Source organism: Actinocorallia sp. B10E7, from assembly GCF_039871655.1.
Lineage (GTDB): Bacteria > Actinomycetota > Actinomycetes > Streptosporangiales > Streptosporangiaceae > Actinocorallia.
On record NZ_JBDPLZ010000005.1, the window covers coordinates 616349 to 788956 of the forward strand.

General features: G+C 70.2%; 168 protein-coding genes, 5 tRNA genes and 1 riboswitch (1 of these 174 running past the window's edge). Of the genes, 108 read left to right on the forward strand and 65 right to left on the reverse strand.

Annotation, left to right across the window (positions count from 1 at the left end; translation table 11 throughout):
- The 4 genes in view from ABGB12_RS20745 to ABGB12_RS20760 are tightly spaced (each overlapping or abutting the next) and all read left to right on the forward strand, a layout consistent with a single transcriptional unit that may run on beyond the window.
- A protein-coding gene (locus tag ABGB12_RS20745) for a prolyl oligopeptidase family serine peptidase (protein WP_347680319.1) crosses the window boundary here: on the forward strand, positions 1 to 1006 show its 3' portion. It extends 854 nt beyond the left edge of the window; the window shows 1006 of its 1860 coding nt (coding positions 855–1860); its start codon lies beyond the left edge, outside the window; it ends in the stop codon at positions 1004 to 1006.
- Positions 1003 to 1950 carry an ABC transporter permease gene (locus ABGB12_RS20750; RefSeq protein WP_347680321.1) on the forward strand — a complete coding sequence of 316 codons (948 nt, stop codon included), beginning with the start codon at positions 1003 to 1005 and terminating at the stop codon, positions 1948 to 1950. Before ABGB12_RS20745 ends, ABGB12_RS20750 begins: the two co-directional genes overlap by 4 nt.
- On the forward strand, positions 1947 to 2765 hold the full coding sequence (locus tag ABGB12_RS20755) for an ABC transporter permease (protein ID WP_347680323.1): 819 nt from the start codon (positions 1947 to 1949) through the stop codon (positions 2763 to 2765). Before ABGB12_RS20750 ends, ABGB12_RS20755 begins: the two co-directional genes overlap by 4 nt.
- Positions 2762 to 4543 (forward strand): ABC transporter ATP-binding protein, encoded by a 1782-nt coding sequence (locus tag ABGB12_RS20760; protein ID WP_347680325.1) that lies wholly within the window; start codon positions 2762 to 2764, stop codon positions 4541 to 4543. Before ABGB12_RS20755 ends, ABGB12_RS20760 begins: the two co-directional genes overlap by 4 nt.
- Before the next feature lie 104 nt (positions 4544 to 4647).
- Here ABGB12_RS20760 and ABGB12_RS20765 read toward each other — a convergent pair whose 3' ends face one another.
- The 3 genes from ABGB12_RS20765 to ABGB12_RS20775 all read right to left on the reverse strand — a co-directional run bounded on the left by ABGB12_RS20765 (position 4648) and on the right by ABGB12_RS20775 (position 7779).
- Complete coding sequence (locus ABGB12_RS20765; RefSeq protein ID WP_347680327.1) at positions 4648 to 6210, reverse strand: sulfatase-like hydrolase/transferase; 1563 nt, start codon at positions 6208 to 6210, stop codon at positions 4648 to 4650.
- Positions 6211 to 6414: 204 nt separating this feature from the next.
- Positions 6415 to 6987 carry an XRE family transcriptional regulator gene (locus tag ABGB12_RS20770; RefSeq protein WP_347680329.1) on the reverse strand — a complete coding sequence of 191 codons (573 nt, stop codon included), beginning with the start codon at positions 6985 to 6987 and terminating at the stop codon, positions 6415 to 6417.
- 75 nt (positions 6988 to 7062) lie between these two features.
- Positions 7063 to 7779: a DUF2071 domain-containing protein gene (locus ABGB12_RS20775; protein ID WP_347680331.1), complete on the reverse strand. Its 717-nt coding sequence runs from the start codon at positions 7777 to 7779 to the stop codon at positions 7063 to 7065.
- A 61-nt stretch (positions 7780 to 7840) separates the two neighbouring features.
- On the opposite strand from ABGB12_RS20775, the gene ABGB12_RS20780 reads away from it, so the two are divergent.
- From ABGB12_RS20780 to efeB, 4 genes are all read left to right on the forward strand, one after another.
- Complete coding sequence (locus ABGB12_RS20780; protein WP_347680333.1) at positions 7841 to 8686, forward strand: helix-turn-helix domain-containing protein; 846 nt, start codon at positions 7841 to 7843, stop codon at positions 8684 to 8686.
- A 103-nt stretch (positions 8687 to 8789) separates the two neighbouring features.
- A complete protein-coding gene (locus ABGB12_RS20785) occupies positions 8790 to 9608 on the forward strand; it encodes a thioesterase family protein (protein WP_347680335.1) in 819 nt (272 codons plus the stop codon).
- A 103-nt stretch (positions 9609 to 9711) separates the two neighbouring features.
- A complete protein-coding gene (gene efeO, locus ABGB12_RS20790) occupies positions 9712 to 10827 on the forward strand; it encodes an iron uptake system protein EfeO (protein WP_347680337.1) in 1116 nt (371 codons plus the stop codon).
- 3 nt (positions 10828 to 10830) lie between these two features.
- A complete protein-coding gene (gene efeB / locus ABGB12_RS20795) occupies positions 10831 to 12051 on the forward strand; it encodes an iron uptake transporter deferrochelatase/peroxidase subunit (RefSeq protein ID WP_347680339.1) in 1221 nt (406 codons plus the stop codon).
- Positions 12052 to 12100: 49 nt separating this feature from the next.
- On the opposite strand, the gene efeU is transcribed toward efeB, so the two are convergent.
- The 3 genes from efeU to ABGB12_RS20810 form a co-directional block, all read right to left on the reverse strand.
- Positions 12101 to 12976: an iron uptake transporter permease EfeU gene (gene efeU / locus ABGB12_RS20800; protein WP_347680341.1), complete on the reverse strand. Its 876-nt coding sequence runs from the start codon at positions 12974 to 12976 to the stop codon at positions 12101 to 12103.
- A gap of 100 nt (positions 12977 to 13076) precedes the next feature.
- Positions 13077 to 13325 carry a DUF397 domain-containing protein gene (locus ABGB12_RS20805; protein ID WP_347680343.1) on the reverse strand — a complete coding sequence of 83 codons (249 nt, stop codon included), beginning with the start codon at positions 13323 to 13325 and terminating at the stop codon, positions 13077 to 13079.
- A 26-nt stretch (positions 13326 to 13351) separates the two neighbouring features.
- Positions 13352 to 14209 (reverse strand): helix-turn-helix transcriptional regulator, encoded by an 858-nt coding sequence (locus ABGB12_RS20810; RefSeq protein ID WP_347680345.1) that lies wholly within the window; start codon positions 14207 to 14209, stop codon positions 13352 to 13354.
- Positions 14210 to 14395: 186 nt separating this feature from the next.
- Here ABGB12_RS20810 and ABGB12_RS20815 point away from each other — a divergent pair, with 186 nt between their 5' ends.
- Positions 14396 to 15073: an ATP-binding protein gene (locus ABGB12_RS20815; RefSeq protein ID WP_347680347.1), complete on the forward strand. Its 678-nt coding sequence runs from the start codon at positions 14396 to 14398 to the stop codon at positions 15071 to 15073.
- 653 nt (positions 15074 to 15726) lie between these two features.
- Complete coding sequence (locus ABGB12_RS20820; RefSeq protein WP_347680349.1) at positions 15727 to 16257, forward strand: hypothetical protein; 531 nt, start codon at positions 15727 to 15729, stop codon at positions 16255 to 16257.
- A gap of 180 nt (positions 16258 to 16437) precedes the next feature.
- On the opposite strand, the gene ABGB12_RS20825 is transcribed toward ABGB12_RS20820, so the two are convergent.
- Positions 16438 to 16851: a VOC family protein gene (locus tag ABGB12_RS20825; RefSeq protein ID WP_347680351.1), complete on the reverse strand. Its 414-nt coding sequence runs from the start codon at positions 16849 to 16851 to the stop codon at positions 16438 to 16440.
- A 137-nt stretch (positions 16852 to 16988) separates the two neighbouring features.
- Here ABGB12_RS20825 and ABGB12_RS20830 point away from each other — a divergent pair, with 137 nt between their 5' ends.
- A complete protein-coding gene (locus tag ABGB12_RS20830) occupies positions 16989 to 17861 on the forward strand; it encodes a sigma-70 family RNA polymerase sigma factor (protein ID WP_347680353.1) in 873 nt (290 codons plus the stop codon).
- Positions 17858 to 18349 (forward strand): VOC family protein, encoded by a 492-nt coding sequence (locus tag ABGB12_RS20835; RefSeq protein ID WP_347680355.1) that lies wholly within the window; start codon positions 17858 to 17860, stop codon positions 18347 to 18349. The genes ABGB12_RS20830 and ABGB12_RS20835 overlap by 4 nt, the downstream gene beginning before the upstream one ends.
- A gap of 79 nt (positions 18350 to 18428) precedes the next feature.
- On the opposite strand, the gene ABGB12_RS20840 is transcribed toward ABGB12_RS20835, so the two are convergent.
- From ABGB12_RS20840 to ABGB12_RS20865, 6 genes are all read right to left on the reverse strand, one after another.
- Positions 18429 to 18689 (reverse strand): hypothetical protein, encoded by a 261-nt coding sequence (locus ABGB12_RS20840; RefSeq protein WP_347680357.1) that lies wholly within the window; start codon positions 18687 to 18689, stop codon positions 18429 to 18431.
- A gap of 94 nt (positions 18690 to 18783) precedes the next feature.
- Positions 18784 to 19560: an ABC transporter ATP-binding protein gene (locus ABGB12_RS20845; RefSeq protein WP_347680359.1), complete on the reverse strand. Its 777-nt coding sequence runs from the start codon at positions 19558 to 19560 to the stop codon at positions 18784 to 18786.
- Entirely contained in the window at positions 19557 to 20576 is a 1020-nt protein-coding gene (locus tag ABGB12_RS20850) for an iron chelate uptake ABC transporter family permease subunit (RefSeq protein ID WP_347680361.1), read from the reverse strand. The genes ABGB12_RS20845 and ABGB12_RS20850 overlap by 4 nt, the downstream gene beginning before the upstream one ends.
- A complete protein-coding gene (locus ABGB12_RS20855) occupies positions 20573 to 21562 on the reverse strand; it encodes an iron chelate uptake ABC transporter family permease subunit (RefSeq protein WP_347680363.1) in 990 nt (329 codons plus the stop codon). Before ABGB12_RS20855 ends, ABGB12_RS20850 begins: the two co-directional genes overlap by 4 nt.
- A complete protein-coding gene (locus ABGB12_RS20860) occupies positions 21552 to 22358 on the reverse strand; it encodes a siderophore-interacting protein (protein ID WP_347680365.1) in 807 nt (268 codons plus the stop codon). Before ABGB12_RS20860 ends, ABGB12_RS20855 begins: the two co-directional genes overlap by 11 nt.
- A 1-nt stretch (position 22359) precedes the next feature.
- A complete protein-coding gene (locus ABGB12_RS20865; RefSeq protein WP_347680367.1) occupies positions 22360 to 23358 on the reverse strand; it encodes an ABC transporter substrate-binding protein in 999 nt (332 codons plus the stop codon).
- 115 nt (positions 23359 to 23473) lie between these two features.
- On the opposite strand from ABGB12_RS20865, the gene ABGB12_RS20870 reads away from it, so the two are divergent.
- Positions 23474 to 24268, forward strand: coding sequence for an AraC family transcriptional regulator (locus tag ABGB12_RS20870; protein WP_347680369.1), 795 nt, complete (start codon positions 23474 to 23476; stop codon positions 24266 to 24268).
- A gap of 4 nt (positions 24269 to 24272) precedes the next feature.
- Here the strand turns inward: ABGB12_RS20870 and ABGB12_RS20875 are convergent, their stop codons facing one another.
- The 6 genes from ABGB12_RS20875 to ABGB12_RS20900 form a co-directional block, all read right to left on the reverse strand.
- Positions 24273 to 24716 (reverse strand): nuclear transport factor 2 family protein, encoded by a 444-nt coding sequence (locus tag ABGB12_RS20875; RefSeq protein ID WP_347680371.1) that lies wholly within the window; start codon positions 24714 to 24716, stop codon positions 24273 to 24275.
- A gap of 30 nt (positions 24717 to 24746) precedes the next feature.
- A complete protein-coding gene (gene entS / locus ABGB12_RS20880) occupies positions 24747 to 26000 on the reverse strand; it encodes an enterobactin transporter EntS (protein ID WP_347680373.1) in 1254 nt (417 codons plus the stop codon).
- A gap of 105 nt (positions 26001 to 26105) precedes the next feature.
- Entirely contained in the window at positions 26106 to 26912 is an 807-nt protein-coding gene (locus ABGB12_RS20885; protein ID WP_347680375.1) for a lysophospholipid acyltransferase family protein, read from the reverse strand.
- Positions 26909 to 27667 (reverse strand): GNAT family N-acyltransferase, encoded by a 759-nt coding sequence (locus ABGB12_RS20890; RefSeq protein WP_347680377.1) that lies wholly within the window; start codon positions 27665 to 27667, stop codon positions 26909 to 26911. The genes ABGB12_RS20885 and ABGB12_RS20890 overlap by 4 nt, the downstream gene beginning before the upstream one ends.
- A 93-nt stretch (positions 27668 to 27760) precedes the next feature.
- Entirely contained in the window at positions 27761 to 28639 is an 879-nt protein-coding gene (locus ABGB12_RS20895) for a TIGR03619 family F420-dependent LLM class oxidoreductase (RefSeq protein WP_347680379.1), read from the reverse strand.
- Positions 28640 to 28665: 26 nt separating this feature from the next.
- Positions 28666 to 29919 carry an ATP-binding protein gene (locus tag ABGB12_RS20900; RefSeq protein WP_347680381.1) on the reverse strand — a complete coding sequence of 418 codons (1254 nt, stop codon included), beginning with the start codon at positions 29917 to 29919 and terminating at the stop codon, positions 28666 to 28668.
- Positions 29920 to 30068: 149 nt separating this feature from the next.
- Between ABGB12_RS20900 and ABGB12_RS20905 the strand changes: the two genes are divergently transcribed.
- Positions 30069 to 30461 carry a hypothetical protein gene (locus ABGB12_RS20905; RefSeq protein WP_347680383.1) on the forward strand — a complete coding sequence of 131 codons (393 nt, stop codon included), beginning with the start codon at positions 30069 to 30071 and terminating at the stop codon, positions 30459 to 30461.
- Positions 30462 to 30500: 39 nt separating this feature from the next.
- On the opposite strand, the gene ABGB12_RS20910 is transcribed toward ABGB12_RS20905, so the two are convergent.
- Complete coding sequence (locus ABGB12_RS20910; RefSeq protein WP_347680385.1) at positions 30501 to 31757, reverse strand: glycerophosphodiester phosphodiesterase family protein; 1257 nt, start codon at positions 31755 to 31757, stop codon at positions 30501 to 30503.
- 245 nt (positions 31758 to 32002) lie between these two features.
- Between ABGB12_RS20910 and ABGB12_RS20915 the strand changes: the two genes are divergently transcribed.
- Positions 32003 to 32584, forward strand: a complete 582-nt coding sequence (locus ABGB12_RS20915; protein WP_347680387.1) for a TetR/AcrR family transcriptional regulator — start codon at positions 32003 to 32005, stop codon at positions 32582 to 32584.
- Positions 32585 to 32655: 71 nt separating this feature from the next.
- A complete protein-coding gene (locus ABGB12_RS20920; RefSeq protein WP_347680389.1) occupies positions 32656 to 34845 on the forward strand; it encodes an MMPL family transporter in 2190 nt (729 codons plus the stop codon).
- Positions 34846 to 34941: 96 nt separating this feature from the next.
- Here ABGB12_RS20920 and ABGB12_RS20925 read toward each other — a convergent pair whose 3' ends face one another.
- Together ABGB12_RS20925 and ABGB12_RS20930 are read right to left on the reverse strand one after the other, a co-directional pair.
- On the reverse strand, positions 34942 to 36837 hold the full coding sequence (locus tag ABGB12_RS20925) for a hypothetical protein (protein WP_347680391.1): 1896 nt from the start codon (positions 36835 to 36837) through the stop codon (positions 34942 to 34944).
- 17 nt (positions 36838 to 36854) lie between these two features.
- Positions 36855 to 38780 (reverse strand): hypothetical protein, encoded by a 1926-nt coding sequence (locus tag ABGB12_RS20930; RefSeq protein ID WP_347680393.1) that lies wholly within the window; start codon positions 38778 to 38780, stop codon positions 36855 to 36857.
- Between the two features lie 158 nt (positions 38781 to 38938).
- Here ABGB12_RS20930 and ABGB12_RS20935 point away from each other — a divergent pair, with 158 nt between their 5' ends.
- Genes ABGB12_RS20935 through ABGB12_RS20950 form a run of 4 tightly spaced genes read left to right on the forward strand, consistent with a single transcriptional unit; the run spans position 38939 to position 44010 of the window.
- Positions 38939 to 39640 (forward strand): response regulator transcription factor, encoded by a 702-nt coding sequence (locus tag ABGB12_RS20935; protein WP_347680394.1) that lies wholly within the window; start codon positions 38939 to 38941, stop codon positions 39638 to 39640.
- Positions 39637 to 41040, forward strand: coding sequence for a HAMP domain-containing sensor histidine kinase (locus tag ABGB12_RS20940; RefSeq protein ID WP_347680395.1), 1404 nt, complete (start codon positions 39637 to 39639; stop codon positions 41038 to 41040). Before ABGB12_RS20935 ends, ABGB12_RS20940 begins: the two co-directional genes overlap by 4 nt.
- 37 nt (positions 41041 to 41077) lie before the next feature.
- Positions 41078 to 41800: a DUF2993 domain-containing protein gene (locus ABGB12_RS20945; protein ID WP_347680397.1), complete on the forward strand. Its 723-nt coding sequence runs from the start codon at positions 41078 to 41080 to the stop codon at positions 41798 to 41800.
- Complete coding sequence (locus ABGB12_RS20950) at positions 41794 to 44010, forward strand: MMPL family transporter (protein ID WP_347680399.1); 2217 nt, start codon at positions 41794 to 41796, stop codon at positions 44008 to 44010. The genes ABGB12_RS20945 and ABGB12_RS20950 overlap by 7 nt, the downstream gene beginning before the upstream one ends.
- Here ABGB12_RS20950 and ABGB12_RS20955 read toward each other — a convergent pair.
- Positions 43920 to 44540, reverse strand: a complete 621-nt coding sequence (locus ABGB12_RS20955; RefSeq protein WP_347680401.1) for a TetR/AcrR family transcriptional regulator — start codon at positions 44538 to 44540, stop codon at positions 43920 to 43922. The two genes, ABGB12_RS20950 and ABGB12_RS20955, sit on opposite strands and share 91 nt — an antisense overlap.
- Positions 44541 to 44617: 77 nt before the next feature.
- Here ABGB12_RS20955 and ABGB12_RS20960 point away from each other — a divergent pair, with 77 nt between their 5' ends.
- The 9 genes from ABGB12_RS20960 (at position 44618) to ABGB12_RS21000 (ending at position 54618) form a co-directional block, all read left to right on the forward strand.
- The gene (locus ABGB12_RS20960; protein WP_347680403.1) at positions 44618 to 46228 is read left to right on the forward strand and encodes an AMP-binding protein; all 1611 of its coding nucleotides are present in this window, start codon (positions 44618 to 44620) and stop codon (positions 46226 to 46228) included.
- 10 nt (positions 46229 to 46238) lie between these two features.
- Positions 46239 to 47072, forward strand: a complete 834-nt coding sequence (locus ABGB12_RS20965; RefSeq protein WP_347680405.1) for an SDR family oxidoreductase — start codon at positions 46239 to 46241, stop codon at positions 47070 to 47072.
- A complete protein-coding gene (locus tag ABGB12_RS20970; protein WP_347680407.1) occupies positions 47069 to 48622 on the forward strand; it encodes a succinic semialdehyde dehydrogenase in 1554 nt (517 codons plus the stop codon). The genes ABGB12_RS20965 and ABGB12_RS20970 overlap by 4 nt, the downstream gene beginning before the upstream one ends.
- 109 nt (positions 48623 to 48731) lie before the next feature.
- On the forward strand, positions 48732 to 49922 hold the full coding sequence (locus ABGB12_RS20975) for a lipid-transfer protein (RefSeq protein ID WP_347680409.1): 1191 nt from the start codon (positions 48732 to 48734) through the stop codon (positions 49920 to 49922).
- Between the two features lie 30 nt (positions 49923 to 49952).
- Complete coding sequence (locus ABGB12_RS20980; protein WP_347680411.1) at positions 49953 to 50384, forward strand: SRPBCC family protein; 432 nt, start codon at positions 49953 to 49955, stop codon at positions 50382 to 50384.
- Positions 50385 to 50386: 2 nt separating this feature from the next.
- Positions 50387 to 51247, forward strand: coding sequence for a MaoC/PaaZ C-terminal domain-containing protein (locus ABGB12_RS20985; protein WP_347680413.1), 861 nt, complete (start codon positions 50387 to 50389; stop codon positions 51245 to 51247).
- 26 nt (positions 51248 to 51273) lie between these two features.
- Positions 51274 to 52158 (forward strand): SDR family oxidoreductase, encoded by an 885-nt coding sequence (locus ABGB12_RS20990; protein WP_347680415.1) that lies wholly within the window; start codon positions 51274 to 51276, stop codon positions 52156 to 52158.
- A complete protein-coding gene (locus ABGB12_RS20995; RefSeq protein ID WP_347680417.1) occupies positions 52143 to 53390 on the forward strand; it encodes an acyl-CoA dehydrogenase family protein in 1248 nt (415 codons plus the stop codon). The genes ABGB12_RS20990 and ABGB12_RS20995 overlap by 16 nt, the downstream gene beginning before the upstream one ends.
- Positions 53391 to 53604: 214 nt before the next feature.
- Complete coding sequence (locus ABGB12_RS21000; RefSeq protein ID WP_347680419.1) at positions 53605 to 54618, forward strand: TerC/Alx family metal homeostasis membrane protein; 1014 nt, start codon at positions 53605 to 53607, stop codon at positions 54616 to 54618.
- Here the strand turns inward: ABGB12_RS21000 and ABGB12_RS21005 are convergent.
- Entirely contained in the window at positions 54603 to 57062 is a 2460-nt protein-coding gene (locus ABGB12_RS21005) for a glycosyl hydrolase family 65 protein (RefSeq protein ID WP_347680421.1), read from the reverse strand. The genes ABGB12_RS21000 and ABGB12_RS21005 overlap by 16 nt on opposite strands.
- Before the next feature lie 90 nt (positions 57063 to 57152).
- A complete protein-coding gene (locus ABGB12_RS21010; protein WP_347680423.1) occupies positions 57153 to 57764 on the reverse strand; it encodes a hemerythrin domain-containing protein in 612 nt (203 codons plus the stop codon).
- Positions 57765 to 57929: 165 nt separating this feature from the next.
- Here ABGB12_RS21010 and ABGB12_RS21015 point away from each other — a divergent pair, with 165 nt between their 5' ends.
- Positions 57930 to 59090, forward strand: coding sequence for a hypothetical protein (locus ABGB12_RS21015; RefSeq protein WP_347680425.1), 1161 nt, complete (start codon positions 57930 to 57932; stop codon positions 59088 to 59090).
- A 60-nt stretch (positions 59091 to 59150) separates the two neighbouring features.
- Here ABGB12_RS21015 and ABGB12_RS21020 read toward each other — a convergent pair whose 3' ends face one another.
- Positions 59151 to 60785 (reverse strand): hypothetical protein, encoded by a 1635-nt coding sequence (locus ABGB12_RS21020; protein ID WP_347680426.1) that lies wholly within the window; start codon positions 60783 to 60785, stop codon positions 59151 to 59153.
- 9 nt (positions 60786 to 60794) lie between these two features.
- Positions 60795 to 61718 carry an ABC transporter ATP-binding protein gene (locus ABGB12_RS21025; RefSeq protein WP_347680428.1) on the reverse strand — a complete coding sequence of 308 codons (924 nt, stop codon included), beginning with the start codon at positions 61716 to 61718 and terminating at the stop codon, positions 60795 to 60797.
- A gap of 138 nt (positions 61719 to 61856) precedes the next feature.
- Here ABGB12_RS21025 and ABGB12_RS21030 point away from each other — a divergent pair, with 138 nt between their 5' ends.
- The 5 genes from ABGB12_RS21030 to ABGB12_RS21050 all read left to right on the forward strand — a co-directional run bounded on the left by ABGB12_RS21030 (position 61857) and on the right by ABGB12_RS21050 (position 67960).
- The gene (locus tag ABGB12_RS21030) at positions 61857 to 62591 is read left to right on the forward strand and encodes a hypothetical protein (RefSeq protein ID WP_347680430.1); all 735 of its coding nucleotides are present in this window, start codon (positions 61857 to 61859) and stop codon (positions 62589 to 62591) included.
- A gap of 79 nt (positions 62592 to 62670) precedes the next feature.
- Positions 62671 to 63855: a sensor histidine kinase gene (locus ABGB12_RS21035; protein WP_347680432.1), complete on the forward strand. Its 1185-nt coding sequence runs from the start codon at positions 62671 to 62673 to the stop codon at positions 63853 to 63855.
- On the forward strand, positions 63852 to 64517 hold the full coding sequence (locus ABGB12_RS21040; protein ID WP_347680433.1) for a response regulator transcription factor: 666 nt from the start codon (positions 63852 to 63854) through the stop codon (positions 64515 to 64517). Before ABGB12_RS21035 ends, ABGB12_RS21040 begins: the two co-directional genes overlap by 4 nt.
- 222 nt (positions 64518 to 64739) lie before the next feature.
- Complete coding sequence (locus ABGB12_RS21045) at positions 64740 to 65456, forward strand: ABC transporter ATP-binding protein (protein ID WP_347680668.1); 717 nt, start codon at positions 64740 to 64742, stop codon at positions 65454 to 65456.
- A complete protein-coding gene (locus ABGB12_RS21050) occupies positions 65453 to 67960 on the forward strand; it encodes an FtsX-like permease family protein (RefSeq protein ID WP_347680435.1) in 2508 nt (835 codons plus the stop codon). The genes ABGB12_RS21045 and ABGB12_RS21050 overlap by 4 nt, the downstream gene beginning before the upstream one ends.
- A 4-nt stretch (positions 67961 to 67964) precedes the next feature.
- Here the strand turns inward: ABGB12_RS21050 and ABGB12_RS21055 are convergent, their stop codons facing one another.
- Positions 67965 to 69113: a site-2 protease family protein gene (locus ABGB12_RS21055; RefSeq protein WP_347680437.1), complete on the reverse strand. Its 1149-nt coding sequence runs from the start codon at positions 69111 to 69113 to the stop codon at positions 67965 to 67967.
- A gap of 272 nt (positions 69114 to 69385) precedes the next feature.
- On the opposite strand from ABGB12_RS21055, the gene ABGB12_RS21060 reads away from it, so the two are divergent.
- Positions 69386 to 70588, forward strand: a complete 1203-nt coding sequence (locus ABGB12_RS21060; RefSeq protein WP_347680439.1) for a CoA transferase — start codon at positions 69386 to 69388, stop codon at positions 70586 to 70588.
- A gap of 47 nt (positions 70589 to 70635) precedes the next feature.
- Complete coding sequence (locus ABGB12_RS21065) at positions 70636 to 72105, forward strand: dihydroorotase family protein (protein ID WP_347680441.1); 1470 nt, start codon at positions 70636 to 70638, stop codon at positions 72103 to 72105.
- Between the two features lie 42 nt (positions 72106 to 72147).
- Here ABGB12_RS21065 and ABGB12_RS21070 read toward each other — a convergent pair whose 3' ends face one another.
- The gene (locus tag ABGB12_RS21070; protein ID WP_347680443.1) at positions 72148 to 72543 is read right to left on the reverse strand and encodes a nuclear transport factor 2 family protein; all 396 of its coding nucleotides are present in this window, start codon (positions 72541 to 72543) and stop codon (positions 72148 to 72150) included.
- A 94-nt stretch (positions 72544 to 72637) separates the two neighbouring features.
- Here ABGB12_RS21070 and ABGB12_RS21075 point away from each other — a divergent pair, with 94 nt between their 5' ends.
- Positions 72638 to 73783 (forward strand): methyltransferase, encoded by a 1146-nt coding sequence (locus ABGB12_RS21075; RefSeq protein WP_347680445.1) that lies wholly within the window; start codon positions 72638 to 72640, stop codon positions 73781 to 73783.
- Here ABGB12_RS21075 and ABGB12_RS21080 read toward each other — a convergent pair.
- Positions 73767 to 74999 carry an MFS transporter gene (locus tag ABGB12_RS21080; protein WP_347680447.1) on the reverse strand — a complete coding sequence of 411 codons (1233 nt, stop codon included), beginning with the start codon at positions 74997 to 74999 and terminating at the stop codon, positions 73767 to 73769. The genes ABGB12_RS21075 and ABGB12_RS21080 overlap by 17 nt on opposite strands.
- Before the next feature lie 52 nt (positions 75000 to 75051).
- On the opposite strand from ABGB12_RS21080, the gene ABGB12_RS21085 reads away from it, so the two are divergent.
- The 8 genes from ABGB12_RS21085 (at position 75052) to ABGB12_RS21120 (ending at position 80050) form a co-directional block, all read left to right on the forward strand.
- Positions 75052 to 75732, forward strand: a complete 681-nt coding sequence (locus ABGB12_RS21085) for an FCD domain-containing protein (protein ID WP_347680449.1) — start codon at positions 75052 to 75054, stop codon at positions 75730 to 75732.
- Between the two features lie 101 nt (positions 75733 to 75833).
- Entirely contained in the window at positions 75834 to 77339 is a 1506-nt protein-coding gene (locus tag ABGB12_RS21090; protein ID WP_347680451.1) for an alpha/beta hydrolase, read from the forward strand.
- Positions 77340 to 77396: 57 nt separating this feature from the next.
- Positions 77397 to 77469: transfer RNA gene (locus ABGB12_RS21095), tRNA-Thr, on the forward strand.
- Positions 77470 to 77574: 105 nt separating this feature from the next.
- Positions 77575 to 77651 (forward strand) — tRNA-Met (locus ABGB12_RS21100).
- Positions 77652 to 77724: 73 nt separating this feature from the next.
- On the forward strand, positions 77725 to 77889 hold the full coding sequence (rpmG, locus tag ABGB12_RS21105; RefSeq protein ID WP_181616146.1) for a 50S ribosomal protein L33: 165 nt from the start codon (positions 77725 to 77727) through the stop codon (positions 77887 to 77889).
- 122 nt (positions 77890 to 78011) lie between these two features.
- Positions 78012 to 78449 carry a MaoC family dehydratase N-terminal domain-containing protein gene (locus ABGB12_RS21110; RefSeq protein ID WP_347680454.1) on the forward strand — a complete coding sequence of 146 codons (438 nt, stop codon included), beginning with the start codon at positions 78012 to 78014 and terminating at the stop codon, positions 78447 to 78449.
- A gap of 1 nt (position 78450) precedes the next feature.
- Positions 78451 to 78879 (forward strand): MaoC family dehydratase, encoded by a 429-nt coding sequence (locus tag ABGB12_RS21115; RefSeq protein WP_347680456.1) that lies wholly within the window; start codon positions 78451 to 78453, stop codon positions 78877 to 78879.
- A gap of 97 nt (positions 78880 to 78976) precedes the next feature.
- The gene (locus ABGB12_RS21120; RefSeq protein WP_347680458.1) at positions 78977 to 80050 is read left to right on the forward strand and encodes a UDP-N-acetylmuramate dehydrogenase; all 1074 of its coding nucleotides are present in this window, start codon (positions 78977 to 78979) and stop codon (positions 80048 to 80050) included.
- Here the strand turns inward: ABGB12_RS21120 and ABGB12_RS21125 are convergent.
- A complete protein-coding gene (locus ABGB12_RS21125; RefSeq protein ID WP_347680460.1) occupies positions 80047 to 81108 on the reverse strand; it encodes an adenosine deaminase in 1062 nt (353 codons plus the stop codon). The two genes, ABGB12_RS21120 and ABGB12_RS21125, sit on opposite strands and share 4 nt — an antisense overlap.
- Before the next feature lie 174 nt (positions 81109 to 81282).
- Here ABGB12_RS21125 and ABGB12_RS21130 point away from each other — a divergent pair.
- The 25 genes from ABGB12_RS21130 (at position 81283) to ABGB12_RS21250 (ending at position 108557) form a co-directional block, all read left to right on the forward strand.
- A tRNA-Trp gene (locus ABGB12_RS21130) sits at positions 81283 to 81355 on the forward strand.
- A gap of 101 nt (positions 81356 to 81456) precedes the next feature.
- Positions 81457 to 81702: a preprotein translocase subunit SecE gene (gene secE / locus ABGB12_RS21135; protein WP_347680462.1), complete on the forward strand. Its 246-nt coding sequence runs from the start codon at positions 81457 to 81459 to the stop codon at positions 81700 to 81702.
- Between the two features lie 91 nt (positions 81703 to 81793).
- Complete coding sequence (gene nusG / locus ABGB12_RS21140) at positions 81794 to 82555, forward strand: transcription termination/antitermination protein NusG (protein WP_347680464.1); 762 nt, start codon at positions 81794 to 81796, stop codon at positions 82553 to 82555.
- A gap of 162 nt (positions 82556 to 82717) precedes the next feature.
- Complete coding sequence (gene rplK / locus ABGB12_RS21145) at positions 82718 to 83149, forward strand: 50S ribosomal protein L11 (RefSeq protein WP_347680466.1); 432 nt, start codon at positions 82718 to 82720, stop codon at positions 83147 to 83149.
- Positions 83150 to 83210: 61 nt separating this feature from the next.
- Positions 83211 to 83933: a 50S ribosomal protein L1 gene (rplA, locus tag ABGB12_RS21150; RefSeq protein WP_347680468.1), complete on the forward strand. Its 723-nt coding sequence runs from the start codon at positions 83211 to 83213 to the stop codon at positions 83931 to 83933.
- Positions 83934 to 84067: 134 nt separating this feature from the next.
- Positions 84068 to 84886 carry an LppX_LprAFG lipoprotein gene (locus ABGB12_RS21155; protein WP_347680470.1) on the forward strand — a complete coding sequence of 273 codons (819 nt, stop codon included), beginning with the start codon at positions 84068 to 84070 and terminating at the stop codon, positions 84884 to 84886.
- A 324-nt stretch (positions 84887 to 85210) separates the two neighbouring features.
- Positions 85211 to 85762 (forward strand): 50S ribosomal protein L10, encoded by a 552-nt coding sequence (gene rplJ, locus ABGB12_RS21160; RefSeq protein ID WP_347680472.1) that lies wholly within the window; start codon positions 85211 to 85213, stop codon positions 85760 to 85762.
- Between the two features lie 59 nt (positions 85763 to 85821).
- Positions 85822 to 86214, forward strand: coding sequence for a 50S ribosomal protein L7/L12 (gene rplL / locus ABGB12_RS21165; RefSeq protein ID WP_347680474.1), 393 nt, complete (start codon positions 85822 to 85824; stop codon positions 86212 to 86214).
- 412 nt (positions 86215 to 86626) lie between these two features.
- Positions 86627 to 87643, forward strand: a complete 1017-nt coding sequence (locus ABGB12_RS21170) for an ABC transporter ATP-binding protein (protein ID WP_347680476.1) — start codon at positions 86627 to 86629, stop codon at positions 87641 to 87643.
- Entirely contained in the window at positions 87640 to 88461 is an 822-nt protein-coding gene (locus ABGB12_RS21175; RefSeq protein WP_347680478.1) for an ABC transporter permease, read from the forward strand. Before ABGB12_RS21170 ends, ABGB12_RS21175 begins: the two co-directional genes overlap by 4 nt.
- A 53-nt stretch (positions 88462 to 88514) precedes the next feature.
- Positions 88515 to 89279 carry an ABC transporter permease gene (locus tag ABGB12_RS21180; RefSeq protein ID WP_347680670.1) on the forward strand — a complete coding sequence of 255 codons (765 nt, stop codon included), beginning with the start codon at positions 88515 to 88517 and terminating at the stop codon, positions 89277 to 89279.
- Positions 89280 to 89282: 3 nt separating this feature from the next.
- Positions 89283 to 90572 (forward strand): MCE family protein, encoded by a 1290-nt coding sequence (locus ABGB12_RS21185; RefSeq protein ID WP_347680480.1) that lies wholly within the window; start codon positions 89283 to 89285, stop codon positions 90570 to 90572.
- Positions 90569 to 91615 (forward strand): MCE family protein, encoded by a 1047-nt coding sequence (locus tag ABGB12_RS21190; protein ID WP_347680482.1) that lies wholly within the window; start codon positions 90569 to 90571, stop codon positions 91613 to 91615. Before ABGB12_RS21185 ends, ABGB12_RS21190 begins: the two co-directional genes overlap by 4 nt.
- A complete protein-coding gene (locus ABGB12_RS21195) occupies positions 91612 to 92685 on the forward strand; it encodes an MCE family protein (RefSeq protein ID WP_347680484.1) in 1074 nt (357 codons plus the stop codon). Before ABGB12_RS21190 ends, ABGB12_RS21195 begins: the two co-directional genes overlap by 4 nt.
- Before the next feature lie 29 nt (positions 92686 to 92714).
- Complete coding sequence (locus ABGB12_RS21200) at positions 92715 to 93932, forward strand: MCE family protein (protein WP_347680486.1); 1218 nt, start codon at positions 92715 to 92717, stop codon at positions 93930 to 93932.
- Complete coding sequence (locus tag ABGB12_RS21205) at positions 93929 to 95128, forward strand: MCE family protein (protein ID WP_347680488.1); 1200 nt, start codon at positions 93929 to 93931, stop codon at positions 95126 to 95128. The genes ABGB12_RS21200 and ABGB12_RS21205 overlap by 4 nt, the downstream gene beginning before the upstream one ends.
- Positions 95125 to 96513 carry an MCE family protein gene (locus ABGB12_RS21210; protein WP_347680490.1) on the forward strand — a complete coding sequence of 463 codons (1389 nt, stop codon included), beginning with the start codon at positions 95125 to 95127 and terminating at the stop codon, positions 96511 to 96513. The genes ABGB12_RS21205 and ABGB12_RS21210 overlap by 4 nt, the downstream gene beginning before the upstream one ends.
- A 29-nt stretch (positions 96514 to 96542) precedes the next feature.
- A complete protein-coding gene (locus ABGB12_RS21215; protein WP_347680492.1) occupies positions 96543 to 97007 on the forward strand; it encodes a hypothetical protein in 465 nt (154 codons plus the stop codon).
- On the forward strand, positions 97004 to 97861 hold the full coding sequence (locus ABGB12_RS21220; RefSeq protein ID WP_347680494.1) for a hypothetical protein: 858 nt from the start codon (positions 97004 to 97006) through the stop codon (positions 97859 to 97861). Before ABGB12_RS21215 ends, ABGB12_RS21220 begins: the two co-directional genes overlap by 4 nt.
- 439 nt (positions 97862 to 98300) lie before the next feature.
- Positions 98301 to 101771, forward strand: a complete 3471-nt coding sequence (rpoB, locus tag ABGB12_RS21225; protein ID WP_347680496.1) for a DNA-directed RNA polymerase subunit beta — start codon at positions 98301 to 98303, stop codon at positions 101769 to 101771.
- 11 nt (positions 101772 to 101782) lie between these two features.
- Entirely contained in the window at positions 101783 to 105673 is a 3891-nt protein-coding gene (locus tag ABGB12_RS21230; RefSeq protein ID WP_347680498.1) for a DNA-directed RNA polymerase subunit beta', read from the forward strand.
- Between the two features lie 186 nt (positions 105674 to 105859).
- Positions 105860 to 106384: an FABP family protein gene (locus tag ABGB12_RS21235; RefSeq protein ID WP_347680500.1), complete on the forward strand. Its 525-nt coding sequence runs from the start codon at positions 105860 to 105862 to the stop codon at positions 106382 to 106384.
- Positions 106385 to 106637: 253 nt separating this feature from the next.
- Positions 106638 to 107054, forward strand: coding sequence for a Fur family transcriptional regulator (locus tag ABGB12_RS21240; protein WP_347680502.1), 417 nt, complete (start codon positions 106638 to 106640; stop codon positions 107052 to 107054).
- A complete protein-coding gene (locus tag ABGB12_RS21245) occupies positions 107051 to 107998 on the forward strand; it encodes a glycine cleavage T C-terminal barrel domain-containing protein (RefSeq protein ID WP_347680503.1) in 948 nt (315 codons plus the stop codon). Before ABGB12_RS21240 ends, ABGB12_RS21245 begins: the two co-directional genes overlap by 4 nt.
- A gap of 67 nt (positions 107999 to 108065) precedes the next feature.
- On the forward strand, positions 108066 to 108557 hold the full coding sequence (locus tag ABGB12_RS21250) for a hypothetical protein (protein ID WP_347680505.1): 492 nt from the start codon (positions 108066 to 108068) through the stop codon (positions 108555 to 108557).
- A gap of 7 nt (positions 108558 to 108564) precedes the next feature.
- On the opposite strand, the gene dtd is transcribed toward ABGB12_RS21250, so the two are convergent.
- The gene (gene dtd, locus ABGB12_RS21255) at positions 108565 to 108990 is read right to left on the reverse strand and encodes a D-aminoacyl-tRNA deacylase (protein WP_347680507.1); all 426 of its coding nucleotides are present in this window, start codon (positions 108988 to 108990) and stop codon (positions 108565 to 108567) included.
- 12 nt (positions 108991 to 109002) lie between these two features.
- Positions 109003 to 110556, reverse strand: coding sequence for a CocE/NonD family hydrolase (locus ABGB12_RS21260; RefSeq protein WP_347680509.1), 1554 nt, complete (start codon positions 110554 to 110556; stop codon positions 109003 to 109005).
- Between the two features lie 193 nt (positions 110557 to 110749).
- On the opposite strand from ABGB12_RS21260, the gene ABGB12_RS21265 reads away from it, so the two are divergent.
- The 3 genes from ABGB12_RS21265 to ABGB12_RS21275 all read left to right on the forward strand — a co-directional run bounded on the left by ABGB12_RS21265 (position 110750) and on the right by ABGB12_RS21275 (position 112845).
- A complete protein-coding gene (locus ABGB12_RS21265) occupies positions 110750 to 111100 on the forward strand; it encodes a BlaI/MecI/CopY family transcriptional regulator (RefSeq protein ID WP_347680510.1) in 351 nt (116 codons plus the stop codon).
- The gene (locus ABGB12_RS21270; protein ID WP_347680512.1) at positions 111097 to 111981 is read left to right on the forward strand and encodes a M56 family metallopeptidase; all 885 of its coding nucleotides are present in this window, start codon (positions 111097 to 111099) and stop codon (positions 111979 to 111981) included. The genes ABGB12_RS21265 and ABGB12_RS21270 overlap by 4 nt, the downstream gene beginning before the upstream one ends.
- A gap of 135 nt (positions 111982 to 112116) precedes the next feature.
- The gene (locus tag ABGB12_RS21275) at positions 112117 to 112845 is read left to right on the forward strand and encodes an SGNH/GDSL hydrolase family protein (RefSeq protein WP_347680514.1); all 729 of its coding nucleotides are present in this window, start codon (positions 112117 to 112119) and stop codon (positions 112843 to 112845) included.
- A 4-nt stretch (positions 112846 to 112849) separates the two neighbouring features.
- Here the strand turns inward: ABGB12_RS21275 and ABGB12_RS21280 are convergent, their stop codons facing one another.
- The 3 genes from ABGB12_RS21280 to ABGB12_RS21290 form a co-directional block, all read right to left on the reverse strand.
- Positions 112850 to 113200 carry a DUF2516 family protein gene (locus ABGB12_RS21280; protein ID WP_347680516.1) on the reverse strand — a complete coding sequence of 117 codons (351 nt, stop codon included), beginning with the start codon at positions 113198 to 113200 and terminating at the stop codon, positions 112850 to 112852.
- 96 nt (positions 113201 to 113296) lie between these two features.
- Positions 113297 to 113800, reverse strand: coding sequence for a hypothetical protein (locus ABGB12_RS21285; protein WP_347680518.1), 504 nt, complete (start codon positions 113798 to 113800; stop codon positions 113297 to 113299).
- Positions 113797 to 114192 (reverse strand): helix-turn-helix transcriptional regulator, encoded by a 396-nt coding sequence (locus ABGB12_RS21290; protein WP_347680520.1) that lies wholly within the window; start codon positions 114190 to 114192, stop codon positions 113797 to 113799. The genes ABGB12_RS21285 and ABGB12_RS21290 overlap by 4 nt, the downstream gene beginning before the upstream one ends.
- A 227-nt stretch (positions 114193 to 114419) precedes the next feature.
- Between ABGB12_RS21290 and ABGB12_RS21295 the strand changes: the two genes are divergently transcribed.
- From ABGB12_RS21295 to ABGB12_RS21305, 3 genes are read left to right on the forward strand one after another with little or no spacing between them, the layout of a single operon-like run.
- Positions 114420 to 116114: a DUF2207 domain-containing protein gene (locus ABGB12_RS21295; RefSeq protein ID WP_347680522.1), complete on the forward strand. Its 1695-nt coding sequence runs from the start codon at positions 114420 to 114422 to the stop codon at positions 116112 to 116114.
- Positions 116115 to 116116: 2 nt separating this feature from the next.
- Positions 116117 to 117175 carry a hypothetical protein gene (locus ABGB12_RS21300; protein WP_347680524.1) on the forward strand — a complete coding sequence of 353 codons (1059 nt, stop codon included), beginning with the start codon at positions 116117 to 116119 and terminating at the stop codon, positions 117173 to 117175.
- An 18-nt stretch (positions 117176 to 117193) separates the two neighbouring features.
- Complete coding sequence (locus tag ABGB12_RS21305; protein WP_347680526.1) at positions 117194 to 118006, forward strand: class I SAM-dependent methyltransferase; 813 nt, start codon at positions 117194 to 117196, stop codon at positions 118004 to 118006.
- Here the strand turns inward: ABGB12_RS21305 and ABGB12_RS21310 are convergent.
- Complete coding sequence (locus ABGB12_RS21310; protein ID WP_347680528.1) at positions 117997 to 119046, reverse strand: hypothetical protein; 1050 nt, start codon at positions 119044 to 119046, stop codon at positions 117997 to 117999. The genes ABGB12_RS21305 and ABGB12_RS21310 overlap by 10 nt on opposite strands.
- A 70-nt stretch (positions 119047 to 119116) precedes the next feature.
- The gene (locus ABGB12_RS21315; protein ID WP_347680530.1) at positions 119117 to 119884 is read right to left on the reverse strand and encodes an SDR family NAD(P)-dependent oxidoreductase; all 768 of its coding nucleotides are present in this window, start codon (positions 119882 to 119884) and stop codon (positions 119117 to 119119) included.
- An 86-nt stretch (positions 119885 to 119970) separates the two neighbouring features.
- Between ABGB12_RS21315 and mshA the strand changes: the two genes are divergently transcribed.
- Genes mshA through ABGB12_RS21330 form a run of 3 tightly spaced genes read left to right on the forward strand, consistent with a single transcriptional unit; the run spans position 119971 to position 122524 of the window.
- Positions 119971 to 121248 carry a D-inositol-3-phosphate glycosyltransferase gene (gene mshA, locus ABGB12_RS21320; RefSeq protein ID WP_347680672.1) on the forward strand — a complete coding sequence of 426 codons (1278 nt, stop codon included), beginning with the start codon at positions 119971 to 119973 and terminating at the stop codon, positions 121246 to 121248.
- Positions 121245 to 121748 carry a YbjN domain-containing protein gene (locus ABGB12_RS21325; RefSeq protein WP_347680532.1) on the forward strand — a complete coding sequence of 168 codons (504 nt, stop codon included), beginning with the start codon at positions 121245 to 121247 and terminating at the stop codon, positions 121746 to 121748. Before mshA ends, ABGB12_RS21325 begins: the two co-directional genes overlap by 4 nt.
- Positions 121749 to 121777: 29 nt before the next feature.
- On the forward strand, positions 121778 to 122524 hold the full coding sequence (locus ABGB12_RS21330; protein ID WP_347680534.1) for a phosphoglyceromutase: 747 nt from the start codon (positions 121778 to 121780) through the stop codon (positions 122522 to 122524).
- Between the two features lie 72 nt (positions 122525 to 122596).
- Here the strand turns inward: ABGB12_RS21330 and ABGB12_RS21335 are convergent, their stop codons facing one another.
- Both ABGB12_RS21335 and ABGB12_RS21340 read right to left on the reverse strand, forming a co-directional pair.
- Positions 122597 to 122710 carry a DUF397 domain-containing protein gene (locus tag ABGB12_RS21335; protein WP_347680536.1) on the reverse strand — a complete coding sequence of 38 codons (114 nt, stop codon included), beginning with the start codon at positions 122708 to 122710 and terminating at the stop codon, positions 122597 to 122599.
- Positions 122711 to 122760: 50 nt separating this feature from the next.
- A complete protein-coding gene (locus ABGB12_RS21340; protein ID WP_347680538.1) occupies positions 122761 to 123537 on the reverse strand; it encodes a Scr1 family TA system antitoxin-like transcriptional regulator in 777 nt (258 codons plus the stop codon).
- 157 nt (positions 123538 to 123694) lie between these two features.
- On the opposite strand from ABGB12_RS21340, the gene ABGB12_RS21345 reads away from it, so the two are divergent.
- Complete coding sequence (locus tag ABGB12_RS21345) at positions 123695 to 123898, forward strand: hypothetical protein (RefSeq protein WP_347680540.1); 204 nt, start codon at positions 123695 to 123697, stop codon at positions 123896 to 123898.
- Positions 123895 to 124365, forward strand: coding sequence for an ATP-binding protein (locus ABGB12_RS21350; RefSeq protein ID WP_347680541.1), 471 nt, complete (start codon positions 123895 to 123897; stop codon positions 124363 to 124365). Before ABGB12_RS21345 ends, ABGB12_RS21350 begins: the two co-directional genes overlap by 4 nt.
- 77 nt (positions 124366 to 124442) lie before the next feature.
- On the opposite strand, the gene phoU is transcribed toward ABGB12_RS21350, so the two are convergent.
- The gene (gene phoU / locus ABGB12_RS21355) at positions 124443 to 125108 is read right to left on the reverse strand and encodes a phosphate signaling complex protein PhoU (protein WP_347680543.1); all 666 of its coding nucleotides are present in this window, start codon (positions 125106 to 125108) and stop codon (positions 124443 to 124445) included.
- A gap of 173 nt (positions 125109 to 125281) precedes the next feature.
- On the opposite strand from phoU, the gene ABGB12_RS21360 reads away from it, so the two are divergent.
- On the forward strand, positions 125282 to 126451 hold the full coding sequence (locus ABGB12_RS21360) for an ATP-binding protein (protein ID WP_347680545.1): 1170 nt from the start codon (positions 125282 to 125284) through the stop codon (positions 126449 to 126451).
- Positions 126448 to 127128 carry a response regulator transcription factor gene (locus tag ABGB12_RS21365; protein ID WP_347680547.1) on the forward strand — a complete coding sequence of 227 codons (681 nt, stop codon included), beginning with the start codon at positions 126448 to 126450 and terminating at the stop codon, positions 127126 to 127128. The genes ABGB12_RS21360 and ABGB12_RS21365 overlap by 4 nt, the downstream gene beginning before the upstream one ends.
- Before the next feature lie 70 nt (positions 127129 to 127198).
- Here ABGB12_RS21365 and ABGB12_RS21370 read toward each other — a convergent pair whose 3' ends face one another.
- On the reverse strand, positions 127199 to 127954 hold the full coding sequence (locus ABGB12_RS21370; protein WP_347680549.1) for a hypothetical protein: 756 nt from the start codon (positions 127952 to 127954) through the stop codon (positions 127199 to 127201).
- Positions 127955 to 128071: 117 nt separating this feature from the next.
- A complete protein-coding gene (locus ABGB12_RS21375; protein ID WP_347680551.1) occupies positions 128072 to 128779 on the reverse strand; it encodes a hypothetical protein in 708 nt (235 codons plus the stop codon).
- A 324-nt stretch (positions 128780 to 129103) separates the two neighbouring features.
- Between ABGB12_RS21375 and ABGB12_RS21380 the strand changes: the two genes are divergently transcribed.
- Both ABGB12_RS21380 and ispF read left to right on the forward strand, forming a co-directional pair.
- Positions 129104 to 129586: a CarD family transcriptional regulator gene (locus ABGB12_RS21380; RefSeq protein ID WP_106397345.1), complete on the forward strand. Its 483-nt coding sequence runs from the start codon at positions 129104 to 129106 to the stop codon at positions 129584 to 129586.
- 59 nt (positions 129587 to 129645) lie between these two features.
- Positions 129646 to 130131, forward strand: coding sequence for a 2-C-methyl-D-erythritol 2,4-cyclodiphosphate synthase (gene ispF / locus ABGB12_RS21385; protein ID WP_347680553.1), 486 nt, complete (start codon positions 129646 to 129648; stop codon positions 130129 to 130131).
- A 7-nt stretch (positions 130132 to 130138) separates the two neighbouring features.
- Here ispF and ABGB12_RS21390 read toward each other — a convergent pair whose 3' ends face one another.
- Positions 130139 to 131122 carry a DUF2637 domain-containing protein gene (locus ABGB12_RS21390; protein WP_347680555.1) on the reverse strand — a complete coding sequence of 328 codons (984 nt, stop codon included), beginning with the start codon at positions 131120 to 131122 and terminating at the stop codon, positions 130139 to 130141.
- A gap of 129 nt (positions 131123 to 131251) precedes the next feature.
- Here ABGB12_RS21390 and cysS point away from each other — a divergent pair, with 129 nt between their 5' ends.
- The 3 genes from cysS to ABGB12_RS21405 all read left to right on the forward strand — a co-directional run bounded on the left by cysS (position 131252) and on the right by ABGB12_RS21405 (position 133750).
- A complete protein-coding gene (cysS, locus tag ABGB12_RS21395) occupies positions 131252 to 132646 on the forward strand; it encodes a cysteine--tRNA ligase (protein WP_347680557.1) in 1395 nt (464 codons plus the stop codon).
- A gap of 70 nt (positions 132647 to 132716) precedes the next feature.
- The gene (rlmB, locus tag ABGB12_RS21400; RefSeq protein WP_347680559.1) at positions 132717 to 133640 is read left to right on the forward strand and encodes a 23S rRNA (guanosine(2251)-2'-O)-methyltransferase RlmB; all 924 of its coding nucleotides are present in this window, start codon (positions 132717 to 132719) and stop codon (positions 133638 to 133640) included.
- 33 nt (positions 133641 to 133673) lie between these two features.
- Positions 133674 to 133750 (forward strand) — tRNA-Thr (locus ABGB12_RS21405).
- A 93-nt stretch (positions 133751 to 133843) separates the two neighbouring features.
- Here the strand turns inward: ABGB12_RS21405 and ABGB12_RS21410 are convergent.
- Both ABGB12_RS21410 and ABGB12_RS21415 read right to left on the reverse strand, forming a co-directional pair.
- Entirely contained in the window at positions 133844 to 135454 is a 1611-nt protein-coding gene (locus ABGB12_RS21410; RefSeq protein WP_347680561.1) for an MFS transporter, read from the reverse strand.
- Between the two features lie 158 nt (positions 135455 to 135612).
- Complete coding sequence (locus ABGB12_RS21415) at positions 135613 to 136005, reverse strand: SHOCT domain-containing protein (RefSeq protein ID WP_347680563.1); 393 nt, start codon at positions 136003 to 136005, stop codon at positions 135613 to 135615.
- Between the two features lie 636 nt (positions 136006 to 136641).
- On the opposite strand from ABGB12_RS21415, the gene ABGB12_RS21420 reads away from it, so the two are divergent.
- A complete protein-coding gene (locus ABGB12_RS21420; RefSeq protein WP_347680565.1) occupies positions 136642 to 136788 on the forward strand; it encodes a hypothetical protein in 147 nt (48 codons plus the stop codon).
- Entirely contained in the window at positions 136785 to 137360 is a 576-nt protein-coding gene (locus ABGB12_RS21425; protein ID WP_347680567.1) for a guanylate kinase, read from the forward strand. Before ABGB12_RS21420 ends, ABGB12_RS21425 begins: the two co-directional genes overlap by 4 nt.
- Positions 137361 to 137446: 86 nt before the next feature.
- Here the strand turns inward: ABGB12_RS21425 and ABGB12_RS21430 are convergent, their stop codons facing one another.
- The gene (locus tag ABGB12_RS21430) at positions 137447 to 137659 is read right to left on the reverse strand and encodes a hypothetical protein (RefSeq protein ID WP_347680569.1); all 213 of its coding nucleotides are present in this window, start codon (positions 137657 to 137659) and stop codon (positions 137447 to 137449) included.
- Between the two features lie 241 nt (positions 137660 to 137900).
- Entirely contained in the window at positions 137901 to 138155 is a 255-nt protein-coding gene (locus ABGB12_RS21435; protein WP_347680571.1) for a helix-turn-helix domain-containing protein, read from the reverse strand.
- A gap of 434 nt (positions 138156 to 138589) precedes the next feature.
- Here ABGB12_RS21435 and ABGB12_RS21440 point away from each other — a divergent pair, with 434 nt between their 5' ends.
- Together ABGB12_RS21440 and ABGB12_RS21445 are read left to right on the forward strand one after the other, a co-directional pair.
- Positions 138590 to 139285, forward strand: a complete 696-nt coding sequence (locus ABGB12_RS21440; RefSeq protein ID WP_347680573.1) for a hypothetical protein — start codon at positions 138590 to 138592, stop codon at positions 139283 to 139285.
- Positions 139286 to 139342: 57 nt separating this feature from the next.
- Positions 139343 to 139873: a hypothetical protein gene (locus tag ABGB12_RS21445; RefSeq protein WP_347680575.1), complete on the forward strand. Its 531-nt coding sequence runs from the start codon at positions 139343 to 139345 to the stop codon at positions 139871 to 139873.
- Positions 139874 to 140138: 265 nt separating this feature from the next.
- Here ABGB12_RS21445 and ABGB12_RS21450 read toward each other — a convergent pair whose 3' ends face one another.
- From ABGB12_RS21450 to ABGB12_RS21480, 7 genes are all read right to left on the reverse strand, one after another.
- Entirely contained in the window at positions 140139 to 140777 is a 639-nt protein-coding gene (locus tag ABGB12_RS21450) for a peroxiredoxin (protein ID WP_347680577.1), read from the reverse strand.
- A gap of 242 nt (positions 140778 to 141019) precedes the next feature.
- Positions 141020 to 141397: a hypothetical protein gene (locus ABGB12_RS21455; RefSeq protein ID WP_347680579.1), complete on the reverse strand. Its 378-nt coding sequence runs from the start codon at positions 141395 to 141397 to the stop codon at positions 141020 to 141022.
- Positions 141398 to 141579: 182 nt separating this feature from the next.
- Positions 141580 to 142686, reverse strand: a complete 1107-nt coding sequence (locus ABGB12_RS21460) for an acyltransferase (protein WP_347680581.1) — start codon at positions 142684 to 142686, stop codon at positions 141580 to 141582.
- Entirely contained in the window at positions 142679 to 143590 is a 912-nt protein-coding gene (locus ABGB12_RS21465; protein WP_347680583.1) for an alpha/beta hydrolase, read from the reverse strand. The genes ABGB12_RS21460 and ABGB12_RS21465 overlap by 8 nt, the downstream gene beginning before the upstream one ends.
- Positions 143591 to 143718: 128 nt before the next feature.
- Positions 143719 to 144378: a response regulator transcription factor gene (locus tag ABGB12_RS21470; RefSeq protein ID WP_347680585.1), complete on the reverse strand. Its 660-nt coding sequence runs from the start codon at positions 144376 to 144378 to the stop codon at positions 143719 to 143721.
- On the reverse strand, positions 144375 to 145592 hold the full coding sequence (locus ABGB12_RS21475) for a sensor histidine kinase (RefSeq protein ID WP_347680587.1): 1218 nt from the start codon (positions 145590 to 145592) through the stop codon (positions 144375 to 144377). The genes ABGB12_RS21470 and ABGB12_RS21475 overlap by 4 nt, the downstream gene beginning before the upstream one ends.
- Positions 145593 to 145700: 108 nt before the next feature.
- Entirely contained in the window at positions 145701 to 146042 is a 342-nt protein-coding gene (locus ABGB12_RS21480; RefSeq protein WP_347680589.1) for a hypothetical protein, read from the reverse strand.
- A 340-nt stretch (positions 146043 to 146382) separates the two neighbouring features.
- Here ABGB12_RS21480 and ABGB12_RS21485 point away from each other — a divergent pair, with 340 nt between their 5' ends.
- Positions 146383 to 146934 carry a hypothetical protein gene (locus ABGB12_RS21485; RefSeq protein WP_347680590.1) on the forward strand — a complete coding sequence of 184 codons (552 nt, stop codon included), beginning with the start codon at positions 146383 to 146385 and terminating at the stop codon, positions 146932 to 146934.
- On the opposite strand, the gene mycP is transcribed toward ABGB12_RS21485, so the two are convergent.
- Both mycP and ABGB12_RS21495 read right to left on the reverse strand, forming a co-directional pair.
- Positions 146913 to 148328 carry a type VII secretion-associated serine protease mycosin gene (gene mycP, locus ABGB12_RS21490; RefSeq protein WP_347680592.1) on the reverse strand — a complete coding sequence of 472 codons (1416 nt, stop codon included), beginning with the start codon at positions 148326 to 148328 and terminating at the stop codon, positions 146913 to 146915. The genes ABGB12_RS21485 and mycP overlap by 22 nt on opposite strands.
- Positions 148329 to 148401: 73 nt before the next feature.
- Complete coding sequence (locus ABGB12_RS21495) at positions 148402 to 148926, reverse strand: MarR family winged helix-turn-helix transcriptional regulator (protein WP_347680594.1); 525 nt, start codon at positions 148924 to 148926, stop codon at positions 148402 to 148404.
- A gap of 481 nt (positions 148927 to 149407) precedes the next feature.
- On the opposite strand from ABGB12_RS21495, the gene ABGB12_RS21500 reads away from it, so the two are divergent.
- The 5 genes from ABGB12_RS21500 (at position 149408) to ABGB12_RS21520 (ending at position 155029) form a co-directional block, all read left to right on the forward strand.
- Positions 149408 to 149737: a DUF3263 domain-containing protein gene (locus ABGB12_RS21500; RefSeq protein ID WP_347680596.1), complete on the forward strand. Its 330-nt coding sequence runs from the start codon at positions 149408 to 149410 to the stop codon at positions 149735 to 149737.
- A 24-nt stretch (positions 149738 to 149761) separates the two neighbouring features.
- On the forward strand, positions 149762 to 150532 hold the full coding sequence (gene otsB, locus ABGB12_RS21505; protein ID WP_347680598.1) for a trehalose-phosphatase: 771 nt from the start codon (positions 149762 to 149764) through the stop codon (positions 150530 to 150532).
- Positions 150533 to 150653: 121 nt separating this feature from the next.
- Positions 150654 to 152237: a serine/threonine-protein kinase gene (locus ABGB12_RS21510; protein WP_347680599.1), complete on the forward strand. Its 1584-nt coding sequence runs from the start codon at positions 150654 to 150656 to the stop codon at positions 152235 to 152237.
- A gap of 64 nt (positions 152238 to 152301) precedes the next feature.
- Entirely contained in the window at positions 152302 to 153783 is a 1482-nt protein-coding gene (locus ABGB12_RS21515) for a serine/threonine-protein kinase (protein ID WP_347680601.1), read from the forward strand.
- Positions 153784 to 153826: 43 nt separating this feature from the next.
- Positions 153827 to 155029 (forward strand): FAD-dependent oxidoreductase, encoded by a 1203-nt coding sequence (locus ABGB12_RS21520; RefSeq protein WP_347680603.1) that lies wholly within the window; start codon positions 153827 to 153829, stop codon positions 155027 to 155029.
- On the opposite strand, the gene ABGB12_RS21525 is transcribed toward ABGB12_RS21520, so the two are convergent.
- A complete protein-coding gene (locus ABGB12_RS21525) occupies positions 155026 to 155673 on the reverse strand; it encodes a response regulator transcription factor (protein ID WP_347680605.1) in 648 nt (215 codons plus the stop codon). The two genes, ABGB12_RS21520 and ABGB12_RS21525, sit on opposite strands and share 4 nt — an antisense overlap.
- A 1-nt stretch (position 155674) precedes the next feature.
- The gene (locus tag ABGB12_RS21530; RefSeq protein ID WP_347680607.1) at positions 155675 to 157663 is read right to left on the reverse strand and encodes an ATP-binding protein; all 1989 of its coding nucleotides are present in this window, start codon (positions 157661 to 157663) and stop codon (positions 155675 to 155677) included.
- A 116-nt stretch (positions 157664 to 157779) separates the two neighbouring features.
- On the opposite strand from ABGB12_RS21530, the gene ABGB12_RS21535 reads away from it, so the two are divergent.
- A complete protein-coding gene (locus tag ABGB12_RS21535; RefSeq protein ID WP_347680609.1) occupies positions 157780 to 158490 on the forward strand; it encodes a hypothetical protein in 711 nt (236 codons plus the stop codon).
- Positions 158491 to 158532: 42 nt separating this feature from the next.
- Here the strand turns inward: ABGB12_RS21535 and ABGB12_RS21540 are convergent, their stop codons facing one another.
- Complete coding sequence (locus ABGB12_RS21540) at positions 158533 to 160230, reverse strand: serine/threonine-protein kinase (protein ID WP_347680674.1); 1698 nt, start codon at positions 160228 to 160230, stop codon at positions 158533 to 158535.
- Between the two features lie 88 nt (positions 160231 to 160318).
- Between ABGB12_RS21540 and ABGB12_RS21545 the strand changes: the two genes are divergently transcribed.
- The gene (locus tag ABGB12_RS21545; RefSeq protein WP_347680611.1) at positions 160319 to 160870 is read left to right on the forward strand and encodes a sigma-70 family RNA polymerase sigma factor; all 552 of its coding nucleotides are present in this window, start codon (positions 160319 to 160321) and stop codon (positions 160868 to 160870) included.
- 4 nt (positions 160871 to 160874) lie between these two features.
- Here ABGB12_RS21545 and ABGB12_RS21550 read toward each other — a convergent pair whose 3' ends face one another.
- Together ABGB12_RS21550 and ABGB12_RS21555 are read right to left on the reverse strand one after the other, a co-directional pair.
- Positions 160875 to 161282, reverse strand: a complete 408-nt coding sequence (locus ABGB12_RS21550) for a type II toxin-antitoxin system PemK/MazF family toxin (protein ID WP_347680613.1) — start codon at positions 161280 to 161282, stop codon at positions 160875 to 160877.
- A 132-nt stretch (positions 161283 to 161414) separates the two neighbouring features.
- Positions 161415 to 162839 (reverse strand): trehalose-6-phosphate synthase, encoded by a 1425-nt coding sequence (locus ABGB12_RS21555; RefSeq protein WP_347680615.1) that lies wholly within the window; start codon positions 162837 to 162839, stop codon positions 161415 to 161417.
- Positions 162840 to 163017: 178 nt separating this feature from the next.
- A riboswitch (SAM riboswitch) is annotated at positions 163018 to 163159 on the forward strand.
- A 15-nt stretch (positions 163160 to 163174) separates the two neighbouring features.
- Here ABGB12_RS21555 and thrC point away from each other — a divergent pair.
- From thrC to ABGB12_RS21570, 3 genes are all read left to right on the forward strand, one after another.
- Complete coding sequence (thrC, locus tag ABGB12_RS21560) at positions 163175 to 164404, forward strand: threonine synthase (protein ID WP_347680617.1); 1230 nt, start codon at positions 163175 to 163177, stop codon at positions 164402 to 164404.
- Between the two features lie 2 nt (positions 164405 to 164406).
- Entirely contained in the window at positions 164407 to 164685 is a 279-nt protein-coding gene (locus ABGB12_RS21565; RefSeq protein WP_347680619.1) for a MoaD/ThiS family protein, read from the forward strand.
- A gap of 248 nt (positions 164686 to 164933) precedes the next feature.
- Positions 164934 to 165134: a cold-shock protein gene (locus ABGB12_RS21570; protein ID WP_347680621.1), complete on the forward strand. Its 201-nt coding sequence runs from the start codon at positions 164934 to 164936 to the stop codon at positions 165132 to 165134.
- 91 nt (positions 165135 to 165225) lie between these two features.
- Here ABGB12_RS21570 and ABGB12_RS21575 read toward each other — a convergent pair whose 3' ends face one another.
- Positions 165226 to 165804, reverse strand: a complete 579-nt coding sequence (locus ABGB12_RS21575) for a hypothetical protein (protein ID WP_347680623.1) — start codon at positions 165802 to 165804, stop codon at positions 165226 to 165228.
- Positions 165805 to 166195: 391 nt separating this feature from the next.
- Here ABGB12_RS21575 and groL point away from each other — a divergent pair, with 391 nt between their 5' ends.
- Positions 166196 to 167821 carry a chaperonin GroEL gene (groL, locus tag ABGB12_RS21580; protein ID WP_347680625.1) on the forward strand — a complete coding sequence of 542 codons (1626 nt, stop codon included), beginning with the start codon at positions 166196 to 166198 and terminating at the stop codon, positions 167819 to 167821.
- Between the two features lie 86 nt (positions 167822 to 167907).
- Here groL and ABGB12_RS21585 read toward each other — a convergent pair whose 3' ends face one another.
- The gene (locus ABGB12_RS21585; RefSeq protein WP_347680627.1) at positions 167908 to 168330 is read right to left on the reverse strand and encodes a helix-turn-helix domain-containing protein; all 423 of its coding nucleotides are present in this window, start codon (positions 168328 to 168330) and stop codon (positions 167908 to 167910) included.
- 93 nt (positions 168331 to 168423) lie between these two features.
- Here ABGB12_RS21585 and ABGB12_RS21590 point away from each other — a divergent pair, with 93 nt between their 5' ends.
- The 3 genes from ABGB12_RS21590 (at position 168424) to ABGB12_RS21600 (ending at position 171611) form a co-directional block, all read left to right on the forward strand.
- Complete coding sequence (locus ABGB12_RS21590) at positions 168424 to 169359, forward strand: NADP-dependent oxidoreductase (RefSeq protein WP_347680629.1); 936 nt, start codon at positions 168424 to 168426, stop codon at positions 169357 to 169359.
- A 245-nt stretch (positions 169360 to 169604) separates the two neighbouring features.
- Positions 169605 to 169739 (forward strand) — tRNA-Ser (locus ABGB12_RS21595).
- A gap of 333 nt (positions 169740 to 170072) precedes the next feature.
- Positions 170073 to 171611 carry a TROVE domain-containing protein gene (locus tag ABGB12_RS21600; RefSeq protein ID WP_347680631.1) on the forward strand — a complete coding sequence of 513 codons (1539 nt, stop codon included), beginning with the start codon at positions 170073 to 170075 and terminating at the stop codon, positions 171609 to 171611.
- A gap of 39 nt (positions 171612 to 171650) precedes the next feature.
- Here the strand turns inward: ABGB12_RS21600 and ABGB12_RS21605 are convergent, their stop codons facing one another.
- A complete protein-coding gene (locus ABGB12_RS21605; RefSeq protein WP_347680633.1) occupies positions 171651 to 172067 on the reverse strand; it encodes an NUDIX domain-containing protein in 417 nt (138 codons plus the stop codon).
- Positions 172068 to 172608 lie beyond the last annotated feature (541 nt).

The following is a 172608-nucleotide window of genomic DNA, read 5'->3' on the forward strand; positions in this document are numbered from 1 at the left end:
CCGGGCGGACGGCACGCTCCCGCACCGCTGGACGGCCTCCGGCGCGCTCGGCGGCAGGGACGGCCAGCCCTCCCTCGCCCCCTGCGGCCCTGACCGGGTCGCGGCGGTCTGGGAGGATCCGGCACGACCCCCGGAAGTGGCCGTCGGCTCGCTCACGACCGGCGGGTTCACCTCCCTCACCGGTTTCAACACCGCGCTGGCCCCCCTCGCCGAGGGGCTCGTCCGCGAAGAGTTGCGCTGGCACGCCCCCGACGGGCGGAGCATCGAGGGTCTGCTGATCCGGCCCATGGGCTCCGGCCCGTTCCCGCTGGTCGTCCTGGCGCACGGCGGGCCGACCTGGCTGTGGGCGCAGTGGTTCGCGCCGGCCGAGTCCAACCAGATGGCGCTGCCGCTGGCACTGGCGGGCGCGGCCGTGCTGCTGCCCAACCCGCGCGGCAGCAGCGGACGCGGCCAGGACCACGCCCGCGCCGTCATCGGCCGCTTCGGCGAGGCCGACCTCGACGACGTCCTGGCCGGAGCCGACAAGCTGATCGCCGACGGGGTCGCCGACCCGGAACGGCAGGCGATCGCGGGTCTGAGCTACGGCGGCTACCTGACGGCCTGGGCGGTCACCCAGACCCGCCGGTTCCGTGCGGCGGTGGTCATGTCCGGGGTGCCGGACTGGGTGAGCTTCCGCACGACGAGCGTCATCGGAGGCGGCTACGACGCCGTCTACCACTGGGATGCCGACCCCGCCACCAGGGAGGGCCGGGAATTCCTCGCCGCCCGCTCGCCTATCTTCCACGCCATGGACGTCAGCACGCCGACGCTGATCCTGCACGGGGAGCAGGACAGGGTCACCACGCTCGGCGAGGCCGAACGGCTCTACCGGGCCTTCGCCGCCGAGGTCCCGGCCCAGCTGGTGACGTATCCCCGCGAAGGGCACGAGCTGGTCGAGCCGGAGCACTGCGCCGACGCCCGCGACCGGATCCTGGACTGGCTGACCCGGCACGGTGTGCTGGCATGACCGGCGGATTCCTGGCGCGCAGGCTGCTCGGCACACTCGCCGTGCTGGTGCTCCTGTCCATCGGGGTGTTCGGCCTGCTCTACCTCGCGCCGGGGTCGGTGGAGCAGACGCTCCAAGGCAGCAGGCCCGCCTCGCCCGAGGCGCTCGCGGCGATCCGCGCCCGGTACCACCTGGACGACCCCGTCGTGGTGCAGTACCTGCGGTGGCTCGGCGGCGTCCTCCAAGGCGACTTCGGCACGTCGATCCGGACGGGGATCCCCGTCACCGAGGCGATCGGGAGCAGGCTGCCGCTGACCCTCGAACTCATCGGCTACGGCACACTGCTCGCCACCCTGATCGGCCTGCCGCTGGGCGTCATCGGCGCGTTCCGGCGGGGCCGCGCCGCCGACCGGGCCGCAGTCGTCACGGCGGTGGCGGGGATGAGCGCGCCTCCGTTCGCGGTCGGGCTCGTCCTGCTCATGGCCTTCGCCGTCTACCTCCAGTGGTTCCCGGTCTACGGGGAGGGCGAGGGCTTCGCCGACCGGATCCGGCATCTGACGCTGCCCGCCGCCGCTCTCGCAGTGGGCTCGGCCGGGCTCCTCGTCCGGTTCACGCGGGCCGCGCTGATCCGCGAACTCGACCAGGACCACCTCGTCTTCGCCCGGGCGCGCGGCCTGCCGAACCGGCTCATCGTCCATTACGCGCTGCGCAACTCGCTCATCCCGATCCTGACCGCGCTCGGGCTGATCCTCACCAGCACGCTCGCCGGGACCGTCCTGGTCGAGGTGACCTTCGCGCTGCCCGGCCTGGGCACCCTGCTGGTCGACTCGGTCACCTTCAAGGACATGCCCGTCGTCCAGGCGCTGGCGCTGCTGCTGACCCTGCTCATCTCGGCGGTGAACCTGCTCGTGGACGTCGGCTACACCCTCGCGGACCCGCGCATCCGGTTCGGGGCGTCCCGGTGAGGCGGCGACTGCCCGGCCCCGCCGTCCTGGTCGCGCTCGCCGTCGTGGCCGTCGCGATGACGGCGGCGCTGTTCGGCTGGCTGATCGTCCCGGACGCCACCCGGCAGGACCTCGCCATCGGCATCACCTACCCCGGGCCCGGCCATCCGCTCGGCACCGACGACCTGGGCCGGGACGTGCTGCAGCTGCTGGTCGCCGGGGCGAGGACGGCGGTGCTCGGCGCCCTCGCGGTCAGCGCGGGCTCGATGCTGCTCGGCAACCTGATCGGGCTGCCCGCCGGCTACCTCGGCGGCTGGGCCGACACGGTCGCGATGCGCTGGGCCGACCTGATGCTCTCGGTGCCCGCGCTGCTCGTCGCGATCGTCGTCGCCGGGACCATGGGCGGCGGGTTCGGGGTGGCGGTCGCCGTCCTGATCGTGCTGTTCGCGCCGACGGACGCGAGGGTCGTCCGCGGGGCGGTGCTGGAGCAGCGCACCAGGCCCTACGTGGAGGCGGCCAGGCTGCAGAACCTGTCGTCGTGGCGGATCATGTCGCGTCACGTGTGGCCGAACGTCGTGCCCGTCGCGCTGGCCGGCGCCTTCCTCAACTTCGCCTACGCGCTGGTCTCGCTGGCGTCGTTGTCGTTCCTCGGGCTGGGCGTCGCGGCGGGCTCGCCGGACTGGGGCCGCACGCTCTCCGACAACAAGGGGCAGCTGTTCACCAACCCGTGGGCCGCGGTCGCCCCGGGACTGGCGATCATGATCACGGCCGCGGCGGTCACCGTCGTCGGGGACTGGCTCCAGGAACGGGCCGAGGCACGGAGGCTGGCCAGGTGAACCAGGCGAAAGGGCTCCCCCTGGTCCGGGTGGACGGCCTTCGGGTCGGCCGGAAGGCCGACGGGCGCACGCTGCTGTCGGACGTCGGCTTCGAGGTGGAGGCGGGACGGTCGCTCGCGATCGTCGGCGAGTCGGGTTCGGGCAAGTCGCTGACCGCCCGCGCCGTGCTCGGGCTGCTCCCGGCGGGCCTGACCGCCGAAGGACGGGTGAGCCTCGCCGGAACCGACGTCTCGGCCGATCCCCGGGCGTTGCGGCGGCTGCGCGGGACGACCGTCTCCCTGCTCCTCCAGGACCCGTTCACCCTGCTCAACCCCCTGCGCAAGGTGGGCCGCCAGATCGCGGACGGGCTGCCCGGGGACCGGCGGAACGGCGAGGAGGTGGCGCGGAGGCTCGCCGAGGTCGGGCTGCCCGCCGAGGTCGCCGCCCGCTACCCGTTCCAGCTGTCCGGCGGCATGCGGCAGCGGGTCGGCCTGGCCTGCGCGCTGTCCGGCGACCCGCGGATCCTGGTGGCGGACGAGCCGACGACCGCACTGGACGTGACGACGCAGCGCGAGGTCCTGACCCTGATCAGGCGCATCCAGCGGGAACGCGGCATGGCGTTCGTCCTGATCACCCATGACCTGCGGGTGGCGTTCTCGATGTGCGACGACGTCCTGGTGCTGTACGCGGGGCGGATCATGGAGACCGGTCCGGGCCGGGAACTCCGCCGCGAGCCCCGGCACCCCTACACGCGGGCGCTGCTGGCCGCCGAACCTCCGCTGGACCGCCGCCTCGCCGTCCTTCCCTCGGTGCCCGGCAACGTGCCCGCACACGACGAGACCGCCGGACGCTGCGGCTTCGCCGACCGCTGCGCGCACGCCGCCGACGTGTGCTGGGCGGGGACGCCCGAGCCCGTCCCGGCCGGGGAAGGCCGGACTTCGGCCTGCGTCCGGGCCGCCGAACTCGCCGGAACGCCCGAGGCGGAGCCCGCCGTGGAAGCGCCCGCCGAGCCGGTCGGCGAGGAGGCCGCCCCGCTGCTGGAGGTCCGCGGGCTCACCCGGACCTTCCGGGGCGCCTCACGGCCCGCGCTCGCCGGCATCGACCTGCGGGTCGCGCCGGGCGAGGCCGTCGGCGTCGTGGGGGAGTCCGGCTCGGGCAAGACGACCCTGGCCCGCTGCGTGGTCGGGCTGGAACGGCCCGACGGCGGGACGATCACGCTGGACGGCCTGGAGTACTCCGACCTGGGGGCGCTGCCCCGAGACGAACGGGCACGGGCGCTGCGCACCGTCCAGATGGTCTTCCAGGACCCGTACTCCTCGCTCAACCCCGTGCGCTCGATCGGCGCGGTCCTGTCCGAGGCGCTGCGGGCGGCGGGCCGGGACGGGGGCAAGGCCGAGGTCGCCGCGCTCCTGGAGACGGTCGGGTTGAGACCGGAGGCCGCGGCCCGGCCGCCCGCCGGGATGTCGGGCGGAGAACGCCAGCGGGTGGCCATCGCCCGCGCCATCGCCGGACGTCCCGCGCTGCTGATCTGCGACGAGGCCGTCTCCGCGCTGGACGTCTCCGTCCAGGCCCAGATCCTCGGCCTGCTCACCGAGCTCAGGACCTCGTTGTCGATGGCGCTGTTGTTCATCACCCACGACCTCGCCGTGGTCCGGCAGGTCACCGACCGGGTCTACGTGCTGAGCGAGGGGCGCTGCCGGGAGCACGGCCCCACCGGCCGGGTCCTCGACGAGCCCGCCGACGACTACACGCGGACCCTGCTGGCGAGCGTCCCCGACCCTGACCGCCGACCGGACTGAGGCCGCTCAGGCGGGCCCGGTCCGCATGAGCCCGAAACCCGCGACGGGTTCGCGGTCGGAGAGGAACAGCGGCCCGAGGGCGCGGTCGATCGCCGTCCGCGCGGTCAGCTGATGAGTTTCCAGGACACCGGGGTGCGCCACGCCTGGCGCATGTGGCGGCGGGCTCTCCGGACGAGGTCGGGGTGCTTCTTGGCGAGGTCGTGTTTCTCGCCGGGGTCCTTGGCCAGGTCGTAGAGTTCGATGGTCCATGTGGAGTCCGGCTGGGTGTAGGCCTGGCCGGGGGCGAAGCCGACGGCTTTCCAGCGGCCGAACCGCACGGCGGCGGCGGCGTTGCGGCCGCGGCCGCCGTCCTCTTTGCGGTGGGTGGGGGTGGCGCCGGCGTGCAGGCGGTTCCAGTACAGGTATTCGTGGCGGGGCGGGTTCTTCTGGCCGGTGAGCACTTTGCGCAGGGACAGGCCGTCGGTGCCGCGCACAGGGCGGATTCCGGCGAAGTCGGCGAAGGTGGCGAGCAGGTCGTAGTGCACGGTGGGGTGGTCGGTCTTCTTTCCCCTGGTCCTGGCCATGATCTTGGGTGACCAGGCGATGAAGGGCACCCGGATGCCGCCCTCGTAGAGGTTGCGCTTGACGCCGCGGTAGGGGCCGCCTGCGTTGAAGAAGTCCGCGTTGACGCCGTCTTCCTCGTGGGGGCCGTTGTCGCCGGTGAGGATGACGATGGTGTCCTCGTCCAGGCCGCGGGCGCGCAGTGTGTCCAGGAGGCGGCCGACGTAGGTGTCCAGGCGGGTGATCTTCGCGGCGTGGACCTTGTCGGCTCTTCGCCAGTCCTTCTCGGCGTAGGGGCCGAGTTCGGGGGGCGGGGCGGTGTGGGCGTGCGGGAGCGGCAGGGTCAGCAGGAGCAGGAACGGGTCGTCCCCGCCACGGACCGCGAAGTCCAGGGCGCGGTCCATGATGAGGTCGGGCCCGTAGTGAGGGCCCTTGTCGCCGGCGTTGCCCGGTAGCGGCACGGCCTGGCGTCCGTCCCACAGGCGGTCGGGGTAGTAGTGCTTGGCCGCGAAGTGGGTGAGGTAGCCGTAGAACTCGTCGAATCCGAGCTGGTCGGGGTGGGAGATATTGCGGGGCATCGGCCCGCCGAAGCCCCATTTGCCGAAGACGCCGGTGCGGTAGCCGACTCGCTTGAGCATGGTGGCGATCGTCGGGATGCCCTTGGGCAGCGGCAGGTCGCCGGCCTTGGGAGGGTTGCGGCGGACGGGGGCGTGCCCGCCGTGCAGCCCGGTCAGCAGGGAGGCGCGGGCCGGCGCGCAGACGGGGGCGGGGGCGTAGGCGTCGGTGAACCGCAGGCCTTCGCGGGCCATGCGGTCGATCCTCGGAGTCTTGATCTTCTTCTGGCCCTGGACGCCGATCTCGCCGTAGCCGAAGTCGTCGGCGAGGATCACCACGAAGTTCGGCCGCCGGGGCGCCCTGCGGCGCGTCGGCGTCTGCGCCTGTGCTCCCCGGGGGCCGGCGGCGGCCTGCTTGTCCCGCAGCGGTGGCACGTTCCGGCCCGGGGCGAGGCCTGCGCCCGATCCGGTGGGGAGGGAGGCGGTGACCGGAGCGGCCGGGGGCAGTGCGATGGCCGCGGCGAGGCCCCCCAGTCCGAGCAGGAAACGACGACGGGCGCTGCCCTCACGCACGGGTGAAGGCGGAGACGGGTCGTGCGGGCTCACGGCTCTCCACGGTCGGGGGCGGGGCGGGTGCCGTTCTCCGACATGGCATCGATGACGGATATCGGGAGGTGATGTCGCTAGACGATAACGGTGGGCCGGGCGTGCGGGGAGTGTCTCCGCCCGACTGTCACCCACGGGAGATGAGCGGGATGCAAGATCGTTATCGAACCCTCAGGCGCCGTCGAACGACACGAGGGTCAGGACGCGGGCCGGCTCGTCCCCCGTGGTGTACACGTGGTCGTGCTCGGCGGCGAAACGCACGGCGTCACCTGCCCCCAGGTCGACCGACCAGCCCTGCGAGCCGAGAGTGATCGCCCCCGCCACCACGTAGGCGTACTCGACGGACCCTTCGCCGTGCGCGTTCTTGACGCTGCTCGTGTGCGGCGGGATCCTCCCCTCGGAGAGCTCGAACCGCCGCCGCTCCCAGGAGCCGAACAGCGTCCGCACACTCGGCTCCGCCTCCGCCGCCTCTTCGGCCCGCAGCACCTCCGGGCCGGTCAGGCGGGGCCGGGCCAGCTCCAGGAAGTCCTCCCCGAGCGCCGCCGCCACCCGGGACAGCACCTCGATCGTCGGGTTGGCCACCCCCCGCTCGATCTGGGACAGCAGCGCCTTGCTGACCCCCGTCAGCTCCGACAGTTCCCGCAGGCTCAGCCCCCGCGCCAGCCGGATCCGCCGGACGTTGTCCGCGACCACCGCGCGCAGCGGCGACCCGGCCGCCTCGACCTGCTCCGCCGCCTCGTTCACCGTCCACCCGTCCTTTCCGTCGCCCCCATCATGGCCGGGTGGCCCCGAGATCCCAAACGGCCGGGCGCCGGGGCTTCAGCGCGACGAGAGCCGGGACGGGAGGCCTATGCGGACGGTCGTCGCGGGGGCGTAGAGCACGCTCTCGGGCGGGTGGGGGAGGGGCGGCAGGCCGCAGGAGGCCAGGAGGCCGTCGTCGTGCCACTCCAGGAGCCCGGCCCGGTGCAGAAGCCAGGCGGGGTGGTGGACGGGGACGCGCAGAGTGGGCCCGTACCAGCGCTGGTGCAGGGCCCAGCGGGCGGTGAGCGCGATCTCGGCGGAGGTCGGGCGGGGGATCGGTTCGCCGACCCTCACCCGCATCCGCACCCCGGCGCGTCCGGCTCCGGGCAGGACGCGCCGCGTGGCGTAGGAGACGCGGTCACCGGCATGGGCGAAGCGCATGGAAGCCCAGGCGTAGGGGAGGCGGAGCGCCGCTCTGGACGCCGCGGCGAACACCGGGTCACCGGCCTCCATGGCGCGGAAGACGACACCCCTCTGGCCGTCTCCGTCCCTGCCGTACAGGCGGACGTTCAACTCCAGGAATGACGGGTACGGGACGCCCGCCAGACTGAGCGCGGTCATCCGCAGGCCGATGACGCCTATCCACGCGGAACCGTCCACCAGGTCGGGCGCGACGCCGGGAGGCAGCAGCGGGGCCACCACCTCGGGCTCGGTCCGCCAATGCAGGAAGACGACGTCCCGCCAGCTCTGCCCGGTGAACGAACAAGGGATGAGGTGTGGAGGCCGCCCGTCCATTCTTCGCAGCGTATACAGCCGGGAACGGGACGGACCGGCGGGTTATCCTCGGCTGGACCGGGTGGACGCCGCGGGAAGGCTGGTGGACGTGGAGACCGAGGCGAGAAGGACGGCACTCCGTTACCGGTATCAGCAGCCGGTGGGAATGCTGCTGCGGGAACTGCGGGAGGAACGGGGTCTCAGCCAGTTCGCGCTCGCCCTGCAGACCGAGGTCTCCCAACGGCACCTGAGTTTCGTGGAGACGGGAAGGGCCAACCCCAGCCCGGAGCTGATCGGCAAACTGGCCGACCGCCTGGAACTGGCCCTGCGGGAGCGCAACCGCCTGCTGCTGGCCGCCGGCCACGCCCCCGTCTACCGGGAGACGTCCCTGGAGGACGTGGAGCTCGAAGCGGTGCGCGAGGCGGCCCGCCGCATCCTGAAGGCCCACGAGCCCGCGCCCGCCCTGCTCGTCGACCGCCGCTGGAACGTCGTCGAACTGAACCAGGGCGTGGCGCTCCTGGCGATGCTCGTCGCCCCGCACCTCCTGGAATCCCCGATCAACGTCATGCGCGTCAGCCTGCACCCCGACGGCCTGGCTCCGCACGTCGTCAACTTCGACCAGTGGCGCGAACACCTCCTGGCCCGCCTGCGCCGCCAGATCGCGGTGAGTCTCGACGACGAACTCGCCGGACTCTACGAGGAGGTCTCCTCCTATCCCGGCGTGAAGGGGACTCCCGTCGCGACGGGAAACGAGGCCGCCGACGTCCTCCTGCCCATGCGCCTGCGCGTGGGAGACCGGGAACTCGAATTCTTCAGCACCATGACGGTCTTCGGCACGGCCGCCGACATCACCGTCGCCGAACTGGCCATCGAGTCCTTCTTCCCCGCCGACCCCGAGACCCGCAGAGCCCTCGAAGAACTCTCCTGACCACCGGGAAATATGGATTCCGGGTTTTCATTATCTGGTGCGTAATAGTCGGCGGAAGATATCGGCTCATACCCTTGATTAATCACAAAGGGAGAGCCCGATGATGACAAGTGGAATCCGAAGTTCCTTTCGTTTCGACGCCGACACCGCGCTGACTCCGGCCGGGGAGAACACCTGGACCGCCGAGGTCCGTTCCGGGTGGGGGGCGATCGGCGGGCAGCCCAACGGTGGTTATCTGCTGGCGCTGGCTCTGGGGGCGGCGGCCGAAGCGGTGCCCGGTTCCCGGCCCTATTCGGTGAACGCCCACTATCTGCGGCCCGGGGAGGTCGGGGCGGCCGAGCTGGCGGCGGACGTCGTCAAGCTCGGGCGGTTGAAGAGCACGGTGGAGGCCCGGCTCCGCCAGCGGGGGAAGGAACGGGTCCGGGTGCTGGCCACGCTGGGGCCGCAGACGGACGAGACGGCCCTGGCGGTCCTGACGGTGCCGCCGCCGAGGCTGCCCGACCCCGACGACTGCGTCAAGGCCGCGCCCGGCGTCGTCGGAGCCGAGGCCGACATGGTCGGACGCTTCGACTACCGGGTCGCTCCCGTCAGCCGCTGGTCCACCGGGCGCACCTCCGACCGGGCCGTCATCGAGGGCTGGATCCGGTTCGCCGACGGGCGTGAACCCGACCTCGCGTCCCTTCCGCTGTTCGCGGACGCCTTTCCGCCGGCCGTCTACGAGGTCGTGGAGACCGGGCTGGCGCCGACCGTCGAACTGACCGTCCACCTTCGCCGGAGGCCCGCCCCCGGCTGGCTCCAGGTCCGCTTCGGCACCAGGCTGCTCGCCGGCGGCGTCCTGGAGGAGGACGGCGAGATCTGGGACTCCGAAGGGCACCTGGTCGCCATGTCCCGCCAGCTCGCCCTCCTCCTTCCCGTCGGCTGAGCGGGACGGCCTCCGGTGGGGTTCCGGTGGGGGCGGCAGCAAAGTAAGGGGAGGCTAAGCTAACCTGTCCTCGCAAGAGTTTCCCTTGAACCTGGAGCCCCCCATGCGGTCCCTTCCCATCGCCGGCGTGACCGGCCTGCTGTGTGTCTCGGTGCTGGCCGGCTGTGGCGGTGGCTCCGGGAGCGGCGACACCGGCGCGCTCACCGTGACCTCCACCGACACCGCGTGCCAGGTGTCCAAGACGGACCTGCCCGCCGGAAAGAACACCTTCAAGCTCGTCAACAACGGGTCGAAGGTCACCGAGGTCTACTTCTACGCGCCCGACGGCAAGATCATCTCCGAGAAGGAGAACATCGGGCCCGGCACCAACTACGAGATCACCGTCTCGCTGCCCGCCGGCGACCAGCAGATCGTGTGCAAGCCGGGCATGGTCGGGGACGGCATCAAGCAGGACATCAAGGTCTCCGGCGAGGTCGGTGAACTCGACCCGCGCCTGGCCAAGGCCGTCGCCGACTACCGGACCTACATCGACCAGCAGATCGCCGACACCGTGGACAAGACCGGGCAGTTCGTGGCCAAGGTCAAGGCCGGGGACGTCGAAGGCGCCAAGGAGCTGTACGCGCCCTCGCGGTTCGGCTGGGAGAGCGTCGAGCCCGTCGCCGAGTCCTTCGGGGACCTCGACCCGAAGATCGACGCGCGTGAGGCCGACCTCACCGACGAGGAGCGCGAGAACTGGACCGGCTGGCACCGGATAGAGAAGGCGCTGTGGGTGGAGAAGTCCACCAAGGGCCTGGACGGGATCGCCGACCAGCTGATGACCGACCTGAAGGATCTGCAGGACCGGGTCCACACCGTCGACATCACGCCCGCCTCCATGGCCAACGGCGCCAAGGAACTCCTCGACGAGGTCGCCACCGGCAAGATCACCGGTGAGGAGGAGGCGTTCTCCCACACCGACCTGGTCGACTTCAAGGCCAACGTCGACGGCGCCTTCAAGGTCTACGAGCTGCTCAAGCCCGTCGTCCAGGAGAAGGACGCGGCCCTGGCCGCCTCGCTCGACGAGGCTTTCACCGACGTGTTCGACGCGCTCAAGAAGTACGAGAAGGACGGCTCGTACGTCTCCTACGACACCGTCGAGGAGGGCGAGCGCAAGCAGCTCACCGACGTCGTCAACGCTCTGGGCGAGCCGCTGTCCAAGCTCGCCGCCGTGGCGGGCTGACCGATGGCGGGCGGGAAGAAGCGCTTCGCCGTCAGCCGGCGCGCCGTGCTCGGAACGGGACTCGTCACGAGCGCGGCCGTCGGCGCCGGCGCCGTCGGACTCGGCGGACACCGGGACGAGTCGCACGCGGCCGAAGGGGTCATCCCCTTCCACGGGGCCCACCAGGCGGGAATCGCCACCCCCGTTCAGGACCGGCTGCACTTCGCCGCGTTCGACGTCGTCACCGAGGACAAGGCCCGGTTCGTCCAGCTGCTCCGGGAGTGGACCGAGGCCGCCGAGGCGATGACCAAGGGCGCCAGCGTGGGGCGCGGCGCCACCAACGGCAACCCGCTCGGCCCGCCGGATGACACCGGCGAGGCGCTCGGCCTGCCCGCGTCCCGGCTGACCCTCACCATCGGGTTCGGGGCGTCCCTGTTCACGAAGTTCGGGATGGAGGACCAGCGGCCCGCGGCTCTCGTCGACCTCCCGCACTTCCCCGGGGACAAACTCGACCCGGCCCGCAGCGGCGGCGACCTGTGCGTCCAGGCGTGCGCGGACGACCCGCAGGTCGCCGTGCACGCCATCCGCAACCTCGCCCGCATCGGCTTCGGCGTCGTCTCGGTGCGCTGGTCGCAGCTGGGCTTCGGCAAGACGTCCTCCACGACGCCCGACAGCCAGACGCCGCGCAACCTGTTCGGGTTCAAGGACGGCACCAGCAACGTCCCCGGCACCGATGAGGCCCGGCTCAAGCAGCACGTGTGGGCGGCCGCCGAGGACGGGGCGCCCTGGATGGCCGGGGGCTCCTACCTCGTCGCACGCAGGATCCGCATGCACATCGAGACGTGGGACCGCACCTCCCTGAAGGAGCAGGAGGACATCTTCGGCCGCACCAAGGGCGAAGGCGCGTCCCAGGGCGGCCGGAAGAAGGAGCACGATCCCGTCGTCCTGGACGCGATGCAGCCCGGCGCGCACGTCCGTCTGGCACACCCCGACAGCAACGGCGGAACCAGGATCCTGCGCCGCGGCTACTCCTTCACCGACGGCACCGACGGTCTGGGACGGCTGGAGGCGGGCCTGTTCTTCCTCGCCTACCAGCGGGACGTCACCAAGGGGTTCGTCCAGGTCCAGAGCAACCTCGCCACCGACCTGCTGAACGAGTACATCCAGCATGTCGGCAGCGGCGTCTACGCGGTCCCGCCCGGCGTCGAGAAGGGCGGCTTCTGGGGCGACACGCTGTTCGGCTGAGCCCGCTCGGATCCGGCCGGGCCCCTCTCGGGCCCGGCCGGTCAGCGGCTCAGGCCGCCTCGGGGCTCGGCGCCGGGGCGGGAGCGGAGGGCTTGGCGGGCCGTGCGGGCCCGGTGGGCCGCAGGAAGAGGAACATCACGGGCACCAGGTAGGCGGTCCAGGCGATGAGCTGCAGCCAGGTGATCTGCGGCGTGACGTTGAAGATGCCCTGGAAGAACGTCTGCAGCCAGTCGCCGACGGTGCCGAACTCGTCGAAGAGTTTCCAGGGTTCCAACGCGACGGCCGTCAGCCCCGGCAGGACGTCGGCTTCCTGCAGGTCGTGGAAGCCGTACCCGAGGACGCCCGCCGCGACGACGACGAGCGCGGCTCCCGTCCACTTGAAGAACCGCTGGAGGTTGAGGTTCAGGCCGCCCCGGTACAGGAGGTAGCCGAGCAGCACGGCCGTCAGCAGCCCCGCGAACGCCCCCGTCACGGGCAGGACGGGTGAGCCGTTGGAGTGGGCGATGTTCGTCCACAGGAAGAGCGCTGTTTCCAGTCCTTCGCGTCCGACCGCGAGGAACGCCACGACCGTCAGGGCGCGCGGCCCCATGTCGAGCGCGCTGTCGAGCTTGCCTTCCAGCTCGGCCTTGATGCCGCGTGCCGCCGAGCGCATCCAGAAGATCATCCAGGTGACCAGCCCGACCGCGACGATCGAGAGGATCCCGCCCGCCAGCTCCTGGATCTTGAAATGGTTCTCCTGCGCCACCAGGAACTGCAGGACCATCCCGAACGCCACGCTCAGCGCGATCGCGATCCCGACCCCGGTCCACACCGGCAGCAGAGCACGCCGGTTGCCCGTCTTCACCAGATAGGCGATGAGGATGCTCACCACGAGAGCGGCTTCGAGCCCCTCACGCAGACCGATCAGATAGTTACCGAGGAACATGCCGCCACTCCAGCCTAGAACTTAGGCCACCCTAACCTAAGTTTCTCCGGAGGGGGAGGCGACCCCTGTCGCCGACCTCACACGGCCGAGCAGGGAGTACTCAGAGTCCGCGCTTGACCCGCGCGGTGAACCCGGCCCAGGCCCGCCCGGAGAAGACCAGCTTCGCTCCCTCCGGATGTTTGGAGTCCCGCACCGCGATCGCCGTAGCCAAGTCGGCCACTTCGACGCAATTCAACCCTCCGTTGTCGCTGTAGCTGCTCTTGCGCCAGAGAGCGACCTCCACGCAGGAGCCGTTCTGTGTGCTGTGACTGCTCTTGCGCCAGAACGGGGGAGAGATGTAAATCGGCATCGGTAACCGTCCCTCGGTTCAGCGAGTCAGATCGTCTCGTCGGCGATCCGCTGGATGAGTGCACGGGACTCGTCCGGGCTGAGCGCCCTGGCCCGCAGATGGTCGAAGATCTCTGCGTAGGCAGCGATGTCGGAGTGGTCCTCCAGGTAGAGACTGCCGCGACGATATTGAACGTACACGACGTCTGGGTCATTTGGTTCGGGAAATCCCAGTATTTCAAAGGCCCCGTCGCTACCCGGGTGGGCTCCGGCCGAGAACGGCATGGCCTGGACCGTGATGTTGTTCTGCCACGTCAGGTGGATGAGGTGAAGCAGTTGTTCCTTCATCACCTCTCGCCCACCGACTATGGACCTGAGAGCGGATTCGTGGATGACCGCCCAGAGCTTCATGGCGTCAGGCCCCTTCAGCCGCTCCTGTCGCTTCAAACGGACCGCGACTCTGCTATCCAACTCTTCCTTAGAAGGGAGATGGACGTCTGACAGCATGATCGCCCTGATGTAGGACTCGGTCTGGAGAAGGCCGAGCACGACCTCGGGCTGGTAGGTGCGGAGTTCGGAGACCTCTTCCTCCAGACCGACGTAGAAGGAGAACCAGTCCGGGATCGTTCCTCCGAAGCGTTGCCACCAACCGCGCTGACGGCTTTGCCGGGCGAGGGCGACGAGGACTTCGGTCTTTTCTTCGCTGATGCCGTACAGCTTGCACAATGCCAGAACATCGGCAGGCTTGGGTGAGTGCAGGGCAGCTTCCATGCGTGTCACCGTGACAGGTGAGATGCCTGCAAACTTTGCGGCCTCCTCTCTGGTTTTGCCGAGCTCCTTGCGGATTTTCCGCAGCTCGTTTGCCAGTCTGCGTCTGCGTACGGTGGGACTAGTTCGATTTGTCATAACAGCCACCTGTTGGGGAATTTTCTCGGCTTTGCTCTTGTGTTTTTTGTACTAGTGCAGAGAAGTGCTGGACAATTCAGTGATGTGAGTTGCAAACTCAGCGTAGCGAGACGGGCACGCTCCGGCTCGGGAACTGGAAAGTTCCGGGCGATGCGTGCTGCCCAGGCGACCTCACGGGGAGTGGCGATGACGACACCGCAGGCGAGCCTCGTCCCTGCGCATGTGACCCGGTTCCTGCTGCTCGCCGAGCTGTGCCGAACCCTCGGCGAGCACGGCTGCAGCTCCTGCCTGGTGAACCCGGCCTTCGGGAGCGCCGTGCTGCGGGTGGCGAGGGAGGGACGGCACGGAGAGTGGCTGGACGTCGGGTCCGTCGAGCGGGCCGACGACTGGGTTCTTCACCTGGGAGGGGCGGTGGGACTCGGTATGCCACATGGATCAGATCGCCCGGCACATCGCCCGAACGGTGGCGTGATGACGGTCCCGAGGGCCGCCGCGGCCTTCCCGGGAACGCCCGACCAGGCCGCGACGGTGCGCCGCTGGTTCACCGCCTGGCTCGGCGCCGAACATCCCGCGGCGGACACGGCAGCTCTGCTGCTGTCGGAGGTCTTCTCGAACGCCTGCCTGCACAGCCGGTCCGCCGAGCCCGGCGGCACCGTCGACGTCGTGGCCGAGGTGGCGGGACGGATCGTCAGTGTCGAAGTCACCGACGGGGGAGGCGGGCCAGAGTCGCTGACGGCCGACGCCCCGCCCAATGACGCCGAGAACGGTCGCGGATTGTGGCTCCTCGACCTGCTGTCCAAGGAATGGGGTTCAGCGCCTCTGCCCGACGGCCGCTTCCGTGTCCATTACACCGTGGCCTTCTGAAACGAAGATCCCCGCTGCGGTGGAGCTGTCCAGGTCCACGCAGACCGCCCGCCCAGGGATGGCCGCCGACGCGCCGAGGGCCCGGCGGCTCCGCACCCGGCTTGGCGGGAATCCATTCAGATCAGACCTCAGGCTGATGCGGGAACGAGTCGGAGCGGGAGACCATGGGGGGATGGGGTGGCGGGAAGAGAATTCCTCTTGGCGGATCGGGTGTTTCCCGCTGCTGGCCGGCCTGCTGTGCGTTTCGGCGGGATGGTTGATCGGCCTTTCGGAGGGAGAACCGCCGCCCGTCTGCGACTTCAGCTGCGCCATGGCGGAGACAGGGTGGCGGACCTACCTCTCCCTCCTGCTCGTCGGCGGAGGAGCCGTCGTTTCCTGTGTTTCCGCCCTGGTCTGGGTGATCGCGGTTATCAGGTCATTCCCGAGCAAGTGGCGATAGCCGACCGACGGCCGCCTCTGCGTCCGCTACACCGTCGCCTTCTGAAAGACGTGTGGTGGTGAGGCTCAGGACGCCCGGGAGGCCGTCCCCGGCCAGTGGCTCCAAGCGGATCCTCTCGCCTCGCCGAATTCTGACGGTACCGCCGACGAATTCCGTGCTTCCGAAGTCGACGGTGCCACCGGTAGCGTGCAAGATCGGGTTGATTGTCCGGTGAATGAAGGACGAGAAGATGGCCGACTGGTTCAAGGTGTCCATGACGGCGGCCGTCCTCGCCGCCACGACGTCATGCGCCGTCGTCCTCGGATCCGACGACGGCGACGAGCCAGGAGAACCTCCCGCTCCCAGCCCGTCTCCCACGGTGATGCCCCTCAGCCCCAGCCCCGACGTCCCGGAAGACGAACGCGAGGCCCCCGGCACCGCCTGGCCCCTGAAGGTCACCGAGCAGACCAGGCTGGCGCTGGCCGAAGCCGCGCGTGAAGCGGGCGCGGACGACGACGCGACCGAGGTGGAGACGCGCGGGACCTTCTATTACGGGGTGGTCTATGGGCGGAAGGCCAAGGACGACGACTACTACGTGGTCGGCGCGCATTACTGGCACCGGACGGGCGTCGGAGCGTGGAGGTATCTGGGCCGCTACGAGGACGAGCGGTGTGCTCTCCCGGTGCCGGGCAAGCTGGTGATGGCGTGGATCGGGGTGCCCGCCTTCGGCGCCGGAAGCGCCAGTCCCTGCCCGAACAGGGACTGATTTCGGGGTATTCGCTCGACGCGCGGCGGTCCGGCGTCGACACGATCCCGCGTCGACGCCGAACCTATTCGTCGGTAACGGTCCCGCCGGTCATGTCGGGGGACCAACCGTTCAGAGGAGTCCGGTCGGCGTGCCCGGCGATGGCCGGTCCCCGCACTCGCCAGAGGCCTTCCTCAGCGGCTATTCCGCGTAGGGCTGGTCCGTTCCCCGGGCGCTGTAGCCGAGGCTCCAGATGTAGCCGTCCGGGTCGGCGAAGGAGCCGCCGTACCCGCCCCACGGCAGGGCGCCGGCGGGCTTGAGGACCGTGGCGCCGGCCTTCTCGGCCTCCGCGATGATCTCGTCGACCCGTGCCTCGCTACGGACGACGTAGGTGAGGACCAGCCCGCTGAAGCCGCTGCCCTCCGGGCTCGTGCCCACCTGGCCGGCCAGGCCCTCGCGGCCGTAGAAGCCGACGGGCGAGGCTCCGTCCGACTCGAAGAACACCGAGATGCCGTAGTCGTTCTTGATCTTCCAGCCGAGCCCCTCGGTGTAGAACCGCTTGGCCTGGTCCAGGTCTCGGACGCCGAGGAGGATCGAGCTGACGTGCGCTTTCATGCTTTGTCCCCTTTGTGTTTGAGATGCATGTGCTGCCAGAACCGGCAGGTCGGACATCCGGGCCGGGCCCGGCTGTCACATCGGCGTGGGTTCGCCGGTCAATCGGTATGACAGGCACGGACGGAGGAATGTGACAGATGGTCGAGCACGATTGGCTGAGCGAGCGGTTCGCCGAGCACCAGGGCCGCTTGCGGGCGGTGGCCTACCGGATGCTCGGCTCGCTCGGCGAGGCCGAGGACGCGGTGCAGGAGGCGTGGCTGCGGGTCAGTCGCGCCGACACCGGCCAGGTGGAGAATCCGGCCGGGTGGCTGACCACGGTCGTCGCCCGGGTCTGCCTGAACATGCTCGAGGCACGCCGGACCCGGCGTGAGGAGTCGACCGGGGCGCTGCCGCCCGAACCGGCCGTGCCGCATGCGAGCATCCATCCGGCCGGCCAGGCCGATCCCGAGGACGAGGCGCTGCTGGCCGATTCGATCGGTGTCGCGCTGATGGTGGTGCTGGACACGCTGACTCCCGCCGAGCGGCTCGCGTTCGTCCTGCACGACGTCTTCGCCGTGCCGTTCGGCGAGATCGGCGCCGTCATCGACCGCTCCCCGGCGGCGGCCCGGCAACTCGCCAGCCGGGCCCGGCGCCGGGTGCAGGGTGCGGCCGGGACATCCGATGCCGCGCGGTCCCCGAAGCGGGAAATCGTCGCGGCCTTCCTCGCCGCCTCCCGGAACGGGGATTTCGCCGCCCTGCTCGAGCTGCTCGATCCGGACGCCGTGGTCGGCGAGGTCCGCGGCGCCCACGAGGTGGCGGCTTTCTTCGCCGGACGGGCTCAGGCCGCCCGGCTCGCCCTGGTCGACGGCGTTCCGGCGGCCGTCTGGTCGCACCGCGGCCGACCCAAAGCCGTCTTCGAGTTCACGATCAGCGACGGGAAGATCACCCGCATCGCCATCGACGCCGACCCGGACCGGCTCCTCGACCTCGACATCGTCTTTCTTCCCGCCGACAACAAGGAGGAGCAATGAACTCTGCTTCCCGACCGGTCCGCGACGTGACCGGCATGAACCTCAAGCTCTCGTCCTGCACTCTCGCCGTCCACGACCTCGACGAGGCGCTCGGCTTCTACCTCGACGTGCTCGGCTTCGAGGTACGCGATGACGTCGAATCCGAGGGGATGCGGCGGGTGAGCGTCGGCCCGCCGCCGCAGCCGGACGTGCAGATCCTCCTCGAGTCGCCCGGCATGGACCCGGGTGTCCCGCCGGCCGACCGGCAGGCGATCGAAGGCCTGATGGCCAAGGGCCTGCTGGGCCGTCTTGTCTTCGTGACCGACGACTGCGACGCCGCCTTCGCGCACATCGAGGCCGCGGGCGCTGAAGTGATGCAAGAACCGATCGACCAGCCCGACGGCGTCCGCGACTGCGCCTTCCTCGATCCCTCGGGCAACATGCTGCGATTCACCCGGCCGCGACAGGCAGCCCTGACGCACACCGCGAGGGATCGCCGGGCGCCCTGAACGCGGCCGAGGAAAGGGCGGTCCTGTCCGTCCGCCCACCCTCACTCCGGTCCACCCGTGTCCGGGGGCCAGAGGCACCTCACTCGTCGACGACCAGGCGTCCGCCGACATCGACGAAACCGTCGGGATCCTCGACGGCCGCCAGCCGGGTCGCCGTCGAGTCGAGATCGCGCCATTCGGCTTCGGGGCCCTCGGCGCTCAGCCGGACGAGGGTGTTCTTCCCGCATTGGCGCGCACCGGTGACCAGCACTACCCGGGTGTCTCCCAGCGCTTCGTCGAGCATGCTCTGAGCCCGCCTGGGCAGTACCCGGCCGAGCGGTGTCTTCGTCTCCTCACCCACAGGTCAAGGATCGGATGCGGCCGCCGTCGCTGTCCTGGAAGTCGCTGGATGGCTGCCTGAATGGTCGCTGGTCTGCTGTCCGAATGGTCGCTGGTCAGACGGTGGGGACGATCATCGGGGTCCCGGTGGCGGGGTCGGGGACGACGAGGCAGGGGAGGTCGAAGACCCGCTCGATCAGGGGGGCCGTGACGATGTCGGCGGGCGGGCCTTCGGCGACGACGGCGCCGGACTTCATGGCGATGAGGTGGTCGGCGTAGCGGCAGGCCTGGTTGATGTCGTGGAGGACGGCTATGACGGTGCGGCCCTCGTCGCGGAGGCGGGCGAAGAGGGACAGCAGCTGGTACTGGTGGGTGATGTCGAGGTAGGTGGTGGGTTCGTCCAGCAGGAGGTAGGGGGTCTGCTGGGCCAGGGCCATCGCCACCCAGACGCGCTGGCGCTGCCCGCCGGAGAGGTCCTCGACCCGGCGGTCGGCCAGGTCCGTGACGTCTGCGGCCTTCAGGGCCTCGGTGACGGCGTGCTCGTCCTCGGCGGACCAGGTGGCCAGGAAGGTCTGGTGGGGGTAGCGGCCGCGGGCTACGAGTTGGCGGACGAGGATGTTCTCGGGGGCGTCCGCCGACTGGGGTAGGAAGCCGATGCTGCGGGCCAGCTCCTTGGGCCGGGTGCGGGAGACGTCCCGGCCGTCGAAGGTGACGGTTCCCGCGGCAGGGGAGAGCAGACGGACGAAGGAACGCAGCAGGGTCGACTTGCCGCAGGCGTTGGCGCCGACGATGGCGGTGAAGGCCCCGTCGGGGACGTCCAGGGTGAGCCGGGTGGAGATCACGCGGTCGCCGTAGGCGAGGGTGAGGTCGCGGGCGGAGAGTCGGGCGTTCACGTTTTCTTCGTTTCTTTGAACAGGAGCCAGATGAAGTAGGAGCCGCCGACGGCCGTGGTCATGACGCCGACCGGCAGGGAGACGGGGGCCAGCAGCATCTGGGCGGCGAGGTCGGCGGCCAGGAGCAGGACGGCGCCGGTCAGCGCGGCGGGAAAGAGGGGGACGCCGGCGGCCCCGGCGAGGCGGCGGCCGATCTGGGGCGCGGCGAGCGCGACGAACACGATCGGGCCCGCGACGGACGTCACCGTGGCGGTGCAGCCGACGCCCGCCAGCACGAGGAGGGGGCGCAAGGCGTTCAGGTTCACGCCGGAGGCGGCGGCGAGCTCGTCGCCCAGCGTGCTCTGGTGCATGGCGCGGGAGATCGCGGCGAGCAGCAGGGCGAGCACGGCGAGGATGGTGAACGCGGGGCCGAGGTCGGCCCAGTCGACGCCGTTGAGGCTGCCGGCGCTCCAGCCGGTCGCGGCGATCGCGACGTCCAGTTCGGCGCGCAGGATGATCCACGAGTTCACGGCGGTGAGGATGGCGTTCACCGCGATGCCGATGACGATCAGCCGCATCCCGCTCACGCCGGACTTCATGGACAGCAGGTAGATCGCGGTGGCGGCGAGCAGCCCGCCGGCGACCGAGCCCGCGGACAGCTGCGCGGCAGTGCCTCCGAAGAGGGTGATGACGACCAGCGCCCCGGTGTAGGAGCCGGCGTCGAGGCCGATGACGTCGGGGCTGCCGAGCGCGTTCCGGGTGAGGTTCTGGAAGATCGCCCCGGCGGCGCCGAGGGCCGCGCCGAAGACGAGCGCCGCGGTCACCCGGGGCAGACGCCATTCGCGGATCACGAAGGCCGACTCGCCGCGGTTCGCCAGCGCGGCCAGGGCCTCGCCGGGAGTCGCCCAGACCGTCCCGTAGCAGAGGCCGAGCAGGCCGAGGGCGAGCGCGACGGCGACGAGCACGGACGACACGGCGGCCGTCCGGCGCTCGATCTCGGCGGAGAAGCGCCCCGCGCGCAGGACGAGGGCGCTCACAGGGCGACCGTCCCGTAGCGGCGGACGGCCCAGATCAGCACGGGGCCGCCGAGGAAGGCGGTGACGACGGCGACGGGCACCTCGCCGGTCGGCAGCAGCACCCGCGAGAGGACGTCGGAGACCAGCATGAGGACGGGACTGAGCACCATCGTGTAGGCCATGAGCCAGGGGATCGAGCCGGTGGCCAGGCGGCGGGCGAGGTGCGGCACGATCAGTCCGACGAAGGCGATCGGCCCGGCCGCGGCGGTCGCGGCGGCGGCCAGCACGGTGATGAGGCCGAGGACGGCCAGCCGGGTCCGTGCGACCCGGGCGCCGAGCGTCCGCGCGACGTTGTCGCCGAGCGCGATGGCGTTGAGCGGGCGGGTCACCAGGAGGGCTCCGGCCAGGGCGACGACGATCGCCGCCAGCAGGAGTTCGAAGGACGTCTGCTCGCGTCCGGCCAGCGAGCCGACGTACCAGAACCGGAACTTGTCGAACACGTCCGGCAGCAGCAGGCGCAGCCCGAGCGAGACGCCGGCGAGCACCGCGCTGAGCGCCGTCCCCGCCAGGACGAGCCGCAGCGGCGCCGTCCGTCCGACGGCGTAGACGAAGACCGCCGCGAGCACCGCGCCGGTGAAGGCCAGCGCCAGTTGCGTGAACTGCGATCCGGCGATCCCGAGCGCGGCGCCCAGTGTGATGGCGAACCCGGAACCCGCGGTGACGCCGAGGATTCCGGGTTCCGCCAGCGGGTTGCGGGTCAGCGTCTGGACGAGCGCGCCCGCCGTGCCGAGGGCGGCTCCCACGCAGACGGCGAGGAACGTCCGGGGCACCCGCACGTCACGGACGATCAGGTGCTCGTCGGCTCCGGAGTGGTCGGTGAACGCGCGCAGGATCTCGCCGGGCGCGAGTGTCTGCGCGCCCACGCAGACGCTCGCGACCATCGCGGTCGCGAGCAGGAGAAGGGAGACGGCGAGGATCGTGACGCGCCGGGGGAGGTCAGTCGTCAAGCCCCGCCACTCCGCGTTTCCAGTAGCCGGTGAACAACGAGTCGAACCGTTCCTTGCTCCAGGCCCGCAACGGCTTGATGTCGTCGGCCTCTCCGGCGGCGAACAGGAAGGTCCGCGCGTCGGGGAGGGGGAGCGACCGCACCGTCTCGGCGAGGGCGGATCCGCCGTCCCGGACGAGCCAGGTGACCTGCACTCCGTCCCGTGATGCCAGCGGGTAGGCGTGGTCGGCGGCGTCGTCCGTCTCGATCACGACGTGGGCGGAGACGTCGGAAGGCGACTCCTCCAGCCAGCGGCCGAGCGCGGGAAGCGCCGTCGTGTCCACCGCGAACACGTAGTGGTCGTAGTTGTGGGCGAACGCTTTGGCTCCGGGAGGGCCTGCGATGGAGACCTCGTCGCCCACTTCGACGGAGGCCGCCCAGGACGATCCGAGGCCGCCTTCGTGCAGGACGACCTCCAGGTCGGCCTCGCGCGCGGCGGCGTCGTACCGGCGGATCGTGTACTTGCGCGCGGGCGGCAGCGGCCTGGGCCAGTCGAGGGTGAGCTCCTCGTTGGCGGTGGGGAGGCGGAGGGTTTCGTCCGGGTCCGGGAAGACGACCTTGACGTGGTCGTCCGCCTGGTAGGTGTGGAATCCGTCCAGTTCGGGGCCGCTCAGCGTCAGCCGGACGATGTTCGGCGTCACCTGGACCCGCCGTGTGACGGTGACGGTGCGGACGCCGATCGGGTAACCGATGCGGACCGTGCCGCTTCCCGCCTTGTGGTGGGAGGCGACACGGTCACGGGGTGCGCTGCGGTCCATGTCAGCCGTTCAGGAGCGGCGCGAGGGCCTTGTCGATGGAGTCGAGCGTCTTGAGCGCGGAGGCGTACGTCGCGGCCTCGGTGTACTGCAGGCCGAAGACCTTGCCCGCCTTGACCGCCGGAAGGTTCTTCCACAGCTTGGAGTCCAGGACGTACTGGACGGCCTCGCTGGGCTTGCCGTCCGCGTCGAGGGTGTAGGTGATGGCGTCGGCGTCGCCGAGGCTCTCCGGCAGCTCCTCGATGGAGGGGTACTCGCTGACGGCCAGGGCGCCCTGACCCTTCTCCTTGACCTCGCCGTAGTACTTCACGCCGATGTCCTCGGCGATGTTGGTGCCCCAGGAGCCGCCGAACTCGCGGTGGAACGAGCCTGCCTCGATCTCGCCGTAGGCGCCGACGTGGCCGAAGTCCAGGCCGGTCAGGACGTCCTTGTACTTGTCGGCGATCTCCTTGGCCTTCTTCTCGTACGCGTTCTCGGCGTCCTCGAACTCCTCGAGGCGGCCCGCGGCGTCGGACTGCAGGCGGGTCAGGTCGCGCCAGGCGTCGGGGGTGGTGGGGCCGACGGCGACGACGGGGGCGATGCTCTCCAGCCGCTTCAGGTCGAGCTGGGCGAGGGCCGGCTTGGGCACGCCGATGACGATGAGGTCGGGCTTGACGGCGGCGATGGCCTCGTAGTTGGTCTCGGCGGCGGAGGCCCCCGCGATCTTCTCCAGCTTGTCGTAGGCCGCCCGGTCCTCGTCGGTCATCAGGGGGAGGCCGCGTTCCCAGGTGGAGATGCCGACGAGCGCGGCGTCGGCCTCGATCAGGGCGGGCACCGCGTAACCGGTGGCGACGACCCGCTCGGGGTCGGCCGGGATGGTGATGTCGCCGTTGTCCGCCTTGAAGACCCGGGTCTGCGCCGTGTCGGACTTGTCGGCGGAGTCGCCGGAGCCGCAGCCGGTGGCCGTCAGGGCGAGCGCGAGGGCCAGGGCGCCGGCGAGACGCCAGGGCTTGCGAGAGGACATGAGGGTGATTCCTTCGATAAGCAGGCAGAACACCTCCGGACGAGTACCGGAAGGCCTACTTAGGCTAGCCTTACCTTTCATTGGTCGGATATCGATGAGAGGTCATCTTGTGTCGGTGACAGGACACCTTGCCTCCGATACGGCGGAGTGGTGCGAGGACTACGGCTACGGCATCGGCAGGCCCGACGGCGTCCGCGTGCTCAAATACCGGTCGTCCGGGCTGCTGGAGTTCCGGGAGGGGAGGCAGGACTTCCTGAACCAGCTCTACTGGACGCCCGACGGCATGCTCTCCACCCTCACCGGCATGAACGCCCAGTTCATCGGCCCCAAAGAGGCGTTCTGGGCGCGGCGGACGGCCGACCACGAGGTCAGCGCGGGCGGCGGCCGGACCGTCTACCGCATCTGCCTGCGCCAGGTGCCCCCCGCTCTGAAGGAACTGAGCGTCGGAGCCGTCTCCGTGGACGCCGAGGCGGCACGGCTCATCCAGGCGCTGGCCACCCCCGGGCTCGACGAGGAGGAGGCCCTCGACGCCCGAGCCCGCATCATGGCGGGGCTGGGCGCCACGACCCGTGAGTTCGTCGGCCACCACACCCGCGGACCGGGTTTCGCCCTGACGGTGGCACGCGCCCTGACCCACGAGCCCGGAGACGCCACCCGTCTGGACGAGTGGGCCGTCCGCCTGCGGACCAGCGTGAAGACGCTCCAGCGTGACTTCGACCGGGAGTTCGGAATGTCGTACACGCAATGGCGTACGCGGCTGCGTCTCCAGGCCGCCCGGGTGCTTCTGGAAGAACGACGGCCCGTCATCCAGGTCGCCCACCGCGTCGGGTACGCCAGCCCGTCGGCTTTCATCCAGGCGTTCACGAAGGAGTACGGCCACACGCCCGGCCGGCACGTCCGTCAGATGTAGCGCCTCACTCCGACAGAGTGGCCATCGCCCGTTCCGGCTCCCAGTGGGCGCGCAGCGAGGTGATGAGCCCGGACTCGTCGACCGTGTAGACGATCACGCAGTCGACCGTCATGGTCGCGCCGCGGCCCAGCGTCATGGTGAGGGTCGCGACGTTGGCGCAGCACGGGCCGTTGGCGAAGGAGTCCTTGACGTGGAACCGGATGCCCTGCACGGGCCCGACGAAGTCGTCCCAGAACTTCGCGATGCCCTCGTGCCCGCGGTGCCCCCTGCCCTCGGGGTCGAGCATGGAGGGGCCGACGGGGTCCTCCACGAGCGCGTCCGGGGCGAAGGCGGCGAGCCACTCGTCCCTGTTCCCGGCGGAGGCCGCCGTCATGGACCGCCGCGCCGCCCGCCGGGCGGGGTGGTCGCCGTCGGGTGCTTCCCACAGGACGTCCGAAGAGGAGATCACGGGAAAACTGTAACGTGTTCTCGTTTTGGGTCAAGGGCCGGCTTCGGCGGGCTTCTTCTCCAGGGTCGCCCGGCGCAGGCTCGGCACGGACACCGCGAGCAGCAGCGCGACCCCCGCGCAGACCGCCCCGTTGACGACCGCGGCCCCGCCAGGGTTGAACCAGCGCGCCAGCGCCGCCGCCTCGGCCCCGGCCAGGATCCGCCCGGTGGTGTCCTCGGCGTTGAACACGCCGGTGATCCGGCCGCGCAGCCCGTCCGGGGTGTGGTGCTGCGCCAGGGAGTACTCCAGGACCTCGTAGACGACCCCGGCCGCCCCGGTGACCGCGAGCATGGCGAGCGCGACGGGCAGCGCCTCGCTCAGCCCGAACCCGATCGTGGCGAGCCCTCCGAGGAACGCCGCGCCCAGCAGCACGACCCCGGGCCTGCGGGTCCCGCCGAGCCACCCGCTGGTCGTGGAGACGACCACCGCGCCCGCGGCGGGAGCCGTGTAGAGCAGCCCGAGCACGAGCTCGTCACCGCCGAACCTCCCGGCGACGAGTTCGGGGAACAGCACGGTCGGAACGCTGAACATCGCCGTGACCGCCCCGAGGACGAGCAGCCCGCCGACGGTCGGATGCCGCAGCGCGAACCGGAACCCGGCCCAGGGAGAGGTCGTGCCCTCCTCGTCCTTCTCGCCCCGCCGGGGAGGCAGCGGTCCCACGCGGGCCAGCAGCACCACGGTGAGCGCGGTGGCGGCCGCGGTGACGGCGTACGCCCACCCCGGCTCCCAGAGCGCGATGATGACGCCTCCGAGGAACGGCGCGGCGATGGAGCCGATCTGCCCGGTCAGGGAGATGAGCGCTCCGGCCGCCGGAAGCTGAGCGGGGCGGACGAGGGTGGGCGTCACCGCCATCAGCGTCGTCACGCTGACGCCCGTGGCCAGCCCGTTCCAGGCGACGCACGCGTAGATGACGGCCACGGACGGCCGGTCGGCGAACGCGTTGGCCGCCAGTCCCACGAACGCCAGCCCGGCCGCCGACCTGGCCAGGACGATCAGCCGGCGCCGGTCCATCCGGTCGGCCAGGACACCGCCGGACAACGACCCAAGCAGCACCGCCACGCTCATCGTCATGGTGGTGACGGCGACTCCGAACGACGACTCTGTGAGGTCGTACACCTGGTCGGACAGCGCGACGGCCGCCATCCCCAGCCCGAGCAGCGACACCGTCCGCGCGATGAAGATCGCCCGGAAGTCCCGGCTCTCCCGCAGCGGGGCGGTGTCGAGCATGAGATCCCGCAGCCGCATACCTGTCCTTCTCCGGACCCCTCTGGCCCACCTGAAAGCCGACAACCCGGGTGGAAAAACCCAGAGTTCCCCATGTGGCCGGAAAGAGTAGCTTGATCGCCCGCTTTACCGGACCACCCGGTGGCCTGGAGAAGCGCCTGCCGCGAGGGCCGAGCGGGCCTTCTCGGTCAGGGCGCGGCGGTCGTCCACCCCGGGGACGGGGTGGATCGGGGGATGGAGGGTGAGGCGGACGGTGAGGGCGTCGGCGGTGAGGACCCGGCGGAAGGAGGCGGCGAAGGTGTCGGCGCCGACGTAGGCGGCGACGGTGGTGGGGGCGTCGTGCTGCAGATACGTCAGGGTGACGGGGCGGATCGGGGCCTGGGCGTCCAGGGCGGCCTGGAAGACGGCCCTGCGGAAGGGGCCGCCGGGGGTGGAGCACCAGGTGGTGCCCTCGGGGAAGGCCATGACGGGGGCGCCGTTCTTGAGGAGTTCCGTGAGGGCGCCGACGGTGCGGGGAAGGGCGTACAGGTTCTCGCGGTCGATGAAACGGGTTCCGGCGCGCCGCGCCAGGACGCTGATGAGGGGCCAGCGGGAGATCTCCCGTTTGGCGAGCATCGTCACCGGCTCCACGGCCTGCAGGACGAGGACGTCGAGCCAGGAGATGTGGTTGGCGACGACCAGCGTTCCGGGGGAGCCGGGCACGGCCAGGCCGTCGCCGACCACGTCGAGCCGCACGCCGAGGGCATCGAGCACGGATCCGGCGACGGCACGCCGTTCGGCCGGGTCGGCCAGGCGTTCACCGAGCAGGAAGGCGCGGGCGACGCCGCGCGTGACGGACGAGAGGCGGTGCGCCGCGACGGGCAGCGGGACGGGCGGCGCGGCGTGGGACACGCAGTCGGTGGTGCAGGGGGAGACCGGTGCCCAGGAGCTCAACGCTCGTCCCCGAGGAAGTGGCGGCGGTAGCGCTCGTGCACCCCGTCCAGGTCCAGGAGGACGAAGAAGTCGACGGTGTTGAAAGCCGGGTCGTGGTGCGGGGCACCGCAGATCCAGGCGCCGAGCCGCAGGTAGGCGCGCAGCAGCGGCGGGACGTCGGCGTAGCGCGGGACGGCGTCGGGGGTGTGCGCCGGCGTCCAGGGGACGACGGGCCGGACCTGGAACTCGGCGGGGGCGGCGTGCTTTCCGGCGCCGAACAGAAGCGCCGCGGTCGCGGCCGTCTCTCCTTCCGCCAGCGGGACGGAGGCGCAGCCCGCCAGGTAGCGGTGCCCCGACAGCAGGACGTAACGCGCGATCCCCGCCCACATCAGGTTGATGACGGCGCCCGTGCGGTGCTCGGAAGCGACGCAGGCCCGTCCCATCTCCACCATGGAGGAGCGGACGGACTCGGGGAACGAACGGAGGTCGAACTCGGTCTCGGCGTAGGAGACGCCACCACGTCCCGGAGGGAGCAGACGGTACGTGCCGACGACGTCGTCCGTCGCCGTCTCGGTGACGATGAGATGATCCGCCGACTCGTCGAACAGGTCGATGTCGTGGCCCGGAACGGACGTGGGCAGCCACGCGCCCTGCTCCTGGCAGAACACGCGGTGGCGCAGCCGCTGAGCCGCGCGGACCTGCTCTTCGGTGTCGGCGATCGAAACGGTGTAGGCGGGGGCGGAGAGCTGGACGGCGTCCTGGATGGGGGTGGTCATGCGCAGCACGATCACCGGACAGAACGCCTTCCCGAAGAAGGTTCGCCTGCCCTCCCCGGAACTCGAGGTGAACGCTGTCCGCGCCCGCCCCGCTCAGGGAGCGACCTTGGAGATCACCGACTCGGCGAAGCGTTCGAGCTTCTCGATCTTCTTGGCGAGGGGTTCGGTGTCGGGGCCTTTGACGTAGGGCATGCGGAAGCCGACGATCACGTCGGTGACGCCCTTGTCCTCCAGGCGCTTGACCCCGTCCACCGTGTAGGCGTCGAGGGAGATGACGTGGATCTCGAACGGCCGGTCCGCGGTGCCCTCCTCGGCGCGCGCGGCGGCCAGCCGGGCCAGCAGGGAGTCCAGTTCCTCGGCGTCTCCGCCGCCGTGCATCCAGCCGTCGCCCAGCCGCGCGGCGCGGCGCAGCGCGGGAGCGCTGTGGCCGCCGACCAGGATCGGGATCGGCTCGGTGGGGGCCGGGGACATCTTCACGGCCGGGAAGTCGAAGAACTCGCCGTGGTACTCGAAGTAGCCGCCGCCGGTCAGGCCGCGGACCACCTCGATGGACTCGTCCATGCGCTTGCCGCGCCGCTCCCACGGCACGCCCATCACCTGGAAGTCCTCCTGCCACGGGCTGAGCCCGACGCCCAGCCCCAGCCGGTTCCCGGTCAGGCAGGCGATCGAACTCGCCTGCTTGGCCACCAGCACCGGCGGGCGCACCGCGAGCTTGAGGACGAACGGCGTGAACCTGATCGTCGAGGTCACCGCGCCCATGGCCGCGATGAGGGTGAACGTCTCGATGAAGTCCTTGTCCTCCAGGAACTCCCGGCTCCCGTCGGGGGTGTAGGGGTAACGGGAGTCGGACTCCTTCGGGTAGACCAGCGAGTCCGCGACGCTGATGCTGGAGTAGCCCGCCGCCTCGGCGGCCCGCGCCAGCGGAAGGTGGTAGGACGGATCGGTCATGGCCTCGGCATAGGTGAACCGCATGAGGCCGGAGCATAGTAGAACCTGTTTCAGTTCGGCAGGTCCTGTCCCGCCTGTTCGCCGGGGCACAGCGGGAGGCGCAGAACGAACCGGGCACCGCCGGAGGGGTTGTCGGCCAGCTCCAGGGTGCCGCCGTAGGTCTCGGCGATCTCGCGGGAGATGGGCAGCCCCAGGCCGCTCCCGCCCGGATCCTTGCGGCGCGCCTCTTCCGAGCGGTGGAAGCGTTCGAAGACCAGCTCGCGCTCCTCCGGGGGGATGCCGGGGCCGTCGTCGGCGACCTCCAGCACCGCGTGGGGCGGCACGGCCTCGACGGTCACCCGGATCTCGCGTGAGGCGTGGCGGTCGGCGTTGGTCAGCAGATTGGCCAGCAGGCGGGTCAGCCGGATCCGGGAGGCGCACACGACGACCCCGGGGCTGGCGCAGCTGAGGGGCCGGTGCTTGAAGGCGTGGCGCTTCAGCTCCTCGGAGACCAGGCCGCCCAGGTCGATCGGCTCGGAGGGGATGGGCTTGTGCGCGTCGAGGCGGGTGAGCTCCAGCAGGTCGGAGACCAGGTCGTTGAGCCGCTGGGCGTCCCGCAGCACCGAGTGCAGCACCTCCTGGACGTCGGTCTCCGGGTCGGAGAGCGCCTCCTCCAGGCGCAGCTGCAGGCCCGTGAGGGGATTGCGCAGGTCGTGGGAGATGTCGGAGACGAACCGGCGCTGGCGCTCCACCGCGTCCCGCAGGGACAGGGAGATCTGGCGCTGCTGCTCGTGTGCGTGCTGGAGCCGTTCGTTGAACTCCTGGAGCTCGAAGGAGCGGGCGTAGACCTGGTTCTCCATCGCCTCCAGGTCGGCACGGATGCCGGGGTCGGCGAGCCTGCGGGCCCGGCGCAGCCACTGCAGGAAGCCGGTGACCTCCTCGGCCTGGTGGATGATGAGCTCCACCTTCCCGTCCGGGCCGAAGACCGGCGCGGTGACCTGGCTCCAGTAGCGGTTCCGGAACGCCCCGGGCCTGCCGGGCATCTCGGCGCTCTGCTTCTGCAGTGCCACGACGCTCCGCTCGCCCGTCGCCAGCACCCGTTCGAGGGACTCGCGCAGGGTGCGGCAGCCTTTCGCTTCCGGATCGACGGGTTCGCTGGGGAAGAGGTCGAAGATGGACTTCCCGACCATCTCCTCCGGCCGCCTCTCGGACACCCGCAGGCAGGCGTCGTTGGCCGCCGCGATGATGAACTCGCGGTCCAGCAGCACGGTGGGAGAGGGACTGTCCCGGAACACCGCCCAGTAGTCGATCTTCGAGTTTCCCATCACGACACCGTTCGCAGAGATCTGACAGAACCAAAACAGGACTTTTCGCTGTACCTATTCCTGTTTCGAGGCCTTCCCATGAGCCCTTAGGGGATGTTTGCCCTGGTTCTTTCTTTTCTTTGCGTGGTGTGAAGCCGGATAATCCCCGGGTGTTCAAGACTCTCTTCGCCCGGTCGAGCAACTTCTTCTGGTACGCGTCGGTGGGCCTCCTGCTGCTCGCGGCCTGGATGATGCTCAAGGGCCCCTACCTGGTGGTGTTCGCCGTCCCCCTGGCCGTCATCGCCGTCTTCTCGATGTGGGTGTCCTTCTCCTTCCGCAAGGCCCGCGTCGAGATCTCCGAGAACGGCATCGCCGGCCACGGCCTCCTCCGGGTGCCGTTCATCGGCTGGAGCGAGGTCAGCAGGGTCAGCACCGTCCGCGCCATGGGCCTGAACTACGTCCTGGTCGGCTCCTACTCCGGCCCCGGCGACTTCCGTCTCGGCCCGTTCACCCGCGCCGACATCGAGAAGATCACCGAGATCTGGGAGTCCCGGCCCGACTGAGCGGACCGGGACTCCCCGGGGCGAGGGCCTCCGGTCGGCTCAGGCGAAGCGGGAGCAGGCCAGAGTGGCCCCGGTGTGGGCCAGGCGGTTGAGGTAGGCGGTGGTGAAGGCCGCGGGGAAGGAGGCGGAGCGGACGGCCTCGGCGGTCCCCTCCAGGACGGTGCAGGCCTGCTCGGTCTCACCCGCGGCGATGTGGCGGGAGACGTCGCGGAGTTCCCTGAGAACGCGCCGGGACTCCTTGACGAAGTGCTTGCCCCCGCGCTTGGAGTGCTTGTTCTTGGAGTCGTGCTCGATCTGCGCGGCGAGGTCCTTCACCTGCCGGCCGGCGGCGGTGAAACGCTCGCCCTCGACGTCGTCGAGGAGCTGGGCCAGGACACCGGGCAGGTCGGAGAGGAGGCCGGTGGCGCCGAGCCGGAGCAGCTCGTCCATGGACTCATAGGGGGCGTCGTTGACGGTGGACCAGACGGGGGTGCCCTGGGCGACGACGTTCTCCAGGACGCAGGAGGCCGAGCCGGGGACGGCACGCTCGCCGTTCTCGTAGGCGGCCACGCGGGCGGCGTAGTCGGCCCTGCAGGCGGCGCTGTCGCGGGAGTCGGTGATCCAGTGCGGCCACAGGCGGATGTAGTCGACGCCCGCCGCGATGAACGCGTCCGCGTCAGCGGGGGTGGGGATGAAGCCGAGGGTGCGCAGGCCGGGATTGAGGGCCTTGAACTCGTTGAGGGCCTGGACGGTGCGGGGGCCGACGATGACGTCCGAGGCCATGTCGTACCGCTCGGTGAGCTCGACGATCTCGGGGATGCGCGAGGACTCCTTGATGTCGAGCAGCAGCCGGACGCCGGTGCCCTGGAGCGTCGCCAGGGTCTCGGCATAAGTCGGGACGCGCTCGCCGCCGCCCGCGTCCAGGGCCTTGATCTGCTCCAGGGTGAGGTCCCTGACCCTGCCGGTGCCGTCGGTGGTGCGGTCGACGGTGTCATCGTGCATGATCACGATCGCGCCGTCCCCGGTGGAGCGCAGGTCGATCTCGATGGCGTCGACGCCCAGGGCGATCGAGTTGCGGAACGCGGCGAGGGTGTTCTCGGGGTGGCCGGGGGACAGGCCGCGGTGGTTGACGAGGGTGAGGTCGGCGTCGGGGTAGGGGAAGAGGTCCTCGGCGGGGACGACGGTCTCGATGGGCTCGGGCGCCTTGGCGGGGGCGGCGTGGGCGGGGGCGGAGACGGCGAGCGGCACGGAGACGGCGGCGGCCAGCGCCGCCAGCGCGGTGTTGCGCGCCCATCGGCGTGAGTTCGGGATGCGCATGGTTCTACCTCGGAGAGAAGGGGGGTGATCCGGGAAACCTAGGCGCCTCCGGTGATCCCCGGAGGAAGCTGAGATGAATGTCCGATTTGGGGCGTATGTAGCGTTCCAGTGTGGGCGGCGAGAAAGAGACCTAGCCCACGTCGCCGAAGGCGGACTCCGCGGGGGGCGGAGGCTTAGGCTTACCAAGTGAACGAAACCGTTTCGTTCACCTTCGGGGAGTGGGGATGGCGCTAGAGTCTCTCGATGTGGCTGAGCAGCGTCGTAGCCGGTTGTCGCCGGAGAGGGAGAGCGAGCTGCTCACGGCCGTGCTCGACCTCGTGAGGGAGGTCGGGTACGACGCGTTGACCATGGACGCGGTCGCGGCCCGGGCGCACTCCAGCAAGGCGACGCTCTACCGGCAGTGGCGGAGCAAGCCCGAGCTGGTGGCGACGGCGCTGGCGAGGTGCGAGCGCGTGTCGCTCTCGGACATCGACACCGGAAGCCTGGCCGAGGATCTGCGGGGCATGGCCCGGTGGCTCGGCGAGCAGCTGCCCCAGGGCATGGAGCTCATGCGGGCCCTGGGGCACGCGTCGGAGCAGGACGAGGAGCTGCGGACGGCGCTGCGAGGGCTGGTCGTCGAACCGGAGCTGGAAGGGCTCCGGCTGATGGTGGCGCGCGCGGTGGAACGGGGCGAGCTGAAGCCGGAGAACCCGGCGGCCGGGTTCGTCGCGGACATGCTGCTGGGCGGCCTGGCCGGACGCTGGCTGGTCGAAGGCCTGGACGCCGACGCCGACTACCTGCTGCGTTACGTGGACGCCGTGATCATTCCCGCTCTCGACCTCTCCTGAGCCGCACCCCGCTCAGAGCACTCCCTTTCCCTCCTTCTGATCTCCGATCTCTACGGGAGCTCTCTTCAGCCATGGCTACTTTCCTCTACAAACTAGGGCAATTCGCCTTCCGGAGGCGGTGGTTCGTCCTCGTCGGATGGCTGCTCGCCCTGGGTCTCGCCGGCTTCGGCGCGGCCACCGCCCCGACCACGGCCGCCAGCCAGTTCTCGATCCCCGGCACCGAGTCCCAGCGGGCCTTCGACCTGCTGGCCGAACGCTTCCCCGGAATGAGCGCGGACGGCGCGACCGCCCGCGTCGTGTTCAAGGCCCCGGACGGCGCCCAGATCACCCAGCCGGTCCAGAAGGCCAAGGTCGAGAAGGTCCTGGCCGAGCTGAAGACGGCCCCTGGCGTCCAGAGCGTGACCGACCCCTACCAGACCGGGGCCGTCAGCCAGACCCAGGCGATCGCCTACACGCAGGTCACCTACAAGGTGAATGCCGTCGAGTTCAACGCGGGGCAGCGCGAGCACCTCCTGGAGACCGTCGAGCACGGCCGGGACGGCGGCCTGACCGTCGAGGTCGGCGGTGACGCCGTCCAGGCGAAGGCCGAGGGCGGCGTCACCGAGGCGATCGGCGTGGGCGTCTCCGCGGTCGTCCTCCTTTTGACGTTCGGCTCGCTGGTCGCCGCGGGACTCCCTCTGTTCACCGCGCTCCTGGGCATCGGCGTCTCCGTCGCGGGCATCACCGCGCTCAGCTCGACCTTCGAGTTCAACAGCACCACCCCGGTCCTGGCCACCATGATCGGCCTGGCGGTCGGCATCGACTACGCGCTGTTCATCGTCTCCCGGCACCGCTCCGAGCTCGCCGCCGGGCGCGCCCCGCTGGAGGCGGTCGGACGGGCCGTCGGCACCGCGGGCTCGGCGGTGGTGTTCGCGGGCCTGACGGTCATCATCGCGCTGGCTGGCCTCGCGGTGATCAACCTCCCGCTCCTCACCAAGATGGGCGTGGCGGCCGCGGCGGCCGTCGTCGTCGCCGTCCTGGTCGCGCTGACCCTGATCCCGGCCCTGCTCGGCCTCGCCGGGGACAAGGTGCGCTCCCGCAAGGACCGCAAGAGCACCGTCCACGTCGACGAGGAGGACTCCGGCCTCGGCGTGAGGTGGGCGAACCTCGTGCTGCGCCGCCCGGTGGCCGTGCTGCTCGCCGGCGTCGTCGGCCTGGGCGTCATGGCGATCCCCGTCGCCGATCTGACGCTCGCGCTGCCCGACGAGGGCTCCCAGCCGGTCTCCACCACTCAGCGCAAGGCCTACGACCTGCTCTCGGAAGGCTTCGGCCCCGGCTTCAACGGCACCCTGCTGACGGTCGTCGACGTCTCCGGCAGCCAGGCGCCCCAGCAGGCCGCGCAGACGGTCGTCGCCGAGATCCAGAAGCTCAAGGGCGTCGTCGCGGTCACCCCGCCGACCTTCAACCAGGCGGGGGACACCGCGCTGGTCACCGTCATCCCGGCGACCAACCCCAGCAGTCCCGAGACCGAGAGGCTCGTTCACGCGATCCGGGACACGGGCTCGGACCTCGAGGCGGAGACCGACGCCGACCTCCTGGTCAGCGGACAGACGGCCGTCGCGATCGACCTGTCGGAGAAGCTCGACGAGGCGCTGGTGCCCTACCTCGCCCTGGTGGTGGGCCTGGCGTTCCTGCTGTTGATCCTGGTGTTCCGCTCGATCCTCGTGCCGCTCAAGGCCGCGCTGGGCTTCCTGCTGTCGGTGCTGGCCGCGCTCGGCGCCGTCGTCGCGGTGTTCCAGTGGGGCTGGCTCAAGGACCTGTTCGGCCTGGAGAACCCCGGCCCGATCATGAGCATGATGCCGATCTTCATGGTGGGCGTGGTGTTCGGCCTGGCCATGGACTACGAGGTCTTCCTCGTCACCCGGATGCGTGAGGCCCACGTGCACGGCGAGTCGCCCGAGCAATCCGTCATCACGGGCTTCCAGCACGGTGCCCGGGTGGTCACCGCCGCCGCCATCATCATGATCAGCGTGTTCGCGGGCTTCATCGGCATGGACGACGCCATGGTCAAGATGATCGGCTTCGGCCTGGCCATCGCCGTCTTCCTGGACGCCTTCGTCGTCCGCATGGCCATCGTCCCCGCTGTCCTGGCCCTGCTCGGGAAGTCCGCCTGGTGGCTGCCCGGCTGGCTCGACAAGGCCCTGCCGAACGTCGACGTCGAGGGCGAGCGCCTGAACACCCATCTGGCGGAGAAGGAGCCCGAGGTCCTCCTCCGGGCCTGACCCGGATCGGAGGAAGGAGCGGCGGTGCGCCCGGAAAGACCGGGCGTACCGCCGCTCCGCCGTCCGGGCGCCCGTCGGCGCAAGACGGCTCCTCGGTCAGGGAAGCGCGAGGGACGCGGGCTTGAAGCCTCCCGCGACGGCCGTCACGTTTCCGCTGTTCGCGGGTACGCGGGCGTAGCCGTCGGCGTCGGTGCGCACGGTGGTGCCGGAGGCGGTCACTTGCGCGTCGCGGACGGGGCGGGGTGTGGGGTCTTCGGGGACCCGGGCGGTGACCCGAACGCGGACGGTCTTGCCGGGTCCGGTGCCCGCGGCAGTGAGGGCGAGTTGCGGCTGCCGCACCCCGGGGCAGTCGGCCTGGGCGGGCAGCCCGCTGGAGCGCACACCGTCCACCTCGCTCTCGACGGTGCCCTTGACCTTCGCGGGCTTGGTGATGGTGAGCCTGCCGCGCAGGTGTCCGGGATGGCGCCCGGTGGCCTTGAGGTCGGCCTGCCAGACGCCCAGGAGCGTCGGGCTCGGCGTGGCGAGCGACTCGGTGCCGGTGAGGAAGGTCCGCCCGTCGTCGGAGTACCGGTCGTAGCGCACCTTCCACTTCCCGGCCGCGAAGGTGCCGGTGAAGTCGAGCGTCGCGGTGCCGGAGCGGCGGCCCTCGACCTTCCTGCCGCGCACCTGGCGCGAGGCGATGCCCCGGTAGTCCTTGTAGGGGACGGACCAGCGAGCGTAGTCGACGGTGTCGAGGTCGACGACGGGACGCGGCGCGGTCGGCCTCCGGGCGGGGAACCGGATGATCCGCATCCGGACGTCGGCCGCGCCCGTGCCCCCGGCCGTCGGGGTGAAGGGCTCCTCGGTGATGACGGCGCGGGTGCTGTCGTGGAACCAGTCCCAGCCGCGCATGACCCAGCCGTCCTGGAGGACGACGGGCTGGCCGCCGTAGGTGCCGCGCTGGCCCTCGCGGTCCATGAGCCAGCGTTCGTTCATGCACCGCCGGTTGTTCCACAGGGCGGCCCGGCCGATCTGGGCGAACGCGGTCGTGTCGAGGAACGTCGGGCGCCGGAGCCGGGTGACCACGTCCATCCGGTCCAGCCCGCGTGCCGAGGCGTAGGCGCTGGTCCGGCCGTCCGGCGAGCCCTCGTACATCTCGTTGTAGTCGAGATCCTCGGTGATCTTGCGGCGGTGCCCGGTCGCGAGGTCGAGCTCCCAGATGTCGTAGTTCAGCGCGCTGCCGGTGGCCCGGTAGACGAGTGTGCGCCCGCCGTCGAGCCAGCCGCCCCCGGTCTCGTAGTACCGCCCTCCCTCCTCCCATCCCGTGGGATCGGAGCCCAGCCGGTAGGCGGGGTTGAGCACCCTGGGAGAGGTGACGACGTAGCGCTTCGCGCGCCGCTCGAGCCCGGCGAGCAGCATGACGGGGCCCTCGGTCATGCGCACCTCGGTCCAGGTGAGGTGCTTTCCGTCCGGGTGCAGCCGGGGCTCGCGGTTCTGCGCGCCCTGGAGGAGCCCGTCCCTGGGCAGCACGATCGGCAGGACCTCGCGCTCCCGGCAGTCCTGCAGGCTCGGCGTGCATTCGACGACCTGGTGCTGGATGTCGGACGCGCCGGCGGCCGCCCCGGCCATGAGCGCGCGCTTGCCGTCGGGGAAGGGCGAGGCCTCCCTGGCCCCGTCCAGGGCCCCGCAGCTGATGCAGCTGAAGCCGGGGCCGCCCAGTTCGATCGCGGCGACCTGGGCGGTGCCCCGGTAGGTGACGTTGGCGATCACCCACTTCTCGCCGGCGATGAGCTTGAGGGAGTTGGCCTGGCCGGAGTTCAGCGTGACGCCGGGCGGCATCGCGACGGTGGACTCGACCTCGATGGGCTCCAGCGGTGCGGGCGAGGACGGCGCGGCCGTCCGGGTGAGGTCGGGGACGGTGCCCGTCTGCGTCCACCCGGTCAGGGCGGCGGACACGAGGAGCAGACCTATGACGGCCTTACGACCGTGGCGTACGGGGTGTCGGTGTCGCATGGTGACTCCTCGGCCGGTCAGGGGAGGGTGAGGGTCGTGGGCTTGAAACCGCCTGCGGAGGCCGTGACGGTCCCGCCGGTCGCGGGCACGCGGGCGTAGCCGTCGGCGTCGGTGCGCACGGTGGTGCCGAGGGTCGTCACCTTCGCGTCGCGGACGGGACGGGGCGTGGGGTCCTCGGGGACCCGGGCGGTCACCCGCACGCGGACGGTCTTGCCGGGGCCGGTGCCCGCGGCGGCGAGGGCGAGCCGCGGCTGTCGGATCCCGGGGCAATCGGCCTGGACGGGGACGCCCTTGAGCAGTTCGCCGTTGACCTCGCTCTCGACGGTGCCCTCGAACTTCGCCGGCTGCCGGACGGTCAGGGCGCCGCGCAGGTACCCGTTGTCCCGTCCGGTGACCTTCAGGTCGGCCTTCCAGTCGGCGACGGCCGAGGCCAGGGGCGTCTTCAGGGACTCGGTGCCGGTGACGAAGCTCTGCCCGTCGTCGGAATACCGGTCATAGCGAACCTTCCACTCTCCGGCCAGGAAGGTGCCGGTGAAGGTCAGCTTCGCGGTGCCGGAGTGCTCGCCGTGCACGACCCTGCCGCGGATCTGCCGGGCGGCGACCGCCTTGTAGTCCTTGGCGGGCACCGTCGACTTCGACAGGTCGAGGCTGTCGAGGGGGACGACGGGGGTGGGCCTGGCAGGCTTGCGGGAGGGGAAGCGCAGGACCCTGATGCGGATGTCCGGCTGGTAGCCGGGCGTCCCGGTCCGCGCGGTCACGTGCTCTTCGGCGATCAGGGCGCGGGTCCCGTCGGGATACCAGGACCAGGAGCGGATGGTCCAGGCGTCCTCGGTGATGACGGGCTGGCCGCCGTAGGTGCCGCGCTGGCCCTCGCGGTCCATGAGCCAGCGTTCGTTCATGCACCGCCGGTTGTTCCACAGCCCGACGCGGCCGATCTGGGCGAAGGCCGCCATGTCGATGAACGGCGGGCGCTGGAGCCGGGTGAACACGTCCATCCGGTCCAGGCCCCGGGCGGAGGTGTAGGCCAGCCAGCGGTCGTCGGGAGAGCCGTCGGTGCCCTCGTTGTAGTCGGTGTCGGTGGTGACCCGGCGGTACTCGCCGGTCGCCAGGTCGAGGGTGAAGATGTCGTAGTTCAGGGCGCTGCCGCTGGTGGCGCCGACCTTCAGGGTCCGGCCGCCGTCGAGCCACTGCCCGGCCTCGTAGTAGGCCCCCGCCGCGACCCAGTCGGCGGGGTCGTCACCGAGCTTGAAGGCGGGGTTGGCGACGCGCGGCCCGGTCACGACGTACCGGTCCTCGCGACGCTCCAGCCGCCCGATCGTCATCCGGGCGCCTTCGAGGGCGCGGACCTCCGTCCAGCGCAGGTGTCGGCCGTCCGGGTGGAGCTGGACGGCCCGGTTCTGGGCGCCCTGCTTCAGCCCGGGGACGGGGAAGCGGACGGGCACGAGCTTCGACGTCCGGCAGTCGTAGACGCTGGGCGCGCACTCCAGCACCGAGTAGTGGATGTCGCCTGTCCCGCCGCTGGCGCCGGGCGCGCCGGAGCCCTCGGGGACCCGCTCCACCCAGAGCTTCTTCCCGTCGGGGAAGACCTCGGTGCCGCGCGCGGTCTTCAGCTTCCCGCAGGTGACGCAGGAGAAGCCGGAACCGTCCGGCAGCATCACGCCGACCTGCTCCTCGCCCCGGTAGACGATGCTCATGACCAGGTGCCGGCCGTCCGGGGCGAGCCGGACGCCCTGGGAGGAGGACGGCTTCACCCCTTCGGGGAGGGCGATGTCCCGGTCGACCTCGACCGGCTCGAAGGGCGGGGGCGGGGTGGAGCCCCGCGGGGCGGCGGCCAGGTCGGTCCGGACGGGCCGGTCGGCGCAGGAGCTCAGCAGGAGCGCGCCGCTCAGGAGCGCGACGCCCGAGGCCGTGAGGCGGCCTCGGGGGGATCTGGGGAGTCTCATGGACACAGGAGTCCAGCGCGGGGCGATGTGGGCCGCGTCGGAGGAACATCGGAGTTCCATGTGAGAACACGAGAGATCGCCTGTGGCCCGCCGTCACGGGGTCTTCACGGCAGGTTCACGCCGTTCTCTCATGAAGCCCTGGTTGTATGGAAGGCGTTATGGCCGCAGAGAAGATCCTCGTGGTGGACGACGAGCCCAACATCCGGGACGTCCTGACGACGGTGCTGGAGTTCCACGGGTTCGAGGTGGCCACGGCGGCCACGGGCGCCGAGGCCGTGGCCAGGGCCGAGGCGGACAGACCGGCCCTGATCGTGCTGGACGTGATGCTGCCCGACGTCGACGGGCTGACGGTCTGCCGGGACCTGCGGGCCAGGGGGCACCGGTTCGGGATCGTGTTCCTGACGGCCCGCGACTCCCGTTCCGATCTCGTCTCCGGCCTGACCTACGGCGGGGACGACTACATCGCCAAGCCCTTCGAGCTGGACGAGTTGCTGGCGCGCGTCCGGGCGGTCCTGCGGCGGGTCGGGGCCCAGGCCGAGCCCGAGCCGGCGGTGCTGCGGGTGGGGGACGTCGAGCTCGACGAGGACACCTGCCAGGTGAGCCGGAACGGCGTCCCGCTGCGGTTGTCGCCGACGGAGTTCAAGCTGCTGCGCCATCTGATGGCCAATGCGGGCCGGGTGCTCTCCAGGGCCCAGATCCTGGACGCGGTCTGGGACTACGACTACAACGGCATGTCCAACGTGGTGGACACCTACGTCGGCTACCTGCGTCGCAAGCTCGACCCGCTGGGACCCCCGCTCATCCACACCCAGCGGGGCTTCGGCTACATCATGCGCGCCGAAGGGCACGGTCCGGGGTGACGCTGCGCTCCCGCCTGCTGCTCGTCATGATCGCGCTGACCGTGGTGGCGCTGGCGGTCACCGGGGCGACCAGCGCGTTCGCGCTGCGCTCCTACCTGGTCGGCCGGGTCGACGACCAGCTCCAGGGGGCGGCTTCGCTCGCGAGGCAGAGCCCGCTGCTGGCCGGGACCGACCGCTCGGAGGTGCTGCGCACGGCCATCGCCCCGACCGAGTACCTGGTGGAGACCCGCCGCGAGGACGGGACGCTCCTGGGCACCACCGGCAACGGCGACCTCAGGCCCGGCGTGCTGCTGGACCGGGCGCCCGCCCCTCCCGCCGGGGGGATCTCGGTTCCGGTGACGATCGACGCGGGCGAGGCCGGACGGTACCGGGCGGTCTCCTTCACCGGCCCCAACGGGCGGGTCGAGGCGGTCGTGGCGCTGCCGCTCCAGCCGGTCCGCGACACCGTCGTCCGGCTGCTGCTCGTGGAGTCGCTGACCGCGCTGGCCGTCCTGGCGGTGCTCTCGGCGATCGCCCGGCTGCTCATCGCCCAGGGGCTGCGTCCCTTGGACCAGATCGCGGAGACCGCCGGGGCCATCGCGGAAGGCGACCTGAGCCGCCGGGTGCGGGTGGCCTCGCCCGGGACGGAGGCGGGCAGGCTCGCCCTGGCCGTCAACGGGATGCTGGCCCGGATCGAGGGCGCCCTGTCGGCCCGCGCCAGGTCCGAGGAACGGCTGCGGCGGTTCGTCGCCGACGCCTCACACGAGCTGCGGACCCCGCTGACCTCGGTCCGCGGCTACCTGCAGCTGCTGCGCCTGGGCATCGTGACCCCGGAGGGCCGCCCGGACGCGGTGCGGCGGGCCGACGACGAGGCCGCGCGGATGGCGAAGATCATCGATGATCTGCTCTACCTGGCCCGCCTCGACCAGGAGCCCCGGCTGGAGCCGGGACCGGTCGACCTCTCCCAGGTGGCCGCCGACTCGGTGGCCGACGCGCTGACCGTCGAGCCGGACCGGCCGATCACCCTGGACGCGCAGGGGCCGTGCACGGTGACCGCCGACGAGGGGGCCGTCCGGCAGATCCTCGCCAACCTGCTGGGCAACGTCCGCGCGCACACGCCCCCGCGGGCCCCGGCGCGCGTCGCCGTGCGGGTGGAGGGGGACGAGGCGGTCGTCGAGGTCGCCGACGAGGGGCCGGGCATGGGGCCTGAGACCCTCGACCGGGCCTTCGACCGCTTCTACCGGGCCGCGTCCGCCGATCGCGGCGGCGCGTCCGGCAGCGGCCTCGGCCTGCCGATCGTCGCGGCGATCGCCCAGGCCCACGGAGGCTCGGCACGGATCCGCAGCGCCCCGGGCGAGGGCACGACCGTCCAGGTCAGGCTGCCTTCACGGCCGACTCATGACGAACTCCCATCTTCCTGACGTCGGTCCTTGAACCGGGGCTGGTGGGCTGGGCCCCATGAAGCGCAGTCCGTCGCGCAGAGCGGCGATCATCGTGCTGTCCCTGGGTCTGGTCTCGGGCGCGGCAGCCGGAGCCGACCGCTACCTCGCCCACCGGACGGCCGACCGTCTCGCGGAGCGGGCCACCTGCCTGCTGGAGGGCACGCCCGAGGTCTCGGTGTCGGGCTTTCCCTTCGTGGTCCAGGCGCTCACCCGGGAACTCGACGAGGTGCGGGTCACGGCGGACGGCGTCCGCCGCGGCGGGATCACCGTCTCGGCCCTCGACGTGCGGCTCTTCGGAGTGAGCGTCCCCGACGAGGGCGGTGTGGCGGTCGAACGGCTGGACGCGCACGCCGTCGTGCCGTTCTCCGCGATCGAGGACGCCCTGCCGCGGCAGGGCGGGGAGTTGTCGTATGAGAACGGCATGCTGGCGATCTCCACCGAGGTCCGGCGTGGCGGGCTCAGCGTGCCCGCCACGGTCCTGGCCGTGCCGTCGCTGGCCGGGGGAAAGCTGACGATCACCCCCGAGTACGTGAAGGTCCTGGGCCGGCTGCTGCCCGCACGGCGGCTTCTCGACCGGCTCGGCGAGCAGCCCGAGCTGAGCCGGGACCTGCCGGATCTGCCTGACGGGCTCGCCTACTCCGAGGTGGCGGTGACGGACGGGGGACTGCGTGTCGGGATGCGGGCCGCGGACCTCCGAGTGGACGGGTCCGAGAAGGCGGACGGAGGACGGTCGTGCTGAACCGGTTGAGCGCGTTGAGCGTGCGGCGTCCCCGGACGGTGCTGTGCGCCTGGGCGATGATCGTCGTCTCGGTGGCCGCGGCGGTGCTGATGTTCGGCCGTCCGACGGACGACACCCTGTCGCTGCCGGGCACCGACGCCCAGTACGCGGCGGACCTCCAGGTGCGTGCCTTCCCCGGCGAGGGCGGGGGTTCGTCGGGGACCTTGGTGCTGCACGCAGGCCAGGGCACCCTGGACGACGCCGCCCGGCGGGAGGCGCTCGACCGGACCGTCCGGCAGGTCGGGGCCGTGGAGCACGTGACGAGGGTCGTGCCCGCGTCCGTCCAGGCGGGCAGCGTCTCGGCCGACGGCCGGACCGGCTATCTGACCGTCGAGCTGGATCTTCCCGCCAGGGAGGTCGACGGGGCGCTCGTCCAGCGCCTGGAGGCGGCCGCCGCCCCGGTCGCCGCCACCGGAGTCGAGGTGATGCCAGGGGGTCGGCTGGCGGCCGCGGCCGAACGGGAGGGCTCGGCGCGCAGCGAGGCGTTCGGACTCGTGCTGGCACTGGTGGTCCTCCTCGTCGGGTTCGGAAGCGCCGTCGCGGCCGGGCTGCCCGTCGTCTCGGCGCTGGTCGGCCTGCTCTGCGGGCTCGGCGCCGTGGGCCTGCTCGGGCATCTGGCCTCGATCCCGTCGACCGCGGCCACCCTGGCGACCATGATCGGCCTCGGGGTGGGCATCGACTACGCCCTGTTCCTGCTGAGCCGCCACCGCTCCCTGCTCGCCGAGGGCAGACCGGTCCCGGAGGCGGTGCGCGAGACGGTCGGCTCCTCGGGGGCGTCGGTCGTCTTCGCCGGGATCACCGTGGTCATCGCGCTGAGCGGCCTGGCCATCTCCGGCATCCCGGTGTTGCGGACCCTCGCCTGGACGACGGGCCTGGTGGTCGCGGTCGCGGTCCTGACGGCGGTGACCTTCCTCCCGGCCCTCCTGACGCTGCTCGGCGAACGCGTCAACGCCCTGCGGGTCTTCCGGCGGCGTGATTCCGTCGAGAAGCCGTCGGTCCTCTGGGGAAGACTCGCCGACCGGGTGACCGGGCGTCCGTGGCGGGTGCTGCTCGGCTCGGTCGTGCTGCTGGGGGCGTTGACGGCCCCGGCCGTCGCGCTCGATCTCGGACAGGTCGACGCGGGCTCCGACCAGAGCGGCAATGTGACGCGGCAGGCGTACGAACTCCTGGAGGAGGGCTTCGGGCCGGGAGCCAACGGTCCGCTCACCGTGGTCGCCGAGACCGACGGACGGTTCTCCGGACCCGCCGACCCCGCTCTCACCGCCTTCGCCGAGAGCCTGCGGGGCACGAAGGGCGTCGCCTCGGCGGGTGAGCCCAGGGTCTCTCCGGACGGGTCGGCGGCCGTGGTGAAGGTCGTCCCGGCGACCGCGCCGAGCGACCCGGCCACGGCGGACCTGGTGGAGCGGATCAGGCGGCCGGACGTGCCGGGCCTGGAGCAGCACGTGGGCGGTCCGGTGGCCGCGAAGGCCGATCTAGCGGCGCTGGTCTCGGACCGGATGCCGGTGCTGATCGGCACCGTGCTCGGCCTGTGCGGGCTGGTGCTGCTCCTGGCGTTCCGGGCGCCGGTCGTGGCGGCCAAGGCGGTGGTGATGAACCTGGTCTCGATCGGCGCTGCCTACGGGGTGCTCACCGCCGTCTTCACCTGGGGCTGGGGAGCGGCGCCGCTCGGCCTGGAGGCTCCCGTCCCGATCGAGGGCTATGTCCCGATGATGATGTTCGCCGTACTGTTCGGCCTGTCCATGGACTACGAGGTCTTCCTGCTGACGGCGGTCCGCGAGAGCAGGCTGCGGCACGGGGACGACCGGCGCGCGGTCCGCGACGGCCTGGCCGGCACCGCCCGCGTGATCTCCAGTGCCGCTCTCATCATGGTCGGCGTCTTCGCCGGGTTCCTGCTCCACCCCGATCCGGTGATCAAGATGTTCGGCGTGGGTCTGGCGGCGGGCGTCGTCGTGGACGCCCTCCTGGTGCGCGGCTTGCTCGTGCCCTCCACCATGGCGCTGCTGGGCCGCGCCAACTGGTGGACGCCCGCCTGGCTCGCCCGGCTGCCCGATCCGCTCGCCGGGCACGTCCCGCCGGGGGGTCAGGGCAGCGTGAGCAGCCGGACGAGCTGTGCCCGGGTGCGCTCCCAGCGGGCGGCGAGCAGCGCGTCGTCGAACCGGACGAAGCGATAGTTCAGCGCGAGCCCGGAGATGGCGTTGAACGCGACGAACAGCCGGTCGTCGGAGTCGGGGTGGTGGTGGTCTCCGAAGAAGGCCGAGGCGTGCTCCAGCATCAGCCTGGTGATCGTCTGGTCGAGCCGCATGAGGCTCTGCCGGATCTCCGGCTCGGGCGGGCTGGCCGCCACGAACTGGAGCACGGCCTGGAAGACCGGGCCGCGGAACAGCTCCCAGAGCAGGTCGAGCAGGCCCTCGACGGTCAGCAGGTCGGGCCGGTCGGACAGGATCTTGGCCATGTCGTCGGCGGTGCGCTCGACCAGGTGGGAGATCGCGGCGGCCACCAGGGCGTCCCGGCTGGGGAAGTGGTGGACCTGAGCGCCCCGGGTGACGCCCGCGCGGGCCGCCACCTTGGTGGTCGTCAGCCCGGCGTAGCCCTCTTCGGCGAGCACCGCGACGGTGGCCTCGAGCAGCGCTTCGCGGGTGGCGGCGCTGCGCTCCTCCTGGGTGCGTCCGGCGCGCCCGCGGCCGGCGGATGTGGTCGGCATGCGGACAGCCTACCGAGCCTGTTGATTTACATACATTCATGTATGTATGTTAGTCGCGTCTGCTGAAGGGAGCCCTGATGGATCCGCGCCGCACCGTCGATCTCGCCCACGCCCTGCGGTCGTTCTCCCGTGCCGGTCTCCTCGACCTCCGGCGCCCCGACCAGCCGGCCCTGCTGCGGTGGGAGCTGCGCCGCTGGGGCGCACAGGCCGCCTCGGTACGGGCCGCCGCCCGCCGCCACGGGGACGGGATCGCGCTGGTGGACGACCTCGGAGAGCTGTCCTTCACCGAACTCGACCGCAGGTCCGACGCCCTGTGCCTCGCCTGGCGCGGCCTCGGCCTGGACGAGCGGAGCGTCGTGGCCGTCCTGTGCCGCGACCACCGCTGGCTGCTGGACTCCCTCTTCGCCGCCGCCAAGCTCGGCGCGACGGCCCTGCTCCTGAACACCGGCTCGGCCGGGCCGCAACTGGCCGACATCGCCCGCGGGGAAGGCGTCACCGCGATCGTGCATGACGAGGAGTTCGCCGAGGCGGTGGGCCACCTCCCGAGGGAGATCCCCCGCTTCACCGCCTGGACCGATGAGCCGCCTCCCGGAGGTCTGGGGGTCGCCCCCCGGATCGACCTGGCCGCCCTGATCCGCCGGGCTCCGTCCGGCCGCCCCCGGCCACCCGGCCGCGCGGGCGCGATCGTCCTGCTGACCAGCGGTACCACCGGCCCGCCCAAAGGGGCGCCGCGCCGGGTCCGGTCGCTGGACGCCGTGGCTCAGCTCCTGGACCGGGTGCCCTGGCGGGCCCGCGAGGCCACCCTGGTCGCTTCGCCCCTCTTCCACGGGACGGGGCTCGCGCACGCGCTGCTGGCGATCTCGCTGGGCTCGACCCTGGTCCTGCAGCGCCGCTTCGACGCCGCGCGGACCGTCCGGCTGGCCGCCGAGCACCGCTGCACCGCCCTGGTGCTGGTGCCGACCATGCTGCACCGCATCCTGGCCCTCGGCCCCGTGGACGACGCCGACCTGTCGCGGCTGCGGATCGTCCTCAGCGCGGGCTCCGCGCTGAGCCCCGATCTGGTGGTGCGGGCCCTCGACCGCTTCGGCGACGTGCTCTACAACCTCTACGGCTCCACCGAGGTCGCCACCGCCACCGTCGCCCGGCCGCACGAGCTGCGGCGGGCCCCCGGCACCGCGGGCCGCTGCCCGCGCGGCTGCCGGATCCGCCTCTACGACGAGGACGACAGGCCGATCGACCGGCCGAACGTCCAAGGGCGCATCTTCGTCACCAACGGCACCCGCTTCGACGGCTACACCGGCGGCGGCTCTCGGCAGGTCCTGGACGGGTTGATGAGCACCGGGGACGTCGGCCACTTCGACGAGGACGGGCTGCTCTTCGTGGACGGCAGGGACGACGACATGATCGTCAGCGGGGGCGAGAACGTCTTCCCCGGCGAGATCGAGGACCTGCTGAGCTCCCATCCGGGGATCGAGGAGGCCGTGGTCGTCCCGGTCCCGGACGCCGAGTTCGGCCGGCGGCTCAAGGCGTTCGTCGTGCCCGCCCCCGGCTCCCGGCTCACCCCCGAGGAGGTCAGGGAGTACGTGCGCGGCTCCCTGGCCCGCCACAAGGTCCCCCGCGACGTCGTGCTCGTCGACGACCTGCCCCGCACCCCGACCGGCAAGGTCCTGCGCCGCGCGCTCACCTGAGGAGGAAACAATGTCACGTTCGCTGGACGGCGAGGTCGTCGTCATCACCGGAGGCGCGCGGGGGATCGGGGCCGCGACCGCCCGTGCCGTCCTGGCGGCCGGGGCCCGGGTCGCGGTCGGCGACCTCGACGCCGCGCAGGCCCCGCCGGGCTGCCTGGCTCTGCCGCTGGACGTCACCGACCGGCCCGGCTTCACGGCCTTCCTCGACGAGGTGGAGCGGGAACTCGGCCCGCTGTCCGTCCTGGTGAACAACGCCGGGATCATGCCGGTGGCCCGGCTGGAGGACGAGCCCGACCAGGTGACCGGGGCCCAGTTGGCGATCAACCTGCACGCGGTCATCCACGGCAGTCGCGAGGCCGTGCGGCGGATGGGGGAAAGGCCGAGGGACGGCCGCCTCGGGCACATCGTGAACGTCGCCTCCGGAGCGGGCCGCCTGCCCGTCCCCGGCGGAGCCACCTACTGCGCGACGAAGTACGGCGTCGTCGGCTTCTCCGAGGCCCTGCGCGCGGAGGTGCGCGGCGCCGGGATCGAGGTCACCTGCGTGCTGCCCGGAGTGGTGCGCACCGAACTGGCAGCCGGCCTCACCCCGGTCAGGGGGGTGCGGGCGGTGACCCCGGACGAGGTCGCCGGGGCCGTCGTCGCCGCGCTGCGCCGGCCGCGCGCCGAGGTGTACGTGCCCAGATCGCTCGGCATGGCGCTGCGCGTCCGGGACCTCGTCCCCCGCGGGCTCGCGCGCCGCCTCACCCGGGCGATGGGCGGCGAGTCCCTGCTGCTGGACGCGGCCCGCACGTCCGAACGTGCGGCCTACGAGGCGCGGGCCACGCGGACGGGGGAGCAGCGATGAGACGTCCCGCCGCCCTCGCCCCCGGACTCCTGGACGACCTGGCCGCCAGGGTCGTCTCGACGGGCTCCGGAGAAGTCTCCGTGACGGAGGTCTTCACCGGCACGGAGCTGACCAGGCTGCCCCTCTCCACCCCGTCGAACGTGGCGAGCGCGGTGGAGAGGGCACGTGACGCGCAGGCCCGCTGGGCCGCGACGCCCGTCCGCGCCAGGGCGCGGGTCTTCGCCCGGTTCCACCGGCTGCTGCTGGACCGGCGCGAGCACATCGCCGACCTGATCCAGGCCGAGACGGGAAAGGCCCGCGCGCACGCCTTCGCCGAGGCGTCCGAGCCCGTGCTCACCACGGGCCACTACCTCGGGGCCGCGCCGGACCTGCTGAGGCCGCGCCGCCGCCGCGGGATGGTGCCGCTGGCGGTCGGCGTCACCGAGCGGAGGCTGCCCAAGGGCGTGGTCGCGGTCATCTCCCCCTGGAACTACCCCTTCGCGCTCAGCGTGTCCGACGCCGTGCCCGCCCTGCTCGCGGGCAACGCGGTCCTGGTGAAACCCGACCTCCTGACCCCGCTCAGCCCGCTTTACGGGGCGAGGCTCCTGGCGGAGGCGGGGCTGCCGGAGGGGCTGATGCAGGTGGTGCTGGGCGACGGCCCGGTGCTGGGCGCCTCGCTCGTCGAGACGGCCGACTACGTGGCGTTCACCGGCTCCACCGGGACGGGGCGCGAGATCGGGCGGCACACCGGGGACCGGCTCGTCGGCTGTTCCCTGGAGCTCGGCGGAAAGAACGCGATGATCGTCCTGGACGACGCGAGGCTCGGCGCGGCGGTGGCCGCGGCGGTGGAGAGCGCCTTCACCAACGCGGGCCAGCTGTGCATGCACATCGAGCGGCTCTACGTCCAGGACCGGGTCTTCGAGGAGTTCCGCGACCGGTTCGTCGCCGCGACGCGGGCGTTGCGGCTCGGCGCCCGGTACGGCTGGGGATACGACGTCGGCTCCCTGATCTCCCCGCGCAGGCTCGCCGAGGTCGGCGCGCACGTGGAGGACGCCAGGGCCAAGGGCGCACGGGTGCTGACCGGCGGCCGGCCCCGTCCGGACGTCTCCCCGAGCTGCTACGAGCCGACCGTCCTGGCGGGGGTCGAGCCGGGAATGGAGTGCTTCGACAAGGAGACGTTCGGTCCCGTCGTCGCCCTGTACCGGTTCGGCTCCGACGACGAGGCGGTCACCGCGGCCAACGCGACCGCGTACGGCCTCAACGCCGCGGTCTTCGGCGCCGACCGCCGCCGGGCGAGGCGGGTCGCGGCGCGGCTGCGCGCGGGCACCGTGAACGTCAACGACGGGCACATGGCCGCCTACGGGAGCATGGACGCCCCGATGGGCGGGCTCGGCCTGTCCGGGCTCGGCCGCAGGCACGGCGCGGAGGGCCTGCTCAAGTACACCGAGGCGCAGAGCCTGGCCGTCCAGCGGGTCCGGGTGCTCCAGCCGCCGTCCTTCCTGTCCCCGGAGCGTCACGCCGAGGTCGTGGCCGCCTCCCTCCGTCTTCTGCGCGCGCTGCGCGTGCGCTGATCCCGTCCCGAACCGAGAAGGGGGTCTTCCGGTCTAGAAAACATACATTCATGTATGTATGTTAGTTGCCGGTCTCTCACCGACCGGCCCCAACCCCAAGGAGCAGCACGTGAGCAAGGTGTACGTCGTCGGCGTCGGAATGACGAAGTTCGAGAAACCCGGCCGGCGAGAGAACTGGGACTACCCGCAGATGGCCCGCGAATCCGGCACCAGGGCCCTGGAGGACGCCGGGATCGCCTACGGTCTCGTCGAGCAGGCCTACGTCGGCTACGTCTACGGCGAGTCGACCTCCGGCCAGCGCGCCGTCTACGAGCTGGGCATGACCGGCATCCCGGTCTTCAACGTCAACAACAACTGCTCGACCGGCTCCACCGCGCTCTACCTCGCCGCCCAGGCGATCCGCGGCCGGCAGGCCGACTGCGTGCTGGCCCTCGGCTTCGAGAAGATGCAGCCCGGCTCGCTGGGCTCCACCTTCGAGGACCGCGAGCAGCCCATCGCCCGGCACATGCTGGCCCTCGCCGAGATCTCCGAGGTGCGCTTCCCGCCGGCCCCCTGGATGTTCGGCGCCGCGGGACGCGAGCACATGCGGCGGCACGGCACCACCGCCGAGCACTTCGCCATGATCGGCTGGAAGAACCACCGGCATTCGGTGAACAACCCGTACGCGCAGTTCCAGGACGAGTACACGCTCGACGACATCCTGGCCGCGCCGATGATCTACGACCCGCTCACCAAGCTGCAGTGCTCGCCGACCTCCGACGGCTCCGGCGCGGCGATCCTGGCGAGCGAGGACTTCGTGGACGCCCACGGCCTGGCCGGGCAGGCCGTCGAGATCGTCGGCCAGGCCATGACCACCGACTTCGGCGAGACGACCTTCGACGGCACCTGCAAGGGCCTCATCGGTCACGACATGAACGTCCAGGCCGCCCGCCAGGTGTACGAGCAGTCCGGGCTCGGCCCGCAGGACTTCCAGGTCATCGAGCTGCACGACTGCTTCTCCGCCAACGAACTCCTCCTGTACGAGGCCCTCGGCCTGTGCAAGGAGGGCGAGGCCGGCCACCTGATCGACTCCGGCGACACCACCTACGGCGGGCGCTGGGTCGTCAACCCGTCCGGCGGCCTCATCTCCAAGGGCCACCCCCTCGGCGCGACCGGCCTGGCCCAGTGCGCCGAACTCGTCTGGCAACTGCGCGGCCGGGCCGACGCCCGCCAGGTCGACGGGGTCACCGCCGCGCTACAGCACAACATCGGCCTCGGCGGAGCCGCCGTGGTCACCGCCTACCAGCGCGCCGAGCGCTGAACGACACCCGAACCAGAAGGAGAGAACCCCATGGGACACATCGAGACGAGCAAGCACCTGGCCGCCCCCGCAGACCGCGTCTGGGCCGCGATCGCCGCCCCGGCGGCCTGGGGCGACTGGCTGACCATCCACGCGGGCTGGCTGGAGGAGCCGCCCGCCACCCTGGCCGTCGGCGCCCGCCTGGTGGAGAAGGTCGTCATGCTCGGCATGGCCAACAAGCTGGAGTGGACGGTCGAGACGCTGGAGGCCCGCAGCCGCGTCGTCATCGAGGGCAAGGGCATGGCGGGCGTGAAGTCCCGGTTCGAGTTCGCGCTCGCGCCCGAGGGCGAGGGCACGACCGTCCGGATCATCGCCGAGTTCGAGGGCTCCATGATCGTCGGAGCGCTCGGCAAGGCCGTGGAGAGGGACGCCGCCAAGAACCTCGCCCAGAGCCTGGACAACCTGGCGAAGGCGACGGCCTGACCATGGGCGAAGAGCTGAGATTCGACGACTCCGGGCTCGGCGTCTGGGCCGAGGAGACCGAGTTCGAGGTCACCCGCGAGCGCATCGTCGAGTACGCGCGGGCCACCAACGACCCGATCCCGGCCCACCTGGCGGGCGACGTCGCGCCGCCCGTGTTCGCGATCGTCCCGGTCTTCGAGGCGCTCATGATGCCCGCCCTGGACGTCGTGCCGATCGAGCTGATCGGCCGCCTCGTCCACGGCGAGCAGGATTTCCACTTCCACCGCCTGATCCGCCCCGGCGACCGGCTCGTCTCGCGCGGCCGGATGATCGGCTACGAGGGCCTGCCCAACGGGACCCGCTCGACCATCCACGTCGAGTGCCGTGACCAGGACGGCGAGCTGGTCAACGAGCAGTACGTCACCGCCTTCTTCCGCGGCTTCGACGCCGGGACGAAGAAGGGCGAGTCCGGCCCCGCGCACGCCTTCGACGAGACGCTGCGCGGGCTGGCCCCCGTCCTGGAGACGTCCCAGCACCTCGACGCCGACCAGACCTTCAGGTACGCCCCGGCGGCGGGCGACCCGATGCCCATCCACCTGGACGAGCAGGTCGCCAAGGACGCCGGGCTGCCCGGGATCATCGCGCACGGCCTGTGCACGATGGCCTTCACCTCCTGGGCCGTGCTCACCGGGCTCGCGGACGGCGACGTCCACCGGCTGCGGCGGCTGGCCGTGCGCTTCGCCCGGGTCGTCCTGCCCGACTCCGACCTGACCACCCGGGTCTGGCGAGCCGCGACCTCGGGCGGCGTCACCTCTTACGCGTTCGAGACGTCCGTCGGCGGCGAGGTCGTCGTCAAGGACGGCCTCGCCGAGATCGTCCACTGACCACCATCGGAAAGGCAGGCAGGCACATGGGTGCACTGGAAGGACGCGTCGCGGTCATCACCGGCGCGGGCCGCGGGATCGGACGCGAGCACGCGCTGCTGTTCGCCCGCGAGGGAGCCGCGGTGGTCGTCAACGACCTCGGCGGCGGCAACGACGGCAGCGGCGCGGACAGCGGGCCCGCGCACGAGGTCGTGGAGGAGATCCGGGCCCTCGGGGGCAGGGCCGTGGCCGACGGCGGGAACGTCGCAGACTGGTCGGACGCCCGGGCACTGGTCGACCGGGCCGTCGCGGAGTTCGGACGGCTGGACGTGGTCGTCAACAACGCGGGCATCCTGCGGGACGGCTTTCTCGCCGGGCTCGAGGAATCCCAGTGGGACGCGGTGATCGCCGTCCACCTGAAGGGGCACGCGGCGGTGCTCCACCACGCCGCCGCGTACTGGAAGGCCGAATCCAAGGCCGGGAGGCAGCCGAACGCCTCGGTCGTCAACACCGCCTCGGCGTCCGGCCTGACCCTGCCGAACGCCGGGCAGGCCAATTACGGCGCGGCCAAGGCGGGCATCGCGGCGCTGACCCTGGTCGCCGCGGACGAACTGGAACGCTACGGGGTGCGGGTCAACGCCATCGCGCCGATCGCGCGCACCCGGCTGACCCTGGCCACCCCGGGCATGGGCGCGATCTTCGCGCAGGAGGTGGCCGAAGGCGAGTTCGACGCCTTCTCCCCGGCGAACATCGCGCCGCTCGTCGCCTACCTCGCCACCGAGAAATGCCCGCACACCGGGCAGGTCTTCGCGGTGCAGGGCGGCTCCATCCAGCGGCTGGCCGGCTGGTCCGTCGCGGCCACCGCCGAGACCGACCGGCCCTGGACCGTCGACGAGGTCCGGCGCGGGCTCGCCGAATGGGCGTGGTCGTGATGCTCGAATGGTCCGAGAGCGACCTCCTGGTCCGCGACACCGTCCGGGAGTACCTGGAGAAGGAGGTGCGTCCGCGGCTCGACGAACTCGAACACGGCGACCTGCCGCCCTACGACCTCATCCGGGGGCTGTGGCGCTCCTTCGGCATCGACGCCCTGGCCCGTGAGACGTTCGCCGGGATGCTCGCGGCCGAACGCTCCCGGAGCCGGGGTGAGCGGAGGACCGGGGGCCCGACCGGGATCGGCGGCGCCGAACAGGCGGGCATGATCATGCTCGCGGTCGCCGAGATCTGCCGGATGTCGATGGGCATGGTCTCGACGGTCGGCGTCAGCCTCGGGCTCTGCGCGGGGACGATCATGTCGCGCGGCACTCCGGAGCAGAAGGAACGCTGGCTGCTGGATCTGCTCACCTTCGACAAGGTCGGCGCGTGGGCCATCACCGAGCCCGACGCGGGCTCGGACGCCTTCGGCGGCATGAAGACCACCGTCACCCCCCGCGGCGACGGCTACCTGCTCAAGGGGCAGAAGACCTTCATCACCAACGGCCCCGACGCCGACACGCTCGTCGTCTACGCCAAGCTCGACGACGGCACCGGGGTTCCTCCGCGCGGCCGCCCGGTCCTGGCCTTCGTTCTGGACCGGGGCATGGACGGACTCACCCAGTCCCGGCCGTTCCGCAAGATGGGCATGCACTCCTCCCGCACCGGCGCGCTGTTCTTCGACGACGTCTTCCTGGAGCCCGATCGGCTGCTGGGAGGCATCGGCGGGCTCTCGGACGGACGTGCGAGCGCCCGCGCGAACTTCACGATGGAACGCCTGGGCGTGGGGGCGATGTCCCTGGGCGTCATCGAGGAGTGCCTGCGTCTGTCGGTCGACTACGCCAGGACCCGCGAGCTGTGGGGCCAGAAGATCGCCGAATTCCAGCTCATCCAGCTCAAACTGGCCAGGATGGAGGTGGCTCGCCTCAACGTCCAGAACATGGTCTTCCGCGCCGTCGAACAGCTCCGCGCGGGCCGGCAGCCCACCCTCGCGGAAGCCTCCGCGGTCAAGCTCTACTGCTCCGAGGCAGCCGCCGAGGTGGCCATGGAAGCCGTCCAGCTCTTCGGCGGAAACGGCTACATGTCCGAATACCGGGTCGAGCAGCTGGCCCGCGACGCCAAATCTCTGATGATCTACGCGGGGAGCAACGAAGTCCAGGTGACCCACATCGCCAAGGACCTCCTGACCCGCTGATCCGCCCCGGCCGCGCGGTAGCGCACTACCGCGCGGCCGACCGGAGTCCGCTGTGCGTGATCTCGCTCCCATCACGGACGAAGCGGGCCCGGGGAAGCATGGCATCCGGCTTTTCAGGAGAGGAGGGATCTGGGAGATCGCCTCGCTCGTTGGGAGGAGACCGCCGGATCGATCAGCGGTGACCGCCGGAACGGGCAGCGGGTAGGAGGACGGGATGGAGATTTCGGCACTCGGATGGGGTCTGACGATCGGTTTCATCGCCGCCCTGTTCGTCCTGGACCTGGGGCTGGGCGTGCTGCGGCCGCACCACGTGGGGTTCAAGGAGGCGGCGGCCTGGTCGACGTTCTACATCCTGGTGGCCCTCGGGTTCGGCGTGGTGCTGGCGAGCCAGGTCGGGTGGGACTACGGCGGGCAGTACTTCGCCGGGTACATCGTCGAGAAGAGCCTGTCGGTCGACAACCTCTTCGTCTTCGTGATCATCATGTCGACGTTCGCGGTGCCCGACCGGCTCAAGCAGGAGGCCCTGACGTTCGGGATCCTGCTGGCGCTGCTGCTGCGGGCCGTCCTCATCGCGCTGGGCGCGGCGCTGCTGTCGCTGTTCTCCTTCATGTTCCTGCTGTTCGGGCTGCTGCTGCTGTGGACGGCCGTGCAGCTCTTCCGGCACCGCAACGAGGACCCGAACATCGAGGACAACCTGCTGGTGCGGGCCTCCCGGAGGTTCCTGCCCGTCACCGACGAGTACGTGGGCGGGCGCCTGATCGCCAACATCGAGGGCCGGAAGGTGGTGACGCCGCTGTTCGTCGTCCTGGTCGCCATCGGGGGCACGGACATCCTGTTCGCGCTCGACTCCATCCCGGCGGTGTTCGGCGTGACGCAGGAGGCCTACATCGTCTTCGTGGCCAACGCGTTCGCGCTGCTCGGCCTGCGGGCGCTGTTCTTCCTCGTGACCGACCTGCTGGACCGGCTGGTGTACCTGTCGACGGGCCTGTCGCTGATCCTGGCGTTCATCGGCGTGAAGCTGGTCCTGCACTGGGCCCACGACCTCAGCGACGCGGTCCCGGTCATCACGACGCCGTTCTCGCTGGGCGTCATCGGGGTGATCCTCCTCGTCACGACGGTGGCCAGCCTCGTCAAGGTCCGCCTCGACCCGACGGCCCGCGCCCACGCCGGTACCGTCGTGGTGAGGCGCGCTCCGGGGGCCCGGGCCGAGGGTCAGGAGGAGGAGTGAGGCGGCTTCTCGGATAGCTGGTGGAGGATGCGGTCGCCGCCGCCCAGCACGTGCTTCCGCCCGTCCAGGACGATGTCGACGGGGGCGGCGGCGCCCGGCTTCGCCTGCACCAGCACCTGGTCGTGGCTGATCTGGAAGTGCAGCCAGTGGCCCCGGTAGCGCAGGTCGAAGTCCAGCCACTTGAGGGTGTCGGGCAGGCAGGGGTGCAGCCGCAGCGCGTCGGCCCGGGTCTCCAGTCCGGTGTAGCAGCGCTGGAGGATGTCCACGGTCCCGGCCATCGCGCCCAGGTGGATCCCCTCCCGGGTGGTGCCGCCCTGGGTGTCGGCGAGGTCCGCGGAGAGCGCCTCGCGCAGCAGCGCCCAGGAGTCCTGGCGGTTGCCGCGGGACATCACCCAGGAGTGCACGACCCGGCTGAGCGTGGAGCCGTGGGTGGTGCGGGCCTGGTAGTAGGCCACCGTCTCGGGGATGGTCTCCGGGTCGAAGCCGTAGCCGAGCCGCTCCAGGATCGCGGTGAGCTCCTCGGCGCTCAGCAGGTAGAAGAGCATCAGCACGTCGGCCTGCTTGGACGCCTTGTAGCAGTTGGTGGAGTCCTCCTCGGCCTCCAGGATGAGGTCGAGCCTCCCGAGGTCGCCGTACCGGGCGAGGTAGGAGTCCCAGTCCAGTTCCTTCAGCTCGGCGTAGCCCTCGAACTGGCCGATCAGCCCGCCGGGCAGGAACGGCACGTGCAGCCTGCGGCTGATGCGGTCCCACTGCTCGAGCTCGTCCGGGGTGACGCCCAGCCGCTGCCACAGGTCCTCGGTGTGGTGCCCGCCGAGGATCTTGTGCGCCTCCCTGACGCGGGCGAGCGTCCAGGCGGTCATGATGTTGACGTAGGCGTTGTCGTCCAGGCCGCCGCCGGGGCGGTCGGGGTGGCCGTCGTGGAACTCGTCCGGCCCCATCACGCCGCGCAGGTGGTAGCGGTCGTCCCGGGGGTCGTGTTCGGCGAGGGACGACCAGAAGCGGGCGATCTCGACGAGGAGTTCGGCGCCGTAGGCGGCGAGGAAGTCGACGTCGGCGGTGACCTGATAGTAGAGCCAGATGTTGTAGGCCACCGCGAGGTTGATGTGGTACTGCCGCCGCGAGTTGTCGGGCATCCAGCGTTTCGACCTGGGGTTGAAGAACTGCCGGGGCGTCTCCTCCCGCCCGTCGCTCCCGCTCTGCCAGGGGAAGAGGGCCCCGGCCGCCCCGGCCTCGCGGGCCAGGCGCCGGGCCTGGGGGAGGCGGCGGTAGCGGTACAGCAGCAGGGCCCTGGTCAGTTCCGGCATCCGCAGGTTGAGGATCGGGAAGACGAACAGCTCGTCCCAGAAGATGTGCCCCCGGTAGCCCTCACCGTGCAGGCCCCGCGCCGGGACGCCCACGTCGAGGTCGGCGGTGTTGCGTGACAGGGTCTGCGCGACGTGGAAGACGTGGAGGTTGAGGGCGCGCCGCTCGGCCGTCCCGTCGTCGCCCTGGAAGGACAGGTGGAAGCGCTTCCAGAGGTGTTCCCAAGCCAGGACGTGCGCGTCGCGCAGCGACTCGAAGCCCGGGGCGTCGGCGAGTTCGTCGCGGGCCGCCTCCAGCGGCTCGGAGATGGCCTTGTCCCGCGAGGTGAAGACCGTGACGGTCTTGTCGACCGTCACGGGGGCGCCTGACGAGATGGTGAGACGCAGCTCGTTCCCCACATGGCGGGGGCCTTGGAGGGGCTTGGAGATCGCGATGACGGGCTGGTTCTCCCGGTGCAGCAGGGTCCGCGCGGCCTGGGCGACGCAGACGTCGGACTGGTTGGTCTCGCAGGCCAGCCAGTACGTGTCGCCGTGGTGGCCCATGGTGGGTTCGTTGAGGTGTTCCTTGGCCAGCGCGGAGAACTCGGCGACGTTGTCGTTGCGGACCTCTCCGTCCAGCAGGCTGCGGACGCGGATCGTCCCTTTCCAGTTCAGCGGGGTGATGGTGGTGCGCAGAGCCGCCACGTGGGGCCGGTCCAGCGAGACCAGCCGCTCCTGCTGGAGGCGGGTGTGGCGCTGCTCGGGGTCGCGGACGACCACCTCCCGCAGGAGGATGCCGCGCTGCATGTCCAGCACTTCATGCCGGTGTTCGACCTTGTAGCCGTCGGGGGTGAACCAGGCTCCGTCCTCGGGCCGGAAGGTGACGGGCAGCCAGTTCGTGACGTTGACGATGCTCTCGTCGCTCCTGACATGCCCGTCCACCTCCGAGGTGAGCCGGTTGTAGACGCCGGCGACGTAGGTGGCGGGGTAGCGGATGCCGTCGGCGGAGGCCTCCGGTGCCGCGCCCCGCGTGGCCAGGTAGCCGTTGCCGAGGGTCAGCAGCGCCTCCCGGGTCGCATCATCGGTCGGGTCGGCCTCGGTGTAGGAGAGCAGCCACTGGCCGGCCGGTATCTCGCACAGGGAGCAGACGAGGTGGGTGGTCATGATGCCTACGCTGCCCTATGACAGCCTTGGTCAAAACCGGACTTACCTCACTGGTTCGCCCGCCGATCGGCCCTTGGAGGCTCCCCCGGGTCAGCTCTTGCTGGAGCGGATGGCGTCCCGGATCCGGTCGGTGAGCGCCGTGACGGGGCCGAGCAGCAGGTTCTTGGTGGCGGACTCGGTGCCCGGATGCGGGTGGGTGGGCGCGGTGGCCTCGGCCGCCTTCACCGCGGTGACCAGTGTGCGCAGCTGGCTCGCGCCGAGGTGGTTGCGCAGCTGCGGGAACTCGTAGCGCTCCTCTGCGCGGGCGTGGGTGAGGACGGACATCCGCAGGCGGTCCAGCATCGACATGAAGTTCGGGTCGTCGGTGTCCATCTTCTCCAGCGTGGACAGCAGCTCCTTGGCCTTGGCCTCCTCCTTGAGCCGGTCTTCGACGAGCGCGGGGCCGTGGGGCAGGGCTCTGCGCGCCATCGGATGGACGATCTCCTCTTCGGCGGTCTCGTGGATGGCGAGCAGGCGCACCAGCTGCGCGAAGGACCGCTTTCTCTCCTCGCCCGAGCTCATCAGCGTCTGCATGAACAGGTGGCGGATCTGCGCGTGCTGCTCGACGAGCAGGTCGATGACGTCGGTGTGCTTGGTGGAGGTTTGGGCCATGTCGGTTCCTTCCAGGGTGTCGATGTTGTGGCCCTTACCCGACTTCCGCATGCCTATGACCTGTTGTGGGGTGAGAAAAGTAATGAAATCTTTATTGTTGTGAGACATGGTTGATGCGGGTAGGGGCGGGGTGAATCCAGCGATCCATGCCGATCGCAGCGCTCTGAAAGGAATGGTCATATGGCGTTCAATCCTCTCGAACACCGTGGAATCCCTTTGGAAAAGCAGGTGCGCAGCTGGCGTGAGCTGAACGTCGAACCGATCGATCCCGACAACTGCGACCCCTACACCCGGTGCCGCGTCATCACGATGAACGGCATCGAGGTCGAGGCCGTCATGTTCAGCCACCACCTCAACCGGGTCTGCGCGGACATGGAGGTCAAGCAGAGGCTCGCCGAGGTCCGCTACGTCGAGCAGCAGCAGCAGAAGGCGGTGAACTGGCTGCTCCCCGGCCAGGCCTCGGTGCTGGAGACCACGATCGCCTACGAGCAGGTGGCGGTGGACCTGACCGGCTGGGTCGCCCGCATGGAGCCCGACCCCTACCTGCGCCAGGCGTACGAGTTCGGGGTCCTGGAGGACTTCGACCATCTCTACCGGTACGCCAACCTCTTCGAGATGATCGAGCACCGCAAGGCCGAGGAGATCGTGGACGGCCTCACCGAGGTCATGCCGGGCCGCCCCACCGTCCAGCACCACCGGCACCCCGCCGACAACCTCAACGAGCCCTACGACCGCGAGTCGGCCGCCCCGCTGTCCAAGCTGCACGCGCTGACCATCATGGCGGCCGAGCAGCAGACCATGAACTTCTACATGAACGTGGGCCCCCAGTACATGGAGCCGATCGCCCGGCAGCTCTACCAGGAGATCGGGATGATCGAGGAGGAGCACGTCACCCACTACGAGTCGCTCGTCGACCCCGGCGAGACCTGGTGGGAACGGCTCGTCAACCACGAGTACAACGAGTGCTACCTGTACCACTCGTTCATGGAGACCGAGAGCGACCCCAAGATCAAGGCGATCTGGGAGCTGCACCTCAACATGGAGCTCGCGCACCTGCACGCGGCCTGCGACCTGATGCGCACCTACGACGGGCGCGACCCGGAGAGCATCCTCGCCCCCGAACTGCCCGCGCCCGTCACCTTCGAGCCCAACAAGCGGTTCATCCGCGACCTGCTGGCCAACCAGGTGGACCTCACCAAGCTCGGCACCGGCTACGTCTGGGAGGCGCACGAGCGCTTCGAGAAGATGCAGCGGGAGCTCATGGGCGGCCGCCCGCCCGCCAGCGAGGAGGTCATCACCGAGCACCGCGACCGCATGGGCGGCGACTACCGCATGGAGACCGAGGGCCCCCACCCGATCGACCGGCTGCGCCAGTAGCGGACCCGGAGACCGAGCGCCGCCGCCTCCCTTCTCGGAGGCGGTGGCTCCGGGCGTCTCTCAGTCCCCGGCGAGGTCGCGCCGCTCGAACGCGAACAGGCCCACCCCCGCCAGGCCCAGCCCGAGCACGGTGAGGACGGCGGCGGGGACCGCCGCGAAGGGCTCGGAGGGGAAGATCGCCAGATGGTGGAAGGGCGAGACCCCCAGCACCCACTCCGGCCAGTCCAGGCCGGGCCCGATCGTCTCCACCAGGAAGGCGGTGAAGACGAGGGCGGCGGGGAGCGCGACGGCGGCCCGGGGCACGAGGGCGTAGACGAGCACCGCCAGGCCGGTGAAGAACACCGTGACGGGAAGGCTGTTGAGCGCCGCGCCCAGCACGTCCCACAGGGGGACGCCGGAGTCCGACAGGAGGGTGCCCGCCCACATCAGCAGGCCGGCGGCGACGGTGATGAACACGCCCCCGGCGACGGCCAGGGCGAGATGGCCGCCGAGCCAGTGCGAGCGGGAGACCGGACGGGTGAGGACGGCGTCCAGCCGGCCCGAGGACTCCTCGGCCCTGGCCGCGCCGATCCGCCAGCACGCGTAGAGCGAGATCAGCATCCCGACCAGCATGCCCATCATCCCGATGAACGACGAGACCACCTGGCCGACGTCCCAGCCGATGGCCTCCAGCGCCTTGCGGTAGGAGGGGTCGTCGGCGATGAAGCTCATGACGGCCTCGACCAGCAGGCCCATCACCAGCGAGTACAGGCCGATGCCGGTCGCCCAGCCGAACAGCATGCCCCGGGTGTTGCGCCAGGCGAACGCGGTGGGCCCGCCCAGCAGCCGGTCCCGGGGAGGCCGGCTGTCGCGTTCGGCCAGCAGCGACCCGCCGGTGTCGCGCAGGCGGCGCAGCCGGGCCGCGGCCGCCGTCAGGACGAGCGGGGCGAGGATCAGCAGGGCCAGCGCCGTCCAGTTCGGATCCCGGAAGGCGTGGAGCTCGTCCATCCAGCCGTAGGGGGTGAGCCAGCGCAGCCCGCCGAGGGCGTCGTCGCTGTTGGCGACCCCCCGGACGAGGTAGGCGCCGCCGAGCGCCACCGCGGTGAGCGCGGTGGTGCGGCGGCGGATGGCGAACAGCTGGGAGAGGACGGCGGCGACCCCGGCGAAGGCGCCCCCGAACCCGGCGAGGCCGAGCCCGAAGACCACCGAACCCGCGGGCTGCGCGCCGGTCGCGATCAGCGTCACCGTGACGGTGGCGCCGATCAGCAGGAGGGCCGAGCCGATCACCAGCGTCTGCGCCAGCAGGACCCGGCCCGCGCCGACGGGGCCGGTGAGGATGAACTCCGCGCGTTCGGACTCCTCCTCGCCGCGCAGCAGCCGCCCGGTGACGAGCAGCGCCCAGATCGCGGCGATCGACTGCATGAACCAGCCGGCGTCCCAGGCGACGAATCCGCCCACGGTGTCGGCGGCGTGCGGGAAGCCCTGCATCATCCGGACGGCCGGGCTGTCCTGGAACTGGGCCAGGGTGGAGCGGGAGGCGGGGTCGGGGTAGGTGGCGACGTAGCTGAGGGCTTCGACCGCGGCGAAGAAGGCGAGCCCGAGCGCCATCAGCAGGGTGCCGCGCCGGATGAGGCGGACGTTCAGCCCGAGGACGGCACGGGCGGCGGCGGCGTCCGTGGTCCGGGCGTGCGCGGGCTCGGCGGCGAGGAGGGCCATCGGCTGCTCCTATCCGTCGAGGCGGGTCGCCGGTTCGGCGTCCTGCGTCGTCGGGGTCTCGTAGTAGGTCATGAAGATCTCCTCCAGGCTGGGTTCGTGGCTGCGCAACCTGGTCAGCCCGGCCCGGGTGAGACGTTCCAGCAGCGGTACGGGGGAGCCGGTGACCGTCACCCGGATCCCGTCGTCGGGGATGGACTCGACGGAGGTGACGCCGGGCACGCCGGAGAGGTCGGGCGCCGGGCCGTCGAAGGCGGCGTCGTAGACGGTGGCGTTCATGCTTCGCAGATCGGCGAGGGTGGCGACCTCGATCAGCCTGCCGTCCCGCAGGATCGCCACCCGCTCGCAGACGTCCTCGACCTCGTCGAGGATGTGCGAGGACAGGAAGACCGTCTGGCCGCGGGCGGCCGCCTCCCTGGTCAGCGCCTGGAACTCGGCCTCCATGAGGGGGTCGAGCCCGGCGGTGGGCTCGTCGAGCAGCAGGAGGTCGGGGCGGGTCATGAACGCCGCGACCAGCGCGACCTTCTGCCGGTTGCCCTTGGAGTAGGAGCGGGCCCTCAGGCTCGGGTCCAGCCGGAGCCGCTCGATGAGCTCGTCCCGGTAGGCGGTGTCCACCCGGCCGGACAGGCGGCCCAGGTAGGTGAGGATCTCCATGCCGGTGAGCTGCGGCCACAGCGACACGTCTCCGGGCACGTAGCCCAGGTGGCGGTGGGCGGCCCGCACGTCGCCGACCGGCACGCCCATGATCCACGCCTGCCCGGACGTGGGCCGGATGAGGTTGAGCAGCAGCCGGATGGTGGTGGACTTGCCGGCCCCGTTGGGGCCGAGGAAGCCGAAGACCTCCCCCCGGGGGACCTCGAGGTCGAGCCCCTCCAAAGCGACCACACGTCCGAAGTGTTTGGTCAACTGCTCGGTCCTGATCGCCGCGTCCGTCACCCGGCACCTCCGCCTCTTCTTCTGTGCCTCACAGGCTAGGGGGGACCGGCAGGGGAGAGCTACAGGTCCAAAGTCCCTGATGGGCGGCGTTCGCTCGCGGGACCCGGGGGTAGGGGACGTTTCGGGGAGGGGAAGACCATGACGAGCACCGAACCGCGCAAGCGAGTGGAACCCACGCGATACGCAGCCGAGTCGCCGCCGGTCGTGCGGGAGCCCTTCTGGGCGGCACCCGTGCGCGGGGCGTTCGGCGCGGCCAGCAGGCTGCGCGGCGGGCACGTCTTCCACCCCGCGGGCTCCATGTACGCGGCGACCCTGACGATCGACCACGGGGACTTCCTGCGGGGCGTCGGCGAACACAGGACATATGAGGCGGTGGTCCGGGTCTCCAAGGCGCTGTCCCTGCCCGGGGGACTGCCGGACTTCCTGGGGATCGCCCTGCACATCCCCACCTCGGAGGGGCTGCTCGACCTGCTGTTCGCCACGACCGGCCGCCGGGTGGGGCTGCGTCACGTCCTGGTGCCCCGCAGTTCGTTCACCTCCGGCGCCTACACCACCCTGATGCCCTACTCGATCAGGGGCAGGACCGCCGTCCTCGGCCTGTTCCCGCAGTCGAGCAGGCGGATCCCGGCCCGGCTGGAGGAGTTCGACCGCGCCGTCGCCGAGGCGCCGCTGGCCTTCCGGATGGCGAGCGCCTCCCCGCTCGGCCCCTGGCGGCCCCACGGCACCCTGCGCGTCCACACCCTCTGGTCGGGAAAGGACCTGGGGGCCTTCGACCCGGAACTGCACAACGTCCCGGACCTCCACCCCACCGGCCCCTTCCAGACCGTCCGCCGCCTGGCCTACCAGGGCTCCCGCGGCTCCCGCGGCGAGTAGCGGCGGTCATACGAAGGTCGTACGCTGCTCCGCCGCCGGGCCGATCCGGAGCGGCCGGGGGCCTGCGTACGCTGCGGTGATGACCGTGAAGACGCTGGAGCGGCTGCGGCGGCACCCCCGGATCGTGGACCTTCTGTGGACGCTTCCCCTGTTCGCTTACTCCCTGGTCTTCATGCCGACCTCGCTCGGCCCCGCCGCCGCGGAGCTGCCGCCGGACCCGTTCCTCCTGGCGATGATCTTCGGGCTCCTGACCCCGCTGATCTGGCGCAGGAGATGGCCGCGCGGCGTGTTCGCGGTCGTCGCCCTGGTCTCGTTCGCGCAGTGGCTGGCCGGGGTGAACCCGCACATGGCCAACGTGTCGGTGCTGATCGCGCTGTACACGGTCGCGTCCCGCTCGACGGTCCGGTGGGCGCTGGCCGCGGCGGCCGTCAGCGTGTTCGGGTTCGCGCTGCCGGTCTTCGACGGAGACCAGGGCGTCAAAAACGCGCTGAAAGCGCTGGCGACGATGGCCGTGTTCATCGTGGCGATCCTCGTCTTCGGCATCTACCTGCGCACCCGGCGCGCCTACCTGCAGAGCCTGGAGGAACGCGCCCTGCAGGCCGAGCAGGAGCGCGACACCCAGGTGCGGATGGCGATGGCGGCGGAACGGGCCAGGATCGCGCGCGAACTGCACGATGTCATCGCCCACAACGTCAGCGTCATGGTCGTGCAGGCCGACGGAGCCGCGTACGCCATCGACACCGACGTGGAGCGGGCCAGGAACGCGCTGGAGACGATCTCCACCACCGGCAGGCTGGCGCTGGGCGAGATGCGGCGGCTGCTCGGGGTGCTGCGGGAAAGCGACGACACCGGCTCCTACACCCCGCAACCAGGGGTCGATCAGCTCGGCGAGCTGGTCGAGCAGGTACGTGAGGCCGGTCTTCCTCTGGAGTTCACGGTCGAAGGCGAGCCGAAGGAGTTGCCGCAAGGACTTCAGCTCTCGGTCTTCCGCATCGTCCAGGAAGCCCTCACCAACGCCCTGAAGCACGCGGGTCCGGGTGCGAGCGCGTCTGTAAGGCTCCGCTACACGGACGGCGGAGTGGAGATCCAGGTCCGGGACGACGGCCGCGGCGCCGCCGAGGCCGAGAACGACGGGAAGGGGCACGGGTTGGCCGGGATGCGCGAACGCGCGGCGCTGTACGGGGGGACGGTACGGGCGGAACCCGTCCCGGGCGGCGGCTTCGAGGTGGCCGTGCGGCTTCCCGCCGGGGAGGCGGTCCGATGATCAAAGTGGTGCTCGTCGACGACCAGGAGCTGGTCAGAGCCGGTTTCCGCATGGTCCTGGACGCCCAGCCCGGCCTGGAGGTCGTGGGCGAGGCGGGGGACGGCCTGCAGGCGCTCGAACTGCTGCGCGCGACCCGGGCGGACGTCGTCCTCATGGACGTGCGGATGCCCCGGATGGACGGCATCGAGGCCACCCGCGGGATCGCCGCCGCCGGGCCCGCCGGGATGAAGGTGATCATCCTGACCACCTTCGACCTGGACGAGTACGCCTTCGCCGCGATCAAGGCGGGGGCAGCCGGGTTCCTGCTGAAGGACACCAGGCCCGCCCAGCTGGTCGAGGCGATCCACGCGGTGCACTCGGGCGACGCGGTGGTGGCTCCCAGCACGACGCGCCGCCTGCTGGAGCGCTTCGCCGGCCACCTGCCCGACCCCGGGCGCGCCCCGGCCGCCCCTCCCGGAGCCGAGGGGCTGACCGAACGGGAGCGGGAGGTCCTGCTCCTGGTGGCCAGAGGCCTGTCGAACGCCGAGATCGGCAGGGAGCTGCACGTGGCGGAGGCGACGGTCAAGACGCACGTCGGTCGCATCTTGACCAAGCTGGACCTGCGCGACCGGGTGCAGATCGTGGTGTACGCCTACGAGACGGGCCTGGTGCCGCGGAGCTGAGCCGGGCGGCCACCGACTGAGGTCGTACGGCTCCGGTCGTACCGGGGCCGCGCGGGTCAGCCGGAAGAGCACGGGATCGCGAGACCTGCGCCCGATGGCCGCGCGTCCGCCGCTTCCTAGCGTTGATCACGTCCCTTCCTGCCTGATCGAGTCCAGGAGTACGCCGTGACCGGCATCGCCCCCAGCCCTCCCCTTCGGGATCCCCGTCCGCCCGCTCCTGCCGTGGCGGCCGTCGACGTCGTCAAGATCTACGGCCGCGGCGACGCCGCCGTCCACGCGCTGCGTGGTGTCACCGTCGAGTTCGCCCGGGGCGGGTTCACCGCGATCATGGGGCCGTCCGGCTCCGGCAAGTCCACGCTCATGCACTGCCTCGCCGGGCTCGACACCGTCACCTCCGGTGCGGTGCTGATCGGCGGCACCGACCTCACCGAGCTGGACGACAAGCGGCTGACCCTGCTGCGCCGCGAGCGCGTCGGGTTCGTCTTCCAGTCCTTCAATCTGGTGTCCACGCTGACGGCGCGGCAGAACATCCTGTTCCCGCTGGAGCTGGCGGGCCGCAAGCCCGAGGCGCCGTGGTTCGACCAGGTCGTCGACGTCCTGGGGCTGCGGGAGCGGCTCGGCCACCGCCCGTCCGAGCTGTCGGGCGGCCAGCAGCAGCGGGTGGCGTGCGCGCGGGCGCTGCTGTCCCGGCCCGAAGTGATCTTCGCCGACGAGCCGACCGGGAACCTGGACTCGGCGACCGGCCGGGAGGTGCTCGGGCTGCTGCGCCGGTCGGTCCGCGACCTGGGCCAGACCATCGTCATGGTCACCCACGACCCGGTGGCCGCCTCGTTCGCCGACCGCGTGGTCTTCCTGAGGGACGGGCTGATCGTCGACGAGCAGCACGGCCCGACGCCCGACGGCGTGCTGGACCGGCTCAAGCGGCTGGAGCGCGCATGACCGGGCTGATCCTGGCGAGGCTGGCCGCCCAGCGCGCGCGGCTGCTGCTCACCGCGCTCTCCGTCGTCCTCGGGGTGGGCTTCATCACCGGCACGTTCGCGCTCGGCGACCTGATGCGCGCCGGTTTCACGCAGGAGTTCGCCGGTTCCGCCGACAAGGTCGACGTGGCGGTGCTGCCGTCCGGCTCCGGTGAGGAGCTCCCCGCCGGGCTGCTGGAGAGGATCCGCGTGCTGCCGGGAGTGGTCGACGCGCGGGGCATCGTCCGGGGCGAGGCGCCGCTGGTGGGCCGGGACGGCCGCAGCCACGGGAACATGACGACGCTCGGCTTCTCGCTGCCGGCCGACGGGCCGCTGCGGCGCTACACCGTGCTGGAAGGCCGGGTCCCGGCGGCGCCGGACGAGGCGGTGCTGAACGAGAGCCTGGCGGAGGACACCGGTTTCCGTCCGGGGGAGCGGATCCGGGTGCTCGACCAAAGCGGAACGGCGCGCGCCTTCCGGCTGGTGGGTGTCGTCGACGTCGGCATCGACGGGAAGCTCACCTCGCGGGGCGGGGTGGGCTTCACCGAGGAGACCGCCGTCCGGATGACCGGCAGGAAGGGCTACGTCGAGATCGACGTGGCGGGCCGGGTGACGCCCGAGCGGGTGCGGGCCGCCCTCGGCGGCACCGGATCCGGCGTCGAGGCGATCACCGGAGAGGAGCTGGGCAGCCGGCTGTCGACGGCGGCCGGAGCCGACGTCAAGGCGATCACCGCCGGGGTGCTGGCCTTCGGGTTGATCTCGCTGCTGGTCGCCGGGCTGGTCATCGCCAACACGTTCACGATCCTGGTGGCGCAGCGGGCGCGGGAGCTGGCGCTGCTGCGCTGCTTGGGCGCCACCCGCCGGCAGGTCTTCGGCGCGGTCGTCGCCGAGGCCGCGCTGGTCGGAGTCGTCGGCTCGCTGGCCGGGCTGGCCGTGGGGCTCGGGTTGGGCGCCGGAGGGGCGGCGGCGGTGAACGCCCTGGGCATGGAGGTCCCGGTGGGGGTGTCGCTCAGCCTCCGGACGGTCGTCGTCGCGCTGTCCGCAGGCACGGCCGTGACGGTGCTGTCGGCGCTGCCGCCCGCGTTCCGCGCGACCAGGGTGGCGCCGCTGGCCGCGCTCCGCGCCGAGCCGGAGCCCGGTGAACGGTCCTTCCGGCTGGGACGCGCCCGCTGGGCGCTCGCCGTCCCGTCCGCGTGCGGGAGCCTGGCGCTGACCGTCCTCGGGCTGAGGATGACGCCGGGGGAGGAGGCGATGTTCACCGTCGCGGGCGGCGGGGCGCTGGCGTTCCTCGCGGTCGTCGCGGTGATGCCGCTGCTGGTGCGGGCGATCGGCCTGCCCGCGGGCGGCCGGTTCGGCCGGCTCACCGGGCTGCCGGGGCGGCTCGCCGTCCAGAACGTGCGGCGCACGCCGCGCCGCACCGCCGCCACGACCGTCGCGCTGACCGTCGGGGTCGGTCTGATGAGCCTGTTCGCCGTGGTGGGGGCCAGCGGCAAGGAGACGGCCGACCGCAGGATGTTCGAGCAGTTCCCCATCGACTACCGGCTGCACACGGCGGCCACCGGGCACACGATTCCGCGTTCGGTGGCCGAGGAGCTGCGCGGTCAGACCGGGAGGTTCTCCTCGGTCACCCGGATCCGCTCCGTCGAGACGAGGTTCGGCTCGGACGAGCAGCTGGTGGCGTCCGTCACGCAGACGTCGCTGGGAACCGTGGCGAGACCGGAGATGAAGCACGGATCCCTGGCGGATCTGCGAGAGGGCACGGTCCTGGTCAGCGAGGCGTTCGCCGCCCGTGAAGGGCTCGCCCCGGGAGAAGCGGTGCCGGTCCGGACGGAGAGCGGGACGGCCCGGGTGAAGGTCTCCGCCGTCTACGCGGGAGAAGCCGGAATGATCCCCGACATCATCCTCCCCGAAGCGGACTTCACCCGGTACTTCGGGCAGGTGGACGACACCGCCGTCTACGTCAACATCCGGGAGGGCACCCCGGTGGCGGAGGCGAACGCGGCCGTCGACGCGGCCGTGCGGCCCCACCCCCTGGTGAAGGTCTCCACGGGCGCCGCGATGAAGGCGGAGTTCGCCAAGGCCATCGACACCCTGGTCGGGATCTTCGCCGGACTGCTCGGGCTGGCCGTCCTCATCGCGCTGTTCGGGATCGTCAACACGCTGACCCTCTCGGTGGTCGAGCGGACCAGGGAGACCGCGCTGCTGCGGGCGCTGGGCGTCAGCCGCGGGCAGCTGCGCGGCATGCTGTCCACCGAGGCGGTGATCATGTCGCTGCTCGGTGCGGTGGTGGGTGTGCTGCTCGGCACGCTGTTCGGCTGGGCCGCGACCCGCTCGCTCTTCTCGAGCTTCGCCTTCAGCCTCCCCTACGGGCAGATCCTGCTGTACCTCGTGCTGGCGGTGGCGGCCGGGCTGCTCGCCGCCGTCCTGCCCGCGCGGCGGGCCGCCAAGGCCTCCATCGTGGAGTCCCTGAGCGCGGGCGGCGCGTAGCCGATCAGCCGCCGATGGAACGGCGGGCCTCCGGGTGGAGGAGGATGCCGCGGCGGTAGATGACGGACAGGTCCGCGGTGGTGATCATGCCGAGGACGCGCTGCCCGTCGGTGACCACCGCGACCAGTTCGCGTTCCACCGGACGGGTGGAGAGGAGGTCGGCGGCAGGGGCGTCAGGGCCCTGGAGGTTGTGCTCGGGGATCGGGGTCATGTGGTCGCGGACCCGGGTGCCGTGCCGGTCCTCGGGAAGCCGGGCGAGCAGGTCGGCGTGGACGACGCCGACAGGCCGCCCCTCCACGTCCACGACGGGGAAGACGTTCTGGTGGGAGAAGGCGACGGTCTCGCGGAGGAAGGCGCCGACCTCCTGCCAGTCGAAGGCGCAGTCGGGCGAGGGGTTCATGACCTCGCCGACCCGGACGTCCTTGAGCGCGTCGCGGACCAGGCGCGCGGTGCCCTCGGCCTTGGCGGAGACGATGAGGAACCAGCCGATCAGCATCGTCCACAGCCCGCCGCCCGACTGGGTGAAGAGCACCTGCGCGCCGCCCAGGAACACCAGCGCCAGGCCGACCGAGCGCCCCGCGCGGGCCGCGGCGAGGTCGGCGCGCGTCAGGTCGTGGTAGCGGCGCCACAGGATCGCCCGCAGTACCCGCCCGCCGTCCAGGGGGGCGCCGGGCAGCAGGTTGAACACGCCCAGCAGCACGTTCATCAGCGCCAGCCAGGCCAGCGGCTGGACCAGCAGCACGGGGGCGTCCAGGACGAACGCGACGAAGGACCCCACGCCGAACAGCACGCCCAGCGCGAAGCTGGCCAGCGGCCCGGCCGCCGCGATCGCGAGGTCGGCCTGCGGGGTGGGCGCCTCGTCCTCCAGTTCCGACACCCCGCCGAGCATCCACAGCGTGATCGAGTGCACCCGCACCCCGCGCCGCAGCGCGACCAGGCTGTGCGAGAGCTCGTGCACCAGCAGGCAGGCGAAGAACACCAGGGCCACCGGCACGGCGATCGCCCAGTAGACCTCCGCGGGCCGACCGGCCTCGGCCCGGGGCAGCACCCCGGTGGCCAGGATCAGTGTCACCAGGCCCACGATGAACAAGGCCGACCACTGGGCCCCGATCTTGATGCCGGACACCCGTCCGAGGGGAAGGACCTTGCTCATAACGTCACCGTCCGTTTTGGACAACCAAGGGGTGTTCTGGGGCTCTTCTCTTCATCATGGCCACGATCGGGGGATCACGCACAGGGACCAAGGTCACCCCGGTGCGCGGCATCCCTCCCTCGGCGGGTCCGGCGCCGGACCCGCGGGGGCCGTCCGGTGCCGGGCGCCTGTTGACTACGCTCCGGCCGCTCCCTATCGTTTCGCCATAGATAACGATGTATCCATAGATGGAACGACCGTCCGGGGTGTTTCCGGACGGAGGGGGAGCGCGGATGCCGGACGGGCCGTTGGAGGGGCTGCGGGTACTGGACGTCTCGACCATCCTGGCAGGACCGCTGTGCGCGCAGATCCTCGGGGACTTCGGCGCCGACGTGCTGAAGATCGAGCACCCGACGAAGCCCGACGGGATGCGGGGGCACGGCAGGTCCAAGGACGGGCACGCGCTGTGGTGGAAGGAGATCTCCCGCAACAAGCGGACGATCGGCCTCACCCTGTCGGAGCCCGAAGGCGCCGAGGTGCTGCTGCGGCTGGTGGAGCGCTCCGACGTCCTGATCGAGAACTTCCGGCCGGGCACCCTGGAGAAGTGGGGCCTGGGGCCGGAGCGGCTGCACGAGGCCAACCCGGGGCTGGTCATCGTCAGGGTCACCGGCTTCGGGCAGGAGGGGCCCTACGCGGCACGTGCCGGGTTCGGGACGCTCGCCGAGGCGATGAGCGGGTTCGCCCACCTCACCGGCGACCCGGACGGGCCGCCGACGCTCCCCGCGTTCGGACTGGCCGACAGCGTCTGCGGGATCGCGGCGTCCTCGGCGGCGATGATGGCGCTGTTCCACCGGGAGAGGTCGCCGGACAAGCGCGGCCAGGTCGTCGACATGAGCCTGCTGGAGCCGCTGATGACGGCCGTCGGACCGTCCCCGACCGTCTACGACCAGCTCGGGATCGTGGAGATGCGGCACGGCAACCGCTCCACCAACAACGCGCCGCGCAACACCTACCGGACCTCCGACGGGTACTGGCTGGCCGTGTCCACCAGCGCCCAGACGATCGCCGAACGCGTCATGCGGCTCGTGGGGCACCCCGAGGTCGTCGAAGAGCCCTGGTTCGCCAGCGGGCGGGGCCGCGTCGAGCACGTCGAGCTGCTCGACGGGCTCGTCGGCGACTGGATCGGCGCGCGGACCCGGGCCGAGGTGATCGAGGCCTTCACCGAGGCCGGCGCCGCCGTCGCGCCCGTCTACGACGCCAGGGACCTGGTCGAGGACCCGCACGTCAGGCGGACCGGGATGCTCACCGAGGTCCCCGACCCCGACCTGGGCCGGCTGCTCATGCACAACGTCATGTGGCGGATGTCGAGGACCCCGGGGCGGATCCGGTTCACCGGCCGCGAGCACGGCGCGGACACCGACGCCGTGCTGGCCGAGGAGCTCGGCTACGACGCCGCGAAGGTGGCGGCCCTGCGCGAGAAGAAGATCATCAGCTGACCCGGCGGCCCGGGAGCCCCCGGCGGATCCTAGGACAGGAGCAGAACGTGAGCGGATTCGAGCTCGTCGTGAAGAACGTCCTGGTCGTCAACCATGACCAGGACGAGCCGGTCGCCGCGGACATCGCGGTACGCGACGGCAAGATCGCGCAGGTGGCGCCCGGCATCGACGTGACCGGCGTGCCGCGGGTCGTGGACGGCGAGGGGAAGCTCGCCTTCCCCGGCGTCGTGGACGCCCACCAGCACTGGGGCATCTACAACCCGCTGGCCGAGGACACCGTCAGCGAGAGCCGCGCCGGCGCGCAGGGCGGCGTCACGACCGCGCTGAACTACATGCGCACCGGCCAGTACTACCTCAACAAGGGCGGCCCGTACGCCGACTTCTTCCCCGAGGTCCTGGCCGCCTCCGAGGGCCGCGCGTACGTCGACTACGCCTTCCACCTCGCCCCGATGTCCCAGGGCCACATCGCGGAGATCCCGGACCTGGTGGAGCGGTTCGGCGTCACCTCGTTCAAGGTCTTCATGTTCTACGGCGGCCACGGGCTGCACGGCCGCTCGGCCGACCAGAACTCATTCCTGATGATCCCCGAGGGCGAGCGCTACGACTACGCGCACTTCGAGTTCGTCATGCGCGGCGTCCAGGCGGCCCGCGAGAGGTTCCCGCACCTGGCCGACGAGATCTCGTTGTCGATGCACTGCGAGACCGCCGAGATCATGACCGCCTACACCAGGCTGGTGGAGGAGGCCGGCGAGCTGTCCGGCCTGGCCGCCTACAGCGCCTCCCGCCCGCCGCACTCCGAGGGCCTGGCCGTCTCGATCGCCTCCTACCTGGCGCACGAGACCGGGCTGCCGACGATCAACCTGCTGCACCTGTCGGGCCGCAAGGCCGTGGACGCCGCGGTGCGCATGTCCAAGGCGTTCCCGCACATCGACTTCCGCCGCGAGGTCACCGTCGGCCACCTGCTCGCCGACATCGAGACCGCCAGCGGCATCGGGGGGAAGGTCAACCCGCCGCTGCGCCCGCGCGAGGACGTCGAGGCCCTGTGGGAGTACGTGGCCGACGGCACCGTCGACTGGGTCGTCAGCGACCACGCCTGCTGCCGGGACGAGGCCAAGTTCGGTTCCGACCGCGAGGACGTCTTCCTCGCCAAGTCCGGTTTCGGCGGCGCGGAGTACCTGCTGCCGGGCCTGGTCACCGAGGGCCGCAAGCGGGGGGTCTCCTACGGCCGGATCGCGGCGCTGAGCTCCTACAACCCGGCGGTCCGGTACGGCCTGCGCGGCAAGGGCGTCCTGGCCGCCGGATACGACGCCGACATCGCGCTGGTCGACCCGAACGCCACCTGGACGGTCCGGGCGGAGGACTCCGAGTCCACCCAGGAGTACACCCCGTTCGAGGGCTTCGAGCTCACCGCGAGGGTCACCGACACCTTCCTGCGCGGCATCCGGATCCTGGAGGACGGCAAGGTCGTGGGCACTCCGGCGGGCAGGTACCTGGCCCGCCCCTACGCCCGGGACTGAACCGGAGGGACGGAGGGGCCTCGGGGGAGGCTCCTCCGGCCGTCAGCAGCCGCGCATCTCCTGCTCGATGAGCTCGAACTGGACGCGCATGGCCTCGGACATCGCGTGGACCGCCGACATCGGGCGGAGCATCACGCAGAACTCCTGGATGAGCCCGTCCTCGTTCATCGTCAGGAAGTCGCACCCGTGGATCTGGGTGTTGTCGATCCGCGCCTTGAAGACCAGGGCGTGCTCCTCGCCGTCCTCGATCTCCTTGACGTAGTGGAAGTCCTGGAAGACCCGCATGGCCCCGCGGAGGATCGCGAACACCATCTCCTTGCCGTGGTAGGGCTTGAAGGCGACGGGACTCAGGAAGGTCGCGTCCTCGGCGAGCAGGTCGCGGACCGCGTCCAGGTCCTGCTTCTCCACTGCGGTACGGAACGGGTGCAAGGCGGCCACCTTACTGCGATAAATGCCAATAGGGGGTAAAGCAGGCAATCGGTGTGAATCTTATGTGGCGGGCACCGGGCTCGGAACGGTTAGCCTCCTGGGAATGAACAGGCTGGTGACCGCTTCGGGGGAACTGGAGCTCACGCGCTTCCCCCACCGCCCCCAGGACCCGCTGCGCGCCTGGGACGCGGCGGACGAGTATCTGCTGCGCCACCTCGACGAGACGGGCGGGCCCCAGGGGGCCCTCGCCGTCCTGGGGGACCGCTGGGGGGCGTTGACGACGGCGCTGGCCGCCCACGGCCCCGTGCAGATCTCCGACTCCTTCCTGGCGCGTTCCGCCACCCGGGAGAACCTGCTGAGGGCCGGGCACGAGCCCGCGGCGGCGACCCTCCTGACCACCCGGGACGCCCCGCCGGAGCGGGTGGACACCCTGCTGGTGCGGGTGCCCAAGAGCCTGGCGCTGCTGGAGGACCAGCTCCACAGGCTGCGCCCGTCGCTGCACCCGGGCACCGTGGTGGTGGGGACGGGCATGGTCAAGGAGATCCACACCTCCACGCTGCGGCTGTTCGAGGAGATCATCGGCCCCACCCGGACGTCGCCGGCAATGAAGAAGGCGCGGCTGATCTTCGCGACGCACGACCCGTCCCTCGGCCCCGGGCCCGGCCCCTGGCCGCTCGGCTACTCCCTGCCCGAGGGGATCGGAGCGGTCTCGGGGCGCACCGTCGTCAACCACGCCGGGGTCTTCTGCTCCGACCGGCTCGACATCGGCACCCGGTTCCTCCTGGAGCACCTGCCGCGGCTGCCGGGAGCGCGGAGGATCGTCGACCTGGGCTGCGGCAACGGCGTGCTCGGGCTGGCCGCCGCGCTGACCCACCCCGACGCCGAGATCGTCTGCACCGACGAGTCCTACCAGGCCGTCGCCTCCGCCGAGGACACCTTCCGCGCCAACGGGCAGGCCGACCGGGCGGTGTTCACCGCCGCGGACGCGCTCGGCTCCGTCGCGCCCGGCTCGGCCGACCTCATCCTCAACAACCCGCCGTTCCACTCCCACCAGGCCACGACCGACGCCACGGCCTGGCGCATGTTCCAGGAGGCCAGGCGCGCCCTGGCGCCGGACGGCGAGCTGTGGGTCGTCGGCAACCGGCACCTGGGCTACCACGTGAAGCTCCGCCGGATCTTCGGCAACTGCTCGACCGTCGCGGGCAATCCCAAGTTCGTCCTCCTGCGCGCGGTCAGGCGCGGACGCTGACCGGCGAGCCGCCCTTGCCCGTCCGCTCCTCCCACTCGGCCAGTTCGTCCTCGACGGTGCCGCGCCGGGCGGCGTGCAGCCCCAGCGCCAGCTGCGGCACCAGGAGCACGGCCAGGAACCCGATCGGGACGTCCCAGCCGCCGGTCCGCTGGTGGAGCACGCCGATCAGCATCGGCCCGGGAACGGAGAACAGGTAGCCGAGGCTCTGCGCGAAGGAGGACAGCCGGGCCACCCCCTCCTGGGAGCGGGCCCGCAGCCCGATCATGGTGAGGGCCAGCGGGAAGCCCGCGCCGCCCAGCCCCAGCAGGACAGCGCACGGCCAGGCCAGCGCGCCGGGGGCCAGGAGCAGCCCGGCGTAGGCGGTCAGCGCGCTCAGGCAGAACACCCACACCAGCGGGCGCTGGTCGGGCAGCCGGGCGATCAGCCCCGGCAGGAAGGGGGTGAGCGGCACGACCAGGCCCAGCGCCACGGCCAGCATCACCCCGGCGGTGCCGGCGGGGATCCCGGCGTCCTGGTAGATCCGCGGCAGCCAGCCCATGACGGCGTAGGCGGTCGTCGCGTTCACCGCCAGGTAGACGGCCATGCCGCGGGCGATCCGGCTGTGCCTCAGCGGAGGCAGCCGGTGCGGCGCGGGGGCGTGCACGGGCTGGGAGACCCGGCTGCGGGCCGCGCTCAGCAGGGCCGCCGCCGAGAGCAGCGCCCAGATCCCCAGGCCCCACCGCCAGGAGCCCAGCGCCGCGGCCAGCGGGACCGCCGCGGCGGCGGCGACGGTGGCGCCGCCGGTGAGGCCCGTCGAGTACATCGCGGTCATCCGTTCGACCCGGCCGGGGAAGGAGCGGCTGACGACCGCGGGCAGCAGCACGTTCGCCACCGCCACCCCGCCCATCGCGAGCATGGTGAACAGCAGGAAGACCCAGGCTCCGGGGGCCAGCGCCCGGACCGCGAGCCCGACGGTCAGCGAGGCCATCCCCGCCATGATCACGGCCACCGGCCCGAACCGGCGGGACAGGGCCGGCGCCAGCGGGCCGAACAGGGCGAAGCACAGGGTCGGCAGGGTGGTCAGCACCCCGCTGAGCACGCCGTCCATGCCCAGTGAGGACTGCAGCTCCGGAAGCAGGGGCCCGACCGTGGTGGCGACCGGGCGCAGGTTCAGCGAAGTGAGCAGGACCAGCAGGACGAGGGGGAGGGAGTGCGGCGGCAGCCGACGGGGGGTCATACGACGGATCATAAAATCATTGGATGAATTATGGAAATGAGATGATGACGGTATGACGTTGTCGGCCGCACGGCGCACCCCGTTGTTCGAGCAGGTGGTGGGGCAGCTCCGCGAACAGATCACCTCCGGCCGCTGGCCGGTGGGCTCCCGCATCCCGATCGAGCCCGAACTGGCCGAACAGCTCGGCGTGGCCCGCGGCACCGTGCGCGAGGCCGTCCGGGCGCTGGCCCACAACGGGCTCCTGGACATCCGGCAGGGCTCGGGCACCTACGTGGCGGCCACCAGCGAGCTCGCCGGCGTCATGCGCCGCCGCTTCGCCGGGATCGGCCACGCCGACATCCGGGAGCTGCGCATGACCCTGGAGGCCTCCGCCGCGGCGCTCGCCGCCGTCCGCCGCACCGAGGCGGACCTCGCCCTGCTCCAGGAGGCGCTCGAACAGCGCGACCGCGCCTGGGGCGAGGGCGACACCGAGCGGTTCGTCCAGGCCGACGCGGCCTTCCACCACGCCGTCGTCGCCGCCTCCCACAACGCGGCGCTGACCGGCCTGTACGCCGACCTCGGCGAGGTGCTGCGCGACGAGCTGCGCGACCACCTCACCGCCGGGCTCGTCCCCGGGCGGGAGGTCGACCACGGCGGGCTGGTCGAGGCGATCAGGGCCGGCGACGCGGCGGCCGCCACCAGGGAGGCCACCCATTTCTTCCCGGAGTCCTCCAAGGACCGGGAGACCCGATGATCTACCGGCCCCGGTGGCGTGGCAGGGCCCTTCACTAATGTCCCGGGGAATCACTCTCTTAATGGCTGGTCCGCACATGATCGGCTTTGAGGGAAAATTCCATGGGAATGCGGCTATGGCTGGCACTGTCAGGGCTGGCGGCGGCCTACACCCCGGCCGTCCACGCGGTTCCGCCTGCCCTTCTCCCCACCCTTCCGCGTCACGATCCGCTCTACGGCTTCTACACCCAGAAACCGGTCTGGACGCCCTGCGCCGAGGACCGGCGCTTCTCCTGCGCGACCCTCAAGGCCCCGCTGGACTACGCCCGTCCGGACGGCGGGACCATCCGCGTCTCGCTCAACCGCCTGCCCGCCGCGGACCCGGCCCGCCGCGTCGGCGCGCTGCTCACCAATCCGGGCGGACCGGGTTCCTCGGGACTGGAATTCGTCTTCGGCGCGCACGGCTACTTCAGCGCGGCATTGCGCGCCGGTTACGACATCATCGGAATGGACCCGCGCGGAGTAGGAGCCAGCACCCCCGTCGTCTGCCGCAGTTCCAGCCCCCGGCGAACCGCCGAAACAGACCGGGCGAAGAATCCCGCCGACCGCGCCGCGCTTTTCGCCGAGAGCTGCCTGGAAGCCTCCGGAGAACTGCTCCCCAACGTCCGTACGCCCTCGGTGGCCCGGGACCTGGACCTGGTGCGCGCCGTCCTCGGGCAGGAGCGCCTGCACTTCTACGGGGCCTCCTACGGCACCCTCCTCGGCCGGTTCTACGCCCACCTGTTCCCGGCCCGGGTGGGCCGGATGGTCCTCGACTCCGTGGTCGACCCCGCCGGCTGGCCGGGCGACCCGACCGCCCAGGCCGTGGGCTTCGAGACCGCCTTCCGGGTGATGGTCGGACGCTGCGCGCAACGGCCCCGCTGCCCGCTCGGCGGCGACCCCGCCGAGGCCCTGGCCAAGGTGAACCGGCTGATCTCCCGGACCGAGGACGACGGTCCGCTGGGCGCCGATCCGGGCGCCCTGGTGACCGGCCGCGAGGCGCTGCGGGTGATCCAGCTGGCCACCTACCGGGAGGAGACCTGGCCCGCGGTCACCGAGGCGCTCGCCGCCGCGCTGCGCGGCGACAGCGGACCCCTGCGGCTGCTGGTCGCGGTCATCCCCGGCGCCGCCGGCGGGGAGGCGCTCTCCGGCGGCTACCAGGCGGTCGTCTGCCCCCACCTGCGGCCCGAGGAGCGCACCGCCCGAGCCGCCCGGGCCGCGGGCCGCGCCGCGCTGCGGGCGGCCCCGCTGTTCGGCCGGCGGGTCGAGGCCCAGCGGCAGTCCTGCGTCCGGTGGCCCGTCCCCTCCCTGCCCGAGGCGGGGCTGGCGGTGCGGACGGACGGCGCACCGCCCCTGCTGCTGGTGCACAACCGGCACGACGCCGCGACGCCGGTCCACTGGGCCAGGAGCGCGTACGGGGAGCTGCCCGGCAGCGTCCTGGTGCTCAACGACTCCGGAGGGCACGGCTTCTACCCGATGGGGGAGTGCACGCGCGGGATCGTGGACCGGTTCCTGGTGGAAGGGCGCCTGCCCGCCCCCGGCGCCCTCTGCGAGGACCACGTGAACGTCCCGGCCGGGAGGCGGAACTGAACCGGTTCGCGCACTGCCCGCGGAGCGTGTATGGTTTTCCCTGCGAGCACGACGCAAGCCCCTTTAGCTCAGTCGGCAGAGCGTCTCCATGGTAAGGAGAAGGTCTACGGTTCGATTCCGTAAAGGGGCTCTAGAAACGAAAGAACGCCCGGCCCGCGATCGGGCTCGGGCGTTCTGCGTTTCGTAAGGCGGCTGGCTTCAGGTACTCTTAACGAGGCCGTCAGCGGCTTGTCATGGCGGGGTAGCTCAGTCAGGCAGAGCAAGCGGCTCATAATCGCTGTGTCGCCGGTTCAAGTCCGGCCCTCGCTACCAACCTGCTCCCCAAGTCCCCCCGGGACTTGGGGCAGGATGTTTGTCCCGATACCTAGCAGAAAGGCACTCCATCGTGGCTGCCACCGACGTTCGGCCGAAGATCACGCTGGCCTGCCAGGAGTGCAAGCACCGCAACTACATCACGCGGAAGAACCGGCGTAACGACCCGGATCGCCTGGAGCTGAAGAAGTACTGCCCCAACTGCAGGACCCACCAGGCGCACCGCGAGACCCGATAGAACTTCGCGCCTGCACCGTTCGGCCCGCTCACCGGTACCACCGGGAGCGGGCCGAACGTCGTTCTGTTACCTTCACGCCGGTAAGCAGGAGGAGCGACCAGTTCCCCGCGGAAGGAATCGGTATGGCACTGAACACAGATTTCATCGGGCGCAAGTTCCCGCCCAGTCCTCCCTATGAGGTCTCCCGGGTGAAGATCCGCGAGTTCGCCGACGCGATCGGCGACCGGAACCCGATCTACCGCGACGCCGAGGCGGCCCAGGCCGCCGGGCACCCGGACGTGATCGCGCCCCCGACCTTCCCGATCGTGATCTCCCTGGGCGGCGACGCCCTGGCCGACCCCGAGCTCGGCCTCAACTACGCCATGGTCGTCCACGGCGAGCAGCGCTTCGAGTACGTGCGGCCGGTCGTCGCCGGCGACGTCCTCGTGTGCGAGACGGTCATCGGCGACATCCGCAAGGCGGGCAACAACCACCTGCTCAAGATCGTCACCGAGGTCAAGGACTCCGCCGGAGAACTCGTGGTGACCTCCTACAACACCATCGTGGAACGGGGGGCCTGACATGGCGGCGACCGTGAAGTACGACGAGGTCGAGGTCGGCACCGAGATCCCGGCCCAGGCCTACCCCGTCAAGCGCCTCAACCTGGTGATGTACGCGGGCGCGTCCGGCGACTTCAACCCCATCCACTGGGACGAGAAGTTCGCCAAGGCCGTCGGCCTGCCCGACGTGATCGCCCACGGCATGTTCACCATGGCCCAGGGCGGCCGGTTCGTCACCGACTGGGCGGGCGACCCCGGCGCCGTCCTCGACTACGGCGTGCGCTTCTCCGGCATGGTCCCGGTGTCCTACGACACCGGCAACGTCATCGAGATCAGCGGCGTCGTCGAGGAGAAGCTCGAGGACAACAAGGTCGTGGTGGGCCTCACCGCCCGCGAGGCCGGCGGCATGAAGGTGCTCAGCCAGGCCAAGGCCGTCGTCCGGCTCGCCTGAGAGCCCCTCCGCGCGTCCGCCCCCGCCGGGGCGGACGCGCGCGGCTTCGGAGAAGATGTACCGGACGGCCAGGCGGACCGGAGGGACGGGAGCTCGGATGAACGTGCGCTGCCAGGATGTGAGGCTCGCCGGATACACCACGCTGCGGCTGGGCGGGCCGGCCCGCACCTTCGTGGAGGCGAGCACCGAGGAAGCGCTGATCGAACAGGTCCGCGCCGCCGACGAGGCGGGGGAGCCCGTCCTCATCCTCGGCGGCGGGAGCAACCTCGTGATCTGCGACGAGGGCTTCCCCGGAACCGTCATCCGCGTCGCCACCCGCGGTGTGACGATCTCGAACGGGCTGGTGACGGCCCAGGCCGGCGAGGAGTGGGACGCCTTCGTCGCCCGCGTCGTCGCCGAAGGCCTCTGTGGCGTCGAGTGCCTGTCGGGCATCCCCGGGCGGGTCGGCGCCACCCCCATCCAGAACGTCGGCGCCTACGGGCAGGACGTCGCCGAGACCGTCGCCGAGGTGCGCGTCTACGACCGGCGGGAGCAGCGCGTCCGCGTCTTCACGCCCGCCGAGTGCGCCTTCTCCTACCGGCACAGCGTCTTCAAGGGCGACGACCGCTACGTGGTCCTGTCCGTCTCCTTCCGGCTCGAGGAGACCGGCGAGTCCCGGCCGATCAGGTACGCCGAGCTCGCGCGCACGCTCGGCGTGGAACCCGGCGGCACCGTCCCCCTCCAGGAGGCCAGGGACGCCGTCCTGGCCCTGCGCCGGGGCAAGGGCATGGTCCTGGACCCCGACGACCCCGACACCCGCAGCGCCGGCAGCTTCTTCACCAACCCGATCCTCACCGAGGAGGAGCTGAAGCTCCTGTCCGAACGGGCCGAGGGCTTCCCCGCCTTCCCCGAGTCCGGGGGGCGCACCAAGACCTCCGCCGCCTGGCTGATCGACAAGGCGGGCTTCGCCAAGGGCTACGCCAGGGGTCCGGTCCGGCTGTCGACCAAGCACACCCTCGCCCTGACCAACCCGGGGCCCGAGGGCACCGCGCGGGACCTGCTGGCCCTCGCCCGCGAGATCCGGGCCGGGGTCCGCGCGGCCTTCGGCGTGACCCTGGTCAACGAACCCGTCTTCGTGGGGCTCTCGCTCGAGGACTCGCAGGACGAGCCCGTCGGCGCCTCCGGGGTCTAAAGCCACGCGGCCGGGGCGCCCGCCGCGGCGACGGGTCGGGGGACTCCGGCCAACCAGTCGTCGACGCCCTGGAGGAGCTGTTTGCGCACTCCGGGCGGGGCGGCCGAGCCCCGGATCGAGCAGCGCGCCAGCTCGGCCAGCTCCTCGTCGGTGAAACCGTGCTCGCTGCGGGCCAGCTCGTACTGGGCGGTCAGCCGCGAGCCGAACAGCAGCGGGTCGTCGGCCCCCAGCGCGATCGGCACGCCCGCCTCGAACAGGCGGCGGACCGGGACCTCCCCGACGCTCCTGGCGACCCCCAGCGAGACGTTCGAGGCGGGGCAGACCTCCAGGGTGACGCCGCGGGCCGCGATCTTCTCCACGAGCCGGGGATCCTCGACCGAGCGCACCCCGTGCCCGATCCGGTCGGCGCCCAGCAGGTCGATGCAGGGGCGCACGGACTCGGGGCCCTGCAGCTCCCCGCCGTGCGGCGTCGAGAGCAGCCCGCCGCGCCTGGCGATGCGGAACGCCCGCTCGAACTCGTACGGCCTGCCGCGCCGCTCGTCGTTGGAGAGCCCGAAGCCGACCACGCCCCGCCCGGCGTACCGGACGGCGAGCCGGGCCAGCGTCCGGGCGTCCAGCGGGTGCCGGGTGCGGTTGGCCGCGATGACCACCCCGATGCCCACCCCGGTGGCCAGCTCGGCCTCCCGGACCGCGTCGAGCACCAGCTCGACGGTCGGGGTCAGCCCGCCGAACCGGTGGGCGTACCCGGACGGGTCCACCTGGATCTCCAGCCAGCCAGAGCCCTCGACCGCCTCGTCCTCGGCCGTCTCCCGCACCAGCCTGCGCAGGTCCTCGGGAGTCTGCAGCACCGACCTGGCGAGGTCGTACAGGCGCTGGAAGCGGAACCAGCCGCGCTCGTCGGTGGCCCGCAGGGCCGGGGGCCACTCCGAGACCAGCGACTCGGGCAGCTGGACCCGGTGGCGGAGGGCCAGCTCGACCAGCGTCGAGTGCCGCATGGACCCCGTGAAGTGCAGGTGGAGGTGTGCTTTCGGCAGTTGAGACAGATCCCGGCTCTCCATTGCCCAATCCTGCCCGTTCAGGTTCCGTTCACTCTGTCGACCTGCTCACGAACCACCCGGAAGCCATCCGGAAGGACTACTCGGGACCACACGCGGGGCTTCCAGTTCGACGTGAGGCGTCCGGGCACGTATGCTTCTCTTCTTAGTGGCGCGTGTTCCTAGCACGCCCGCTGAAGGGCAATGGCGCAATTGGTAGCGCTCCGGTCTCCAAAACCGGCGGTTGGGGGTTCGAGTCCCTCTTGCCCTGCGGAGCAGCTTCACGTTCCCAGCTGCACGTGAGCACGCATAAGGTGAGTACACGCGCGGCGGAACGTGCCGTGTCGGACGATCAATCCGAACGAGGGTGAGATGGCGACTGAGACCCGCGACGCCGCGACCGAGGACAAGGGAAAGCCGGCCAAGCGCAAGCGGACCAGCCCCCTCCTGTTCATCCGTCAGGTCGTCGGCGAGCTCCGTAAGGTCATCTGGCCGACCCGCAGGGAACTGGTCAACTACACCATCGTCTCGATGGTGTTCGTGCTGTTCATGATCGGTATCGTCACTCTGCTCGACTGGGGAATTCAGAAGGGTATTTACGCGCTCTTCGCCGGCTGAGTCTGGATCCTGAAAGCCCCAGGCGGACCCGCAGCGGACAGAGCCGTTACCGTTCCAACCCAGGTTGTCACCTAGAGAGAGAGTCACTGCCGTGTCCGAGTCGTCGCAGTTCCACGACGAGCTCCAGCCGGAGCCGCTGTCGGATCAGGTGGCCGAGGAGGCGGAGGAGACCTCCGAGAACGAGCCCGCCGAGGGCGTCGAGGCCGAGGAGACCCCGGCCGAGGAGGCCCAGGGCGAAGAAGCCGAGGCCGAGGCCGCCGTCGACCCGCACGAGGAGTTCATGCGCGAGCTGCGCATGCAGGCGGGCGAGTGGTATGTCGTCCACACCTACGCGGGTTACGAGAACCGGGTCAAGAGCAACATCGAGACCCGCACCGTCACCCTCAACATGGAGGACTACATCTTCCAGATCGAGGTGCCCCAGCACGAGGTCACCGAGATCAAGGGCGGCAAGCGGCAGAAGGTCAACGAGAAGGTCCTGCCCGGCTACATCCTGGTGCGCATGGACCTGACCGACGAGTCCTGGGGCGCGGTCCGCAACACCCCGGGCGTCACCGGCTTCGTCGGCCTGTCGAACAAGCCGTCCCCGCTCAGCCTCGAAGAGGTCGCCAAGCTGCTGGCCCCCGAGCCCGCCGAGCAGACCCCGGCCGCCAAGGCCGCGGCCACCAAGGTCGCCGCGACCGTCGACTTCGAGGTCGGCGAGTCCGTCACCGTCATGGACGGCCCCTTCGCCACGCTGCCCGCCACGGTCAACGAGATCAACCTCGACACCCAGAAGCTCAAGGTGCTCGTCTCCATCTTCGGCCGGGAGACCCCGGTCGAGCTCTCGTTCAACCAGGTCAGCAAGATTTAGCGGCTATCCTGGAGAAGCATTCGCCCTCGTGCTCCGGCGCGGGGGCTTTATGCAGGTCTCGAAACACATACAGGGCTCCAACATCACGGCTCACGTTCCGGCCGGGATGTTGCCCGTCATCCGGGAGTCGGAGCCGACGCACACGGAACGAAGGGATGGCTCATGCCTCCGAAGCGTAAGAAGATCTCCGCGGTCGTCAAGGTCCAGCTGAACGCCGGCGCCGCGACCCCCGCGCCGCCCGTCGGTACCGCGCTCGGTCCGCACGGCGTCAACATCATGGACTTCTGCAAGCAGTACAACGCCGCTACCGAGGCCCAGCGCGGCAACGTGATCCCGGTCGAGATCACGATCTACGAGGACCGCTCGTTCACCTTCGTCACCAAGACGCCGCCGGCCCCGCAGATGATCCTCAAGGCCGCCGGCATCGACAAGGGCTCCGCGGTCCCGCACAAGACCAAGGTCGGCTCGATCACGCAGGCCCAGCTCCGCGAGATCGCCGAGTTCAAGATGAAGGACCTCAACGCCAACGACATCGACGCCGCCGCGAAGATCATCGCCGGCACCGCCCGCTCCATGGGCATCGAAGTCAAGTAGTCCATTCCTGTGGGAGGGCCCGCGCGGCCCGCACCACGAACTCCCGGGAAAGGGGAGCAGCATGAAGCGCAGCAAGAGCTACCGCGCCGCGGCAGACAAGATCAACAAGGACGAGCTGTACACGCCGCTGGCGGCGGTGCGCCTCGCCAAGGAGACCACGGTCACCAAGTTCGACCCGACCATCGAGGTGAACACCCGCCTCGGCGTCGACCCGCGCAAGGCCGACCAGATGGTCCGCGGCACCGTGAACCTGCCGCACGGCACCGGTAAGACCGCCCGCGTGCTGGTCATCGCCGGTGGCGCGAAGGCGGACGAGGCCCGGGCCGCCGGCGCCGACTTCGTGGGCGCCGACGACATGATCGAGCAGATCTCCGGCGGTTTCCTGGACTTCGACGCGGTCGTCGCCACCCCGGACATGATGGGCAAGGTCGGTCGCCTGGGCCGGGTGCTCGGTCCGCGTGGCCTCATGCCCAACCCCAAGACCGGCACCGTGACGATGGACGTGGCCAAGGCCGTCACCGAGATCAAGGGCGGCAAGATCGAGTTCCGCGTGGACCGTCACGCGAACCTCCACTTCATCATCGGCAAGGCGTCCTTCGACGACCGCCAGCTGGTGGAGAACTACGCCGCCGCGATCGAGGAGATCCTGCGGCTCAAGCCGTCCGCGGCCAAGGGCCGTTACCTGAAGAAGGTGACGGTCACCTCGACGATGGCGCCCGGCATCCCGGTCGACCCGACCGTGACCCGCGGCTTCACCGCCGAGCTGGACGAGGCGAACGCGTAGGTCCTGCGTTCGGACGAAGGCCTCCGGGGGATTCCCCCGGGGGCCTTCGTCCGTCTAAGGTCTGATGGCTCCGGCGGCGAGGTTGGTTCCGCTGGGGGATGTGACGGACATAGGCGACAGGGGAGACTGGGCACATGATGAAGATCGCGTCGGGTGCCGTGGCAGGCACCGTCCTCCTCCTGTCCCTCACGGCATGTGAGGGGGAGACCACCGCCTCCGGCAACGGCCCGGACAACACGGTCAACCTGAGCGCCTCCCAGGTTCTGGACCGCACGGCCACCCGGTCGGCGGAGGTCGAGACGTTCACCGCCGACCTCACGGTCGACGGTTCGGGTTCGGTGCGGGGCAGCGGGGCGTTCCGGATGAAGCCGTCGCCGGCGTTCTCGGTGAACCTGGAGCAGCTGTCCTTCGGCGGGGTGACGGTGGGAACCGGCGGCACCCGGGTGGTGCTGCTGGACGAGACCGTCTACGTGCAGAACTCCCAGCTGAGCCAGTTCCTGAACTCCGGCAAGCCCTGGATGAAGATCACGCTGGGGGAGGCCGCGAACGCGGTGGGCTTCAACCCGAACGATCTGCTGAAGCAGGTCGACCAGGCCGACCCGGGCAAGCTGAGCCGGATCCTCTCCTCCTCCACCGACGTGAAGAAGGTCGGCTCGGAGAAGATCGACGGTGTGGAGACCACGCATTACCAGGGCACGGTCGACGTCAAGAAGTCGATGACCGAGTACGACCCCGAGCTGCGGGCGACCGCCGAGCAGCTGAGCAACGGCTCGGAGAAGCTCGGGTTCGACATCTGGGTGGACGGTGAGCAGCTGCCGCGCAAGGTCATCACGAAGGTGACCACGTCGGAGGCCAAGCAGTTCAACGTGACGGTCGTCTTCCGCGACTACGGCAAGCCGGTCTCGGTGGCGGCGCCCCCGGCCGACCAGGTGGGCGACATCAAGCTCCCGTAGGCCACGTCGGGTCCCCTGAGGGGGCCGGCTTCCGGCGACCGGGTCGTACTCCCGGGCTCGTACCGCTCGGGTTTGTACCACTCGGTCGTCGGGGGTAGTCTGTTCATTGCCGAAGACCGCTGGTTGCTGCCGCATGGCAGCCGAAGGATCCTGAGACACTCAGGGCGGCCCGCGTAGGTGAACCCGAGCTTCACAGTGATTTCCCGTTCTGTGACGTCCCGTGTGCATCTGCGCCGGGGCGTTTTGTGCGTTTCAGGGAACTTTGTCCGGCGGATCAGACTTCTCCCCGCGTTTGCGGGGATGGTCCCAGTTGGAAGGAGTCCCATGGCGAGGGCGGACAAGGCAGCGGTCGTCGCTGAGCTCAAGAACGATTTCGAGAGCTCCAGCGCCGCCGTTCTGACCGAGTACCGCGGGCTCACTGTGGCTCAGCTCAAGGAGCTGCGCCGCAGCCTCGGTGACACGGCGAAGTTCGCCGTCGTGAAGAACACGCTGACCAAGATCGCCGCGAAGGACGCCGGCGTCGAGGGCCTGGACGCGCTGCTCCAGGGCCCCTCGGCGATCGCGTTCGTCAAGGGCGACGTGGTCGAGGCCGCCAAGGGCCTGCGCGAGTTCTCCAAGGCGAACCCCAAGCTCGTGATCAAGGGCGGTTACCTCGAGGGCAAGTCCCTCGACGCCGACCAGGTCACCAAGCTGGCCGACCTCGAGTCGCGCGAGGTGCTCCTCGCGAAGCTCGCGGGCGCGATCAAGGCCAAGCAGAGCGCCGCCGCGGCGATGTTCAACGCGCTGCCGACGCAGATGGCCCAGCTCTCCGACGCCCTGCGCGCCAAGCGCGCCGAGGCCGGCGAGACCGTCACCGAGGAGGCCTCGGCCGAATAAGGCCGGGTCCCCATCCCGTGGTCGCAAGACTGAAGTAGAAAGCCAGACGGAGGAAAATCATGGCGAAGCTCAGCACCGACGAGCTGCTCGACGCTTTCAAGGAGATGACCCTTCTCGAGCTCTCCGAGTTCGTGAAGCAGTTCGAAGAGGTCTTCGACGTCAAGGCCGCCGCCCCGGTCGCGGTCGCCGCGGCTCCGGCCGCCGGTGGCGCCGGTGGCGCTGCCGAGGCCGCTGAGGAGAAGGACGAGTTCGACGTCATCCTCGAGGCCGCCGGCGACAAGAAGATCCAGGTCATCAAGGAGGTCCGCGCTCTGACCTCCCTCGGCCTGAAGGAGGCCAAGGACCTGGTCGACGGCGCGCCGAAGCCGCTGCTGGAGAAGGTCAACAAGGAGACCGCCGACAAGGCCAAGGCCGCCCTCGAGGGCGCCGGCGCCACTGTTACGGTCAAGTAACATATTTCACGTCGGTCGAACGGCCGGTCGCCCCGTCTGGGGCGGCCGGCCGTTCGCTTTGTCGCCACGGCCGCCAGAAAACATCGGGCGCACTTATCACCTGACTGATAAGTAGGGCTTCTGACCTTCACCGTTCTCGCCGAGGCGCTTTGGGCGGGTGGTTCTATCACCTTGAAGTGCTGGTCAACACCCCAGTAGGCTCAGATGTGGCATAAGTAACGATTAACTTACAGCGTCGCTTTTGCCCCCAGAACTTGGTTCCGGGCCCTTCCCTTTTGTGGATTCGGCACTAAGTTAGGGGAATCCGGCCTGGAAGCTACCGGCCGGTAGTCACGAAGCAAACGCGCTGGGTGACATGGAGCTTCTACTCGCTCATGGATCCGGAATCCCCCGGCTGGACGAGAGGTGACGAGTGGGCGTCGAGATTCGGGTCGAAGGACTGACCAAACGCTTTGGCCGACAGACCATTTGGGAAGATGTCTCGCTGACACTGCCCGCAGGTGAGATCTCGGTCCTTCTGGGACCTTCGGGAACGGGTAAGTCCGTCTTCCTGAAGACCCTGGTGGGACTGCTCAAACCCGAACGCGGCAACGTGTGGATCGGAGACCGCAACCTTCCGCAGCTGCCGGAGGACCTGCTCTACGAGACCCGGAAGTTGTTCGGCGTCCTCTTCCAGGACGGCGCGCTGTTCGGCTCGATGAACCTCTTCGACAACATCGCGTTCCCCCTGCGCGAGCACACGAAGAAGAGCGAGTCCGAGGTCAAGCGCATCGTCCTCGAGAAGATGGACATGGTCGGTCTGATCGGTGCCGAGGGCAAGCTCCCCGGCGAGATCTCCGGCGGTATGCGCAAGCGCGCCGGCCTCGCCCGCGCCCTGGTGCTGGACCCCGAGATCATCCTCTTCGACGAACCCGACTCCGGTCTGGACCCGGTCCGCACCGCGTACCTGAACCAGCTGATCGTCGACCTGAACGCCCAGATCGGTGCGACGTTCCTCATCGTCACCCACGACATCAACACCGCGCGGACGGTGCCGGACAACATCGGCCTGCTGTTCCGCCGCGAGCTGATCATGTTCGGCCAGCGCGAGATGCTGCTGTCCTCCGAGGAGCCGGTCGTGCGCCAGTTCCTCAACGCCCGCCGCGTCGGCCCGATCGGCATGTCCGAGGAGAAGGACGTGAGCGAGCTCGAGGCCGAGGCCGCCGCCGGCAACGACCCCGGCAAGCTGCCGCCCATCCCGCCGCAGCTGATGCCCTCCGACGGCAGGATCCGTCCGACCCAGCACGCGCCCGGCTCCTGGCTGCGGGCCAACGGCGTCACCCCGCCGCCCGGCTCCTTCATCGACGACCTGGGCCGCAACTGGATCGACGAGTGGCCGCGTTATGTCGCCAGCATGGGCGTCTCGCCCGCCGGGGGCATCCGGAAATGACGACGGCAGGACCCGGCGCAGCCTCCAGCAGGCTGCGCCCCGTCGCCGACGGCGCGGTCAACATCCTGATCAAGGAACCGGGCCGTTTCTTCGGCCTGGTGCTCGACGTCTTCAGGGCCATGTTCAAGTGGCCCTTCCAGTGGCGCGAGTTCATTCAGCAGGCGTGGTTCATCGTCGGGGTCACCGTGATCCCGACCGCCCTCGTGGCGATCCCGTTCGGCGCGGTGCTCGCGCTGCAGATGGGCGGGCTGATTCGGCAGATGGGCGCCCAGTCCTACATGGGCGCCACCAGCGTCATCGCGATCGTGCGCGAGGCCAGCCCCATCGTGACCGCGCTGCTCATCGCAGGCGCGGCGGGTTCGGCGATGTGCGCCGACCTGGGCGCCCGCAAGATCCGCGAGGAGATCGACGCGATGGAGGTGCTGGGCATCAACCCCCTGCACCGGCTCGTCGTCCCCCGGATGCTCGCCTGCGCGTTCATCGGCCTGTTCCTCAACGGCATGGTCAGCGTCGTCGGCATCGTCGGCGGCTACGTCTTCAACGTCATGCTGCAGGGCGGTACGCCGGGTGCGTATCTGGCCTCCTTCAGCGGCATGGCGCAGCTGCCCGACCTGTACCAGGCCGAGTTCAAGGCCTTCGTCTTCGGCCTGACGGCCGGGCTCGTCGCGGCATACAAGGGGCTCAACGCCAAGGGCGGCCCCAAGGGCGTGGGCGACGCGGTGAACCAGACCGTCGTCCTCACCTTCGTGCTGCTGTTCCTGGAGAACTTCTTGATCAGCGCCATCTACTTCGAGTTCGTCCCGGCGAAGGGCTCGTAACGGTGTCCATTCTGCGCAAGCCCGTGGACCAGCTGGACGATCTCGGACAGCAGCTGTCCTTCTACGCGCGGGTCTTCGCCTGGTTCTTCAGGGCGGCCACCCGCTACCGGACCGAGGTGCTGCGGCTGCTGGCCGAGGTGTCCCTGGGCACCGGCGGCCTGGCGGTGGTCGGCGGCTCGGCGGCGATCGTCGGGTTCATGACCTTCTTCACCGGCACCGAGGTCGGCCTGCAGGGCTTCAACGCCCTCAACCAGATCGGTTCGGCGGCCTTCACCGGCTTCATCTCCTCCTACTTCAACACCCGGGAGCTGGCCCCGCTGGTCAGCGCCCTGGCGTTGTCGGCGACGGTCGGATGCGGCTTCACCGCCCAGCTCGGCGCGATGCGCATCTCCGATGAGATCGACGCGCTGGAGGTCATGGCGGTTCCCACGGTGCCGTTCCTGGTGTCCACCCGGCTGATCGCCGGCCTGATCGCGGTCATCCCCCTGTACGTGATCGGCCTGCTGGCGTCCTACCTGGGCACCCGGCTGATGGTCACCTTCGTCTACGGCCAGTCGACCGGAACCTACGACCACTACTTCGGTCTCTTCCTGTTGCCGGAGGACATCCTCTGGTCGTTCGGGAAGGTGTTGATCTTCGCCACGCTGGTCATGCTGATCCACTGCTACTACGGCTACAACGCCAGCGGCGGCCCGGCCGGCGTCGGCGTGGCGGTCGGCCGCGCGGTCCGCACCAGCATCATCACGGTCAACGTGCTCGACCTGCTGCTGGGTCTGGCGATCTGGGGTGCCGGCACGAGTGTGAGAGTGGCGGGATAACCGATGACACATGCATCCCCCGGAACGGGAGAGAAGTTCCGCTCCCGGCTTTACGGCATCGTCTTCATCGTCGTCTGCGTCGTGTTCGTGGTCGCGTGCCTGGCCTTCTACCAGCGGGCCTTCACCCCGGTGGTCAAGGTGCGCTTCATGAGCGACCGGGCCGGGCTCCAGCTGCTGGAGCACTCGGACGTGAAGATCCGCGGTCTGATCGTCGGCGAGGTGCGCAAGATCAGCGTCACCGACGAGGGCGCGGTGATGGACCTGGCGATCCAGAAGGACAAGGCCGGATTCATCCCGGCGAACGCGACCGGCAGGCTGCTGCCCAAGACGCTGTTCGGCGAGAAGTACATCGACCTCGCCCCTCCGGCGCAGCCCTCCCAGCCGATCCGCGACGGCGTGGTCCTGCACCAGGACAAGTCCGCCGAGTCCATCGAGATCGACCAGGTGCTCAACAACCTGATGCCGCTGCTGCAGGCGGTCCAGCCGGAGAAGCTGAACGCCACGCTCACCGCGGTCGCCACCGCCCTCGAGGGCCGGGGCGACCAGCTCGGCGAGAACCTCGAGCAGCTGGACCGGCTGCTGGGCAAGGTCAACCCCGAGCTGAACACCCTGGTCCACGACATCAAGGCCCTCGGCGACGTCTCCGACATCTACGCCGACGCGACTCCCGACCTCGTGCGGGTGCTGAAGAACATCAACGTCACCAGCACCACGATCGTGGAGAAGGAGGAGGCCATCGAGGCGCTCATCCCCGCGGTCACCTCGACGGCGGAGAAGGCCAACCGGTTCATGCTGGACAACGGCAACAAGATCATCGGCGTGAACCTTGCGACCAAGGACGTGGTGAAGCTGCTGGCCACCTACGCGCCGCAGTTCCCCTGCGTCCTGGACGGCATGTCGATCATGATCCCGCGCGCCAACGAGGCGTTCGGCAACGGCACCAAGCCGATGTCCAGCCTGTACGTCGAGATCGTGAAGCCGCGGCCGGCGTACAAGAACCCGCTGGAGCGGGTGGAGTTCAACGACTACCGCAAGCCGCGGTGCTACGGCCTGCCCAACCCCAAGGTGCCCTTCCCCGACTACGTCGCGCTGGACGGCACCGAGGACAACGTCTGGTGGAAGAAGCGCGGCATCTCCAGCCTCTTCGTCCAGCCCGGCGCTGACACGTCCCAGAACGAGGCGGTGAAGTCGATCGTCGCGCCGGTGCTGCGGCAGGACTCCTCCGACGTCCCCGACTTCGCGACCCTCCTGTTCGGCCCCCTCGCGACCGGATCGGTGGTGACCATCAAGTGAGCGAGAGCACGCGAACCCTCGCCTCAGGCATCAAACTGCTGGCGTTCGTGATGTTCACGGCGCTGCTCACCGGCGTCCTGGCGGTGACCATCGCCAACGTGCGCTTCACCGACTCCCGCGAGTACGGCGCGGTCTTCACCGACGCGACCGGTCTGCTGGAGGGCGACGAGGTGCGGGTGGCCGGCGTCCGGCTGGGCAAGGTCGTCTCGGTCGAGCTGTACAAGGGAAGCCTGGCCGAGGTGCGGTTCACCCTGGACCGCTCGGGCCCGTTCGTCTCGGGCCTGCCCAAGGGCACCCTGGCCCACATCCGGTACCGGAACCTGGTCGGCCAGCGCTACCTGGCGCTGTCGGAGGGCCCCGGCACCTCCAACGAGATGCTGAAGGCGAACGAGCTCCTGCCGGTCGAGCAGACCGAGCCGTCGCTCGACCTGACCGTCCTGTTCAACGGCTTCCGCCCGCTGTTCAAGGCGCTGGACGCCGAGGACGTCAACCAGCTCTCCTACGAGATCATCAAGGTGCTGCAGGGCGAGGGCGGGACGATCAACAGCCTGCTCACCCATGTGGCGTCGCTGACCAACACGCTCGCCGACCGCGACGAGGTCATCGGCCGGGTCATCACCAACCTCAGCGAGGTGCTGGGCACGGTGTCCGCCCGCACCGACCAGACCAGCAGGATGATCAAGGAGCTGCAGGGCTTCGTCAGCGGGGTCGCCGGCGACCGTGAGGCGATCTTCGACTCGCTGGAGTCGCTGAACACGCTGGGCGGCGTGACGGCCGACCTGCTCAAGGACGCCCGCCCGTCCCTCAAGAGCGACATCGACGGCCTGAACGAGCTGACCCGCACCCTGGCCGGCCAGTCCAAGCAGATCGACACCACGATCGACCAGGCCGCCGACCGGCTGGAGAAGCTGGGCCGGACCTCGTCGTACGGCTCCTGGTTCAACTACTACCTCTGCAGCATGGACGCACGGATCGTGCTGCCTGGCGCTCCGGCGTACTACACGCCGAAGATCGTCAACGAAAACGCGAGGTGCAAGCAGTGAAGGTCCCGTTCAGAGAACAGAACCCGACCGTCCTGGGTGTCGTCGCGTTGACCGGGATCGCGGTGGGTCTGACCGTCGCGCTCAACTTCGACTCCGTGCCCCTGATCAACGGCGCCACCACCTACCACGCGCACTTCGCCGAGGCCGCCGGCCTGCGCGAGGGCGAGGAGGTGCGCATCGCCGGGGTCAAGGTCGGCAAGGTGACGGGCCTGGAGCTGGACGGCGGCCAGGTGCGGGTGGACTTCCGGATCGACAAGGAGGTGCGGATCGGCAACGAGTCCAAGGTCGACATCAAGATCAAGACTCTGCTCGGCTCGCACTTCCTCGCCGTGGACCCCAGGGGCTCGGCCCGCCAGGACCCGGACAAGGCGATCCCGGTCACCCGGACCTCCACCCCGTACGAGGTGGTGCCGGCGATCGCGGACCTGAGCAAGAACATCGACGCGATCGACACCAAGCAGCTCGCGGAGTCCTTCGACACCCTGGCCACGACGTTCGAGAACTCGCCGGAGGAGATCAAGGCCTCGCTGCGCGGCCTGCGCCGCATCTCCCAGACGGTCTCCAAGCGCGACGACGAGCTGAACGAGCTGCTCATCCGCGCCAAGGAGGTCACCGGTGTCCTCAGCGACCGCAGGGGCGAGCTCGTCAAGCTCCTCCAGGACGGCGACAAGCTGCTCGTGGCGGTGCAGAACCGGCGCAACGTGATCCACCAGCTGCTGGTGAACACCTACCAGCTCGCCCAGCAGCTGAACGCGCTGATCGACGAGAACGAGGATGAGATCAAGCCCCTGCTGGCCAACCTGCAGAAGGTCACCAAGGTGCTGCTCGACAACCGGGACAAACTGGACCGGTCGCTCCAGCTGATGGCCACCTACGGGCGGCAGTTCGCCGACGCCACCGGTTCCGGCCGATGGTTCGACAACTACATCCAGAACTTCATCCCGCTCCCGGCGAGCATCGGCGACCCCTCTAAGGACAAGTCGCCCGCCTCGTCGAAGGACAAGAACAAGAAGAAGTCCACCTCCACCGAGAAGTCGTCCGGCAACGGCTCCCTCCCGCTGCTTCCGTGAGGTCACCAGTGCGAACTTTCTTCAAAGCCGTGGTGCCACTCGTGGTGGTGGCGCTGGCCGTGGCCGCCGTGGTGGTGTTCTGGCCGAGCGCCCCCGTGAAACGGCTCACCGCTTACTTCACCAACACCGTCGGCCTCTACGAGGGCGCGGACGTCACGATCCTGGGCATCCCGGTGGGAGAGGTCGACAAGATCACTCCGGCCGGTCAGGCCGTGAAGGTCGAACTGCACTACGAGGCCAAGTACAAGATCCCGGCGGACGCCCAGGCCGTCATCGTGGCGCAGTCGCTGGTGTCCGACCGGTTCGTCCAGCTCACCCCGGTGTTCACCAGCGGCGCCGTCCTGCAGGACAAGGCGACGCTGGACGTCGCCCGCACCGCGGTCCCGGTCGAGGTCGACGAGGTCGCCAACAGCCTCAACGAGCTGAGCAAGGCCCTGGGCCCCGAGGGCGCCAACGCCGACGGCTCGCTCTCCAAGATGCTGGAGGTGGCCGCGCGCAACTTCGACGGCAACGGCGAGGAGATCCGCGGCACCATCAAGGACTCCGCCGAGGTGCTGTCGACGCTGAGCGACAACAGCGACAACATCACCGCCTCGATCGAGAACCTCGAAAGCGTCACCCAGGCGCTGGCGGACAACGACACCACGGTGCGGCAGTTCACCGACCACCTCGGCGAGGTGTCGGCGCAGCTGAACGGGGAGAAGGAGGAGCTCGACCAGGTCCTCAAGATCCTCGGCCCGACGCTGCGGAACGTCACCTCCTTCGTCAAGGACAACCGCAAGTCGCTGTCCAAGAACGTCAACGACCTGGCCGAGATCACCGCGATCCTGGTCAAGCAGCAGGACGCGCTGGACGAGTTCACCAGGACCGCTCCGGTGGCCATCAGCAACATGACCCGCGCCTACGACCCGATCTCCGGGACGCTGCACACCCGCGCCAACTTCCGGCAGTTCAAGAACCCGGCGGACTGGATCTGCTCGCTGGCCTACTCGCTGGGCACCCCGGCGAACGAGTGCCTCCAGACCCTGAAGCCGATCTCCGGCGGTCTGGGCGTGGACCTGCACCTGGACATCTCCTGGATCACGGCGCTGACCACCACCTACAACCCCGAGCCGCTGCCTCCGGACGCCTACGGGCCGAACAAGCCCAAGAAGGGCGCGAAGAAGTCCGCGAAGAAGACGACCTCGAACAACTCTGGCCCTGCCGACAAGACCCTCGGCGGCCTCCTGCTGGGAGGGACCTCATGAAACGGCTGGCCCTCGCGCTCGCCGGGAGCCTGCTCCTCACCGGGTGCGGTTTCCAGGGAGTCTCCTCCATCCCGCTGCCCGGCGGGCCCGACCTGGGGGACGACCCCTACGAGGTGAAGATCCACTTCACCAACGTGCTGGACCTGGTGCCCCAGTCGACGGTGAAGGTCAACGACGTGTCCGTCGGCCGGGTCGAGAAGGTCGAGCTGGACGGCTGGCAGGCCAAGGTCACCGTCAAGATCAACCAGGACGCGAAGCTCCCGGACAACGCCATGGCGACCATCGCCCAGACCAGCCTCCTGGGCGAGAAGTACATCGACCTCAAGGCCCCGCAGGAGGGGCCGACCGGTGAACTCGGCGACGGGGACGTGATCCCGATCAGCCAGACCAACCGCAACACCGAGGTGGAAGAGGTGCTGTCGGCGATGTCGCTGCTCCTCAACGGCGGCGGCATCGAGCAGGTCTCCACCATCACCAAGGAGCTCAACGCGGCGCTGTCCGGCCGCGAGGAGTCGATCAAGTCCGTGCTGCGGCGGATCGACGTCTTCGTGGGAACCCTGGACCGGCAGCGGCACACCATCACCGACGCGCTGGACAAGATCGACCGGCTGATGGTGAAGCTGGAGGCGGAGAAGGGCACGATCGCCGACACGATCGAGCAGACCGAGCCGGCGCTGGCGATCCTGGAGGAGAACCGGCAGGACCTCACCAAGATGCTGGTCAGCCTGGCGAAGTTCGGCGACGTGACCACCAACGTCGTCCAGCGTTCGAAGAAGGACCTGCTGGCGAACCTGAAGAACCTCCAGCCGGTCCTGAAGAACCTGAACAAGAGCGGTGAGAAGCTGCCGGAGAACCTGGGCGCGCTCTTCACCTACCCGTTCACGCACGCCTTCTCCAACACGGTGAAGGGCGACTTCGCGAACATGAGCATGACGGTGTCGCTGGACTTCGAGGAACTCGCGCACAACCTGCTGACGGGTACCGATCTCGACCCCGCGCTGAAGAAGTCGGCCAAGAAGCAGGGCGAGGCGCTGCGCGACCTGCTGTCGCCGCCCGGCGTCAGCATCTCCCAGACCCCGCCCGGTGTCCTGGGCGCCGGCGACGAGTCCGGGCTCGGCGGCCTGCCGCTGCCCACCATCGGGATGGAGAGCACCGACACGGAGGTGGACTCCGTGGTCCTGGGAGGCCTTTCATGATCCTCACACGCGGCGTCAAGATCCAGCTGGTGGTGTTCGCGATCATCACCGTGCTGGGCGTCGGCTACACGGCGATCCGGTACATCGGGCTGGGCGGCGGGTTGCTCGACCGGACCTACACGGCCTATGTCCAGCTGCCCGACTCCGGCGGCGCCTTCACCAACTCCGAGGTGACCTACCGCGGTGTGACGGTGGGCCGGGTCGGCCCGATCCAGCTCGTCCCGAACGGCGTGCGGATCGAGCTGGAGATGGAGAAGGGCGTGAAGATCCCCCGCGACACCCTCGCGGTGGTGGCCAACCGGTCCGCGGTCGGCGAGCAGTACATCGACCTGCAGCCGCGTTCGGACCGCGGTCCCTTCCTCGACGGGGGCGCCCCCTACACGATCCCCGCCGAGAACACCCGGATCCCGGTCAAGACCTCGGACCTGCTGATCAACGTCGACAAGACCGTCGCGTCGGTCGATCCCGAGAACCTGCGGACGATCGTCGACGAGCTGGACAAGGCCTTCAACGGCTCCGGTTCGGACCTCCAGTCGATCATCGACGACAGCGGCAAGCTCATCCGGGAGATGGACGAGAACTTCGAGACGACCTCCGACCTGCTGGACAACAGCAAGATCGTGCTGAACACCCAGCGGGACAAGGGCACGTCGATCAGGACCTTCGCCCGGGAGCTGGCCGCGCTCACCGACACCATCCGGGAGAACGACGGCAACATCCGGGAGACCATCGACACCGCGGGCCCCGCGGTGGAGGAGGTCGACAACCTGATCGACAACGTCTCGGACGACCTGCCGGTGCTGCTGGCCAACCTGACCAGCACCGGGCGGGTGCTCACCGCCGACCAGGACGCGATCCGCTCCCTGCTGATCTCGCTGCCGTTCACGGTGGCGGGCTCCCAGACGATCCTGCCGGGCGACGGCTACCAGCACATGGGTCTGGCGCTGAACATCGACACCCCGGCGCCCTGCACCGAGGGCTACGAGAAGACCAAGCCCCGCTGGCCGCAGGACACCCGGGAGACCCCGGCCCGCACCGACGTCGGCTGCAAGGCGCCGAAGAACTCGCAGACCGCGGTTCGCGGCGCCCGCAACGCCCCCGAGCCGCGGCCCTACATCAAGTTGCCTCCGGGTGCGCTGGACGGCGCCGGCGAGCCGCCCGCGGCCAGCACCCGCGCGGTCGCGAAGGACGGAACCGACGCGGACGACCGGCTGGTCTACCAGACGAACTCGACCAAATCGGTCTTCGTGACCGGTTACGATCCGACGTCCGGCAAGTACGTCGGGCCGAACGGAGTGACCTACACCGTCGGTTCCTCCGGTGGAGCCAAGAACCTGTTGGGGGATGAGTCGTGGAAGTGGCTGCTTCTGGGTCCGCTGTCGTGAAAGGCGGCGGCCTCTGGAGGACGATCACGGTGGCCGTGCTCGCCGTGGTCGCCCTCGGGCTGCTCGGTGGCGGGATCTACCCCCCGGTCGCCAAGAAGATCGCCGCGGCGAGCGAGGCGGACGACCGGGACGAGATCATCCAGGCGGCCCGCCAGGTCGGACTGAACCTGATGTCCATGGACCACCGGACGATCGAGAAGGACACCCAGCGGGTCCTCAGCGGGAGCACCGGGACGTTCAAGGACCAGTACGCGGCGCAGACCAAGACGTTCATCGACGAGATCACCAAGAACCAGGCCACCTCCCAGGCCCAGGTCCTCAGCGCCGGAGTCACCGACTACGACGAGGACTCCGCGGAGGTGATCGTGGCGGTCTCGGCCGTCGTCACCAGCCCGACCGTGCCCAACGGGACCCCCCGTAACATGCGCTTCCTGATCGAGATGAGCAAGGTCGACGGGAAGTGGCTGGCGTCGAAGTTCGGAGTGATCCAGTGAAGGTCGACAAGATCGAGGACAAGGACCTCCCCGAGACCGGCGAGGAGGAGGCGGCCGAGGAGACCGACGGCCGCCTCTCACCGAGCGGCGACGAGGAGGCCCCCGCGGAGGGCTCCGAGAAGACCGGGGATTCCGAGGACTCTGAGAAGGCCGAGGATTCTGAGGACTCCGAGGACTCTGAGGCCGCGGGGGAGTCGGCGGACTCCGAGGAGGTCGCCGGGTCCGGTGACGCCGAGGAGACCGGGGCGGACGAGGCCGCGGAGCCGAAGAAGTCCGGGAAGCCGAAGGCCGAGGCGACCAAGGCCGGTAAGAGCGGTTCGGTCGGCCTGAAGAAGGCGCGCGGGTCCGGGAAGTCCCTCAAGCCGGCGAAGGTCCGCACGGGCGCCCCGCTGTGGTCCGTGGTCGTCATGGCCGTCCTGGTGGTCGGCCTGGCCGTCGGCACCTTCCTGCTGCGCGCGGGCTCCGGGGAGACCCTCTCCAGGGACGAGGTCGACAAGGCGCTGCGCACGGCCGCGGCGACCGCCCAGCACATCTCGTCCTGGGACTACCGGACGATCGAGAGCGACACCAAGCAGGTGCTGGGCGAGACGACCGGCGACTTCCGCGAGGCGTACGAGAAGAGCGCCGCGAAGCTGCTGGAGAGCGCTCCGGAGCAGCAGGCGGTCACCGTGGGCCTGACGAGCAAGGCCGGCGTGGTGTCGGTGAGCAAGGGTCAGGTCAAGGTTCTGGTCTTTCTCAACCAGCAGACCGTCAAGAAAGACGCCGAGGCCCACATCGAGCAGCACCGGCTTCAGCTGACTATGGTGCAGAAAGATGGGGAATGGCTGGTGTCCAAGCTGGACATCCTGGGCTGACGCCGCACCGCACCCGGTCAAGATCTTTTTAATGGCCCTTGGGTCGCTCCTCCTCTGGAGGGGCGGCCCTTGCTGATTTTCGGGCGGATTTATCGGTATTCCATGTGATGCTCGTCTCCAAACTATGAGCCTTGTCACGGCTGCTCAGGGCCCGAAAAGTCCCTGTGCGGCCTTGACTTGGCCGCCTGGAGGGGCGATGCTGCGAGGCAACTGTGATGTGCATAGCGAACGTAAGCTTGCCAGCGGTGTAGCACTCGGCTACACTGCCCCTTTGCGCTGCCCTTTAGCTATCCTCCGTGCAACCATGCCGTGATCTTGGTTTGAAGGCCGGTTCCCGACACAGTTCCAGAACCAGTTGGAGACCAGGCATCACGGGTTTTTCGGGGATGCATTGGCGTGCACGTCGACAGTCCGCCGCGAGCCCTCGGAAGGACCACTCTTGGCAGCCTCGCGCAACGCCTCGAAGACCCTGACCGGTCCGAACCGCGTCTCCTTCGCGCGCATCAACGAACCGCTTGAAGTACCCGATCTCCTCGCTCTCCAGACAGAGTCTTTCGACACTCTGCTCGGCAACGAGCGGTGGAAGTCCCGGGTCAAGGCGGCTCAGGATGCGGGTCGTAGGGATGTGCCCACTCAGTCGGGTCTCGAAGAGATCTTCGAAGAGATCAGTCCCATCGAGGACTTCTCCGGGACCATGTCCCTCTCGTTCCGTGACCATCGGTTCGAGCCGCCCAAGTACTCAGTCGATGAGTGCAAGGACAAGGACATGACCTTCTCCGCCCCGATGTTCGTCACGGCGGAGTTCATCAACAACACCACCGGTGAGATCAAGAGCCAGACGGTGTTCATGGGCGACTTCCCGCTCATGACGCCCAAGGGCACCTTCATCATCAACGGGACCGAGCGCGTCGTCGTGTCGCAGCTCGTGCGCTCCCCCGGTGTCTATTTCGACCGTCAGCTGGACAAGACGTCCGACAAGGACATCTATGGCTGCAAGGTCATCCCGTCCCGGGGCGCGTGGCTCGAGTTCGAGATCGACAAGCGTGACAACGTCGGCGTGCGCATCGACCGCAAGCGCAAGCAGGGCGTCACGGTCCTGCTGAAGGCGCTCGGCTGGGACGAGGCCCGCATCCGCGAGCGCTTCGGCTCGTACGAGTCGATGAACATCACCCTCGAGAAGGACCACACCTCCGGGCAGGACGAGGCCCTTCTCGACATCTACCGCAAGCTTCGTCCGGGCGAGCCCCCGACGAAGGAGTCGGCGCAGACGCTGCTGAACAACCTGTACTTCAACCCCAAGCGCTACGACCTGGCGAAGGTCGGCCGCTACAAGGTGAACAAGAAGCTCGGCCTGGACCTGGACATGAACCAGGGCACCCTGACCGAGGAAGACATCGTCGCCACCATCGAGTACCTGGTCCGCCTGCACGCGGGCGAGGAGGAGTGCGTCGCGGCCGACGGCCGGACCATCCCGGTCGAGGTCGACGACATCGACCACTTCGGCAACCGGCGCCTGCGCTCGGTCGGCGAGCTCATCCAGAACCAGGTCAGGCTCGGCCTGGCCCGCATGGAGCGGGTCGTCCGTGAGCGCATGACCACCCAGGACGTCGAGGCGATCACCCCGCAGACCCTGATCAACATCCGCCCCGTGGTGGCGTCGATCAAGGAGTTCTTCGGCACCTCGCAGCTGTCGCAGTTCATGGACCAGACCAACCCGCTGGCGGGCCTGACCCACAAGCGCCGCCTGTCGGCGCTGGGTCCGGGCGGTCTGTCCCGTGAGCGCGCCGGCATGGAGGTCCGTGACGTCCACCCGTCGCACTACGGCCGCATGTGCCCGATCGAGACGCCGGAAGGCCCCAACATCGGCCTGATCGGCTCGCTGGCGGCGTTCGGCCGGGTCAACCCGTTCGGGTTCATCGAGACCCCGTACCGCAAGGTCATCGAGGGCAAGGTCACCGACCAGATCGACTACCTGACCGCCGACGAGGAGGACAGGTACGTCAAGGCGCAGGCCAACTCGCTGCTGAACCCGGACGGCTCCTTCGCCGAGGCCCGGGTCCTGGTCCGCACCAAGGGCGGTGAGACCGAGCTCGCACGCGCCTCCGAGGTCGACTACATGGACGTCTCCGCGCGTCAGATGACCTCGGTCGCCACCGCGATGATCCCGTTCCTGGAGCACGACGACGCCAACCGCGCGCTCATGGGCTCCAACATGCAGCGCCAGTCCGTCCCGCTGCTGCGCAGCGAGGCCCCGCTGGTCGGCACCGGCATGGAGTACCGCGCCGCGACCGACGCCGGCGACGTGATCACCGCCGAGAAGGCCGGCGTGGTCGAGGAGGTCTCGGCGGACTACATCACCGTCATGAACGACGACGGCACCCGCCAGACCTACCGTGTCGCCAAGTTCAAGCGGTCCAACCAGGGCACCTGCTTCAACCAGAAGCCGATCGTCGACGAGGGCCAGCGGGTCGAGACCGGCCAGGTGCTGGCCGACGGCCCCTGCACCGACCAGGGCGAGATGGCGCTGGGCAAGAACCTCCTGGTGGCGTTCATGCCGTGGGAGGGCCACAACTACGAGGACGCGATCATCCTGTCGCAGCGCCTCGTGCAGGACGACGTCCTGTCCTCGATCCACATCGAGGAGCACGAGGTCGACGCCCGCGACACCAAGCTGGGCCCCGAGGAGATCACCCGGGACATCCCGAACGTCTCCGAGGAGGTGCTGGCCGACCTCGACGAGCGCGGCATCATCCGCATCGGCGCGGACGTCGTCACCGGCGACATCCTGGTCGGCAAGGTCACGCCCAAGGGCGAGACCGAGCTGACCCCCGAGGAGCGGCTGCTGCGCGCGATCTTCGGTGAGAAGGCCCGCGAGGTCCGCGACACCTCGCTGAAGGTGCCGCACGGCGAGTCCGGCAAGGTCATCGGCGTCCGCGTGTTCTCGCGTGAGGACGGCGACGAGCTGCCTCCGGGCGTGAACGAGCTGGTCCGCGTCTACGTGGCCCAGAAGCGCAAGATCACCGACGGTGACAAGCTGGCCGGCCGCCACGGCAACAAGGGCGTCATCTCCAAGGTGCTGCCCGTGGAGGACATGCCGTTCCTGGAGGACGGCACCCCGGTCGACATCGTCCTGAACCCGCTGGGCGTCCCCGGCCGTATGAACGTCGGCCAGGTCCTGGAGACGCATCTGGGCTGGGTCGCCTCCCGCGGCTGGAAGATCGAGGGCGACGACGAGGACTGGAAGCGCAACCTCAAGGGCATCGGCCTGGAGGAGGCGCCGCCGTGGACCAACACGGCCACGCCGGTCTTCGACGGCGCGCACCAGGAGGACGTCCAGGGCCTGCTGGGGAGCACCATCCCCAACCGCGACGGCCAGCGCATGGTCAGCGGGGGCGGCAAGGCCAGGCTCTTCGACGGACGCTCCGGTGAGCCGTTCAAGGACCCGATCTCGGTCGGCTACATCTACATTCTCAAGCTGCTCCACCTCGTGGACGACAAGATCCACGCGCGTTCGACCGGCCCGTACTCGATGATCACCCAGCAGCCGCTGGGCGGTAAGGCGCAGTTCGGCGGCCAGCGCTTCGGTGAGATGGAGGTGTGGGCGCTGGAGGCTTACGGCGCCGCGTACGCCCTCCAGGAGCTGCTGACGATCAAGTCCGACGACGTCCTGGGCCGCGTGAAGGTCTACGAGGCGATCGTCAAGGGCGAGAACATCCCGGAACCGGGTATTCCCGAGTCCTTCAAGGTCCTCATCAAGGAAATGCAGTCGCTGTGCCTGAACGTTGAGGTTCTGTCCAGCGATGGCATGAACATCGAGTTGAGGGACACCGACGAGGACGTGTTCCGGGCCGCGGAAGAGCTGGGCATCGACCTGTCTCGGCGTGAGCCGTCCAGCGTCGAGGAAGTCTGAGAGGGGAGCCAGTGCTAGACGTCAACTTCTTCGACGAACTTCGCATCGGCCTCGCGACCGCCGACGAGATCCGTCAGTGGTCGCACGGCGAGGTGAAGAAGCCTGAGACCATCAACTACCGGACCCTCAAGCCGGAAAAGGACGGGCTCTTCTGCGAGAAGATCTTCGGTCCGACCCGGGACTGGGAGTGCTACTGCGGTAAGTACAAGCGGGTCCGGTTCAAGGGCATCATCTGTGAGCGCTGCGGCGTCGAGGTGACCCGGGCCAAGGTGCGCCGTGAGCGGATGGGCCACATCGAGCTGGCCGCTCCGGTCACCCACATCTGGTACTTCAAGGGTGTTCCCTCGCGGCTGGGCTACCTGCTGGACCTGGCGCCCAAGGACCTCGAGAAGATCATCTACTTCGCGGCCTACATGATCACGAGTGTCGACACCGACGCCCGTGACCGTGACCTGCCGACGCTGGAGGCGCGCATCTCGGTGGAGCGCCAGCAGCTGGAGCAGCGGCGCGACAGCGATGTCGAGGCCCGCCAGCAGAAGCTGGAGGCCGACCTGGCGGAGCTGGAGGCGGCCGGTGCCAAGGCCGACCAGCGCCGCAAGGTCCGCGAGGGCGCCGAGCGGGAGATGAAGCAGCTGCGCGACCGCGCGCAGCGCGAGATCGACCGGCTCGACGAGGTGTGGACTCGGTTCAAGAACCTCAAGGTCCAGGACCTTGAGGGCGACGAGATGCTCTACCGCGAGATGCGGGACCGCTTCGGCAAGTACTTCGCCGGCGGCATGGGCGCGGCGGCCATCCAGGCCCGCCTGCAGAACTTCGACCTCGAGGCCGAGGCCGAGAAGCTGCGCGAGATCATCCGCTCGGGCAAGGGCCAGAAGAAGGCCCGCGCCCTCAAGCGGCTGAAGGTCGTCTCGGCGTTCCTCAACACCACCAACAGCCCGCTGGGCATGGTGCTGGACTGCATCCCGGTGATCCCGCCGGACCTGCGTCCGATGGTGCAGCTGGACGGCGGCCGCTTCGCGACCTCCGACCTCAACGACCTGTACCGCCGGGTGATCAACCGGAACAACCGGCTCAAGCGTCTGCTCGACCTCGGCGCGCCCGAGATCATCGTGAACAACGAGAAGCGGATGCTGCAGGAGGCCGTCGACGCGCTGTTCGACAACGGCCGCCGCGGACGTCCGGTCACCGGCCCGGGCAACCGGCCCCTGAAGTCCCTCAGCGACATGCTGAAGGGCAAGCAGGGCCGCTTCCGCCAGAACCTGCTGGGCAAGCGCGTCGACTACTCCGGCCGCTCCGTCATCGTCGTCGGCCCGCAGCTGAAGCTGCACCAGTGCGGTCTGCCCAAGCAGATGGCGCTGGAGTTGTTCAAGCCGTTCGTGATGAAGCGCCTGGTCGACCTGAACCACGCGCAGAACATCAAGAGCGCCAAGCGCATGGTCGAGCGGGCCCGCCCGGTCGTGTGGGACGTGCTGGAAGAGGTCATCACCGAGCACCCGGTGCTGCTCAACCGCGCGCCCACCCTGCACCGTCTGGGCATCCAGGCGTTCGAGCCGCAGCTGGTCGAGGGCAAGGCCATCCAGATCCACCCGCTCGTCTGCACCGCGTTCAACGCGGACTTCGACGGCGACCAGATGGCGGTGCACCTGCCGCTGTCCGCCGAGGCGCAGGCCGAGGCCCGGATCCTGATGTTGTCGACGAACAACATCCTCAAGCCGTCGGACGGCAAGCCCGTCACCATGCCCACCCAGGACATGGTGATCGGCCTGTACTGGCTGACCGGCGAGCGGGAGGGCGCGGCAGGCGAGGGCCGGACCTTCTCCAGCGTGGCCGAGGCGATCATGGCCTACGACCGGGACGAGCTCTCGCTCCAGGCGAAGGTCCAGATCCGGTTCAAGGACGCTGTGCCGCCGCGCGGCTGGGTGGCGCCCGAGGGCTACGAGGCGGGCCGGCCGTTCCGGCTGGAGACCACCTTGGGCCGGGCGCTGTTCAACGAGACGCTGCCCGCGGACTACCCCTTCGTCAACTACGAGGTGGGCAAGAAGCAGCTGTCGGCGATCGTGAACGAGCTCGCCGAGAGCTACCCCAAGGTCGAGGTGGCCGCCGCGCTGGACGCGCTGAAGAGCGCGGGCTTCCACTGGGCGACCCGCTCGGGTGTCACGATCTCGATCGACGACGTCATCGCGCCGCCGAACAAGGCCGGCATCCTCGAGGGCTACGAGCGCCGTGCCGACAAGGTGCAGCGTGAGTACGAGCGCGGTCTGATCACTGACGACGAGCGCCGCCAGGAGCTCATCGAGATCTGGACGCACGCGACCAACGAGGTCGCGAGCGACATGATGGACGAGTTCAAGAGCAACCCGAACAACCCCATCTGGATGATGGTCAACTCGGGTGCTCGCGGTAACCCCATGCAGGTCCGGCAGATCTCCGGTATGCGTGGTCTGGTGTCGAACCCCAAGGGTGAGACCATCCCGCGTCCGATCAAGTCGTCCTTCCGCGAGGGTCTGACCGTTCTGGAGTACTTCATCTCCACGCACGGTGCCCGCAAGGGTCTGGCCGACACCGCGCTGCGGACCGCCGACTCGGGTTACCTCACCCGTCGTCTGGTGGACGTCGCGCAGGACGTCATCGTCCGCGAGGTGGACTGCGGCACCGACCGCACCATCCCGTTCCGGATCGTGGAGAACGACCGGGCCGCGGACGGCTCGCTGGTCAAGCTGGGCACCTCGGAGTCCAGCCTGATCGGCCGGACCATCGCGACGGACGTCGTGGTCGACGGCACGGTCGTCTACCCGGCCGACACCGACCTGTCCGACGCGGTGATCACCCGGCTGATCGAGGCCGGCGTGGAGGAGGTCCGCACCCGCAGCGCCCTGGTCTGCGAGGCCAAGATCGGTGTCTGCGCCGCCTGCTACGGCCGTTCGCTGGCCACCGGCAAGCGGGTGGACGTCGGCGAGGCCGTCGGCATCATCGCCGCGCAGTCCATCGGTGAGCCCGGCACCCAGCTGACGATGCGCACCTTCCACACCGGTGGTGTGGCCGGTGGCGACATCACCCACGGTCTGCCCCGTGTCCAGGAGCTGTTCGAGGCGCGCATCCCCAAGGGTGTCGCCCCGATCACCGAGGTCGCGGGCCGGGTCAAGATCGACGAGACCGACCGGACCCGGAAGATCATCATCGTTCCGGACGACGGCTCGGACGAAATCGCCTACCCGGTCTCGATGCGGTCGCGCTTCGAGGACGGCATCTTCGAGGGAGCCCACGTCGAGGTCGGCCAGCAGCTGATCAAGGGCGCGGTCAACCCGCACGAGGTGCTGCGCATCCTCGGCCCGCGCGCCGTGCAGCTCCACCTGGTCCAGGAGGTCCAGGAGGTCTACCGGTCGCAGGGTGTGTCGATCCACGACAAGCACATCGAGATCATCGTCCGGCAGATCCTCAAGCGGGTGAACGTGCTGGAGGCCGGTGACACCCACCTGCTGCCCGGCGACCTGGTGGAGCGCCCGATCTTCGAGCGCACCAACCGCCAGGTGGTGGCCGAGGGCGGTACTCCCGCCGCCGGCCGTCCGGTCCTGATGGGCATCACCAAGGCGTCGCTCGCCACCGAGTCCTGGCTGTCGGCCGCCTCCTTCCAGGAGACGACCCGGGTCCTCACCGAGGCCGCCATGCACTCCAAGAGCGACTCCCTGCTGGGCCTCAAGGAGAACGTCATCATCGGTAAGCTCATCCCGGCCGGTACGGGCATGCCCCAGTACCGCAACGTCCGGGTCGAGCCCACCGAGGAGGCCAAGGCCGCGGTGTACAGCGTCGGCTCCTACGACGACGCGGGCGAGTACACCTTCGGCACGGGCTCCGGCGAGGCCGTTCCCCTGGAGGAGTACGACTTCGGCCAGTACGGCCGCTGAGTCGCAGTCTGACGGTAAACGCCCCGGGCGCCTCTGGCGCCCGGGGCGTTCGCCGTTGCGGCTACCCTCGGGGCATGGGGTCGGTGAACGTGGTCGTGGTGGTGGGAGTGCTGGCGCTGGTGGTGGCGGCCTCCCTGATGCTGATCAGGGCTTTGGGGCGATTGCGGTAGCACTACGCTGGGGTTCATGGAGATTGTGTTCGAGTATGAGCTGCACCCCGACCTCAAGTCCCTGGAATGGCTGGTGGGGACCTGGGAGGGCGACGGGATCGGGGACTACCCGACGATCGAGCAGTTCCGGTTCACGCAGCAGATCTCGTTCACCCATATCGGCAAGCCGTTTCTGATCTACACCAGCCGCACCTGGCTGCTGGACGAGGATTTCAAGCAGGGGCCGGCGCTGGCGATGGAGACGGGGTTCTGGCGGGTGCCGGGAGGCGGCCGCGAGGTGGAGGTGCTGCTGTCGCACCCCACCGGGATCCAGGAGATCTACACCGGTGAGGTGGCCTTCCACAAGGTGGAGCTGGTCACGGACGTGGTGGCGCGCACCAGGACCGCCAAGGAGGTCGCGGGCGGCAAGCGGCTGTACGGTCTGTTCCCCGCGAAGGACGGCGAGCAGGAGCGGGACCTGGGCTGGGTGTACGAGATGGCGGCCGTGGGCCGGCCGATGCAGGTGCACATGTCGGCACAGCTCAAGAAGGTGCCGCAGTAGTCCCGGAAAAGGGCGATCCCCGGACCATTCCCTGAAGGGGAGCCGTCAGGACTGGACGGCGGTCCGGGGATCGGGTGTCTGCTGGAGATTCGCCAGGAGACTGCATGTCCCGAGCGGGCGCTCCTAGCGAGCAGCCACCTCGCAAGTCCTCGCATGAATCATGTTCTGGACCACCTCCTTTCCTGCGTGTTTGAAAGCTATGCGATGCTCCGGGACAGGGCAAATGGTTTATCCCCCGGCATAGGATCGGGGCATGGCAGAGACCACCTGGCAGGAAGAGCTGCGCTCCCGCGGCTACCGGGTGACGCCGCAACGCCAGCTCGTCCTGGAAGCGGTCGCCGCGCTGGAGCACGGGACGCCCGAGGAGATCTGCGCCGAGGTGCAGCGGACGGCCAAGGGCGTGAACATCTCCACGATCTACCGGACCCTGGAGCTCCTGGAGGAGCTCGGCCTGGTCAAGCACGCCCATGTCGGGCATGGTCCGCCGAACTACCATCTGGCCACCGAGGCCGATCATGTGCATCTGCGCTGCCGGGGCTGCGGCAAGGTCGAGGACGTGCCCCCGACCGTCGCGGACGGCCTGGTGCAGGCCCTGGAGTCGGGCTACGGCTTCGAGACAGACGTCCACCATCTGACGGTCTTCGGACGGTGCGGGGAGTGCCGGAAATGACGTTCTACGCAGAGGCGCCCGACGAGGCGCTCGCCGCCCATTTCGGCGACCCGTACGCCGAGCAGAAGGCGCTGGTCGCCGGCTCGGCCGTGGTCGCCAGGTCCAATCGGGGAGTGGTCCGCGTCTCGGGTCCGGACCGGCTGTCGTGGCTGCACAGCCTGCTCAGCCAGCATCTGACGGACCTGCGTCCGGGGGAGGCCACCGAGGCGCTGTTGCTCAGCCCGAACGGCCACATCGAGCACCACCTGTCCCTGGTGGACGATGGGGAGGCGGTGTGGGCGCATGTGGAGCCCGGCACCGCCGCACAGCTCGCCGCCTTCCTGGACCGGATGAAGTTCCTGCTGAGGGTCGAGGTCGCCGACGTCTCCGCCGAGTACGAGGTGGTCACCGGCACGGGCTTGGAGGGCGCGCTGTCCCTGCCCGACGTCGAGGGCATGACGAGTCTGATCGTGCCGCGCGGAACGGTCTTCGAGGGGCGTTCGCAGGCCGGGATCTGGGCGTACGAGGCGCTGCGGATCGCCTCGCACAAGGCCAGGTTCGGCCTCGACACCGATCACAGGACGATCCCGCACGAGATCGGGTTCATCGACGTGGCGGTGCATCTGAACAAGGGCTGCTACCGGGGTCAGGAGACGGTGGCCCGGGTGCACAACCTGGGCCGTCCGCCGCGCCGGCTGGTCTTCCTCCACCTGGACGGAAGCGCCGACAGGCTGCCCGCGCACGGCTGTGACGTGGAACTGGACGGGCGCAGGGTGGGGTTCGTCGGCTCCTCGGCCAGGCACTACGAGCTGGGGCCGATCGGGCTGGCCCTGGTGAAACGAAACGTGCCTGTCGAGGCGGTTCTCTCAGCCGATGGGGTGGCGGCGGGTCAGGAGATCGTGGTCTCGCCCGACACGGGGGCCAATGTCACGATCGATCCGGCGCTGCGGGGCCGCCGTCTGTGATTGGGGTCTCCTGAAGTGGGATAAACAAAGATCGAGGTGCGCTTCTGACCGAAGGCGGTACGCGATCATGGTGTCCAGCCCCCGTAAGACATCGGCGCCACCCCGCAAGTCCCCTCGGCCCCGGGTCAACCGGGACGCCGAGCAGATCGCGTGGTGGCTGCTGTTCGCCGTTCTGGCGGTGTTCGGCGTGATCCAGTGGAACTGGCGGCTGCTGCTGCTCACGCTGCTGCTGTGGAGCTTTTATGAGTTCTGCCTGGTGCGCACCCGCTGCAGGGTGAAGACCAGGCAGGGGTTCGAGTGCGTCGAACCGGTGCGGGGGCGGGCCTTCGCGCACGACCGCCGGCACCAGGACATCAAGAACGACGGCCTGTGGAACCTGGTCGGCCGTCCCAACCCCCGCTACACCCCGAAGATCTCCGAGCCGAACCGGGACACCGGCGTGGTCCTGGTGGCCCCGCGCGTGCGCCACCGGCTGGACCGCAACGACCGCTTCATCCTCTACCTGGCCGCCCTGGGCACGGCCGTCTCGCTGGTGGGGATGTTCGTGGGGCTCTTCTGAGCACCCCTCAGACCTCCAGGACGAGGGTGATCGGGCCGTCGTTGACCAGGGAGACCGCCATGTCCGCGCCGAACCGCCCGGTGGCGACACTCGCGCCGAGCCCGCGCAGGGACTCCACGACCGCGTCCACCAGGGGTTCGGCGACGTCGCCCTTGGCCGCGGCCAGCCAGGACGGCCGGCGGCCCTTGGCGGTGTCGCCGTAGAGGGTGAACTGGCTGATCACCAGCAGCGGGGCGTCGACGTCGGAGCAGGACTTCTCGTCGTGCAGGACGCGCAGCCCCCACAGCTTGGCGGCCAGCTTGGCGGCCTTGGCCCGGTCGTCGTCGTGGGTGACGCCGACCAGGACCATGAGGCCGGGGCGGTCGAGCCGCCCCACGACCTCGCCGCCGACGCTGACGGACGCTTCGCTCACCCGCTGGACCACCGCACGCATGGTCCCAGTGTCTCAGCCGACGGGGACGGTGAGGCTGCTCGGCCTCGACGGCGACGAGCTGAAGGTGATCTCGGCTCCGGGCTTGCCGGCGTTGCGGTAGCGGATGTCCGCGGTGTCGATGACGAGGGTCAGGCGGTGGCCTGCGGCGAGCTTCCAGCGGATGGGCTGGAGCCGCAGGTCGAGCTTCCTGGCCTTGCCGGGGGTGGCGTCGCGCAGGCTGTAGGGGATGTGGGTGACCAGTTCGGCCCGGCCGTCGGGGGCCTCGTCGTAGAGGTAGGCGAACAGTGAGGTGTTCCTGGCGGAGGGGGTGATCGTGGTGCGGAACACCGGGAAGCCGCTGACCGTGGTGGCACGTCCCAGTTTCGGGCCGCGGAAGACCAGGCCGTTCTCGCGGTCGACCTGGGCGGGGCGGATGGTCCAGTGGAGGCCGGCCTGTGCGCCTGCACCCGTGGCCTCGACCACGCCGCTGTCGGCGACGGTGCCTCTGCCGGTCGTGAGGGTCTTCTTCCAGGAACCGCCGCGGGAGCCGAGCCTCTCGCCCTTGCTCAGGTGGTAGCGCCGGGTTTCGCCGGCCTGCGTCCGCCAGTTCGCGAAATGCTTCCAGCCGCCGCCGTTGTTGGCCTTGAGCGAGACGGAGCCCTTGTCCGCGACGCCGTTCTTCTTGCCCTTGAGGTAGTGGTCGAACCAGCTCTTGGTGGCGCTCCAGGCGTCGTTGGGCAGGCCGACCGCGCCCAGCCCGTCGGGGGTGCCGTGGTCGCCGGCCTGGTACATCAGGCGTTTGGGCACCTTCAGCCGGTTGAAGAAGTCGACGTTCTGGGCCGGCGGGAAGATGCCGTCCTGCCAGCCTCCGGACAGCAGGAGGGCCGGCTTGTTGGCGTTGATCCGTTTGACGTAGGCGGCCGCGCCCCGGACGGAGGCCAGGGACAGGGCGTTGCCGAACCGGTCTTTGAGGTAGCCGTCCTGGACCTCCAGGAGGTCCTTGCCGGGCCTGCCGGTGGCGTGGCCGACGGACAGCAGCATCGCCGCGGCCTGCTCGCTGACGGTCTCGTTGAGGTAGAGGGAGTCGGGCAGGCTGGCCCAGCCGCTCATCGCGGAGACCGCGCGGATGCGCCTGTCGAAGGCGGAGGCGATCAGGGGGATGCCCGCGCCGTAGGAGATCCCGGCCGCGCCGACCCGCTTCTCGTCGGCTCGGGCGTTCTTCACGGCCCAGTCGATGACCTTGCTGACGTCGCCGACGTCGGGCCGGCCGGCGACCTCGATCTTCCCCGCGGAGTCCCAGAAGCCGCGGCTGGTGTAGGCGACGACGGCGTAACCGGAGGAGGCGAGCTTGGCGGCGGCTCCGGCGTACTCGGCGTGGAAGAGGGACCAGCTGGCCGGCATGACGATCAGGGGGAAGGGGCCGCGGCCTTTCGGCTGGTAGACCAGGGCCTTGAGGGGGGTGCCCCCGTGGCCGGGAATGGTCTTGTACGACGAGGTGTAGCCGGGCCCGGCCGCGTGGGCGGGCCCGGCGCACAGGACGGAACCGAGCATCGTCACCGCGGCGGCTGTCGCGACCTGTCTGCGCACGCGGCGCCTCCTCTTCACTTGCCTGGACCCAGGGGTGAAGCAAGTAAAGAGCTACTTACCGATCGGTAGCTAGGTGTGCGGTATCAAGCGCCATGTCCAATATGTGTGGTCGCATGCTAAGAGTCCATCCGGACCGTGCCACTACGATTCGTAGTACTACTGTGTGTCCTTGGTCACGAGGTAGAATGTCGGTGTGAAAGGTCTGGGAGAGCTCGAACGCGCCGTGATGGAAGTGCTGTGGGCCAGGGAGGAACCGGCCACGGCGCGCGAGGTGGGTCGGGCTCTGGCCGGCCGGGACCTCGCCCACACCACGGTGATGACGGTCCTGGACCGGCTGGCCAAGAAGAACTTCCTCGTTCGCGAGCGGGACGGCCGCGCCTGGTCGTACCGCCCCGCCGACACCCGCGAGGGGTACGTCACCGAGCTCATGCTGGGCGCGCTCGCGCTCAGCGGCGACCGCGACGCCGCCCTCGCCCACTTCGCCCGCTCGGTCACCGGAGACGAGGCCGCGGCCCTCCGCCGCGTCCTGGAGGAGCTCGAGTGACGAGCTGGATGGTGCTCGCGATCACCGCGTTCGCGACGCTTCCGGCCGCGGAGCTGCTGTCCCGCGCCAGATGGACATGGCACACGCCCCGGATCGGCATCCTGCTCTGGCAGGCTCTGGGCCTGGCCTGGGGCCTGGCCACCATCGGCGCGCTGCTGGGCTTCGCGCTCGCCCCCTACGAGGTGGGGGTGCTGCACGGCCTGTTCGCGCTGGCCGAGGGCGAAGCCGAGCTGGGCCTGCACCACGAGGTGGCGCTGCTGGCCGGGATGGCGCTGGCCGGCTCTCTCATCGGCATGCTGCTGCTGTCCGGCGTCCGGGTGGTGCGGGCCAGGTCCCGGCACCGCGCGCTGCTCAACCTGATCGCCCGCCGGACCGGACGGGGCGGCGCCCTGGTGGTCGACCATCCGGACGCCGCCGCCTACTGCCTGCCCGGCATGCGCTCCAAGATCGTGATCAGCGCGGGCACCCTGGAACTGCTGAACTCCGGTGAGCTGGACGCGGTGCTCGCCCACGAGTACGCCCACGCCAGGGAGCGCCACGACCTGGTGCTGCTGCCCTTCACCTCGCTGCCCCGTATCGGGCTGGTCGCCCGGGCGCTGGACGCCGTCGCGCTGCTCATCGAGATGACGGCCGACGACAGGGCCCTGCAGAACCGCCCGCCCAAGGAACTGGCCAAGGCGCTGCTGCGCTTCGCCACCGCCCCGTCGGCGGCGACGCCCTCCTGCGCCCTGTCGGCGCTGCCCGAGGGCGGCCCGGTGATGGCGCGGGTGCAGCGGCTGCTCAACCCGGCGCCACGGTCGGCCTGGGTGCAGTCGGCGGCGCTGGCGACCGCGGCGCTGCTGGCGGCCGGACCGCTGCTGCTCTGGGCGCTGCCGCACTGAGACCGGGCGGCACCCGGATAGAATGCCGTCCACCTTCGGAAGGGCCCGATGATCAGCTCTCGGGCCGCCGTGGCCGCACCGGGACGCCTCCGCGGTCCCGGTCGCTTCATGATCGTCCTACACGCAGGGGAGCCCGTGCGCCGCAAACTCACGTACGGTCTGATGGCGCTCGCGCTGATCACCGGATGCTCCGCCTCCCCTGCGGCCGAGCCCCAGGGCGCGCCGTCGACGTCGGCCGCACCCCAGACGCAGCGCCCCCCCGTCGTGATGTTCCTCGGCGACAGCTACACCGCCGGGACCGGAGGAACGCCCCCGGAGCGCACCTATGCCGGGGACCTGGCCCGAAAGCTCGGCTGGCAGGCGATCATCGGCGGCCATCCGGGTACCGGCTTCCTGGCCCGGGGCCGGGTCGGCAAGAACTTCGCCCGGCTGTTCGCCGACCAGTTCGCCTGGCGGCCCGCCCCCGACATGATGATCATCGCGGGGGGCCACAACGACGCCACCCGCAGGAATCCGCTGAACGGGCTGAACGACGCCGTCTGGCAGCTGGTCAACGGGGTCAAGGAACGCTGGCCGGGGGTCCCGGTGGTGCTGGTCGGGCCGATGTGGGGCGGGACGCCGACGAAGCAGGCCCTGGCCGTCCGCGACGCCATGAAGACGGTCGCGGGGCAGCTCCAGGTGCCGTTCGTCGATCCGCTGGAGGAGCAGTGGGTCACCGGTGACGTGCGCAGGGGCACCGGGAACGCCGACCTCTACATCAGGCGCGACAGGGTGCACCCGAACGAGACCGGCAACGCCTACTTCGCCGACCGGATGTTGTCGGCGCTGACCAAGCTGGGGATGGAGCGCCCGACGGCGGGCTGAGGCCTCACCAGGGCCCGTAGGGGCCCATGCGGCGGTTGTCGCCCCCGCCGATCGCCTTGAGGGCGGGACGGACGTCGGCGAGGTAGATCACGGCGGCGATGAACGAGGCGATCGAGAAGATGCCCAGGGTGCCCAGGCCGGGGAAGCCCACGGCGGCGGCGAACCCGAAGAGGGTGGCGAACGACAGGATGATCAGCCACATCTTCTTGGTCTGCTTGCCGGCGGCGGGGAAGGCCGGGGCCGGGCGGCGGACCGCGTCGAACAGGGAGAAGGCCTCCATGACGAAGGCGATGATCGCCAGACCCCAGAACACATACGAGAGCCCGGTGTGGACGCTGCCAAGCAAGAGGATCACCTTCCCGATGTGCCGTTGGGGTCAACCTTACAAACAATCGCCCCCATCCGGAGGTTCCGGATGGGGGCGAGGGTGAGGAAGGGCACCGTCCTCCGCTCAGCCGGTCGTCTTCTTGGCGGCCGGCTTGCGGGCGGTCGTGGCCGTCTTCGGCTTGGCGGCGGTGGTCTTGGCCGGGGCCTCCACCGACTTGGCCTCCTGGGCCTCGGCGCTGATCTCCTCGGCGGTCTTGTTGATGACGGTGCGGCCCCGCTCGGCGAGCTCGTCGATGACCTCGTTGACCTTGGCGGTCATCGTGGCGACGTAGTCCTGGAAGGAGACCGACTCGGTCTTGCCCCGGTACTCGGCCACATTGGCCTTGACCTCGTTGAGCCGCACGGTGGCGGTGGTGCGGGCCTTGGTGACCCGCTCCTCGACCTCGCCGCGGACGTCGTTGACGTTCTCCAGCACCGTGACGCGGTACTTGCCGTAGTTCTCGGCGACCTCGGCGCGCACCTTGGCGACGGTCTCGGGCATCTCGCGGAGCTTCTCGACGGCCAGGTCGACCGCTCCGGCGCCGGTGTAGATGGCCTTGTTGTCCCTGATCTTCTCGGCCAGAGTCATCTTTCCTGATCCTCTCTGTCGGGCAGAGCCTCGTGCTCGGGCCCGGTGTCGGCTGCGTTCTCCTTCCGGAAGGACTCGTAGATGTCCAGCAGCACCTGTTTCTGCCGTTCGGAAAGAGAGAGGTCGGTCCTTATCGCGGTCTGGACGTCGGTGTCCGTCTCGCGGTCTTCGAGGATGCCCGCCTGCACGTAGAGAACCTCGGCGGAGATGCGCAGACCCTTGGCGATCTGCTGCAGGATCTCCGCGCTCGGCTTGCGCAGCCCGCGCTCGATCTGGCTGAGGTAGGGGTTGGAGACTCCCGCCTGCTCCGCCAGCTGGCGGAGTGAGATCTTCGCGCGCTGCCTCTGTTCCCGGATGTACTCCCCGATGGAACCGACCTTCGGACCTGCCATGTCTCCACCCTGCGCCCTGATGCTTGCTATTGCAAGCGCAGGAAGGTCTTCTTTCGGGTGAGTCCGGTCACACCAAGCGATGATCTCGTGACGGGAATTGAAATTTCTTCCATTACGGTTCCGGTATGACTACCCTGAGTAGGCGATGAATGCATGCTGCTGCAAGCATTTGAGGTTGCTCGGGTTCGCATAGTGGCGCTTAGGGGTACCCACTACGCTTTGTGCACATGCTGGGTCGTATACGGCTGCTAGCCGCCCCCCTGGTCCTGCTGTTCCTGGCCGCCCCCGGGCCCGCGCACGCCGCCGACACCGCGGCGGCGGCCGTGGCGGCCGAGACGGCCGACGACCGCGTGGTCCGTGACGAGGTGGTCCTCACCCTCGGAACCGACGGGGTACTGCACGCGAAAGAGATCATCACCTATGACTTCGGAACCGGAGGGAACGGCTTCGAGCGGGTGTTCAGCACCCGGATCCACCACGACGAGAAAAGGGACCGGGCCTTCGAGGTCGACGACCTCCAGGCGGCGCAGCCCTACACCGCCAAGGTCGTCGAGGAGGACGACCGGACGCTGGTGAAGGTGAGCGGCCCGCAGGCGAGCGGCCCGCAGATCATCACCCTGGACTACGACGTCGTCGGCTCGATCCTGCCGCTCCCGCAGGGTCAGGAACTGCGCTGGACGGCGGTCGGCGGATGGCGGGTCCCGGTCGGCGAGGCCGCGGTCTCCCTTGAGACCGGGGTGATGATCCGCAACGTCAACTGCTTCGCGGGAGAGCTCAGCAGCGTCATCGGGTGCAGCGAGTTCAGCACCAGGATGAAGCGGCGGCAGGCCGTCTACGGCCAGGAGAACATGCTCCCCGACGAGTACCTGACGGTCATCGCGGGACTGCCGCCGGAGACGACGAGCGGACGGCCGTCCTACATCGAGCGCAAGACGCTGGCGACCTCCTTCGCCTTCAACGCGGTGACGGGCGGCGCGCTGGGCGCGCTGCTGCTCCTGCTGCTCGGCGGCTTCGGCCTCCTGTACTTCCTGCGGGGACGCGACGGCCGGGCCGACTCCGGCGTCCGGGTGCCGCTGACCGCCGCCGGTGACGGGCAGGCCGGGTTCGAGCCGCCGGACGGGGTGCGCCCCGGCCAGATCGGCACGCTCATCGACGAGCAGGCCGACGTCATCGACGTGACGGCGTCCATCATCGACCTGGCCGTCCGCGGCTACCTGCTGGTCGAGGAGGAGGAGGGCAAGAGCGACTGGGCGCTGCGCAAGCTGGACCGTCCGGTCAACGACCTGCACCCGTACGAGCAGATCCTCTACGACGGCCTGTTCCTCATGGGCGAGAGGGTGAAGCTCTCCCAGCTCGGCGGCACCTTCTCCGTCAAGCTCGGCCAGGTGCGCACCGCGCTGTACGAGGACGTCGTGAAGCAGGGCTGGTTCGCCCGCCGTCCCGACGCCGTCCGGTCCCGCTGGACCGTCGCGGGCTACCTCGTCACGACGCTGTCGGCGGCGGGGACCATCGCGCTGGCGGTCCTCACCAACTACGCGCTGGTCGGGCTGGCGGCGCTCGCCTTCGGCTTGGCGCTGGTCTTCTTCGGCAAGCACATGCCGGCCAAGACCGGCAAGGGATCCACCGTGCTGGCGCACACGCTGGGCTTCCGTGACTACCTGCGGCGGGGGGAGGCGACCGAGGTCCCCGAGCGGCAGCGGATCGCCCTGTTCTCCCGGTATCTTCCGTACGCGGTGGTGTTCGACGTCGTCGAACCCTGGGCCAGGACCGTCGAGGACGCCGGCGTCCAGGGCGGCGACAACCTCTACTGGTACGAGGGCCCGGCCGAATGGGACCTGGCGAAGTTCGCCGACTCCATGCGGGCCTTCACCTTCGCCCTGTCGGGTGCGCTGGCGCAGTCCCGGCCGTATGTAGGGAAGTAGCGATGCGAGGACGAGTCGCGGGACTGGCAGTACTGGCCGTGGCGCTGGCCGCCGGGACGACCGGCGCGACGGCCCACGCGAAACCGAAGAAGGCCAAGCCGAAGTGGCACTCCCTTTCCGGGGCCAAGCCGCGGCTCGTCGGCTCGCTGAACCAGGTCGAGTTCCCCAACGAGAAGGTCGGCTGGGCGGCCGGGGTGGAGGGGCCGGACAACCGCCTCGCCCTGTGGAAGTGGAACGGCGGGAAATGGACCCGCGCCAAGGCCGGCTGGAAGTTCGCTCCGGCCGGCCTGGCCGTTTCCGGACCCCGGAAGGCGTGGCTCACCGGCGTGACGCTCACCGGCGCCCACGCCCTGTACTACAACGGCCGGAGCTGGCGCGAGGTCGCCTTCCCCGGGCCGGGAGCCCCCGTCGACCTCGCCGCCGCCCCGGACGGGACCGCCGTCTCCGTGGCCCGGAGCGTGTTCGACGGAACCAACGCCGTCCACCGCTGGAAGGACGGCAAGTGGCGGCCCATGAGCGTGCCGCTGCCGCCCGAGACGTCGCTGGCGGCCGTCGCGGTCGGCTCCAAGAAGGACATCTGGCTGGGCGGCAGCCGCAGGGTGGGCGAGGACAAGTTCGAGTCCCTGCTGATGCGGTGGAACGGCAGGTCCTGGAAGAGCCTTCCCGTCGGGGGCACCAGGGCGATCACGAAGATCGTGGTGGACGCCCCGGGGAAGGCGTGGGCGCTGCGCGGCTCCACCAAGACCAACCTGGTGCGCTGGGACGGCGCGCGGTTCGGTGAGCGGGGCCTGCCCGGCGGCGTCGGCGCGCTGACCCTCACCCCGGACGGCTCCGGCGGCGTGTGGGTCCTGCCCTACAGCAGGTCGGACGCGAAGGCGGCGCCCTACCTCCGCTGGGTCAAGGGGCGCTGGAAGTCCTTCACCGGGCCGCGCCGTAACGGCGTCGTCGGCCTCGGCGACATCGAGTGGATCCCCGGCACGTCCCTCGCCGTCTCCGTCGGCGGCCTTCAGCAGACCGAGCCGAAGGAACGCAAGTTCCCGATTCTCGAAGTGTTCAGATGAGCCCTTACCTTGGACGGCGTGCGCGCGCGTAAGCCGGAAGGGGAGAGGACCAGGGGGACCACCAACGCCAACCGGCTGCGCCGTCAGGACCTCTGGATGGCGGCGACGGTCGCGCGGAGGCTGCCGGAGCACCCGCTGGTCGTCGACCTCGGGTACGGGGCCTCCCCGATCACGAGCGTGGAGCTGTACGAGCGGCTGCGGGTGGTGCGCCCTCACGTCCGGGTCGTGGGGTTGGAGATCGCCCAGGAGCGGGTGGACGTCGCGCGGGAGTTCCTGAAGGGCCGCCGGGAGCGGTATCCCGGCCTGTCGTTCGCGCTGGGCGGGTTCGAGCTGCCGGTGGAGCGGGCGCCGGACCTGGTGCGGGCCGCCAACGTGCTGCGCCAGTACGACGAGGACGTCGCGTGGCGGATGTGGGACCGGCTACGGGAGGGCCTGGCGCCCGGCGGGACCCTGGTCGAGGGGACCTGCGACGAGATCGGGCGGCGGCACGTCTGGGTGGCGCTCGACCGGAGCGGTCCGTCGACCGTCACGTTCGCCGCCGACCTGCGGCACCTGCCGAAGCCGTCGGCGCTGGCCGAGCGGCTGCCCAAGACGCTGATCCACCGGAACGTGCCCGGAGAGCGGATCTACGACCTCCTGCGGGACCTCGACCGGGCCTGGGCGGTGGCGGCCCCCCAGTCGGTGTTCGGGCCCCGGCAGCGCTGGCTGGCGGCCGTGGCGCTGGCCGGCCGCAGGTGGCCGGTGCTCACCCGGCCGCCTTACGGCGGGGCGCGGCGCTGGCGGCTGGGCGAGCTGAGCCTGCCGTGGTCGGCGGTCGCGCCTCAGCGGTAGATCTCGACGACCGGGAGTTGCTTGCCGCCCTTCACCGCGCCCCCGACCGAGACGATCTGCCTGGTGCCGGGGATCCGGGTGAGGTCGTGGATGTAGGTGGCCTGCCCGCGGTTCGGGCCCTGGGCGGTGCGCCACTTGCCGTTCCAGTGCAGGTACCGCGACCGGTTGCCCGTGCCGGGGGAGGGGATCGTCCAGGCGCCGTTGCCGCCGTCCGGGGCGAGCGCGTAGTGCGAGATCAGCGGGGTCGAGGCCTCGGCCCACTTCGCGCCGTCCCAGCGCAGCAGGCCGCCGCCGTTCTGCGCCCGGATCGCCCAGACCTTGTTCGGGCCGACGGCGGCGATCTCCTGGATGATGTTGTGCGGCTGGCCGATCACGCCCCAGGAGCCGCCCGGCGCGACCTGCTTCCACTGGCCGCCGCTCAGCCGCAGCACGGTCGCCACGGCCTGGGTGCCGTTGGCGGTGGTCGTGCCCGCCAGCCACACGTCGTTCTTGTTCCGGACGGACACCGCGGTCAGCGAGGCCCCGGCGGCCCCGGGGACGTTCACGTTCACGAACGCCTTGCCGTTCCAGCGGCGCACGGCGCTGGTCCCGTCGTTCCTGGAGTTGAGCCCGGCGACGGACCAGACGCTGCCGTCCTTGGCCGCCGAGACCGACAACGGGATGAGGGGGATGTCCAGGGGCCCGAACTTCCCTCCCTGGTAGCCGACCTTCTTCCAGCCCCGGCCGTTCCAGTGCATCGCGACCGGGGTCACCCCGGCGTAGCCGACGGCCCAGGCGTTGCGGGCGCCGCTCGCGGCCAGCCCGGTCGGCCGGAACCTCATCGGGCTCTTCTTGGCCGCCCACTTCTTGCCGTTCCAGTGGAACGGCCGCCCGTTCTCGTTGACCGCGAAGATCGTCTTCTTGTCGACCGCCGCCACCTGCACCAGCGCTCCGGCGGTCTTGAACGCCTTGCTCTTGACGTTCTTCCAGGCCGGGGCGGCGGAGGCGGGCTGCGGCGCGAGCAGAACACCCGCGACGGCCACGGCGACGACGATCCGCATGACGGTTCCTCCAGAGATGGGGGGATCTGCGGGGGCAACCCTAGGGGAAGCGCCAGGACGGGGCCAGACCTCAGGTGGTGCGGTGAATCCGGTGGGGGGCGGCCTGGACGCGGGGCTGGACGTCGATGCGGTCGATGTTGACGTGCGGGGGGCGGGTGACGGCCCAGGCGATGCAGTCGGCGACGTCGTCGGCGCTCAGGGGCTCGGCGACACCCTCGTAGGGCTTCTCCGCGGCCTGGGCGTCGCCCCTGAAGCGGACCAGGGAGAACTCCTCGGTCTTGACCATGCCGGGGGCGACCTCGGTGATCCGGACGGGCTTGTCGACCAGTTCCAGGCGCAGGACCTCGTTCACGGCGACCGCGGCGTGCTTGGCCGCGTTGTAGCCGCCGCCCCCGACGTAGGGGACGTGGCCCGCCAGGGAGGTGACGTTCACCACATGCCCGGCGCCGCTGGCGATCAGCTTGGGCAGCAGGGCGCGGGTCATGCGCATCAGGCCCAGCACGTTGGTGTCGTACATGACCTGCCAGTCCTCGGTGACCGCCTCGGCGACGGACTCCAGGCCGTGGGCGCCGCCGGCGTTGTTGACCAGGACGTGGCATTCGCGCAGGTCCGCGGCGAGGGCGGCCACCGAGTCCTCCGAGGTCACGTCGAGGGTGACGGCCCGGACGAATCCGCGCCGTCCGGCGGGGTCGGCGTCCTCGATCTCCTTGACCAGCGCTTCCAGCCGGTCCCGGCGGCGGGCCGCCGCCACGATGTCGAAGCCCTCGGCGGCCAGGCGGCGGGCGGTCGCCGCGCCGATACCGCTGCTCGCGCCGGTGATCACTGCAGTCTTACGCATGTGAACCATTTTGGCGTACATGTCATGAGTGTCCGGGGGCGGGTGGGGGAACAAGCCCGGCCCATAGGTAGTTTCAAGTGACCGGATTGTTCTGTTCTCGAACGAAGCGAGGTCCCGTGGTCAACCGGGTCGCGACGCTCTCCGTGCACACGTCGCCTCTTGATCAACCCGGTACGGGTGACGCGGGGGGCATGAACGTCTACATCGTGGAGACGGCGAAACGACTGGCCGAGAGGGGCGTCGAGGTCGACATCTTCACCCGGGCCACCTCACGGCGGCTGCCGCCGGTGGTGGAACTGGCACCCGGGGTGCTGGTCCGCCACATCCCCGCCGGACCGTTCGAGGAACTCGACAAGGGAGAGCTGCCCCGGCAGCTGTGCCAGTTCACCTCGGGGCTGCTGCGGGTCGAGGCCGCCCACGAACCCGGGCACTACGACCTCGTCCACTCGCATTACTGGCTCTCCGGACAGCCCGGCTGGGTGGCCGCGCACCGCTGGGGAGTGCCGCTGGTGCACTCCATGCACACCCTGGCCAAGGTCAAGAACGCCAACCTGCCCGCCGGGGACGCGCCCGAGCCCGTGCTGAGGGTCTCGGGGGAGGAGCAGATCGTCGCCGACGCCCACCAGCTGATCGCCAACACCTCGGACGAGGCCCGGCAACTCGTGGACCTCTACGAGGCCGAGGACGGGCGGGTGCAGACCGTGGCGCCCGGAGTGAACCTGGACGTCTTCAAGCCGGGGGACAAGGAGCGGGCCCGGGAGAGGCTGAACCTCCCGCGGGACGCCTACGTCCTGCTCTTCGTGGGGCGCATCCAGCCCCTGAAGGCCCCCGACGTGCTGGTACGGGCGGCCGCCGAACTCCTGGAGACCCGGCCCGAGCTGCGTTCCCGGCTGGTCGTGGCGATCGTGGGCGGACCGTCCGGGTCGGGCAAGGAACGCCCCGAGGAACTGCAGAAACTCGCCGCCCGGCTGGGGCTGACGGACGTCGTCCGGTTCGAGCCGCCGCAGCCGCAGCCGGAACTGGCCGAGTGGTACCGGGCCGCGGACGTGACGGTGGTGCCGTCTCACAACGAGTCGTTCGGGCTGGTCGCCGTGGAGGCTCAGGCCTGCGGTACGCCCGTCGTGGCCTCGGCCGTGGGTGGACTCCGCACGGCCGTGGGCCACGGCGTCTCCGGCCTTCTCATCGACGGACACGACCCCCGCGAGTACGCGGCGGTCCTGGGGCGGCTGGCGGACGAGCCGCTGCTGCGCTCCAGGCTCGGCGAAGGCGCCGTACGCCACGCCCGCGTTTTCGGGTGGGACGCGACTGCCGAACGGCTTCTCCGGGTATACAAGAGCGCTGTGAGTGATCGGGTGTGCGCATGAGCGCGGTAGAGGCGGCCGTCGAGACGATCAGGAAGGTCCTGGAGGAGTCGGACCTGACCTACGAGGTCCCGCGGGAGGGCGCCTTCTTCGTCAAGCTTCCGGGGGAGCACAAGCTCGCCACGATGACGTGGCTGATCGTGGGGCCCTACAGCGTCCACGTGGAGGCGTTCTTCTGCCGGCAGCCGGACGAGAACCACACGCAGTTCTACCGCTGGCTCCTGGAGAAGAACAGCCGCATGTACTGCCTGTCGTTCACCCTGGACCAGGCGGGCGACGTCTACCTGACGGGCAAGCTCCCGCTGGCGGCGGCGGTCGTGCCCGAGGAGATCGACCGGGTCCTCGGCTGCGCCCTGGCCTACAGCGACGAGAACTTCGACCGCGCCCTGGAGTTCGGGTTCAAGACCTCCATCCAGAAGGAGTGGGACTGGCGGGTGTCGCGCGGCGAGTCCCTCGCCAACCTGCGGCCCTTCGCGCGTTTCGCCGATCCCGAGAACCGCTGACCGGACCCCCCTCGGTAGGATGACCTGCCATGGCGACCTTGGTTTTGCTCCGGCATGGTGAAAGCGTGTGGAATGCGGAGAACCTGTTCACCGGCTGGGTGGACGTGGATCTCTCCGCCAAGGGTGAAGGCGAGGCGGCCGCCGCGGGCGAACTGCTCCTCGACGCCGACCTGACCCCCGACGTGCTGCACACCTCCCTCCTCAAGCGCGCGATCCGCACCGCGAACATCGCGCTGGACACCGCCGACCTCCTGTGGCTGCCGGTGAAGCGCTCGTGGCGCCTGAACGAGCGCCACTACGGCGCCCTGCAGGGCAAGAACAAGGCGCAGACCCTCGAGGAGTTCGGCGAGGAGCAGTTCAAGACCTGGCGCCGCTCCTACGACACCCCGCCGCCGCCCATCGCCGACAAGGACCCCCTGTCCCAGGTCGGCGACCTGCGCTACAGCGGCCTCCCGTCGGAGCTGATCCCCCGCACCGAGTGCCTCGCCGACGTCGTCGACCGCCTCCTGCCCTACTGGTACGACGAGATCGTCCCCGACCTCGCCGCCGTCCGGACGGTCCTGGTGGTCGCCCACGGCAACTCCCTGCGCGCCCTGGTCAAGCACCTCGACGGCATCTCCGACGACGAGATCGCCGGCCTCAACATCCCCACCGGCATCCCCCTGAAGTACGAACTCGACGCCGACTACGTCCCCCGCAAGCGCGGCGGCGAGTACCTCGACCCGGCCGCCGCCAAGGCCGCCATCGAGGCCGTCAAGAACCAGGGCAAGAAGTAACCACCGGTTCCTCGCGAAGGGCCGTGCCGCCCCGGCACGGCCCTTCCGCTTTCCCGCCGGGAGCGGCCCCGGCTACGCCTTGAGTCCTTCGATCAGGGCGGCGAACGCCGAACGGCCGACGGCCAGATGCCCGGCGGCGGGGTTCTTGCTGTCCCGGAGCCCGACTGCGGGGCGCAGGAGCGCCACTTCTACGCAATTTCCACCGTTCGCTCCGCTGTACGAAGATTTACGCCAGGTCAGAGCATCCATTTCTCTGCCATCCCTTCGATCACGCCGATTGAATCGCTCTGTGACAGCGCGTCGCTCCTGAAGACGTCGAACCACCGGCGCAGCCTGCTCACGCCTTCGACGCTCTCGATGACATCGCCGCTGAGCTGGTTGTCCACGTAGGCGAAGTCATCACCGTCGAGGCTCGCGATGGCGAATCCGCTCAGGAAACCGGCGCATACCGTGGACTCGGCGGGGATCACCTGAACGATGACATCGGAGCGTTGCGCCATCTCCGCCAGGTGGCGGCACTGATCGTGCATGACCTTCGCGCCGCCTACGTTGTGCCTGAGCACGCTTTCAGCGATCAGGGCGACGAGCATCGGCGGGTCCTCTTTGGCGAAGATCTGCTGACGCTCCATGCGCGAGCTCAGCATCTCCTCCAGCTCCGCGCTGTGGTTCATCGCCCGCAGCACCGCGCTCGCGTACTGCTCCGTCTGCAGGAGGCCGGGGACGACGGCCAACTCGAACGACCACAGCGCCGAGGCTCCGCGTTCGATGTCGACCCAGCGCCCGAACCATTCGACGGGTACGGCGGCGTCTACCAGCTCGCTCAGGATGCGCGCCAAGATCCCACCTGTCCCCAAGGCCTCCTCAAGCTTAACCATGATGTCCGGTTTGGGAAGGCGTCGCGCCTTCTCCCACGACCGCACCAGGCTCTCCGAGACGTACAGCGTCCTGGCGAGTTCGTCCGTGCTCAGCCCCCGCGCCTCACGCGCCCGCCGGATCTCCGTGGAGAGGAACATCCGGGGACTCATCCGATGGCCGCTCATGTCCCGTACAACTCCGTACAGCTAAGGGGCTCCGCCCGTCCGGTCACCGTGCGCACGATTCCGCTACCGAGCGTAGACGCCTCCGTCACTCTGAGGATGTCGATTTCCACAGCCCGAAGGACGGTGAGCGATGACCCTGGAACACCTCGCGGCCCAGTACCCCGGCTGGCGCCTCTGGCATTCGCGGACCGGCGGCCTCGTCTGCGCCACCCGCCTCCGCCACCTGACCGAGGAGGAGCTGTCCGCCGAACTCCACATGACGCTCATGGCCGACGACCTCCCCGCCCTGGCCGAAGAACTGCACACACAGACCGCCCGAGAAGCCGCCCTGTGATCTCCCCTCACCCCGCCCGCACCCCGAGCCGGGAAGCCGAGATCCTGCGTTTCCAACGCACGGCACTCCTCGTATTGCACCGGTCATACCGACCGAGATTCGAGCTCCTCGCGAGGATGCGAGGCGAGCTGAGGGCTGGATTGCTGCTCGCGGGACTCCCCGAGGAGACGATCGAACGCTGCGTACTGGTAGCGGACGAACTACTCGCCAATGCGATCAAGGCGAGCCGTCCGGGCGAGGACGAGATAGACGTGCTCGTCCACCACACCGCGGACGGAGACCTGCTGCTGGAGGTCTACGACACCTCCCCGGACCAGGCGGACGAAACCCGCGCCATGCCGCACCGCGACGAGGAGTCCGGCCGCGGCCTGCCGCTGTGCGATCTCCTCTGCAAAAGCCCCGTCGAACAATTCCCCTTGGACGACGGCAAGGTCACGGTGGCCGTATTGGCGGGGAGAACGAACTGAGCGCTCCGGGCCAGAGGTCGGTTCTGAAACGAGAAAGGGCCGCGCCTTTCGGCGCGGCCCTTTGTTCTCCCTGAGGCTCAGGAGAACTCGTCGATGATGTCCTCGGGGCGCTGGCCCGTCACCAGGTAGACGACGTCTCCGGCGACGTGGACGGCGTGGTCGGCGAAGCGCTCGAAGTAGCGGCCGACGAGGGTGATGTCGACGGCCTTCTCCACTCCGTGGGCCCACTTGGGGGAGAGCAGGACGGTGAAGAGCTTGCGGTGGAGCTTGTCCATCGCGTCGTCGTCGGTGTCGAGCTCCAGGCCCATGGCGACGTCCTGGGAGGCGATGACGCTGCCGGCCTTGGCGACCATGCGGCCCGCGATCTGGCCCATCTCCAGGATGGTGACCTGCAGCTCGTTGGGGATGCAGGACTCGGGGTGGCGGCGGCGGGCCGTCTTGGCGATGTGGGCGGCCAGGTCGCCCATGCGCTCCAGGTCGGCGCTCATGCGCAGGGAGGTGATGAGGGTCCGCAGGTCGCCGGCCACGGGCTGCTGGCGGGCCATCAGATCGAAGACGGTCTCCTCGATCTCCAGATCGATCTTGTTGATCGCCCTGTCGCCGCTGATGACCTCCTCGGCCAGGCGGGCGTCCGCGTCCAGCAGGGCGGAGGTCGCCTGGGCCATGGCGGAACGGACGAGACGGGTCATCTCCACCAGCTTGTGGGAGATCCCGTCGAGTTCCTCGTGGTAGGCGTCGCGCAAAGTGTGTCCTCGTTCTCGTCCGGGTAGATTCCGAGTGCCCGGTTCTCTCCCTGCACATGCTCCACAGTCGCTGTGAACTGAAACGTATATGCAGGTGAACATTGAGCGAACGGGATGACCGAGACACCTTTTGTAGTGCGAGAACGTCCCGAAGGCCGCCTACCATCCCAGGTGTGAACATCGAGTTGGCCGCAGGCCTGGCCGGACTGGTCGGGCTGATCGGTGGCTTCGCGACCGGGCTGGCGATCCGGGTCAGCGAGGCGGCGCAGGGCAAGGCGTCCCAGCCCCCCGTCCCGGCCTCGGCGCTCCCCGAGGGGCTGGCCGCGGTCCTGAGCGTCCTGCCGTCCTCGGTCGTCGTCGTGGACCGCGAGGACAGGGTCCGGCGGGCCTCCCCGGCCGCCCGGGCCCTGGGGATGGTCAAGGACGACCGGCTCATGGTGGACGAGCTGCTGGCCCTGGCCCGGCTCGTCCAGCGGGACGGCGAGATCCGTGAGACCGAGCTCCAGCTCGGGCCCAGCCGGCACGACGCCCGCTGGTTCGCCGTCCGGGTCGCGCCGCTGGGCGTCCAGGGGCTGGTCCTGGTGCTCGCCGAGGACCTCACCGAGCTGCGCCGCGTCGAGTCGATCCGGCGGGACTTCTCCGCCAACGTGAGCCACGAGCTGAAGACCCCGGTCGGCGCACTGCTGCTGCTCGCCGAGACGGTCGAGGCCGCCGCCGAGGACGAGGAGGCCGTGCGGCGCTTCGCCGGGCGGATGCAGATCGAGGCGGCCCGGCTCTCCAGCCTCGTCCAGGACCTGATCACGCTCTCCCACGTGCAGGGCGACGAGCCCCTCGCCGAGGACAAGCCCGTCTCCGTGGACGCCGTCGTCGCCGAGTCGGTCGACCGGGCCCGGACCGCCGCCGAGGCCAAGGGCACCGAGCTGGTCGTCACCGGCGCCACCGGCCTGCAGGTGCGGGGCGACCAGGAACTGCTCCACACCGCGCTGAAGAACCTGATCGACAACGCGATCTCCTACAGCCCCGAACGGACCAGGGTCACCGTCGAGACCCGGATCCTCGACGGCCACGCCGAACTCAGCGTGACCGACCAGGGCATCGGCATCCCCGAACGCGAGCTGGAGAGGATCTTCGAGCGGTTCTACCGGGTGGATCCGGCCCGCTCCCGCGAGACCGGCGGCACCGGTCTAGGCCTGGCCATCGTCAAACACGTGGCCACCAAGCACGGAGGCGAGGTGACGGTCTGGAGCAAGGAAGGCTCCGGCTCCACCTTCTGCCTGCGGCTTCCCCTGCTGGAACACCCCCGATCCCCAGAAGATCAGTCAGTCCGGGAGGACACTCCGTGACCCGTGTACTCGTCGTCGAGGATGAAGAGTCCTTCAGCGACGCCCTGTCCTACATGCTGCGCAAGGAGGGGTTCGAGGTCGCCGTGGCGGCCACCGGGCCCGACGCGCTGGAGACCTTCGACCGCAACGGCGCCGACCTCGTCCTGCTGGACCTGATGTTGCCGGGGCTGCCCGGCACCGAGGTCTGCCGCGAGCTGCGCTCCCGCTCCAACGTCCCGGTGATCATGCTGACCGCCAAGGACAGCGAGGTGGACAAGGTCGTGGGGCTGGAGCTCGGCGCCGACGACTACGTCACCAAGCCGTTCTCCTCCCGTGAGCTGGTCGCCCGGATCAGGGCGGTGCTGCGCCGCCAGGGCGACGTAGAGGAGCTCGCCCCCGCCGTCCTGGAGGCCGGGCCCGTCCGCATGGACGTGGAGCGGCACATCGTCAGCGTCGGCGGCGACACCGTCCAGCTGCCCCTGAAGGAGTTCGAGCTGCTGGAGGTGCTGCTGCGCAACGCCGGCCGCGTCCTCACCCGCATGCAGCTGATCGACCGGGTGTGGGGCGCCGACTACGTCGGGGACACCAAGACCCTGGACGTCCACGTGAAGCGGCTCAGGGCCAAGGTCGAGCCCTCGCCGTCCGAGCCGCGCTACATCATCACCGTGCGGGGCCTGGGCTACAAGTTCGAGCCCTGATCCTTTCGGAGCACGCGGAAGGCCCCTGGCGACGCCAGGGGCCTTCTCGCGGTTCGGGGCGGGGGGAGCCTCAGCTCTCCTGCTGCTCCTGCTTGTCGTTCTTGGGCTTCTTGGTGGCGGTGGGGCGGCCGGCGGGGGTCGCCTCGACCTGGGTCTCGGCGTGGTCGCCGGTCTCGGCGTGCTCGCCCGGGGCGGCCGGCTGGGTCGGGGCGGGCGTCGTGGTGGTCGCCGGGGCCAGGGTGGAGTACTCGCCCTGCGCCGGGATGATCTGGACGCTCACCGTGATCGCCCCGGCCTTGCGGAACTGGAGGGTCAGGCGGACGTACTCGCCACCGAAGAGCACCTTCTTGGTGTTCTTCAGGACCACCGCGGAGCCGCCGTCTTGGCCCTGCTCGCCGGCCTGGCCGGTGGGGGCCTGGGAGGGCTTGGCCGCGGCGGCGGTGGGGCTCGGCTGCGCGGTCGGCGCGGACTGCCCGGCCGGCTGGGCGAGGTTGACGGCCTTGTGCGCGGGCAGCTCGATGGCGCCGCCCTTGACGGTGCCGAGCTCGACCAGGCCGCCCTCGACGGTGACACCGGTGAGGGCGTCGGCGCCGGAGGCCGCGTTGTTGATCAGGGAGCCGTAGACCGAGAGGGAGGAGCCGATCGGCAGCTTGGCGCCGGGCACCGGGCCCAGCACGAAGAGGTTGCGGACGTCGATCCCGTTCTGGGAGAGGTTGACGCCTTCGGTCAGCTGCGTGGGCCTGGTGCTCTCCGCGTTGCTGCCGGCGCCGCATCCGGTCAGGGCGAGAGAACCGGCAACGGCCAGCAGAGCGACTTTGCGGATCACGACGACGAGCTCCTCAGAAGTGCACGCACAGTGCGGTGACGGTAGTGAATGGAGGTTTGTCCGGACGAATCGTAGCGACCTGGTCGGGGTGCTTCGGCCCGGGGGTCTGTTCTGGGATCAGACCTTGATGAGGTGCGGGTCGACCTGCGGCCCGAGGTCGCGGACCACCTGGGAGACCAGCCCGTCGCTGCGGACCACCACCACCGTCAGGCCTCGCGCGAGATAGGAGGAGGCGAGGGCGTTCTCCGGGTCGTCGACGATCCCCGTCACCACCTCTGTGATGCGGCTCGCCACAGGGCGGAGCTCCCGGTGGGCGTCCTGGACGCTCTGGCCGCTCGTCCTCCGGTCGATCAGGAGGTAGAAGTGCAGCGAGTTGCCGACCGCCTGCCGGGCGAGCTCCCGCAGCCGCGACTCGCAGTCGCAGCCCGGCGGCATGATCACCAGGACGGCGGGGCGGAGGCTCGCGGCGGTGCGCGGGGCGGCGTTCACGGCGACCCGGGCGTCCGGGAGCCTCCCGCCGACGGCGCCCACGGTGGCGGTGGGGGAGGCGAGCGGGACCGCGGGGGACTGCAGGGCGGGGCGCGGCCCGAAGAAGGTGATCAGGATGCCGCTGGCGACCGCCAGGACCACGGTGAAGACCAGGACGAGGGTGGCCAGGCCGTGGCGGGTCAGCGGGCGCAGCAGACGGCGCAGCCGCTCCCGGCGCCGTCGGCCGCGCTCCTCACGTCGCCATGCGGCCAGGTCCTCGTCGAGTTCGCTGGCGTCGTCCGGGACGACCACGTCCACGCGAGGCAGGCCGTAGTCGTCGTCTCCGTCATGTCTCATGCCGCACCTCTAGCCTTCGGCGGCTCCGCCTCGGCTCCCAGTATGGTCGGCCCTCCGCCGGGAACGAGGCCGCGGGGCGAAGAAAATCGGTGCGCTTCCGAAAGGCATGAACAGACTGAGAAAGCCCGTTTCTCCTTGTTGCCCTTAGGTTGCAGAGATGTTGCCGATGGGTAGAACAATGAGCTCAGGGGTGGTGCTTGCACCGGTGTGAGACTTTGTCAAGACCCCAATTGGTGGCGTGACCTGCGGAAATGTACACTTGTCCGGTGCGCGGAGTGAGAAGAGCGTGGTATCCTAGTCCCTAGCGGAAGGGGTACTTGTCACATGACTTTCACGGTCGGCGACACCGTCGTCTACCCCCACCATGGGGCTGCTCGGATCGAAGCCATCGAGACTCGCACCATCAAGGGTGAGGACAAGACCTACCTGGTGCTGAAGGTCGACAAGGGAGACCTTACAGTACGCGTCCCCGCAGACAACGCCGAGCTGGTGGGTGTCCGGGATGTGGTCGGCCAGGAAGGCCTGGAGAAGGTGTTCGAGGTGCTGCGCGCCCCCTACACCGAGGAACCCACCAACTGGTCTCGGCGTTACAAGGCGAACCTGGAGAAGCTGGCGTCCGGAGACGTCAACAAGGTCGCCGAGGTCGTACGCGACCTCTGGCGGCGCGACAAGGAGCGCGGTCTGTCGGCTGGCGAGAAGCGCATGCTCGCCAAGGCCCGGCAGATCCTCGTCAGCGAGCTCGCGCTCGCGGAGAAGACCAACGAGGACAAGGCCGAAGCGCTTCTGGACGAAGTGCTGGCCGGTTAGTTCCCGGCCGACTCCGCTCCTCGCGGGGTCTTTCCCCGTCAGTGGGCTTTAATACCCGCATGACACAGAAGTATCCACGGGTGGGCGTCGGAACCGACGTCCACCCGTTCGCTTCCGGCCGCCCGCTGTGGGTCGCGGGGCTGGAATGGCCCGGCGAGGGCGACGGGATCGAAGGCCACTCCGACGGCGACGTGGCCGCGCACGCGGCCTGCGACGCGCTGCTGGGCGCCGCCGGGCTGGGAGACCTGGGCGCCGTCTTCGGCACCTCCGACCCCCGCTGGCACGGGGCGTCCGGCGCCGTGCTGCTCACCGAGGTGCACCGGCTGGTACGCGAGGCCGGCTACGAGATCGGGAACGTGGCGATCCAGGTGATCGGCAACCGGCCGAAGATCGGCAAACGGCGGGGCGAGGCGGAGCGGACGCTCAGCGCCGTGCTGGACGGGGCCGCGGTCAGCGTCTCGGCCACCACCACCGACGGGCTGGGGCTGACCGGGCGCGGCGAGGGCATCGCCGCCGTCGCCACCGCCCTGATCTTCCCCCGCTGACCCGCGCTCAGTCCTCCTCCGGCGGGAGGGGGGCGCTGCGGAAGCTCCCCGACGGGGGATTGTGCTCCGGCGAGTAGCCGATCCAGTCCTCGTCGGTGCCGGAGTCCTCGGCTCGCAGGGGCTCGGCCTTCCGGCCGGGGACGGGGAAGTCCGGCTGCGTCGTCGAGGCCAGGATGTCCTCGTCCCGGTCCGGCTTCTCGTCCTCCACGCCGCGGCCGACCAGCTTCACGTCCGTCGGCAGGGTCAGGGGCGGGCGCGCCGGTTCGGGTTCCTCCCCGAGGTCCTCCCGGACGCCGTCCTCCCGGATGCCGCCGGGCCAGGGGGAGTCCCACGGCTCGGTCTCGGCGGCCTCCTCCTCCCGCGACTCGACGGGCTCGGGCTCGACGGGCTCCACGGGCTCGCGGTAGGCCTCGGGAAGGTCCTCGGCGGTGGGCAGCGGCAGCGGGTCGGTCTGCGACTCGGGCCGGTCCTCGACGAGGCCGGGGATCAGGGCGGGCGCGTCGTTGGTCCTCTTCGCGTGCGCGGGAGTGTGCCGCCGGTCGGCGCGCCGCTGCCGGGAGCCCTCGCGCGCCTGGCGGAGCATCGACATCCACAGCCAGATCGCCAGCAGCGCCGCCACCCACGGAGCGGACGCGACCCCCGCCTCCAGCGCGGTGCCCTCGATCGGCTCGAAGCCCTTGACCGCGTGCTGCACCGAGGCCGCGATCCCGCCGCCGACCAGCGCGACCAGCACCAGCCAGCGCGTCCACCGCACCCACCAGGACGAGTGCCGGGCGACGAAGACGGCGAGCAGCGCGACCACCACCAGCCCGTCGTAGACCATCGGGTAGTACCGGCCGAACCGTTCGGCGTTCTTCCCCTCCAGACCGGCCAGGGCCAGCAGGCGCAGGGCGTCGTAGGACAGTACGAACGCCCCGGCGGTGAGCCCGGCGACCGCCAGGAAGCCGAGAACGGCGAAGAGACGCTGTGAACGGGTGGGAGCGGAAGTCATGACGCCTCGGGGGAAGACGAACGTATGGAAAGCCAATCTTCCCGGTCCAAGAGCCATTTTCGCGACCCTTGCCGGACAACTGTGTCAGCGACCTCGGGAAGGGCCGAGGCACTAGTAGCCTTGACTTCCGTGAGCCTGCGCCTTTATGACACCAGCACGCGTGCCGTTCGGGAGTTCGAGCCCCTCCACCCGGGACGGGTCGGCCTGTACGTGTGCGGGGCGACGCCGCAGGCCGCGCCGCACATCGGCCACCTGCGGTCCGGAGTGATCTACGACCTGCTGGTGCGGTGGCTGAGGCGGTCGGGATACGAGGTGACGTTCGCGCGGAACGTCACGGACGTCGACGACAAGATCATCACGGTGGCGGAGACCACCGGCGTCCCGTGGTTCGCGGTGGCCGAGGCCAACCAGCGGGTCTTCAACCGCGGGTACGCGACGCTCGGCTGCCTCGACCCGACGATCGAGCCGCGCGCGACCGGGCACGTGCCCGAGATGATCGTGCTGATGCGGCGGCTGATCGAGAACGGGCACGCCTACAACGTCGGGAACGACGTGTACTTCGACGTGAAGTCGTGGGCCTCGGAGTACGGGAAGCTCTCCAACCAGAAGCTCGAGAACATGCGCTCGGCCGGGGACACCCCCAACGAGGACCTCAAGCGCGACCCCCGGGACTTCGCGCTGTGGAAGGGCGCCAAGCCCGGCGAGCCCAGCTGGGAGACCCCCTGGGGCCCCGGCAGGCCCGGCTGGCACCTGGAGTGCTCGGCGATGGCCACCAAGTACCTCGGCCCGACGTTCGACATCCACGGCGGCGGCGTCGACCTGATCTTCCCCCACCACGAGAACGAGATCGCCCAGTCGAAGGCGGCAGGGGACGGGTTCGCCCGGTACTGGATGCACAACGGCCTTCTCACCATCGAGGGCGAGAAGATGAGCAAGAGCATCGGGAACGTGGTGTACCTGGACGACCTGCTCCGGCAGGTGCGTCCCGTGGAGGCGCGGTACTACCTCGCCTCGGCGCACTACCGCTCGATCATCGACTTCACGCCCGGCGCCCTGGACGACGCGGCCGCCGCCTACCAGCGGATCGAGGGCTTCCTCACCCGGGCCGCCGAGGCGCTCGGGGACGTCAAGCCGTCGGCCGACCTGCCCGTGGCCTTCTCCGAGGCGCTGGACGACGACCTGGGCGTCCCCCAGGCCCTCGCCGTCGTGCACGAGACGGTCCGGGCCGGCAACAGCGCACTGGCGTCCGGCGACCACCAGGCGGCGCGAGAGGCGGCCTCCTCGGTGCGGTCGATGACCTCCGTGCTGGGGTTCGACCCGCTGGAGTGGGCGTCCTCCTCCGGCGGCGACGACCTGCGCCCGGTGGTGGAGGCGCTCGTCAAGGTCGTGCTCGACCAGCGGCAGGCCGCGCGGGAACGCAAGGACTGGGCGGCGGCCGACGCCATCCGGGACGGGCTGACCGCCGCCGGGATCCTCGTGGAGGACACCCCGCAGGGGCCGCGGTTCGACATCCGGCGGGGCTGATCCCGTCCGGGGGGTCGGGGAGTCCCTATACCCTGGGGTGTAAGAATTTTCCAGGGAGGGGCAGCCGAGGATGACCAAAAAGGGCAAGAAGGGCCCGAGCGTCACCGCCAAGGCCGAGGACAGGCACTGGCACGGCAAGCGGGTCAAGGCGCGCAACGCCAAGAACGCGTCCCGTACCGGCTCCAGGACCCTGGGCCCCCGCAAGCCCGGCTCTCGTCCCGGCACCGTGGGGCAGGACCGCCCGGAGCGTCCCGGCGGCACGCGGCGTCCTGACGCGCCCGAGCTCGTCCACGGCCGCAACCCGGTCCTGGAGGCGCTCCGCGAGGGCGTCCCCGGCACCACGCTGTACTACATGGCCGACAGCGACGAGCGCGTCCGCGAGGCCATCAAGCTCGCCGCGGACCGCGGCATCGCCCTGCTGGAGTGCGGCAAGCCCGAGCTGGACCGCCTCACCGACCGCGCCGTCCACCAGGGCCTCGCCCTGCAGGTGAAGCCGTTCCGCTACGCCCATCCCGACGACCTCCTGCAGGGCACCGCCCCGCTGATCGTCGCCCTGGACGGCATCACCGACGCCCGTAACCTCGGCGCGATCGTCCGTTCCGCCGCGGCCTTCGGCGCCAGCGGCATCCTGCTGCCCGAACGCCGCAGCGCGAGCATCAACGCGGGCGCCTGGAAGACCAGCGCCGGCACCCTGGCGAACATGCCCGTGGCCCGCTGCACCAACCTCACCCGCCAGCTGAAGGCCTACCAGGACGCGGGCTGCTTCGTCGCCGGCCTGGACGCCCACGGCGGCTCCTCCATCGCGAACATCCCCGCCGCGGACGGCCCCTTCGTCCTGGTCGTCGGCTCCGAGGGCAAGGGCCTCAGCCGCCTGGTCACCGACCACTGCGACATCCTCGCCCACATCCCCATGTTCGGCCACGCCGAGTCCCTCAACGCCGGTATCGCCGCCGGAATCGCCCTCTACGAACTGGCCCGCCAGCGCCACAGCTGATTTCCGGCTACCATGCCCCCATAACCCTTCTACGCCTCGTTAGCTCAGCCGGCCAGAGCAGCTGTCTTGTAAACAGCAGGTCATCGGTTCGAATCCGATACGGGGCTCCACGTCAAAGGCCCTTCCCGTGATCGGGAAGGGCCTTTGTGCTAACGCCTGTGCTAACAGGAGCTCATTCCTCAGGTTATGAGGTCGTAGGTGCGTCACAGCAGGCCCATGCCTTCATGGCCGGCCGCCGGTTCCTCCGGGCGCCGGGATGGAAGGCCGCGGGTGAACACAAGGCTGAGGCCGGCGATGCCCCCGGCGCCGAGGAGGGCGGTCTTGAGGCCGGTGAGCTGGGCGGAGGAGTACTGCTCCACGAGTGCGTCGGCTTCGGCCGTTGGAACCCCGGCTTCGGCGAGGGCGACGCGCACGTCGTCGGAGGGCACGAAGGAGATTCCGGCTTCCAGGGCGATTCCCGCCTGCTCCTTGACGGCGGCCGACACCCGTGGGTCGTCGGCTATCCGGGAGGTGAACGCCGCGGCGAGGGCGCTGATGACCAGGGCGCCCATGAACGCCGTGCCGAGCGCCGAGCCCAGGTTCTGGGAGGTGTACTGGAGGCTGCCGGCCTCGCTGCGGTCCCTTTCCCCGACGCTGGATTGCACGACGTTGCCCAGCTGGGAGGCCAGCAGGCCCATGCCCAGGCCGAGCACCGCCATCGCCATCAGGAAGGAGGAGTCGTCGATCCGGGGGTCGATGGTGGTGAGCAGCCACAGGATCGCGACGAGCAAGACCGCGAATCCCGCCCGAACCACGGTCCGGGGCGAGGCGATCCGGGACAGTACGGATCCGCTCAGCGATGCCAGCAGCATGGTGACCGACACGGGAAGCAGCCGCAGCCCCGTCTGGAACGCGTCCAGGCCCTGGACGACCTGGAGGTAGAGCGGAATGGCGAAGAACAGGCCGAGGAGGATGGTGTTCTGACCGAGCAGCACCGCCAGCCCCGAGCGCAGAGGCGCGATGCCGAAGAGCGCGAAGCGGATGAGCGGATCGCGGCCGTGCTCCTCACGGTGCCGTTCCCACGCCCGGAAACACCACAGCAGAAGGGCACCCGCCCCGATCACGAACACCGTGAGCGAGAATCCGAAGACCGTGACCGGTGAGTTGAGCGGCTTGAGGAAGCCCCAGGTACTGCTCTGCAGGACGCCCAGGACGACCAGCGCCAGCCCGGCCGCCGACAACACCGCGCCGACGGTGTCGAAGGCCACGCGGCGGCCGGAAGGAGGATCTTGCTCGACCCAGCGGAGTACCGCCAGCATGGCGACCACGAGGACGACCTCCCCGACGAAGACCAGCCGCCAGGTCAGATAGGAGGTCAGCCACCCGCCGAGCAACGGGCCGACCGCGATGCCCGCCCCGGCCAGCCCGCCGATGACGCCGTAGGCGACGACGCGGTCCCGGCCCTGATAGGCCCCGGCCACCAGAGCGGCGAGGGCCGGCAGGACCATCGCCGCGCCGAGGCCCTCGATGACCGACCAACCGAGGGCCAGCATCCACAGGGTGGGCGCGGCCGCGGTCAGCGCGGATCCCACGCCGTATACGACCAGGCCGATGCCGAACAGGCGGCGCCGCCCGAACATGTCCCCGAGCCTGCCGCCGGTGATCATGAATGCGGCCATGACCAGGGAGTACAGGGTGATGACGGCCTGGATCGCGGTGACCTCGGTGTCGAAGTCCTCGACCAGCTGACTGATCGACACATTCATCACCGAGGTGTCCAGCACCATCAGGAACTGGGCGGTTCCCAGCACGACCAGCGGCTTCCACCGGCCCATCTCGCCTCCCCGGCCGATCTTCCTGCATCGTGGCAGTACGTAAAGAAATATGACGACCCGGAGTTGTCGTTTGGGGTTTCGGGCGGAATGCCGTCCATTCCCTTTCGGTGAGAAACTCCCGGAAGCACGGTGTCCGTGACGTGTCCTCGATGGTCTGCTCAGGTGGCGAGCACCTGTTCTTTGGCCCGCTGGTACTCCTCCTCGGTGATCTCGTGGTGGTTTTTGAGGTCGGCGAGCGTGGCCAGTGCGTCGGCGTGATTCGGTGATGCGCTCTCTGCCGCGAGGTGGCGCGTATAAGTCTTGAGGGCGATGCGCCGCTCCCGTTCCAGTTCGCGTTCGGCCATGCCGCTTCCACGGGCGAGGATGTAGACGAAGACGCCCAGGAACGGAAGCACGATCACCAGGAGCGTCCAACCCGCCTTGCCCCAGCCGCCGAGGTCATGGCTGCGGAAGATATCGGCGAAGATCCTGAAGAGAATGATCAGCCAGATGATCCACAAAAAGAAGACGAACATGGTCCAGAAGATTTCGAGAAAAGGGTAATCATCCATGAGATAAGGTCATGCCCTAACGCGAGTGCTGTGGTGAACTTTCCGACGGTCATCTCTCCTTAGGGTTTTTTCGTTGAATGAACCAGTGGAGAGGGTAGGGTGCGGGCCCGTTCGTGAGACTCGGGGCGGTAGGTCGGAAGAGCCCAGATGATGAGGAGTGCGCCGAGGACCAAGTGGATCCAGCCCCATCCGGTGTTGCTGAACTCGTAGACGTAGTCGGGGGCCACGACGAAGAGGACGAATCCCGTCGCGGTGGCCTGACGTCCGCTCACCTGACTCCCTTTCGTGTGGAGCCGCGGGCCTCGGACTCCTGGCGTTCAGGCCGTGATCGAAGCGGTGACCGCGCGGTGCTGTGGGGATTCCCTGGCAGGGCCGGCCGGAATGCGGATGTGTTTAACCGTAGTGCGCTGTTTAAGGAGAATTTGCGGAAGGGGCATCTGGTATCGGGGCAATCACTGCCCTAGTGGGAGACGGCCCGCTTGCACGGTTCCACACCATAACTTGACCTGACGCTGGAGTAGCCGCAGGAATGCTGAGGCTGTTGGTCGAGAAGTGACCGTTTGTCTTCTCTATGCGGAGATTCCGGAGGGAATGGGTGTCTTGGCTGCTGCGAACGACCCCCCGAGCTGACAGGGCATGACCGCGCGACAGGCCCGTGACCGCATCATCGGACTCCACAAAGAACATGCCATCGAACTGGACGACCTGGTCATCGTGGAACACAGGGACAACGGCAGGATCAAACTTCACCAGACCGGGGGCGGCACTAAGATCCTTGCGTGAACACTCAGGGCGTCATCCTTTACGGACCGCCGACCAGCGGCAAGGACACCATCACCGACGAATTGACCCGCCGGGAATCTCGTTTCCTCTTCCTGCCGAAGCTCAAGGCGGGGTTTTCCGGTCCTGATCCCGGCCGCGGCCACCGCTTGATCTCGTTCATGATGATGGAAGCGCTGGAGAGGTCGGGCGCTCTGGCCGTGGTGACGAACCGCCACCGCGACATCTATGCCGTCGACCGTCAGGGCGTCGAGGACGCCGCCGCATCCGGTCGGGTCCCGGTCATCCACATGGACGACGTCGCCGACCTCACCCGGCTACGCGAAGCCGTACCGATCACTTGGCTGACCGTGCTGCTGTGGACTCCCCGCGAGGTCTGCGCCGAACGCCCAGCCGGCCGCGGAGACGACACCGCCGACCGCCTCCAGGCCTGGGACGAGACCCGCGCCGACCTGGGCCGAGCCGGCACAGGCGTCTTCGACCTGGAGATCCGAACGGATGAGGTCACCGCGGCCGAGGCCGCCCACCAGATCATCACGGCGGCTCTGCCGCAGCCCCCTCAGCCCGCCGAATGAGGTGGTTCCCACTCCTACGTGTGGGCACGGATCGGCATCTTCACCAGCGGAGGGGAGCAGGTCCACTCGATGGACGTCTCAGAACTTCAGCGGGCTCTGGACGGGATCTTCGACGGCGCCGTCACCCGTGGCGGTGGCAGGGCACGGCGGCGGTCGCCTCGGGACCAGCGCGGGAAGAGCATGCCGAGCAGCGGGTTGACGCAGAAGGCGACCGCGACGGCCACGGTGCCGCTGGTGCTGATCGGGCCGCCCGCCCAGGCGTAGGCGGCGCCGTCGCTGATCACGAAGGTGAGGGGCATGACCGTCCAGACGATCATGAGGCGGCAGAGCGCGAAGGTCGAGCGGGCCTCCCCGCTGCGCAGGGGATACCAGCGGCCCAGGACGTCCTGCCGTATCCACTCACGGTGAGGATCAGGAAGGCGTGCGTCGAAGAAGCGGTATGCGAGCCATAGGAGGAAGGGCGGCCGTGTCGTAGCCCTCTGCAACCGCTTCGCCCATCAGTAATGTCTTTTCTCTGTGAGTCGGCCGAGTCTTCCTCATCTACCGCTCCAGGGCGGCCTCGTAGGAGCGCAGGGCGGTGATGACCGTCGCGCGTTCGGCGGGATCCGCGGTGCGTTCCAGGACGCCCGGCCGTGACAGTTCGCTCACCATGAGGCTGACGGTCGTCGGAGCCACCTCCAGCCGGGCGGCGAGCTCGTTGACGCTGAGAGGGCCGTCGTACTCCAGGTGGGCCAGCAGCGCGAGATGGCGCGGTGCGAGACCCAGACCTTGGAGCGCCGGGGGATGGGCAGGCACTTGGCGCGGCCGACGAGCCGCGGCATGAGCAGCAGCAGGGTGCGGACGGCCTTTTCGGCCGCCCCGACGCCGTCCAGCTCACCGCACGTCTCGGCACTGTCCTCACCGACGCGATGTGCTCAGTCGAATGATCGGTGGCATCGGCATGGCCGAAGAACGCATCCACAGCCTGTGGATACAGGTCGGAAGCCATCGGGCCGGTGAGCGCGGTTCAGGGGATTCCGCCGTCCCGGCGCCCAGCGGGTTCGGTCGATTTCCTTGACGCGGCGGCCGGGCGGCTCAAGGATTCGCCGGGGGATTCGGCTTTCGCCTCTCGTTTTTGTTGCGGTGGGGAGTGCTTTTTTTTGCGGGGTTGTGCGCTCATGGGGCCGCTGCAATAATCGCCCTGTTTTTGTTGCGGCAAATACCGGGGGTCCGACCGGAATGGAATCTTGATGAAACAAGGTCATGGAAAGCGGACTGCGGTATTCGCCGGAGCGGCGCTCGCCGCTGTGACGGCCGCGGCGTTCGCGTTTCATGCTGTGGCCGGTGACGGAGGCGGGCTTCCGAGTCGGCCGGAGACGAAGACGATGGCTCTGAAGCCCAGTTACAAGACGCTGGAGAGCATGACCGCCTCCGCTCCACTCGTGGTGCTCGCCGAGGTGGCGTCGGTCAAGCCCGGCCGATTGATGGGTTCTCCCGGTGAAGGATCCCTTCAAATGAGGGAGAGCGCTCTCAAAGTACATGAGGTCCTCTACAGCAGGAACGGCGACACCCCTGCCTCCATCGCGATCGTCGAGACCGGTTGGGTCGACGGTGTGCCGACCGAGGACATCGAGCGGCCTTGGACGAAGAAGGGGGACTACGGTTACTTCTTCCTGCGTCAGGACCGCGTGTACGGCACCTATGGATTCATCGGCGCACAGGCTCGTGTCCTGGTCGACGAGAAGAGCCGGAAGATGGAGGCGAGCGGGGACCATCACCAGGACCCCTTCGTGAAGAACCTCGAGGGCATGCTGCCCGAGGAGTTCGCCAAGGCCGTCAGGGACGCCGCCAGGATGGCGAAAGAGGGAAAGATCAAGCCTCGCCCTCTCGGCGACGCCGCGCCGGACATACCCGAGGACAAACTTCCCCCGGGAATGCGCCCCTGATTTCCGGTTCCAGGTCGACTCCATTTTTCTCACGAGTCTGCAGAAGGTTTTCGTTTCATGAAAATGCGCCGTATTGCTGCATCTTTTGTTCTGGCGATGGGATCGGTGAGCGTGCTTTCGCAGCCGGCGACGGCCGGTCATGGCACGTGGTATGTCCCGGACAATGCGAATCAGTACATCTCGGGGTCCAGTCTCACCTCCTTCGGAGTCATCGCCCGGGACCATGGCAAGAACCAACTGGAACGCTCGGATATCACGACCTACTGGGGCAGCAACGACATCGATGTCCGGGACGCCTATTACGGGGATGACGCGGGGTTCCTCGGGCAGACCTCCTGCACCGTCCAGACCTTGACCGGGCGTTGCGACGTGTACGTGGTCAAGTTCAATGAGAGTTCGATCCCGCCGTACAACTCCATGTGGCAGTACACCGGATGCCACGAGTTCGGGCACACCGGGAGCCTCAACCACCGGTACTCCGGGTCCAGTGACTCCGACAACAACTCGTGCATGCGAGAGGACCACTGGAACGTCAGCGGTTCGTCCCTGGACGGCCATGACATCAACGCGATAAACGCGCACTTTTAATCAGGAGCGAAGAGGCCGGCCGTGCCGGCGTCGGCATGCCGCTGGACAGCCGGGTGAGAAGGATGGACCGTGCGCTTCGTCGGCTCGAGTGGAAGACCGATCTGCTGATGGCGCATCTCGGCATCGAGGAGCGTGAACCGATGGCATGGCGGAGATCGATGTTCTTCTGCGCAGGGGTGGCAAAGCAGAGGCGGTCAAGGAGGGGTGTGCGCTCGTGAGCCGGCGGCCCCGGAGGGCCACCGGCTCACGAGCGGGGTGCAGCGCCTTACTTGTTGGGCTGCGGGGTGACGCGAAGGTAGGGCTTCTTGGTCTCGAAGCCCTTGGGGAAGCGCTGCTTGGCCTCTTCGTCGGAGAGCGCGGGGGCGACGATGACGTTGTCGCCGTCCTTCCAGTCCGCCGGGGTGGCGACGGTGTACTGGGAGGTCAGCTGCAGGGAGTCGATCACCCGCAGGATCTCGTCGAAGTTGCGGCCGGTGGAGGCCGGGTAGGTCAGGGTCAGCTTGACCTTGTTGTCCGGGCCGATGATGAACACCGAACGCACCGTGAGGGTGTCGTTGGCGTTCGGGTGGATCATGTCGTACAGGTCGGCGACCTTGCGGCCGGAGTCGTCGATCAGCGGGAAGTTCAGGGCGTTGCCGGTCACGTCCTCGATGTCGCCGGCCCACTTGAAGTGGTCTTCCAGCGGGTCGACGGAGACGCCGATGACCTTGACGTTCCGCTTGTCGAACTCGGGCTTCAGGCCGGCGACGCGGCCCAGCTCGGTGGTGCAAACCGGCGTGAAGTCCTTCGGGTGGGAGAACAGCACCGCCCAGCTGTCGCCCTTCCACTCGTGGAAGCTGAGCGTGCCCTCGGTGGTGGGAACGGTGAAGTCGGGGGCTTCGTCGCCGAGCCGCAGCGTGGCCATGTTGGTCCTTCCGATAGGTAATGAGGAGATAGCACGATCGAGTGTGACCGTGCTTCGTCGTTCAATACTGGCATCCCCCGGCCCTGACTCGCGGATCGGAGGTGGTGTGGGAACCCTTGTCAGGGCCGGTACCGGTTCTCCGCCCCCTCCGCTGTGGGCCAGGTCTCAAGGAGAAGCCCGCATGTGACGGCTCTCTACCAGTCTGCCCTCGGATGACCGTGCCCGTGCCCGCGCCGCCCCGTTCAGGAGGCGCGGCGGCGGAACAGGAGGAACGAGACGCCCGCCAGCAGGCCGCCGGGGAGGATCGTGAAAATCAGGTAGATCACCTGGGGGTCGGGGAGCCGGGCGGTCGCCTGCCTGTCGGTGAGCGCGTGGACGATCAGCAGCGCGACGCCCCACAGGGCTCCGCCGACGAGACCGCGGGCCACGGCGCCCTTGAGAGCGCGGTGCTGGGAGCCGACGAGCAGGCCGCCGATCACGGAGATCACGACTCCCGTGTAGTACAGCCACGACGCGACGCCGAGCGCGAGCCCGCAGACCGCGCCGACGACCAGGGGAGCCCCGATCGCCTCCCATGCCCGGCGCCCCGGGCTCATGTCGCTGTAGTACTCGGCGGCCATGACCCCTCTTCCGTGCCGTCGGCCTGCCGGTGTTCGGCGGGCTCGTCGCCTTGCGGTGCCGGGGGATCGGTTCCGAGGAGGGGCCCCGCGCCAACCGGCCATCCCTCTGAGTGAACAGTCTACTGCGATGGGTGATCTTCGGTGTTCGCGGGCCGCGGCCGGAGAGGGCGGAGCGGACGTGGTCATGGTCGTTCGGGGCGGGCGGACTCGAAGCGGGCGAACAGGGCCCACAGTGCCGCGAGCGCCAGTGCGAACACCGGGAGCCAGCAGAGGCGGGCCGGGATCCAGGCGGGGTCGTCCGGCGCGGTGTGCAGGCCGGGGAGCGGGCCGGCGCCGAGAAAGGCCGCGGTGGTGAGCAGCAGTGCGCTCTGGTGCCACAAGAACACCGTCATCGCCGAGAGATTGACCAGGACGACCGGGGCCCAGGCCAGGGGCGCCCGCAGGAGCACGGCGACGCGGTCCTTCAGCAGCAGGGCCAGGCCGGTCTGCGCGACGCCGAAGGCCACGGCGGCCAGGGTCGGCGGGTTCAGGTTCGACAGGCCCGCACCCGGCACCCCGACCATGCTGGCCGGGTACCCGGCGAAGGCGACCAGCGCGGCGGTCGCGGCGGCCCCGGCGCCCAGCATCCAGGTGGCCGTGCGGCGGGACGAGGCGCCGTGGCGTGCCCACGCGGCGCCGAGCGCGAAGGGGACGCTCCAGCCCGTGAGCACGTTGAGCAGGCCGAGCCAGGCCGGGCCGTCCAGCGCGAACCGGCAGACGTCGACCGCGGCGACGGCGCACAGCGGGATCACCGCGCCCCAGGGCGGCAGCCGCCGGAACAGCGGCGTCAGCGCGGTCAGGACGGCGAAGACGCAGAGGAACCACAGGGGGCTCAGCACGAGCCGGACGATCGCTTCCACGCTGGAAGGGGTGAGGCCGGCCAGCCACAGGGCCGGGGCCAGCAGGGCCCAGAAGCCGAGCAGCACCGGCACGGGACGTGCCAGCCGGGCGAGCCGTCTTCCCAGCCAGGCGCGGTACGTCCCGGCCCGCTCCAGCCCGAGGGCCGCCGTGTAGCCGCCGACGAGGAAGAAAGGGGCCAGGGTCTGCAGCGCCCAGCTCACCGGGGCGAGCCAGGGCATCTCCCGCAGCGGGCTCGTCACCGTCAGGGCGCCGTCCGCGGCCGTGAAGCCGGTGACGAGCCAGTGCCCGAGCACCACGCCGGCGATCGCGATCGCGCGCAGGCCGTCGATCTCCCGGTCGCGTCCGGCGGGGGTCGCCGCCTCGATCCGGGCGGCCAGCGCGCTAACCACGGGGCACCCGCGCACCGAGCATGATCAGCGCCAGGCTGCGGACGGACTCGCCGCCGGGCTTGAAGTAGTCCGCGTGTGTGCCGTTCCCGGCGGGGAAGGGCAGCGCGCCGAACTCCCGTGACACCGGGTCGCGGCCGAAACCCCACCCGAGGAACCGGACGTGTGGGACGAAACGCGTCCAGTCGCCGCCGGAGCGGGCAGCCCAGACCCGGGTCGCGGGTGAAAGGTCGGATGCACGGTCGGCGGTCGTCCCGGGACTGCCGACCAGGGCGATGTCGGACGCACGCGCGTCCGGGGCCGCCTTCGCGCACACCACGCCGCCGTAGCTGTGGCAGACCAGGGTGAGCCGTGCGGAAGGGTTCAGGCTCCGCAGTTCCCGAGTGAAGGAGACCAGCGCGCGGGCGCCCTCCTCGGCACGCCCGGCGGACAGGACGGACGGGCCGGGCGTCTGGGGCGGCTCGTAGCCGAGCCACGCCACCACCGTCGGCCGGGTGCCCGGTGACAGCCGCCTGGCCTGCTCGTAGAGGTTGCGTGCGGAACCGCCGACGAACTTGGCGGAATCGTAGTTGCCGAGGTCGTTGTCGATGCCCGGCACGACGATCGCGATCCGCCGCGCCGTCGCCGGATCGCCGAGCACTTCGACGGCCCGTCCCGTGCCGCGCGGATCGAAGGACAGGAAGGTGCGGTTCCGGAAACCCTCCAGCGCGCGGACCCGCTCGCCGTCGCCGTATCCGCGCGCGGCGGCGAGCGCGCGGCCGATGTCAGCTTGGACGGCGGCATACCGGGCGTCCAGCCGGGTGAGGGACGGCAGAGGGGAAGGCGCGGCGTAGGCGGCTGCGGGAGAGGCGCCCGTCATGGTCGTGACGAGCGCCGCGGCGGACAGGAGGGCTGGTGCGCTCCGCATGGGGATTCTCCTCGGTCGTCAGCGGTGAGCGGCTGACGCCAAGCTAAAAATCCGACCCTGTAACTGTGATCACTCCGTGGAGTGGACCTCGCCGTACGACCAGGGTGCTACAGGGCCCGCCGGACGGGTCAGTCGCCGGGGCGCACGAGGCCCGTCTCGTAGGCGTAGACGATCGCCTGGGCGCGGTCGCGCAGTCCGAGCTTCTGCAGGATCCGGCCGAAATGCGTCTTCACGGTCTGCTCGGCCACCACGAGCCGCTCGGCGACCTCGGTGTTCGACAGGCCCCGCGCGACCAGCGCCAGCACCTCGGTCTCCCGCTCGGTCAGGTCGTCGATCCGCTTGACGGAGGGGGCGCGCGGGCCGCCCAGCCGGGAGAACTCGGAGATCAGCCGCCGGGTCACCGACGGGGACAGCAGCGCGTCCCCGGCCGCGATGATCCGTACGGCCTCGGCCAGCTCGGCGGCCGAGGCGTCCTTGAGCAGGAACCCGCTGGCCCCGGCCCGCAGCGCCTCGTAGACGTAGTCGTCCAGGTCGAAGGTGGTCAGCATCAGCACCTTCGGCGGATCCGGCTCGGCCAGCAGGGCGCGGGTGGCGGCCAGGCCGTCCATCACCGGCATCCGGATGTCCATCAGCACCACGTCCGGGCGCAGCCGGCCCGCCATCTCCACCCCGTCCGCGCCGTTCGCGGCCTCGCCCACCACGTCGATGTCGGGCTGCACGTTCAGGAACACCCGGAATCCGGTGCGGACCATGCCCTGGTCGTCGACGATCAGCACGCGGATGCTCACGCGGGCTCGCCCCACGGCAGTGTCGCCATCACGGCGAACCCTCCTTCCGGTGTCGGCGCGGCCGACAGCTCGCCGTCCAGCATCGCGGTGCGCTCACGCATGCCGACCAGTCCGTGTCCGCCGTCCTCGGCCGGGAACGCGGGCGGGCCCTCGGGCGGGCCGTTCAGCACGCGGATCCGCAGCGCGTCGTCCAGGTAGGCCAGCTCCACCCGCACCGCGGCGCCGGGGGCGTGTCTCATCGCGTTGCTGAGCGCTTCCTGAATAATCCTATAGGCGGACAGACCGACCGCCGGGGACGGTTGCCTGCGCTCTCCGAAGAGGCTGACGTCCACCCGCAGCCCGGTTCCCCGGGCGGTGGCGACCAGGTCGTCCAAAGCCGACAGGTCCGGCTGCGGCGCCGTCTCGCCCGTCTCGCCCTCCGACCGCAGCACTCCCAGCATCCGGCGGGTCTCCCTCAGCGCGTCCAGGGCGGTTCCGCGGATCTCGGCGAACGCGGCGGCGACCGGCTCGGGCAGGTCCCGTGCCAGGTAGGGGGCGGCCTCGGCCTGGATGGCTATCACCGACATGTGGTGGGCGACCACGTCGTGCAGTTCGCGTGCGATCCGGGCCCGCTCCTCCAGCACACCGCGCTTGGCCTTCTCCTCGGCGCTGCGCGCCTCCTCCACCGCCAGGCTGCGCTGGGCCTGCCTGCGCGCCCGCACGTTGTAGCCGAGCAACAGCGCCACGGAGGACACGAACCACACGATGACCGTCGGGGACCCCGCCCGGGTGATGGGGAAGGCCACGGCCATCATCACCAGCCACACCCCGAGCGTGGTCTCGGCTTCCGAACGCACCGCGGCCGTGTACAGGCACAGGACCAGGGCGATCCCCGGCCCCCAGGCGGCCTCGGGGCGGTGGTCGGGCACGGTGACGACGGCGAACAGGGTCCCGGCCAGGACCGCCCGCCAGGCCACCAGAGGCCACTGGTGGCGCAGGACGAGCGGCGCGGTCGACAGCAGCGCGGCCAGCGGCACGATGTCGGGAAGGTCCCTGCCGTTCGGCGCGTTGTTGCGGGTGATCAGGAACAGCGCGAAGGCCAGCAGGGCGTCGAAGATCAACGCCTGGTCGACGCCGAAGCGCAGGCGCCGGCGCTCGGGCGGGTCGCATGTCCCCGTCACGAGCGCGCCGAGGACCGCGCGGCGGCAGCGGTCGTAGGGGGCTGTGAGAGGCACGGCGTCCAGGCTAGGCGCCGGCCGGCGCGGCCCGCCTGCCACCGTGGGGTGATCCGCGCCGTGATACCGGAGGGCTACGCGGCGATCCGCCGTGCCGGCGGGAGCGGGTCAGGAGACGTAGAAGCCGCTTCGGGTCGCGGCTTGGGCGCTGAAGTCGCCGAGGGCGCGGAGGTCGCCGAGGAGGGTGTCCGAGACGTCGTCCACGTAGCAGCGGTAGTTGGAGTCCAGCCGTTCGGCCTTCCGGCCGCTGAGGAGGTCGGCTATCGCCTGGGCCTCTTCCGGCGGGACATACGAGCGGTCGTTCGACTCGAACTTGTGCATCTGGATGGGAGAGCCGGGGCCGGCCTCGCTGATGGCGATGCGCAGGGCCTCGCGGACGTCGATCATCGCGCTGCCGGGGATGTCGAAGTCGGGTCCGTTACCGTCCGCGTGGCTGAAGTAGTAACCCATTTGTCGCTCCGGGATAGGGGATCGGTCGTGGGGATCTTGTTGGAGCCGAAGGGCGGGCGACAGGGACTCCAGTCCCGGGCGCCATGGGATCTCGGACAGGGCAACGGTCAAGGACGGGTCGCGGTGAAGGCGTGTCGGGTTCTGGTTCGGTAGGTCATCGGCATGTGTAGGGCCTAGTGGGAGCCGGGGGACGGTCTCGCCCGCGTTAGATGTGGGCGGCTCGTGAAGGAGCCGAGCGCTGAGTGCGAGGGAGGCCGGGCCGATGGAATGGACACCGCCGGGAGGGTTCTACCGCAGCGGGCCGATACGGCCTCGGTGGAGCGGGCCGGGGTGGGGGACCGTGCTGCTCGCGGGGGTCGTGGTGGCGGCGATGGGGTGGATGCTGCTCGCGGAGTGGGCCAAGGGGACCGCGCCGGTGACGGTCGAGGCGGCGTCCGATGAGCGTGAGACGGCGGCGGTCGTCCTCGGCGGAACCGGCGGGGGCGAGGTCCGGGAGCCGAAGGAGCGGCGGGTGGCCGTCGCCTGGGAGCGGAAGGCGGGCCCCTCGCGGAAGGACGCGCGGAGCGAGCGCGGCGGGCGGGTCGAGCCCGTGCTGGAGCGGACGCGAACCCGGCCGGAGCAGCGGGTGGAGAAGCGGCCGGAGAAGCGGCCCGCGAGGCCCGTCGAAGCGGTGAAGCGCAAGAAGCGGAGTACCCCCGCGAAGCCCTTCAAAGCCAGAAGACCCGTGAAGCCCGAGGTCCTGAGGAAGGACGCGGCGGAGGGCCCGGAGGGCGGGCTGCTCTCGGGTTTCGTGGGACGCGAGTGCGAGAGGCAGGCGCCGGGAGCCGGGCTGTTCTGCGCGCTGGTGGTGGATCGGGTGTTCTCGGGAGGTCAGGCCCACGGGGGCCGGTAGGACTCGTCGTGCGGGTCGGCTTCGGGGCCGACGGGCGTGCGGACGGACGGGCGGGGCTCCGCGGACTCGACGGGTGAGACGGCCGGGCCGGTTTCGGCGTCGGGGCGGTTCAGGCCGATGAGGGCGCCCACCGGCTCGTCGTCGACGAAGGGGTCGCCCTTGGACCTGCGGCGCGAGCGCCATGCCAGGACGAGCCCGACGGTGACGAGGACGGTGCCTCCGGCCAGGACGAAGATGATGAAGCCGGAGGAGGCTTCGGCTTCCTCGCCGTGGTCCTCGGAGGCGGCGGAGGGTTCCGCGGCGGCCGGGGCGGGGGCGGGGGCGGCCGCGGGAGGCGGCTCGGACGTCGGGTCGGTGGCGGCCTGCTCGGCGGGCGACAGGATCGTCGAGTTCGACGACCGGGCGATGCGGTGGGCGGCCTTGAGCGTGTCCCAGGCGTTCACGACGCCGGCGCCGAGCTGGTCGTTGCGGCCGGAGGCGGGGCGGTGGGTGGTGCCCTGCTCCAGGGCGTCCTTGATCTGGGCCGGCGTCAGGTCGGGGTAGCGGGCGCGGATGAGGGCGGTGATGCCGGTGACGATGGCCGCGGAGGCGCTGGTGCCGTCGTCGGTGGCGTAGGCGTTGTTCGGCTGGGTGGTGACGATGCCGACGCCGGGGGCGGCCACGGAGATCCACGCGTTGTGGTTGCTGGACTTCCAGTGCTTGAAGGACTTGTCCACCGCGCCCACGGCGATGACGTTGGCGTACGCGGCGGGGAAGTTGCGGCGGTTCTGCTCCGCCCCGTCGTTGCCCATGGACGCGATGACGGGGACGTTCTTGGAGACCGCGTAGTCGATGGCGTCCTGCTCGGCGGTGCTGCCGGTGTAGTCGGCCTTGCCGCCGCCGAGGGACATGTTGATGACCTTGGCGCCGTTGTCGACGGCGTGGCGGATGCCCTTGGCCATCGCGTCCTTGTTGAGGTCCAGGAACCGCTTCTTGTTCCGGGCGGGGTCCTTGTTCTCCCAGGTCACCTTGATGGAGAGGATCTTCGCTCCGGGTGCGACGCCCAGGACGCCGTCCCGGCGGTCGGTGCCGTGGCCGCGTCCGGCGATGATGCCGGCCATCGCGGTGCCGTGCAGGGCCCAGTGCCTGCTGCTCGGGGGAGTGCTGTGCCCGGTGTAGTCGGGGCCGGAGACGACCTTGCCCTTGAGGTCGGGGTGGGTGGGGTCGACGCCGGTGTCGAGGACGGCGACGGTCACCCCGTAGCCTCTGGAGTACTTCCACGAGCGTTCGAGTTTGAGGTCTTTGTGGATCCACTGCATGTCGCGGATCTGGTCGGCGTGGGCCGCGGACGGGACCAGGACGCCGGGGGTGCTCGCGAGCAGGGCGAGGATGGGCAGTGCCGCGCGCGCCCGCATGCGGACCTCCTCATTCATCGTGGATGGGACATTGTGCCATGGGGAGCAGGAGACGCTCCGTGCTTACGGACGTTCACCGAGCGTTCTGGGCGTCGGAGAAGATCTCGGAGATGTCGGCGGGGTCCATGGGGTCGTTGCAGACCCCTTCGGTGAAGGCCGCCAGCAGTCTGGCGAACTCCCGGCGGTCGGATTCCGGCCAGGATTCCATCACCTTGGCGACATAGGCGTTGCGGTGCCTGTCCGCGGATTCCAGCACCCGCCGGCCGGCGTCGGTGAGCTGGAGGTCGGCGCGCCGCGCGTCGGCGGTGGACGGGCGGCGGGAGACGAGGCCGGCGTCGATGGCGTGCCCGACGAGCCGGGAGGCGGTCGAGGGGTCGATCTCCAGCCGTTCGGCGACGGCTCCGACGGTGACCTCTCCGTGCGCGCCGAGCCGTCCGACGGCCGAGACGACCATGAGGTTGGACAACTGGAGCGGGCGGGAGCCGGGGGCCTGTTCCCGCACCTTCTTCACCAGGTCGGGCCGGGCCCAGGCCCGGCGCAGCCGGAACAGGGAACTCCCGATCCGGGCGGGAACCGGATCGTCGGCAGAGGTCTCCATCGTGCCTTTCCCATGCTCGAGGCCGGCGCCGGACGGGTGAGGAGGGGCTCGGTCGGCCTTCACCCGCACGCTACATGCGCCACGGGCGTGCCGCATGAGCAGGGAGGCCGTTGTCGCCTCCGGACAAGATCCGGATAATCGCCTCGCCGTCCGGACGTCTTCCGTCCTCCTTTCATTCATGATCTCTTTTCTCCGTCATTTTTCCCTCGTGTGCGGGTCCGCGGGTCGTGTCGGGCGGCTCGGCGGTGATGGAAGAAGATTCGCAGGTCAGGGCCCGCATGCCTGTCGCGGATGTGATCAAAGTGACAGCCGGTATTACGGCGAGAACCGGGAACAAGGGGAATGAAGGAAAACTGAGTAACTGCCGGGCAGATAGCCGCGTAGATGGACGACCAGAATGGCAGCCAGGTGTCAGATGAGCCCGCTAGAGTGATGCGCCAAACCCGGACGACGGGATCACAACCCATGGAAAGGGACCCCGATGAGCACCGCTCATGCTCCCGATGAGGACCCCGCGCACGGTACCGACGGCCAAGACGACCCGCGCGCCTTCCCCCAAGGCCTCCTGTCCGACCGGGACCGCAGGATCCTCGCCTTCGAGCGGCAGTGGTGGAAGCACGCGGGCGCCAAGGAACAGGCGATCCGCGAGACCTTCGACATGTCCTCGACCCGCTACTACCAGCTGCTCAACCTCGTCATCGACCGGCCGGAGGCCCTCGTCCACGACCCCATGCTGGTCAAGCGCCTGCGCAAGGTGCGCGCCCAGCGCCAGCGCCAGCGCGCGGCCCGCCGGTTCGGCTTCACCCCCTGACTCCCTCCTGACAGACTGAGGGGCGTGACCGTACTCGAGCCGCTCCTCCAAGCTCCCGGCGAGGCACTCGTCGCCCTCGACTTCGACGGCACCCTCGCTCCCATCGTCCCCGACCCGACCCGGGCCAGAGCGCTGCCCGAGGCCGCGCACGTGCTGCGGCGGCTGGCCCCCGCCCTGCGCTCCATCGTCATCATCACCGGACGTCCGGCGGCGCTGGCCGTCGAGTACGGCGGTTTCGCGGACGTCCACAACCTGACGGTTCTCGGCCAGTACGGGCTGGAACGCTGGTCCGAGGGCCGGCTGGAGAGCCCGCCCGAGCACCCGGGCGTGGCCGAGGCCCGCCGCAAGCTCCCCCTTCTGCTGGAGCGCGCCCCCGAGGGCGTGCACCTGGAGGACAAGGGCCACGCGCTGGCCGTGCACACCCGCAGGGCGGCCGAGCCCGAGGTGGCGCTGGAGCGGCTGCGCTCGATCGTCGCCGCGCTGGCCGAACGCACCGGACTGGTCGTCGAGCCGGGAAGGCTGGTGCTGGAGCTGCGCCCGCCGGGCATGGACAAGGGCAGAGCGCTCACCTCGTTCGCCGCCGAGGTCAAGGCCGGTTCCGTGCTGGTCGCCGGCGACGACCTGGGCGACCTGGCCGCGTTCGACGCCGCGGACTCCCTGGGCATCCCCGCGGTGAAGGTGTGCAGCGGTTCGGACGAGGTCACCGCGCTGGCCGAGCGCGCCGACATCGTGGTCGACGGTCCCCGGGGCGTGGTGGCCCTGCTGCGCGAACTCGCCGACGCCGTGGCTTCTTGAGCTGTGGTGAGCAATCCGCCCGACTTGAACTAATTTCATGAACTAGCCAGTGGGTGCTCTGGGGTTCTATGGTTTCCGCCACGTTGGAGATCGATGACCGATTGGCGACCAGGGGGTTGTCATGCCAGAGGCGGAGCCGCTACGGCCCGGCGATCCCGTCCAGCTCGGTCACTACCGGCTGCTGGGCAGGCTCGGCGAGGGCGGTCAGGGCGTCGTCTACCTGGCTCTGGCGAACGCGCGGGAACAGGTGGCGCTCAAGCTGCTGCACACCCGTTTCACCGACAACCCGCAGGCCCGCCAGGCGTTCGCGCGGGAACTGGCCGCGGCGCAGAAGGTCGACCCGTTCTGCACCGCGCGGGTGCTCGCCGCGGACGTCGAGGGCGACGTCCCCTACATCGTCAGCGAGTACATCGACGGCCTGTCCCTCGAACGGATGGTGCAGAAGTGGGGGCCCAGGACGGGCACGCACCTGCACCGCCTGGCCATCGGGACCGCCACCGCGCTGGTCGCCATCCACAAGGCCGGGGTGGTGCACCGCGACTTCAAGCCGTCGAACGTGCTGCTGGGCCCCGACGGCCCCCGCGTCATCGACTTCGGCGTGGCCCGCGCCCTGGACCTGACGACCGGGCTCTCCAGCGGAGGCCCGCTCGGAACTCCCGCCTACATGGCGCCCGAGCAGTTCTCCCGTACCCCCGTCGACACGTCCGTGGACGTGTTCGCCTGGGCGTCCACCCTCGTCTACGCCTCCTGCGGCGAGCCGCCGTTCGGCGACGACTCCATCTCGACGGTCATCAACCGCATCCTGCACGTCGACCCCGACCTCGGCGGGCTCACCGGCAGGCTGCGCGAGCTGGCCGCGGCCTGCCTGGCCAAGAACCCCGCGGAGCGTCCGACCGCCGAGCAGCTCCTGCTCGACCTCATCGGCACGGGCGAACGGGAGCTGCCGGTCGCGCCGCCCAGGGCGGCGGCGGTGTCCCTGTACGGCTCCGCGCCGCAGACCACGCAGACCACGCGTTCCCCGGGTTCGGACCCGACGGTCTCCCGCGCGGAGATCCGGGCGGTGCAGCGTGCGCGCAAGCGCAGCGGCATGGCCAGGGCGGGCCTGCTCGTGCTGACGGGCGCGCTGGTCGGGGTGCTCGGGCTCGGCGCGGTCATGGCCTGGCCGTCGGGCGGCGGGCAGAAGCCGGGCCCGCAGCAGACGGTGATGGGCACCAGCACCGCCACGACCTCGGCGATGCCGAAGCTCGGCCCGCTGATGGAGCTGCGCTCCACCGACGGCTACGACTACACGATCGCCGCCGTGGAGGGCGGCACCGAGGAGAGCGGCGGCGAGAAGTACGCCTACATCGACTACATGCTCGCCAACACCCAGCAGCAGCCCGTGCCGCTGGAGACCCCCGGAGACCTCTTCATCGACCCGGACAAGGCGCCGAAGGGAGCGCCGTGCGCCGAGCAGCCCGGCGCACCGGCGGACCGCTGCACGGTCGAGAACACCACCAGCGTCAAGGCGGTCCTGGGCGAGTCCGATCCGCTGGTGATGATCGACGGGGAGGAGAACATGGCGGCCGGCTCCTCCTACCTCCTGCGGGTGCGCACCAAGAACCCCGTCCCGGAGGAGGTGGCCGCCGGTGACCTGGGGCTGTACGTGTGGGAAGTCCGGTTCGTAGCAGACCGCAAGGCGAGGCATGTCGAGTTCCCTGAGTGATCCTGGCCGTACCCGGCCAGACCTTCCCGCTTACGGACACCTCCTCCGGGCGAGGATTCCGGGCATGGAAGACCTCCTGCCCGCCGATCCGGAGGAGATCGGCCACTACCGGCTGCTGGCCCGGCTGGGACGAGGCCCGCAGGGCGTGGTCTACCTGGGCGAGCGCGACGGCGAGCTGGCGGCGGTCAAACTGCTGCACGCCAGGTTCGGCGGCAACCACCGGCTGCGGGCGCGCTTCGCGCAGGAACTGGCCGCCGCCCAGCGGGTGGAGGATCCCGGCGTGGCCCGGGTGCTGGGCGCCGGCCTGGAGCGCGGCGCGCCCTGGGTGGCCTCGGAGTACGTGCGGGGCCTGTCGCTGCGCGACGCGGTCGAGGGCGCGGGGCCCCGGACGGGGCCGCCGCTGGACCGGTTGGCGATCGGGGTGGCCGGGGCGCTGTGGTCGCTGCACCGCGCCGGGGTGATCCACCGGGACCTGCGGCCCGGCAACGTGCTGCTCGACTCCGGCGGGCCCCGGGTGATCGACTTCGGGTACGGCCCGGCGCTGGACGCGGGCGGGGTGCGCGGGGTGCAGGGCGGCCCGTCCTTCCGCGCGCCCGAGCAGGTCTCGGGCGCGGAGATCGGCTCGGCCGTGGACGTGTGGAGCTGGGCCTGCCTGGTGACGTACACGGCGACGGGGAGGCCGCCGTTCGGCGAGGGGTCCATCCCCGAGGTGGTCGAGCGCATCCTCCGCGGCGAACCCGACCTCGAGGGGCTCGACGGCCTGGACGGCAGGCTCCGCTACCTCATCGAGGACTGCCTGGCCAAGGAGCCGCGGGCCCGTCCCTCGGCCCAGCAGCTGCTGCTGGAGCTGAACGGCACGACGGCGCCGTCCGCGCGTTCCTGGCCGTCACTGCCGGTGATGCGCGCGCCGGCGCCGCGGCCCGCGCCGAGGGTCGAGCCGATCCCGCCGCATCTGGGCCTGAACGGCATGCCCGCCATACCGCTGCGCCCGCTGCTGGTGGCCGCGACGGTGATGATCCCGCTGGCGGTCGGCGGCGCGGTGGCCACGTGGAACGACGGGCAGGACTCCGTGACGACGCAGCAGGTGGCGGCGGCCTCCACCGCGGGTCCGGTGAAGCTGAACGGCCCGTACAGGATCAAGGCGCTGCGCGGCGGGACGTCCGGGGAGCACGCCTACATCGAGTACGAGCTGGCCAACACCACCCGCAGGCCGGTGACGCTGGAGACCCCGGGCGAGCTGCTCATCCGGTCCGAGGCGCTGCCGGAGAAGATCAGGACCAGATGCCAGCCGGTGCACGGCATGTGCGCGCTGCGCACCGGCACCGTGGTGGTCGACAGGCTGAAGGACTCGCCGGTCCCGGAGGTGGGCGAGGACGGCGGCCTGACCATGCCGCCCAAGGCCAGATACGTGCTGCGGGTCTCCACCGAGGACGTCGTCGGCGCCGAGCTGGCCCAGCACGACCTCGGCCTCTACGTACTGGACCGGAAGTTCACCCGGAAGGCGCTGCCGCTGCCCTTCAAGCGGGGTTCGCGGCCGCCCGGGTAGGAACGGGAGCAGTAGAACCGGCGGGAAGGGGCATGGTCAGGTCATGGAGAAGACGACCTGCGCCATCGCCGGAGGGGGGCCGGCGGGGCTGATGCTCGGGCTGCTGCTGGCCAGGGCCGGGGTGGAGGTGGTCGTGCTGGAGAAGCACGGCGACTTCCTGCGGGACTTCCGCGGCGACACCGTCCACCCCTCGACTCTGGAGATCCTGGACGAGCTGGGCCTCGGCCCGCGGTTCGCCGAGCTGCCCCAGCGCCGGGCCGAGCGGATGACGGCCGTCACCGACGAGGAGACCGTGGTCGTGGCCGATCTGGCGCTGCTGCGGGGACGGCACCGCTACATCGCGTTCGTCCCGCAATGGGACTTCCTGGATCTGCTGGCCGAAGAGGCGCGCGGATACCCGAACTTCCGTCTGCGGATGAACTGCGAGGTCCTCGGCTTCACCGGTTCCGGCCTGCGGTACCGCGACGAGAACGGCGAGGAGCGCGTCCTGGAGGCGTTGCTCTCGGTCGCCGCGGACGGCCGCGGGTCGGTGCTGCGGCGGGGGCTTCCGCTGCGCGAGTTCGGGGCGCCCATGGACGTCGGCTGGTTCCGGCTGCCGCGGTCGCCGTCGGACCGGACCGGGCCGTTCCTGCGGGTGGGCGGCGGGGGGCGGCTCATGGTCGCCATCGACCGCGACGCCTACTGGCAGATGGGTTACGTCGTGCCCAAGGGCAGGCCGGTCGGCGATCCGGAGACGGTCGGGGCGTCCGTCGCGGAACTGGCGCCGTGGCTGGCCGACCGGGTCTCCCAGATGGGGCCGATCAGCACCCTGAGGGTCCAGGTCAACCGGCTGGAGCGCTGGTACCGGCCCGGCCTGCTGTGCATAGGGGACGCCGCGCACGCGATGTCACCGGTCTTCGGCATCGGGATCAACCTGGCGGTCCAGGACGCCGTGGCCGCGGCGAACCTGCTGTGGGAGCCGCTGCGGCGCGGGAGGGTCACCCTCCGCGACCTGGCCGCGGTCCAGCGCCGCAGGGCGCCGGTGACCCGTGTCGTCCAGCGCTTCCAGGTGCTGGCCCAGCGGCGGCTCATCGCCCCGGCCCTGGCGGGGAAGTCCCCGATCGCCCCGCTGAAGGCGCTGTCGGCGCTGTCCCGGGTGCCACCGATCGGCCGCCTGGTCGTCACGCTGCTCGCCCACGGGGTGCGCCCCGAGCACGTCAGGGTGCCCGAGGCGCGACGGCCGCCCGAGCGGTCGGGGGCCGGCTAACCCAGCCCGGCGTCCTTGGCGAGCGCGACGGCCTCGGCGCGGCTGCGGGCGCGCAGCTTGGCCAGGATGTCGCTGACCCGGTTGCGCACGGTCTTCTCCGACAGGAAGAGCCGCCGGGCGATCGAGGCGTTGTCCAGGCCCTGGGCCAGCAGGTCGAGTACTTCCCGCTCGCGGTCGGTGAGCTGCGGGAACGGCACCGGCACGGGCGCGGCGCCCGCCGGGACCCGGGAGAAGAAGGCCAGCACCCGGGAGGCGATGCGCGGCCCGAAGACCGCCTCGCCGCGCGCCACGCCGAGCAGCGCGCGGTGCACGTCCTCGCCGTCGTCCTCCTTCAGCAGGTAGCCGCGGGCCCCGGCGCGCAGCGCGGCGAACACCGAGTCGTCGTCCTCGTCCATGGTCAGGACGATCACCGCGACGTCGGGGAACCGGGTGGTGATCTGCTTGGTGGCCTCGAGGCCGCTCATGCCCGGCATGCGCAGGTCCATCAGCACGACGTCCGGCGCCAGCCGCTCCACCGCCTCCAGGGCTGCCTGGCCGTCTCCGGCCTCGCCGACGACCTCGAGGCCGTCCAGGTCGGCCAGCACCGTGGTCATGCCGGTGCGGAAGACGGGATGGTCGTCGACGACGAGCACTCTTACCGACACTTCACTCCTTCAGGGGGAGGACGGCCCTGACCATGGTGCCGCCGCCGGGGACGGGCAGCAGGTCGAGCCGGCCGCCGACCTCCTCGGCCCGCTCCCGCATGCTGCGCAGCCCCACTCCGGCCCGTGCCCGTGCGGGCAGGCCGCAGCCATTGTCCTCCACGGTGAGGACGAACAATCCCTCGACGACCTCGGCCAGCAGCCGCAGGCTGCCCGCCGCGCTGTGCCGCACCCCGTTGTTGACCGCCTCGGCCGCGATCCGGTAGGCGGCGACCTCGACGGCGGCGGGCACCTCGGCGCACTCGGGCGCGATCAGGTGCGAGCACGCGGGGGTCTCGTAGCCGCTCACCAGCTCGCGCAGCGCGCCGGGCAGGCCGAGCTGGTCCAGGACGGGCGGGCGCAGCCCCTGCACGACGGTCCGCAGGTCGCCGACGGCGGCCTTCACCCGGTCGCGCTGGCCACGCAGCTGCGCGGCCCACTCCTCGTGCCCGGCCCTGCCGAGCCTGCGGGCGAGCGCGTCGAGCTGGTGGGCGGTCCCGGCCAGCACGGGGCCGAGCCCGTCGTGCAGGTCCGCGCGCAGCCTGCGGCGCTCCTCCTCGCGGGCGGCGACGATCCGGGCCCGGGAGGCCGCGACGTCCTGGACGAGCCCGGCCGCGTAGGCCAGGGCCGCGGCGCGTCCGGCGACCTCGGCGACCGCCTCCCGCTCCTGGGGCAGCAGCCGCTCGCCCGGGTGCCGCAGCCCCACGTGCAGTTCGCCGAGGTCCTGGCCGAGCGCCGAGCAGGGCACCGTGTGCCAGCCGTGCGGGGGCTCGCCCGAGACGACCTCGGTGGCCGGGCCGGTGAACGCGACGTAGGGGACCTCCAGTTCCCGGCGCAGGGCTCCGACGAGCCGCTGCAGCGCCTCGACCGGCTCCGAGGCGGGCGCGACCTGCCGCCCGACCCGGGAGACCACCGCGTACGGGTCGCGGCGGTGCCCGAACAGCAGCAGCTCCACCCATCGCGTGACCGTGCCGTGCCCTGCGGCGACGGCGACGGCGGCGGCGCCGACCAGCGGGTAGCCGATGCCGCTCCCGACGGCCAGCCGCCCGAGCCACATGACGGCCATGGCGTACACGGCCAGCACGAAGCCGCACAGCAGGGTGTAGACGACGGACCGGCCGAGCACCGCCTCGATGTCGAACAGCCGGTGGCGCAGCACGGCCACCACGATCGAGGCGGGCAGGGCGAACAGGCCGACGCTCAGCGCGATCTCCGTGGTGTGCTCCCCGGCGGAGTACAGGCCGGCGAAGCCGAGGCTCACGCCCATGACCAGTCCGCCGAGCATCAGCCACTGGAGTTGGTCGCGCTCCACTCCGGTGGCGCGCCGGCCCCGGCCCACCAGGCAGGCGACGCCGCCGAGCGTGCCGATCAGCAGGGTCACGTAGGAGCCGGCCATCGTCACCAGCCCGAGCGGCACGGCGAGGCTCTCGACGCCGAGCGGGTTGACGACGCGGGGGGAGATGTCCGTGCCGCCGGGATGGAACATCGCGGCCAGGGCCGCGCACCCTCCGGCCGTCGCGATGGCCTTGGCGAACAGTCCCCAGCGCCGGGACGGGGCGTGCCCGTCGGGGAAGAGGACCGGCAGGAGCGGGACGCACAACCAGTAGGGAATGAAGCCCCAGGCGGCGACCCAGGCGCCGAAGGCGGCGCCCGGCAGTGGCCGGATCAGCGCGTCGATCGCGGCGTAGTGCGAGAGCAGCAGGTAGGGGCCGATGACGGAGGTGAGCAGCAGCAGCCACGCGGCACGGTTGCGGGGCCTGCGGGACGCCACTAGCGCGCCGACGGCGGGCCAGACGGTCCCCAGCACCAGGTCGGCCAGGTAGAGGTCGGTGATCTCGGCGCGGGCGGCGGTCCAGCGGTGCAGGGGGATGACGGCGACGCAGGAGAGGACGCCCGCGGCCGCGGCCGTGCGGGCGGCGAGGACGAGCGCTCTGTCGCCGGGATCCGGTTTCATATCGGCAATCGTGCATTAAACCGGCAAAGCGTGTCATCGGTCCCGAAGCGGTATCCCGGCAGGTGGAGGTGGAGGTCCCTGTCACCCGGGACGGTTCCCGCCGGATCGTGCTCCCCATGACACACTCCTACGCGTCCCCCGGTCCCGTTCCCCCCGGCTCCCCCGAACGGCCGCAGCCCGCCCAGGGCAGGGCCCGCTGGCCCCTGGCCGGCGTCGCGGCCGGCGTGCTCGGCATCGTCGCCACCCTGGTCACCGACGTGCACCCGATCCTGGAGAAAGGGGAGAGCTACACCAGCGGGTACATCCCCGAGATCCCCCAGACGATGGCGCACATCAGCATCATCACGGGCTTCGCGACGATCGTCTTCCTGCTGATCCTCGCCGCCGCCTGGCGCCGCCGCGTCGAGCCCAGGGTGCCCGGCAGCACCGCGGCCCACCTCGTCCCCAACGCGCTGACCGCCGCGGCGGGCGCGCTGACCCTCGGCTACGCCTGGAAGGGCTCCCTGGCCCTCTACCTGCCCGGCGGAGTGGAGGCGGGCGGCTTCGACGACGCCGGCCTGTACATGATGTTCGTCCTCAACGACTTCGGCAGCTTCATCGGCTGGCTCGGCGTCGTGATCGCCGCGGGCGCCATCGCCTGGATGGCGCTGCGCGAACGCACCGTCTCCCGCTGGATCGGCGTGATCAGCCTGCTGCCCGTCGCGGTCGTCACCGGCGCCGTCTGCGCGACCGGCCTGCCCGGCTTCCAGGGCGTCATCGGCCCGCTCTGGCTGACCGTGGCCTCCCTCGGGCTGGCCTTCGGCCGCAGCACGATCGTCCGCGGCTGATGACCGGCACCCGTGATCCCCGCGGCGTCACCGCCGTGGGGATCACGGCGCCTGCAACTCCAGGCCGTCGAGGATGCGGTCGGTGAGGTCGGGCGCCTCGGTCTGCTTGATGCGCACCCAGGCCGCGTAGGCGCGGCCGGAGTCCACCAGGCCCACCTCGGTGATCATCGGGACGCCGCTCTTGCACTGGCTCCACAACGTGATCGTGGCGGTGAGTCCACCGACCTTCCGGGTGCGAGGCTCGCCCTTGGTGCAGTTGGCCGAGTGGTCGGCGTGCGCGGCCGGCGGGACGTCCAGCGCGGTGGTCAGCCCCACGAACAGCCCGGGGCCGGTGTCCTCGGGGTCGCGGAAGTTGGCCTTGTCCGGGGTGGCCCGCAACACCGGACGGGGGCCGGCGTCGTCCAGACCCGCGTTGGTGGACGGCGTCCAGGTCGCCTGGTCCGCGTCCTGCACCCAGGACTGCGGCACCTTCGCCTTGATCTTCTGGCTGGCGTCGGCGACCTGCACCAGCGGCGGCCCGGAGGGCTTGACCGACTCGGGCTTCTCGTCGCCGGTCAACCGGACGAGCACCACCGCGACCGCGCCGATCACCAGCACGCCCGCGCCGATCACCGCGGGGATCAGCAGCCGGTTCGCCTTGGAGCGGGCGGGCGGAGGGGGCGGGGCGACCGGCGTCCGGTACGGGTCGGCCGGAGGTCCGGGCGGGGAGGACGGCTGAGCGGAGGGCTGCTGGAACGGCGTGGCGGGCGGCCGGCCGAGCAGCGCGCCGGGATCCAGGACCGTGGCCTCCGGGTCGGACGAGGGGAACGGGATCGCCGCGGTCCTGTCCGGGTCGGGGTCCCGCGAGGTGGCGCGGGCGTAGGGCTCGTAGTTCTGCAGGTCGGGCGAGGTCTCCAGGAGGGTGGGCGCGGGCTCGGGCTCGGGCCGGGCCGGCGGCACCGGCTCCTCGCCCCGGCGCAGCGCCGCGACCGCCTCGGCGTAGGCGGCGGCGGTCGGCCAGCGGTTCTCCCGGTCGGCCTCCAGCGCCTTGAGCACCACCGCGTCGACGGGCGGGAGCACCTCCGGGTTGTGCTTGCTCGGCGGCACCCGCACCGGGGCAGGGCCGGGAGCCCGCCCGGCCAGCAGGTGGTAGCTGAGCGCGCCGACGCCGTAGACGTCGGCGCGCACGTCCAGGCCGCCGCCGAACCGGGCCTGCTCGGGGGACATGTAGCCGGGGGTGCCGACCGGCAGGGTGAACGCGCCCGAGGCGTGGGCCAGCGCCTTGGCCAGACCGAGGTCGGCGATGAGCAGCCGCTCGCCCCGCCCGTCCTTGGTGGTCTGGAACAGGATGTTGGACGGCTTGAGGTCACGGTGGATGACGCCCAGCTCGTTGATCACCTCGACGCCCTGCGCGATGTCCTCGATCAGCGCCAGGGCCTGGCTGACCGGAAGTGGCCGGTCGCCCTTCATCCGGTCGGCCAGCGAACCGCGGTCGGCGTAGGACATGACGAAGTAGGGACGGCCGTCCGGCAGTTCACCGAACTCGTGGACCCGCACCAGCCGCTCGGAGTCGGCACGGCGCAGGATCCTGGCCTCCTCCAGGAAGCGGTTGCGCACGTCCAGGTCGTCCAGCAGGGCTCCGGACAGCACCTTGATGGCGACCTGGTCGTTCAGGTCGTCGTCGAGGCCCAGCCAGACGGAGGCGAAGGCTCCCTGGCCCAGGACGCGATCAATTCGGTAACGGCCGACGGCCGAAGGCATGGACACCCCGATATCATGCCCAAAGAGTGGTCATGATGGGGAGCTGTATCTGTGAAGGTCAGCACCCCGTAAGCGAGCAGAGGGCGGCATGGCGTTCAACGAACGGACCGAAGAGTTGGCGCTGCGCGCGGCCAAGGGCGATCAGGCGGCCTTGAACGAGCTGCTGGGCGCGATCCAGAACGACGTCCTGCGGCACGCCGGCCGGTTCCTGCCCTGCCGGCAGGACGCCGAGGAGGCCTGCCAGGACGCGCTGCTCCAGGTGGCCCGCAACATCCACCGCTTCGAGGGCAGGTCCCGGTTCTCCACCTGGCTGCACGTGGTCGTCGCGAACTCGGCGCGCTCCACCTACCGCTCGCTCAAGCGCCGCTCGGTGGAGCAGGCGGGCGAGCTGCCCTCGCAGCGGCCCGACCCGCGCCGCACCAGCGTGATCGCCGGCTCCCGGGTCGACATCCTCGACGCGATGGAGGAGCTGGAGTCCAGGAAGCCCGACCTCATCCAGGCGCTGGTGCTGCGGGACGTCTCCCAGCTGGAGTACAGCGAGATCGCCGAGCAGCTCAACCTGCCGCTGGGCACGGTGAAGTCGCGCATCCACGAGGCGCGCAAGCAGGTCCGCGCCACCCTGGGCGAGTCCTACAGCTGACGGCTCAGCGGCGCACCCGCCAGCCGTAGCGGCTGATCAGGACGGCGGCGATCCGGGCGAAGCGGTCGGCGTCCAGGATCGCGCCCTCCCGGCGCAGGTCGTCCTCATCGAGCTCGAAGACCCGGTCCAGGCACAGGTAGGAGTCCCTGCGGTCGCGGTCCCAGGTGCCGGGGCCCAGCGGGTGCCAGCCGCGCTGGCCCGACCGGTCCCGGCTGGACAGCTGCATCCCCAGCAGCCGCTTTCCGTGCCGTCCGACGACGAGCAGGGGGCGGTCCTTGCCCCGGGAGGGGTCCTCCTCGAAGGGGACCCAGGCCCAGACGATCTCACCGGGGTCGGCGAGGCCGTCGAGTTCGGGGGAGTATTCGAGACTGGCGGCGTGCTCGACGTCGTAGACCTCACGGATCGCGCTCATCGGCGGATCGTATCGCCGACGACAGGCGACCGCAGCGGAGCGAGGATCGTCCGTCGTCTTTCGGGGGCCCGGGGGCCGCACCCCAGACGGGCGTCCTCAGGGTCCGGGGGTCGCCCCCCGGACAAAGCGGTCTCAGTCCAGGGCGGCCAGCTGCTCGGCGAACCACTTTCCGGGCGGCAGCGCGGTGGCGGCCGCGGCCAGGCGGGCGGTGCGCTCGCGACGCTCCTCGGACGACATCAGCAGCGCCTGGTTCAGCTTCTCGGCGGTCTGGGAGACGTCGTAGGGGTTGACCACCAGGGAGTCCCCGGACAGTTCGCCCGCGGCGCCCGCCTCGCGGGAGAGCACCAGCGCGCAGCCCTTCTCCGACAGGATCGGGCCCTCCTTGGCGACGAGGTTCATGCCGTCGCGGATCGGGTTGACCACCAGGACGTCCGCCAGCCGGAAGGCGGCGAGGGAGCGGGCGTAGTCGTCCTTCACCTGGAGGACGAGCGGGGTCCAGTCGTCCGTGCCGAACTCGTCGTTGATCTCCGCGGCGAGCCGTTCGACTGCGGCGGTGTAGTCGCGGTAGCGGGGCAGGTCGGTGCGGGAGGGGTAGGCGAAGGCCACGTGCACGACCCGGCCGTGCCATTCGGGGTGGTGGAGCAGCAGCTCCCAGTAGGCGGCCAGGCCCCGGACGATGTTCTTCGACAGCTCGGTGCGGTCGATGCGCAGGATCAGCTGCCGGTTCCCGGTCTGCTCCAGCAGCGCGGCGCGGCGCTCGGCGACGTCCTCCCGCGCGGCTCGGGCCCGCAGGTCGTCGCCGTCCACGCCCAGGGCGTGCACGCCGACCCGGGTGGTCCTGCCCCGGTGCCGGACGGTCCGGGCGAACCGGTCGACCTTGGCGTCGAGGACCGACTCGCAGCAGTCGAGGAACGCCTCGGCCCACCGGTCGCACAGGAAGCCCGCGTGGTCGGAGCCGAGGATGCCCTCCAGCACCTTGGCGGCGATGTCGTCGGGCAGCAGGCGGAAGTACTCCGGCGGCGCCCACGGGGTGTGCGAGAAGTGGGCGATGCGCAGGTCGGGGCGGCGTTCGCGCAGCATCCGGGGGACGAGCGCCAGGTGGTAGTCCTGGACGACGACCTTCGCCCCCCGTTCGGCGTCCTGGGCCAGGGCGTCCGCGAACGCCGAATTGTAGGCCTCGTAGGACTGCCAGTCGCGCCGGAACGTGCTGTCGAAGTGCGGCTCGTTCGGGGTGTCGTAGAGCAGGTGGTGGACGAACCAGAGGGTGGAGTTGGCGATCGAGTTGTAGGCGCGGTGGAACGTCTTCTGGGGGATGTCCAGCATGCGGACGGCGCCGGTCTCGTGCCCGGCGAGGTCGAGCCGTCCGGACGGGTCCTGGCGGGCGGCGAGCCGGTCGCCGTCGGACAGGGCGGCGCACACCCAGACCAGGTCGGTGCCGGCCGCGACCGAGGCGAGGCCGGAGACCAGGCCCCCGCCGCCGCGGCGCATGGTCAGCGCGCCTTCTTCGGACAGGGAGAAGGACACGGGTCCGCGGTTGCTGGCGACGAGTACCTGCATGGCCAGAGTGTCGCACGCCATGGCGCGGAGGCCGGGAAGGGGACCGTTCCCATCCGGGACGGAGTGATCAAGCTAACAGCGGGGCACGGTCCAACAGGTGAGACCGCTGTACTGTCAATCGGACACCTGATGTAAAGTCGGGACACAACTTCATACAAGCCCGTGGGTATCTCACGGGCGCTCATCCAGAGGGGTGGAGGGACCGGCCCTGCGAAGCCCCGGCAACCCTCCCGGCTCGCCTTCGCGCCCATAGCGAGGCTTCGGCCGGGACGCGGTGCCAACTCCGGCCTGTGACCAGAGCGGCACAGGGAAGATGAGGGAGAGGCCTCGCACTCATGCCCGACCTGGGTAACGCCACCGCGCTGATCTGCCGCGAATGTGGCAACACCGTAGAACTCGGTCCCTATTACGCCTGCTCCGAATGTTTCGGGCCGCTCGAGGTCGCCTACGACCTCAGCGGCGTGACGCGCGAGTCCATCGAGGCGGGACCGCGCAACATCTGGCGTTACAAGGACCTGCTGCCGGTGCCTTCGAACGTCGCCGAGATCCCCAACACCGAGCCCGGCTTCACCCGGCTGGTGAAGGCCGACCAGCTCGCCTCCGCGCTGGGGATGCGGGACCTGTGGGTCAAGGACGACAGCGGCAACCCCACCCACTCCTTCAAGGACCGGGTCGTCGGAGTCGCGCTGGCCGCCGCGCGGGAACTCGGCTTCAAGGTGCTGGCCTGCCCCTCCACCGGCAACCTCGCCAACGCCGTCGCCGCCGCCGCGGCCCGCGCCGGCATCCGCAGCGCCGTTTTCGTGCCCTCCGACCTGGAGCAGCAGAAGATCATCACGACCGCCGTGTACGACGGCACGTTCGTGACCGTGGACGGCAACTACGACGACGTCAACCGGCTCGCCTCCGAACTCGCCGGCGAGCAGGAGGACTGGGCGTTCGTGAACGTGAACGTCCGCCCGTTCTACGCGGAGGGCTCCAAGACCCTGGGCTACGAGATCGCCGAGCAGCTCGGCTGGCGGCTGCCCGACCAGATCGTGGTCCCGATCGCGTCCGGCTCCCAGCTGACCAAGATCGACAAGGCGTTCCAGGAGTTCATCAAGCTCGGGCTGGTCGAGGACAAGCCCTACAAGGTGTTCGGCGCCCAGGCCGAGGGCTGCAGCCCCGTCTCCGCCGCCTTCAAGGCCGGGCACGACGTGGTCCGGCCGGTCAAGCCGGACACGATCGCCAAGTCCCTCGCCATCGGCAACCCCGCCGACGGCCCCTACGTCCTGGACGCGGTGCGCCGGACGGGCGGCGCCGTCGAGGACGTCACCGACGCCGAGGTCGTCGAGGGCATCCGGCTGCTGGCCCGCACCGAGGGCATCTTCGCCGAGACCGCGGGCGGCGTGACCGTCGGCGTGCTGAAGAAGCTCATCGAGACCGGACAGCTCGACCCGTCGCTGGAGACGGTCATCATCAACTCGGGCGAAGGCCTGAAGACCCTGGACGCGGTGGCCCCGGTGGCCAAGCCGTCCGCCAACATCGCGCCTAACATCGAGGCTTTCCGCGCTACAGGATTGGTCTGACCATGAGTGTTTCCGTTCGCATCCCCACGATCCTGCGCACCTACACCGGTGGCGAGTCCGAGGTGAAGGCCGAGGGCGGCACGCTGCGTGACGTCATCGCCGACCTGGAGAAGAACCACTCCGGCATCTCCGCCAGGGTGCTCGACGACGCCGGCAAGCTCCGCCGGTTCGTGAACGTCTACGTCGGCGACGAGGACGTCCGCTTCGCCGACGGGCTGGACACCGCCACGCCCGCGGGGGTCCAGGTCTCCATCATCCCGGCGGTCGCCGGCGGCTGCTGACGACAGGCGATCGACAGAAAGGGTCCGTCCGTAAAAAAGGGCGGGCCCTTTCTTTTCGGCTTTCGTGAATGGTTGGCCACACCCGGCCGAAACAATTCCCCGCTCAGATATGCCGCGGGTATCTTCCGGTGCCATCTCCGTCACGAGCCGGTCTCCGGGCGGTCTCGGAGGGGGATCGGGGTTCCGAGGTGGACGCCCCGGGCGCTCCGCGGTCCAGGGGGGCCGCGGCTCCAGGCAGGGTTCTTCGCATGGCTCAGGGCACCGTCAAGTGGTTCAACGCGGACAAGGGCTACGGATTCATCGCCGTCGACGGCGGGCGGGACGTCTTCGTCCACCACACGGCCATCCAGATGGACGGCTACCGGACCCTGGAGCAGGGGCAGCGGGTCGAGTTCGAGATCACACAGAGCGACCGGGGTCCGCAGGCGGATCTGGTCCGCGCCCTGTGAACCGCCGGTGAGGCTGGACCCGCAGGCGCCGAGCCCTGCGGGTCTTTCTTCTCGCGGGCCCTCTTCCGAGGGCCTTCACCTCCGGACGGGGTCACCTGTTCCCGGAGGCCCGGCGCCACCCGCGCTCGTAGTCGCCGTCGTAGTCGCCGCCGTCGTCGTAGTCGTCGCCGTAGTCACCGTCCCAGCCCCAGCGGTCCCACAGCCGGAACGGGTCGCTGACGTGGCCGTAGTTGCGGTAGCTCGGCGGTACGAAGACGCGGTACCAGGTGGAGAAGTTCTTCCCCGAGGCCCGGCGCAGGCCGCGCGCGCGGTCCCCGCGGTACCAGTGGACGCGGTCGACCATGCGGAAGTCCGCTCCGCCCCAGCGGTTGGTGCGCTCGCACTCGATGGTGCGGTAGCGGTACGGGGTCCGCTTCTGCAGGCAGACCCGGATGTAGGGCACCGGGACCCGGCCGTCGTAGGAGTTGCGGTAGACCCGGACCTTCACCCCGCCGCGGTACCTGCCCCAGGAGTAGGGCCAGACCTTCGTGTGGACCCGGTACCGGTAGCTCGATTGTTTCTCTTGTCGTTCCCGTGCGGAGGTCTCGGAGGCCTGTGCCGAAGTGCCCGTGGCGGCCGCCATGCCGAGGGCCATCGCACCCGAGAGCGCCAGCCCCAAGATCTTCTTCACTGTTCGTCCCCTTCTCGATTGGACGAAGTAACCCTTGCCCCCTGAATCTTCACCTCGATACTCATCGCGCAAACTCAACTACAGAAAGTAACTTCCCCGACTCGGCACCCCACCGCATGGTCAGTCGCTACATATCGCCTGGATAAGGGGGCTGTAAGGGGCTCTTGCCTGCTCAGAAGGGGTCTCGCTTGCACTCGACCATGGAGAGTGCTAAACATTGATTGGCACTCTCCCCGTGAGAGTGATAACTCACAAGAGCTTTCTGGGTCGGGACGATGAGGTCTCGCCACCGCGCGGCACGCATGGGGCTGCCGGACCGGTGGGGCCGTCCGTCGCGGGCATCTGCCCGATCCGCCATGTTCCGTATCCACTCAAGGAGGATCTGGAGCCTATGGCTGCCAAGATGATCGCGTTCAACGAGGAGGCCCGGCGCGGTCTCGAGCGTGGCATGAACCAGCTGGCCGACGCCGTCAAGGTGACGCTCGGTCCCAAGGGCCGCAACGTCGTGCTCGAGAAGAAGTGGGGCGCTCCCACGATCACCAACGATGGTGTATCCATCGCCAAGGAGATCGAGCTCGAGGACCCGTGGGAGAAGATCGGCGCCGAGCTGGTCAAGGAAGTCGCCAAGAAGACCGACGACGTCGCGGGTGACGGCACCACCACGGCCACCGTGCTGGCGCAGGCTCTGGTCCGCGAGGGCCTCCGCAACGTCGCCGCCGGCGCCAACCCGATGTCCCTGAAGAAGGGCATCGAGGCCGCCGTCGCCGCCGTCTCCGAGCAGCTGTCCCAGCTGTCGAAGGATGTGGAGACCAAGGAGCAGATCGCCTCCACCGCCTCCATCTCCGCCGCCGACACCGAGATCGGCGCCCTCATCGCCGAGGCCATGGACAAGGTCGGCAAGGAAGGCGTCATCACCGTCGAGGAGAGCAACGCCTTCGGCCTCGAGCTCGAGCTCACCGAGGGTATGCGCTTCGACAAGGGCTACATCTCGCCCTACTTCGTGACCGACCCCGAGCGGATGGAAGCGGTCCTGGAGGACCCGTTCATCCTCATCGTCGGCGGCAAGGCCTCCTCCAACAAGGACCTGCTGCCGGTGCTCGAGCAGGTCATGCAGGCCGGCAAGCCGCTGCTGATCATTGCCGAGGACGTCGAGGGCGAGGCCCTGGCCACCCTGGTCGTCAACAAGATCCGCGGCATCTTCAAGTCCGTCGCCGTCAAGGCCCCGGGCTTCGGTGACCGCCGCAAGGCCATGCTCGGCGACATCGCCGTGCTGACCGGCGGCCAGGTCATCACCGAGGAGGTCGGCCTCAAGCTCGACTCCGTCACCCTGGAGCAGCTGGGCCGCGCCCGCAAGGTCGTCATCGCCAAGGACGAGACCACCATCGTCGAGGGCGCCGGCGACGCCGGTGAGATCCAGGGCCGGGTCAACCAGATCCGCACCGAGATCGACAACACCGACTCCGACTACGACCGCGAGAAGCTCCAGGAGCGCCTGGCCAAGCTCGCGGGCGGTGTCGCGGTCATCAAGGCCGGCGCCGCGACCGAGGTGGAGCTCAAGGAGCGCAAGCACCGCATCGAGGACGCCGTCCGCAACGCCAAGGCCGCGGTCGAGGAGGGCATCGTCCCCGGCGGTGGCGTGGCGCTGCTGCAGGCCTCGGTCTCCGCGTTCGACAAGCTGGAGCTGGTGGGCGACGAGGCCACCGGTGCCGCGATCGTGCGCAAGGCTCTGGAGGAGCCGATCAAGCAGATCGCGGTGAACGCCGGCCTCGAGGGCGGCGTCGTGGTGGAGAAGGTCCGCTCGCTGCCCGCGGGCCAGGGCCTGAACGCCGCCACCGGCGAGTACGTGGACATGTTCGAGCAGGGCATCATCGACCCGGCGAAGGTGACGCGTTCCGCGCTGCAGAACGCCGCGTCGATCGCCGCTCTGTTCCTGACCACCGAGGCCGTCATCGCCGAGAAGCCGGAGAAGAACCCGGCCCCGGCGGGCATGCCCGACGGCGGCGGCATGGACTTCTGATCCACGCCTGACGGTTTCACCGCTTCGCTGAAGCAAAGGAAGGGCGGTCTCCTCCGGGAGACCGCCCTTTCGTCATGCCCGCGGATTCAACGGGGAGTGGTGGTGACGGGCAGGGGCTCCTGCCCGGCCCGCGCGTCGTAGAGGTGGCGGGCGGCGACGATCTCGTCGGCGTGCTGTTCGGCCCAGACCTTGATGCCGGCCATCAGCCGGGTGACGCTGCGGCCCAGGTCGGTGAGCTCGTAGGAGACCTTCGGGGGGATGGTCGGGTAGACGGTGCGGGTGAGCATGCCGTCGCGTTCCATGTCGCGGAGGGTCTGGGTGAGGCTCTTCTGGGTGATGCCGTCGAGGCGGCGGCGGAGCTCGCCGAAACGCATGGGTCCGTCGCTCAGGGCGTCCACCAGGAGGCAGGTCCACTTGTCGGCGATGGCGCTCAGAACGGTGCGGGAGGGGCACTGGGCCAGGTAGGCGTTGGCGTCCCAGCAAACCCTGACCTCAGAAGTGGTATCCATGAGGTACCTATACCACTAAAAGGTGCCTTCTTTCCATTGGAAACTACTTCCGGAAGGATCAGAGCATCAACTGATTCCTTCCGGGAGAGAACCATGCGCGTCATCACGCAGAAGCAGGTCGGCGAAGCCTCCGAGGTGCTGGAGGTCGCCGAGGTCCCGCTGCCCGAGCCGGGATACGGGCAGGTACTGGTCAAGATGGAGGCGGCCGGGGTGAACCCGGTGGACTTCGCGGTCAGCGCCGGGTACTACCCGCTGCTGGGCGAGCCGCCCTTCACCCTGGGCTGGGACGTCGCCGGGACGGTCGAGGCCGTCGGGTCCGGCGTCTCCCGGTTCTCGCCGGGGGACCGGGTCTTCGGGATGTCCGCGTTCCCGGCGGAGGGCAGCACTCACGCCGAGTACGTGCTGGTCTCGGCCAACGAACTGGCCTTTCGGCCGGACGCGCTGGGCGCCAAGGAGGCCGGGGCGCTGCCGCTGGCAGGGCTGACCGCCTACCAGGCGCTGGCCGGGACCGCCCGGCTCCAGCCGGGACAGCGGGTCCTCATCCACCGGGCGGCCGGCGGCGTCGGCCACCTGGCCGTGCAGATCGCCAAGGCCCTCGGCGCACACGTCATCGCGACGGCCTCCGGCGCCAAGCACGAGTTCGTCCGCTCGCTGGGGGCCGACGAGGTCATCGACTACACGACGACCGACTACACCGAGGTGCTCTCCGACCTGGACGTCGTCTTCGACCTCGTCACGGGGGAGAACGGGCCGCGTTCGGCGTCCGTCCTGAAGAAAGGCGGGATCCTGGTCAGCGCGCTGCCCGGGAACATGGGGCTCGACCATGACGAGGCCGCGGCCCTGGGGATCCGGCTGGAGTCCGTCCACGTCCGGCCGTCCGTGCACGATCTGGAGCGGCTCGCCGAACTGGCCGAGCGTGGTGAACTGCGCGTCCGCCTCGACGGGGAGTTCCCGCTCGCCGACGCCGCCAAGGCCTACTCCCTCGCCGGCTCCGGGCAGGTCACCGGAAAGATCGTGCTGGTCCCCTGACACGAAATTAATTCCGTTGCGGCGGGATTCCGCATGGGGCAGAGTTCTGGATGTCAACGGAACACGTGAGCGGAGAGGAGCGGAAAGTGGAATTCACCCCACCGGGGCGCCGGCGAGAAAAGCCCTCCTCCCGCACGCGTTCGGAGGACCGCGGAAACGATTCCGCGAACAGACCGCCTCTCGGTGCGCAGGCAGCGGTTACTTTCCAGACCGCAGATGCCGGGTTCGAGTCCCGGCCCGGTCCAGGACCGGTGTTTCAACGGCAGAATTGCGGTACGTACCGCCGCCGATTCTGAACTCGAGAGGACGCCCGGTGCGATAGAGGACGGTTACTTCCTCTACAAAAGGAGAGACGCGGGTTCGACTCCCGCCCGGTCGCAAGACCGGTAGCTCAAGTGGCAAAGAGCGCTGAAACACCGTCTTCGCTTTGATCTCGGGCACCCTCGCTTTCCGACGAACAGACTTCCTCCTGGTGCGCAGGCAGCGGTTACTTCTTGATCCACAGGTCACGGGTTCGAATCCCGTCCGGCCGTGAGGCCGGTAGCTCAGCCGGGAGAGCAGTGGAATGCATGTACCGCGGCCGCTTCTGATCTCAGGAGGATCCCTTTCTTCTTTCCGGTGCGCAGGCCGGAGTTACTTCGGTTCGACTCCGCACGGCCCCGACTTTCCGGCAGGGGCAGGCACTTCGGCCGCCTTGACCTCGGAGGAGACCCATGAGCAAGTTCAACCGCGCCCGCCCGGCGACCAGCCCCGTCGCCTCCGTCCCGGGCGGCATCACCCACGAGGGCGGCCCCGGCTCCACCCGGGACGCCAAGAGTGAGCTCTTCGTCCTCGCCGTCTCCAACATGGTCGGCGAGCAGACCTTCTACGAGACCGCCGACGACCGCGACGCGCGCTTCCGCGCCCTGGTCGGCGAGGTCGCGCTCACCGACCCCGGCTGGCTGACCCGCATGATCGGCTGGCTCCGGAACGACGCGGGCATGCGCTCGGCCTCCGTGGTCGCCGCGGCCGAGGCCGTCATGGCCCGGCTGTGCGCGTCCCTCGACGGCGGCAACCGGCAGCTCGTCGACGCGGCGCTCCGGCGCGCGGACGAGCCCGGCGAGCTCCTCGCCTACTGGACCGGCCGTTACGGCCGCGGCATCCCCAAGCCCATCAAGCGGGGGATCGGTGACGCCGTACGCCGGCTCTACGACGAGCGTTCCCTGGCGAAGTACGACTCCGGGACGTTCCGTTTCGGCGACGTGCTCGAGCTGACCCACCCGAAGCCGGTCTCGGTCGCCCAGGGCGATCTGTTCAAGCACGCCATCGACCGGCGCCACGGCAGGGACGAGCAGCTCCCGGCCTCGCTGAAGGTGCTGCGAGCCCGGGCCGAGCTGCTGGGGCTCCCGGCGGCCGAGCGCCGCGAGGTGTTCGCCCGTCCCGGCGCGGTGGAGCGGCTCAGGGCCGCCGGCATGACGTGGGAGTCCGTCGCGGGCTGGCTGCAGGGCCCGATGGACGCCCGGGTCTGGGAGGCGCTCATCCCGTCCATGGGGTACCTCGCGCTGCTGCGCAACCTCCGCAACTTCGACCAGGCGGGTGTCTCCGACGAGGTCGCGGCGGGGGTCGCGGAGCGGCTGGTCTCCGGAGTGGAGGGTTCGCGGGTGCTGCCGATGCGCTACCTGTCGGCGTACCGCGCGGTCACCTCCGACCGGTGGGCGCGGCCGCTGTCCCGGGCGCTGGACGTCTCGCTGGCCAACGTCCCCTCCCTGAAGGGACGGACACTGATCCTGGTGGACCGTTCGGGCTCGATGTTCTACAACAACTCGGCCCGTTCGCAGCTGACCTACGCCGACACGGCGGCCGTCTTCGGCACCGCCCTCGCGCTCCGCGCGGAGCACGCCGACCTGGTCGAGTTCGGCAGCACGCACCGCCGGATCAAGGTCCGGCGCGGAGACTCGGTGCTGAAGACCGTCGGAAGGTTCGGCGACCTCGGCGGCACCGAGACCGCGGCGGCCGTCCGCGCCTCCTACCGCAAGCACGACCGGGTCGTCATCGTCACCGACGAGCAGGTCTGGGCCGGCCACAGGGGCGCCGACCCGACCGCCCAGGTTCCGGCGAAGGTACCGGTCTACACCTGGAACCTCGTCGGCTACCGGTACGGCCACGGTCCGTCGGGCACCGCGAACCGCCACACCTTCGCGGGCCTGTCCGACCACGGCTTCGCGATGATCCCGCTCCTGGAGCGGGGCCGCGACGCCGCCTGGCCGTTCTGATCGAGGCCCGGGTGAGCCCCCCGCCCACCCGGGCCTCGATCACCGTGGGGATGAGAGGTCAGGGTCCAGAAGACCGTGGGCGAGAGCCAGGTCCAGGGCGGCGGCCGAGGCGGGGGCGAGGAGCCGGCGGTCGGAGGGGGAGACGAGCAGGAGTTCGTCTATCTCGGCCGAGGGGCGGAGCGGGCCCTCGTAAGGCGCGGTGAAGCAGACCATGCGCACGGACGTGTAGCGCGGCTGGTCGTGCGGCTCGGTGACGACCGTGCCGAGAGAAGTGAAGTTCCCGGGCGGCAGATCCAGGCCGAGTTCCTCCTCGACCTCGCGGGAGATCGCCTCGGCCGGCGACTCGCCGGGCTCCACCTTCCCGCCCGGCAGGTAGAGCAGGTCCCGCCCCCTCGCACGTACGGTGAGCAGGCGTTTCTCGCGGATGTGGACCCAGGCGACGACGTCGAGTTCCATTCATCCATTCTCTCTGCGGCCGTCAGTTTGACGTTCCCCGCGTGTGGGCATAACGTTCTCTTCGCCCCGCCGGGAGCGGGCCGCAACGAGGGAGACCGAGGGGCGGCCGGACGGAGGGGAACCCCGAAAAGCAGCCCGATGAGGGCGTAGTTTGCTACGCCTAAAATGGGACGAACGGGACGGAGTTTGACACTCCGGACAGAGTCGCTAAGCTAGAAGGGTTGCTCCACAAAGGGAACGAAAGTGACCAGAGCGGGGCAGGGCGGGACGGAAGTTGACAAACTTCCCCAGCCTGGTAAGTTGGAAGGGTTGCTCCGGAGGAAGCCCGCAAGGGTGGACGAAAGAGCGAGTCCGTTTCTTGAGAACTCAACAGCGTGCTAAAAGTCAGTGCCAAAATAACGGCCAGGACTTGTAGTTCTGGTCATCCTCGTCAAGAGGAACCTTTGAGGCAGATGCAAGGTCAGCCAAGACCTTGTTCTTGCCAGTGTCAACACCATGGGTTTGGCTTCCGGGTTTCCCGGGGGTCGTTGGACCTTAATGG

Bases quoted from the DNA above. Each gene is read 5' to 3' on its own strand.
- ABGB12_RS20750 (WP_347680321.1), top strand. From the start codon at position 1,003: ATGACCGGCGGATTCCTGGCGCGCAGGCTGCTCGGCACACTCGCCGTG.
- ABGB12_RS20775 (WP_347680331.1), bottom strand. From the start codon at position 7,779: ATGGACGGGCGGCCTCCACACCTCATCCCTTGTTCGTTCACCGGGCAG.
- ABGB12_RS20785 (WP_347680335.1), top strand. From the start codon at position 8,790: ATGACAAGTGGAATCCGAAGTTCCTTTCGTTTCGACGCCGACACCGCG.
- efeO (WP_347680337.1), top strand. From the start codon at position 9,712: ATGCGGTCCCTTCCCATCGCCGGCGTGACCGGCCTGCTGTGTGTCTCG.
- efeB (WP_347680339.1), top strand. From the start codon at position 10,831: ATGGCGGGCGGGAAGAAGCGCTTCGCCGTCAGCCGGCGCGCCGTGCTC.
- efeU (WP_347680341.1), bottom strand. From the start codon at position 12,976: ATGTTCCTCGGTAACTATCTGATCGGTCTGCGTGAGGGGCTCGAAGCC.
- ABGB12_RS20805 (WP_347680343.1), bottom strand. From the start codon at position 13,325: ATGCCGATTTACATCTCTCCCCCGTTCTGGCGCAAGAGCAGTCACAGC.
- ABGB12_RS20810 (WP_347680345.1), bottom strand. From the start codon at position 14,209: ATGACAAATCGAACTAGTCCCACCGTACGCAGACGCAGACTGGCAAAC.
- ABGB12_RS20815 (WP_347680347.1), top strand. From the start codon at position 14,396: ATGACGACACCGCAGGCGAGCCTCGTCCCTGCGCATGTGACCCGGTTC.
- ABGB12_RS20820 (WP_347680349.1), top strand. From the start codon at position 15,727: ATGAAGGACGAGAAGATGGCCGACTGGTTCAAGGTGTCCATGACGGCG.
- ABGB12_RS20825 (WP_347680351.1), bottom strand. From the start codon at position 16,851: ATGAAAGCGCACGTCAGCTCGATCCTCCTCGGCGTCCGAGACCTGGAC.
- ABGB12_RS20830 (WP_347680353.1), top strand. From the start codon at position 16,989: ATGGTCGAGCACGATTGGCTGAGCGAGCGGTTCGCCGAGCACCAGGGC.
- ABGB12_RS20835 (WP_347680355.1), top strand. From the start codon at position 17,858: ATGAACTCTGCTTCCCGACCGGTCCGCGACGTGACCGGCATGAACCTC.
- ABGB12_RS20860 (WP_347680365.1), bottom strand. From the start codon at position 22,358: ATGGACCGCAGCGCACCCCGTGACCGTGTCGCCTCCCACCACAAGGCG.
- ABGB12_RS20865 (WP_347680367.1), bottom strand. From the start codon at position 23,358: ATGTCCTCTCGCAAGCCCTGGCGTCTCGCCGGCGCCCTGGCCCTCGCG.
- entS (WP_347680373.1), bottom strand. From the start codon at position 26,000: ATGCGGCTGCGGGATCTCATGCTCGACACCGCCCCGCTGCGGGAGAGC.
- ABGB12_RS20890 (WP_347680377.1), bottom strand. From the start codon at position 27,667: ATGACCACCCCCATCCAGGACGCCGTCCAGCTCTCCGCCCCCGCCTAC.
- ABGB12_RS20895 (WP_347680379.1), bottom strand. From the start codon at position 28,639: ATGCGGTTCACCTATGCCGAGGCCATGACCGATCCGTCCTACCACCTT.
- ABGB12_RS20900 (WP_347680381.1), bottom strand. From the start codon at position 29,919: ATGGGAAACTCGAAGATCGACTACTGGGCGGTGTTCCGGGACAGTCCC.
- ABGB12_RS20910 (WP_347680385.1), bottom strand. From the start codon at position 31,757: ATGCGCATCCCGAACTCACGCCGATGGGCGCGCAACACCGCGCTGGCG.
- ABGB12_RS20920 (WP_347680389.1), top strand. From the start codon at position 32,656: ATGGCTACTTTCCTCTACAAACTAGGGCAATTCGCCTTCCGGAGGCGG.
- ABGB12_RS20925 (WP_347680391.1), bottom strand. From the start codon at position 36,837: ATGCGACACCGACACCCCGTACGCCACGGTCGTAAGGCCGTCATAGGT.
- ABGB12_RS20930 (WP_347680393.1), bottom strand. From the start codon at position 38,780: ATGAGACTCCCCAGATCCCCCCGAGGCCGCCTCACGGCCTCGGGCGTC.
- ABGB12_RS20935 (WP_347680394.1), top strand. From the start codon at position 38,939: ATGGCCGCAGAGAAGATCCTCGTGGTGGACGACGAGCCCAACATCCGG.
- ABGB12_RS20945 (WP_347680397.1), top strand. From the start codon at position 41,078: ATGAAGCGCAGTCCGTCGCGCAGAGCGGCGATCATCGTGCTGTCCCTG.
- ABGB12_RS20955 (WP_347680401.1), bottom strand. From the start codon at position 44,540: ATGCCGACCACATCCGCCGGCCGCGGGCGCGCCGGACGCACCCAGGAG.
- ABGB12_RS20960 (WP_347680403.1), top strand. From the start codon at position 44,618: ATGGATCCGCGCCGCACCGTCGATCTCGCCCACGCCCTGCGGTCGTTC.
- ABGB12_RS20965 (WP_347680405.1), top strand. From the start codon at position 46,239: ATGTCACGTTCGCTGGACGGCGAGGTCGTCGTCATCACCGGAGGCGCG.
- ABGB12_RS20970 (WP_347680407.1), top strand. From the start codon at position 47,069: ATGAGACGTCCCGCCGCCCTCGCCCCCGGACTCCTGGACGACCTGGCC.
- ABGB12_RS20980 (WP_347680411.1), top strand. From the start codon at position 49,953: ATGGGACACATCGAGACGAGCAAGCACCTGGCCGCCCCCGCAGACCGC.
- ABGB12_RS20985 (WP_347680413.1), top strand. From the start codon at position 50,387: ATGGGCGAAGAGCTGAGATTCGACGACTCCGGGCTCGGCGTCTGGGCC.
- ABGB12_RS20990 (WP_347680415.1), top strand. From the start codon at position 51,274: ATGGGTGCACTGGAAGGACGCGTCGCGGTCATCACCGGCGCGGGCCGC.
- ABGB12_RS20995 (WP_347680417.1), top strand. From the start codon at position 52,143: ATGGGCGTGGTCGTGATGCTCGAATGGTCCGAGAGCGACCTCCTGGTC.
- ABGB12_RS21000 (WP_347680419.1), top strand. From the start codon at position 53,605: ATGGAGATTTCGGCACTCGGATGGGGTCTGACGATCGGTTTCATCGCC.
- ABGB12_RS21005 (WP_347680421.1), bottom strand. From the start codon at position 57,062: ATGACCACCCACCTCGTCTGCTCCCTGTGCGAGATACCGGCCGGCCAG.
- ABGB12_RS21010 (WP_347680423.1), bottom strand. From the start codon at position 57,764: ATGCGGAAGTCGGGTAAGGGCCACAACATCGACACCCTGGAAGGAACC.
- ABGB12_RS21020 (WP_347680426.1), bottom strand. From the start codon at position 60,785: ATGGCCCTCCTCGCCGCCGAGCCCGCGCACGCCCGGACCACGGACGCC.
- ABGB12_RS21030 (WP_347680430.1), top strand. From the start codon at position 61,857: ATGACGAGCACCGAACCGCGCAAGCGAGTGGAACCCACGCGATACGCA.
- ABGB12_RS21035 (WP_347680432.1), top strand. From the start codon at position 62,671: ATGACCGTGAAGACGCTGGAGCGGCTGCGGCGGCACCCCCGGATCGTG.
- ABGB12_RS21040 (WP_347680433.1), top strand. From the start codon at position 63,852: ATGATCAAAGTGGTGCTCGTCGACGACCAGGAGCTGGTCAGAGCCGGT.
- ABGB12_RS21050 (WP_347680435.1), top strand. From the start codon at position 65,453: ATGACCGGGCTGATCCTGGCGAGGCTGGCCGCCCAGCGCGCGCGGCTG.
- ABGB12_RS21055 (WP_347680437.1), bottom strand. From the start codon at position 69,113: ATGAGCAAGGTCCTTCCCCTCGGACGGGTGTCCGGCATCAAGATCGGG.
- ABGB12_RS21060 (WP_347680439.1), top strand. From the start codon at position 69,386: ATGCCGGACGGGCCGTTGGAGGGGCTGCGGGTACTGGACGTCTCGACC.
- ABGB12_RS21075 (WP_347680445.1), top strand. From the start codon at position 72,638: ATGAACAGGCTGGTGACCGCTTCGGGGGAACTGGAGCTCACGCGCTTC.
- ABGB12_RS21080 (WP_347680447.1), bottom strand. From the start codon at position 74,999: ATGACCCCCCGTCGGCTGCCGCCGCACTCCCTCCCCCTCGTCCTGCTG.
- ABGB12_RS21085 (WP_347680449.1), top strand. From the start codon at position 75,052: ATGACGTTGTCGGCCGCACGGCGCACCCCGTTGTTCGAGCAGGTGGTG.
- ABGB12_RS21090 (WP_347680451.1), top strand. From the start codon at position 75,834: ATGGGAATGCGGCTATGGCTGGCACTGTCAGGGCTGGCGGCGGCCTAC.
- ABGB12_RS21110 (WP_347680454.1), top strand. From the start codon at position 78,012: ATGGCACTGAACACAGATTTCATCGGGCGCAAGTTCCCGCCCAGTCCT.
- ABGB12_RS21115 (WP_347680456.1), top strand. From the start codon at position 78,451: ATGGCGGCGACCGTGAAGTACGACGAGGTCGAGGTCGGCACCGAGATC.
- ABGB12_RS21120 (WP_347680458.1), top strand. From the start codon at position 78,977: ATGAACGTGCGCTGCCAGGATGTGAGGCTCGCCGGATACACCACGCTG.
- ABGB12_RS21125 (WP_347680460.1), bottom strand. From the start codon at position 81,108: ATGGAGAGCCGGGATCTGTCTCAACTGCCGAAAGCACACCTCCACCTG.
- secE (WP_347680462.1), top strand. From the start codon at position 81,457: ATGGCGACTGAGACCCGCGACGCCGCGACCGAGGACAAGGGAAAGCCG.
- rplK (WP_347680466.1), top strand. From the start codon at position 82,718: ATGCCTCCGAAGCGTAAGAAGATCTCCGCGGTCGTCAAGGTCCAGCTG.
- rplA (WP_347680468.1), top strand. From the start codon at position 83,211: ATGAAGCGCAGCAAGAGCTACCGCGCCGCGGCAGACAAGATCAACAAG.
- ABGB12_RS21155 (WP_347680470.1), top strand. From the start codon at position 84,068: ATGATGAAGATCGCGTCGGGTGCCGTGGCAGGCACCGTCCTCCTCCTG.
- rplJ (WP_347680472.1), top strand. From the start codon at position 85,211: ATGGCGAGGGCGGACAAGGCAGCGGTCGTCGCTGAGCTCAAGAACGAT.
- rplL (WP_347680474.1), top strand. From the start codon at position 85,822: ATGGCGAAGCTCAGCACCGACGAGCTGCTCGACGCTTTCAAGGAGATG.
- ABGB12_RS21175 (WP_347680478.1), top strand. From the start codon at position 87,640: ATGACGACGGCAGGACCCGGCGCAGCCTCCAGCAGGCTGCGCCCCGTC.
- ABGB12_RS21185 (WP_347680480.1), top strand. From the start codon at position 89,283: ATGACACATGCATCCCCCGGAACGGGAGAGAAGTTCCGCTCCCGGCTT.
- ABGB12_RS21205 (WP_347680488.1), top strand. From the start codon at position 93,929: ATGAAACGGCTGGCCCTCGCGCTCGCCGGGAGCCTGCTCCTCACCGGG.
- ABGB12_RS21210 (WP_347680490.1), top strand. From the start codon at position 95,125: ATGATCCTCACACGCGGCGTCAAGATCCAGCTGGTGGTGTTCGCGATC.
- ABGB12_RS21235 (WP_347680500.1), top strand. From the start codon at position 105,860: ATGGAGATTGTGTTCGAGTATGAGCTGCACCCCGACCTCAAGTCCCTG.
- ABGB12_RS21240 (WP_347680502.1), top strand. From the start codon at position 106,638: ATGGCAGAGACCACCTGGCAGGAAGAGCTGCGCTCCCGCGGCTACCGG.
- ABGB12_RS21245 (WP_347680503.1), top strand. From the start codon at position 107,051: ATGACGTTCTACGCAGAGGCGCCCGACGAGGCGCTCGCCGCCCATTTC.
- ABGB12_RS21250 (WP_347680505.1), top strand. From the start codon at position 108,066: ATGGTGTCCAGCCCCCGTAAGACATCGGCGCCACCCCGCAAGTCCCCT.
- dtd (WP_347680507.1), bottom strand. From the start codon at position 108,990: ATGCGTGCGGTGGTCCAGCGGGTGAGCGAAGCGTCCGTCAGCGTCGGC.
- ABGB12_RS21285 (WP_347680518.1), bottom strand. From the start codon at position 113,800: ATGACTCTGGCCGAGAAGATCAGGGACAACAAGGCCATCTACACCGGC.
- ABGB12_RS21290 (WP_347680520.1), bottom strand. From the start codon at position 114,192: ATGGCAGGTCCGAAGGTCGGTTCCATCGGGGAGTACATCCGGGAACAG.
- ABGB12_RS21295 (WP_347680522.1), top strand. From the start codon at position 114,420: ATGCTGGGTCGTATACGGCTGCTAGCCGCCCCCCTGGTCCTGCTGTTC.
- ABGB12_RS21300 (WP_347680524.1), top strand. From the start codon at position 116,117: ATGCGAGGACGAGTCGCGGGACTGGCAGTACTGGCCGTGGCGCTGGCC.
- ABGB12_RS21310 (WP_347680528.1), bottom strand. From the start codon at position 119,046: ATGCGGATCGTCGTCGCCGTGGCCGTCGCGGGTGTTCTGCTCGCGCCG.
- ABGB12_RS21315 (WP_347680530.1), bottom strand. From the start codon at position 119,884: ATGCGTAAGACTGCAGTGATCACCGGCGCGAGCAGCGGTATCGGCGCG.
- ABGB12_RS21325 (WP_347680532.1), top strand. From the start codon at position 121,245: ATGAGCGCGGTAGAGGCGGCCGTCGAGACGATCAGGAAGGTCCTGGAG.
- ABGB12_RS21330 (WP_347680534.1), top strand. From the start codon at position 121,778: ATGGCGACCTTGGTTTTGCTCCGGCATGGTGAAAGCGTGTGGAATGCG.
- ABGB12_RS21340 (WP_347680538.1), bottom strand. From the start codon at position 123,537: ATGTTCCTCTCCACGGAGATCCGGCGGGCGCGTGAGGCGCGGGGGCTG.
- ABGB12_RS21345 (WP_347680540.1), top strand. From the start codon at position 123,695: ATGACCCTGGAACACCTCGCGGCCCAGTACCCCGGCTGGCGCCTCTGG.
- ABGB12_RS21375 (WP_347680551.1), bottom strand. From the start codon at position 128,779: ATGAGACATGACGGAGACGACGACTACGGCCTGCCTCGCGTGGACGTG.
- ABGB12_RS21380 (WP_106397345.1), top strand. From the start codon at position 129,104: ATGACTTTCACGGTCGGCGACACCGTCGTCTACCCCCACCATGGGGCT.
- ispF (WP_347680553.1), top strand. From the start codon at position 129,646: ATGACACAGAAGTATCCACGGGTGGGCGTCGGAACCGACGTCCACCCG.
- ABGB12_RS21390 (WP_347680555.1), bottom strand. From the start codon at position 131,122: ATGACTTCCGCTCCCACCCGTTCACAGCGTCTCTTCGCCGTTCTCGGC.
- rlmB (WP_347680559.1), top strand. From the start codon at position 132,717: ATGACCAAAAAGGGCAAGAAGGGCCCGAGCGTCACCGCCAAGGCCGAG.
- ABGB12_RS21410 (WP_347680561.1), bottom strand. From the start codon at position 135,454: ATGGGCCGGTGGAAGCCGCTGGTCGTGCTGGGAACCGCCCAGTTCCTG.
- ABGB12_RS21415 (WP_347680563.1), bottom strand. From the start codon at position 136,005: ATGGATGATTACCCTTTTCTCGAAATCTTCTGGACCATGTTCGTCTTC.
- ABGB12_RS21420 (WP_347680565.1), top strand. From the start codon at position 136,642: ATGACCGCGCGACAGGCCCGTGACCGCATCATCGGACTCCACAAAGAA.
- ABGB12_RS21430 (WP_347680569.1), bottom strand. From the start codon at position 137,659: ATGCCCCTCACCTTCGTGATCAGCGACGGCGCCGCCTACGCCTGGGCG.
- ABGB12_RS21440 (WP_347680573.1), top strand. From the start codon at position 138,590: ATGAAACAAGGTCATGGAAAGCGGACTGCGGTATTCGCCGGAGCGGCG.
- ABGB12_RS21445 (WP_347680575.1), top strand. From the start codon at position 139,343: ATGAAAATGCGCCGTATTGCTGCATCTTTTGTTCTGGCGATGGGATCG.
- ABGB12_RS21450 (WP_347680577.1), bottom strand. From the start codon at position 140,777: ATGGCCACGCTGCGGCTCGGCGACGAAGCCCCCGACTTCACCGTTCCC.
- ABGB12_RS21455 (WP_347680579.1), bottom strand. From the start codon at position 141,397: ATGGCCGCCGAGTACTACAGCGACATGAGCCCGGGGCGCCGGGCATGG.
- ABGB12_RS21465 (WP_347680583.1), bottom strand. From the start codon at position 143,590: ATGCGGAGCGCACCAGCCCTCCTGTCCGCCGCGGCGCTCGTCACGACC.
- ABGB12_RS21480 (WP_347680589.1), bottom strand. From the start codon at position 146,042: ATGGGTTACTACTTCAGCCACGCGGACGGTAACGGACCCGACTTCGAC.
- mycP (WP_347680592.1), bottom strand. From the start codon at position 148,328: ATGCGGGCGCGCGCGGCACTGCCCATCCTCGCCCTGCTCGCGAGCACC.
- ABGB12_RS21495 (WP_347680594.1), bottom strand. From the start codon at position 148,926: ATGGAGACCTCTGCCGACGATCCGGTTCCCGCCCGGATCGGGAGTTCC.
- ABGB12_RS21500 (WP_347680596.1), top strand. From the start codon at position 149,408: ATGAGCACCGCTCATGCTCCCGATGAGGACCCCGCGCACGGTACCGAC.
- ABGB12_RS21510 (WP_347680599.1), top strand. From the start codon at position 150,654: ATGCCAGAGGCGGAGCCGCTACGGCCCGGCGATCCCGTCCAGCTCGGT.
- ABGB12_RS21515 (WP_347680601.1), top strand. From the start codon at position 152,302: ATGGAAGACCTCCTGCCCGCCGATCCGGAGGAGATCGGCCACTACCGG.
- ABGB12_RS21520 (WP_347680603.1), top strand. From the start codon at position 153,827: ATGGAGAAGACGACCTGCGCCATCGCCGGAGGGGGGCCGGCGGGGCTG.
- ABGB12_RS21530 (WP_347680607.1), bottom strand. From the start codon at position 157,663: ATGAAACCGGATCCCGGCGACAGAGCGCTCGTCCTCGCCGCCCGCACG.
- ABGB12_RS21535 (WP_347680609.1), top strand. From the start codon at position 157,780: ATGACACACTCCTACGCGTCCCCCGGTCCCGTTCCCCCCGGCTCCCCC.
- ABGB12_RS21540 (WP_347680674.1), bottom strand. From the start codon at position 160,230: ATGCCTTCGGCCGTCGGCCGTTACCGAATTGATCGCGTCCTGGGCCAG.
- ABGB12_RS21545 (WP_347680611.1), top strand. From the start codon at position 160,319: ATGGCGTTCAACGAACGGACCGAAGAGTTGGCGCTGCGCGCGGCCAAG.
- ABGB12_RS21550 (WP_347680613.1), bottom strand. From the start codon at position 161,282: ATGAGCGCGATCCGTGAGGTCTACGACGTCGAGCACGCCGCCAGTCTC.
- ABGB12_RS21555 (WP_347680615.1), bottom strand. From the start codon at position 162,839: ATGCAGGTACTCGTCGCCAGCAACCGCGGACCCGTGTCCTTCTCCCTG.
- thrC (WP_347680617.1), top strand. From the start codon at position 163,175: ATGCCCGACCTGGGTAACGCCACCGCGCTGATCTGCCGCGAATGTGGC.
- ABGB12_RS21565 (WP_347680619.1), top strand. From the start codon at position 164,407: ATGAGTGTTTCCGTTCGCATCCCCACGATCCTGCGCACCTACACCGGT.
- ABGB12_RS21570 (WP_347680621.1), top strand. From the start codon at position 164,934: ATGGCTCAGGGCACCGTCAAGTGGTTCAACGCGGACAAGGGCTACGGA.
- groL (WP_347680625.1), top strand. From the start codon at position 166,196: ATGGCTGCCAAGATGATCGCGTTCAACGAGGAGGCCCGGCGCGGTCTC.
- ABGB12_RS21585 (WP_347680627.1), bottom strand. From the start codon at position 168,330: ATGGATACCACTTCTGAGGTCAGGGTTTGCTGGGACGCCAACGCCTAC.
- ABGB12_RS21590 (WP_347680629.1), top strand. From the start codon at position 168,424: ATGCGCGTCATCACGCAGAAGCAGGTCGGCGAAGCCTCCGAGGTGCTG.
- ABGB12_RS21600 (WP_347680631.1), top strand. From the start codon at position 170,073: ATGAGCAAGTTCAACCGCGCCCGCCCGGCGACCAGCCCCGTCGCCTCC.
- ABGB12_RS21605 (WP_347680633.1), bottom strand. From the start codon at position 172,067: ATGGAACTCGACGTCGTCGCCTGGGTCCACATCCGCGAGAAACGCCTG.